The sequence below is a fragment of the Mesorhizobium sp. M0030 genome, from assembly GCF_040323695.1.
Classification (GTDB): domain Bacteria; phylum Pseudomonadota; class Alphaproteobacteria; order Rhizobiales; family Rhizobiaceae; genus Mesorhizobium.
The window spans coordinates 54261-276502 of record NZ_JAMYVE010000009.1 but is presented as its reverse complement, the minus strand read 5'-3'; the positions used below and the strand labels follow the sequence as shown (position 1 = coordinate 276502).

220 protein-coding genes, 3 tRNA genes, 1 pseudogene and 1 riboswitch (2 of these 225 cut by a window edge) are annotated in these 222242 nt (G+C 63.4%); of the genes and pseudogenes, 106 read left to right on the top strand and 118 right to left on the bottom strand.

All coding sequences use genetic code 11. The features are described 5' to 3' along the window. The 8 genes and pseudogenes from NKJ80_RS19775 to NKJ80_RS19740 all read right to left on the bottom strand — a co-directional run. Nucleotides 1–673 carry the 5' end (the start) of a L,D-transpeptidase family protein gene (locus tag NKJ80_RS19775; RefSeq protein WP_023701438.1) on the bottom strand. The gene continues 845 nt to the left of window position 1, outside the view, so the window shows 673 of its 1518 coding nt (coding positions 1–673); its start codon is at nucleotides 671–673; the stop codon falls past the left edge of the window. A 292-nt stretch (nucleotides 674–965) separates the two neighbouring features. Continuing rightward, a pseudogene (locus tag NKJ80_RS19770) lies at nucleotides 966–1321 on the bottom strand (MmcQ/YjbR family DNA-binding protein). Between the two features lie 62 nt (nucleotides 1322–1383). Beyond that, a complete protein-coding gene (gene clpB, locus NKJ80_RS19765; RefSeq protein WP_352498163.1) occupies nucleotides 1384–3990 on the bottom strand; it encodes an ATP-dependent chaperone ClpB in 2607 nt (868 codons plus the stop codon). 208 nt (nucleotides 3991–4198) lie between these two features. Beyond that, complete coding sequence (locus tag NKJ80_RS19760) at nucleotides 4199–5194, bottom strand: DUF4167 domain-containing protein (RefSeq protein ID WP_352498162.1); 996 nt, start codon at nucleotides 5192–5194, stop codon at nucleotides 4199–4201. A gap of 304 nt (nucleotides 5195–5498) precedes the next feature. Beyond that, the gene (prmC, locus tag NKJ80_RS19755) at nucleotides 5499–6377 is read right to left on the bottom strand and encodes a peptide chain release factor N(5)-glutamine methyltransferase (protein WP_352498161.1); all 879 of its coding nucleotides are present in this window, start codon (nucleotides 6375–6377) and stop codon (nucleotides 5499–5501) included. After that, nucleotides 6370–7449, bottom strand: coding sequence for a peptide chain release factor 1 (prfA, locus tag NKJ80_RS19750; protein WP_023672971.1), 1080 nt, complete (start codon nucleotides 7447–7449; stop codon nucleotides 6370–6372). The genes prmC and prfA overlap by 8 nt, the downstream gene beginning before the upstream one ends. Before the next feature lie 8 nt (nucleotides 7450–7457). Then, complete coding sequence (ptsP, locus tag NKJ80_RS19745; RefSeq protein ID WP_023693992.1) at nucleotides 7458–9728, bottom strand: phosphoenolpyruvate--protein phosphotransferase; 2271 nt, start codon at nucleotides 9726–9728, stop codon at nucleotides 7458–7460. 83 nt (nucleotides 9729–9811) lie between these two features. Continuing rightward, nucleotides 9812–11065 carry an aspartate kinase gene (locus NKJ80_RS19740; RefSeq protein ID WP_023685777.1) on the bottom strand — a complete coding sequence of 418 codons (1254 nt, stop codon included), beginning with the start codon at nucleotides 11063–11065 and terminating at the stop codon, nucleotides 9812–9814. 245 nt (nucleotides 11066–11310) lie between these two features. Here NKJ80_RS19740 and NKJ80_RS19735 point away from each other — a divergent pair, with 245 nt between their 5' ends. The 4 genes from NKJ80_RS19735 to NKJ80_RS19720 all read left to right on the top strand — a co-directional run bounded on the left by NKJ80_RS19735 (nucleotide 11311) and on the right by NKJ80_RS19720 (nucleotide 14640). Next, nucleotides 11311–13152, top strand: a complete 1842-nt coding sequence (locus NKJ80_RS19735) for a CHASE3 domain-containing protein (protein ID WP_023712843.1) — start codon at nucleotides 11311–11313, stop codon at nucleotides 13150–13152. After that, nucleotides 13149–13448: an antibiotic biosynthesis monooxygenase gene (locus NKJ80_RS19730; protein WP_023685779.1), complete on the top strand. Its 300-nt coding sequence runs from the start codon at nucleotides 13149–13151 to the stop codon at nucleotides 13446–13448. Before NKJ80_RS19735 ends, NKJ80_RS19730 begins: the two co-directional genes overlap by 4 nt. A gap of 84 nt (nucleotides 13449–13532) precedes the next feature. Continuing rightward, a complete protein-coding gene (ubiG, locus tag NKJ80_RS19725) occupies nucleotides 13533–14282 on the top strand; it encodes a bifunctional 2-polyprenyl-6-hydroxyphenol methylase/3-demethylubiquinol 3-O-methyltransferase UbiG (protein ID WP_023672976.1) in 750 nt (249 codons plus the stop codon). A 25-nt stretch (nucleotides 14283–14307) separates the two neighbouring features. After that, nucleotides 14308–14640: an MmcQ/YjbR family DNA-binding protein gene (locus tag NKJ80_RS19720; RefSeq protein ID WP_352498167.1), complete on the top strand. Its 333-nt coding sequence runs from the start codon at nucleotides 14308–14310 to the stop codon at nucleotides 14638–14640. 87 nt (nucleotides 14641–14727) lie between these two features. On the opposite strand, the gene NKJ80_RS19715 is transcribed toward NKJ80_RS19720, so the two are convergent. After that, on the bottom strand, nucleotides 14728–15618 hold the full coding sequence (locus NKJ80_RS19715; RefSeq protein ID WP_023698970.1) for a DMT family transporter: 891 nt from the start codon (nucleotides 15616–15618) through the stop codon (nucleotides 14728–14730). 101 nt (nucleotides 15619–15719) lie between these two features. On the opposite strand from NKJ80_RS19715, the gene NKJ80_RS19710 reads away from it, so the two are divergent. Continuing rightward, nucleotides 15720–16205, top strand: coding sequence for a MarR family winged helix-turn-helix transcriptional regulator (locus tag NKJ80_RS19710; RefSeq protein WP_023672979.1), 486 nt, complete (start codon nucleotides 15720–15722; stop codon nucleotides 16203–16205). A gap of 4 nt (nucleotides 16206–16209) precedes the next feature. On the opposite strand, the gene NKJ80_RS19705 is transcribed toward NKJ80_RS19710, so the two are convergent. From NKJ80_RS19705 to NKJ80_RS19690, 4 genes are all read right to left on the bottom strand, one after another. Further along, complete coding sequence (locus NKJ80_RS19705; RefSeq protein ID WP_023672980.1) at nucleotides 16210–16635, bottom strand: DUF1178 family protein; 426 nt, start codon at nucleotides 16633–16635, stop codon at nucleotides 16210–16212. Further along, entirely contained in the window at nucleotides 16632–17498 is an 867-nt protein-coding gene (locus tag NKJ80_RS19700; protein WP_023698969.1) for a carbon-nitrogen hydrolase family protein, read from the bottom strand. The genes NKJ80_RS19705 and NKJ80_RS19700 overlap by 4 nt, the downstream gene beginning before the upstream one ends. An 86-nt stretch (nucleotides 17499–17584) precedes the next feature. After that, entirely contained in the window at nucleotides 17585–17866 is a 282-nt protein-coding gene (grxC, locus tag NKJ80_RS19695; RefSeq protein WP_023672982.1) for a glutaredoxin 3, read from the bottom strand. A gap of 22 nt (nucleotides 17867–17888) precedes the next feature. Beyond that, nucleotides 17889–18674: a ComF family protein gene (locus NKJ80_RS19690; RefSeq protein ID WP_196814906.1), complete on the bottom strand. Its 786-nt coding sequence runs from the start codon at nucleotides 18672–18674 to the stop codon at nucleotides 17889–17891. A 72-nt stretch (nucleotides 18675–18746) separates the two neighbouring features. Here NKJ80_RS19690 and NKJ80_RS19685 point away from each other — a divergent pair, with 72 nt between their 5' ends. Further along, the gene (locus NKJ80_RS19685; RefSeq protein WP_352463216.1) at nucleotides 18747–19619 is read left to right on the top strand and encodes a methyltransferase domain-containing protein; all 873 of its coding nucleotides are present in this window, start codon (nucleotides 18747–18749) and stop codon (nucleotides 19617–19619) included. 12 nt (nucleotides 19620–19631) lie between these two features. Here NKJ80_RS19685 and NKJ80_RS19680 read toward each other — a convergent pair whose 3' ends face one another. The 5 genes from NKJ80_RS19680 to argJ all read right to left on the bottom strand — a co-directional run bounded on the left by NKJ80_RS19680 (nucleotide 19632) and on the right by argJ (nucleotide 22781). After that, complete coding sequence (locus NKJ80_RS19680) at nucleotides 19632–19814, bottom strand: Flp family type IVb pilin (protein ID WP_023672984.1); 183 nt, start codon at nucleotides 19812–19814, stop codon at nucleotides 19632–19634. A 127-nt stretch (nucleotides 19815–19941) separates the two neighbouring features. Next, entirely contained in the window at nucleotides 19942–20250 is a 309-nt protein-coding gene (locus NKJ80_RS19675) for a hypothetical protein (RefSeq protein ID WP_023686679.1), read from the bottom strand. Between the two features lie 97 nt (nucleotides 20251–20347). Then, entirely contained in the window at nucleotides 20348–20764 is a 417-nt protein-coding gene (mutT, locus tag NKJ80_RS19670) for an 8-oxo-dGTP diphosphatase MutT (protein WP_023685791.1), read from the bottom strand. Further along, a complete protein-coding gene (locus NKJ80_RS19665) occupies nucleotides 20761–21510 on the bottom strand; it encodes a GNAT family N-acetyltransferase (RefSeq protein WP_023713717.1) in 750 nt (249 codons plus the stop codon). Before NKJ80_RS19665 ends, mutT begins: the two co-directional genes overlap by 4 nt. A 29-nt stretch (nucleotides 21511–21539) precedes the next feature. After that, the gene (gene argJ, locus NKJ80_RS19660; protein ID WP_023672988.1) at nucleotides 21540–22781 is read right to left on the bottom strand and encodes a bifunctional glutamate N-acetyltransferase/amino-acid acetyltransferase ArgJ; all 1242 of its coding nucleotides are present in this window, start codon (nucleotides 22779–22781) and stop codon (nucleotides 21540–21542) included. A 115-nt stretch (nucleotides 22782–22896) separates the two neighbouring features. Here argJ and NKJ80_RS19655 point away from each other — a divergent pair, with 115 nt between their 5' ends. Both NKJ80_RS19655 and NKJ80_RS19650 read left to right on the top strand, forming a co-directional pair. Further along, on the top strand, nucleotides 22897–24180 hold the full coding sequence (locus NKJ80_RS19655; protein WP_352498160.1) for a caspase family protein: 1284 nt from the start codon (nucleotides 22897–22899) through the stop codon (nucleotides 24178–24180). A gap of 130 nt (nucleotides 24181–24310) precedes the next feature. After that, nucleotides 24311–24898, top strand: a complete 588-nt coding sequence (locus NKJ80_RS19650; RefSeq protein ID WP_352463222.1) for a TetR/AcrR family transcriptional regulator — start codon at nucleotides 24311–24313, stop codon at nucleotides 24896–24898. A 46-nt stretch (nucleotides 24899–24944) separates the two neighbouring features. Here NKJ80_RS19650 and NKJ80_RS19645 read toward each other — a convergent pair whose 3' ends face one another. Then, a complete protein-coding gene (locus NKJ80_RS19645; RefSeq protein WP_023804562.1) occupies nucleotides 24945–25865 on the bottom strand; it encodes a peptidylprolyl isomerase in 921 nt (306 codons plus the stop codon). A 244-nt stretch (nucleotides 25866–26109) separates the two neighbouring features. Between NKJ80_RS19645 and secA the strand changes: the two genes are divergently transcribed. Then, nucleotides 26110–28842, top strand: coding sequence for a preprotein translocase subunit SecA (secA, locus tag NKJ80_RS19640; RefSeq protein ID WP_352498159.1), 2733 nt, complete (start codon nucleotides 26110–26112; stop codon nucleotides 28840–28842). Nucleotides 28843–29064: 222 nt separating this feature from the next. On the opposite strand, the gene NKJ80_RS19635 is transcribed toward secA, so the two are convergent. After that, the gene (locus NKJ80_RS19635) at nucleotides 29065–31653 is read right to left on the bottom strand and encodes an ATP-binding protein (protein WP_352498158.1); all 2589 of its coding nucleotides are present in this window, start codon (nucleotides 31651–31653) and stop codon (nucleotides 29065–29067) included. Between the two features lie 244 nt (nucleotides 31654–31897). Between NKJ80_RS19635 and NKJ80_RS19630 the strand changes: the two genes are divergently transcribed. The 4 genes from NKJ80_RS19630 (at nucleotide 31898) to NKJ80_RS19615 (ending at nucleotide 36064) form a co-directional block, all read left to right on the top strand. Then, nucleotides 31898–32170 (top strand): DUF4242 domain-containing protein, encoded by a 273-nt coding sequence (locus tag NKJ80_RS19630; protein WP_023685308.1) that lies wholly within the window; start codon nucleotides 31898–31900, stop codon nucleotides 32168–32170. 441 nt (nucleotides 32171–32611) lie between these two features. After that, the gene (locus NKJ80_RS19625; RefSeq protein WP_352498157.1) at nucleotides 32612–33115 is read left to right on the top strand and encodes a hypothetical protein; all 504 of its coding nucleotides are present in this window, start codon (nucleotides 32612–32614) and stop codon (nucleotides 33113–33115) included. A 265-nt stretch (nucleotides 33116–33380) separates the two neighbouring features. After that, entirely contained in the window at nucleotides 33381–34784 is a 1404-nt protein-coding gene (locus NKJ80_RS19620; RefSeq protein WP_023735177.1) for a lipopolysaccharide biosynthesis protein, read from the top strand. Then, entirely contained in the window at nucleotides 34784–36064 is a 1281-nt protein-coding gene (locus NKJ80_RS19615) for a GNAT family N-acetyltransferase (protein ID WP_023698693.1), read from the top strand. The genes NKJ80_RS19620 and NKJ80_RS19615 overlap by 1 nt, the downstream gene beginning before the upstream one ends. A 20-nt stretch (nucleotides 36065–36084) precedes the next feature. Here NKJ80_RS19615 and NKJ80_RS19610 read toward each other — a convergent pair whose 3' ends face one another. Together NKJ80_RS19610 and NKJ80_RS19605 are read right to left on the bottom strand one after the other, a co-directional pair. After that, the gene (locus tag NKJ80_RS19610; RefSeq protein ID WP_050589749.1) at nucleotides 36085–36699 is read right to left on the bottom strand and encodes a hypothetical protein; all 615 of its coding nucleotides are present in this window, start codon (nucleotides 36697–36699) and stop codon (nucleotides 36085–36087) included. Between the two features lie 63 nt (nucleotides 36700–36762). Further along, complete coding sequence (locus NKJ80_RS19605; RefSeq protein WP_023735178.1) at nucleotides 36763–37677, bottom strand: hypothetical protein; 915 nt, start codon at nucleotides 37675–37677, stop codon at nucleotides 36763–36765. 606 nt (nucleotides 37678–38283) lie between these two features. On the opposite strand from NKJ80_RS19605, the gene NKJ80_RS19600 reads away from it, so the two are divergent. After that, nucleotides 38284–39435 (top strand): YncE family protein, encoded by a 1152-nt coding sequence (locus NKJ80_RS19600; RefSeq protein ID WP_023694009.1) that lies wholly within the window; start codon nucleotides 38284–38286, stop codon nucleotides 39433–39435. A gap of 139 nt (nucleotides 39436–39574) precedes the next feature. Continuing rightward, nucleotides 39575–40150, top strand: coding sequence for a cation efflux transmembrane domain-containing protein (locus NKJ80_RS19595; RefSeq protein ID WP_023673757.1), 576 nt, complete (start codon nucleotides 39575–39577; stop codon nucleotides 40148–40150). A 188-nt stretch (nucleotides 40151–40338) separates the two neighbouring features. Here NKJ80_RS19595 and NKJ80_RS19590 read toward each other — a convergent pair. Continuing rightward, a tRNA-Leu gene (locus NKJ80_RS19590) sits at nucleotides 40339–40423 on the bottom strand. A 206-nt stretch (nucleotides 40424–40629) separates the two neighbouring features. On the opposite strand from NKJ80_RS19590, the gene NKJ80_RS19585 reads away from it, so the two are divergent. Next, entirely contained in the window at nucleotides 40630–41214 is a 585-nt protein-coding gene (locus NKJ80_RS19585) for a YqaA family protein (RefSeq protein ID WP_023815696.1), read from the top strand. Between the two features lie 62 nt (nucleotides 41215–41276). Then, complete coding sequence (locus NKJ80_RS19580; protein ID WP_352498156.1) at nucleotides 41277–41795, top strand: disulfide bond formation protein B; 519 nt, start codon at nucleotides 41277–41279, stop codon at nucleotides 41793–41795. A 266-nt stretch (nucleotides 41796–42061) separates the two neighbouring features. Here the strand turns inward: NKJ80_RS19580 and NKJ80_RS19575 are convergent, their stop codons facing one another. After that, on the bottom strand, nucleotides 42062–42619 hold the full coding sequence (locus NKJ80_RS19575) for an HNH endonuclease (protein WP_008874122.1): 558 nt from the start codon (nucleotides 42617–42619) through the stop codon (nucleotides 42062–42064). A gap of 109 nt (nucleotides 42620–42728) precedes the next feature. Next, the gene (locus tag NKJ80_RS19570) at nucleotides 42729–43388 is read right to left on the bottom strand and encodes a DNA-3-methyladenine glycosylase family protein (protein ID WP_352498155.1); all 660 of its coding nucleotides are present in this window, start codon (nucleotides 43386–43388) and stop codon (nucleotides 42729–42731) included. Nucleotides 43389–43462: 74 nt separating this feature from the next. Here NKJ80_RS19570 and gluQRS point away from each other — a divergent pair, with 74 nt between their 5' ends. Continuing rightward, nucleotides 43463–44338 carry a tRNA glutamyl-Q(34) synthetase GluQRS gene (gene gluQRS, locus NKJ80_RS19565; RefSeq protein ID WP_023833373.1) on the top strand — a complete coding sequence of 292 codons (876 nt, stop codon included), beginning with the start codon at nucleotides 43463–43465 and terminating at the stop codon, nucleotides 44336–44338. Here gluQRS and NKJ80_RS19560 read toward each other — a convergent pair whose 3' ends face one another. After that, nucleotides 44339–44626 carry a hypothetical protein gene (locus tag NKJ80_RS19560; RefSeq protein WP_023701414.1) on the bottom strand — a complete coding sequence of 96 codons (288 nt, stop codon included), beginning with the start codon at nucleotides 44624–44626 and terminating at the stop codon, nucleotides 44339–44341. A gap of 218 nt (nucleotides 44627–44844) precedes the next feature. On the opposite strand from NKJ80_RS19560, the gene NKJ80_RS19555 reads away from it, so the two are divergent. Beyond that, entirely contained in the window at nucleotides 44845–45720 is an 876-nt protein-coding gene (locus NKJ80_RS19555) for a DMT family transporter (protein ID WP_031195766.1), read from the top strand. Here NKJ80_RS19555 and NKJ80_RS19550 read toward each other — a convergent pair. Continuing rightward, nucleotides 45717–46568: a YihY/virulence factor BrkB family protein gene (locus tag NKJ80_RS19550; protein ID WP_023671675.1), complete on the bottom strand. Its 852-nt coding sequence runs from the start codon at nucleotides 46566–46568 to the stop codon at nucleotides 45717–45719. The two genes, NKJ80_RS19555 and NKJ80_RS19550, sit on opposite strands and share 4 nt — an antisense overlap. A gap of 60 nt (nucleotides 46569–46628) precedes the next feature. Here NKJ80_RS19550 and NKJ80_RS19545 point away from each other — a divergent pair, with 60 nt between their 5' ends. The 7 genes from NKJ80_RS19545 (at nucleotide 46629) to NKJ80_RS19515 (ending at nucleotide 52056) form a co-directional block, all read left to right on the top strand. Further along, nucleotides 46629–47495, top strand: a complete 867-nt coding sequence (locus tag NKJ80_RS19545) for an SDR family oxidoreductase (protein ID WP_352498154.1) — start codon at nucleotides 46629–46631, stop codon at nucleotides 47493–47495. 24 nt (nucleotides 47496–47519) lie between these two features. Then, on the top strand, nucleotides 47520–47711 hold the full coding sequence (locus tag NKJ80_RS19540; RefSeq protein WP_023671673.1) for a twin transmembrane helix small protein: 192 nt from the start codon (nucleotides 47520–47522) through the stop codon (nucleotides 47709–47711). Between the two features lie 19 nt (nucleotides 47712–47730). Then, nucleotides 47731–48312, top strand: a complete 582-nt coding sequence (locus NKJ80_RS19535; protein WP_023671672.1) for a cob(I)yrinic acid a,c-diamide adenosyltransferase — start codon at nucleotides 47731–47733, stop codon at nucleotides 48310–48312. Nucleotides 48313–48341: 29 nt separating this feature from the next. Continuing rightward, nucleotides 48342–49142, top strand: coding sequence for a rhomboid family intramembrane serine protease (locus NKJ80_RS19530; protein ID WP_352498153.1), 801 nt, complete (start codon nucleotides 48342–48344; stop codon nucleotides 49140–49142). Nucleotides 49143–49358: 216 nt separating this feature from the next. Next, complete coding sequence (locus NKJ80_RS19525) at nucleotides 49359–50108, top strand: electron transfer flavoprotein subunit beta/FixA family protein (protein ID WP_352498152.1); 750 nt, start codon at nucleotides 49359–49361, stop codon at nucleotides 50106–50108. A 19-nt stretch (nucleotides 50109–50127) separates the two neighbouring features. Next, nucleotides 50128–51057, top strand: a complete 930-nt coding sequence (locus tag NKJ80_RS19520) for an electron transfer flavoprotein subunit alpha/FixB family protein (RefSeq protein ID WP_023742875.1) — start codon at nucleotides 50128–50130, stop codon at nucleotides 51055–51057. Nucleotides 51058–51177: 120 nt separating this feature from the next. Further along, nucleotides 51178–52056 (top strand): 3-hydroxybutyryl-CoA dehydrogenase, encoded by an 879-nt coding sequence (locus NKJ80_RS19515; protein ID WP_023671668.1) that lies wholly within the window; start codon nucleotides 51178–51180, stop codon nucleotides 52054–52056. 27 nt (nucleotides 52057–52083) lie between these two features. Here NKJ80_RS19515 and NKJ80_RS19510 read toward each other — a convergent pair whose 3' ends face one another. The 3 genes from NKJ80_RS19510 to NKJ80_RS19500 all read right to left on the bottom strand — a co-directional run bounded on the left by NKJ80_RS19510 (nucleotide 52084) and on the right by NKJ80_RS19500 (nucleotide 55412). Further along, entirely contained in the window at nucleotides 52084–54018 is a 1935-nt protein-coding gene (locus NKJ80_RS19510; protein ID WP_352498151.1) for a PAS domain S-box protein, read from the bottom strand. Between the two features lie 202 nt (nucleotides 54019–54220). Continuing rightward, nucleotides 54221–54859, bottom strand: coding sequence for an NrsF family protein (locus NKJ80_RS19505; RefSeq protein WP_023671666.1), 639 nt, complete (start codon nucleotides 54857–54859; stop codon nucleotides 54221–54223). 1 nt (nucleotide 54860) lies between these two features. After that, the gene (locus NKJ80_RS19500; RefSeq protein WP_023671665.1) at nucleotides 54861–55412 is read right to left on the bottom strand and encodes a sigma-70 family RNA polymerase sigma factor; all 552 of its coding nucleotides are present in this window, start codon (nucleotides 55410–55412) and stop codon (nucleotides 54861–54863) included. Nucleotides 55413–55616: 204 nt separating this feature from the next. On the opposite strand from NKJ80_RS19500, the gene NKJ80_RS19495 reads away from it, so the two are divergent. The 3 genes from NKJ80_RS19495 to NKJ80_RS19485 all read left to right on the top strand — a co-directional run bounded on the left by NKJ80_RS19495 (nucleotide 55617) and on the right by NKJ80_RS19485 (nucleotide 59429). Continuing rightward, nucleotides 55617–56624 carry an iron ABC transporter substrate-binding protein gene (locus NKJ80_RS19495; protein WP_352443944.1) on the top strand — a complete coding sequence of 336 codons (1008 nt, stop codon included), beginning with the start codon at nucleotides 55617–55619 and terminating at the stop codon, nucleotides 56622–56624. A 154-nt stretch (nucleotides 56625–56778) separates the two neighbouring features. Further along, on the top strand, nucleotides 56779–58350 hold the full coding sequence (locus tag NKJ80_RS19490; protein ID WP_352498150.1) for an ABC transporter permease: 1572 nt from the start codon (nucleotides 56779–56781) through the stop codon (nucleotides 58348–58350). Continuing rightward, entirely contained in the window at nucleotides 58347–59429 is a 1083-nt protein-coding gene (locus NKJ80_RS19485) for an ABC transporter ATP-binding protein (protein ID WP_352443946.1), read from the top strand. Before NKJ80_RS19490 ends, NKJ80_RS19485 begins: the two co-directional genes overlap by 4 nt. A 35-nt stretch (nucleotides 59430–59464) precedes the next feature. On the opposite strand, the gene NKJ80_RS19480 is transcribed toward NKJ80_RS19485, so the two are convergent. From NKJ80_RS19480 to ugpB, 4 genes are all read right to left on the bottom strand, one after another. Further along, on the bottom strand, nucleotides 59465–60526 hold the full coding sequence (locus NKJ80_RS19480) for a sn-glycerol-3-phosphate import ATP-binding protein UgpC (RefSeq protein WP_023742882.1): 1062 nt from the start codon (nucleotides 60524–60526) through the stop codon (nucleotides 59465–59467). A gap of 7 nt (nucleotides 60527–60533) precedes the next feature. Continuing rightward, complete coding sequence (gene ugpE, locus NKJ80_RS19475) at nucleotides 60534–61382, bottom strand: sn-glycerol-3-phosphate ABC transporter permease UgpE (RefSeq protein WP_023698704.1); 849 nt, start codon at nucleotides 61380–61382, stop codon at nucleotides 60534–60536. Between the two features lie 9 nt (nucleotides 61383–61391). Next, complete coding sequence (ugpA, locus tag NKJ80_RS19470) at nucleotides 61392–62276, bottom strand: sn-glycerol-3-phosphate ABC transporter permease UgpA (protein ID WP_352498166.1); 885 nt, start codon at nucleotides 62274–62276, stop codon at nucleotides 61392–61394. Nucleotides 62277–62347: 71 nt separating this feature from the next. After that, nucleotides 62348–63658: a sn-glycerol-3-phosphate ABC transporter substrate-binding protein UgpB gene (ugpB, locus tag NKJ80_RS19465; RefSeq protein WP_023685331.1), complete on the bottom strand. Its 1311-nt coding sequence runs from the start codon at nucleotides 63656–63658 to the stop codon at nucleotides 62348–62350. Nucleotides 63659–63843: 185 nt separating this feature from the next. Here ugpB and NKJ80_RS19460 point away from each other — a divergent pair, with 185 nt between their 5' ends. Then, entirely contained in the window at nucleotides 63844–63990 is a 147-nt protein-coding gene (locus NKJ80_RS19460; RefSeq protein WP_023685332.1) for a hypothetical protein, read from the top strand. A gap of 147 nt (nucleotides 63991–64137) precedes the next feature. Next, a complete protein-coding gene (locus tag NKJ80_RS19455) occupies nucleotides 64138–66585 on the top strand; it encodes a bifunctional diguanylate cyclase/phosphodiesterase (protein WP_023698706.1) in 2448 nt (815 codons plus the stop codon). A gap of 90 nt (nucleotides 66586–66675) precedes the next feature. Here NKJ80_RS19455 and tlpA read toward each other — a convergent pair whose 3' ends face one another. Then, nucleotides 66676–67368 carry a thiol:disulfide interchange protein TlpA gene (gene tlpA, locus NKJ80_RS19450; protein ID WP_023734604.1) on the bottom strand — a complete coding sequence of 231 codons (693 nt, stop codon included), beginning with the start codon at nucleotides 67366–67368 and terminating at the stop codon, nucleotides 66676–66678. 34 nt (nucleotides 67369–67402) lie between these two features. Here tlpA and argH point away from each other — a divergent pair, with 34 nt between their 5' ends. The 3 genes from argH to lysA all read left to right on the top strand — a co-directional run bounded on the left by argH (nucleotide 67403) and on the right by lysA (nucleotide 70427). Continuing rightward, the gene (gene argH, locus NKJ80_RS19445; protein WP_352498149.1) at nucleotides 67403–68803 is read left to right on the top strand and encodes an argininosuccinate lyase; all 1401 of its coding nucleotides are present in this window, start codon (nucleotides 67403–67405) and stop codon (nucleotides 68801–68803) included. A 68-nt stretch (nucleotides 68804–68871) separates the two neighbouring features. Next, the gene (locus NKJ80_RS19440) at nucleotides 68872–69078 is read left to right on the top strand and encodes a hypothetical protein (protein ID WP_023673325.1); all 207 of its coding nucleotides are present in this window, start codon (nucleotides 68872–68874) and stop codon (nucleotides 69076–69078) included. An 80-nt stretch (nucleotides 69079–69158) separates the two neighbouring features. Next, nucleotides 69159–70427: a diaminopimelate decarboxylase gene (gene lysA, locus NKJ80_RS19435; RefSeq protein WP_352498148.1), complete on the top strand. Its 1269-nt coding sequence runs from the start codon at nucleotides 69159–69161 to the stop codon at nucleotides 70425–70427. Between the two features lie 20 nt (nucleotides 70428–70447). Here the strand turns inward: lysA and NKJ80_RS19430 are convergent, their stop codons facing one another. Beyond that, nucleotides 70448–70750 (bottom strand): ArsR/SmtB family transcription factor, encoded by a 303-nt coding sequence (locus tag NKJ80_RS19430; RefSeq protein WP_023694025.1) that lies wholly within the window; start codon nucleotides 70748–70750, stop codon nucleotides 70448–70450. A 50-nt stretch (nucleotides 70751–70800) separates the two neighbouring features. On the opposite strand from NKJ80_RS19430, the gene NKJ80_RS19425 reads away from it, so the two are divergent. The 3 genes from NKJ80_RS19425 to NKJ80_RS19415 all read left to right on the top strand — a co-directional run bounded on the left by NKJ80_RS19425 (nucleotide 70801) and on the right by NKJ80_RS19415 (nucleotide 74880). Next, complete coding sequence (locus NKJ80_RS19425; RefSeq protein WP_023743994.1) at nucleotides 70801–71742, top strand: threonine/serine dehydratase; 942 nt, start codon at nucleotides 70801–70803, stop codon at nucleotides 71740–71742. A 136-nt stretch (nucleotides 71743–71878) separates the two neighbouring features. Next, nucleotides 71879–74467, top strand: coding sequence for a TIGR02302 family protein (locus NKJ80_RS19420; RefSeq protein WP_023686705.1), 2589 nt, complete (start codon nucleotides 71879–71881; stop codon nucleotides 74465–74467). A 41-nt stretch (nucleotides 74468–74508) separates the two neighbouring features. Continuing rightward, nucleotides 74509–74880 (top strand): glyoxalase superfamily protein, encoded by a 372-nt coding sequence (locus NKJ80_RS19415; protein WP_023685340.1) that lies wholly within the window; start codon nucleotides 74509–74511, stop codon nucleotides 74878–74880. On the opposite strand, the gene NKJ80_RS19410 is transcribed toward NKJ80_RS19415, so the two are convergent. Beyond that, nucleotides 74877–75740 carry a LysR family transcriptional regulator gene (locus tag NKJ80_RS19410; RefSeq protein WP_023698713.1) on the bottom strand — a complete coding sequence of 288 codons (864 nt, stop codon included), beginning with the start codon at nucleotides 75738–75740 and terminating at the stop codon, nucleotides 74877–74879. The two genes, NKJ80_RS19415 and NKJ80_RS19410, sit on opposite strands and share 4 nt — an antisense overlap. Nucleotides 75741–75966: 226 nt before the next feature. On the opposite strand from NKJ80_RS19410, the gene NKJ80_RS19405 reads away from it, so the two are divergent. Continuing rightward, nucleotides 75967–76917 carry a DMT family transporter gene (locus NKJ80_RS19405; RefSeq protein WP_023804532.1) on the top strand — a complete coding sequence of 317 codons (951 nt, stop codon included), beginning with the start codon at nucleotides 75967–75969 and terminating at the stop codon, nucleotides 76915–76917. A 6-nt stretch (nucleotides 76918–76923) separates the two neighbouring features. Here NKJ80_RS19405 and NKJ80_RS19400 read toward each other — a convergent pair whose 3' ends face one another. From NKJ80_RS19400 to NKJ80_RS19390, 3 genes are all read right to left on the bottom strand, one after another. Beyond that, nucleotides 76924–77295, bottom strand: coding sequence for a response regulator (locus NKJ80_RS19400; RefSeq protein WP_023698715.1), 372 nt, complete (start codon nucleotides 77293–77295; stop codon nucleotides 76924–76926). A 64-nt stretch (nucleotides 77296–77359) separates the two neighbouring features. Further along, nucleotides 77360–77902, bottom strand: coding sequence for a hypoxanthine phosphoribosyltransferase (gene hpt, locus NKJ80_RS19395; protein ID WP_023673315.1), 543 nt, complete (start codon nucleotides 77900–77902; stop codon nucleotides 77360–77362). A 23-nt stretch (nucleotides 77903–77925) separates the two neighbouring features. Further along, on the bottom strand, nucleotides 77926–78561 hold the full coding sequence (locus NKJ80_RS19390; protein WP_352498147.1) for a hypothetical protein: 636 nt from the start codon (nucleotides 78559–78561) through the stop codon (nucleotides 77926–77928). 180 nt (nucleotides 78562–78741) lie between these two features. On the opposite strand from NKJ80_RS19390, the gene ftsE reads away from it, so the two are divergent. The 3 genes from ftsE (at nucleotide 78742) to NKJ80_RS19375 (ending at nucleotide 81236) form a co-directional block, all read left to right on the top strand. Continuing rightward, the gene (gene ftsE / locus NKJ80_RS19385) at nucleotides 78742–79401 is read left to right on the top strand and encodes a cell division ATP-binding protein FtsE (protein ID WP_023685344.1); all 660 of its coding nucleotides are present in this window, start codon (nucleotides 78742–78744) and stop codon (nucleotides 79399–79401) included. Further along, nucleotides 79394–80383, top strand: a complete 990-nt coding sequence (locus NKJ80_RS19380; RefSeq protein WP_352498146.1) for a cell division protein FtsX — start codon at nucleotides 79394–79396, stop codon at nucleotides 80381–80383. The genes ftsE and NKJ80_RS19380 overlap by 8 nt, the downstream gene beginning before the upstream one ends. Nucleotides 80384–80516: 133 nt before the next feature. After that, nucleotides 80517–81236 (top strand): YdcF family protein, encoded by a 720-nt coding sequence (locus NKJ80_RS19375; RefSeq protein ID WP_023673311.1) that lies wholly within the window; start codon nucleotides 80517–80519, stop codon nucleotides 81234–81236. Nucleotides 81237–81328: 92 nt separating this feature from the next. Here NKJ80_RS19375 and NKJ80_RS19370 read toward each other — a convergent pair whose 3' ends face one another. After that, nucleotides 81329–81961: a pyridoxamine 5'-phosphate oxidase family protein gene (locus NKJ80_RS19370; protein WP_352498145.1), complete on the bottom strand. Its 633-nt coding sequence runs from the start codon at nucleotides 81959–81961 to the stop codon at nucleotides 81329–81331. Between the two features lie 114 nt (nucleotides 81962–82075). Between NKJ80_RS19370 and NKJ80_RS19365 the strand changes: the two genes are divergently transcribed. Together NKJ80_RS19365 and NKJ80_RS19360 are read left to right on the top strand one after the other, a co-directional pair. Then, nucleotides 82076–82981: a LysR family transcriptional regulator gene (locus NKJ80_RS19365; protein WP_023698716.1), complete on the top strand. Its 906-nt coding sequence runs from the start codon at nucleotides 82076–82078 to the stop codon at nucleotides 82979–82981. Nucleotides 82982–83096: 115 nt separating this feature from the next. Continuing rightward, nucleotides 83097–83906, top strand: a complete 810-nt coding sequence (locus NKJ80_RS19360; protein WP_023673308.1) for a lysophospholipid acyltransferase family protein — start codon at nucleotides 83097–83099, stop codon at nucleotides 83904–83906. 69 nt (nucleotides 83907–83975) lie between these two features. Here the strand turns inward: NKJ80_RS19360 and NKJ80_RS19355 are convergent, their stop codons facing one another. The 3 genes from NKJ80_RS19355 to NKJ80_RS19345 all read right to left on the bottom strand — a co-directional run bounded on the left by NKJ80_RS19355 (nucleotide 83976) and on the right by NKJ80_RS19345 (nucleotide 86332). Continuing rightward, entirely contained in the window at nucleotides 83976–84602 is a 627-nt protein-coding gene (locus tag NKJ80_RS19355) for a LysE family translocator (RefSeq protein WP_023698717.1), read from the bottom strand. 83 nt (nucleotides 84603–84685) lie between these two features. After that, on the bottom strand, nucleotides 84686–85633 hold the full coding sequence (locus NKJ80_RS19350) for an aldo/keto reductase (RefSeq protein ID WP_023698718.1): 948 nt from the start codon (nucleotides 85631–85633) through the stop codon (nucleotides 84686–84688). Nucleotides 85634–85798: 165 nt separating this feature from the next. Next, entirely contained in the window at nucleotides 85799–86332 is a 534-nt protein-coding gene (locus NKJ80_RS19345) for a gamma-glutamylcyclotransferase (protein ID WP_023698719.1), read from the bottom strand. A 124-nt stretch (nucleotides 86333–86456) separates the two neighbouring features. Between NKJ80_RS19345 and NKJ80_RS19340 the strand changes: the two genes are divergently transcribed. Then, nucleotides 86457–87455 carry a DUF2125 domain-containing protein gene (locus NKJ80_RS19340; protein WP_023731074.1) on the top strand — a complete coding sequence of 333 codons (999 nt, stop codon included), beginning with the start codon at nucleotides 86457–86459 and terminating at the stop codon, nucleotides 87453–87455. A 124-nt stretch (nucleotides 87456–87579) separates the two neighbouring features. Then, nucleotides 87580–88503, top strand: a complete 924-nt coding sequence (locus tag NKJ80_RS19335; protein WP_023731075.1) for a sugar kinase — start codon at nucleotides 87580–87582, stop codon at nucleotides 88501–88503. A 7-nt stretch (nucleotides 88504–88510) separates the two neighbouring features. Here NKJ80_RS19335 and NKJ80_RS19330 read toward each other — a convergent pair whose 3' ends face one another. Together NKJ80_RS19330 and hisC are read right to left on the bottom strand one after the other, a co-directional pair. Continuing rightward, nucleotides 88511–89446, bottom strand: coding sequence for a prephenate/arogenate dehydrogenase family protein (locus tag NKJ80_RS19330; RefSeq protein WP_352498144.1), 936 nt, complete (start codon nucleotides 89444–89446; stop codon nucleotides 88511–88513). A 4-nt stretch (nucleotides 89447–89450) separates the two neighbouring features. Then, a complete protein-coding gene (gene hisC, locus NKJ80_RS19325; RefSeq protein ID WP_352498143.1) occupies nucleotides 89451–90560 on the bottom strand; it encodes a histidinol-phosphate transaminase in 1110 nt (369 codons plus the stop codon). Between the two features lie 126 nt (nucleotides 90561–90686). Further along, nucleotides 90687–90764: riboswitch (SAM riboswitch) on the top strand. 60 nt (nucleotides 90765–90824) lie between these two features. Between hisC and metX the strand changes: the two genes are divergently transcribed. Next, a complete protein-coding gene (metX, locus tag NKJ80_RS19320; RefSeq protein WP_023685352.1) occupies nucleotides 90825–91994 on the top strand; it encodes a homoserine O-acetyltransferase MetX in 1170 nt (389 codons plus the stop codon). Continuing rightward, nucleotides 91991–92605, top strand: a complete 615-nt coding sequence (gene metW, locus NKJ80_RS19315; RefSeq protein WP_023673299.1) for a methionine biosynthesis protein MetW — start codon at nucleotides 91991–91993, stop codon at nucleotides 92603–92605. The genes metX and metW overlap by 4 nt, the downstream gene beginning before the upstream one ends. A 7-nt stretch (nucleotides 92606–92612) precedes the next feature. Here metW and NKJ80_RS19310 read toward each other — a convergent pair whose 3' ends face one another. Next, nucleotides 92613–92933, bottom strand: coding sequence for a DUF1330 domain-containing protein (locus tag NKJ80_RS19310; protein WP_023694041.1), 321 nt, complete (start codon nucleotides 92931–92933; stop codon nucleotides 92613–92615). A 248-nt stretch (nucleotides 92934–93181) separates the two neighbouring features. Here NKJ80_RS19310 and NKJ80_RS19305 point away from each other — a divergent pair, with 248 nt between their 5' ends. After that, nucleotides 93182–94117, top strand: a complete 936-nt coding sequence (locus NKJ80_RS19305; RefSeq protein ID WP_023673297.1) for a glycosyltransferase family 2 protein — start codon at nucleotides 93182–93184, stop codon at nucleotides 94115–94117. Between the two features lie 51 nt (nucleotides 94118–94168). Here NKJ80_RS19305 and NKJ80_RS19300 read toward each other — a convergent pair whose 3' ends face one another. The 3 genes from NKJ80_RS19300 to NKJ80_RS19290 form a co-directional block, all read right to left on the bottom strand. Then, on the bottom strand, nucleotides 94169–94957 hold the full coding sequence (locus NKJ80_RS19300) for a DUF1194 domain-containing protein (RefSeq protein WP_023714977.1): 789 nt from the start codon (nucleotides 94955–94957) through the stop codon (nucleotides 94169–94171). 64 nt (nucleotides 94958–95021) lie between these two features. Further along, nucleotides 95022–96842 (bottom strand): ABC transporter ATP-binding protein/permease, encoded by a 1821-nt coding sequence (locus NKJ80_RS19295; RefSeq protein WP_023734614.1) that lies wholly within the window; start codon nucleotides 96840–96842, stop codon nucleotides 95022–95024. 137 nt (nucleotides 96843–96979) lie between these two features. Continuing rightward, on the bottom strand, nucleotides 96980–97762 hold the full coding sequence (locus NKJ80_RS19290; RefSeq protein WP_023670688.1) for a class I SAM-dependent methyltransferase: 783 nt from the start codon (nucleotides 97760–97762) through the stop codon (nucleotides 96980–96982). 117 nt (nucleotides 97763–97879) lie between these two features. Between NKJ80_RS19290 and gloB the strand changes: the two genes are divergently transcribed. Both gloB and NKJ80_RS19280 read left to right on the top strand, forming a co-directional pair. Beyond that, entirely contained in the window at nucleotides 97880–98647 is a 768-nt protein-coding gene (gene gloB / locus NKJ80_RS19285) for a hydroxyacylglutathione hydrolase (protein WP_023734615.1), read from the top strand. A 20-nt stretch (nucleotides 98648–98667) separates the two neighbouring features. Beyond that, nucleotides 98668–99093, top strand: a complete 426-nt coding sequence (locus NKJ80_RS19280) for a cupin domain-containing protein (RefSeq protein WP_023706325.1) — start codon at nucleotides 98668–98670, stop codon at nucleotides 99091–99093. On the opposite strand, the gene NKJ80_RS19275 is transcribed toward NKJ80_RS19280, so the two are convergent. The 3 genes from NKJ80_RS19275 to NKJ80_RS19265 are packed head-to-tail and all read right to left on the bottom strand — an operon-like array spanning nucleotide 99090 to nucleotide 101494. Beyond that, the gene (locus tag NKJ80_RS19275; RefSeq protein WP_352498142.1) at nucleotides 99090–99764 is read right to left on the bottom strand and encodes a lysoplasmalogenase family protein; all 675 of its coding nucleotides are present in this window, start codon (nucleotides 99762–99764) and stop codon (nucleotides 99090–99092) included. The two genes, NKJ80_RS19280 and NKJ80_RS19275, sit on opposite strands and share 4 nt — an antisense overlap. Further along, entirely contained in the window at nucleotides 99761–100648 is an 888-nt protein-coding gene (gene yddG / locus NKJ80_RS19270) for an aromatic amino acid exporter YddG (RefSeq protein ID WP_023670684.1), read from the bottom strand. The genes NKJ80_RS19275 and yddG overlap by 4 nt, the downstream gene beginning before the upstream one ends. A 45-nt stretch (nucleotides 100649–100693) precedes the next feature. Next, entirely contained in the window at nucleotides 100694–101494 is an 801-nt protein-coding gene (locus tag NKJ80_RS19265) for a DUF3108 domain-containing protein (protein ID WP_352498141.1), read from the bottom strand. 259 nt (nucleotides 101495–101753) lie between these two features. Between NKJ80_RS19265 and rpmB the strand changes: the two genes are divergently transcribed. From rpmB to NKJ80_RS19250, 3 genes are all read left to right on the top strand, one after another. Continuing rightward, complete coding sequence (gene rpmB / locus NKJ80_RS19260) at nucleotides 101754–102050, top strand: 50S ribosomal protein L28 (RefSeq protein WP_023670682.1); 297 nt, start codon at nucleotides 101754–101756, stop codon at nucleotides 102048–102050. Between the two features lie 162 nt (nucleotides 102051–102212). Then, nucleotides 102213–102893, top strand: coding sequence for a queuosine precursor transporter (locus NKJ80_RS19255; protein ID WP_023748520.1), 681 nt, complete (start codon nucleotides 102213–102215; stop codon nucleotides 102891–102893). A gap of 3 nt (nucleotides 102894–102896) precedes the next feature. Next, on the top strand, nucleotides 102897–103568 hold the full coding sequence (locus NKJ80_RS19250) for a polyamine aminopropyltransferase (protein WP_023734618.1): 672 nt from the start codon (nucleotides 102897–102899) through the stop codon (nucleotides 103566–103568). 5 nt (nucleotides 103569–103573) lie between these two features. Here NKJ80_RS19250 and NKJ80_RS19245 read toward each other — a convergent pair whose 3' ends face one another. The 4 genes from NKJ80_RS19245 to NKJ80_RS19230 form a co-directional block, all read right to left on the bottom strand. Further along, nucleotides 103574–104599 (bottom strand): esterase-like activity of phytase family protein, encoded by a 1026-nt coding sequence (locus NKJ80_RS19245; protein WP_352498140.1) that lies wholly within the window; start codon nucleotides 104597–104599, stop codon nucleotides 103574–103576. Then, a complete protein-coding gene (cobT, locus tag NKJ80_RS19240; RefSeq protein WP_023706318.1) occupies nucleotides 104596–106494 on the bottom strand; it encodes a cobaltochelatase subunit CobT in 1899 nt (632 codons plus the stop codon). Before cobT ends, NKJ80_RS19245 begins: the two co-directional genes overlap by 4 nt. An 11-nt stretch (nucleotides 106495–106505) precedes the next feature. After that, on the bottom strand, nucleotides 106506–107492 hold the full coding sequence (gene cobS / locus NKJ80_RS19235) for a cobaltochelatase subunit CobS (RefSeq protein ID WP_023670677.1): 987 nt from the start codon (nucleotides 107490–107492) through the stop codon (nucleotides 106506–106508). Between the two features lie 123 nt (nucleotides 107493–107615). Next, nucleotides 107616–108245 carry a J domain-containing protein gene (locus tag NKJ80_RS19230; RefSeq protein ID WP_032887126.1) on the bottom strand — a complete coding sequence of 210 codons (630 nt, stop codon included), beginning with the start codon at nucleotides 108243–108245 and terminating at the stop codon, nucleotides 107616–107618. A 168-nt stretch (nucleotides 108246–108413) separates the two neighbouring features. On the opposite strand from NKJ80_RS19230, the gene NKJ80_RS19225 reads away from it, so the two are divergent. After that, a complete protein-coding gene (locus NKJ80_RS19225) occupies nucleotides 108414–108716 on the top strand; it encodes a BolA family protein (RefSeq protein WP_352498139.1) in 303 nt (100 codons plus the stop codon). Between the two features lie 11 nt (nucleotides 108717–108727). On the opposite strand, the gene NKJ80_RS19220 is transcribed toward NKJ80_RS19225, so the two are convergent. Together NKJ80_RS19220 and NKJ80_RS19215 are read right to left on the bottom strand one after the other, a co-directional pair. After that, complete coding sequence (locus tag NKJ80_RS19220; protein ID WP_352498138.1) at nucleotides 108728–110281, bottom strand: acetolactate synthase large subunit; 1554 nt, start codon at nucleotides 110279–110281, stop codon at nucleotides 108728–108730. 112 nt (nucleotides 110282–110393) lie between these two features. After that, the gene (locus NKJ80_RS19215; protein WP_352498137.1) at nucleotides 110394–110552 is read right to left on the bottom strand and encodes an alpha/beta hydrolase family protein; all 159 of its coding nucleotides are present in this window, start codon (nucleotides 110550–110552) and stop codon (nucleotides 110394–110396) included. Nucleotides 110553–110818: 266 nt separating this feature from the next. Between NKJ80_RS19215 and NKJ80_RS19210 the strand changes: the two genes are divergently transcribed. From NKJ80_RS19210 to NKJ80_RS19200, 3 genes are read left to right on the top strand one after another with little or no spacing between them, the layout of a single operon-like run. After that, nucleotides 110819–112768, top strand: coding sequence for a PrkA family serine protein kinase (locus tag NKJ80_RS19210; RefSeq protein ID WP_023685367.1), 1950 nt, complete (start codon nucleotides 110819–110821; stop codon nucleotides 112766–112768). Between the two features lie 17 nt (nucleotides 112769–112785). Continuing rightward, entirely contained in the window at nucleotides 112786–114093 is a 1308-nt protein-coding gene (locus tag NKJ80_RS19205; protein ID WP_352498136.1) for a YeaH/YhbH family protein, read from the top strand. A 9-nt stretch (nucleotides 114094–114102) separates the two neighbouring features. After that, nucleotides 114103–115653, top strand: coding sequence for a SpoVR family protein (locus NKJ80_RS19200; RefSeq protein ID WP_352498135.1), 1551 nt, complete (start codon nucleotides 114103–114105; stop codon nucleotides 115651–115653). A gap of 41 nt (nucleotides 115654–115694) precedes the next feature. On the opposite strand, the gene NKJ80_RS19195 is transcribed toward NKJ80_RS19200, so the two are convergent. Genes NKJ80_RS19195 through NKJ80_RS19185 form a run of 3 tightly spaced genes read right to left on the bottom strand, consistent with a single transcriptional unit; the run spans nucleotide 115695 to nucleotide 118329 of the window. Further along, nucleotides 115695–116591, bottom strand: a complete 897-nt coding sequence (locus tag NKJ80_RS19195) for an HlyC/CorC family transporter (RefSeq protein ID WP_023670669.1) — start codon at nucleotides 116589–116591, stop codon at nucleotides 115695–115697. Next, nucleotides 116588–117721, bottom strand: coding sequence for a 3-dehydroquinate synthase (gene aroB, locus NKJ80_RS19190; RefSeq protein ID WP_352498134.1), 1134 nt, complete (start codon nucleotides 117719–117721; stop codon nucleotides 116588–116590). The genes NKJ80_RS19195 and aroB overlap by 4 nt, the downstream gene beginning before the upstream one ends. Then, on the bottom strand, nucleotides 117718–118329 hold the full coding sequence (locus NKJ80_RS19185; RefSeq protein ID WP_023670667.1) for a shikimate kinase: 612 nt from the start codon (nucleotides 118327–118329) through the stop codon (nucleotides 117718–117720). Before NKJ80_RS19185 ends, aroB begins: the two co-directional genes overlap by 4 nt. Nucleotides 118330–118501: 172 nt before the next feature. Here NKJ80_RS19185 and NKJ80_RS19180 point away from each other — a divergent pair, with 172 nt between their 5' ends. The 5 genes from NKJ80_RS19180 to NKJ80_RS19160 all read left to right on the top strand — a co-directional run bounded on the left by NKJ80_RS19180 (nucleotide 118502) and on the right by NKJ80_RS19160 (nucleotide 122465). Continuing rightward, nucleotides 118502–118654 carry a hypothetical protein gene (locus NKJ80_RS19180; RefSeq protein ID WP_023804521.1) on the top strand — a complete coding sequence of 51 codons (153 nt, stop codon included), beginning with the start codon at nucleotides 118502–118504 and terminating at the stop codon, nucleotides 118652–118654. Nucleotides 118655–118675: 21 nt separating this feature from the next. Next, nucleotides 118676–119587 (top strand): site-specific tyrosine recombinase XerD, encoded by a 912-nt coding sequence (locus NKJ80_RS19175; protein WP_352498133.1) that lies wholly within the window; start codon nucleotides 118676–118678, stop codon nucleotides 119585–119587. Between the two features lie 88 nt (nucleotides 119588–119675). After that, nucleotides 119676–120626 carry an acetyl-CoA carboxylase carboxyltransferase subunit alpha gene (locus NKJ80_RS19170; RefSeq protein ID WP_023685389.1) on the top strand — a complete coding sequence of 317 codons (951 nt, stop codon included), beginning with the start codon at nucleotides 119676–119678 and terminating at the stop codon, nucleotides 120624–120626. Between the two features lie 234 nt (nucleotides 120627–120860). Next, nucleotides 120861–122156 carry a L,D-transpeptidase family protein gene (locus tag NKJ80_RS19165; protein WP_352498132.1) on the top strand — a complete coding sequence of 432 codons (1296 nt, stop codon included), beginning with the start codon at nucleotides 120861–120863 and terminating at the stop codon, nucleotides 122154–122156. Between the two features lie 60 nt (nucleotides 122157–122216). Further along, a complete protein-coding gene (locus NKJ80_RS19160) occupies nucleotides 122217–122465 on the top strand; it encodes a sulfurtransferase TusA family protein (RefSeq protein ID WP_027050749.1) in 249 nt (82 codons plus the stop codon). Between the two features lie 12 nt (nucleotides 122466–122477). On the opposite strand, the gene NKJ80_RS19155 is transcribed toward NKJ80_RS19160, so the two are convergent. Beyond that, nucleotides 122478–123581, bottom strand: a complete 1104-nt coding sequence (locus NKJ80_RS19155; protein WP_023833388.1) for a CobW family GTP-binding protein — start codon at nucleotides 123579–123581, stop codon at nucleotides 122478–122480. Between the two features lie 3 nt (nucleotides 123582–123584). After that, nucleotides 123585–124763: a D-alanyl-D-alanine carboxypeptidase family protein gene (locus tag NKJ80_RS19150; protein WP_023833389.1), complete on the bottom strand. Its 1179-nt coding sequence runs from the start codon at nucleotides 124761–124763 to the stop codon at nucleotides 123585–123587. A gap of 233 nt (nucleotides 124764–124996) precedes the next feature. Between NKJ80_RS19150 and NKJ80_RS19145 the strand changes: the two genes are divergently transcribed. Both NKJ80_RS19145 and NKJ80_RS19140 read left to right on the top strand, forming a co-directional pair. After that, the gene (locus NKJ80_RS19145; protein ID WP_023714991.1) at nucleotides 124997–126160 is read left to right on the top strand and encodes a M20 aminoacylase family protein; all 1164 of its coding nucleotides are present in this window, start codon (nucleotides 124997–124999) and stop codon (nucleotides 126158–126160) included. Between the two features lie 106 nt (nucleotides 126161–126266). Then, nucleotides 126267–126343, top strand: a tRNA-Arg gene (locus NKJ80_RS19140). A gap of 278 nt (nucleotides 126344–126621) precedes the next feature. Here NKJ80_RS19140 and NKJ80_RS19135 read toward each other — a convergent pair. From NKJ80_RS19135 to NKJ80_RS19100, 8 genes are all read right to left on the bottom strand, one after another. After that, entirely contained in the window at nucleotides 126622–127032 is a 411-nt protein-coding gene (locus NKJ80_RS19135) for a TadE/TadG family type IV pilus assembly protein (protein WP_023708223.1), read from the bottom strand. After that, a complete protein-coding gene (locus tag NKJ80_RS19130) occupies nucleotides 127022–127447 on the bottom strand; it encodes a TadE/TadG family type IV pilus assembly protein (RefSeq protein ID WP_245260130.1) in 426 nt (141 codons plus the stop codon). Before NKJ80_RS19130 ends, NKJ80_RS19135 begins: the two co-directional genes overlap by 11 nt. Nucleotides 127448–127466: 19 nt before the next feature. Continuing rightward, a complete protein-coding gene (locus NKJ80_RS19125) occupies nucleotides 127467–128672 on the bottom strand; it encodes a pilus assembly protein TadG-related protein (RefSeq protein WP_460221606.1) in 1206 nt (401 codons plus the stop codon). 379 nt (nucleotides 128673–129051) lie between these two features. After that, on the bottom strand, nucleotides 129052–130038 hold the full coding sequence (locus NKJ80_RS19120) for a methyltransferase (RefSeq protein ID WP_023835009.1): 987 nt from the start codon (nucleotides 130036–130038) through the stop codon (nucleotides 129052–129054). Nucleotides 130039–130275: 237 nt separating this feature from the next. Further along, a complete protein-coding gene (gene chrA, locus NKJ80_RS19115; RefSeq protein WP_023683940.1) occupies nucleotides 130276–131667 on the bottom strand; it encodes a chromate efflux transporter in 1392 nt (463 codons plus the stop codon). Further along, nucleotides 131664–132482 carry a chromate resistance protein ChrB domain-containing protein gene (locus NKJ80_RS19110; RefSeq protein WP_023748367.1) on the bottom strand — a complete coding sequence of 273 codons (819 nt, stop codon included), beginning with the start codon at nucleotides 132480–132482 and terminating at the stop codon, nucleotides 131664–131666. Before NKJ80_RS19110 ends, chrA begins: the two co-directional genes overlap by 4 nt. A 140-nt stretch (nucleotides 132483–132622) precedes the next feature. Beyond that, the gene (locus NKJ80_RS19105) at nucleotides 132623–133411 is read right to left on the bottom strand and encodes a 3-hydroxybutyrate dehydrogenase (protein ID WP_023670056.1); all 789 of its coding nucleotides are present in this window, start codon (nucleotides 133409–133411) and stop codon (nucleotides 132623–132625) included. Nucleotides 133412–133759: 348 nt separating this feature from the next. Further along, nucleotides 133760–134296: a TetR/AcrR family transcriptional regulator gene (locus NKJ80_RS19100; protein ID WP_023670057.1), complete on the bottom strand. Its 537-nt coding sequence runs from the start codon at nucleotides 134294–134296 to the stop codon at nucleotides 133760–133762. 149 nt (nucleotides 134297–134445) lie between these two features. Between NKJ80_RS19100 and NKJ80_RS19095 the strand changes: the two genes are divergently transcribed. After that, a complete protein-coding gene (locus NKJ80_RS19095) occupies nucleotides 134446–135750 on the top strand; it encodes an efflux RND transporter periplasmic adaptor subunit (protein WP_023708598.1) in 1305 nt (434 codons plus the stop codon). Continuing rightward, entirely contained in the window at nucleotides 135747–138830 is a 3084-nt protein-coding gene (locus tag NKJ80_RS19090) for an efflux RND transporter permease subunit (protein WP_023696405.1), read from the top strand. The genes NKJ80_RS19095 and NKJ80_RS19090 overlap by 4 nt, the downstream gene beginning before the upstream one ends. 164 nt (nucleotides 138831–138994) lie before the next feature. Here the strand turns inward: NKJ80_RS19090 and NKJ80_RS19085 are convergent, their stop codons facing one another. Beyond that, nucleotides 138995–139456: a L,D-transpeptidase gene (locus tag NKJ80_RS19085; protein WP_352498130.1), complete on the bottom strand. Its 462-nt coding sequence runs from the start codon at nucleotides 139454–139456 to the stop codon at nucleotides 138995–138997. Nucleotides 139457–139787: 331 nt separating this feature from the next. On the opposite strand from NKJ80_RS19085, the gene NKJ80_RS19080 reads away from it, so the two are divergent. Beyond that, complete coding sequence (locus tag NKJ80_RS19080; RefSeq protein WP_023670061.1) at nucleotides 139788–140120, top strand: hypothetical protein; 333 nt, start codon at nucleotides 139788–139790, stop codon at nucleotides 140118–140120. Nucleotides 140121–140153: 33 nt separating this feature from the next. Beyond that, a complete protein-coding gene (locus tag NKJ80_RS19075; RefSeq protein ID WP_352498129.1) occupies nucleotides 140154–140342 on the top strand; it encodes a hypothetical protein in 189 nt (62 codons plus the stop codon). Nucleotides 140343–140413: 71 nt separating this feature from the next. On the opposite strand, the gene NKJ80_RS19070 is transcribed toward NKJ80_RS19075, so the two are convergent. Then, entirely contained in the window at nucleotides 140414–141118 is a 705-nt protein-coding gene (locus NKJ80_RS19070) for a response regulator transcription factor (protein ID WP_023670063.1), read from the bottom strand. A 94-nt stretch (nucleotides 141119–141212) separates the two neighbouring features. Between NKJ80_RS19070 and NKJ80_RS19065 the strand changes: the two genes are divergently transcribed. Together NKJ80_RS19065 and NKJ80_RS19060 are read left to right on the top strand one after the other, a co-directional pair. After that, the gene (locus NKJ80_RS19065; protein ID WP_023670064.1) at nucleotides 141213–141941 is read left to right on the top strand and encodes a response regulator; all 729 of its coding nucleotides are present in this window, start codon (nucleotides 141213–141215) and stop codon (nucleotides 141939–141941) included. A gap of 222 nt (nucleotides 141942–142163) precedes the next feature. Further along, nucleotides 142164–144254 carry a hybrid sensor histidine kinase/response regulator gene (locus NKJ80_RS19060; RefSeq protein ID WP_023670065.1) on the top strand — a complete coding sequence of 697 codons (2091 nt, stop codon included), beginning with the start codon at nucleotides 142164–142166 and terminating at the stop codon, nucleotides 144252–144254. Nucleotides 144255–144489: 235 nt separating this feature from the next. Here NKJ80_RS19060 and NKJ80_RS19055 read toward each other — a convergent pair whose 3' ends face one another. After that, a complete protein-coding gene (locus NKJ80_RS19055) occupies nucleotides 144490–144870 on the bottom strand; it encodes a hypothetical protein (protein ID WP_023670066.1) in 381 nt (126 codons plus the stop codon). A gap of 503 nt (nucleotides 144871–145373) precedes the next feature. Between NKJ80_RS19055 and NKJ80_RS19050 the strand changes: the two genes are divergently transcribed. Continuing rightward, nucleotides 145374–146576: an aromatic ring-hydroxylating oxygenase subunit alpha gene (locus tag NKJ80_RS19050; RefSeq protein ID WP_023696407.1), complete on the top strand. Its 1203-nt coding sequence runs from the start codon at nucleotides 145374–145376 to the stop codon at nucleotides 146574–146576. A gap of 15 nt (nucleotides 146577–146591) precedes the next feature. Here the strand turns inward: NKJ80_RS19050 and NKJ80_RS19045 are convergent, their stop codons facing one another. After that, a complete protein-coding gene (locus NKJ80_RS19045; protein ID WP_352498128.1) occupies nucleotides 146592–148004 on the bottom strand; it encodes an aminotransferase in 1413 nt (470 codons plus the stop codon). A 291-nt stretch (nucleotides 148005–148295) separates the two neighbouring features. Here NKJ80_RS19045 and NKJ80_RS19040 point away from each other — a divergent pair, with 291 nt between their 5' ends. From NKJ80_RS19040 to NKJ80_RS19030, 3 genes are all read left to right on the top strand, one after another. Beyond that, nucleotides 148296–149213: an ABC transporter permease gene (locus NKJ80_RS19040; protein ID WP_023806551.1), complete on the top strand. Its 918-nt coding sequence runs from the start codon at nucleotides 148296–148298 to the stop codon at nucleotides 149211–149213. Next, a complete protein-coding gene (locus tag NKJ80_RS19035; protein WP_023690125.1) occupies nucleotides 149210–150034 on the top strand; it encodes an ABC transporter permease in 825 nt (274 codons plus the stop codon). Before NKJ80_RS19040 ends, NKJ80_RS19035 begins: the two co-directional genes overlap by 4 nt. A gap of 91 nt (nucleotides 150035–150125) precedes the next feature. After that, nucleotides 150126–151199 carry an ABC transporter ATP-binding protein gene (locus tag NKJ80_RS19030; RefSeq protein WP_352498127.1) on the top strand — a complete coding sequence of 358 codons (1074 nt, stop codon included), beginning with the start codon at nucleotides 150126–150128 and terminating at the stop codon, nucleotides 151197–151199. Nucleotides 151200–151239: 40 nt separating this feature from the next. Here the strand turns inward: NKJ80_RS19030 and NKJ80_RS19025 are convergent, their stop codons facing one another. The 5 genes from NKJ80_RS19025 to NKJ80_RS19005 all read right to left on the bottom strand — a co-directional run bounded on the left by NKJ80_RS19025 (nucleotide 151240) and on the right by NKJ80_RS19005 (nucleotide 156373). Next, nucleotides 151240–152535 carry a flavin monoamine oxidase family protein gene (locus NKJ80_RS19025; protein WP_023831997.1) on the bottom strand — a complete coding sequence of 432 codons (1296 nt, stop codon included), beginning with the start codon at nucleotides 152533–152535 and terminating at the stop codon, nucleotides 151240–151242. After that, nucleotides 152532–153608, bottom strand: coding sequence for an extracellular solute-binding protein (locus tag NKJ80_RS19020; RefSeq protein WP_023690122.1), 1077 nt, complete (start codon nucleotides 153606–153608; stop codon nucleotides 152532–152534). Before NKJ80_RS19020 ends, NKJ80_RS19025 begins: the two co-directional genes overlap by 4 nt. Before the next feature lie 116 nt (nucleotides 153609–153724). Then, nucleotides 153725–154807, bottom strand: a complete 1083-nt coding sequence (locus NKJ80_RS19015; RefSeq protein ID WP_023690121.1) for an ABC transporter substrate-binding protein — start codon at nucleotides 154805–154807, stop codon at nucleotides 153725–153727. Nucleotides 154808–154865: 58 nt separating this feature from the next. Beyond that, entirely contained in the window at nucleotides 154866–155546 is a 681-nt protein-coding gene (betI, locus tag NKJ80_RS19010; RefSeq protein WP_023690120.1) for a transcriptional regulator BetI, read from the bottom strand. Nucleotides 155547–155554: 8 nt separating this feature from the next. After that, a complete protein-coding gene (locus tag NKJ80_RS19005; RefSeq protein ID WP_352498126.1) occupies nucleotides 155555–156373 on the bottom strand; it encodes a class I SAM-dependent methyltransferase in 819 nt (272 codons plus the stop codon). Nucleotides 156374–156574: 201 nt separating this feature from the next. Between NKJ80_RS19005 and NKJ80_RS19000 the strand changes: the two genes are divergently transcribed. From NKJ80_RS19000 to NKJ80_RS18985, 4 genes are read left to right on the top strand one after another with little or no spacing between them, the layout of a single operon-like run. Then, on the top strand, nucleotides 156575–158194 hold the full coding sequence (locus NKJ80_RS19000; RefSeq protein ID WP_352498125.1) for a phytoene desaturase family protein: 1620 nt from the start codon (nucleotides 156575–156577) through the stop codon (nucleotides 158192–158194). After that, nucleotides 158181–159746 (top strand): phytoene desaturase family protein, encoded by a 1566-nt coding sequence (locus tag NKJ80_RS18995; RefSeq protein ID WP_023748362.1) that lies wholly within the window; start codon nucleotides 158181–158183, stop codon nucleotides 159744–159746. Before NKJ80_RS19000 ends, NKJ80_RS18995 begins: the two co-directional genes overlap by 14 nt. A gap of 51 nt (nucleotides 159747–159797) precedes the next feature. Then, the gene (locus tag NKJ80_RS18990; RefSeq protein WP_352498124.1) at nucleotides 159798–161024 is read left to right on the top strand and encodes an aminomethyl transferase family protein; all 1227 of its coding nucleotides are present in this window, start codon (nucleotides 159798–159800) and stop codon (nucleotides 161022–161024) included. Between the two features lie 2 nt (nucleotides 161025–161026). Further along, nucleotides 161027–161272: a hypothetical protein gene (locus NKJ80_RS18985; protein ID WP_023690115.1), complete on the top strand. Its 246-nt coding sequence runs from the start codon at nucleotides 161027–161029 to the stop codon at nucleotides 161270–161272. A gap of 3 nt (nucleotides 161273–161275) precedes the next feature. Here NKJ80_RS18985 and NKJ80_RS18980 read toward each other — a convergent pair whose 3' ends face one another. From NKJ80_RS18980 to NKJ80_RS18965, 4 genes are all read right to left on the bottom strand, one after another. Beyond that, nucleotides 161276–162334, bottom strand: coding sequence for a dipeptidase (locus NKJ80_RS18980; protein ID WP_352498123.1), 1059 nt, complete (start codon nucleotides 162332–162334; stop codon nucleotides 161276–161278). 249 nt (nucleotides 162335–162583) lie between these two features. After that, nucleotides 162584–162883, bottom strand: a complete 300-nt coding sequence (locus NKJ80_RS18975; RefSeq protein WP_023730787.1) for a GNAT family N-acetyltransferase — start codon at nucleotides 162881–162883, stop codon at nucleotides 162584–162586. Next, nucleotides 162876–163508: an alpha/beta hydrolase gene (locus tag NKJ80_RS18970; RefSeq protein ID WP_023730788.1), complete on the bottom strand. Its 633-nt coding sequence runs from the start codon at nucleotides 163506–163508 to the stop codon at nucleotides 162876–162878. Before NKJ80_RS18970 ends, NKJ80_RS18975 begins: the two co-directional genes overlap by 8 nt. A gap of 4 nt (nucleotides 163509–163512) precedes the next feature. Next, on the bottom strand, nucleotides 163513–164445 hold the full coding sequence (locus NKJ80_RS18965) for a VOC family protein (protein ID WP_023724468.1): 933 nt from the start codon (nucleotides 164443–164445) through the stop codon (nucleotides 163513–163515). Nucleotides 164446–164662: 217 nt separating this feature from the next. On the opposite strand from NKJ80_RS18965, the gene NKJ80_RS18960 reads away from it, so the two are divergent. Then, nucleotides 164663–166201, top strand: a complete 1539-nt coding sequence (locus NKJ80_RS18960; protein ID WP_031197104.1) for an alkaline phosphatase family protein — start codon at nucleotides 164663–164665, stop codon at nucleotides 166199–166201. Nucleotides 166202–166333: 132 nt separating this feature from the next. Here the strand turns inward: NKJ80_RS18960 and NKJ80_RS18955 are convergent, their stop codons facing one another. Further along, nucleotides 166334–167638, bottom strand: a complete 1305-nt coding sequence (locus NKJ80_RS18955) for a PRC-barrel domain-containing protein (protein WP_023715017.1) — start codon at nucleotides 167636–167638, stop codon at nucleotides 166334–166336. A 256-nt stretch (nucleotides 167639–167894) separates the two neighbouring features. Between NKJ80_RS18955 and NKJ80_RS18950 the strand changes: the two genes are divergently transcribed. Beyond that, entirely contained in the window at nucleotides 167895–168815 is a 921-nt protein-coding gene (locus NKJ80_RS18950) for a diacylglycerol/lipid kinase family protein (protein ID WP_023701350.1), read from the top strand. A 26-nt stretch (nucleotides 168816–168841) separates the two neighbouring features. Here the strand turns inward: NKJ80_RS18950 and NKJ80_RS18945 are convergent, their stop codons facing one another. After that, a complete protein-coding gene (locus NKJ80_RS18945; protein ID WP_023683960.1) occupies nucleotides 168842–169069 on the bottom strand; it encodes a hypothetical protein in 228 nt (75 codons plus the stop codon). Nucleotides 169070–169184: 115 nt separating this feature from the next. On the opposite strand from NKJ80_RS18945, the gene NKJ80_RS18940 reads away from it, so the two are divergent. Further along, on the top strand, nucleotides 169185–170759 hold the full coding sequence (locus NKJ80_RS18940) for a sensor histidine kinase (protein WP_502902209.1): 1575 nt from the start codon (nucleotides 169185–169187) through the stop codon (nucleotides 170757–170759). Nucleotides 170760–170817: 58 nt separating this feature from the next. Here the strand turns inward: NKJ80_RS18940 and NKJ80_RS18935 are convergent, their stop codons facing one another. From NKJ80_RS18935 to NKJ80_RS18925, 3 genes are all read right to left on the bottom strand, one after another. Then, nucleotides 170818–171279 (bottom strand): hypothetical protein, encoded by a 462-nt coding sequence (locus NKJ80_RS18935; RefSeq protein WP_023683962.1) that lies wholly within the window; start codon nucleotides 171277–171279, stop codon nucleotides 170818–170820. Nucleotides 171280–171290: 11 nt separating this feature from the next. Continuing rightward, nucleotides 171291–171617: an ElaB/YgaM/YqjD family protein gene (locus tag NKJ80_RS18930; RefSeq protein ID WP_023670092.1), complete on the bottom strand. Its 327-nt coding sequence runs from the start codon at nucleotides 171615–171617 to the stop codon at nucleotides 171291–171293. A gap of 124 nt (nucleotides 171618–171741) precedes the next feature. After that, entirely contained in the window at nucleotides 171742–172503 is a 762-nt protein-coding gene (locus NKJ80_RS18925) for a Crp/Fnr family transcriptional regulator (RefSeq protein WP_023670093.1), read from the bottom strand. 339 nt (nucleotides 172504–172842) lie between these two features. On the opposite strand from NKJ80_RS18925, the gene NKJ80_RS18920 reads away from it, so the two are divergent. After that, on the top strand, nucleotides 172843–173160 hold the full coding sequence (locus tag NKJ80_RS18920) for a response regulator (RefSeq protein WP_050485906.1): 318 nt from the start codon (nucleotides 172843–172845) through the stop codon (nucleotides 173158–173160). A gap of 56 nt (nucleotides 173161–173216) precedes the next feature. On the opposite strand, the gene NKJ80_RS18915 is transcribed toward NKJ80_RS18920, so the two are convergent. After that, entirely contained in the window at nucleotides 173217–173768 is a 552-nt protein-coding gene (locus NKJ80_RS18915) for a sigma-70 family RNA polymerase sigma factor (RefSeq protein WP_023670095.1), read from the bottom strand. A 3-nt stretch (nucleotides 173769–173771) separates the two neighbouring features. Further along, on the bottom strand, nucleotides 173772–173975 hold the full coding sequence (locus NKJ80_RS18910; RefSeq protein WP_023670096.1) for a NepR family anti-sigma factor: 204 nt from the start codon (nucleotides 173973–173975) through the stop codon (nucleotides 173772–173774). Nucleotides 173976–174187: 212 nt separating this feature from the next. On the opposite strand from NKJ80_RS18910, the gene NKJ80_RS18905 reads away from it, so the two are divergent. The 6 genes from NKJ80_RS18905 (at nucleotide 174188) to NKJ80_RS18880 (ending at nucleotide 177669) form a co-directional block, all read left to right on the top strand. Then, nucleotides 174188–174982, top strand: coding sequence for a response regulator (locus NKJ80_RS18905; protein ID WP_023670097.1), 795 nt, complete (start codon nucleotides 174188–174190; stop codon nucleotides 174980–174982). A 220-nt stretch (nucleotides 174983–175202) separates the two neighbouring features. Further along, entirely contained in the window at nucleotides 175203–175370 is a 168-nt protein-coding gene (locus tag NKJ80_RS18900; protein ID WP_023670098.1) for a DUF1328 domain-containing protein, read from the top strand. Nucleotides 175371–175533: 163 nt separating this feature from the next. Continuing rightward, the gene (locus NKJ80_RS18895) at nucleotides 175534–176568 is read left to right on the top strand and encodes a sensor histidine kinase (RefSeq protein WP_023670099.1); all 1035 of its coding nucleotides are present in this window, start codon (nucleotides 175534–175536) and stop codon (nucleotides 176566–176568) included. A gap of 129 nt (nucleotides 176569–176697) precedes the next feature. After that, a complete protein-coding gene (locus tag NKJ80_RS18890; protein WP_023683964.1) occupies nucleotides 176698–176874 on the top strand; it encodes a hypothetical protein in 177 nt (58 codons plus the stop codon). 142 nt (nucleotides 176875–177016) lie between these two features. Further along, nucleotides 177017–177343, top strand: a complete 327-nt coding sequence (locus NKJ80_RS18885; RefSeq protein WP_023670101.1) for a hypothetical protein — start codon at nucleotides 177017–177019, stop codon at nucleotides 177341–177343. Between the two features lie 83 nt (nucleotides 177344–177426). Beyond that, entirely contained in the window at nucleotides 177427–177669 is a 243-nt protein-coding gene (locus NKJ80_RS18880; protein ID WP_023670102.1) for a YMGG-like glycine zipper-containing protein, read from the top strand. A 39-nt stretch (nucleotides 177670–177708) separates the two neighbouring features. Here NKJ80_RS18880 and NKJ80_RS18875 read toward each other — a convergent pair whose 3' ends face one another. The 4 genes from NKJ80_RS18875 to xylF form a co-directional block, all read right to left on the bottom strand. Continuing rightward, the gene (locus tag NKJ80_RS18875) at nucleotides 177709–179355 is read right to left on the bottom strand and encodes a CHASE domain-containing protein (RefSeq protein ID WP_023670103.1); all 1647 of its coding nucleotides are present in this window, start codon (nucleotides 179353–179355) and stop codon (nucleotides 177709–177711) included. A 156-nt stretch (nucleotides 179356–179511) separates the two neighbouring features. Beyond that, nucleotides 179512–180309 carry an ATP-binding cassette domain-containing protein gene (locus tag NKJ80_RS18870; RefSeq protein ID WP_023683966.1) on the bottom strand — a complete coding sequence of 266 codons (798 nt, stop codon included), beginning with the start codon at nucleotides 180307–180309 and terminating at the stop codon, nucleotides 179512–179514. 12 nt (nucleotides 180310–180321) lie between these two features. Then, on the bottom strand, nucleotides 180322–181638 hold the full coding sequence (locus tag NKJ80_RS18865; protein WP_023683967.1) for a sugar ABC transporter permease: 1317 nt from the start codon (nucleotides 181636–181638) through the stop codon (nucleotides 180322–180324). Between the two features lie 144 nt (nucleotides 181639–181782). Then, nucleotides 181783–182823 (bottom strand): D-xylose ABC transporter substrate-binding protein, encoded by a 1041-nt coding sequence (gene xylF / locus NKJ80_RS18860; RefSeq protein ID WP_023683968.1) that lies wholly within the window; start codon nucleotides 182821–182823, stop codon nucleotides 181783–181785. A gap of 266 nt (nucleotides 182824–183089) precedes the next feature. Between xylF and NKJ80_RS18855 the strand changes: the two genes are divergently transcribed. Beyond that, nucleotides 183090–184325: an ROK family protein gene (locus NKJ80_RS18855; protein ID WP_023683969.1), complete on the top strand. Its 1236-nt coding sequence runs from the start codon at nucleotides 183090–183092 to the stop codon at nucleotides 184323–184325. A gap of 30 nt (nucleotides 184326–184355) precedes the next feature. Here NKJ80_RS18855 and phoB read toward each other — a convergent pair whose 3' ends face one another. From phoB to NKJ80_RS18820, 7 genes are all read right to left on the bottom strand, one after another. Further along, nucleotides 184356–185045 (bottom strand): phosphate regulon transcriptional regulator PhoB, encoded by a 690-nt coding sequence (gene phoB, locus NKJ80_RS18850; RefSeq protein WP_023822590.1) that lies wholly within the window; start codon nucleotides 185043–185045, stop codon nucleotides 184356–184358. A 16-nt stretch (nucleotides 185046–185061) separates the two neighbouring features. Beyond that, nucleotides 185062–185766 carry a phosphate signaling complex protein PhoU gene (gene phoU / locus NKJ80_RS18845; RefSeq protein ID WP_023670109.1) on the bottom strand — a complete coding sequence of 235 codons (705 nt, stop codon included), beginning with the start codon at nucleotides 185764–185766 and terminating at the stop codon, nucleotides 185062–185064. Nucleotides 185767–185807: 41 nt separating this feature from the next. Then, entirely contained in the window at nucleotides 185808–186632 is an 825-nt protein-coding gene (gene pstB, locus NKJ80_RS18840; RefSeq protein WP_023683970.1) for a phosphate ABC transporter ATP-binding protein PstB, read from the bottom strand. A gap of 17 nt (nucleotides 186633–186649) precedes the next feature. Further along, on the bottom strand, nucleotides 186650–187966 hold the full coding sequence (gene pstA / locus NKJ80_RS18835; RefSeq protein WP_352498121.1) for a phosphate ABC transporter permease PstA: 1317 nt from the start codon (nucleotides 187964–187966) through the stop codon (nucleotides 186650–186652). Further along, nucleotides 187963–189423: a phosphate ABC transporter permease subunit PstC gene (pstC, locus tag NKJ80_RS18830; protein WP_023706293.1), complete on the bottom strand. Its 1461-nt coding sequence runs from the start codon at nucleotides 189421–189423 to the stop codon at nucleotides 187963–187965. The genes pstA and pstC overlap by 4 nt, the downstream gene beginning before the upstream one ends. Before the next feature lie 96 nt (nucleotides 189424–189519). Beyond that, the gene (locus NKJ80_RS18825; RefSeq protein WP_023670113.1) at nucleotides 189520–190548 is read right to left on the bottom strand and encodes a substrate-binding domain-containing protein; all 1029 of its coding nucleotides are present in this window, start codon (nucleotides 190546–190548) and stop codon (nucleotides 189520–189522) included. Nucleotides 190549–191044: 496 nt separating this feature from the next. Further along, nucleotides 191045–195607, bottom strand: a complete 4563-nt coding sequence (locus NKJ80_RS18820) for a PAS domain-containing hybrid sensor histidine kinase/response regulator (protein WP_502902208.1) — start codon at nucleotides 195605–195607, stop codon at nucleotides 191045–191047. A 188-nt stretch (nucleotides 195608–195795) separates the two neighbouring features. Here NKJ80_RS18820 and NKJ80_RS18815 point away from each other — a divergent pair, with 188 nt between their 5' ends. Further along, nucleotides 195796–196152: a hypothetical protein gene (locus NKJ80_RS18815; protein WP_352498119.1), complete on the top strand. Its 357-nt coding sequence runs from the start codon at nucleotides 195796–195798 to the stop codon at nucleotides 196150–196152. Between the two features lie 118 nt (nucleotides 196153–196270). On the opposite strand, the gene NKJ80_RS18810 is transcribed toward NKJ80_RS18815, so the two are convergent. Next, on the bottom strand, nucleotides 196271–197176 hold the full coding sequence (locus NKJ80_RS18810) for a DUF2865 domain-containing protein (RefSeq protein ID WP_023737394.1): 906 nt from the start codon (nucleotides 197174–197176) through the stop codon (nucleotides 196271–196273). A 292-nt stretch (nucleotides 197177–197468) separates the two neighbouring features. Between NKJ80_RS18810 and NKJ80_RS18805 the strand changes: the two genes are divergently transcribed. After that, nucleotides 197469–197684: a hypothetical protein gene (locus tag NKJ80_RS18805; protein ID WP_023690098.1), complete on the top strand. Its 216-nt coding sequence runs from the start codon at nucleotides 197469–197471 to the stop codon at nucleotides 197682–197684. Nucleotides 197685–197819: 135 nt separating this feature from the next. Here NKJ80_RS18805 and tolA read toward each other — a convergent pair whose 3' ends face one another. The 6 genes from tolA to NKJ80_RS18775 all read right to left on the bottom strand — a co-directional run bounded on the left by tolA (nucleotide 197820) and on the right by NKJ80_RS18775 (nucleotide 201446). Beyond that, entirely contained in the window at nucleotides 197820–198185 is a 366-nt protein-coding gene (gene tolA, locus NKJ80_RS18800) for a cell envelope integrity protein TolA (protein WP_352498118.1), read from the bottom strand. 212 nt (nucleotides 198186–198397) lie between these two features. Then, the gene (locus NKJ80_RS18795) at nucleotides 198398–199279 is read right to left on the bottom strand and encodes a glutathione S-transferase family protein (protein ID WP_352498117.1); all 882 of its coding nucleotides are present in this window, start codon (nucleotides 199277–199279) and stop codon (nucleotides 198398–198400) included. 25 nt (nucleotides 199280–199304) lie between these two features. Beyond that, the gene (locus NKJ80_RS18790) at nucleotides 199305–199886 is read right to left on the bottom strand and encodes a VOC family protein (RefSeq protein WP_352498116.1); all 582 of its coding nucleotides are present in this window, start codon (nucleotides 199884–199886) and stop codon (nucleotides 199305–199307) included. Nucleotides 199887–200477: 591 nt separating this feature from the next. Continuing rightward, nucleotides 200478–200552, bottom strand: a tRNA-Glu gene (locus NKJ80_RS18785). Between the two features lie 92 nt (nucleotides 200553–200644). Continuing rightward, on the bottom strand, nucleotides 200645–201052 hold the full coding sequence (locus NKJ80_RS18780) for a VOC family protein (protein ID WP_023818426.1): 408 nt from the start codon (nucleotides 201050–201052) through the stop codon (nucleotides 200645–200647). Between the two features lie 13 nt (nucleotides 201053–201065). Continuing rightward, nucleotides 201066–201446: a hypothetical protein gene (locus NKJ80_RS18775; RefSeq protein ID WP_023748342.1), complete on the bottom strand. Its 381-nt coding sequence runs from the start codon at nucleotides 201444–201446 to the stop codon at nucleotides 201066–201068. Between the two features lie 26 nt (nucleotides 201447–201472). On the opposite strand from NKJ80_RS18775, the gene NKJ80_RS18770 reads away from it, so the two are divergent. Both NKJ80_RS18770 and rpoH read left to right on the top strand, forming a co-directional pair. Next, entirely contained in the window at nucleotides 201473–202531 is a 1059-nt protein-coding gene (locus tag NKJ80_RS18770) for an RluA family pseudouridine synthase (RefSeq protein ID WP_023748341.1), read from the top strand. Nucleotides 202532–202775: 244 nt separating this feature from the next. Continuing rightward, nucleotides 202776–203687 carry an RNA polymerase sigma factor RpoH gene (gene rpoH, locus NKJ80_RS18765; RefSeq protein WP_023670124.1) on the top strand — a complete coding sequence of 304 codons (912 nt, stop codon included), beginning with the start codon at nucleotides 202776–202778 and terminating at the stop codon, nucleotides 203685–203687. Between the two features lie 152 nt (nucleotides 203688–203839). On the opposite strand, the gene NKJ80_RS18760 is transcribed toward rpoH, so the two are convergent. The 4 genes from NKJ80_RS18760 to NKJ80_RS18745 form a co-directional block, all read right to left on the bottom strand. Next, nucleotides 203840–204712, bottom strand: a complete 873-nt coding sequence (locus tag NKJ80_RS18760; RefSeq protein ID WP_023706285.1) for an MBL fold metallo-hydrolase — start codon at nucleotides 204710–204712, stop codon at nucleotides 203840–203842. Between the two features lie 145 nt (nucleotides 204713–204857). Continuing rightward, entirely contained in the window at nucleotides 204858–205517 is a 660-nt protein-coding gene (locus tag NKJ80_RS18755) for a peroxiredoxin (RefSeq protein ID WP_023670126.1), read from the bottom strand. 190 nt (nucleotides 205518–205707) lie between these two features. Next, complete coding sequence (locus NKJ80_RS18750; RefSeq protein ID WP_023670127.1) at nucleotides 205708–206073, bottom strand: cell division protein ZapA; 366 nt, start codon at nucleotides 206071–206073, stop codon at nucleotides 205708–205710. Between the two features lie 12 nt (nucleotides 206074–206085). After that, nucleotides 206086–206358 carry a DUF4164 domain-containing protein gene (locus tag NKJ80_RS18745; protein ID WP_023670128.1) on the bottom strand — a complete coding sequence of 91 codons (273 nt, stop codon included), beginning with the start codon at nucleotides 206356–206358 and terminating at the stop codon, nucleotides 206086–206088. Between the two features lie 273 nt (nucleotides 206359–206631). Here NKJ80_RS18745 and tkt point away from each other — a divergent pair, with 273 nt between their 5' ends. The 8 genes from tkt (at nucleotide 206632) to NKJ80_RS18705 (ending at nucleotide 216416) form a co-directional block, all read left to right on the top strand. Continuing rightward, entirely contained in the window at nucleotides 206632–208623 is a 1992-nt protein-coding gene (tkt, locus tag NKJ80_RS18740) for a transketolase (RefSeq protein ID WP_023670129.1), read from the top strand. Between the two features lie 155 nt (nucleotides 208624–208778). Continuing rightward, a complete protein-coding gene (gene gap / locus NKJ80_RS18735) occupies nucleotides 208779–209789 on the top strand; it encodes a type I glyceraldehyde-3-phosphate dehydrogenase (RefSeq protein ID WP_023683984.1) in 1011 nt (336 codons plus the stop codon). Nucleotides 209790–209999: 210 nt separating this feature from the next. Next, nucleotides 210000–211886, top strand: a complete 1887-nt coding sequence (locus NKJ80_RS18730; protein WP_023670131.1) for a potassium/proton antiporter — start codon at nucleotides 210000–210002, stop codon at nucleotides 211884–211886. A gap of 145 nt (nucleotides 211887–212031) precedes the next feature. Continuing rightward, the gene (locus NKJ80_RS18725) at nucleotides 212032–213234 is read left to right on the top strand and encodes a phosphoglycerate kinase (protein WP_023742943.1); all 1203 of its coding nucleotides are present in this window, start codon (nucleotides 212032–212034) and stop codon (nucleotides 213232–213234) included. A gap of 120 nt (nucleotides 213235–213354) precedes the next feature. Next, the gene (locus tag NKJ80_RS18720) at nucleotides 213355–214380 is read left to right on the top strand and encodes a class I fructose-bisphosphate aldolase (protein ID WP_023742944.1); all 1026 of its coding nucleotides are present in this window, start codon (nucleotides 213355–213357) and stop codon (nucleotides 214378–214380) included. A gap of 173 nt (nucleotides 214381–214553) precedes the next feature. Next, the gene (locus NKJ80_RS18715; protein WP_023742945.1) at nucleotides 214554–215294 is read left to right on the top strand and encodes a DUF899 domain-containing protein; all 741 of its coding nucleotides are present in this window, start codon (nucleotides 214554–214556) and stop codon (nucleotides 215292–215294) included. 62 nt (nucleotides 215295–215356) lie between these two features. Next, nucleotides 215357–216070 carry an SGNH/GDSL hydrolase family protein gene (locus NKJ80_RS18710; RefSeq protein WP_352498115.1) on the top strand — a complete coding sequence of 238 codons (714 nt, stop codon included), beginning with the start codon at nucleotides 215357–215359 and terminating at the stop codon, nucleotides 216068–216070. A gap of 25 nt (nucleotides 216071–216095) precedes the next feature. After that, nucleotides 216096–216416 carry a hypothetical protein gene (locus NKJ80_RS18705; protein WP_352498114.1) on the top strand — a complete coding sequence of 107 codons (321 nt, stop codon included), beginning with the start codon at nucleotides 216096–216098 and terminating at the stop codon, nucleotides 216414–216416. Between the two features lie 9 nt (nucleotides 216417–216425). Here the strand turns inward: NKJ80_RS18705 and NKJ80_RS18700 are convergent, their stop codons facing one another. After that, nucleotides 216426–216587 carry a hypothetical protein gene (locus NKJ80_RS18700; RefSeq protein ID WP_023683991.1) on the bottom strand — a complete coding sequence of 54 codons (162 nt, stop codon included), beginning with the start codon at nucleotides 216585–216587 and terminating at the stop codon, nucleotides 216426–216428. Between the two features lie 204 nt (nucleotides 216588–216791). On the opposite strand from NKJ80_RS18700, the gene NKJ80_RS18695 reads away from it, so the two are divergent. The 3 genes from NKJ80_RS18695 to NKJ80_RS18685 all read left to right on the top strand — a co-directional run bounded on the left by NKJ80_RS18695 (nucleotide 216792) and on the right by NKJ80_RS18685 (nucleotide 218401). Beyond that, nucleotides 216792–216962 carry a hypothetical protein gene (locus NKJ80_RS18695; protein WP_023670139.1) on the top strand — a complete coding sequence of 57 codons (171 nt, stop codon included), beginning with the start codon at nucleotides 216792–216794 and terminating at the stop codon, nucleotides 216960–216962. 182 nt (nucleotides 216963–217144) lie between these two features. Continuing rightward, nucleotides 217145–217555 (top strand): hypothetical protein, encoded by a 411-nt coding sequence (locus tag NKJ80_RS18690; RefSeq protein WP_352498113.1) that lies wholly within the window; start codon nucleotides 217145–217147, stop codon nucleotides 217553–217555. Nucleotides 217556–217681: 126 nt separating this feature from the next. After that, entirely contained in the window at nucleotides 217682–218401 is a 720-nt protein-coding gene (locus tag NKJ80_RS18685) for a helix-turn-helix transcriptional regulator (protein ID WP_023683994.1), read from the top strand. Nucleotides 218402–218464: 63 nt separating this feature from the next. Here NKJ80_RS18685 and NKJ80_RS18680 read toward each other — a convergent pair whose 3' ends face one another. From NKJ80_RS18680 to NKJ80_RS18670, 3 genes are all read right to left on the bottom strand, one after another. Beyond that, on the bottom strand, nucleotides 218465–219157 hold the full coding sequence (locus tag NKJ80_RS18680) for a DUF1013 domain-containing protein (RefSeq protein WP_023690082.1): 693 nt from the start codon (nucleotides 219155–219157) through the stop codon (nucleotides 218465–218467). Between the two features lie 326 nt (nucleotides 219158–219483). Then, on the bottom strand, nucleotides 219484–219624 hold the full coding sequence (locus NKJ80_RS18675) for a DUF1127 domain-containing protein (protein ID WP_023670143.1): 141 nt from the start codon (nucleotides 219622–219624) through the stop codon (nucleotides 219484–219486). A 356-nt stretch (nucleotides 219625–219980) separates the two neighbouring features. Continuing rightward, nucleotides 219981–220991, bottom strand: a complete 1011-nt coding sequence (locus tag NKJ80_RS18670) for an NAD(P)H-quinone oxidoreductase (RefSeq protein ID WP_031244805.1) — start codon at nucleotides 220989–220991, stop codon at nucleotides 219981–219983. A 135-nt stretch (nucleotides 220992–221126) separates the two neighbouring features. On the opposite strand from NKJ80_RS18670, the gene NKJ80_RS18665 reads away from it, so the two are divergent. Together NKJ80_RS18665 and NKJ80_RS18660 are read left to right on the top strand one after the other, a co-directional pair. Continuing rightward, entirely contained in the window at nucleotides 221127–221321 is a 195-nt protein-coding gene (locus NKJ80_RS18665; RefSeq protein WP_023670145.1) for a DUF1192 domain-containing protein, read from the top strand. Nucleotides 221322–221417: 96 nt separating this feature from the next. Continuing rightward, nucleotides 221418–222242, top strand: partial view of an MFS transporter gene (locus tag NKJ80_RS18660; protein WP_352498112.1) — the 5' portion only. It continues 414 nt past the right edge of the window; the window shows 825 of its 1239 coding nt (coding positions 1–825); its start codon is at nucleotides 221418–221420; the stop codon falls past the right edge of the window.

The window sequence follows — 222242 nt, the reverse complement described above, 5'->3', positions numbered from 1 at the left end:
CGGCGCGGTCGAGCAGCACCTGCAAGGCGGCTACATCCTGGCGTGCGCCGAGTGAAAGCGAGGGATCGACCACGGTCTTGCCACCGGCTTTCGGCGGCAGCGCGGCCTGGTCGGCGGGCGCCGCCGGTTCGGCGGGATCGATAGAGGCTTCGTTCAGCGGCTGGCGCTTGACGGGCCGCGGTTCAGCGGATTTCGGCGCTTCCGGATAGGTGTCGCTGTCATTGGCATCATCCTGCGGAGCGGCCCCCAAGAATCTGTCGCTTTCAGGATCGTATTCATCAACCGGCGGGCCGGGGATTCGTCCCTGATCGTCCAGTTGCCTGCGGCGGAAACGCGCCATGTCTTCGGGATCGTCGAGATAGTAGCGGTCGTCGTCTTCGACCGGTGCGCGTCCAAGCTCACGTGCCCGCATTTCCCGGCGCAGCGCGCGGCGGTCGAGCCTGGTCTGCGGCGGCTGGATGGCGATGACCTTGCCGGTCTCGGCATCGACGATGACGCGGTTGCCCCTGGCGTCGTAATAGATGTCGAGATTGCCGTCCTGGGCAAGCACAATGCCGCCGCTATCGGCGGCGCGGACGGCCGGCAGTGCGTTGTCCACAGTCGGCGATGCCATGGCGCTGGACGTGAGCAGCCCGGCGGCGAGCACCGAAAAGGCAAGGATCGTGCGGAACATGGTGGTCAAACTCTCCGGTACTTACAGCGCCGCGCGTCCGTTTGGACGCGCAAAGGACGCTGTAACACTTCATGTCTGCGCATGATCCTTTCCGAAAATCGAATTTCGATTTTCGGGGTCATGCGTAATTGCCGCCGCCCGGCAGTGTTCCCACCAGAACGTTCTCGCCACCGTTTGGATGCGCAAGGAACGCCCTGATCGTCAAAAGCCTGCAGGCAAACCCCTTCGCCAGCAAACCACAACATAAGCTTTCCAACATGAACCGGGCATGAAGATGGCGGATTACTGGTTGCTACAGGCCCAATTCCTTGCGCGTCTGCTTCGTCAGCTTGAGGACGACGAGGCGGTGGCTTTCGCCGAGATAGTCCTTCAGCGCATCATCATCCATGCTCTGGCTTGTCTGACGCTGGATCCATTTCATGCCGCGCGAGGCGAGATAGGGCGCCGGCCGGCAGCCGGGCTGATCCTTCAGCACGTCATAAGCCATTTCAGAGCATTTGAAGGTGACGAAGACGCCACCCTCCCGGTCATGGCCGGCGATGGTGAAGACCTTGCCACCGACTTTCCAGACATCGGCCCCGCCCCACTGCACGACATGCGTCGTCTGCGGCAGCGAGGCGCAGAAGCTTTGTAGTCGTCCAGCGTCATCTGCACCCCCGTTGTTGTTTCATAAGAAAATGCCGCGCGTCCGGTCGGACGCGGGCGTTGGATCAGGCTGCCGCGTCGGTCGGCACCACAGTGGGCCCGGACCGGAAATTCAACCGGTCGGAGCCGGCGGTGACCTTGACGGTCGAGCCGTCGAGGATCTCGCCAAGCAGGATTTTTTCCGCCAGCGGATCTTGCAGGTCCTTCTGCATCACCCGCTTCAGCGGCCGCGCGCCATAGGCCGGGTCGTAGCCCTTCGCCGCCAGCCAGTCGATCGAATCCTGGTCGAGCGACAGTGTGATCTTGCGGTCGGCGAGCAGGCTTTCCAGCCGCTTGAGCTGGATCTCGACGATGCGGCCCATATCCTGCCGGCGCAGCCGGTGGAACAGGATCACCTCGTCGACGCGGTTGAGGAACTCCGGCCTGAACGAGGCTCTCACCACGCTCATAACCTCGTCGCGCACGGCATCGACGTCCTGCTCTTCGCCGAGATTGACCAGATATTCGGCGCCGAGGTTCGACGTCATGACGATCAGCGTGTTGCGGAAGTCGACCGTGCGGCCCTGCCCGTCGGTCAGCCGCCCGTCGTCGAGCACCTGCAACAGCACGTTGAAGACATCCGGATGCGCCTTCTCGATCTCGTCGAACAGCACGACCTGATAGGGCCGGCGCCGCACCGCTTCGGTCAGCGCGCCGCCTTCCTCATAGCCGACATAGCCGGGAGGCGCGCCAATCAGCCGGGCGACCGAGTGCTTCTCCATGTATTCCGACATGTCGATGCGCACCATAGCGCTCTCGTCGTCGAACAGGAAATTGGCCAGCGCCTTAGTCAGTTCGGTCTTGCCGACGCCGGTCGGTCCGAGGAACATGAACGAGCCGATCGGCCGGTTCGGATCCTGCAGCCCGGCCCGGGCACGACGCACGGCCTTGGACACCGCCTGCACCGCTTCGCCCTGGCCGACGACTCGCTTGCCGATCTCGTCTTCCATGCGCAGCAGCTTGTCGCGCTCGCCCTGCAGCATCTTGTCGACCGGAATGCCGGTCCAGCGCGACACGATATGGGCGACGTGGTCGGGCGTGACCACCTCTTCGACCATGCCGGCCTTGCCGTCCTGGGCTTCGGCTTCCTTCAGCTTCTTTTCCAGTTCCGGGATCTTGCCATAGGCAAGCTCGCCGGCGCGCTGGAATTCACCCTTGCGCTGGGCAATGGCGAGGTCGTTGCGGGCCGCGTCGAGCTGCTTCTTGAGGTCAGCGGCGAGGCCAAGCTTCTGCTTCTCCGACTGCCATTTGGCGGTGATCTCGGTCGATTCCTCCTCGAGGCCGACGAGTTCCTTTTCGAGACGCGCGAGCCGGTCCTTTGACGCCTCGTCCTTCTCGACCTTCAGTGCCTCGCGCTCGATCTTGAGCTGCATGATGCGGCGATCGATTTCGTCCAGCGCCTCGGGCTTTGAATCGACCTGCATCCTCAGCCGCGACGCGGCTTCGTCGACAAGGTCGATCGCCTTGTCCGGCAGGAAACGGTCGGCGATGTAGCGGTTGGACAAGGTCGCCGCCGCGACCAGCGCCGAATCCGAGATGCGCACCTTGTGGTGCTGCTCGTACTTCTCCTTCAGGCCACGCAGGATCGACACGGTATCTTCCACCGACGGCTCGTTGACGAAGACCGGCTGGAACCGGCGGGCAAGGGCCGCGTCCTTCTCGACATGCTTCCTGTATTCATCGAGCGTGGTCGCGCCGACGCAGTGCAGTTCGCCGCGCGCCAGCGCCGGCTTCAACAGGTTCGAAGCGTCCATGGCGCCATCGGCCTTGCCGGCGCCGACCAGCGTGTGCATCTCGTCGATGAACAGGATGATGCCGCCGGCCGCCGAGGTGACTTCGTTGAGCACGGCCTTCAGCCGCTCCTCGAACTCGCCGCGATATTTGGCGCCGGCAATCAGCGCGCCCATGTCGAGCGCCATCAACTGCTTGTCCTTCAGCGATTCGGGCACGTCGCCATTGACGATGCGCAGCGCCAGACCTTCGGCGATCGCCGTTTTGCCGACGCCCGGCTCGCCGATCAGCACCGGGTTGTTCTTGGTACGCCGCGACAGCACCTGGATGGTGCGGCGGATCTCGTCGTCACGGCCAATCACAGGGTCGAGCTTGCCGGCGCGGGCATCGGCGGTGAGGTCGCGCGCGTATTTCTTCAGCGCGTCATAGCCCTGCTCGGCGCTCGCCGAATCGGCGGTACGGCCCTTGCGGACGTCGTTGATCACCTGGTTCAGCGCCTGCGCTGTGACGCCGGCCTTGGACAGGATATCGGCCGTCTTGGCCGACTTCTCCATCGCCAGCGCCTGCAGCAGCCGCTCGACCGTGACAAAACTGTCGCCGGCTTTCTTGGCCAATTCCTCGGCGGTCGAAAACACCTTGGCCAGCGGCTGCGCCAGATAAAGCTGGCCGTTGCCGCCTTCCACCTTGGGCATGGCCTCAAGGGCGGTCTCGACGCCAAGCTTGACGTCGCGCACGTTGCCGCCGGCGCGCTCTATCAGCGAGGCGGCCAGCCCCTCGTCGTCATCGACGAGGACCTTCAGCATATGTTCGGGAGTGAATTGCTGGTGATTGCGCGAGAGCGCCATGGTCTGGGCGGACTGAATGAATCCGCGGACGCGCTCGGAGTATTTCTCGAGGTTCATATCTGTCTCCTTCCATCACCGGCCCGCTTTGCGGCACCGGATCAGATTGCGGTGACGGACCCGCTCATCCGAGCCGGGTCCAGTTCACGCCAGATATGGGGCGCAAGCCATTGCCGCTCAAGACGTCCGGCTGATGATATTGCATGGCCGAGCAAACGAAAACGGCGGAGATTTCTCTCCGCCGTTTCATCGACTTATGTCTTGTGGGTCAGTTGTTGGCGTCGACGGCGAACGGGTCGCCGGCAGAGCTTTCGGCCGGCGCCGCATCAACCACGTCAACAGCGGCAGCGGTCTCGCCGGCGCCATCCACCACCTGGCCACCACCAGACTGTTCGTCACCGACCTGATCGGCATTGTTGCGCGGGCGGCGCGGACGCCGCGGGCGACGGGCAGCGCCGCTCTCGGCGGCTGCCTCATTGAGTTCGGCCCGGGCGGCAAGAGCCGCCGGCGACAGGTTTTCGTACAGCGGCGCCGGCTCGGAGAAACCACTCTCGGCTTCGGGCTCAACCGCGGAAACGGTTTCCGCCTGTGCCGGGGTTTCGGTGAAGCGCTGCTGGTCGCCGCGCTGGCCGTTCTGCTCGCCACGCTGGGCAAAGTCGCCACGCTGGTCGTTCTGGCCATAGCCGCCATTGGGGCGGCGGTCACGGTTGCGGCCATTGTTGTCGCGGCCGTTGTTGTTGCGGCCATTATTGTCACGGCCATTATTGTCACGGCCACTGTTGTTCTCGCGGCCGTTTTCCTGGCCGTATGCGAGTTCGGCCGGCGTGCCCTCAATCGTCGGCTGCGGACCGTTGCCGTGGTTCGCCATCGGCGCTTGCGTCTCGCCGCCATTGCCGCTGCCGGCATTGTCAAAATCGTCGCGATCTTCATCGTCGTCGAATTCGTCGCGGTTCTGCGGGGCATTCTGGATCGGCATCTGCGCCTGTGCGGCGGCAATGATGCGGTTGTAGTGCTCGGCGTGCTGGAGGTAATTCTCCGCCATAACCCGGTCGCCGGAGCTTTGCGCGTCACGGGCCAGAGTGGCGTATTTTTCGGCGATCTGCTGAGCCGATCCACGGATTTTCACGTCCGGGCCGTTGCTCTCGTAGTTGCGCGTCAGGGGATTTGGGCCCTTGCGGTTGTTGTTGTTGTTATTGTTGTTGCCACCGCCGCCGCCATTGTTGTTGCGACCGCGCATGCGCCTGTTCTGCTGTTGTGGCCTCATAAGACTCTCTTCATTTTGAAATTTTCGAAAAACGTTTCGCGAACGGAGGCGCTCATGCAGCCAGCCGTTTCGTTTCTTCACCGGCGTTCGCCCGCATCAATTGCGTTGGCGCCACGTGTCATCCTGTTCCGGTTACATCACTTGCCGGACGATTCCCGCACGAAGCTTGGGCGTCGTTTGCGCAAGAAGGCAGCTATTTCCGAGGAAAACCGAATCGCTAAGAGCACTGCCTGCTTCGTCTCATCCGGTTAGGGCGAACCCTAGCCGCATTCCCCGGCATTGCCAAGCGCTTTTTTGCACTGCGTCAAGGCTTTCCCTGTTCAAACATAAGAACCCTGTCGTTTCCGCCAAGATCGACAAATGCCCCGGCCAGCCTGTAGCCGGCTGCCGCGAATATGTCTTTGACCTCATTGCGCTGCGTGTGGCCGATCTCGACCGCTATCTTGCCTTCTGCTTCCAGAAACTTTGCCGCCTTGGCGGCGATGATCCTGTAGGGGCCAAGACCGTCCACACCGCCATCAAGGGCTCTGTGCGGATCGAAATCGCGGACCTCGTCCTGCAGATTTCCAATGTCTCCAGACGATATATAGGGAGGGTTTGCGGCAATTACATGGTATCGGCCCGAAACTTTTTCGAACCAGTCGGACTGCAGCCCCACGAACCGGCCGGCGAATCCGAGTTGCTCGGCATTGCGTATCGCGCTTGCCAGCGCGTCTTGTGAAATATCGACCCCGGTGGCGGTCGCGGCCGGAACCGCGCTGAGCAGCGCCAGCGCAATCGCGCCGGTACCGGTGCCGAGATCGAGGATACGGCATTCCCCCAGCCTTTTGGCCGTCGCGCCGGCAAAAGGCAGGATCGCCTCGACCAGCGTTTCGGTGTCCGGCCGCGGCTCCAGCGTTTCCGGCGACAGCGACAGCCGCAGGCCGTAAAACTCGCGAAACCCGAGGATGCGGTGCACCGGTTCGCCGGCCATGCGGCGCTGCAGAGCAGCGCCGATTGCGGCAACCGCACCCGCATCGACCGTCCGTTGCGGGTCGGCGATCGCCTGCGTACGGTCCGTGCCGGAAAAATGTTCGACGATCAGCCTGGCATCCAGCGCCGGGTCGGAAAGGCCGGCCGCGGCAAGCCGCTCCCGCGCCGCCCGCAACAACGGCCCGAGCGCGCCGGGCAACATGTCAGCCATCGAGGCCGATATCGGCGAGCAGCTTCGACTGATGGTCGGCGATCAGCGCATTGATGACCTCGTCGAGCTCGCCCATCATCACCCGGTCGAGCTTGTAGAGCGTCAGGTTGATACGATGGTCGGTAAGGCGGCCCTGCGGGAAATTGTAGGTGCGGATGCGCTCCGAACGGTCGCCCGAACCAACCTGCGATTTGCGTGACTCCGAGCGCTCCTCGTCTGCCTTGCTGCGCTCGAGGTCGTAAAGCCGCGCACGCAGGATCTGCATGGCTTTCGCCCGGTTCTGATGCTGCGACTTCTCCGCCTGCACCACCATGATACCGGTCGGCAAATGGGTGATGCGCACCGCAGAATCGGTGGTGTTGACGTGCTGGCCGCCCGAACCCGAGGCGCGCATCGTGTCGATCCGGATGTCTTCGGCGCGAATGTCGATGTCGACCTCTTCGGCCTCCGGCAGTACGGCCACCGTCGCCGCCGAAGTGTGGATGCGCCCGCTGGCCTCGGTCGCCGGCACGCGCTGCACGCGGTGCACGCCGGATTCGAATTTCAGATGCGCAAAGACGCCCCTGCCGGAAATGGTGGCGATGATTTCCTTGAAGCCGCCGGCATCGCCGTCGCTGGCCGACACCGTCTCGAAGCGCCAGCCGCGTTCGGCGGCATAGCGCTCATACATGCGAAAAAGGTCGCCGGCAAACAATGCCGCCTCGTCGCCGCCGGTGCCGGCGCGGATTTCAAGGATGGCGTTCTTGTCGTCGGCCGCATCCTTGGGCAACAGCAGGATCTGGATGTCCTTCTGCAGCTCTTCGATACGCGCTTCGACGCCGGGCAGATCTGCCTCCGCCAGGGCCCGCATCTCGGCATCGGTGCCCTTGTCGGCAAGCATCGCCTCGAGGTCGGCTTGCTCGCGCTCGACTGAGCGCAGTTCCCTGACCTTGGCCACCATGTCCTGCAGCTCGGCATATTCCGAGGCCATCTTCACATAGGCATCGGCCGCCGGGCCGGCCGACATCTGCGCTTCGAGCATCTCGAAACGCTTGACGACCTGATCCATACGCTCGCGGGGAAGATTGACCATGGCTAATGCTATAGCGGGATGGAGCGGTCGTCGGCGAAGGCCTGCAGCAGCGCCCGCATCGGCAGACCTTGAGCTGGCGCCATCAGATTGTCGGCAAAGAAAGCCTCCAATTCCTCCAGTGGCAGTTCGGTCAACATCGCCTTGACCGGGCCGATCGAGGCTGGAGACATCGAGATCGAGCGGTAGCCAAGGCCGATCAGCGCCATGGCGGAAATGGGTTTTCCGGCAAGCTCGCCGCACAGCGTCACCGGCGTGTGGTTGCGAACCCCGGCGTCGGCGATCTGCTTCAGAACCCGCAGGAAAGGCGTCGAAAGCGTGTCGAAGCGGTCGGAGAGCTGCGTGTTCCCCCGATCGACCGCCATGACGAACTGGAACAGGTCGTTGGAGCCGACCGAGACGAAATCGACCGCCTTCATCAACTCGTCGAGCTGGAACAGCAGCGACGGCACTTCCAGCATGGCGCCCACCTTGAGGCTGGTCGGCAGATGGTGGGCAAAGCGGGAGAGATGCCGCACTTCGCGGTCGATGATCTCGCGCGCCTGGGCGATTTCGCCGAGTTCGGTAACCATCGGCAGCATCAGCTTCAGTTCGCGCCCGCCGCAGGCCTTCAGCAGAGCGCGGATCTGGGTCCTGAGCAGACCCGGCCGGTCGAGCGTCAGCCGGATCGCGCGCCAGCCGAGCGCAGGGTTTTCTTCCTGGATGGCGCCCTTGAAGTAGGGCAGCACCTTGTCGCCGCCGATGTCGATGGTGCGGAAGGTGACCGGCTTGCCGCGCGCCGCGTCCAGCACGTCGCGGTAGAGCCGCTCCTGCGCCTCGGCACGCGGGAAGGTCGAGGCGACCATGAACTGCAATTCGGTGCGGAACAGGCCGATGCCGGCGGCACCCGCCTCGGCCAGCTGCGGCAGGTCGACGGCCAGGCCCGCATTCATCAGCAGGTCGACCTGGACGCCGTCCTTGGTCACCGACGGCTTCTTGCGCAGTTCCCGGTAGACTTCCTGCCGGCGCGCCCGGAAGCGCACTTTTTCGGCATAGGCAGCTTCGAGGTCGGGCTGCGGCCGCAGATGGATGGTGCCTTCCTCGCCGTCGACGATGATGGCATCGCCGTTTTCCGCCATGGAAACGGCGCCCTTCATCTGGCCGGCGACCGGAATGCCCATGGCGCGCGCTACGATGACGACATGGCTGGTGGCAGCGCCGTCTTCCAGCACCACGCCGCGCAGCTTGTCCCTGGGATAATCAAGCAGTTCGGCCGCGCCCATCGAGCGCGCGACCAGGATGGCATCCTTCGGCAGTGACGCCGCGACGTCGTCAGGCCCGCGCCCCATCAGCTGGCGCAGCAGCCGGTTGGCGAGATCGTCGAAGTCGCTCATCCTCTCGCGCAAATAGGGATCGGTCATGTGCAGCATGCGGGCGCGCATGTCGCTCTGCACCTTTTCCACCGCCGCTTCCGCCGTCAGGCCGTTGCGGATCGCCTCTTCCAGCCGGCGCACCCAGCCGCGGTCGTTGGCAAACATGCGATACGCCTCGAGCACCTCGCGATGTTCTCCCTCGAAGGCGACATCGCGCCGCTCCAGCATGTCGTCGATGGAAAGCCTGAGCGAACCGAGCGACGTCTCCAGCCGGCGCACCTCTTCCTCACTGTCCTCGTTGAACAGATTGGTGACGACGATGCGTGGCTCATGCAGCACGACATGGCCGAGGCCGACACCCTCGTTGAAGGACAGGCCGGTAAAGCTGACGGGACGGCGCAGGTCGAGTTCGAGGCCGGGCCGGGTCAGGCGCGCGAGATCGCCGGTGGCGATCATCTCGGCGATCACCATGGCGGTCGTTTCCAGCGCCTCGACCTCGTCGTCGCGGTAGTGGCGCATGGTCTTGTTCTGCACCACCAGCACGCCGAGCGTGCGCCCTGCCCTTAGTACCGGCACGCCTAGGAAGGAATTGTAGATCTCTTCGCCGGTCTCCGGCAGGTAGGCGAAGGCCGGATGTTCCTGCGCATTGGAGAGGTTGAGCGGCCGCGCGCTGGCGGCAATGGTGCCGACGAGGCCCTGCCCCAGCCGCAGCTGCGCCAAATGGACGGCGTTCGGGTTCAGACCTTCGGTGGCATAGAGTTCGAGCACCGAATCGGCGCGCAGCACATAGAGCGAGCAGACCTCGGCGACCATGTTGGAGGCGATGTCGCGCACGATCCGGTCGAGCCGCTCCTGCGGCTCCAGCGGCTCCTGCATGAGCTCGCGGAGCCGTTTCAGCAGAACGCGCGGGCCACTGGCCGTATCACGCATCGCGGCTTCTTCTCCAATGGGCATTTTGCCCGCCGCAGTTTCCACTGCCACCGGCGCACACGCAACAACTCAAATCGCTCTCGCTACTGCTTATCCAGACCGTACACGGAATGCAAAGTGCGAACCGCGAGTTCCGTGTAGGGACCGTCGATCAGTATCGAAATCTTGATCTCGGAGGTGGTGATGGCGCGGATGTTGATCGCCTTGTCGGCCAGCGCCTTGAAAGCGGTGGCGGCCACACCGGCATGGCTGCGCATGCCGATGCCGATGACCGAAACCTTCGACATGCCGGCTTCCGACTGCACCACGTCATAGCCGATCGAAGCCTTCAGACGCTCCAGCACGGCCAGCGCCTTGTCCACGTCGCCGGACGGCACGGTGAAGGTCATGTCGGTGAACTTGCCGTCCTCTGAGATGTTCTGGACGATCATGTCGACGTTGATGTTGGCCTCGGCCAGCGGGCCGAAAATGCCGGCGGCAACGCCCGGGCGGTCGCCGACGCGGCGCAGAGAAATCTGCGCTTCGTCCTTGGCGTAGGCAATTCCGGTGACGACCTGCTGTTCCACGATCTCTTCCTCGTCGCAAATGAGCGTTCCCGGAGGATTGAGCAAATCCCCCATTCCGGGCGCATCGGGATCGTCGAAGGACGACCGCACGAACGTACGCACCCTGTGCACCATGGCAAGCTCGACCGAGCGCACCTGCAAGACCTTGGCGCCGAGCGAGGCCATTTCGAGCATTTCCTCGAACGAAATCTTGTTGAGCCGCCGCGCCTTCGGCTCGATGCGCGGATCGGTGGTGTAGACGCCGTCGACATCGGTGTAGATGTCGCAGCGGTCGGCCTTGACCGCCGCGGCAATGGCCACCGCGCTTGTGTCGGAGCCGCCGCGGCCGAGCGTGGCGATGCGGTTGTCCGGGCCGATGCCCTGGAAGCCGGCGACGACAGCCACCTGGCCCTCGCCGAAGCGCTTGATCAGGAACGCGCCGTCAATGTCGAGGATGCGCGCCGCGCCATGCGCGTTGTCGGTCTTGATCGGGATCTGCCAGCCCTGCCAGGAGCGGGCATGGACGCCCATATTCTGCAGTGTGATCGCCAGCAGGCCGGCAGTCACCTGCTCGCCCGAGGCGACCACGGCGTCATACTCGCGCGCGTCGTGCATGGGCGAGGCTTCGCGCGTCCAGCCAACCAGTTCGTTGGTCTTGCCCGCCATCGCCGAAACCACGACAGCGACCTCATGGCCGGCATCGACCTCGCGTTTGACGTGACGCGCCACATTGCGGATGCGGGCGATGTCGGCGACGGAGGTTCCGCCGAATTTCATCACGATGCGCGCCATGGAAGCGAAATGCCTTTGACTGAAGCCGGCCCAGGACCGAAAGGGGAAGTAAGCGCTCGACAGAAGCCGGCCGCTGAATGCGCGCCTCCTTAGCCAAATGATCACGGTTTCGCAAGGCTGGCGGCGGATGCCGGCTTCAGGATCGCGGCATATTGCGTTCGGCCCCGCCGCCGCTTACCAAATGCTGCCCGCGGGAAACTCCTTTTGGTCCGGCATATCGAATGATTGTTCGCCTTCGACGCGCCATGCGGTGGCAATCGCTGCCGCTGTTCATCGGCTTCGCCGTGCTGGCGTTGATCGTCGGCACACGCGCCGTGCTGGTCGAGACCCAGAGAGCCAATCGTGAGGCCGCGCGCGAGGCGGTCGAGTATCAGGAATTGCTTTCCGGTTTGCTTGCGATGGCTCAGGAGGCCGAGACCAGCCAGCGCGGCTATCTCCTGACCGGCGAGAAATCCTACCTCCAGCCTTATCGGCAGGCGGTCGACGCCATTCCGGGCCAGCTTGCCCGCATCGACGGCATGACCGCGCCGGACGACGAACTCGTGCAGCAGATCAACCACGTCAAGGACGCGCTTTCACAAAACCAGGCCGAATTGGCTGAGACGATTGCACTCTACGATCGCGGCGATGCGGCAAAAGCTCTGGAACTGGTCCGCAGCGGCCAGGGCAAGGCCGCCATGGACCAGATCCGGGCCAGCATGGACACGATCCGGCGCATTGGCGGCGCAGCCATCGCCGCGCGCGACGCTCATACCGACCGGGTCGAAAACTGGCTGCGAATCGGCTCGATAGCGGCGCTGCTGGCGATCTTCCTGCTTGGCGCCTACACGGTTCGCCTTTCGCGCCGCCGGTTCCGCGCAGTGGCCATCGCCCAGGAAGAGCTGATGCGCAAGAACATCGAGCTCGGCAACGAAATTCAGACGCGTGAAAAGGCCGAATCGCAGATCCGCCAGATGCAGAAGATGGAGGCTGTGGGCCAGCTGACCGGCGGTATCGCCCACGATTTCAACAACATGCTGGCGGTGATCATCAGCGCCATGAACCTCGCCCAGCGCAAGCTGGCGCGGGGCGAGCACGACATCATGAAATTCATCGAAGCGGCGACCGATGCGGCGACCCGGGCCGCAAACTTGACGTCACGGCTGCTTGCCTTCTCGCGCCAGCAGCCGCTCGCGCCTCAGGTTGTAGACGCCAATCGTCTGGTCGCCGGCATGTCGGACCTGCTTCGGCGGGCGCTCGGCGAAACCATCCGCATCGAAACCGTGCTGGCTGGCGGCCTGTGGAAGACCCATGCCGATCCGAGCCAGCTCGAAAATGCCATTCTCAATCTGGCGGTCAATGCGCGCGACGCCATGAGCGAGGACGGCAAGATGACCATCGAGACCGCCAACAGCCACCTCGACGAGAGCTACGCCGCCACCCATGCCGAGGTCAAAGACGGCCAGTATGTGATGATCGCGGTCAGCGACACCGGCGCCGGCATGCCGGCGGACGTCATGGAGCGGGCTTTCGAGCCATTTTTCACCACCAAGCCGGTCGACAAGGGCACCGGCCTCGGGCTGAGCCAAGTGTTCGGCTTCGTCAAACAGTCCGGCGGACACGTCAAGATCTACTCGGAACCCGGCCAAGGCACCACGATCAGGATCTACCTGCCGCGCTTCTTCGGCCCGGAAGAGGCCGCCATATCTTCGGAACGAGCCGGAAATCCTGCCGTGCCGGTCACCGAAACCATCCTTGTCGTGGAGGACGATCCACGCGTGCGGGCTTCCACCACCGATGCCATGCGCGAACTCGGCTACACCGTCATTCATGCCGCAAGCGGCCAGGAAGCGCTGGAAAAGCTGGGCGACAACCCTGGTGTGGCGCTCATGTTCACCGATATCGTCATGCCGGTGATGAATGGGCGCAAGCTCGCCGAGGAGGCGCTGGCGCGCATGCCGAAGCTGAAGGTGATCTTCACCACCGGCTTCACCAGGAACGCCGTCGTCCACAATGGCGTGCTCGACCATGACGTGCATTTCCTGGCCAAGCCCTTCACCATCGAGCAGCTGGCGGCGAAATTGCGCGACGTGCTGGACGCAAGATGACCGAGACCCTGGAAATCGTCACCTTTCGCCTCAAGCCTGGAGCGGAAGCGGCCTTTGCCGCCGCCAACAACCTGGTCGCCGACTGGCTGGCGCGGCAACCTGGTTTCGTAAACCGCTGCCTGGCGCGGCGGGACGATGGCGGATGGGTCGATGTGGTGCGCTGGCGAAGTCGCGAGCAGGCTCTCGCCGCCGCGGGCCGCATCATGGCCGAGATCGGCGATTGCGAAGCGATGCGGGCCATCGATCCCGCAAGTGTTGCGATGGAACATTCGGCAATTGTGATCTCGAGGCCATAGGTCGACTAGCCAGCAGTCGCAAAAACCGGCCTTGACTTTCTTGCCCCGGCACCCGACTTCCTAGCGTCCGAGGAGACCCGCCCCATGCCAGAGGCCCGACGATCGACAATCGATGCCGGAGAAGTGGAACGCTTTTCCGCGCTTGCCGCCGAATGGTGGAACCCGAACGGCAAATTCCGTCCGCTGCACAAATTCAACCCGGTCCGGCTTGCCTATATCCGGGACCAGGTGGCGGCGCGCTTCGGCCGCGATCCGCGGGCGGCGCGGCCGTTCGAAGGCCTGCGTTTCCTCGATATCGGCTGCGGCGGTGGGTTGTTGTGCGAGCCGATGGCAAGGCTTGGCGCCGAAGTGGTCGGCGCCGACGCCTCGGCAACCAACATCGAGGTGGCGAAGCTGCACGCGGCCGAAGGCGGCGTGACGGTGGATTATCGCGCTACGACCGCTGAGGATTTGGCCGATTCCGGCGAGAAATTCGACGTCGTCCTCAACATGGAAGTCGTCGAGCATGTTGCCGATGTCGACCTGTTCATCGGCAAGTGCGGCGAGATGGTCAAGCCCGGCGGCATCATGTTCGTGGCCACCATCAACCGCACGCTGAAGGCACTGGGCCTGGCCATCATCGGCGCCGAATATGTGCTGCGCTGGCTGCCGCGCGGCACCCACCAGTTCGGCAAGCTGGTGCGGCCCGAAGAGCTTGAAAAGGCGCTCGGCAGCGCCGCCATGACCATCATCGACCGCACCGGCGTGACCTACAATCCTCTCGCCGACCGCTGGGCACGCTCCAAGGACATGGACGTCAACTATATGGTGCTGGCGGAAAAACGATCGGTCTGAACGAAAGGGGGCGGCCGTGGACACTATGAGGGCCCGAGAGCTGGCGCTCGATCTTCCCGAAACGGTCGAGCAATCGCATTTCGGCAAGGCTGACTTCCGCGTCCGCAACCGTATCTTCGTCTCGCTGCCCGAAGCCGACCGTGCTGTCGTCAAGCTCGACCGCGACCAGCAAGAGATGATGGCCGCGGCTGAGCCATCGGTTTTCAGGCCCGTGACAGTCGGCTGGGGCCAAAAGGGATGGACGTCGATCATGCTCGAAGCCTGCGACGAACAGACATTCCGCAGCGCCGTTCGGACGGCCTGGCGAAACGTCGCCCCGCCGGCGCTACGGAAGCGCCTCGACGCGAGCCAAATTTAAGCTTGAGCAGTTCGAGCAAAGTGTGAAGCGGTTTTCCCGGGAAAAGCGCATAGCGCTTTGCCTAGGGAATTGCGTAAACCAAAGACCCTATGCCTTCTGGCTCTGCGCCTTGGTGGTGATGATCACGCCGATGGTGATGATCACCGCGCCGGCCCAGGTCAGCAACTGGTAGTGCTCGCCGAGGAAGATGGTTCCGGCAAACAGGCCGACGGCCGCCGCCACATAGCCGATCTGGCTGAGATAGACCGGACCGCCCACGGCCTGCAGCCGGAAGAAGAAGGCAAACATCGCCGAGGCCGAAGCGACCTGCGCCACGACAACCAGCGGCACGGCGCCAAGCGGGGCGAAGGCACTGAGGCCGAACAGCGCGAGAATGCCGATCAGCAGCAGCGTCGCCGAGGCCAGGTGGCTGCCGACGGCCAGTTCGATCGGACCAGTGCCTTTGGGCCAGTCGACGGTGCGGTAGATATTGCCGGCGGCAAGGCTGACCGGGATCAAAAGTCCGACCAGTACCCAGAAGAAATCGGCCGGCTGGCCGGCCTCGCCGCGCGTCACCGCCACCATGACGGCGCCGATGAAGCCGACGGCGATACCGATACTGCCGAGCATATTTGGCCGTCGAACGCCAAGCAGGATCGAAAACACCAGTGTGATGACCGGCGACAGCGTGAACATGATGCCGGTATAGCCGGCGCCGAGATGCGGGATTGCCGAAAACATCAGCAGATTGGGCACGGCGTAGGACACGGCGGCGGTGATGAAGAAATAGCGCAGTCTGTGCGAGGTGAGCCGCATGCGCTCGCCGTTCGCGAGCAACGCGCACAGCAGCACGCCCCCGGCGCCGAACGAGATGACGAAGGCCCAGACCATGGCCGGAACGCCGGCAGCCGTCGCCAGCTTGCCGAACGGCAGGGTCAGGCCGAGCAGGCCGCCGGTGACGACCAGCAGGCCAAGCGCCGATTCCCAGAGAAATTTCATCGGATGGTCCCGTCACTCACTTGCGGCACTGGGTCGAAACTGTATCTTGAGGTAGCATACCACAAAGATTCTTAACGTCAAGATACTTAGCGGTGAGACAGATGGATCGCGCAGCAAAGGCGGTGGAGCAATGGAAGCGGGAGCGGCCGGACCTGGAGGTGTCGCCAATGCTGGTGCTTGGGCGGCTGAACGAAGCCTCGTCGCTAATCGCCCGCGAGCGCCTCGCCCCGCTGTTTGCCCGTTTCGGACTGCAGGCCGGCGAATTCGATGTGCTGGCGACGCTGCGCCGCTCCGGCCAGCCTTACGCGCTGACACCGACCGCTCTCTACGAGGCGACGATGGTGACCTCCGGCGCCATGACCAACCGGCTCGACCGGCTTGAGAAGGCCGGACTGATCCTGCGCGGCCCGCACCCCAACGACCGGCGTGGCATTGTCGTGCAACTGACCGAAAAAGGTCTGGCCTTGATCGACGAAGCCCTGACCGCCCACGTCGCCAACGAGCATGAAATCCTCGCCGGGCTCACCGGCACGGAGCGGGGGGCACTGGCTCAGTTGCTTGGCAAATTGATCGATAGCGCCAGCTGATCGCTCAATTGCGCTCCTCGGGAAAACTCGGGATCGGCATGAAATCGATGCCATCCTCGGCCAAGCTCTTGGCTTCGTCCAACGTCGCCTCGCCATAGATGCCGCGCGCATCGCTCTCGCCGAAATGGATCTTGCGCGCTTCCTCGGCAAACTTGTCGCCGACATAGTCGGCATTCTCGCGCACCTTCTCGGCCATCGCCTTCAGTTGCGCCAAAGCCTGCTTCTGGGTTTCGCCCATGGCCAGCGCAATTGTTTCCTGCTTCCGCGCGGTGGAGACGGCTGGCGCCATCAGCGCCTTTTGCACCTTGTGCGAGCCGCAGCTCGGGCAATCGACGAAGCCGCGCTTCTTCTGCGTGTCGAAATCGTCATTGCTGCGAAACCAGCCCTCGAATTCGTGCTCGTGCTCGCAGATCAGGGCAAAGCGGATCACGAAGCCGCGCCCCTGAGCCGCGGCGCTTCCACTGCGCCGGCATTGACGGCAAAATCACGCGCGTTCTTGAGATTGGGGATTTTCTTACGCGCGGCCGACGACTGCGCCGTGTCGATCTCGGCGATGATCACCTCCGGATCGTCATGGTCGGCCTCGGCGAGAATTCGACCCCATGGGTCGACGATCAGCGAATGGCCATAGGTTTCGCGGCCATCCTCATGCAGGCCACCTTGTGCTGCAGCAACCACATAGGCGCCGTTCTCGATGGCACGGGCTCGCAGCAGCACATGCCAGTGCGCTTCGCCGGTCTGGCGAGTGAAGGCGGCAGGCACCGACAAGAGGTCGGCGCCGGCCATCGCCTCGGCGCGGAACAGCTGTGGAAAGCGTAGATCGTAGCAGACGGCAAAGCCCAGCCTGGCGCCGTCGATCTCGGTGACGACCGCTTCGGTGCCCGGCTCATAGGCGGCGGATTCGCGCCAGCTTTCGCCATTGTCGAGATCGACGTCGAACATGTGGATCTTGTCGTAGGTGGCGAGCGTCGCGCCGTCCGGCCCAAACAGCAGCGCCCGGTTGGCGAGCTTGCCGTCGGCGCGCAGGATGGCGGTAGAGCCAATATGCAAGAAGACGCCGAGTTCGCTGGCGAGCTTGCGCGCGGTCGCCACGACGATGTCCTTGTCTTCCGAGGTGAAGGAAGCAGCCCTGGCTTCCTTGTCGCGGATCAGCGCACCGGTCATTTCCGGGGTCTGGATGTAGGTTGCACCGAGGCCTGCCGCCTCGCGCACCAGCCGTTCGAGATCGATCGCGTTGCGCTCAGGGCTCTCGCCCGAACGCATCTGGATCGCCGCCGCCTTGAAAACACCCATCGTCACGTCCTCTTTGAGCAATTCCAGGAAAAGTGTGTAACGGTTTTCCGTCCGGAATTGCGTAAAAACAAAGACATAGAGCGGCGCTACGAACCGCTCTTTGTCGTCGAGCCGTTGGCAAGCAGCCTATCCAGCTGCCCCCGTGCCTCCAATTCGTGGAGGTCGTCGGAGCCGCCGACATGCGTGTCGCCGATGAAAATCTGCGGAAAGGTCGAGCGGCCATGCGCCCGCGAAATCATTTCCTGGCGCAATTCCGGCGAAAACGAAGCGTCATGCTCGGTGTAGGCGACGCCCTTGCGGTCGAGCAACCGCTTGGCCGCCGCGCAATAGCCGCACATCATACGGGTGTAAATCGTCACATCGAGCATCGGTCCGTGCCTTTCCTTGACCTTATATAGTCGCGGACTCGTCGGCCCGAAAGTCCCCCGGCAGGACACGCGCAAAGGTCAGCACATCGACCGCTCCGGCGCCGCCCTTCTTCAGCGCCTTGGCGACCGAGCGCACGGTAGCGCCGGTGGTGTAGACATCGTCGACCAGAAGCACGCGGCGCCCAGTGATCTCGATTTCGGCTTCCGCAGGCACACGGAAGGCGGCGCGCACATTGTCCTCTCGCTCCTGCCGCTCCAGCCCGACCTGCTGGCGCGTGAGCTTGACGCGCCGGACCGCCGAGGGCGAGAAAGGCAGCCCGCTAAGCTGCGAAACCGCCCTTGCCAACTCCGCCGACTGGTTGAACTGCCGTCGAAAGAAGCGCCGCCAGTGCAGCGGCACCGGCACGACGACATCGGCGTCTGCAACTAGCTCGGCCCCGGCGCGGAGCATCCAGCGCGCCATCCATGGCGCCAGATCGGTGCGGTCCTGGTATTTCAGCCCTTGCACCATCTGGCGGGCGACACCGGAATAGGCCACAGCCGCCCGCGCCCGCTCGAACGGCGGCGGATCGGCGATCGCCTCGGCCGACAGGAACCCCTCGCCCATATCGTGGGTGAATGGCGTGCCCATCACCGCGCACCATGGCCGCTCCAGCAGCCTCAGCTTCGGCCAGCAGGCACCGCACAAAACGCCGGGTTGCGAGACGTGCCTGCGACAGCCGGCACAGACCGGCGGGAACAGCATCCGCGCCGGCCAGTCCAACATGGCCAGTTTCAACATGATTTGAGCGAGGCTCTTGATCTCCATCACCGGATCGGCCACGTGGTTTTGTCGTCCGCGCCAGGATATCACTAGACAGACAAACAGGGATGTCTACCGTTGCAGCCGATCATCGATACTGAACTTTGGCTGGTGCGCAAGCGCAGGGCGCTGGCCCACCCCGTAGCCGGCGCGGATTTTCTGATGCGGCGGGCGGCGGAAGACCTTGCCGACCGGCTCGGCGCGGTCGAGCGGAAATTCGGCAAGGCCGCGGTGCTGTTTTGCCAGACGCCGGACGCAACGGACGTGGTCGCTGCAAGCGGCAAGGCAGCGGAGATCGTGCGCGTCGAGGCAGATCCAGCGTTTCTGGACGGCCGGCCAGGGCTGATAGCACCGCTGGAAACAATGCCGTTCCAGCCGGAAAGCCTCGACCTCGTCGTTTCGCTCCTGTCGCTCCAGGCGATGAACGACATTCCCGGCATGCTGGTGCAGATCCGCCGCGCGCTCAGGCCCGACGGGCTTTTCCTCGGCGCCTTTGCCGGCGCCGGCACGCTTTCCGAATTGCGCGAAAGCCTGCTCGCCGCCGAGACCGAACTCTATGGCGGCGCCAGCCCGCGTGTCATCCCCTTCACCGATGTTCGCGACGCCGGCGCACTGCTGCAGCGCGCCGGACTGGCGCTGCCGGTGGCCGACGTCGAAACGGTGACCGTCCGCTACGATACCCTCTTCGACCTCATTGCAGATCTCAGGGCGATGGGCGAAACCAGCGCGCTGACCGATCGCAGCCGGCGACCGGGAGCGCGAAAGCTTTTTACCCGTGCCGCCGAAATCTATGCCGAACGCTTTTCGGACGCTGATGGCCGCATCAGGGCAAGCTTTTCCATCGTCTGGATGTCGGGCTGGGCGCCCGATGCCTCGCAGCAAAAGCCCTTGAAACCGGGTTCGGCGAAGGTCTCGCTGAAGACGATACTGGAAAACCCCGGCGGGCGGTGACGGCGCTCCGGATCAGTGCTCGGCGAAGGCGTTTGCGAGCCTGCTGTTGTTGTCGCTGAACAGAAACTGGATCGCATTGCTGGCCTTGCCGACACCCCCGACGATGGCAAGCGACAGCACCGCAACGATCAGGCCATATTCAATGGCCGTGGCGCCTGTTTCGTCCTGCAAAAATCGGCGCAGCAATGGCTTCATGATCGTCGATCCCTCTCATCCCCGACCATATCGCCGACCTGTTAAGAAAGGTTAACGGCACAAGCTTAACAGGCTGTGAAATGGGCCTGCGTTGAGGAAGTTCTCAAGCTGGTGTCGACCTTGTTGGTCAGCAGTCGCCGCTGCGTTGGCCGTCGGCGCGGATGATGCAGACTGAGTTCGGTGAGGGCTGCAGCACGCTTCTGCGCAGCGTATAGGTGGCCCGCGAGCCGATCGAACCCGTGCTCATCGGGTCGAGACCGCCTGCAAGAGCATCGCGGCTGGACGATCGCGTCTGGTTGTCCAGCACGGGGACCGCGATCAGCGCCAGCGCCACTGCGGCCGAGCCGAACAACAGCGTGACGCGCAATAAGCCGACGCCGGCGGCGCGAAAGCTGCGATCTGGCCGGATCGAGTCCCATTCCCTGTCGAGGCTCATGCAATCGCTCCCCGCGAACCCGCTTTGCCGCAATTTTTCACGACGAGATAAATCTTCCATTAACGCTGGCTAGATCAGACCGCGAAATGGCTTTGTATCACAACAGGTCGATGAGGAACTGGATTAGCGGCGCGTCGGCCGGCGGCATGGGATAGTCGCGCATCTGCTTTGGCCGCACCCATTTCAACGCCTGCCCTTCCCTGGGCTGCGCGATGCCGCGGAAGCGGCGGCAGACGAACAGGGGCATCAGGAGATGGAAATCATCATAGGAATGGCTGGCGAAGGTGAGCGGCGCCAGGCAAGGAATGTCAGTCTCGATGCCGATTTCTTCCTGCAGTTCGCGGATCAGGCATTGTTCCGGCGTCTCGCCTGGCTCTACCTTGCCGCCGGGAAATTCCCACAGGCCGGCAAGCTGTTTGCCCTCGGGCCGCTGCGCCAGAAGCACCCGCCCATCGGTATCGACCAGCGCGCACGCGGCGACCAGCAGCAGGCGTTTGCCGGTGATCTCGCTCATGCGCCCGGCGGCCGGCGATAGTGGTAGCGATAGACTTCGTCGAAGCCCAGCGAGCGATAGAGCGCCAGCGCCGGCGCATTGCCGGCCTCGACCTGCAGCCAGGCTTCGCGAGCGCCACGCAGCCTCGCCCACTTCAGCGCCGACAGGATCAGGTTGCGGCCATGGCCCTGATTGCGCGCCGACTTGGCGGTGGCGATCTCGAACAGACCGGCAAGATCGCCGTCATGGACGCAGATCAGCACCGCCAGAGGGTCGGCCCCTTCCTCCAGCGCAAACAGCCCGACTTCGGGTTGGATAGCGCCGATGATTTCCGAAAGACCGGGCCGCAGCGATGCATCCGAGCCGCTGACCTTGAGCGACGCGCCGAGAAAGCGGCTGATATCCTTCAGCGGAATCTGGTCCATGGCCGGCGCCAGTTGCGCGTCCGCCAGCGGCAGCCGCATCACCAGGGATTCGTCGAATGTGCTCCAGCCCTCATTGTCGAGATGCTTGGCTAGGTCCGGCCCCGACAGCGGCGAGATGCGGAAGGTCAGCGGCCTGCCATAGGCGTCGAAGCGCCGGCTGGCGCGGCCGATGCGCTCGGCAATGTGCTGGGTGTCGCCGGGATCGAGCGGGTTGACCGAGTTCAGCCGCTTGGCCGGATGGCCGGCTGTCAGCCGCACCACCCAGGTGCCGTCATAATGCACGGCCGCCGCCGGCCAGGCGCGAAACCCCGCAGCCTCGTAGCGGCGCACGATGGCGAGCATGCTTGCCGGATGCCTGGAAGCCAACTCCATCAGCTCCGGTAATCGCCATTGATGGCGACATATTCCTTGGTGAGGTCGCAGGTCCACACCGTCGCCTTGCCGCGGCCGATACCGATATCGGCGCGGATGCGAATGTCGTCGCGCTTCATATAGGCCGAGGTCGCTTCCTCGGAGTAGCCCGGGTCGCGTTCGCCCTCATGCGCCAGACGGTTGTCGCCGAACCAGATCGACAGCCGGTCGCGATCGGCCGGCTCGCCGGCCTTGCCGACGGCCATGACGACGCGGCCCCAATTGGCGTCCTCGCCGGCAACCGCCGTCTTGACCAGCGGCGAATTGGCGATGGACAGCGCGATGCGCTTGGCCGAGCGCGCCGATTTGGCGCCGGTAACGGTGACTTCGACCTGCTTGCGGGCGCCCTCGCCGTCGCGCACCACTTGCAGCGCCAGCGATTTGAGCACCTTGCCCAGCGCCCGGCGGAACGCGCCGAGACGCGCATCCTTGGGATCGCTGATGGCGGGCGCGCCGCGCTTGGCAGCGGCTCCGGTGGCGAACAACAGCAGCGTGTCGCTGGTCGAGGTGTCGCTGTCGACGGTGACGGCGTTGAAGGTCTTGGCCGTGCCGCGCGACAACAAGTCCTGCAGCACGGGGGCGGCGATCGGCGCATCGGTGGCGATGAAGGACAGCATAGTCGCCATATCGGGCGCGATCATGCCGGCGCCCTTGGAGATGCCATTGATGATGACGTCGGTGTCGCCGAGCTTGACCGTCGCTGTCGCCACTTTCGGATAGGTGTCGGTGGTCATGATGGCCTTTGCGGCCTCGGTCCACAGATCCGGCTTGCCGTCCTTGACCAGTCCGGCGAGCAAATGGCTGAATTTGGTGGTGTCGAGCGGCTCGCCGATTACCCCGGTAGAAGCGAGGAACACTTCGCCTGGCGTGCAGCCTGCGGCCTTGGCCGCGGCCTCGCCGGTCAGTTGGGTGGAGGCGCGGCCCTTCTTGCCGGTGAAGGCGTTGGCGTTGCCGGAATTGACGACCAGCACCCGCGCCTTGCCGGCGCCAAGGTTCTCGCGGCAGAAGTCGACCGGCGCCGAGGGGCATTTCGACTTCGTGAACACGCCGGCAACCGCTGTGCCGGCATCGAAGACCATGGCCAAGAGGTCGGTACGGTTCTTGTACTTGATCCCGGCCTCTGCGGTGGCGATGCGCACGCCCTCAATGGCAGGCATTTTGGGATATTTCTTCGGCGCGAGCGGCGAAATCGTTGCGGACATTGGAGACCTCGGGCGAGGGAAAAACGCTGGGCGAAGGCCGGTTTGCCCGATAGCACGGCCCGGCGCAAGGGCGTTTTCTTGGCCGCCGCTGTCGGCAAGCCACCAGGGATTAAGCTTGCATTTCAAATCCGTTGGCGTCACCGGGGCCTCTGGCGTTATGATATCGGCCATGGGCAGGCTGGTGATCTTGGCGGTGGCGTTTATGGGGCTTTTGCTCCTGAGCGCCGATGCGCAGCCGGAACGGCGCGTGGCGCTGGTCATCGGCAATGGCACCTATGCCGAAGCCGGCACGCTCACCAATCCGGTCAACGATGCGCTCGATATTGCCGGCAAGCTGCGCTCGATCGGCTTCGAAGTCATCGAGGGCAACGATCTCGGCAAGCGCGAACTCGAGCGCAAGATCGGCGAATTTTCCGATGCGCTGGAAGGTGCGGGCGTCGGGCTTTTCTATTACGCCGGCCACGGCCTGCAGGTGGAAGGGCGCAACTACATCGTGCCGGTCGACGCCCGGCTCGACATGCCGGTCAAGCTGCAGCTCGAAGCCGTGCCGATCGACGAAGTCCTCGACATCATGGAGCAGCAGACCAAGGTCAGCCTGGTCTTTCTCGATGCCTGCCGCAACAATCCCTTTGCCCGCAGCCTGAGCCGCACCGCCACCACGCGCTCGGCAACGGCGCTTGCCGGTCTGGCGCAGTTCGATTCGACGCGCGGCTCCTTCATCGCCTTCTCGACGGCGCCAGGCGCTGTCGCCATGGACGGCACCGGACGCAATTCGCCGTTCGCCGCCGCCCTGCTGCGGCACATGGCCGAGCCCGGCCAGAGCATCAACGACATGATGATCGCGGTGCGCCGCGACGTGGTCTCCGAAACCCGCGAGGGACAGCGCCCATGGGAACAGGGTTCGCTGCTCGAACGGTTTGAGTTTGTGCCCGGCGGCGAAACGGTCGCACAGCCGAAGCCCGCCGTCCCCCCGGCGCCCGAAACAAAGGTTGCGGCACTCGAACGGTCTGTAGGCGACGACAAGACCGCAATCGAGAAATTCCTGCGCGACGACTATCTTGCGCCCGATGCCGCGGCGATCGGCGAGACCGTCAAGCGGCTCTATGCGCCTTCCGCCACCATCTTCGGCACGCGCTATGACAGCGACGCCGTCGTCAAGCTCAAGACGGACTGGTTCGCGCAATTTGCATCCTGGTCGTTCAGTCTCGAGCCCGGCAGCCTCGAGGTGACGCCGCAGGGCGAGAACCGCGCCGAAGCCGTGTTCGCGATGAGCTACGACTATATGTCGAAAGACAAATCGGCGGCGCGCATGACCGGCAAGGCACGAGTCACGCTTGGGCTGGTGAAGAGCGACGGCCAGTGGCGTATCGCCTCGGAAACCTCGCAAGCGATGAACTGAAATCCCCGCGAAGCGAATGTGAGACCTGCTTCTACAAGCGCTGGAAACGGGCCGTTTCGTTTGCCTGCCAGCTCACCTATATTGCCGGCGAGATTGTTGGCGAGGGCAGACATTGTTGGCGAGGACAGACATGGGCGAGGATCCGGCCCGCAGATCGATCGGGGCGCGGCGCAACCCAGACAGCGCCGAGGCCATTCTCGAGGCCGCGGAGGCGGTGCTGGTCGAGGCCGGCTATGCCGGCTTCTCCATAGAGGCCGTGGCGCGGCGGGCGCGCGCCGGCAAACCCACGATCTATCGCTGGTGGCCGAGCAAGGCGGCCCTGCTGCTGGAGGTTTACAAGCGGCAAAAGCGTGTCGACGTCCCCGATACCGGCAGTCTCGAAGACGACCTCGTCGGTTTCCTGAGGAACCTCTTCGCGCATTGGCGCGACACATCCTCGGGCAGCGTATTCCGCTCGCTGATCGCCGAGGCCCAGTCCGACGAAGCGGCGGCCGCGGCCCTGACTGGCTATGCCGATGGGCGCGTGTCCCACATCGCTCGGATCATCGAGCGCGCCAAGGCGCGCGGCGAGGTTGCGGCCGATATCGACGCAGCGCTGGTCGCCGACCTCATCGCTTCCTATGCCTGGAAACACCTTTTGACCAACCGGCTGGACGAAGATGAGGCGACAATCCGTGCCACTGTCCGCTATGTGATGTCCGGCATCTCCCGCAATTGAAAAGGGCGCCGAACGGCGCCCTTTGCATGTTTTTTCGGTGCCGGCCTTACTTGCCGGCTTCCATCGTGTCGACGGCCTTCTTCAGATTGGCGTCGGGGATTTCAACCTTTGCGGCACCGCGCAGCTGCTTGACCAGTGCGAAATACTTGTCGCGGATCACCGCCTGCTTGGCCTGGTCCTTGACGTCGTCGAAGGCCGGCGGCTGTTTGGTGCGCTTGTCCTCGAGCTTGATGACATGCCAGCCGAATTGCGTTTGCACCGGCTCCTTGGTGTATTTGCCGATTTCGAGCGCAACTGCCGCCTTGTCGAATTCCGGCACCATCTGCCCCGGGCCGAACCAGCCGAGATCGCCGCCATTGGTCTTGCCCGAGGGATCGCTGGTATGCTCGTTGGCGAGCTTCTGGAAGTCGGCGCCGCCATCGAGCTGCTTGATGATCGCCTCGGCCTCTTCCTTCGTCTTCACGAGGATGTGACGGGCATGAATCTCATTGACCGGCGGCGTGCTGGCGATTTCCTGGTCGTAGCGGGCGCGCACCTCGGCATCGGTAACCTTGTCGACGACGCCCTTCTCGACCATCTCGCCATGCAGCGCGCGCTGCTGCAGGAACGCCATGCGGCGCTGGAATTCGGGATCCTTGTCGAGCCCGGTAGCGACCGCCTGGGCGGCCATGACGCGGATTTCGATGGCCGCCGAAAGGGCCGCGGCGCGGCGCTGCTCGGGTGGCAACTGCGAGAACTGCTGCGACAGCTCGCCCTCGGCAAGCCCAAGGTCCGCCTCGGTCAGCTTCTGGCCATTGACTGTAGCGATAACGGTGTTCGGATCGACGGGGGCTGCCGCCGGCGCTGCTGCGGCATCGGCCGGGGCGGGAGCGGCTTCCTGGGCCATCAGCGGAGACAGCGACAGGGCCGACAGGCCGAAAGCCAGGCCAAGGCTGGCGAGCGACGCACGGCGAAACAGTAGGGACATCAAGATTAACTCCAAGGGGGGATTGGTAGGGCTTGCAGATCAGCCGGATTGTGGCGGAATTTGGCGCTGCCCATAGGGCTAACGCGGCGTTGACATCAGTTGAGCCCCCTCTTATCTGTCCAACGACTTTGCGTCCAGAACCGTTTTCCGGGCGCTTTTTGTGTTTGTCCGCGTTTCACGCGGAATTGATGGGGCCGGCCGGCGCTCATCTCAAGATTGAGAATTCTATCGAAAGGACCATCGGATGGTCAGTCTCGGCGGTCTCGCCCGTAAGGTTTTCGGTTCCTCCAACGATCGTCGCGTAAAATCGACCCGGCCGCGTGTCGAGGCGATCAACGCCATGGAAAACGAGATGCGGGCGCTGTCCGACGCCGAGCTTCAGGCCCGCACGAAAAAATTCCGCCAGGATATCGCCAACGGCGCCACGCTCGATGACCTGCTGGTGCCGGCCTTCGCCACCGTCCGCGAGGCATCCCGCCGCGTGCTCGGCATGCGCCCGTTCGACGTGCAGCTGATCGGCGGCATGGTGCTGCACAATGGCGGCATCGCCGAAATGCGTACCGGCGAGGGCAAGACCCTGGTCGCCACCCTGCCCGTTTATCTCAACGCGCTTGCCGGCAAGGGCGTCCATGTCGTCACCGTCAACGACTACCTTGCCACCCGCGACTCCGAATGGATGGGCCGCGTCTACAAATTCCTCGGCCTCTCGGTCGGCGTCATCGTCCATGGCCTGTCCGACGAGGAACGCCGCGTCGCCTACGCGTCCGATGTTACCTATGCCACCAACAACGAGCTCGGCTTCGACTATTTGCGCGACAACATGAAGTATGAGCGCGCGCAGATGGTGCAGCGCGGCCACAATTACGCGATCGTCGACGAAGTCGATTCCATCCTGGTCGACGAGGCGCGCACGCCGCTGATCATTTCCGGTCCGCTCGAGGACCGTTCAGAAATGTACAACACCATCGATGCCTTCATGCTGCAGCTCGGCCCGGCCGACTACGAGATCGACGAAAAGCAGAAGACCTCGATCTTCACCGAGGAAGGCACCGAGAAGCTGGAAAACCTGCTGCGCGCGGCCGGCCTGCTCAAGGGTGAGTCGCTCTATGACGTCGAGAACGTCGCCATCGTCCACCACGTCAACAACGCGCTGAAGGCGCACCGGCTGTTCCAGAAGGACAAGGACTACATCGTCCGCAACGACGAGATCGTCATCATCGACGAATTCACCGGCCGCATGATGCCGGGGCGCCGCTATTCGGAAGGCCTGCACCAGGCGCTCGAAGCCAAGGAGCATGTGGCGATCCAGCCGGAAAACCAGACGCTGGCATCCGTCACCTTCCAGAACTATTTCCGCCTCTACAAGAAGCTGTCCGGCATGACCGGCACGGCGCTGACCGAGGCCGAGGAGTTCGGCAACATTTACGGCCTCGAAGTCACCGAGATCCCGACCAATCTGCCGGTCATCCGCAAGGACGAGGACGACGAGGTCTACCGGACGGTCGAGGAGAAGTACAAGGCGATCGTCAAGGAGATCAAGGAAGCGCGCGCCAAGGGCCAGCCGACGCTGGTCGGCACCACCTCCATTGAAAAATCCGAGCAGCTGGCCGAGCGCCTGCGCAAGGAAGGGTTCAAGGATTTCGAAGTGCTGAACGCCCGCCATCACGAGCGCGAAGCGGCCATCGTCGCCCAGGCCGGCAAGCCCGGCGCCATCACCATCGCCACCAACATGGCGGGACGCGGCACCGACATCAAGCTCGGCGGCAACGCCGAGATGCGCATCGAGGACGAACTGGGCGACATGCCTGCTGGTCCCGAGCGCGAGGCGCGCGAAAAGGAAATCATTGCCGATGTCGAGCGCCTGAAGGAAAAGGCGCTAGCCGCCGGCGGCCTCTACGTGCTCGCCACCGAGCGCCATGAATCGCGCCGCATCGACAACCAGCTCCGCGGCCGCTCCGGCCGCCAGGGCGACCCCGGCCGTTCGAAATTCTTCCTGTCGCTGCAGGACGATCTGATGCGCATCTTCGGCTCCGAGCGCATGGACGGCATGCTGCAGAAGCTTGGCCTCAAGGAAGACGAGGCCATCATCCATCCGTGGATCAACAAGGCGCTGGAAAAGGCGCAGAAGAAGGTCGAAGCGCGCAACTTCGATATCCGCAAGAACCTGTTGAAATACGACGACGTCTCGAACGACCAGCGCAAGGTGGTGTTCGAGCAGCGCATCGAATTGATGGACGGCGAAGGCCTGTCCGAGACGATCGCCGAGATGCGCGAAGGCGTCATCGAGGAGATCGTCACCAAGAACATCCCCGAAAACGCCTATGCCGAGCAGTGGAACGTCGCCGGCCTCAAGGCCGAGGTCGCCGAATTCCTCAATCTCGACCTGCCGGTCGAGGACTGGGTCAAGGAAGAAGGCATTGCCGAGGACGACATCCGCGAGCGCCTGACCAAGGCCGCCGACGCCGCCGCCAAGGAGCGCGCCGAGCGCTTCGGCCCAGACGTGATGAGCTATGTCGAACGCTCGGTGGTGTTGCAGACGCTCGATCATCTGTGGCGCGAGCACATCGTCAACCTCGACCATCTGCGTTCGGTCGTCGGCTTCCGCGGCTACGCCCAGCGCGATCCGCTGCAGGAATACAAGAGCGAGGCGTTCGAGCTGTTCCAGGCGCTGCTCGGCAATCTGCGCCAGGCCGTCACCGCGCAATTGATGCGCGTCGAACTGGTCCGCCAGGCCGCCGAAGCGCCGCCGCCCGAAGCGCCGGAAATGTTCGGCAGCCACATTGACGGCACCACGGGCGAGGACGATTTCGAGGGTGGCGAGACCGCACTTCTGGTTCGCCAGGAGAGCAACGCCATCGTCGCTCCCGAAGACCGCGATCCGAACAACCAGGCGACCTGGGGCAAGATCGGCCGCAACGAAGCCTGCCCCTGCGGCTCCGGCAAGAAATACAAGCACTGCCACGGCGCGTTTGCCTGATTTCAGCGGCTAGGTCGGCGGGACAGCACCCCCCTCCGGCCTGCCGGCCATCTCCCCCTCAAGGGGGGAGATCAGCAGCTTCGGCGCCGTAACTTCTTTCAATTTCGACAATTGGCGAAAGCCACAGTGACAGCCAATCTTCCCCCTTGAGGGGAGATGTCCGGCAGGACAGAGGGGGGGTACGAAGGATCGCGACCTCTCGGTCCAACCATCGTCAAACCCTCACAACAACCCCGAATCGCGCGCCGCCGCCGTCGCCTCGCCGCGCGACACCGCATCCAGCTTGCCCAGCACCGCCGAGACATGGTGATCGACCGTCTTTGGCGAAATCGTCAATTGCTCGGCGATCCGCTTGTTTGACAGGCCGCGTTCGATCAGCTGCAGCACCTGCATCTGGCGCAAGGTGAGGCCGGCGAGGTTGGCGCGCGTCGAGCGGCGCGGGCCGCGGGCGATGCCGCCAACGCCGTTCTTGCGCATGATATCGCGCAGGCGCTGGGCCGCCGGCCTTGCCCCCAGGCCGTCGAAAATATCCAATGCCAGACGCTGCCCCTCGTCATCGCCGAGGATGAGCGCCAGTCCGCGCTCGTATGGCGCATTCAATTCGGACCAGAGTGCCGAAGCCGAACGCCAGTCGCCGGTCAGGAGCAGCCGGTATGGTGTCGCCATCTCGGCGGTGTCGCCGGCCGGCATATCGGGAGAGAGCAATGTTCGCCACAGAGCCAGCTCACCGACATGGGCACGCGAGCGCACCGGCGTTTCGGCGCGGGTGATCAGCGCCAGCGCCTCTTGCCTGTCGGCCAGGCCCAGCCATGCCTGCTCCGCCATCAGCGCCGCGTAAGAGCTCAGCATCTGCAGGTCGCCGCCGCTTCCGACCAGACGCGCCATTTCGGCGAACAGCGGCTCGGCCGAGGGATCGCCGCGCCTCAGGCGCAGTTTCGCCAGTGCCAGCAGCGCCGGAAACCGGCCCACGGTGGTTGTCCGCTCATTGTCGATGACATCGCTTGCCGTCGCGGCGGCCTCATCCCATTGGCCCTGACGCAGTTGCACATCGGCCAGCATGCCCCTGAGATAGTCGCGCCAGGTGCCGAGGTCGTTCTCGGTGCAATAGTGGATGCCGCTCTCGAGCACCGGACGTGCCGCGTCGTAGCTCATCTGGGTGATCTCGAAACAGGCGCGGTTGGTGAAGGCGCGCGCGGCATGTTCCTGGAAATTGCCTTGGAGCGCAATTTCAAGGCTTTCGTCGAGGCGCAGGCGTCCGGCATCCGGATTGAGCCACTGCTCGACGCAGCCGACATTGTTGAGGGCATGCGACGCGATGTCGGGACGGTTCATGCGCGCAGCCAGCGCCGCTGCCTTCTCGCCATAGAACAGCGTGTCTTCCACCCTCTCCGAAAGCATCGCCAGATGCGAAAGGTTCGAATAGGCCATGGCGAGTTCGGGACCGGCGGGAGCCGCTTCCAACATAGCCACAGCCTCGGCGCCGAAGGCGGCCGCCGCCTCGCGGTCATCGCCCATTTCGCTCAGCCGGGAGAGCCATCTCAGGCTGTCGCCCTCCTTCAGCCCGTTGCCGTCTGCCTGATGCAGTCGGCGCGCCTCGCCCTGCGCCGCAAGCGCGTCGTCGATCTTGCCGATGAGATGACACTCGAACGCATGGCTTTCGTAGAGTACCGCACGTTCCGTGGCCGGCAGGCTGTCGGCCTGCTGCAAGGCGATTTCGTAATAGCCGGCGGCATCGCGATGGGCGCCGACACGCGACGCTTCGCGCGCGGCGATTGGCGCGAGTTCGCGCACCGCCGCCAGATTGTGCGCCTCGACCGCATGATGCACCAGGCGGCCTGTGGAGACGTCGCCATTTTCGAGCAGTGCCGCCAGCGCACGCTGGTTGAACTGCCGCCTGTGCGACGTCGTCAGCATCATTTCGATGGCGCGTCGCGCGATGTCGTGGCGGAAGGCGTAGCCGTCGCCCAGATCGTCAAGCAGGCCGTTGGCGACACACTCGGCCAACTGGCCGGCGCTGGCGACGCCGCACAGGCCTTGCAAGGCCCAGGCGTCGGCGCGGCGCGGAAACACCGACACCGCGTCGAGCATGGCCCGGGCGCCAACCGACAGCCGCTCGGCCCGCGCCAGCACCGCGTCGCGCACGCTTGCCGGCAGCGCCATTTCGTTTTCGGCGCACAACAATTCGGTGACGAAGAAGGCATTGCCTGCGGTCGCCCGGTAGATGGCGTCGCCATCGCGGCCAGCCGCATCGGCGAGCGACAGCACGGCCGCCTCGCTGAGCAGCGGCACGTCCATGCGCGCCACGCTGCCGGCCGGGATTTCGCCAAGGGCGCGGCGCACGCGCATCTGTCCTTCGCTGCGGTCGGTGCGCGCCGTGAGCAACAGCAGGATGTGGGTGTTGGCGATACGCCGGCCGAGGAAGCGCACGAAATCGAGCGTCGCATCGTCGGCCCAGTGCAGGTCTTCGATCACCAGCAGGCTCGGTCCCTTGGCCGCAAAGGCGTCGAGCGCGTCGGAAAACAGCGGCAGTCTCTGCCCATGCCGGGCATCGATGGCGCGCGGCAGCGCCCATTGCGCTTCACGGGCCAGATCGTAGAGCGGCCCCAGCGGATCTGGGATTGACAGATCCTCGCAAGCGCTGCGCAACATTGCCGCGCTTTGCCCCACACGGGCCGCGAATGCCTCGACAAGCGCCGTCTTGCCGGCGCCGGCCTCCCCGGCCAGCACGGCGACGCGGCCATGGCCGCCTATTGCATCGCCAAGCAGGCTCTCCAACTGCTGCAGCTGCGTCTGCCGTTCCAGAAGCATCATTATCATCGTCTCACAGGATCGGAGTTTTCCCACCATGGCGGGCCGCTCACGATTAGCCCGTGAAGAAAGCGCCGCAATGTGACTTTGCACACATTGCCGTGCCTCTTTCCACAAAGAACGACGCCAATATAGGGAATCGTCCCGTCCAATATGGGGAATCGTTCCGATGCGCGGGCCGGGCCGGCGTGGTCAACGTCCAGCAGCGCTCCGATCGAGCGTGAATCAATGGAAAAGGAAGTCTTCCATGCCTCGCTATCTGATTGAACGCACATTTCCGGACGGCCTCAACATTCCGATGACCGACATCGGCGCCACTGCGGTCGGCGGGGTCGTCATGCGCAATGCCGAAAAGGGCGTCACCTGGATCCAGTCCTTCGTCACGCCCGACAAGAAGCACAGCTTCTGCATCTACGACGCGCCGACGCCCGAAGCGATCCGCAGCACGGCTCAGAAAAACTCGCTGCCGGTCGACAAGATCACGGAGGTGCGGGTTCTTGACCCTTATTTTTACCTCTGATCCTGCGTTCGGTCGCCACGACGATGAGCATCAAACTGTCCTTCGCGGCCGTGGCGAACTGCCTGATGGCCTGCCGCTCGGCGGAATCGGGCCTGTCCTGGGAAAGACCGTCCGGCCAACCTCCGTGCTCGGCCGTCTATGGCGGTTCGCGACGAGGCTGCCTGCGTATCTGTCTGAAAGGCGGCGCTTGCCCCCGGAAGGCGACTATCTGAGGCGCGACATCGGGCTATCGGAGCGGGACGTCCCGCAGGAATATTGGCAATATTACTTTTGGGATCGTTGATTTTGCACGGTTTTTAAGGGCTGCGGCCAAAGCCCGGCAACGGAAGCCGCATCGCATGAACCGGGACGGATAAACCAAATCCTAAACCAACGCCGCAGCGTTTCGGGCAGCCTGATCGGCCGCCGTCGCCTCGAGCGTCAACAAACGGACGGAAGACCATGACCATAACTCTTTGGACGACACGCTTCGCGGCTTTCGCCGCCATCTCGATCGCGGCGGGTGCGGCCGCCCAGGCGCACGACGCCAACCCGTTGGCCGAAAAGGTGCGCGCAGCCAACAGCCGCTTCGAGAATGTGGCAGCCGCCACCGCCGAAGGCTATGCCCCCATCCCTTGCGCCAGCGGCATCACCGGCGGGGCCATGGGCATCCACTATGTCAACGGCGCCTATCTCAAGGACGATGCCGTCGATCTCGCCAAGCCCGAAGCGGTCATGTACGAGCCGGCGGCCGACGGCAGCCTGAAGCTGATAGCGGTCGAATACATCACCTCGAAAGGCCCGGCCTCGCTCGAAGGCCAGCTGTTCAACTTCAACAGCGCCCCCAACCGCTACGGCCTCGGCCCGTTCTACGAACTGCACGTCTGGGCATGGAAACAGAACCCGACGGGCGCCTTTGCCGACATGAACCCGAACGTGTCGTGCGACGCCATGAAGGGGATGTAACGCCTCACATGTGACACCTCGGGCACCGGACATCCGGTGCCTGGCCATCCCCCCTTGGCGGGGGAGGGGCGAGCGAAACGCCGACCGGCTCCCCAGTCTTCCCCGGCGTTCGCTCGCCTTTTATTATGCCCCGGCATACGATGACGCACCTTGCACACGCGGCCGTCCTTGGCCCCTCGGCGCACCCGCACCTGCCCACCCTTTCTTAAGGTGTTTCGGATACATCGAAAGCTTGGAAACAGGCGGAAAACGGAGAGACATCGGGGTGCGCTTTTCCGCGGCGACGACGGCCGGGCGGTTCTTGCCGCAGCGCTTGGCGCTGCGCATGGGGCCTCTGCTTGGCCGCATCGATGCGGTGCTGTTCACCGCCGACGAGCGCGGCGAAGCCGGGCGCATGTCGCTGATCGCCTTTGCCATCCGCATCGTCAGCGCCGTTATCGCCTTCATCAGCCAGGTTCTGATGGCGCGCTGGATGGGCTCGTTCGAATACGGCATCTTCGTCCTCGTCTGGGTGACGATGGTCATCGTCGGCAACCTCGCCTGCCTCGGCTTCCACACCTCGGTCATCCGCTTCATCCCCGAATACCGCGAACGCAACATGCTGGCCGAGCTGCGCGGCATCGTGGTCGCCAGCCGCCTGTTCGTGCTGATTGCCTCGACCGCGATCGCCGGACTTGGCGCACTGGGCGTCTGGCTGTGCGCGAACTGGATCGAGAGCTACTATGTGATGCCCTTCATCCTCGGCCTGTTCTGCCTGCCGATGATCGCCATGGGCGATCTGCTGCAAGGCCAGTCACGCGCCAATTCCTGGGCGTTGTTTGCGTTGTCGCCAACCTATCTGGTGCGGCCGGTGCTGATCCTGGCGCTGATGGCGCTGATGCTGGCAATGGGCTATGCGCCCGACGCCAGGACAGCGATCTTCGCTTCGATCGCCGCCACCTACGCCACCACGCTCGGCCAGCTCATCGGCGTGACCACACGCATGGGCAGGAATATCCCGGCCGGGCCGATGAAGGTGCATTTCGCCGAGTGGTTCATCGTCTCGCTGCCGATCTTCCTGGTCGAGAGCTTCTTCTTCCTGCTCACCAACGCCGATGTGCTGATGGTCGGCGCCTATCTTCAGCCCAATGATGTCGCCGTCTATTTCGCCACCGTCAAGACGCTGGCGCTGGTGCATTTCGTCTATTTCTCCGTCAAGGCCGGCGTTGCCCAGCGCTATGCGCAGTTCACCCATGGCGAGCCGGAAAAGCTCGCCGCCTTCGCCCGCGAGACCGTGTCGTGGACGTTCTGGCCGTCGCTGCTGATGGCGCTGCTGGTGCTGGCGCTCGGCGAACCGATGCTGGTTCTGTTCGGCCCGGAATTCACCGCCGGCTATCCGCTGTTGTTCCTGCTGGTGTTCGGCGTCGTGGCGCGCGCCGCCGTCGGCCCGTGCGAAAGCCTTCTGACGATGAGCGGCAACCAGAACATCTGCGCCGCCGTCTATGCCATGACGCTGGCCTTCAACATCGGTCTCAACGTGGTGCTGATCCCGTTCTTCGGCCTGTGGGGCGCGGCGATCGCCACCAGCCTCGCCATGGTCTTCGAGGCCAGCGCCCTGTCCTTCACCGTCTGGCGCAAGCTCGGCATCGTCATGCTGATCTTCGTGCCCGCTGCCGAGGGAGCCGCCTGATGGCCGCCATCCCGCTGATCGAGGAAACCAGCGGCGGTCCGGCCGGCGCCATGGTGTCCGGCCTTGCCGGCCTGGCGCGCGACGCCGATCCGGCGCATCTCGAGATCCTCGCCAACAACCGGCCGCTGCGCAAGCTGGCGATCTATCCGGCTTCGGCCGGCTTCGAACTGGTCGAGGAACTCGACTATCTGTGCACCCGCACGATCGAGCCCAACGTCTTCTTCAACCCGCGCTTTCTGGCGCCGGCCATGCCCAGGCTGGAAGATCGCGAGGTCAAGCTGGCGGTGATCCGCGACGGCGACGAATACCGCAACCGGCTGCGCCTGCTGGTGCCGTTCTCGGTCGAACGGCCGGCCGTGCCGCTCGGCGTTCCGGTGATGCGCACCTGGTCGAGCCCGTTCGGCCCGATCGGCACGCCGCTGGTCGACCATGACGACCCCATCGGCGTCGTCGAGGATTTCTTCGGCATGCTGTCGCGGCCGCATCTCAAGTTGCCGAAGGTCTTCGTGCTGCCCGACATGCGCCTCGACGGCCCGTTGGCCAGCGTGCTGGCCACCGTTGCCGAGACGCGCGGCCTGACAATGGTCACCACCGGCAAGGCGGACCGGCCGGTGCTCGAAAGCACCCTCGACGGCGAGGCCTATTTGAAAGCATCGCTGCGCGCGCACCACTACCGCGAATTCCGCCGCCTGAAACGGCGCCTGGGGGATCTCGGCAGGCTGGAGCATGTCGTGGCGCGGGGACCGGACGAAATCCGCCACGCCATCGAAAGTTTCCTGACGCTGGAGGCGGCCGGCTGGAAGGGCCGCGAGCGCACCGCCATGGCCATCGACCGCTACCGCGCCGCCTTTGCCCGCGAAGCCGTGCACCGGCTGGCCGAGCACGACATGTGCCGCATCCATTCGCTGACGCTGGACGGCCGCACGATCGCCTGCCTGGTCGTCTTCGTCGAGGCCGGCGTCGCCTACACCTGGAAGACCGCCTATGACGAGACGCTGGCGACCTATTCGCCGGGCACGCTGCTGATGATCGAGGTGACCAGGCAGCATCTCGACGACCCCAACATCATGATGACCGATTCCTGCGCCGTGCCCGACCACCCGGTGATGAGCCGGCTGTGGAGCGAGCGCAAGCCGATGGGCTCGCTGGTGATCGGGCTGACGCCGGATGCCGACCGCCTCGCCCGCCAGGCCGCCTCGCAGCTGCACCTCTACCGCGAAACCCGCAACATGGCCCGCCTGCTGCGCAATCGCGTGAAGAGTTTGCTGGGACGGCGATAGAGCCGATGGCCTGCGCGTTGTTATAGTGGCGGAGCGCGACCGGGCTTCTTGATCTGAGACTTTGTAGTAATCGCGGCAGCTGGCGGTTCCGGTTTTTGGACCGGCGGGAGGGGGGCTGGAATTGGGGGGCTATCGGGCGCCTTGGGAGCGCTGGTGCCGACTTTGACCAACATGGCAGAAATCTTCCACTGCCGGTCGATAGGAGCGAAAACAAGTTCGAAGTTTAGCTGCATCGCGGCAGAGGGAAAAAACCCTGCCATATGCAGCATGCCGTTGGATTCGATTTGCGGCATCAACGTCAATTGCGGCTCGAGCACGGCTACACCGCTGAGATCAAGCCCTTCGTTGCGCTGCTTCGCGAAAATCTCACCCAGCCGAGCAGGGTTGTTGGCTTGAAAGTCCGGGGCGCCAAGCTCACGCAGCACGGAATAATTTCCGGTCCTGTTTGCATGGTCGAGTGCCAGCAATGTGGACCTGACCAAGATCAGGACGCCATTGTGGTCGATGTCCGCCGGTTTTGGGGCGTCGGACACCTTGGACGCCGAACGACCATCCTTCTTAGCCTGTGCGTGGGCGGGAAGCACTTGCAGGCAGCAGACGGCCATGACCAAGGCCAGCCACGTCAATCGGCGCATTTTTCACACCCTCCGGCCAAGGCCGCCGGCTCTTGCTCCATCCTCGGCGCTTGCAGGCAGGCGCTAAAACTCGCCGGCTAGACCGAGGCGGAAACCATGGCTGGTTCCACCGCCATAGGCATAACCCGCGGTGAACGCGAAAGGTTCATCGAAGTCGAGGCGATGAGCGAGCGAGCCACCGAACGCCGTTTCACCCTTGAAATAACCGACATTGCCGGCCCAGCTCGTGCGGCCCGGAACGGACGGCATTGGGGCAGTTGTCATTGCTATTGCCGCTGCGATGCCCTGACGGGCCTCGGTGCGATTCTCGGAAATCTCCGTCCCTAGTTCAGAGAAGCCGCTCTCCAGCGCGCCGACTCGTCCGTCGAGCGATGCGATATCGCTGGTGTTTGTCGTCACACGCGTATCGAGCGACGCGAGCATGGTGTCGTGTCCGGCAAGCCGGCCGTCTTGCTCCGTATCCTTCGCTTCCGTCTGCGTGATCCGCGTCTCGTGATTGGCGAGGGTGGTGTCCTGCTGGACGTTTTTGGTCTCGACGCCGGTGAGCCGAGTATCTTGCTGCGTGTTCTTGGCTTCGACATCGTCTAGTCGGCCATCCTGCTCAATGTTCTTTGCTGAAGCGTCGCCGACGACGCCGTCAACATAATCCTTGTTGGCCGCATCCGTTCCTGCCGTCGGGGTGCCGACGTTCGTTACGATGTTGCCACCCATATCAACCGCTCCACCGAAGGTCGCCGCACCCGTCGCCGCGTCGAAATTAATTTGGCTGCCGTTGGGGCCAATAGTGATACCCGGTGCGGGCACAAAATAATCGTCGGAGTCCGAACAATCGTCGTTTATTGTGGTGCCGATCACGCCGGCAAAGCTGCAGATCGTGTTCTCTGGATCTCCCGCGTCACCACCGAAGACGACCTGTGCCGAAGCTGGCGCTACCGAAGAAAGCATGAGAATGAGAAAAAACACTGACAGCGAGGCCACTACGCAGCCAAATCGGCTCTCGTGAGAAGCTTTGCAAGTTGAGTCCATCACGCCCTCCACCACCATTCCCTGCGTAAAGGTGATCGGCGGCCCAAGGTTGAGTCAATCGTCAATAGCGGTTTTCCTCCCGAATCCAGGCCCAGCTCGGCGACATGGCGTTCTCGATGTTGCTCCTGAGCAACAACTTATGCGGTCATTAGCAGGCAGTGTGTCAACCTGTGTGCAAGGTGGACGAGGAGATCCGAGGACGTTCGCAACGTGAGGTAATGATGGAAGCCATGCAATATTGCGAGCGAAATTGAGCGCTTCGGCGGCAGTCCGGACGTGGGCAATCTCAGTGCAGACGGCAGACAGCTTTGACTGTCCGGCCGCTTCGATGGCGGCGCTGTAGCGCGGTCAAGGCATCCGACGCGCCAAAGCAGGCTGATATTGACCGAAACGGATTTTGATCTTGGTTGCTATCGAGCCGCTTGTGCTCGCGATACAGGTCACCAATGACTGCGCCAACCGCGCGGGGAGCCTGAGAAAAGCCACTGGATCAACGGCAAGACACCAGCTATGGGTCGGCGCGGCAATTTCGGCCGGCCTTCACGACAAGCCATCCTGATGATCAGAACCTTTTTGCGTCACGCCGGTCCCCGTGCGGCCTTTTTGCTGCTTGCGCTGCTGCCTGTCCGCGCCTGGGCCGATAGCTGTCCCGAGGATTGCAGCGAGCCCGCGCCGTCCATCAACATCTACAGCCACACCGCCGCCAGCCATCTCAGCCCGGCCACGCTGGGTGCACTGCCGCGCGTCTATGTGCCGAACCGCTCCTCCAACAGCGTCACGGTGATCGACACCATGACACTCAAGGAAGTCGACAGGTTCCCGGTCGGCAGCAAACCGCAGCACGTCGTGCCGTCCTGGGACCTGAAGACGCTCTGGGTCGCCAACAATGGCACCGGCAAGAACGGCAGCCTGACGCCGATCGACCCGATGACCGGCAAGCCCGGCCCGCAGATCGCCGTGGACGATCCCTACAATTTGTATTTCATGCCGGGCGCGGCCATCGTCGTCGACGAAGCCCTGGAGCGGCTCGATTTCCGCGATCCTCACACCATGGCGCTAATGTCGAGCCTGCCGACGCCCACTTGCCCCGGCATCAACCACGCCGAATTCTCGGTCGACGGGGCCTACGCGATCTTCACCTGCGAATACGGCAATGGCGGATTGGCAAAGATCGACCTGAAGAACCAGAAGGTGCTTGGCCATCTCGACTTCTCGAAAATGGGCATGCCGCAGGACATCCGCCTCTCGCCCGACGGCAAGGTTTTTTACGTCGCCGACATGATGAATGACGGCGTGTTCCTCGTCGATGGCGACAGTTTCAAGGAGATCGGCTTCATCCCGACCGGCATCGGCGCCCATGGTTTCGTCGTCAGCCGCGACGGCAAGCGGCTCTATGTCTCGAACCGGGGCTCGCACAAGATGGAGCAGGGCCAGGCAAAGGGACCGGGCAGCGTGACCGTGATCGACTTCGCCACCCGCGCGGTCGTCACGCAATGGCCGATCCCCGGCGGCGGCAGCCCCGACATGGGCAATGTCAGCGCCGACGGCAAACAACTATGGCTGTCCGGCCGCTTCGACAGTGCCGCCTACATGATCGACACGACATCGGGCGCGGTGACCAAGTTTCGGGTTGGCTCAGAGCCGCACGGCCTGACGGTGTGGCCACAGCCGGGGCGGTATTCGCAAGGGCATACGGGGAATATGCGCTAAGTCCGTGTTCGAGGCGCGGCTCGCACGCAAAAGGTCGCAAGGGCAACCGCCCATCGGCCGGGACCCGGAACGAGCAGGGGCTTTCCTTGGAAACCGCGAAGCTGTAGCTCCACACACTGGTTTCGGATACTGCCAGAAGATGAACCTTCGCCGCATCGTCCTCATCGTCGCGCTTCTCAATCTTGCCTATTTCGGGATCGAGTTCGCTGTGGCGCTCGCCATTGGATCAGTGTCCCTGTTCGCCGACAGCATCGACTTTCTTGAAGATGCTTCCGTGAACCTCCTTATCCTGCTCGCACTTGGGTGGTCTGTGCGCTCCCGTGCGCGGGTGGGGATGGCATTGGCGCTCATCCTTCTCATGCCGGGTCTGGCAACGCTCTGGACGGCTTGGGAGAAGTTCAACGTGCCGGTGCCGCCGCAGCCCATCGCCTTGACCTTGGCGGGACTTGGCGCTCTCGCCGTCAACCTGTCCTGCGCCTACATGCTGGCCGCGCACCGGCATCGTGGCGGCAGCCTCACAAAGGCGGCCTTCCTGTCGGCCCGCAACGACGCCTTGGCCAACATCGCCATTATTGCCGCAGGGTTGGTCACGGCCTTGCTCTGGCATTCCGCGTGGCCCGATTTGGCGGTGGGATTGGGGATCGCGGTCATGAACGCCGACGCGGCCCGCGAAGTGTGGGAAGCTGCCCGTGAAGAACACCGTGCGGCGGCCTGAGAGCACGTAGAGCGGGGCTACCGGCCGCCGCTGATTGGCGCTATCGCTGTCATCCTCAGCAGCCGCGGTTGGCTCTGTGTTCGAGGCACTGTTCGAACCCGGAGGGTTCGCAAGGGCGACCGCCCGTCGGCCGGTCAGGCCGCCCCATCGGAGCCCATGAGCGAAGCGAACTGGCGTGAGATCAAAAATGGTGCCCCTAGCCGGAATCGAACCAGCACTCCTTGCGGAACTCGATTTTGAGTCGAGCGCGTCTACCAATTCCGCCATAGGGGCTCAGGCCAGGAGGCCTGGATGGGCGCGGACTATACGGTCGGAGGCCTGTTCGTCAACTGGCCAAATGCGCCGCCGTGCCGTGCTTGCGGCAAAAGCCCGCCTTTCTGTTTCATGACGCTCCTGCCATTGTGCGGCGCGGAAAATCTTTCTAGACAGACGCGCATCAAAGCGCGTTGCGTCTGGGCAACCTGCATCCAGGAGAGCCGATGCTTCGCGGACTTTACGACTGGACCTTGTCGCTGGCGGCCCGCAAATCCGCCGAATGGTGGCTGGCCTTCATCGCTTTCGTCGAAAGCTCGGTGTTTTTCATACCTGCCGACGTCTTGTACCTGCCCATGGCGTTGGCGCGGCCCGAACGCGCCTATCGCTACGCGCTGACCGCTACTGTCGCGTCGGTGCTGGGCGGCATTGCCGGCTGGCTGATCGGTTACTATGCCTACGACACGATAGCACGGCCGATGCTGGAGCACTTTGGCGGCCTTGACGCGTTCGAGAGGTGGCAGTCGGCCGGCACCGGGCTGATGCTGGTGCTGCTCGTCACATCGGGTGCCGCCCACCTGCCGCCGATCAAGGTGGTCACCATTCTGGCAGGCGCCCTCCACGTCAATCTTTTCGTCTTCATCGTCTCCGCCATCCTGGCGCGTGGCGCTCGTTTCCTGCTTCTTGCCTGGCTGCTGCGCCGCTATGGCGAGGAGATCAAGGAATTCATCGAGAAGCGTTTGGGATTGATCGTCGGCGCCGGCGCCGCCGCCCTGATTTTGCTCTATATCCTCGTCAAATACGCCTTCTGACCGCCCAAGGTGGGCGGTGGGTCAGGACTATGCCGGCGGACGGCGAATTCAACGGACGAAACATGACAGCCACGATGACAGCCGATACCGGACGCCAGCGGACGCGCACCGCTTTGTTTCTCGCCGTCGCCATGGCCGCCACGGTCGGCTCCGCGCTCGCCTTCCAGCACATAGGCGGCTACATCCCCTGCCATCTCTGCCTGGAGCAGCGCACGCCCTATTATATCGGCGCCCCGCTGATGCTGCTGGCGGTGATTGCCTCGACGCTCAGCGCGCCCGCATGGCTGACGCGCGGCCTGCTTGCCGTCGGCGGCCTGCTGATGCTCTACGGGCTCTATCTCGGCGTCTATCATTCGGGCGTCGAATGGGCCTGGTGGCAGGGCCCGGCCGATTGCACGGCCGGCGCCGGCCCGGTCGACACCGGCGGCAAGGGCGTGCTCGACGCACTCGACAAATTCGTGCCGCCATCCTGCGACAAGGCAGCCCTTCGTATCCTCGGCCTGTCGCTGGCCGGCTGGAACGCCATCGCCAGCTTCATCCTCGCCGCCGTCGCCTTTCGCGGCGCGCTGGCCCGCGATTAATCAAGTGCGAGGTCGCGCCATGCGGCCAGTCTCTAAATGTTGGCACCGCCCCTCATTGCCCTGCCGGGCATTTCTCCCCGTATAGTGACGGGGAGAAAGACGCAGTCATCAATGGTTTCGCCAATCCCGAACGCTGAAAGAAGGGCGCCAAATTTGCAGCCAATTCCCTTCTCCCCGTCACTATACGGGGAGAAGGTGGCGGCAGCCGGATGAGGGGCAGCACCTGACATCGGCGATTGCCCTGGCAAGGCCGATCGCGCCAATCCCTACGGCTCCAACTCCACATCCCAGTAGAGATAATCCATCCAGCTTTCATGCAGATGGTTGGGCGGGAACAGCCGGCCATTGTTGTGCAGGTCGTGCACGGTCGGCTGGTAGGGCTTCTGCAGCGGCCACATCTTGGCGTGCGCCGGCATCATGCCGCCCTTCCTCAGATTGCAGGGTGAACAGGCGGCCACGACATTCTCCCACGTCGTCGCCCCGCCGCGATGGCGCGGGATGACGTGGTCGAAGGTCAGATCCTCGGGCGTGCCGCAATACTGGCACTGGAAGCGGTCGCGCAGGAACACGTTGAAGCGGGTGAATGCCGGGTGCCTCGACGGCTTCACATAGGCCTTCAGGCTGACGACGCTGGGCAGCTTCATCGAAAAGGTCGGCGAAGACACCGCATGCTCGTATTCGGCGACGATGTTGACCCGGTCGAGGAACACCGCCTTGATGGCGTCCTGCCAGGACCAGAGCGACAAGGGGTAATAGCTGAGCGGACGGTAATCCGCATTCAGCACCAGCGCAGGAAGCCCATCCGGAGATACGGCAACCGTCACTTGTTGACCTCCTCGTTCTAGAACCGATCGGCGCGGATACTGTAAGCCCGACATGACAGGGATGTGAAGCGGATTGTCATCAGCCAAAAGCGGCAAAAATGCAGGATTTTCATGCCTTTTTACGGTTTGAGGCCGGAGGTGCTGCGTCCCGGCCCCTGGTTTCGCGATAATAGGACCAGAAAAGCCGCGATGCGACGCCTCGCCACGGGCTCCATGATTCGGCCAGAGCGATCAGCGTTTTCTCCGGCGGACGCGGCTCTATGCCGAGCGCGTGGCCAACCGCGCTCTGCAGCGCGACGTCGCGCGCGGGGAAAATATCGGGGTGGCCGGCGGCAAACAGGAGATAGACTTCCGCCGTCCACGGGCCGATGCCCGGCACCGCGATCATAGCCGCGATCGCCTCTTCGGCGTCGAGCGAACAGAGGTGATGCAGGTCGAGCCCCTCAACCACGGCCTGCGCAACCGCGATCAGACCGCGCTGCTTCGGCCGCGACAGCCCAGCCTCACGAAACATGTCCTCGCCGGCGGCAAGGATCGCCTGCGGCGTTAGCGGATCGACCAGTTTCACCAGCCGGCCGAAAATGGCATCGGCGCTCGCACGGGATACTTGTTGCGAAACGATAATGGAGGCCAGGCTTCGAAAGCCGGGCTCCGACAGCCGCAGCGGCACCTCGCCGGCCATGCCGCGCACCTTTTCCAGGCGCGGATCGATTGCGCAAAGCGCATCCAGCCCGCGCGCAATATCGTCCAGTGTCGCGATGCGTTGCATGTTTTCTTGTTCCTGAACCGACCTCACGGTAGCAATTGGCAAAACCGCTGCACAACCCGATTGCCGCTTGTGAGATGACGCTCCTGACATTCCGCTTCGCGCCGAGCCCGAATGGCGAACTGCATCTCGGCCATGCCTATTCGGCACTGCTCAACCAGCAACTGGCGCGTGCGGCCGGCGGCCGCCTGCTGCTGCGCATCGAGGACATCGACACGATCCGCTGCACGCCTGAATTCGAGGCCGGCATCTTTCGCGACCTCGAATGGTTAGGTCTCGAATGGGAACAGCCGGTGCGGCGCCAGGCCGAGCATTTCTCCGACTATCAGGCCGTGCTCGACCGGCTGGTCCGCGAAGAACTCGTCTACCCTGCCTTTATGAGCCGTGGCGAGATCAGGGCCTTCATCGCCGACAGCGAAAAGCGCGGCCGCGGCTGGCCGCGCGACCCGGACGGCGTGCCGCTTTATCCCGCCGCCGACAAGGCGCTGCCGGTCAGCGAACGCAACCGCCGCATCGCCGAAAATGCGCCCTTCGCCTGGCGCCTCGACATTGATGCAGCGCTGGCGCGCGTCGGCACGGATTTGTCCTGGCGCGAATTCACCAACGAGACGCTTTCGGCGACGCAGCGTGTCGAGGCGCGTCCGCAGGACTGGGGCGACGTCATTCTGGCGCGCCGCGACATCCCGACCAGCTATCACCTGGCCGTCGTCGTCGACGACGCTCTGCAAGGCGTCAGCCATGTCGTGCGTGGCCGCGACCTTTATTCCGCGACCGGCATCCAGCGCCTGCTGCAGGAACTGCTCGGCCTCGGCCAGCCGCAGTATTTCCACCACCGTCTCATACTCGGACCGGATGGGCGCAAACTGTCGAAGAGTTTTGCTGATACCGGCCTTGCCGCGCTGAGGCAGGCAGGCATGTCGCCGGACGATGTCAGGCGGCTGGTCGGGCTCTGACTAAAGCCGGGCTAGCCCCGCCTTGAGCAGCGCCAACGCGCCGATAAACGCGAAGGCGCCGCCCAGTCCCCAGGCAACCGCGAGCTTCAGATCTCTCAGGACGATGCCATGTTCGTTCGCGGCCATGACCGCGACGAAAAAGCCGAGCGTGAACAGCAATGTGTTGCCGGTCGACCCAAAACCGTCCTCCTGCATGATGGCGTCGAGCGCTGAACCGAAGAAGAAGCCGAACACGGCCACACTGGCCACCGTCATCAACAGCCAGCTTGTATCGAGATGCAACAGCATGCGCGCTCCCTGTCGAAGCCAAAACGCCATGTCGCCGGATCGATCGACAGAAGTCGATTGCCCTGACGCCGCCTTTTGAATTCGGCCACCTCCTACATCAGGATGAGCTTATGTACCAATTGTTTCACTTTGCTTGCCGGATTGAACCGCATTAGAGCAATTGCCGTATTTGTCTCTTCACCGAATCGGACCTCTCCACCGGAAACGGCTTCCCCGAAATGCACAGTCTCAAGCGGTTCATCCCCGCCTCGTTTGTCGTCCTGTGGGCGACAGGTTTCATCGGCGCGCGCTACGCCATGCCCTGGGCGGAGCCCTTCACCTTTCTGGCAGCCCGCTTTGTCATCGCCGCCTTGCTGCTTGCCGGGCTGATGCTCGTGCTTGGCTCGAAGCGAGCCACAAGGGCAGAAGCGCTTCACGCCACGGTCGCCGGCATCCTCATGCATGGCATCTATCTCGGCGCCGTGTTCTGGGCGATCCACAGGGGCATGCCCGCCGGGCTTTCGGCGCTGATCGTCGGCCTGCAACCGCTGATCACCGCCGTGCTTGCCGGCCGGTTCCTCGGCGAGGACATCCTGCCGCGCCACTGGGCCGGCCTTGCCGTCGGCCTTGTGGGAGTGATCATCGTGCTGTGGCCGAAGCTCGGCGCTCTCGGCGGCGGCGTTACGCCCGAAACCCTGACGGCGTCGCTGGTCTCGGTGCTGGGCATGAGCGCCGGGACCATCTGGCAGAAGCGCTATGCCTCGGGTGGCGACCTGGTGGCGGCGACGATGTGGCAATATATCGGCGGCGGCTCGCTGATGATCCTGGCTTCGCTGGCACTGGAGACCCACACGGTGATCATCAACGGCGAACTGATCTTCGCCATGGCCTGGCTGGTCCTGGTGCTGTCGATCGGCGCCATCTTCCTGCTGATGGTGATGATCCGCGACGGCGAGATGTCGAAGGTCGCGTCGCTGTTCTACCTGGTGCCGGCCGTCACCGCTGTCATCGCCTGGGCGCTGTTCGGCGAACAGCTCAGCCTCGTGCAGATCGTCGGCATGGCAATCGCGACGCTCGGCGTCGGGCTGGCCACGGCTCGGCCAGCCAAAACCTAGCTGCCGACACGTGCGCGCGCTTCGAGAAAGCGGCTGATCGCCGCATTGAGTTCGCCGCCGAGGATGAAGATCGCCGACAGCATATAGAGGAAAACCACGGCGATCATGATCGAGGCGAGGCCGGCATAGGTCGTCACATAGGACGAGAAATGGTCGAGGTAGGTCGCGAACATCGTCGAGCCGACAAGCCACGCAGCCAGAGTGAAGATGATGCCAGGCACCAGCGAGACAAAGCGGCGCTTGCCCGCCGGCAGCCAGTAGTGGACGGCAAACAAGCCACCAATGATGACGGTTGAGGCGATGACGTAGCGCCACAGCGTGATCGTGCCCGTATAGGGTTTGATCCACTCGAAATGAGCTTCCGCCAGCCGCGCCAGCAAAGGCGCAAAGACCAGGAGCACGCTGATCGCCAGGAAACCGGCCGTCGCGATCAGCACGAAGAAAATGCTCTGCACCCGGCGGTAGATGATGCCGCGCGTTTCGGCGACGCGGTAGGCGCGGTTGAGCGAGGTGCGCAGCGCCTCGATGCCGTTGGAGGCGAAATAGGCCGCCAGAAGCACGCCGTAGGTCAAAAGATCGGTGCGCCGCACGGTCAGCACGTTGAGCACCTCGCGCGCGATAGGCTTGGCGATCTGTTCGGGCCAGGTGTCGAAGACCAGGTGCACGGCAGTATCGGCGAACGCCTGCGCACCGAGGAAGCTCGCCAGCGTGGTGGCGAAGATCAGGAACGGGAACAGCGCCATGAGCGAAGTGATCGCCAGATGGCTGGCCATGGCCCAGCCGTCATCGGTGTTGAAATGGCCAAGCGCGTCATAGAGCACGCGGCGCAGCACGACGATATTCCGCATCAAGAGCCGCGTTCCCTTCGATTGTCTCGACGCCGCGAATATGGGAAGGGATTGTGGCAAATGGCAACCCTTGCTCAAACCACGATGCCGCCTGCCAAAGAGTTGCGCACCATCATCGTCACCGGCGCCTCGTCCGGGATAGGCGCCCACTGCGCCCGTGCACTGAAGGCGGATGGCTGGCGCGTGTTTGCAACGGCGCGCAAGCCGGATGACATAGCCGCACTTGAAGCCGATGGCATCGAGGCCTTTTATCTCGACTACCGTGAGCCGGATTCCATCGCAGCACTTGCGGCATCGGTGCTGGAGCGGACAGGCGGACGCCTCGACGCCCTGTTCAACAACGGCGCCCATGCACAGCCCGGCGCCGTGGAAGACCTGCCGGTTGCGGCATTGCGCGAGCAGTTCGAGGCCAATTTCTTCGGCTGGCACGACCTCACCCGACGCATCGTACCGGTAATGCGTCGCCAGGGACATGGCCGCCTCGTTCATTGTTCCTCGATCCTTGGGCTAGCGCCGGTGCCTTTTCGCGGCGCCTACTCAGCCTCCAAGCACGCGCTCGAAGGCCTGATGCTGTGCATGCAGCAGGAACTCAGGGGCAGCGGCATCCATGTCTCGCTGATCGAACCGGGGCCGGTGACCTCGAAAATCGCCAGCAACGGGCTGTTCTGGTTCCTGAAAAACATCGACCACGAGAATTCCGTCCACCACGTCGCCTATGCCACGCAGCTGGCGCGGCTTCGGGCCGGCGGCAGCTCATCACGGCTGAAAAAGGGGCCGGAGGTGGTCTATGCGGCCTTGCGCCATGCACTTCTGTCGCGGCGCCCGCGCCCGCACTATGTGGTAACAGTGCCGGCCAGGATTGGCGTGATGCTCAAGCGCATCCTGCCGGCATCGATGCTCTACCGCGTTCTGGCCGGACGCGCCTGATCGCAACAGAACTGGGAACAGATCATGGCAACCGTCATCAAAGTCCTCCTCGTCCTCGTCATGGTCGCCGTGGTGATCGTGCTTGTCCGCGGCCTCATCAACATGATGCGCGGCGGCTCCGGTGTGAGCTCGAACAAGCTGATGCAGGCACGCGTGCTGCTGCAGGCGCTGGCGTTGGCACTGATCCTGCTGGTGGTGTATTTCACCCGCAAGTGACGGCCGTTCGGGAGGCGACGTGGTCAAGCTCAACAAGATCTACACCCGCACCGGCGATGACGGCACCACTGGCCTCGGCACCGGTGAACGCAGGCTGAAATCCGACCTGCGCGTCGATGCCTACGGCACCGTCGATGAAGCCAATGCCTGCATCGGCATCGCCCGCCTGCACACAGCGGCAAGTTATCCCGCCATCGACGCCATGCTGTCCCGCATCCAGAACGATTTGTTCGACCTCGGCGCCGATCTCGCCGTGCCCGACGACGGCAAGCCGCTGGGCTACGAGCCGCTGCGCATCATCGCCTCGCAGACCGACCGCGTCGAAAAGGATATCGACCTTCTCAACAAGGATCTGCAGCCGCTCAAATCCTTCGTGCTCAATGGCGGCACGCCGGCGGCGGCAGCACTTCATCTTGCCCGCACCGTGGCGCGACGGGCCGAGCGGATCATGGTGGCGCTGGCGCAGGACCCGGCCGAACATGTCAATCGCGAGGGGCTGAAATACATAAACCGCGTCTCCGACTTTCTGTTCGTCGCCGCCCGTGCGGTCAATGACAACGGAAATGCCGACGTGTTATGGGTGCCCGGCAAGAACCGCTGAATTTTCGAAGGCGGGAAAGGGCTTGGGGCATGTTCATCCCGCTTTACGACTCCAACAGGTTGCGCCACATCCGGCTGCAATATGTGACGATCGGCCTGATCGCGGCCAACGTGTTGGTCTTTCTCATCACCACGATCGGCGGCGAAAATTTCAACAACGCCGCCGTGCTCGGCCTCGGCTTCATCCCTTCGGTTGTCCACGACACGGCAGAACTCTCGCCCCAATTCGTCGTCATTCCGGAGAGCCTGAGTTACCTCACCTATGCGTTCCTGCATGCCGATATCTTTCATCTCGGCGGCAACATGCTGTTCCTGTGGGTGTTCGGCGATAATGTCGAGGACGCACTCGGCCACATCCGCTACCTTATCTTCTACCTGCTTTGCGCCATCGCCGGCGCCTTCTTCCAAGGGCTCGTCGCCTGGAGTTCGGAGGTGCCGCTGATCGGCGCCTCCGGCGCCATTGCCGGCGTCGTCGCCGCCTATCTGGTCCTCTACCCCCGGGTGAAAGTGTGGGTGCTGGTCTTTGCCCGCATTCCGCTGCGTATCCCGGCCTACATCCCGCTGATCCTGTGGATCGGCTTCCAGGTGGTGATGTTTGCCGCCGGCGGCGAAAACCATATATCCTGGGCCTGCCATATTGGCGGCATCATTGCCGGTGGCGTGCTGGTGCTCATCATGCGCAGCCGCGGCGTGCCGCTGCTCGCCGGTGACGACGGCGAGCCGGAACCCGCCGATCAGCCAGCCGCTTCTACTGGGCCGGCGCCAGCCGGTCCCGCTCCCGTGCAACCTGAGACGCGTTGGGGCCGGGGTGGCGCTTCCGGTCACAACTGAACCGATTTGAGCGGTTTGGCCGCTGCCGTGGCATATTGACGTGTTGCGTCTCCACAACTACGGAGAGCGCCACCGCTAGGCGGCAGAAGACAAGAATTCCGTCCGGCCAGAATTCCGTTTGGCCGGAATTCAGTCAGGAATGTCGGCTTTCGACAACTCTGCGGAGGCGCACGCTGCTATAGCGCGCCCGGATATCTCAGGAGAGGTGACAGGCAAATGAAGATCCTTGTGCCCGTGAAGCGGGTTGTGGATGCGAACGTCAAGGTTCGCGTCAAGGCCGATGGTTCGGCGGTTGAACTCGCCAACGTCAAGATGGCGATGAACCCGTTCGACGAGATCGCGGTGGAAGAGGCGCTCCGGCTGAAGGAAGCCGGCAAGGCCGAAGAGATCATCGTCGTGTCGATCGGCCCGCAGCAGGCGCAGGAAACGCTCCGCACCGCGCTCGCCATGGGCGCCGACCGCGCCATCCTGGTCAAGACAGACGAACAGACCGAGCCGCTCGGCGTCGCCAAGGTGCTGAAGGGCGTCGTTGACGCCGAACAGCCCGGTCTCGTGATCCTCGGCAAGCAGGCGATCGATGATGACTCGAACCAGACCGGCCAGATGCTGGCCGCCCTGCTCGGCTGGGCACAGGGCACTTTCGCCTCCAAGGTCGTGATCGACGGCGACAAGGCCAAGGTGACGCGCGAAGTCGACGGCGGCCTGCAGACGGTGGAACTGAAGATGCCGGCGATCATCACCGCCGATCTTCGCCTCAACCAGCCGCGCTATGCCTCGCTGCCCAACATCATGAAGGCCAAGAAGAAGCCGCTCGACGAAAAGAGCCCGGCCGATTACCGCGCCGACGTCAAGCCGCGCCTGAAGGTGCTCAAGACCGAGGAGCCCAGCGGCCGCAAGGCGGGCGTGAAGGTCAAGAGCGTCGCCGAACTGGTCGACAAGCTGAAGAACGAAGCCGGCGTGCTCTGAGACTGGAAGGAACAGATAAATGACCATTCTCCTCATCGCAGAACACGACAACGCCAGCCTTTCTGACCAGACCGCCAAGGCGCTCTCGGCGGCGCTGCAGATCGGTTCGGACGTGCATGTTCTGGTTGCCGGCAAAGGCGCCAAAGGCGCTGCCGACGCCGCCGCCAAGCTCAAGGGCGTGAGCAAGGTGCTGCTGGCCGAGGCCGACGAACTGGCCGAGCGCCTCGCCGAACCGCTCGCCGCACTCGTTGTCTCACTGGCCGGCGCCTACGACACCATAATCGCGCCGGCGACCTCGTCGGGCAAGAACGTCGCGCCGCGCGTCGCGGCCCTGCTCGATGTCGCGCAGGTGTCGGAAATCATCGAAGTGATTTCGCCCGATACCTTCAAGCGTCCGATCTATGCCGGCAACGCCATCCAGACGGTGCAGTCGAGCGACGCCAAGAAGGTGATCACCGTGCGGACCGCTTCCTTCCAGGGCGCGCCCGAAGGCGGTTCGGCCGCGGTCGAGACGATCCAGGCAGCGTCCAATCCGGGCCTGTCCACCTTCGTCGAGAACAGGCTGTCGGAGACGGACCGTCCGGAGCTGACCTCGGCCAAGATCATCATTTCGGGCGGTCGCGCGCTCGGTTCCTCGGAAAAGTTCCAGGAGGTCATTCTGCCGGTCGCCGACAAGCTCGGTGCAGCCGTCGGCGCCTCGCGCGCTGCCGTCGACGCCGGCTACGCCCCGAACGACTGGCAGGTCGGCCAGACGGGCAAGGTCGTGGCGCCTGACCTCTATATTGCCGTCGGCATTTCCGGCGCCATCCAGCACCTTGCCGGCATGAAGGATTCGAAGGTCATCGTCGCCATCAACAAGGACGAAGAGGCGCCGATCTTCCAGGTTGCCGATTACGGCCTGGTCGGCGACCTGTTCGTCATCCTGCCGGAACTGCAAAAGGCGCTTTGACGCTTTCTGCCAAAGCGTATTAAATTGTGAAAGGGTGGGGTAGACGAAGCTGCCCCACCCTTTTAGTTTGCACTGCACAAAAAGCAGGCCGCAAAGGCCTTTTCGACGGGATCGCTGCAAATGGCCAAGATCGAGACGATCGGCATCATCGGCGCCGGCCAGATGGGCGGCGGCATCGCGCATGTATCAGCACTTTCGGGTTTCAAGGTGCTGATCTACGACGTCTCGCCCGACCGTATCGAGAAGGGCATTGCCACGGTCAGCGGCAACATGGCCCGCCAGGTCGGCTCCGGCAAGCTTGAGGAAAAGCTGCGTAACGAAGCGATGGCGCGCATTTCCGCAGCCCCCACCATGGCTGATCTCGCCGGTGCCGATCTGGTTATCGAGGCGGCGACCGAGGACGAGACGGTCAAGCGCAAGATTTACGCGCAGCTCTGTCCCCAGCTCAACCCGGAAGCCATTCTGGCGACCAACACCTCGTCGATTTCGATCACCCGGCTTGCCGCGCAGACCGACCGTCCCGAGCGTTTCATCGGCATACATTTCATGAACCCCGTGCCGCTGATGAAGCTGGTCGAACTGGTGCGCGGCATCGCTACCGAGGATCAGACCTTCGAGGCGGCCAAGGCCTATGTGAAACAGCTCGACAAGACCATCACCGTCTCTGAAGATTTTCCGGCCTTCATCGTCAACCGCATTCTGTTGCCGATGATCAACGAGGCGATCTACACGCTCTATGAGGGGGTCGGCTCGGTCGATGCCATCGACACCGCCATGCGGCTCGGCGCCAACCATCCGATGGGACCGCTGCAGCTCGCCGATTTCATCGGCCTCGACACCTGCCTGTCGATTATGCAGGTGCTGCATGACGGCCTGTCGGATTCGAAATATCGCCCCTGCCCGCTGCTGGTGAAATATGTCGAGGCCGGCTGGCTCGGCCGCAAGACCGGGCGCGGCTTCTACGACTATCGCGGCGAGCATCCGGTTCCGACGCGCTAACCACCAGAACGAAAGTTCCGTGCTCCCTCAGGACGCCGCTGCAAGCGGCGGCTCTGCTTGGCCTCTTGACCCGGTATCGTCAGGCGCCACGGAAACGCAGCCGCGGCCGGCGGCCTTGGCCGCATAGCAGGCAGCATCGGCCCGGGCGATGATCTCGTCGACTTCACCGCTGTTGCTGTGGATTGGCGCCAGCCCGATGCTGGCATCGATCGCATGCGGCCGGCCGTCCCAGCTGAACTGCAGGCCGCGGATGGCGTCGATGACCGAGCGTGCGGCAATCCTGGCGCCCGCGCTCGGCCCGGCTTTCAGGATGACCGCGAATTCGTCGCCGCCGAGGCGGGCCACGATATCCTCCGGCCCAAGCGCACCGCGAATGGCCTCGGCAACCCGCTTCAGCAAGGCGTCGCCGGCGGCGTGCCCGCCAGTGTCGTTGACCAGCTTGAAATGGTCTAGATCGATGAACATGAAATGATGTTCGCCCGCCGGCCTGGCTGTGCCGGCCTTGCGGCTCCGGTCGACCAGTTCCTCCGTGGTTCGGATAAAGCTCGAACGGTTGGCAAGGCCAGTCAGCGCATCATGCGCGGCGGCATAGGCGAGTTGGCGCTGCAAGGCGCGCGCATCTGTGAAGTCCTGGAAGACGATGACCAGGCCGCAGAACTCCTGGCGGTCGTTCATGATCGGCGACACCACCTGGCGGATGCTGCAGCGCGTGTCGTCGCGACGGATGAGGACGGCGCGACTGTTCTGGTCGGCAGGGCTGGCGCTGCCGAGCGCCGGCCGCGTCATGCCGATCCTTTGCCCGGTTTCTTCGTCCACCGCCCAGTAGACATGGCCAAGCGTCTTGCCGAGCGCCTCTGCGCCAACAACGCCGGTGAGCTTTTCGGCGACAGGGTTCATGAAGGTGATGCGGTTTGCGGCATCGGTGCAGATGACGGCGTCGCCGATCGACTGCAGCGTCACCCTCAGCCGCTCCTTCTCGTCGGCCAGCATTGCCGCCGATACGATGAGGCTTTCCTCGGTTTGCTTGCGCTGGGTGATGTCGGTCAGGCTGCCGATGGCCCTGACCAACCTTCCGTCCTTGTCGCGTTCGAGCGTCTTGCCGCGATCAAGGATCCAGACCCAGTGGCCATCCTTGTGGCGCATCCGGAACTCGGCTTCGAAGAACGGCGTCCTGCCCTCCAGATGGGCACGATCGGCTTCGGCCACGTTTTCGCGATCGTCGGGGTGGATCATCGCCAGCCAGCGGTCGGGGTCGCCGTCCAGCTCGCCAACGGCATAGCCCAGCATCTTCACCCAGGTGGCGGAGTAGGTGGTGCCACCCTTGCGCATGTCGAGGTCCCAGACGCCTTGTCCGGCGCTGGCCAGGGCAAAATTCCAGCGCGTTTCGGCCTCGGCTATGCGCGCCTCGGATTGCTTGCGCGCGTCGATATCCTCGATCTGCGAGACCAGGTAGAGCGGGCGGCCGCTCTTCTCGTCACGAATGACGGAGCCCGCAAGATGGGCCCATACCGGCGTGCCGTCCTTCCTGAGGTAGCGCTTTTCGAAGTGGAAAGCGTTGACGGTGCCCGCCCGCATGCCGTCCATCGTCTCACGGCCGATCTGCACATCGTCGGGATGGGTGATCTGAAAGAAGGTCAGCGCCTCGATCTCCTGCTTGCTGTAGCCGAGCATGGCGGCGAAGGCCGGGTTGGTTTCGTGGATGCGGCCGTCGAGGCCGACAATGGCGATGCCGATCGCCGAATCCTCCATGGCGCGGCGGAAACGCTGCTCGCTTTCGGCGATCTGCCGGCGGTCGTCCAGTATCCGGTAAATGAACAGGGCGGCGAGAATCAGCGCAACGGCGGCGACCGGCACCGATATCTGCAGGCAGAGTTTCAGCACTTCGGCGCTGACATCGAGCCGCGACAGCAGGAGCGCGACCACGGCAGCGCAAAGCCCTCCGGCCGCAAGCACCAAAGCCACGTGACTGTCAGCCCGCAGGCTTTTTCGCTCTCGTCGCATCACTGTGCATGCCACCCCATGCGCAACACATTTCTGCAAAAAACACTGGATGATCGATTTTAAGGAAAGGTTGCGCCGGAGCCACCGGCAACACGGTGAACCCGCAAACAATTCCCGGCATGATTAAGGATCGGTGATTATTGGGCGATCTTGGACGGCCCGGTCACCAGCGCACGAAGAACCGTCCCCCGAGCGCGCCCAGACCGGCGAGGACGGCGATAGCGAGCGTGTACCAGGTGGCGACGAAAAGCGGCGAATCGTCGAAGCAGTGCGCGGCGTAGAAGGTCGCCGCCAGGCCGCCGGCGAGCAGTCCCGCGACCGCCCCGGCCAACACCGGCCGCGTCGGCGCTCCATAGCGCAGCATCCACAGGAAGACGGCAAGCGGGCCGATTCCGATCAGCGGGATGAAGCCCATGCAGATCATCATGTTGGAGCCGACCATGCGCGTGCTCCACATCGGCTCCGGCACCATGAACAGTTCGAGAGCCACCGCCACGGCCACCAGCAGCGGCGCCGCTAGCATCCAGGCCGCGGCTCTTGCCGTCGAAGCGCCCGGCGTCGACAACGCCCGGACCAGGCCAAAGGCGGTGACGGCGAGCACGATGGTGAACACGAACTTCGCCAGGAACCGCATCGTGTGCATGGCGGTCATGATGTCGGGACGCGGGCCGATGGTGAGAAAGAAGACCAGAGCCGCGATCACCGCCGCGGCTGCCGCCGCCATCAACCAGGCCGAGCGCAGCGGCATCGCCTTGCTGCTTGTGTCGGCGTCGAGTGCCTTGATGAGATCCTCCGTCCTCATGTCACTGCCGCCCGAAGCGCCCCTGCCCAAATCGCTTGGCGATCGCGGCAAGCCCGCGATGCAGCGACACCCGCACCGCCGTCTCGCTGACGCCGAGCCTGGCCGCCGTCTCGCCGATGGAGCGGCCGTCGACCGAGATCGAAGAAACGACGGAACGCTGCGCAGCCGGCAGTCCGTCCAGCGCCCGGTTGATGTCGCGTTCGCTGACGGTCTCGGTTTCCGGCTCGGCAAAGGTCTCGGCGATCTCGTCGATCTCAATTTCGATGCGCCGTCCGCGCCGCCGGAAAGCATCGATCAGCTTGAAGCGGGCTATCGCATAGATCCATGGCAACACCGGCGCGTCCTGGCGCCAGGTATGCCGTTTCACATGAATGGCCAGCAAGGTTTCCTGCACGACATCCTCGGGATCGACCCCGCCCTGTACGATCTTGCGCCTCGCAAAGCCGCGAACCAGCGCGGCGATCCGGTGCAAAAAGTCGGCGTAGGCCCTTTCATCTCCCGCGATCGCGGCCCGCATCAGCCGGGAAAGCTCGGCCTCATCCTTGCCGCTCACAAGAGTTCACTCCCCGATCTTCGCGCCTCGGCACCGATTTGTTACGTGTCCGGCGAAATGATGTCCAAGCCAAAGTGCCGCAAAATCACGAAAGTTTGCGGGAGCGGCGACCGATTGAAGCAGCCGAGCAATGTTGACTACTGCTGTCAGGTATCGATAGGTGCAGCCAGCGAAACCAGAACCACCGCGATTGAGGATGACGCCATGAGATACACGCTCTCCACCCTAGCGGGGGCCACAGCGCTGGCCGTGAGCATGATCGCCGGGCCGGCGATGGCCGCGGATGCCGGCATCATCGTCTACAACGCCCAGCATGAGAGCCTGGCCAAGGAATGGGTCGAAGGTTTCACCAAGGAAACCGGCATCAAGGTCACGCTGCGCAATGGCGGCGACAGCGATTTCTCCAACCAGATCGTCGCCGAGGGCGCTTCTTCGCCGGCCGACGTGTTCCTGACCGAGAACTCGCCGGCCATGACTCTGGTCGAAGCGGCGGGCCTTTTCGCGCCGGTCGACGCCGACACGCTGGCGCAAGTCCCGGCCGAATTCCAGCCGAGCAGCGGCAAATGGGTGGGTGTCGCGGCGCGCAGCACCGTCTTTGCCTACAACAAGACCAAGCTCACGGCCGAAAAGCTGCCCAAATCGATGCTCGATCTCGCCGATCCCGCCTGGAAAGGCCGCTGGGCAGCCTCGCCTTCCGGCGCCGATTTTCAGGCCATCGTCAGCGCGCTGCTCGAGCTCAAGGGCGAAGCCGCAACCGCCGACTGGCTGAAGGCCATGAAGGAGAATTTCACCGCCTACAAGGGCAACGGCACGGTGATGAAGGCGGTCAATGCCGGCGAGATCGAAGGCGGAATCATCTACCACTATTACTATTTCGGCGATCAGGCAAAGACCGGCGAAAACAGCAAGAACGTCGAACTGCATTATTTCAAGAACCAGGATCCCGGCGCTTTCGTCTCGATCTCCGGCGGCGGCGTGCTCGCCTCGAGCAAACACCCGAAGGAAGCCCAGGCGTTCCTCAAATGGGTGACCGGCAAAGGCGGCCAGGACGTGCTGAAGACCGGCACGTCCTTCGAATACGCTATCGGCAAGGACGCGCAGTCCAATCCCAGGCTGGTGCCGCTGGCCGATCTGCAGGCACCGAAGGTCGATCCGGCGACACTGAACTCCAAGAAGGTGACGGACCTGATGACGGCAGCCGGCTTGCTTTAGTCCGCGTTCGTCCTAAAAGGGCAACGATTGCGCTCCTGCCGGACTTTCCGCAGGAGCGCTCTGTTTTCGAGATGGCATTGTCCATGACGACACATTGCGTTTCCGGCCGCGCCTGCGGCGCCCCCGCCCCGGCGGCAGTGGCGCGGTCGAGCTGATGCAAACTGCGGTCGATCTCGCACGTTCAGGCCAGACAGTCGGGCGGTCCCGCCGGAAGCCCATGTCCTGGATCGCGCTTGCCGCCATAATTGTCTCGCTGCTGTCGCTGCTGCCGCTGGCGTTCATCATCTGGATCGGTGTGCAGATCGGCTGGGACACTGCTTCGGCCCTGGTCTTCCGGCCGCGCGTCGGCGAACTCCTGGTCAACACCGTGCTTCTGGTGGCGCTCACCGTGCCGATCGCCACCGTGCTGTCGGTGACGCTGGCATGGCTGACCGAGCGCAGCGACCTGCCCGGCGCCCGCCTGTGGGCTTGGCTGTCGGTGGCGCCGCTCGCCATCCCCGCCTTCGTGCATTCCTACGCCTGGATCACCATGGTGCCGACCTTGCACGGCCTGTGGGCCGGCGTGCTGGTCTCGGTTCTCGCCTATTTCCCGTTCCTCTATCTGCCGCTGGCGGCGGCTCTGCGCCGGCTCGATCCTGCTTTGGAGGACGCAGCCGCAGCACTCGGCCTTGGACCATGGCGGGTGTTTTGGCGTGTCGTGCTGCCGCAGCTGAGACTGGCCATTTGCGGCGGCGCGCTGCTGGTCGGCCTGCATCTGCTGGCCGAATACGGCCTCTACGTCTTCATCCGCTTCGACACTTTCACCACGGCGATCGTCGACCAGTTCCAGTCGACCTTCAACGGTCCCGCCGCCAACATGCTGGCCGGCGTCCTGGTGACTTGCTGCTTCGTGCTGCTCGCGCTGGAGGTGCTGGTGCGCGGCGAGGAACGCTATGCCCGCGTAGGCTCGGGTGCCGCGCGCCGCCAGCAGCGCACCAGGCTCGGTCGCGCCACCCTGCCCTGCCTGGCTCTGCCTGCCATCGCCACGCTTCTCGCCATCGGCGTGCCCTTCGTCACCATCGGCCGCTGGCTGGTCGCTGGCGGCGCCGATGTCTGGCGTTTCGACGAGATCGGCCTGGCGCTTGGCCAGACGCTCTTCCTGGCGCTCGCCGGCGCCCTGTTGGCAACAATCGCCGCCATGCCGATGGCCTGGATCTCGATCCGCGCGCCCGGGCCGCTGCAGCGGCTGCTCGAGGGCTGCAACTACATCGTCGGTTCGCTGCCCGGCGTCGTGATCGCGTTGGCGCTGGTCACCATCACCGTGCGCATCGCCATGCCGCTCTACCAGACGCTGTTCACCATCCTGGTCGCCTATGCGCTGATGTTCCTGCCGCGCGCGCTGATCAGCCTCAGAGCCTCGATCGCGCAGGCGCCGGTCGAGCTCGAACGCGCCGCCGCCAGCCTTGGCCGGCCGCCGCTGAAAGCGCTGTGGTCGACGACGATCCGCCTGTCGGCGCCTGGCGCCGCCGCCGGCATGGCGCTGGTGGCGCTCGGCATCATGAACGAACTGACCGCCACCCAGATGCTGGCGCCCAACGGCACGCGCACGCTGGCCATGGCGTTCTGGTCCTATAGCGGCGAGATCGACTATGCCTCGGCAGCGCCTTACGCCTTCATCATGGTGGCGATGTCACTGCCGCTGACCTGGCTGCTCTATGTCCAGTCGAAACGGATGGCCGGACGATGAGCTTTCTCGAAATAAGCGGCCTCACCAAGCACTACGGCCCGGTCGCAGCCCTTGCCGGCATCGAGCTCAGCGCCGCAAGCGGCAGTCGCACCGCGATCGTCGGCCCGTCCGGCTGCGGCAAGACGACGTTGCTGCGGCTGATCGCCGGCTTCGAGGCGCCCGACCAGGGCCGCGTCGTGCTCGACGGCGAGGTGCTGGCCAATGGCGGCCATGCGGTGCCGGCGCACCGCCGCGGCATTGGCCTGGTGGCGCAGGACGGCGCCCTGTTCCCGCATCTCAGCATCGGCGACAATATCGGCTTTGGCATGGCCCGCGGCGAGGACCAGCGCGCCGAGCGCATCGCCGAGCTCGCCTATACCGTCGGGCTGGACAAGGCGATCCTCAAGCGCCGCCCGCACCAGCTCTCCGGCGGCCAGCAGCAGCGCGTGGCGCTGGCCCGCGCCATGGCGATGAAGCCCAGGCTGATGCTTCTCGACGAACCGTTCTCGGCGCTCGACACCGGTCTGCGCGCCTCGATGCGCAAGGCGGTCGCCGAACTACTCGAAGCCGCCGGCATCACCACCATCCTGGTCACCCACGACCAGGCCGAGGCGCTGTCCTTCGCCAGCCAGGTGGCGGTCATGCGCGACGGAAAGTTCTCTCAGATCGGCACACCGCGAGAACTCTATCTGCAGCCGAAAGACCGCATGGTTGCCGAGTTTCTTGGCGACGCCATCATCTTGCCGGCAAAGATTTCAGGCGGCTTCGCCACCTCCTCGCTTGGTCGCATGGCCGTCGACTCGAAGGAGCGGCGCGACATCGCCCGCATCATGCTGCGACCGGAGCAGGTGCAGGTAAAGCGCACGTCGCGCGAAGGCATGTCGGGTCCTGCGGGCACGATATTCGCCGAGGTGACGGACTCGGAATTCGCAGGCTCGATGTGCACCATTGCCGTGCGGCTGTTGAACAACCCCGATCCGCCGGACGCCGCGGCGATCGGCAGCACACCGCTGACCTTACGCAAGCCGGGAATCGACGCACCTGCCGTCGGCGAGATCGTGCGTCTGACAGTTTCCGGCAAGGCGCATGTCTTCGCCTGAACTGCCGACGCGTCGGATTGGCGCGAGCGGCTGCGTCAATCGACTCGTTTCCCAGCATTGTCGAACCAATGCAGCTTCTCGGCCCTGGCCACGACGCGCAGTTGATCGCCGGGTTTGGCCGTGGCGCGGCCGGCCACACGCACGACGATGCGGTTGCCGCCGGCGGCACAGTGAAGAAAGCTTTCGGCTCCCACAGGTTCGACCGCCTCGACCGCCGCAGGCAGAATAAGCGCGCCGGATGATGCCTCGGCACTGAAGGTGACGTCGGCATCCTCAGGGCGGAAGCCAAGCGTGGCGGCGTTCGTAGGCGCGAAGTCAACCGTCTTGCCGTCGGTCAGCGCCGGACCAGCCGGTCCTTGCGAAAGAGGCAGAAGGTTCATCGGCGGCGCTCCGATGAAGGAGGCGACGAAGGTCGATGCCGGCTTCTCGTAGATGTCGAGCGGCGCGCCCGTCTGCTCGACCAACCCGCCATTCATGACGACGAGAATATCGGCCAGCGTCATCGCCTCAAGCTGGTCGTGGGTGACGTAGACCGAGGTGACACCGAGCGAGCGCTGCAAATTCTTGATTTCGACCCGCATCTGGCCGCGCAGTTTGGCGTCGAGGTTGGAAAGCGGCTCGTCGAACAGGAAGACTTTCGGATTGCGCACGATTGCGCGACCCATGGCCACGCGCTGGCGCTGGCCGCCGGAAAGCTCGCGCGGGCGCCGGTCGAGCAGCGCCGTGAGCTCCAGCACCTTGGCGGTCGAGCGAACCCTGCTGTCGATCTCGTCCTTGGGAGTACCCCGGTTGCGCAACCCGTAGGCCATGTTGTCGTAGACCTTCATATGCGGGTAGAGCGCATAGTTCTGGAACACCATGGCGATGTCGCGCTCGGTCGGACCGATCGTGTTGACGATCTTGCCGTCGATGGCGACGGTGCCGGAAGAAATGGTCTCAAGCCCTGCAATCATCCGCAACAGCGTGGACTTGCCGCAGCCGGACGGCCCAACCAGCACGCAAAGCTCCTTGTCGGGAATGGCGATCGAGACCCCCCTCACCGCCTCGACGCCGCCGGGATAGACTTTCTTCACATCCTTCAGATCGACGGTCGCCATCGGCTTCTCACTTTTCGGAATCGACAAGTCCGCGCACGAACCAGCGTTGCATCAGCACCACGATCAGGATCGGCGGCAGGATGGCCAGCATCGCGGTGACCATGACCAGATGCCATTGCGTATCGGCATCGGCGAAGGAAACCATCTTTCTAAGGGCGATGACGATGGTGTTCATGTCGTTGCTGTTGGTGACGAGCAGCGGCCACAGATACTGCGTCCAGCCATAAATGAAGAGGATGACGAACAGCGCCGCGATGTTGGTGCGCGACAGCGGCAACAGGATGTCGAAAAAGAAGCGCCATGGTCCGGCGCCGTCGACACGCGCCGCTTCCACCAACTCACCTGGAATGGTCATGAAGAACTGGCGAAACAGAAGCGTGGCGGTGGCCGAGGCGATCAGCGGAATGATCAGGCCGGCATAGGTGTCGATCATGCCGAGATCGACCATCACCTTGTAGGTCGGCAGGATGCGCACCTCGACGGGAAGCATCAGCGTGATGAAGATCAGCCAGAAGAAGACCATCCGAAGCGGAAAACGGAAGAACACGATCGCATAGGCCGAAAGGATCGAGATGAAAATCTTCCCCACCGCGATGCCGAGCGCCATGATCGTGGTGTTGAGCAGCAATCGGCCGACACTGACGCCGCCGATGCGGCCGACACCGCCGAACAGCGCCTCGCTGTAATTGTTCCAGACCTGGTCGCCGGGCAAAAGAGGCAATGGCGGCTTGAGGATGGTCTGCAGCGTCTGCGTGGAGGCAACGAAGGTGTAGTAGATCGGGAAAGCGACGATCAGGATGCCCAGGATGAGCACGGCGTGGGCGATGAGGGCGCGAAGCGGGGACTGACCAATCATCGCTCGCGCTCAACCGTAGTGGACTTTGCGTTCCACATAGCGGAACTGGATGGCCGTGAGTGAGATGACGATGACCATCAGGATGACCGACTGCGCGGCCGAATCGCCGAGGATCAAATTGACGAAACCGTCATTGTAGACCTTGTAGACCAGCGTCTCGGTGGCCTTGCCCGGCCCGCCGCCGGTGACCGCATGGACGATACCGAAAGTCTCGAACAGCGCATAGACCGTGTTGACGACCAGCAGGAAGAAGGTCGTCGGCGCGAGCAGCGGGAAAACGATGGTCCAGAAGCGCTTCGTCTCCCCGGCGCCGTCCATGGCCGCCGCCTCTATCAACGTCTTCGGCACTGCCTGCAGCCCGGCGACGAAGAACAGGAAATTGTAGCTGATCTGCTTCCAGGCAGCCGCAGACACCAGCAGGATCATGGCTTGGTTGCCGTTAAGCAAGGGATCCCAGGCGATGCCGAGACCTCTCAAGGCGTAGGCCAGCGAACCGATCGAGGGGTTGAACAGAAACAGCCACAACATGCCGGCAATCGCCGGCGCCACCGCATACGGCCAGATCAGCAGCGTGCGATAGAGGCCTTTGCCGCGCACCACCTTCTCGGCCATGACGGCAAGCAACAGGGCCACACCCATGGCGACGATCGCGGTCGCCAGAGAGAACACCAGCGTAACTTTGATCGAGTTGAGGTAGGCCGGGTCGGCCAGCACCTTGCGAAAATTGGCGAGCCCGACGAACTTGCTCTTCAGCCCGAACGGGTCTTCCCTGAGCATCGACTGGTAGAGCGCCTGCCCGGTCGGCCAGTAGAAAAAGATCAGCGTAATGGCGAGTTGCGGCGCCACCAGCAGGTAAGGCAGGGTCTTGTTGGGAAAGACGACGCGTGGAGACAGGGTGATTCCCTCGCTATTCAGGAAATCGTCCACGCGGGTCCGCGTGGACGAGGTTCAACTGACAAATCGCTTCAGTTTCCGATCGCTTCCTGAATCGCCTTGTTGCCGCGTGCGACCGCGTTGTCGAGCGCCTGCTGCGCAGTCTGCTGGCCGGCCAGCATCTTCTCGAACTCCTCGTTCTCGATGTCGCGCACCTGCGGCAGGTTGACGAGGCGCACGCCCTTCGAGTTCTCGGTCGGCGCCTTGCCCAGCATCTGCAGGATCGGCGTCTCACGGCCCGGGTTCTTGTCATAGAAGCCGGACTTCTTGGTCGCCTCATAGGCAGCGAGCGTCACCGGCAGATAACCCGACTTCTGATGCAGGTACTCCTGCACTTCGGTCTTGGAGAGGTAGGAGAAGAACGCCGCGACGCCCTTGTATTCCTCGTCCGATTTGTTGCCGAACACCCACAGGCTGGCGCCGCCCGGCGTGGTGTTCTGGGGCGCGCCCTTGGCGTCACTATCATAGGGAAGCTGGCCGATGCCGTAGTTCATGCCCGACTTGACGATGTCACCGAGACCCCCCGACGATTCGGTGAAGATGCCGCATTCGCCGGCAAGAAAGATCTGCTTGGCTTCGGAGGTACGGCCGCCATATTTGAAGGTGCCATCCTTGGCCAGGTCGGCGAGCGCCTGGAAATGATTGACGAAGATCGGCGCATTGATCTTGAGCTCGACGTCGGTTCCGGCAAGTCCGTTCTGGTTGGTGCCATAGGAAACGTCGTTCCAGGCAGCGAAGGCCTCAAGGTGGATCCAGGTCAACCACGTCGAGGTATAGCCGCAGGAAGCGGCGCCGCTCGCCTTGATCTTCTTGGCGGCTTCCCACACCTCGTTCCAGGTCTTTGGCGGGTTGTTCACATCAAGCCCGGCCTTCTGGAAGATATCCTTGTTGTAGTAGAGGATGGGCGACGAGGAATTATAGGGGAAGGACAGCATGGTCCCGTCCGGCTTCGAATAGTAGCCGACGATGCCGGGCAAATACTGGCTCTTGTCGAAGGTCACGCCGGCGCTGGTCAGCACATCGGCCACCGGCTTGATCGCACCTTCGGCGGCCATCATGACGCCGGTACCCACGTCGAACACCTGGATGATGTCGGGCGCTTGCCCCGCACGAAAGGCAGCGATGCCGGCATTCAGCGTTTCGGGATAGGTGCCCTTGAAAACAGGGAGAATTTCATAGTCGCTCTGGCTGGCATTGAAATCCTTGGCGATCTTGTCGACCACCTCGGCATTGGCGCCGGTCATTGCATGCCACCAACTGATCTGGGTGGCGGCGAAGGCGGAGGTGGTGGAAAGCAGGGTCAAGGTGGCGGCAACACCGGCCGCAAAGCCGAACAACTTCATGTTTCATCTCCCGTTTGTCATTGGCGAAAGGGGCGCTCCCGCGAACGCAATATGTGTCGCTGATGACAATCGGACAACGGATTTGTTGCTGTTTCGTGAATTTCATACCCGGCTAACTTCGCGCCCCCTCGCCTTGCAACGAGGACAGAGAGAAATGCCAAGCCGGCTCAGCGATAGAATGGGGCATGGTGGGCCTGCAAGGATCGCCGACCGCCCAGCGATGCGTGAAGGGCCCGCGTGACAGCGCCACGCACCTGCACCGTGCGGCCGCCAAACCGGCGCTCGGCCAGATCGAGATCGGCCGAGCGGCATCGCGCCAGGCGCTGCTGTAACCGTGCGTCTGGAATGAGACAGGATCGCCGCAACGTACAACCCGAAAAACCCGCTGTAGTTGTAGTTCGCATAACCGATTCTTCGTCAAGCGTGGCATACTAATCAAGTGGACGGCTTGATTGCTGTGGGAGAGCAGGTGGGGCGAGATGCTGACGGTCTATAATTGTATCGTGCATGAGCACGATCTGAGACTGGTCGCACTGGCAGCGCTCATTTGCGGTATTTCTTCCTTCTCGGCGGTCAACCTGCTTCGCCATGTCGACCGCTCGAGCGAGCGCAACCGCTATACCTGGCTGATGATAGCAGCCACTTCCACCGGCTTCGGTATCTGGGCGACGCATTTCATCGCAATGCTTGCCTTTTCTCCCGGAATCCCCAACGCCTACAATACGGAAATGTCGGCGCTTTCGCTCGCCGGTTCCGTCGCCCTGACCGCCGCGGGCATGTGGATCGCCACCTTGCGCCGGGGCATCGACTACCCTCTGGTCGGCGGCGCGGTCCTCGGCGCCGGTATCGCCGCCATGCACTATATCGGCATGGCCGCCTTCGAGGTCGAAGGGCGCATCGTCTGGAACCCGCTGCTGGTCGGCGTCTCGGTGCTGACAGGCGTCACCCTCGCCGCGCTGGCGCTGCTGGTCGTGTTGCGACGGCCGTCCATGCAGGCCACAATCGCCGCCGCCATCCTGTTGACGCTGGCGATCTGCAGCCTGCACTTCATCGCCATGGGCGCGGTGTCGATCTTCCCGGACTCCTCCATCGAGATATCGCAGTTCACGGTCGAACCGGTGTCGCAGGCCTTCGCCGCCGCTGCAGTCAGCATGGCTATCCTGGTGCTTTCAGCCGCAGCATTGTGGATCGACCTTCGCTTCCGGCGTCACAAGCTCGAGGCCGAGCGCATGCACGGCCTCGCCAACGCCGCCGTCGAGGGGCTGATCGTCTGCGACGGCGCCCGCATCGTCAGCGCCAATGACAGCATCGCGGCACTCACCGGCATTGCGCCGGAAGTGCTGAACGCGATGCTGCTTGGCGACCTCTTCGGCGAACGCACCGCGGCCGGCATGTCCGACTGCAGCGGACAGGCACAGGAAGCCGAACTCAGAGCCCATGACGGCGCCACCATCCCCGTCGAACTTATCGCCAGAAGCATCGACTATTGCGGCAAGCGGCACAGCGTGGTCGCCGTGCGCGACATCCGCGAACGCAGGAAGGCCGAGCAGGAGATCCTGCGCCTCGCCCATTTCGACCCGCTGACCGGGCTCCCCAACCGCCGCAGTTTCTCCGGCCGGCTCGAGGCCGAAATTGCCGCAATGGACCGCGGCGGCAAGGGTGGGCATCTTGCGCTGCTGCTGCTCGACCTCGACCGCTTCAAGGAAGTGAACGACCTGTTCGGGCATGGCGCCGGCGATGCCATGCTGCAGAAGGTGGCGCTATGCGCCTCCGCCGTGCTCCGCCACGGACAGATGCTGGCGCGTCTCGGCGGCGACGAGTTCGCCATCATCGCTCCGAACCTTCCCGATCCGCAGGCGGCCGGCCGCATCGCCGAGGCGGTGCTGGCGGCCATGCGCGAGGAAAACCGGCTGTCGGTCGGCGGCGGGCTGGTGTCGGCCAGCATCGGCATTGCACTTTATCCGCTCGACGCCGATGAGCCGACACTCCTGGTCAGCCACGCCGACACCGCGCTCTACCGCGCCAAGGCCGAGGGCAAGGACACTTACCGTTACTTCGAGGCCTCGATGGGCGCCGAGGCGCGAGACCGGCGCGTGATGGAGCACGAACTGCGCCAGGCCATGGCGCGCGATGAGTTTCGCCTCGTCTACCAGCCACAAAAGGAGATCAGCAGCGGGCGGATGGTCGGGTTCGAAGCGCTGATCCGCTGGCGCCATCCGCAGCGCGGCGACGTGTCGCCGGCGACCTTCATCCCGGTGGCCGAAGACAGCGGCGTCATCATCCAGATCGGCGAATGGGTGCTGGCGACGGCCTGCGCCGAGGCAGCGCGCTGGAAGAACCCTCTCACCGTCGCGGTCAATGTCTCGGCGGTGCAGCTCCACAATCCGAATTTCAGCCGCAAGGTGCATGAAGTCCTGCTCGGCTCCGGCCTGACGCCCGGCAGGCTCGAACTCGAGATCACCGAAACGGCGCTGGTCAAGGACATGCCGCGCGCGCTGGCGACCTTGCGCCAGGTGAAGGCGCTTGGCGTGCGTGTGGCGATGGACGATTTCGGCACCGGCTACTCCTCGCTGTCCAATCTCCGCGCCTTCCCCTTCGACAAGATCAAGATCGACGGCTCATTCATCAAATCAGTCGACAGCAACGGCCAGGTGGCAGCCATCGTGCGCGCCGTTCTGGGGCTTGGCCGCGGTCTCGGCCTGCCGGTTCTGGCCGAGGGCGTCGAGACGCTGGGCGAGCTGAAATTCCTCGACGCCGAGGCCTGCGAGATCGGCCAGGGCTACTATCTAGGCCGGCCCAGCCCGATCGAGGCGTTCAGCGAACTGACCGGCGTCGCGGCACCGGCGGCACAAGACGACGCCGGCGTCAAACAACGCGGCGGCAGCATCTTGATGCTGCCGCCGGCGGCGGCCCTGCGCTCAGCCTAGAGCAATTAGTGTGAAACGGTTTCCGTCCGAAATTGCGTCGAAACAAAAAAGTTAGCGCGGGTAGCCGTTTCGACGAAACGGTGAACCGCTCTAAGGGGCGAGTGCGGCCTCGACCAGGCGCTTGGCATCCGGTCCCGACCATTCGGCCGGTCCGTTCATATGCGCGATCAGGCAGCCTTCGCCATCGATCAGCATGGTGACGGGGAGGCCTAGCGCCAAGCCACGCGTCTTGACGTCGTTGAACAGCGCCAGCGTCGAATCGCGGTAGTAGCCGAGCGACCCGATGCCGATATCGGCGAGGAACTTCTTGGGCTTCACATCGTCGCCGGCATCGACATTGACCGCGACCACTTCGAAGGCATCGCTGCCCTTTTCCTTCTGCAAGGCGTCGAGCGCCGGCATTTCGGCGCGGCAGGGCGCGCACCACGTTGCCCACAGATTGAGCAGCACGGTCTTGCCGGCATGATCGGCGAGCGTCATCGGCTTGCCGTCGGGACCGTTGAAGGCGAGACTTTCCAGCGATTGCGGCGGATCGGCGGGCAGCAATGCCGCAACCTGGCCGGTGGCTGCGGCGGCAACTTTTTTGGCGCGGTCGCTCTTGGCGGCGCAGGCGACGTCGTCCTTGCTGTTGCCCGCGCCGGCCGCAGGTGCGCTGCCGGTGGCTGCGTTGTTGCCAGACCCGCTCTCGCTGACATATACCGCGACCGCGCCGGCCAGCACGCCCGCCAGCAAAGCGGCGAGGATCAGGCGCGGGGCCGGGAAGTATCTGTTACCGTCTGCCATTTTCTAAGACTGCTCCGGAGCACGGGTTATAGCGATGAGCGACAAGAAGGCCAGCAACCAGATGTGGGGCGGACGTTTTGCCTCGGGTCCGGCCGCGATCATGGAAGCGATCAACGCGTCGATTTCGTTCGACCGCAAACTCTATGCCCAAGACATAAGAGGTTCGGTCGCCCACAGCGAGATGTTGGCTGAAACGGGCATTATTTCGGCGGCCGATCAAGAAAAAATCGCTCACGGGCTGAACACGATCCTGAAAGAGATCGAGGCCGGCACGTTCGAGTTCTCGACCCGGCTGGAAGACATCCACATGAACATCGAGGCCCGCCTCGCCGATCTGATCGGCCCGGCCGCCGGCCGCCTGCACACGGCGCGGTCACGCAACGACCAGGTGGCGGTGGATCTCCGGCTCTGGGTCAAGGACGAGTGCTTTCGCGTCGCCGAGGCGCTGAAGGGGCTGATCTCAGCCTTGCTCGACCGCGCCGAGGAGCATGCGGCGACCGTGATGCCCGGCTTCACCCACATGCAGGCGGCGCAGCCGGTGACCTTCGGCCATCATTGCATGGCCTATGTCGAGATGTTTTCGCGCGACCTGTCGCGGACCCACGATGCCATCGAGCGGATGGATGAAAGCCCGCTCGGCGCGGCAGCGCTTGCCGGCACCAGTTTTCCGATCGACCGCCACAAGACCGCGAAGGCGCTCGGCTTTCGCGAGCCGATGCGCAATTCGCTCGACAGCGTCTCCGACCGCGATTTCGCGCTGGAGTTCTTGAGCCTGGCCGCGATCTGCGCCACGCATCTGTCACGGCTCGCCGAAGAAATCATCATCTGGTCGACGCCGCAATTCGGCTTTGTCAGGCTGTCGGATTCCTTCTCCACCGGCTCCTCGATCATGCCGCAGAAGAAGAACCCGGACGCCGCCGAACTGGTGCGCGGCAAGACCGGCCGCGTCACCGGCCATCTGGTCGGCCTTTTGACGGTGATGAAGGGCATGCCGCTGACCTACGGCAAGGACATGCAGGAAGACAAGGAATCGGTCTTCGACGCCGCCGAGACGCTCGATCTGATGCTGGCGGCGATGACCGGCATGGTGCGCGACATGACGGTCAATGCCGCCGCCATGAAAAAAGCCGCCGGCTCGGGCCACGCGACCGCGACCGACCTCGCCGACTGGCTGGTGCGCACGCTGGGCCTGCCCTTCCGTGAGGCACACCATGTCACAGGCCGCGCGGTGGCGTTGGCCGAAGAGAAGAAGGTGAGCCTTGAAAAGCTGGCGCTGGAGGATCTGCAGTCGATCAATCCCGGCATCACCCAGGACATCTTCTCGGTTCTGGCCGTGCAGAATTCGGTCAAGAGCCGCACCAGCTTCGGCGGCACCGCGCCGTCGGAAGTCAGGAAGCAGATCCGCAGCTGGAAAAAGCGCATCGCCAAGGCATGATGCCGGGGTGCAATGCGCCTAAAACTCGGTTAAAAGCGCAGCACATAAAGTTTCGGACGGATGGATCGATGACCGCAAGCAGGATTTTGGTGACGCTGACGCTGCTGACGGCGATGGCTGCCGTGACCGCTTGCGGCCGTAAGGCTGGTCTCGATACGCCCTATGAAGCGGCCGTCCAGGCCCGCAAGGACGCCGAGCGCGCCAAACAGCCGGTGCCGCCGGAGCCGGAAAAACCGGTCGTGGACAAGAAGTTCATCCTCGACCCGCTGATCTAGAGCCGATGAGACCGGCTTGGTCTTTCTGACCAGGTCTCGTGCTAACCAGGTCTCGTGCTCCAACTTCCGGAAACACTCTCGTGAACCATTTCGATTACCGCGACGGCGTGCTCCATGCCGAGGACGTGGCGATACCAGACATCGCCGCAAGCGTCGGCACGCCGTTCTATTGTTATTCGACGGCAACCTTGACGAGGCACTACCGGGTGTTCGCCGGGGCCTTTGCCGGGCTCGACACGCTGGTCTGTTACGCCTTGAAGGCGAATTCCAACCAGGCGGTGCTGCGAACGCTGGCAAAGCTCGGCGCCGGCGCCGACACCGTCTCGGAAGGCGAAATGCGCCGCGCGCTCGCCGCCGGAATCCCGGCCAACAAGATCGTGTTTTCCGGTGTCGGCAAGACCGCGCGCGAGATGGATTTCGCGCTCGAGGCCGGCATTCTCTGCTTCAATGTCGAATCCGAGCCGGAGCTTGAATTGCTGTCGGCCCGCGCCACCGCGCTCGGCAAGGTGGCGCCGGTGTCGCTGCGCATCAACCCGGATGTCGACGCCAGGACGCACAGGAAGATCTCCACCGGCAAGGCCGAGAACAAGTTCGGCATTCCATGGCAAAGGGCGCGCCAGGTCTATGCCCGCGCGGCCGGTTTGCCGGGCACCAAGCCCATCGGCATCGATACCCATATCGGCAGCCAGATCACCGAGTTGCAGCCCTTTGACGATGCTTTCGCGCTTCTGGCGGAACTGGTCGGCGCGCTGCGCGCCGATGGCCACGCCGTCGAGCATGTCGATCTCGGTGGCGGCCTCGGCATCCCCTACCGCACCGACAACAGCCCGCCGCCTCTGCCCGATGCCTATGCCGATATCGTCAGGAAGCATCTGACAAAGCTTGGGGTGAAGGTGATGTTCGAGCCGGGCCGGCTGATCGTCGGCAATGCCGGCATCCTGGTCTCGGAAGTGATATTCGTGAAGGAAGGCGACGCCAAGAACTTCCTCGTCGTCGACGCCGCCATGAACGATCTGATCCGGCCGACGCTCTACGATGCCTTCCACGACATCAAGCCGGTGGTGCAGCCGCCGGCCGACACGCCGCGCATGGCGGTCGACGTCGTCGGCCCGGTCTGCGAGACCGGCGACTATCTCGGCCTCGACCGTGACCTGCCCCGGCTCAAGTCTGGCGACCTCATTGCCGTCACCACCGCCGGCGCCTATGGCGCGGTGCAATCCGGCACCTACAACACCCGCCTACTTGTGCCTGAGGTTCTGGTCGACGGCGACCGTTTCCATGTCGTACGCCGGCGCCAGACCTATGACGAGCTTATCGGCCTGGATTCGGTGCCCGACTGGCTTGCATAGGAGCCGCCACGGCGGCTGCGCTACAGCCGGTTTTGGATGAGCATCCTTGTGTCGGCGATCCTGTCCTCGTCGCGGCGGTAGAACGTCCATTGCTTGATGCGCTTGGGCCGCAGCAGGCCGGCCTGGGTAAGCACGCGCATATGTTCGGAGAGCGTCGCCTGCGTAATGCCGAGCTTCTCCGCGATCAGCAGCGCGCAAACGCCATCCTCGACCAGATCGCCGTCTGCCTGGGCCGGGAAATGCGCCTGCGGATCCTTCAGCCAGTCGAGGATCTGCAGCCTGCGTTCATTGGCGATCGCCTTGAAGACATCAACCTCTTGCATTTAGCCATTTTGCCAAGTTACTAATTGCTGTCAATCCCAAGGAGATGGTCATGACGAACGGCAACACCGTCACGCGCGAACGCATTGCCGCGATGGAACCGCGCATCCGCCGCTATATCAGGCACACGCCGGTGCTGCGCGTCGACATGGCCGATTTCGACCGGCCGCCGCTGGCGGTCGACCTCAAGCTCGAATGCCTGCAGCATTCCGGTTCGTTCAAGGCGCGCGGCGCCTTCACCAATCTGCTCGAACGGCCGGTGCCTGCGGCCGGCGTGGTTGCGGCTTCGGGCGGCAATCATGGCGCCGCGGTCGCCTATGCCGCCATGCGGCTTGGCCACAAGGCGACGATCTTCGTTCCCGAAGTCAGCCCACCGGCCAAGCTGCAGCGCATCCGCGGCTACGGCGCCGAACTGATGGTCGGCGGCGCCCGCTATGCCGAGGCGCTGGCCGCCAGCGAGGCTTTTGCTGAAAAGACCGGCGCGCTGCAGATCCATGCCTTCAACCAGGAGGAAACATTGGTCGGCCAGGGCACGCTCGGCCTCGAAATCGAAACCGATCTGCCAGACATCGACACGCTGCTGGTCGCTGTCGGCGGCGGCGGCCTGATCGGCGGCATCGCCGCCTGGTTTGCCGGCCGCATCAGGATCATCGCCATCGAGCCCGAAGGCGCGCCGACGCTGCATCGCGCCTTCGAGGCCGGCCACCCCGTCGATGCGCCGGCCGAAGGCGTCGCCGCCGATTCGCTGGCGCCCAAACGCGTCGGCGAGATGATGTTCCCGATCGCCGAGGCCTTCGTCGAACGCTCCATCCTGGTCACCGACGACGCCATCATCGCCGCGCAAAAGGCGCTGTGGGAGCGGGTGCGGATCATCGCCGAGCCGGGCGGCGCAGCGGCCTTCGCAGCGCTGCTGTCCGGCCGCTACACGCCGGCGCCGGGCGAGCGGATCGCCGTCCTTGTCTGCGGCTCGAATACCGATCCGGCAAAATTCTAAACCTTGCTTCGACTGAAGTGGGACGCAAACCCGTCAAAGCTTTTCAAGTTTTCCGGAACCGCCTCGCCTTTGCCGTGTTTGCTGGTAAACTTCTGCTTGTTGAGTCCGGGCCATCCCGCCCGGGCAGGAAGGGCCGATGACGGAACGCCCCATTTCCAGTGGCGATCGCAGCCTGGCCGGGCGGCTTGCCCTGAGCCGGCTGGCGACACGGGTCTCGATGACGGTCGAGCGCGGCTGGCCGCTGCTTCTGCCGCTGCTCATCATCGCCAGCCTGTTTCTCAGCCTCTCCTGGCTCGGCCTTTTCCCCCGGCTGCCTGACATTGCGCGCGTTATCCTGGTCACGGCGTTCGGTATTGCCACGCTGGCGGCGCTCTATCCGCTGCGTTTCTTCAAGCTTCCATCCGCCGCTGAAATCGACCGCCGTATCGAGGCCGCCAACCAGCTGCAGCACAGCCCGGTGCTGGTGCAGACCGACCGTCCCAGCGGCAAGGAAAGCATCTTTTCCCAGGCGTTGTGGCGCGAACACCAAAAGCGCATGGCCGACAAGCTCGGCAGCCTTGGCGCCGACCTGCCGCGTACGCGCGTGCCGGAGCGCGATCCGTGGGCATTGCGTGCCGTGGCGGCGCTGCTGTTGGTCACCGCTTTTGCCTTCTCCTTCGGACCGTCCGGCGGCAGGCTGTCCGATGGTTTCAGTGCCCATGCGGCGCGCGACATCGTACCGCCGCGCATCGATGCCTGGGTGACCCCGCCGGCCTATACCGGCAAGCCGCCCATCTTCTTGACCGCGCCAGTCATCGATGGCAACGCCAAGCAGGCGGTTGCCACCTTCACCGTGCCGCAAGGCAGCGACGTCTCGCTGCGCGTGACCGGCGGCTCCGGCGAGGAAACGCTAAGCTTTGCCGACAAGGGCGGCAATGCTCGCGCCATCGACCCGTCGGGACCACAGGTGGCGGCCGTCAAGGCAGCGGCGGTCAACCCCGCGACCCCCAAGCTGCGCCAGTTCACCGGCAAGCTGACCGCCGACGGCACGCTGACGCTGAAGTCGGGCGAAGCCGATCTCGGTCGCTGGGCCTTCGCGGTGATCCCCGACAAGCCGCCGACGATCCGCTTCGTCGGCGAGCCCAAGCGCGCCGTCAACGGCGCCTTCGAGCTCAACTACCAGATCGACGACGACTATGGCGCGGCCACCGCCAAGGCGGTTTTCGCGCTGGCCGATCCGGCGGCGCCCGATGCGCATCCGCTCTACGGTCCGCCTGACCTGCCGCTGGCGCTGCCGCGCCGCGGCGGCAAGGCGAACGCCGCCAAGACCACTAAGGACCTCACCGAGCATGTCTGGGCCGGCGCCAGCATCAAGCTGTCGCTTGTGGCCACCGACGATGCCGGACACACCGCGACCAGCGAAACCAAGACTATTGTGATGCCGGAGCGGCCCTTCGCCAACCCGCTGGCGCGGGCGGTGGTCGAGCAGCGCCGCCTGCTGGCGCTCGACGCCAATGCCAAGCCGCGCGTGCTCGACCTGATGGACGCCATCACGCTGCGGCCCGAGGACACGTTCGACAACATGTCGCATTACCTCGCCATCATGAGCGCCCGCAGCCGGCTGAAGATGTCGGACAGCGACGATCAGTTGCGCAACGAGGTTGCCTATCTCTGGGAAATCGCGCTCGGCATCGAGGAAGGCAATCTCTCGTCCGCCGAAAAGCGGCTCCGCCAGGCCCAGCAGGCGCTGCAGGACGCCATCAAGCGCGGCGCCAGCGACGAAGAGATCGAAAAGGCGATGAAGGAACTGCGCGAGGCGATGAACGAATTCCTGCAGGAATTCGCCGAGCGCGCCAAGCAGAACCCGAACGCGCCGCAGATGCAGCAGAATGGTCGCGAGCTGCGTCAGAGTGATATCGACCGCATGATGGACCAGATCGAGAACCTGGCGAAGTCGGGCGACCGCGACAAGGCGCAGGAGCTGCTGTCGCAGCTGGAAAACATGATGAACAACCTGCAGGCCGGCCGTCAGCAGCAGGGCGGCGAGCAGGACAGCGAGATGCGCCAGCAGATGGACAAGCTGGGCGAGATCATGCGCCGCCAGCAGGAGATGATGAACGACACCTACCGCATGGACCAGATGCAGCGCGGAGATAATCAGCAGCCCGGCGAAGGCAATGGCGACGACCCGGACCAGCCGGGCGTCGGCAAGGATCGCGATCCTCTCGCCCGGCCGAAGTCGATGACACCGCAGGAATTCGCCGATGCGATGAAGCAGCTGCAGGAAGGCCAGGGCCAGTTGCAGAGCGAACTCGACAAGCTGAAGAAGGGCCTGGAAGGCATGGGCATGCAACCCAATGAGGGGTTTGGCGACGCTGGCAAATCCATGGGCAATGCCGAAAAGTCGCTTGGCGAAGGCGAAGGCGACCAGGCAGTCGGCCACCAGGGTCGCGCGCTGGAAGCGCTGCGCAAGGGAGCCAAGGAGATGATGAAGCAGCTGCAGGCGATGCAGGGCGACCAGGGCGGCAGCCAGGAAGGCGGCCGCCAACAGGACGCCGGCCGCGATCCGCTGGGCCGACCACGCGCCAGCCGCGGACCCGATTTCGGCGATTCGGTGAAGGTGCCCGACGAGATCGACGTGCAGCGCGCCCGCCAGATTCTCGAGGCGATTCGCAAGCGGCTCGGCAACGCGCTCAGCCCCGACATCGAGCGCAGCTACCTCGAGCGGCTGCTGGAGCTGAAGTAGCCTCCAAGGCAACATCCGTCGAACTGAATGGTATCAGCGCCATGCCGAAACTCGGTGCCGTCACGCCCATCCTGCGCATCTTCGACATCGCCAAGGCACGCGAATTCTATGTCGACTTTCTCGGCTTCAAGGTCGAGTTCGAGCACCGCTTCGACGACAATGCGCCGCTCTATATGGGTGTAATCCGCGACGGCTGTGTCCTGCATCTGAGCGAACATCATGGCGACGGCGCGCCGGGTATAGCCATGCGCATCAAGGTCGAGGACATCGCGGCATTGCACCGCGAACTGATCGGCAAGAGATACCGCTACGCCCGGCCGGGCCTCGAAACCACGTCGTGGCAGACCCGTGAAGTGTCGGTCGGCGACCCCTTCGGCAATCGCCTGCATTTCTACGAGGATGCAACAGACTAAGCCGGCCGGTTGACGAACGCCTCGCGGATCGCCTCCTGCATGCCGTCGATAGCCTCGCCTGAGGCATTTGGGCTGCGGTGCATCACCACATTCGAGGAATCGATATGACCGAACCCGTCAGCGGCGGTGAGTTCACGACAGCCGTCCGGAATATTGCTGTGCGAGATCGGCGCGATCGCCAGGCCAGAGGTGACGGCGAGCTTCAGGCCGCCGGTGGTGTCGCTGGTATAGGCGACACGGTAGGCCAGCCCACGCTGCTCCAGCGATTTGATGGCGAAGTCCTTGCACCAGCCGGCCCGGTTGTAGAGCGCGATCGGCACCGGCCGCTCCTCATGCATGTGATGCAGGCTCGATGTCACCCACACGGTCGGATCGTGCATCAGCACCTCGCCGCCGGAAGGATCCTGCCATTCGAACACCACGGCGAGGTCGAGTTCACCGGCCGCCAACGCTGCCAGCTGGGCGCCCGAATGTGCATAGCGCACGGTGACCTCGACCTTGGTGTGACGCTTCGAGAAGGCGCCGAGCGCGCGCGACAGGATGGCGTGACCATATTCCTCGGGAATGCCGATGCGCACAGGCCCGCCAAGCGGTGCCGCCGCCATCGATGCCGCCGTCTCGTCGAGCAGAGAGACGATGCGGCGGGCATTGACGATCAGCTCGCCGCCACGGCGCGTCAGCGCCACGCCGCGCGAGCCGCGTTCGAACAGGCTGTCGCCGACCAGCTCCTCGAGCTTCTTCATCTGCATCGACACCGCCGACTGGGTGCGCCCGGCCTGCTCCGCCGCCCGGGTGAAATTGCCCGCTTCGGCAATGGCGACGAAGGTGCGCAGGAGATCGCTGTCGAGGGGTGGCCGCATCGAATCCGTCATAAGCAAATTTGATCGCTGGTATCATTCCAATTCGTTTGCAACATGTCAAACGCCGCAGCATAGTCCGCTCGCCCATTGGATATGCCGCCGCGAAATCGGCTGCGGACCAATCAAAGAGTCCTCACTCATACCCGCTGCCCGAAACGGTGGCGGGTTCTTTTTACCCCATGGCCGGGCGGCTGCGGGCAGTTAAGGCAAGGGCCGGCAGAACAACATGCGCAACCGGATCGTTCTCGGCATCATCAGCCTCTGCCTTGGCGTGCTGGTGTTCTCGCTCCAGGACCCGCTGGTCAAGGCGGTGTCGGCCGGCTATCCCGTGACCGAGGTGATGTGGATCCGCTCGATCGTCGCTTTGCCGATCCTGATCTTTCTCGTTCGCGCCGACGTCGGCCTGCGGGCCATCGCCTCGAAGCGGTTCGGCCTGCTGACGATACGCGCCTTCATCCAGTTCTCCTCCTATACGGTTTACTATCTGGCCATCGCTGCCTTGCCGCTCGCCGACGCGGTGGCGCTCTATTTCATGGCGCCGCTGTTCATCATGGCGATGGCCGGGCCCTATCTCGGCGAGCGCGTCTCCTGGCAGGCTCTCGCCACCGTGCTGACCGGCATGCTGGGCGTGGTCGTGATGCTGCGCCCGGGCGCCGGCCTGTTCGACTGGGCGGCGCTGCTTTCGTTGGGCTCGGCTTTGCTCTACGGCTTTTCACAGCTGATGGCGCGCAAGATCGGCGACACCGAATCCTCCACCGTCATGGCCTTCTACCAGAACGGCGCCTATCTGGTCGGCGCCGCTGCGGTTGCCGGCACATTCTGGCTTGCCGGCATAACCCATGCTGTCCACCCCAGCCTCGAATTCCTGGTGCGGCCGTGGGTCTGGCCGACGACCCCGGATTTCCTCAAGATGGCGGCCTGCGGCTTCGTCGCTTCGGCCGGCATGATTCTGCTGTCGCAGGCCTACAGGCTGGCGCCCGCCAACCGCGTCGCCACCTTCGAATACACCGGCATCATCTGGTCGCCGTTGTGGGGCTTCCTGTTCTTCGACGAGGTGCCGCGCTCGACCACTGCCATCGGTGCGGCGCTGATCATCGGCGCCGGTCTGCTGGCGCTCAACACCGAACGGCGCCGGAGCGCTGCGCCTGTCCTCGCCGCGTCTCAGGATGTCGCCTGAAGCGTGTCAGGCGAAGCAGGCGAGCGCCTGGTCGACCCGCGAGCGGATTTCAGCCAGCGTGAAAGGCTTTTGCACGACGTCGATAATGACGCCGTTCAATTCCTCGGCGCGCTCGCGCTGGTCGGCATAGCCGGTCATCAGCAGGATCTTCATGTCAGGGAAAAGCTTGGCTGCGGCGATCGCCATCTCGATGCCGTCCATTTCCGGCATGCGGATATCGGAGACGACGAGGTCGTAACCGCCGCCTGCAGCACTGACCATCGCCAGCCCCTGCGCGCCGTCGGCGGCGATATCGATCGAGTGCCCGGCGCGTTCGAGCGCGCGGGCGGCGAGGGTGCGGACGGACTCATCGTCCTCGACGATCAGAAGCTTTGCCATGGGCCGGAATTTGGCGGGCAAAAGTTGACTTTTTCTGAAAATTTGAAGCGTCGGGGGCCTTTTCTCAGGCATCGCCTTTAACGACACCGACAAACGGCAGTTCGCGAAAAGCGTGAGCGACGTCCATGCCGTAGCCGACGACGAAGTAATCGGGACAGTCGAAGCCGACATAGTCGGCGTTCAGCTCGGTCTGGCGGCGCATGCGCTTGTCCAACAGCACCGCGATGGCGCAGCTTTTGGCGCCGCGCGACAGCATCAGGTTGCGGGTGAAGGAGAGCGTCTTGCCCGACTCCAGGATATCGTCGATCAGCAGCACGTCGCGGCCGGCGACCTCATTGTCGATGTCGCGCAGCACCCTCACCTCGCCGCTGGTGGTGCCGGCGCCATAGCTGGAAATGAAGATGAACTCGACCTCGGGCGACAGCCCGACATCGTGCATGGCGCGGATCAAATCGGCGGCGAAGATGAACGAGCCCTTCAGCACCGAAATCACCAGCAGGTCGTGATAGTCGTGCTCGGCGATCTCCTTGGCGAGTTCGAGATTGCGCCGCGCGATCGCGGACGCCGAAAACAGGACCTCGATGTCCTTGCCGCGCACAACTGGCATCAACAACCTTTCCAGAGAACCGACTAGCCGGCGAAGGTGACCGCCACGGCCTTGACGCCGTTTCTAGGCACATCGAGGCGGGTGGAAAAGCCGAATCTTTCGCCGGGCGCCAGAGAACGGTTGGATGTCCCCAGAGTATAACGGGTGATGCGGCTGTCATTGCCGGTGACACGTATCTCCAGCGGCGGCAATTGTCCCGCCTTCAAACCGTCATTGACGGCCTCGCCATCCACGAACAGCACCGGGGCGGGTCCTGAGGCGTCGACACGCGACGTGACGCCGGCAATGCTGAGTACGGCGCCCTCCGGCTGTTCGACTGACCAGAACGGCGTCTGGCGCACCAGCGCATGGCCACCCGAGACCCAGAAGGCGGCAAGCGCCGCACCGATGCCGGCAATCCAGAAGATCGGCCCGCCACGCGATGCCGGCCGCCCGGCTGACGCATCTGATTTGCGCAGCATCTCCATGCCTTCCATCGACGGCGTCGCGATGTCGCGCGCCGGCGTCGGCATGGCTTCTATCAGTGGGATCAGCTGCGGCAGCACCTCATAATCCGCATCGACGATGTCGGTCGCCACAGGACGCGATTCCGGTGCGACACTTGTCCCGGTCATGATTTCGCCGGAAACCGGGCGCGCGGTTCGTTGCTCAGCCATCATGGCCCCGCTGTTGCCTTTTCGTTTCTTTTGCGTAAATGGAAATGGTTAACGCTTCCCCACCGGAACCCTTGTGACGCATTCAAAAACAGCGAAAATTAACCGACGGTTAACCATGGCGGCCGATGGTCGTTGGACAGAAAGGGTTGGCACGCCGCCGCCACACACCTCAGGTCGTCGCACGTGATCCGCTTCGAAAATGTCGGCCTTCGCTATGGCATGGGTCCGGAAATCCTCCGCGACATCTCCCTGCACATTCCGGAGAGCTCCTTCCAGTTCCTGAGCGGGCCCTCGGGCGCCGGCAAGACGACGCTGCTGCGCCTTCTGTTCATGTCGCTGAAGCCGACACGCGGGCTGATCACCATCTTCGGCAAGGACCGCTCGCGCATCTCGCGCGCTGAACTGCCGCATCTCAGGCGCCGCATCGGCGTGGTGTTCCAGGATTTCCGCCTGCTCGACCACATGACCACCTATGAGAATGTCGCTCTGCCGCTGCGCGTGCGCGGCCGCGAGGAAGCGAGCTACCGCACCGACGTCACCGAACTTTTGAAATGGGTCGGCCTGGGCGAGCGCATGCATGTGCTGCCGCCGGTCCTTTCGGGCGGCGAAAAGCAGCGCGCGGCAATCGCTCGGGCCTTGATCGAACAGCCCGAAATCCTGCTTGCCGACGAGCCGACCGGCAATGTCGACCCGCCGCTGGCGCGCCGGTTGCTCAGGCTGTTCATTGAGCTCAACCGGCTCGGCACCGCGGTGGTGATCGCCACTCACGATCTCGGCCTGATGGAGCAGGTCGACGCGCGCCGCATGATCCTGGCCGGCGGAAGGCTGGATATTTATGACTGAGCTATCGGCCGAACAGCTGCATGAAGACGCCGCCGAGCCCGCAACGACGACGCAGCGCGTCCAGCGCCGCATGGCGCCGATCGTGCCGGCGCAGAATATTGCCGGCCGCGCCTTGGTGCTGGTCATCGCCATCATGACCTTCCTGTCCTGCATGACTTTCGGCGCCGTCACGCTGGTGCGCGACACTGCCTCGGTCTGGGAAAACCAGATCTCGCGCGAGGCGACGATTCAGATCAAGCCGGTCGACGGCCTCGACATGGAGGCAGCCCTTGCCCAGGCCTCGCAGATCGTCGGCGAATTCCCCGGCGTAAAGGAAACCCGGATCATCGATCGCGACGCCACCGCGCGCCTTTTGGAGCCATGGCTGGGCTCGGGCCTGAATATCGACGAATTGCCGGTGCCGCGCCTGATCATCGTCACCATCGACGAGACCAGCCCGCCCGACTTCAGCGCCATCCGTGCGGCGCTCACGCCCAAGCTGCCGAGTGCTTCGCTCGACGATCACCGTACATGGGTCGACCGGCTGGTCGCCATGGCCCGCACCACGGTCACCATCGGCATCGCCGTGCTGGTCCTGATGCTGTCGGCGACGGTGCTGACCGTAGTGTTTGCGACGCGCGGCGCCATGGCGGGTAACGGCCATATCATCGAAGTGCTGCATTTCGTCGGCGCCGAGGCGCGCTTCATCGCGCGCGAATTCCGCTGGCATTTCCTGGTCACCGGGATGAAGGGCGCAGCCGCCGGCGGCGCAGCCGCGATCCTGGTTTTCATCGTCTTTTCCTGGTGGTCGTCGCGCAACATGGCAACGCCGCAGGCCGACCAGGCCACCGCTTTGTTCGGCAATTTCGCCATCGGATCGGCAGGCTATCTCGGCGTCGGCCTGATGGTGCTGGTGATCGGCGGACTGACGGCGGCGACCTCGCACGCCACCGTCGTCGCCTATCTCAGCGACATCGATGTCCGCCAGCCGGATGCGGGGTGACCCGTGAGGGCAGAAGCGAAAACAGTTCGGGGGCAAGGACAGGAATGGAAGGGACGATCACGGATCGAAAACCGACGTAACGCAATGTGCGCTTTTTTCCTTACCAAAAAGGCATTTCAGGATTAACCATAGGATGATGAACGCGCGGGAGTCGACCGGAACGGCTGGACAGATGCCAGTGGTGCGTTTGCGTGTGCGTACCGGGCTGGGCCGTTTGCGCACCGCCCTGCGTCTCGCCTCCCTCTGTCTACTGCTGCTGGTGGCCCTGTTTGCCGGTGGCTTCGGCTGGTTCGCCAGCAAGGTCAGCCACATGACGACCCCGACCAACCCGGCCAAGGCCGATGCGATCATCGTCTTGACCGGCGGTCAGGCCCGCCTCGACGCAGCACTCGATCTGCTTGCCTCCGGCAAGGGCGAGCGGCTGCTGATCTCAGGCGTGCATCCCTCTGCCAGCCGCCGCCAATTGCAGGCTGCTACCGGCGGCGACAAGGCGCTGTTTTCCTGCTGTGTCGACATCGACCGCGCCGCGCTCGACACGATCGGCAATGCCGAGGAAAGCGCTAAATGGGTGGAGAGCCACGCCTATGGCAGCGTCATCCTCGTCACCAACAATTACCACATGCCGCGCAGCCTGCTCGAGATGGGCCGCCTGCTGCATGGCGCCAGGCTTGAACCCTATCCGGTGGTCAACACCAATCTGGACAATGGCGACTGGCTGACCAAGCCGGAAGCGCTACGCGTGCTTCTGACCGAATACAGCAAATACCTGCTGGCGCTTGCGCGCGGCGTCGTCCCGGTCCGCCAGACTGCCGACAGCGTCGCACTGGCCGAGGTTTCGACCGCCAAGGACTAAAGCAATTCCAGGAAAAGTGTGTAGCGGTTTTCCCGGGAAAAGCACGTACGCTTTCCCTTGGGAATTGGACAGACGACTCTGACGGCGCTCGATTACCCCTTGGCCGTGCCGTCTTCCGCGCCACGCAGCCGCGCAATCTCCTGTTCGAGGCTTTCAATCCGCTTGTCGCGTTCGGCGAGTGCGGCCGCGACATCGGCGGCCTCGAATCGCTGCGGAATGTGTTGCGGGCAATTGGCATCCCAGGCCGAGACGGTGAACAAGATGACCTGCTGGGGGCGCGCCTTGTAGTCCTGCGGCATCAGCCTTGCCAGAAGCTCGGCATCGTCCTCGACGACGCGCGCCGTGCCCCAGATCTTGACGCGCTGGCGATGCGCATAGTCGATCAGGAACAGGAATGCCTGGTTGTTGTCGGCGAGATTCCCCTGCGTGATGAACTGCCTGTTCCCGGAGAAATCGGCAAAGCCGATGGTCTTCTCGTCCAGCACCTTGAGGAAGCCGGCTGGCCCGCCGCGATGCTGGATGTAGGGCTGACCCTCGCCATTTGCCGTCGACAGGAAGACGCTGGTCTGCGCCGCGATGAAGTCGGCGAGGTCGGGCGTCATATGGGCGCGCCATCCGCCGCGCTCCTCGGCGCTGGCATAGCCCTTGCGCGAACCTTTGCGGGTCTGGATCGCCTTGACCGTCGGCGTGAAGGCGACATCGCTGGTGAAAGTATGAGCATTCATGGAAGCCTCCGCGAGGCCGAAACACGGCCATTGTACGCGAAGAGGTAGATCCTTCCATGTTTTGGATGTAGATGGCATAGTTGCAAGCTATCCTTCCAATTTCCGGAAGAAAGTATGGATCGTCTCGAAGCCATGTCGCTGTTCGTCGCCGCGGTGGAAGCGGGCAGCCTTTCTGCTGCCGGCCGCCATTTCGGCATTCCACTGGCAACGGTCAGCCGCAAGGTTTCCGACCTCGAAAAGCACCTTCAGGCGCGCCTGCTGAACCGTTCGACCCGGCAGCTCACGCTGACCGATGCCGGCCAGGCCTATCTCGCCGCCTGCCGCCGCATCCTCGGCGAGGTCGGCGAAGCCGAACGCACCGCTGCCGGCGAATACAGCACGCCGACCGGCGACCTGTTCATCACCGCGCCGGTCGTCTTTGGTCGCTTGCACGTGCTGCCTGTCGTCACCGAATTCCTGGCGGCTTATCCTCAAGTCAACATTCGCCTGACGCTGGCTGACCGGATAACCCAACTGGCGGAGGAACATCTCGACCTTGCCATCCGCATCGGCGAGCTTGCGCCTTCGAGCCTCATTGCCATCCGCGTCGGCGCGATCCGTCGCGTCGTGTGCGCCAGCCCCGCCTATATCGCCGCGCATGGCATGCCGCGGACGCCGGACGATCTGGCCGCGCATGAATGCATCAGTTTCGAGGGGCCTTCCGCTCTCGCCAGCTGGAGCTTTGCCGGCGACAAGGGCGAACTGATCGTGCCGATCCGCTCACGGCTGCGCGTCAACACGGCGGAAGCTGCAATCGATGCCGCGATTGCAGGCGCCGGGATGACGCGGGTGCTCTCCTACCAGATCGCGGACGCAGTACGTTCCGGCGTGCTCGTCCCGGTCTTGCGGCCCTTAGAGCCGCAGCCATGGCCGGTGAGCCTCGTCCATGCCGGCCAAGGCCTGCTGGCGGTGAAACTCAGGGCGTTCCTCGATTTCGCCGCTCCGCGGCTGAAGCAGCGGCTATTGCAGGCGACGTGGTGAGTTGAGACTGGCTTGAGTCAGTGGCGAGCCGGCCTATGTCAGGCCATTGCGGCGTTTCCTTTTTGCCCGCGCTTGGTGTAACCAACGCACACCTCCTCAACGGGCCCTTCCCCGCATGCTCTATATCCGCTCGCTGGCGTTCAACTTCGTCTTCTATGTCAATCTGATCGTCCAGATGGTCCTCTGGACCCCTTACTACTTCCTCTCGCCACGCCATCGCGCCTGGTTCGTGCCGAAATTCTGGTCGCGCACCAGCCTGTGGCTCTACGACAAGATCGCCGGCACCAGGAGCGACATCACCGGCGTCGAGAACCTGCCGGAGGGCTCTTTCATCCTGGCGCCGAAACACCAGTCGTTTTGGGACGCGATCGCTTTCTTTCCGTTCCTCCACGACCCGCTTTATATCCTGAAGCGCGAGCTGACCTGGATCCCCTTCTTCGGCTGGTACATCCTGAAGATGCGGATGATCCCGGTTCACCGCGGCAGCCGCTCCAAGGCGTTGAAGCAGGTCGTTGCATCGACAAAGCAGGAGATGGGGCGCAATCCGCGCCAGCTGATTATCTACCCCGAAGGCACGCGCCGAGCGCCAGGCGACGAGCCGGCTTACAAATACGGCATTGTCGAGCTCTATACGCAGCTTGGCGTCCCGGTGGTACCGGTCGCCCATGTCGCCGGCCTCTACTGGCCGCGCCGCAAATTCCTGCGCTTTCCCGGTACCATCAAGGCCCGCTTCCTGCCGCCGATTCCGCCCGGGCTCGGCAAGGACGAATTCATGGACCGGCTGATCGGCGATACGGAAGCCGCCTGCGACCAGCTGCTAATCGAGGCATCGCAGGCTCCTAACCCGCCGCAAATGCCGCCGACGGCGGTCAAGCGGCTGGCCGAACTCGCCGCGGCCGCCAAAGCAATTCCAGGAAAAGTGTGAGCGGTTTTTTCCGTCCTGAATCGCGCCAAAACAAAAAAGACCAAAGCTTGATCTCTTCTGCGGGCCGGCTCAAGGCCACGCCGCCAGCGCCGTGGTCAGCACCAGCGTCGCCGCGAAGGCCAGATTGATGATCCGCGACGCCAGCGGCTGGCGCAGGGTGCGGGCGAAGGCCGCGCCGGCCAGCAGCCACAGCACATGGATGGCTACGATCATCAGGGTGAGAACCGCCAGCCTGGCCGGGATGCCGAGAGCATCGGCGCCGGCTGCGGTCGCGGAGCCAGCAAGGACCGCAGCAATCGCCACATAGGCTTTCGGGTTGGCAACGGCGAGCAGGAAGCCGCCGAGGAAGGTCGGCAGAACCGCGCTGCTGTCACGCGCGGCCAGCGGCGGCGCTGTCGCTATTCTGTAGGCGAGGTAGAGAATATAGGCGGCGGAAGCGACCGCCAGCACCGGCGCTACGCCCGGCATCGAGGTAAGGATAGCCTTGATGCCGGTGGCCACCACCAGCAGCACCGCGACGGTGCCTAAAATGATCCCCGATGTGTAGTGAAGCGAATTGCGCAGGCCGAAGGCGGCCCCTATCGCCGTGACGCTGATCGTCGCCGGGCCAGGACTGCCCATGACGACGGTTGCCGCCAGCACCAGCGCCAGCAATTGCTGCCAGGGCTGCGCCTGCGAAAGAATGTCTGCGGCCATGCTGCCTCTTCTCCACAATAATGGAGAGCAGTGTGGCGAGGCGGACAGCCGTCGTCTTGAACGATCGTGCCGAAGCTGCGCGGCTAGGCGCTGGCCTTGTCCAGCGCCACGAGATCCTCCGCGCTGAGCTTCAGCGATGCGGCGCGCGCCAGGCTGTCGACCTGGTCCAGCGTCGTGGCGCTGGCGATCGGCGCGGTGATGCCGGGCTGCGCCATCACCCAGGCGAGTGCCACTTCCGCCTGCTTGGCCGAATGGCGCGCCGCGACGGTGTCGAGTGCGGCCAGAATGCGCATGCCGCGCGCATTGAGATAAGCCTTCACGCCGCCGCCGCGTTCACTTTTGCCGAGATCGGCCTCGCTACGGTATTTGCCGCTCAAAAACCCCTTGGCGAGGCTGAAATAGGTGATGACGCCGATATCCTCGGCCACGCACAGATCATGCAGCGGCCCGTCGAAGGATGAGCGGTCGTAGAGATTGTATTCCGGCTGCAGCACGCTGTAGCGCGGCAGCCCGCGCAGGCTGGCAACATCGAGCGCGGCGCGCAGCTGGCCGGCGTCAAGATTCGAGGCGCCGATATGGCGGACCTTGCCGGCAGCGAGCAGCTTCTGGTAGGCGCCGAGCGTCTCCTCATAAGGGGTTGTCGGGTCCGGCCAATGCGAGAGATAAAGGTCGATCACATCGGTCTGCAGTCGCTTGAGCGACGCCTCGACTGCCCTTTCGATATGGGCAGCGGACAGATCCTTCTTGCCTTGTCCCATATCCGAGCCGACTTTGGTGATGACGATGATCTTGTCACGGTTGCCGCGGCTTTTCATCCATTTGCCGATGATGGTCTCGGACTCGCCGCCCGCGTGGCCGGGCACCCAGCGCGAATAGGCATCGGCGGTATCGATAGCGTTGAGGCCGGCGTCGCCGAACCGGTCGAGCAGGTCGAAGGAGGTCTTCTCGTCCGCGGTCCAGCCGAAGACATTGCCGCCCAGGACCAGCGGCGCGATGGAAAGGTCGGTTTGACCGAGACGGCGTTTTTGCAAGACGGGGCTCCGTGGGGCTGGCGGCGGGCGACCCGAATGCTTCGGGCCGCAGCTAAGCTAGGTCTCGCCGCGCCGAGGTCAAAGGCCTCAGCCAATTTTTCCAGCGGGCCAGCGCTTCACAAAGGCGCGAGAGCTTCGCCTGCAGGCTCGCCGTGGTCTACTGGCTCACGAGGCGATCCGCTTCGCCACCTCTTCCAGCCAGTGGTCGCTGATACCCAGCGCCGCGAGATGCTGCAGCGTGTTGAGCACATAGTCCTCGTTGTTTCCGGACTGGCCGACGGCGCCACGGATAACACCTGCCGCATGCGCGGGGTCGAGCCCGCCGGCATACTGCTCATGCTGGCGGTCGACGATATAGGCGACCGCTTTCACTCTCTCTCCCGCGGCCGCCCCATTCCCGTCGAGGCTGACATCGAGCACACGCTCGAGGTAGACGCTGGTCACCAATTCGCGCTCGCGCAGATAGGTCAGCACCTCATCGCGCAGCTCGCCGGGCACGCGAAAGGCCAGCCCGATGCAGGAGCCGCCACGGTCGAGGCCTAGCACCAGGCCCGGCCGCTGGCGCGTGCCGCGATGCACGAAGGAATAGACGCACAGCGACCGGCGGTAGCCGTAAAGCCGCGCGCGCCGTGTCTCGACATGGGCGAATCCCGGTCGCCAGATCAGCGAGCCGTAGCCAAAAACCCAAAAATCGCCCATATCGCCAAGCCTGATTGCACGAGAGTGACGCCGCCGCATCGGAATCGGTGCTCTTCTGTTCTTTTTGCTTGTTGCGTAAGCCACAGTCCACCCGCAACACGCCCGCGTTAATGAAAGCCGCAGCATGACGTCAAGTGACGAGCGTCCGTCGAAGTTTCGCCACCGGCTGATGTGGCTCGCTGCCTTGGTCGTTATGCTGTTCGGCGCCTACAGCGCGGTCTGGTTCTATGTCGCCGGTCGCGTCAGCAGCGAAGCCGACAAGGCGGTGGCCTCGCTCAAGGACAAAGGCATCGAGGCCGGCTGCGCCAACCTCACCGTCAGCGGCTACCCCCTGCGTTTTGCCATCTCCTGTGACAATCTGGCTTACGAGGACGACGCCAGGAACGTTGCCGCCTCGGCAGGCAGCTTCAACTTCGTTGCAGAACTCATCCGGCCTTTGTCGCCCGCCGCCGAGTTGCGCGGGCCACTGCGGACCTCGGTGCCCGGGATGGCGCCGCTATGGATCGATTGGGACAATCTGCAGGCCAATGCCAAGCTCTCCTGGCCCTTGCCACGCAGCATTTCGCTGCAGGCCGAGAGCTTGTCCGGCCAGACCGATCCGGCCGACGACACCGACCCGGTTTCACTGTTCAGCGCCGGAACGGCGGCGGGCGAGTTGCGGCCGGACGGTCAGGACCTTGGCTATACCGGAAGCTTCACCGATCTTGAGATCGACGCCGACGCGATCGGCGGGCGCGTGCTGCCGCCGCTCGACGGCAGCGGCGACGCGACGCTGAAGAACGGCGTCGCGCTGATGAAGACGCAGGCCAGGAGCCTGCGCGGCCAGGCGGTCGGCATCCACAAGCTCGATCTGTCGTCGGGAACCGCGCGCATCACCGTCTCCGGCCCGGTGTCGGTCGACGCCAACGGCCAGGTCAATGCCGACCTGACGATCAAGCTGCAGGATCCCAAAGCCGTGGCGGCAATCCTCGCCACCGCAATCCCCGAGCAGAAGAGCCAGATCGAGCAAGGCTTTGCCGGTCTGGCGCTGCTCGGCAACGAACCGTCGATGCCGCTCAAGGTGGTGAAGGGCAAGGTCTCGCTCGGCTTCATTCCGCTGGGCAAGATCAAGCCGCTCGATTAGAGCAATTCCAGGAAAAGTGTGAGAAGTTTTCCGTCCGGAATTGCGTTAAAACAAAGAGATAGAGCATGATCGCAAAGAGCGGCAACGGCTTTTGGGGAGAGATCATGCTCGAGCAAGCCGACGCATGAACCGACCGGTGAAACTGCTGAGCGTTGGCGCGCTGACGCTGGATACCATCCTGCGCGTCGAAACCCTGCCCACGCATCAGGGCAAGTTCATCGCCTCGGACGGCATCCAGATCGCCTCGGGCATGGCGACAAGTGCTGCCTGCGCCGCCCGCCGTCTCGGCGCCGAGGTGTTCCTGTGGGCAAGTGCAGGTGACGATGCCGTCGGCGACCAATTGCTGGCCGGCATCGAGGCCGAGGGCGTCGATTGCCGCTTTGTCCGCCGCGTCGAAGGCGCCCGCTCGGCGCTGGCCGCGATCCTGGTCGACGCTCATGGCGAGCGCATCATCGTGCCCTTCTACGACCCAAAGGCGCAGGCCGACCCCGAGGCGGTGCCTGTCGCCGATCTTTCCGGCTTCGATGCCGTGCTGGTCGATGTGCGCTGGCCGGGCGCCGCCGCTCTTGCCTTGACCGCCGCGCGCGACGCCGGTTGCCCGGCAATCCTCGACGCCGACACGGCGCCGCTGGAGGTGCTGGAGCGTCTGTTGCCGCTGGCTTCGCACATCGTCGCTTCGGAGACGGCTGCACGCATTATCTGCGACCACGCGCTGGATCCCGAAACCGCCTGCGCCGACCTCGCCAGCCGCACAGACGCCTTTGTCGCGGTGACCGGCGGCGCCGCGGGAAGCTGGTGGCATGACCGGTCCGCCGGATGCGTGCGCCACATCGCGGCGCCGAAGATCAAGGCGGTCGACACGCTGGCCGCCGGCGACGTTTTCCACGGCGCCTTTGCTGTCGCGTTGGCGGAAACCATGCCGATCGAGCAGGCGTTGCGCTTTGCCAGCGCGGCGGCCGCGCTCAAATGCCAGCGCTTCGGCGGCCGGCTGGGGGCGCCAAACAGGGACGAGGCAATGGCCATGGTCGCGGCGACCTGGCCCGTCTGAAACAGATTTAACTTTTCACCGGGTGCTCGACCGCCTGCCGGCCGAAATCCGGCACGTCGATATCCTGGCCGGCCTCGATGATCGAACGGCGAACGGCCCGGGTGCGGGTGAACAGGTCGAACAGCTTGTCGCCGTCGCCCCAGCGGATCGCCCGCTGCAGCGAGGCGAGGTCCTCCGAAAAGCGCGCCAGCATTTCCAGGATGGCATCCTTGTTGTGCAGGCACACGTCGCGCCACATGGTCGGGTCGGAGGCGGCCAGACGGGTGAAGTCGCGGAAACCGGAAGCCGAATATTTGATCACTTCCGACTTGGTCACCGATTCCAGATCGTCGGCCGTGCCGACGATGTTGTAGGCAATGATGTGCGGAAGATGCGAAACGATGGCCAGCGTCATGTCATGATGCTGCGGGTCCATCGTGTCGATGTTGGAGCCGCAGCGCCGCCAGAATTCCGACAGCTTTTCCAGCGCGGCCGGATCGGTTCCCGGCAGGGGCGTGAAGATGCACCAGCGGTTTTCGAACAGCTCGGCGAAACCCGCATCCGGGCCCGATTTCTCCGTACCTGCCAGCGGGTGCCCCGGAATAAAGTGCACGCCGTCCGGTACATAGGGCTGCATTTGCGCAATGACCGAGGCCTTGGTCGAACCGACATCGGTGAGGATGGCGCCCTTTTTCAGCGCCGGCGCGATCTCTTGCGCCACCTCGCCCGACGATCCCACTGGCACCGAGACGATGATCAGGTCGGCATTGCGGACCGCTTCCCTGGCGTCGGTGGTGTAGCTCTCGCCAAGACCGAGCTCCTTCGCCCGTGCCAGCGTGGTCGGGCTGCGCGTCGCGATGGCGACATGGCGGGCCAGGCCCTCGCGGCGGATGATGCGGGCCAGCGACGAGCCAATCAGGCCGATGCCGACCAGCGCGATCTTTTCAAACATCGGTAATGTCATTGTTTCAGCTTTTCAGGAATGTCGTGAGGGCGTCGATGACGCCGCGATTGGCTTCTTCGGTGCCGACGCTCATGCGAAGCGCATTGGGAAAGCCATAGCCGGTAACGCGCCGCAATATATAGCCGCGCTGGGTGAGGTAGTCGTCCGCCGCCTCAGCCGAATGCCTCTTGTCGTCGGGAAAGTGGATGAGGACGAAATTGCCGACGCTGGGCGTCACGCGCAGCCCAAGCTTCGTCAGCTCTTCATTCAGCCAGGTAAGCCAGGTCTCGTTGTGCAACGAACTGCGCTCGACATGGGCGCGGTCGCGGATGGCGGCAATGCCGGCCTCGATCGCTGTTGCGTTAACGTTGAAAGGGCCGCGGATACGGTTGATGGCATCGACTATGTGCAGTGGGCCATACATCCAGCCGATGCGCGCGCCGCCAAGGCCGAGCTTGGAGAAGGTGCGGGTCATGACCACATTCTGTGCGCTGCCCGCCAGCTCGATGCCGGCCTCATAGTCATTGCGCCTGACATATTCGGCATAGGCCGCGTCCAGCACCAGAAGCACGTTGCCCGGGAGCGCGGAATGCAGACGGCGGACCTCCTGGAACGGCAGATAGGTGCCGGTCGGATTGTTGGGATTGGCGAGGAAGATGATTTTGGTCCGCGGCGTCACCGCGGCCAGGATCGCGTCGACGTCGGCGCGCTCCTCGGTTTCCTTCACAGCAACCGGCTTGGCCCCCGCCGACTGAATGTAGATCTTGTAGACCATGAAGGCATGTTCGGTAAAAATCGCCTCATCGCCTGGCGCAAGATAGGTCTGCGCCAGCAGGCCCAAAATCTCGTCGGAACCGTTGGAGCAGATGATGTTCGCCGGGTTGAGGCCATGCACCTCGGCGATCGCTTCGCGCAGCCGGCGGGCGGTGCCGTCGGGATAGACATCGAGCTTGGCAGCCACTTCACGCGCGGCCTCGATCGCCTTCGGCGACGGGCCGAGCGGGTTCTCGTTCGACGACAATTTATGGACCTTGGCGACGCCGGCCGGGGCAGTGCTCTTGCCCGGCACATAGGCGTCGATGTCCATAATGCCCGCGCGGGGCGTCGGCCGTGCCTTGTCCGCTTTCTTGTCCATGTCGCAAATCCATCGAGAATGCCTCCGTCCGGAGGCCGCAGCGGAAATACAAGCCGTAGCCGCGAATGTCGAGAGGCGGGCAATAGCTGGCCGTTGACGCCGGGCCGCACGAGTTCTAGAAGAACGCAACAGTTCCGTGGTGATTTGGCCGGTCGGCTTGCAGCCACGTTAAACAACTCGCTAAAGGGCCGTTTGCGTGACGTAACCGGCTTTGCGATCGCATTGCCGGTTTTTTATTGCCTGACGGCGGGCAAGGAGAGTCACATGGCCGCGCTCCGCGCTACAAAAACCAACAACGAGGCCGACAACCCGTCGAGCCCTGTGTTGCGTTTTGGCCCTGACAAGCCGCTGAAGCTCGACGCCGGCACGCTTTTGTCGCCGTTCCAGATCGCCTACCAGACATATGGCGCCCTCAACGATGCCCGCACCAACGCCATCCTGGTCTGCCACGCGCTGACCGGCGACCAGCATGTCGCCAGCACCAATCCGGTGACCGGCAAGCCCGGCTGGTGGGAAGTGCTGATCGGTCCCGGCAAGATCATCGACACCAACCGCTTCTTCGTCATCTGCTCCAACGTCATCGGCGGCTGCCTCGGCTCCACCGGTCCGGCCTCGACCAATCCCGCCACCGGCAAGCCCTACGGCCTCGACCTGCCAATCATCACCATCCGCGACATGGTGCGGGCGCAACTGATGCTGGTCGACCATTTCGGCATCGAAAAGCTGTTTTGCGTGCTCGGCGGCTCGATGGGCGGCATGCAGGTGCTGGAATGGGCGTCATGCTATTCCGAGCGCGTCTTCTCGGCCCTGCCGATCGCCACAGGCGCACGCCATTCCTCGCAGAACATCGCCTTCCACGAGGTCGGCCGCCAGGCTGTCATGGCTGATCCGGACTGGCATGGCGGCAAATATTTCGAGCACGGCAAGCGCCCGGAAAAGGGGCTCGCCGTGGCGCGCATGGCCGCCCACATCACCTATCTGTCGGAAGCCGCCCTGCATCGGAAATTCGGCCGCAATCTGCAGGACCGCGAAGCGCTGACCTTCGGTTTCGACGCAGATTTCCAGATCGAAAGCTATCTGCGCCACCAGGGCATGACATTCGTCGACCGCTTCGACGCCAACTCCTACCTCTACATGACCCGTTCGATGGATTATTTCGACCTCGCCGCCGACCATGGCGGCCGGTTGGCAGATGCCTTTGCCGGGACCAAGACCCGCTTCTGCCTGGTGTCCTTCACCTCGGACTGGCTGTTCCCGACCGAGGAGAGCCGCTCGATCGTGCATGCGCTCAACGCCGCCGGCGCCTCCGTCTCCTTCGTCGAGATCGACACCGACCGCGGCCATGATGCCTTCCTGCTCGATGAACCCGAACTGTTTGCCGCCATCAAGGGCTTCATCGGCTCGGCGGCCCGCGCAAGGGGGCTCGCCTCATGAGCGTCAATGGCAGCCAGCGCGTCGACCTCGAAGTCGTGGCCAACCTGATACCGCCGCAGTCGCGGGTGCTCGATGTCGGCTCCGGCGACGGCCTGCTGCTCGAACTCCTGCAGGAGACCAAGCAGGTCGACGGCCGCGGGCTGGAGCTGTCACAGCGCGGCGTCAATGAATGCGTGGCGCGCGGTCTCTCGGTCATCCAGGGCGATGCCGATACCGACCTCGAATTCTATCCGGACAAGGGTTTTGACTTCGTCGTCCTGTCTCAGACGCTGCAGGCGACCCGCAACCCGAAGCTGGTGCTCGACGAGCTGCTGCGAATCGGCAACCGCGCCATCGTCTCCTTCCCCAATTTCGGCCACTGGCGGGTGCGGCTGTCGCTGTTCGTCAATGGCCGGATGCCGGTGACCGCGGACCTGCCCTATTCCTGGTACGACACGCCCAACATCCATTTCTGCACCATCCGCGACTTCGTCAATCTGGTCGAGGAACTCGGCGCTTCGGTCGAGAAAGCCACCGCGCTCGACGGCAACGGCCAGAAGATCGGCCTGTCGATGCCATGGTGGTTCTGGAATTTCTTCGGCCAGCAAGCGGTGTTCTTGCTGAAGCGGTAGTTTGCCCCTATTCCAGCACGTCCGTCGCCTTGTGCGGGTGCTGAACGCCATCGGCGATGATCACATCGGCGTGGGAGTTGTCGGTGCGCAAGGCCAGAATCTCGCGATAGGCTGATGAATCGTACCAGCCCCACGCATGCGCCCTGTCCGGAAACTCGATGACGATCAGATGCCCGGGCCATTCGTTTTCGACCACGTCCATGTCGCCGCCGTGGACAAGGAAGCGGCCGCCGAACGGCTCCAATGTGGCGTCGATCCTCTGCAGATACTCGACAATCTGCGGGCCCATTGTGACTTGACGCATATGGGCGACGGCGTAGGCGGCCATGGCTGAACTCCCTGTGAGATCGAAGCCCGACGACCGGCTTCGTTGGCGCAATCTGCAGACATGATGGCCATCGGTCGATTACGTCTGGGGTAATCGGCCGGCTTACCGGCGTCCTGGCTCAACAGTTTGTGATGACATTGCCGCTGGTTTTTTGTAGCGTCGAATCGAATGCCATCCCGGGGTAAGGCTTGGACGGCGACCATCAAAACCTCCGGCCTCCAGGCATTTCGGGGCACAATCGAAGCAACATGTCCAAGGCAACCGACCTCGCTCCGCTGATCTCGGTGATCACACCGACGCACAATCGCCGCAGCAAGGTGGTGCGCGCCGTGGAGAGCGTGCTGGCGCAGAATTTTCCCCGGTTCGAACACATTGTCGTCGATGACGGCTCGACCGACGGTACGGCAGCCGCACTTGCCGAAATCCGCGATCCACGGCTGATCTATGTTGGCTCGAAATGGCGCGGCGCCAATGCCGCCCGCAATGCCGGCATCGAGCGGGCGCAGGCGCCGGTGGTGACATTCCTCGATTCCGACGACGTCTATTTGCCGGATCGCCTGGCGCGGACGCTGGAGCAGTTCGACAACAATCCCTCGCTCGAAGTGCTGATCAGTTCCTTCGTGTCGCTGAAGGGCAATCGCCGCACCAACTGCGTCAACCGCGAGGCGCTGCTGAGCCGCGACTCGCTGGAGCGGGCCCTTGTCGCGCAGACCATCTTCATTGCCGGGTCGGCAATCACCGCCCGGCGCGAGTCGCTGCTGGCCATCGGCGGCTACGACAGTGACGTCACGCGCATGCAGGATCGCGAATTGTTGCTGCGCTTTGCCCGTCGCAGCGGCGCGCAGCTGTCCGAAGTGATCGACTGGAAAAAGTACAACTCGGAGAATTCGATCTCCGGTCGCCGGGACGGCTATGTCGAAGCCTATGCGAGCTTGATCGACAAGCACCCCTATATCGCCGACCGCTACCCCTACATTCCGCCTTACATGATCGCCCGGCAGCTCATCGCCGATGCACTCAAGGGCAGGGTTTCGCAGGCGTTCTCCGGCTATATGGCCAACCGGTCGTCGAAGGCGCTTGGCTATTCGCTGCCGCAGCTGTTGCGTGGCTATGTCGGCGGCCGGCGCTGGCGCCGCGATCTCTATGCCGAATTTCGCGACAAATACGGTGCACGGCCGGCCTGAAGTTTGCCGACAAGCCGCGCAGCGGCTTTCCCCTCCGAACTGCCTCAAACCTCATTTGTCGAGTTCCGGCAGATATGGGTCGGAATATAGCCGCCGGTCGCGTTCGCCCTGCAGGCAGTCCATGGGTGCGGCGGCATCGATCGGGACCACGGTCGCATCTGCGATGCCGCTCACCTCCAGGATCAACTTGCGGCGTATGGCGGTGGCGAATTCCGAGGCCGCATAGATCGGCAACACGAAGGAGCCGGGCCCACCGGTGACGCAGTCGTCATAATACTGGTCGAGATGGCTGAAGGTCGGCGACGGGCTGATCAGGATCGGCAGGCCGTTGATGACGATGCCCTTGGCCACCGCCGCATCGCGTGTCGTGGCGACGGGCAGCCCGGTGTTGTTGGGACCGTCGCCGGAAATGTCGATGACGCTGCGTGGCGCATCGAACCCCGTGCCCTCGAACAGCCCGGCGCCGAAGGCAAGCGCGCCCGAAATCGAGGTGCCGCGAAAGCTGCGGAACGGCCGCGCTTCTATTCTGTCGGCGAAGGCGTTGGCGCTCTCTGCGCTGTCGATCACCTGCCAGGCGATGACGCCATCCTCGCGCACGACGCCCGCCCATTCGAAATAGGCAAGCGCGATGCGCCCGGTGGTTCCCGAGCGCACGGCCTTGATGAAATCGGGATGCCTGAGCGCCTCGACATAGCCCGCGCGCTGCAGCGCGAACTCCCTCTCGTCCATCGACTGTGAGATGTCGACGGCCAGCACCAGTTCGACATCCACGGCAACGGCCGGGGCAGCCACGGGCGTGGTGCAGGCAAGGCAGGCAAGCAGGCTGAGCGCATCGAGCATGGCCGCACCACGGACGTTTGGACCCGTGAATCTTCGCCGCGATCGCGGCGAAATAAAGCCCCTTCTACTTCTTTCGCCGCACGGCCGCTTTCGGCGGCGGGTCGATGGCGCCGGTCCTGACTCGGGCGGGTTTCAGTGGCGCAGCACCCGTATCCTTCACGATGTTCAATGCGCGTGGAAAGAAATGACCATTGTGCAGTCCGCGCCCGATGTTGAGGATCGCGGTTTCCGGCAGGCGTTTCTCCAGCATGGACAGTACCCTTCGCAGCGAAGGACCATCGAACGCGTCCATCGCTTCGTCGATGATCACCCATTTCGGCTGCCGCAAGGCCAGTCTGGCGAAGGCCAGCGACCGCTGTTCGTCATCGTTGAGTTCACGCTCCCAGCGTGCGGAACGGTCGAGCGAGGATGACAGCCGCTCGAGGCCGACCTCGGCCAGCACCGCCCCAAAATCAGCATCGCCAGCCGGCGCCGAGCCATTCGGATGCAGCACTTCGCGTAACGTGCCGGCAGGAAAATACGGAACACGCGGCACGAAAATCGGCGTTTCTCCGGCCGGCAAGCCGATCCGCCCGCTGCCCCAGGGCCAAAGGCCGGCAATGGCGCGGAAGAACAATGTCTTGCCGGCGCCTGGGTCGCCGGTGATCATGACGCGCTCACCGGGATGGATCTCGACATGGCTGTCTGAAAGTTTGGTGCAGCCCTCCGGCGAGGCCACTTGGAGCTTCTCGAAGGTCAGGCTGCCATTGGCGTTATCGCCGAATTCGATGCGCTTTTCCTTGTCGTGCAACACATCGGTTTCATCGAGCGCAATGCGGAAGTCGGCAACGCGCATCAGCGTGGCGCGCCAGTCGGCGATGCCGCCGATATTGTTGATGAACCAGCGCAGCGACGAGTGCACCTGGTTGAAGGCGCCGACCGCCATCATCAACCCGCCAAAGCTGATATCGCCTGAAAAATAGACCGGCGATGCCACAAGGATCGGCGCCACCACGGTGATCCAGCCATAGGTATCGGTCACCCAGGAAAGGTTGATCTGCGCTTTGTAGATGTTTCGCATCGCGCCCAGCACCGTGCCAAGGTCGATTTCGAGCCGTCTCTTGGCATCGGCTTCGCCGTGATAGAGCGCGATGGCGTCGACATTCTCGTTGACGCGCACCATCCCGGAACGCAGCTCGGCCTCGCGGGTGTAGCGGTCGCTGTTGAGGCGGATCAGCGGCCGCCCGACCAGCCAGCTCAGCCAGGAGGCGATGCCGGCATAGAGGAACGCGGCCCAGACCATGTAGCCCGGTATCGCCAGCGACCAGCCGTTGATGTGGAAGACGAAGCCCGACGAGAGTTGCCAAAGCACGCCGACGAACGACACCAGCAGGATGAAGGATTGCAGCAGGCCGACGCCGAGGTCCGTCGACAGATCGGACAGATGCGCGGCATCCTGCTGCATGCGCTGGTCGGGATTGACGCCGATGGCGCCGGCATTGGCGAGCCGGAAGGCCCGCGCCGGCCGCATCCATTGGTCGATCAGGTCGAGCGTCAGCGCCTCGCGCAGCTTCAGCCGGATCATCTGGTTGAGCCAGGTCTGAGCAATGTTGAGCAGCAGCAGCGTGCCGGCAATCACGGCAAAGATCATCAGCTGGTGCAGGAAGGCCGCCATGTCGCGACGCGCCAGCGCATCGTAGAAAGGCTGGTTCCAGCGGTTGAGCAGAACCTGGCCGATCGACGTCGCGACGATGACCGCCATAATGCCGACCGACGTCCAGACCAGCCACTTGCGCACCGGTGAGCCTATCAGCGCCCGTTTGATCGTCGCCACCTGATCGCGCAGGCTGCTGGCATCGACGGTTACCGGCTGAGCGGCGGCGGACTTGTCCGGTTGATCAGCCATGCACGAGGTCCTTGCGTTCAGAAGCGTTGCTGAAACCAGATGGAGAGACTTGAAGGCATCCGCCGCTCAAACGGACCGCGAATGCATCTGCGACAGATAGGTGGGAAAAACCCACGCAACACCAGTTTTCATGATGATCACGAAGGTGTCACCTGACGCGTCGTCGATGTCACCCCTTCCGCCCGGCGGCCAAGCCGCGTCGCACCGTGCGGTGACAGTACCGGCACGAAGACACGGCGCGAAGCGCGCTGCGCGACCGGCACGCCCTGATAGAGCCGCTTCTGCGCCTCGACCACGATGACGCCGGAAAAGATCGGCCAGAACCGCCGGCCGGCGCGCTCCAGCACATTGTGGAACCGCATCATGAAGCGCCGCGGCGATGGCGGGAAGAACAGCGCGTCGGACCAGGAAGCCGGCGTGAAATTCGCCTCGCGCAGCAATTCTGTCAGCTGGCCGCGCGAGAACGGCCGGCCATTGCCGAACGGCGTGTGCTCGAACCGCGCCCAGACACCGCGCCGGTTGGGCACGACGATGACGACGCGCCCTGCCGGCGACAGCACCCGCCAGATCTCGTTCAGCGTCTCGCGCGGGTTTTCGACATGTTCGAGCGAATGCACGAGCAGCATGCGGTCGATGCAGGAATCGACCAGCGGCAATTCCTCGTCGAAGACCAGCGCCGTAGCCGTCGGCCCGTTCGCCGGCCAGACGACGGCGCCTTGCGTAGCAGGCATGAAGGCAAACACCCGCTCGGCATCGGTGCCGAACCGCTCCAGCCACGGCAAGGTATAGCCGAGCCCGACCAGCCGCTCATTCGGCACTGTTGCCCATATTGAGGACAGCGCCATGGTGATCGAGCGTTCAGCCAGGCGGCCGAGCGTGGTCGAATAGAAGGAGCGGAGATCGACGATATCGGAATGCATGCGCGGGACGGTAGCTGCGATGCCGCCGAAGTTCAACAAAGCCGCCAGGCTCTGCAAAGCTAGATGACATCAGCGGCCAAGCGCCCTATGTCTGCGCCAACAGATGGAGAGATGCCAATGCCGGTCGAAATCGAACAATTCATGTGCCGCAGCGACAATTTCGGTGTGCTGGTGCATGACCCGAAAAGCGGCGAGACCGCCATTATCGACGCACCCGAAGAAGCGCCGATCATTGCCGCTATCGAGCGTACCGGCTGGAAGCCGACGATGATCCTGACCACCCACCACCATGTCGACCATGTCGAGGCCAATCTGGCGCTGAAGGAGCGCTTCAAGCTGCGCATCGTCGGACCGGAGGCGGAAAAGGAAAAGATCCCCGGCATCGACGAGACCGTCGGGCAAGGCTCGGTCGTCCATCTCGGCGGTGAGCGGATCGATGTCATCGCCACGCCCGGCCACACTGCGGGCCATGTCTCCTATCATTTTCCGGCCTCGAAAGTGGCGTTCACCGCCGACACTTTGTTCGCGCTCGGCTGCGGCCGGCTGTTCGAATGCAAGCCGCCGGTGATGTATGAGTCGCTGAAGAAGCTCGTCGCACTCCCGGCCGACACGGTCATCTATTGCGGCCATGAGTATACGCTTTCGAACGCCCGCTTTGCGTTGACCGTCGACCCGACCAATTCGGCGCTGAAAGAACGCGCCGCCAAGATCGAGACCCTGCGCGCCGACAACAAGGCGACGCTGCCGACCACGATCGGCGAGGAATTGTCGACCAATCCGTTCCTGCGCTGGCACGACCCGGCGATCCGCAAGCATCTCGGTATGGAGGCGGCCTCCGACGCCGAAGTGTTCGCGGAAATCCGCAAGCGCAAGGACAATTTCTGAGCATCATTCCGGGATCAGCCATGACCAGCGCCGCTGAAATCATCGCCACGCTCGGCCTCAAGCCGCATCCGGAAGGCGGCTGGTATGCCGAGACCTTTCGCGACGGCGCCGGGCGCGGCCATTCGACGGCGATCTATTTCCTCCTTGAACAGGACCAGATTTCGGCCTGGCACCGGGTCAAGGACGCGGCCGAGGTCTGGCACTTCCATGCCGGAGCGCCGCTGGCGCTGTCGATGTGCGAGGAAGGTAGTCCAATGCTTAACCAGGTGATCGAGCAGGTGCTCGGCATTGAGCTTGCGGCGGGCGAGCGGCCGCAGATCGTCGTGCCGGCCGGCTGGTGGCAATCGGCGCGCAGCCTCGGCGAATGGACGTTGGTCGGCTGCACCGTGGCGCCGGGCTTCGACTTCGCCGCGTTTGAAATGGCCGAGCCGGGCTGGCAGCCTTAGGCCAGAAGAAAACCAAGAGTTATGCAGAGCTGGGCGGCATAGTAGAGCACCCAGACCGCATAACGGATGCCGGCGCGATAGGGTGCTATTGCCGGAACCAGGAATTTCTCCGCGGCAAGCAGCCCGTCCGATGCCATGAACATAACAGCGCCGCCGATGACCCACGGATTGGCGAGCGTCAACGCCGAGATGCCCATCGCCAGAATGGCCGCGATATAGATGGCGATCGGCACCCGCAGGCCGGGACTGACACGGCGCCAGAGCGCCGCCAGCATGACGACTGCGAAGGCCGCCATGGCAAGCGCGATGGCGCCGCGCCATGTCTCGGTGCTGAGCACATCCAGCCCGCCGCCGCCGAGCAGGAAGAGCGGCACATAGAGGACATGCGCCGCAAGGAAGCTGGCCAGCCCGCCGAGGAAGGCCTTTTCGCCGTCACGCGACAGGAAGGCATCGCCGACGGCGCTGAGCGCCAGCGCAGAGACGAGCAACAGCGGCCCACCTTGCATGAAGGCCAGCGCCGCAAGCATGGCCACGGCCAGCGTCTTTGCCACCGAGCGGGCCAGCGTCGGCCGCATATCCAGGGTGAAGGCGTAGATCACCGCCGCCACCAGCGAAAAAATCAATGTTGCATTTGCGTTGGCGTCGATGCCGCCGGCAAACGGCATCGTCATGCGCTTGCCCCGCCAGTTGCCGCCTTGCGCAGGAACAACGATTTCGCCGCCAGCGCCGCGCCGCCGGTGATCAGTACGCAGGCCGCCAGGATACGCAGCGACGGCTCGGCAACGCCCGCCGCGATCAGCACCAATGTCGACAGCAGTGGCGCCGCATAGCTTGCCGCGCCGAGCACCTGGATGTTGCCTCGTTTGACGCCGATATCCCAGGCGTAGAAGGCGGCACCCACCGGCATCAACCCCAAACCAACCACCGCCAGCCACTGGCCGGGGCCATCGGGCAGCACCGTCTTTTCCAGCAGAAGATGGCAGATGAGGGACAGGGCTGCCGTGGCGGCGCAGAACCAGGTGACGATTGAGGTCGGCACCGCCGGAAAGCGCCGCGACAGCAGCGAATAGGACGACCACAGCAGCGCACAGACGGCCGCCATCGCATAGCCGAAGGTGTAGCGAGCATCGAAGGCGAGGCCGCCACCCTTGGTGACGATCAGCACGGTCCCGGCGAGCCCGAGCAGCGCGCCGACGACATGGTTCCAGGCCAGCTTCTCGCCCGGCATCAGCGCTGATCCCAGCACGATCAGCAGCGGCCACAGATAGGCGATCAGGCTTGCCTCCACCGCCGGCGCGTTGCGCAGCGCGGTGAAATAGAAGAAATGGTAGCCGAACAGTCCGGCAATGCCGATCACCCAGACCTGGCGTGGGATCTTCAGGCTTTTATCGGTCGCCGGCATGAACAGCCGGGCAACCAGCCCGACCGCGGTGCCGATGGTGAAGGTGATGGCCGAGAGCAAGAATGGCGGCACGGCGCCCGACGCATCGGTGAGCAACGCCAGCAGCGCCCACATGGCGACCGCCGAGAAACCGATCAGTGTTGCGCGCCCCATGCCCGTCTCCGGCGACTCGCCCCATTTCTATTCGGGTGGGCGCGTCTATTCAGTAGCTTCGAACCGCCCCGCGCTGACAGTCAAGGTGCCGATCTGCGTCCCGACCGTGGCGTGGATCGGCGCATATATGCCGGTTTGGCCGAGCGGTGCAAACGTCACCATCATCTGGCTCTTCTTCTTCAGGTAATTCAGCGCCTTGCGGCCCTTGCGGTAGCCTGCCACCGGCTCTAAGCTCATCTTGCAGGTAACGGTGTCGCCCTTGTAGCCCTTGACCGAGATCGATCCTTTCGAGGCGTAGGTCAGCGTCAGGTCGGCGCGCATCTCGCCGTCATAGAATTTCACCTTGCGCCCACAGACCTGGTCGAGGCTGTCAGCATGGATGACGGTAGCCGCCATCGGATCGAGCACCGATGCCAGATCGTTGCTGCCCAGCGGTATCCAGTTTTTGGGATTGCGCTTTTTCGGCTCGGGAATGACCTGGGTGGCGGTCACCGCGCCATTGGCAAAGCGGATATCGACCATGGAAGCCTTCTTGCCGGACTTATAATCGGCGCGAAATACCTGCGGCTGCATCTGCTTGCCCAGGATCTTGCCCTTTGACGAGATCGTGCCGCTCGTGTCGTCGAACAAGGTGGCGAGACCCGCGCTGGAGACGGTGCCGTCTATGGAATAGCTATCGCCTTCGTAGTGGCTGGAAAATGTCGCCTTGGCCACGGAAAGGCCCAGGAACGACACCGTGTATTCGCCCTTGAAGGACTGTGCGGTGGCTGCGGGCGCGGCGGCAAGGGTTGATGTTGGCAAGGCGGCGACAAGTATGGCGACAACGGCATGTGACGGGCGAAGCATGGCGGGCTCGGTCCTTGATTTTTTTAACCGGAGGCGGGCGACTCCGGCTTGAAATGTCCCTGTCCGACCGCTTATAGGCTGAATTCCGGCCTTTATGTGAAACGCCCGTCACAGTCGTGGGCAAGCCGGAGCTTGACGCATTGGCGAAATGCAACTAAGGAACGCCAACTTTTCCATAAGGCCGCCTGACTGAAACCGCGCGCCACCCGGCGCGGGCGAACAAGGTTTGGCAGGCTAGACAGAACTGAAGGTTAGAACCATGTCCCGCACCTGCGAACTCACTGCCAAGGCAGTCCAGACCGGCAACAATGTGAGCCACGCCAACAACAAGACCAAGCGCCGCTTCCTGCCGAACCTCGTCAATGTGACGCTGATTTCGGAAGCGCTGAACCAGAATGTGCGCCTGCGCATTTCGGCCAACGCGCTGCGTTCGGTCGAGCATCGCGGCGGCCTCGACGCCTTCCTGGCCAAGGCCGACGCCAAGGAATTGTCGCAGCGCGCGCGCCTGTTGAAGAAGCAGATCGCCAAGAAGCTGGCCGACCAGCCCGCCGCTTAACGATATCAAGGCGGGGGACGACCGCCCTGAGCATCGGAGCAATCCGATGCTCAAAACTTCTAAGGCAGCAGCATCGGAGCAATCCGATGCTCAAAACTTGCAAGGCAGCGCGACCCGAACTTCGGCTAGCGCCTGGCTGGTTCCATTACCCAGGATAAAAAAATGACTTCCTTCTCGCGATATCTGCCCTTTGTGGCCGCCATGGCGCTTGTCGTCGTGGCATCGAACATCCTCGTGCAGTTCCCGATGCAGGGCCAGGCCGGCGGTCTGTCGCTGGGCGACATCCTGACCTGGGGCGCCTTCACCTATCCCTTCTCCTTCCTGGTCACCGACCTTGCCAACCGCCGCTACGGGCCGACCGTGGCGCGCCGCATCGTCCTTGTCGGCTTCATGACCGCTGTGGTCTGCTCGATCCTCGTCCCGCCCTTCCTGTTTCGCCACGGCCTGATCGAGTTCGAGACATCAGCCGACCGGCTGGTGCGCATCGCCACAGCTTCCGGCGCGGCCTTCCTTTGCGCGCAATTGCTCGACGTCACCGTGTTCAACCGGTTGCGCCGGCAGAGCTGGTGGCGCGCGCCGATCGTCGGCACGCTGGTCGGCTCGGTGTTCGACACCCTGGTGTTCTTCAGCATCGCCTTTTCGGCCGCCTTCGCTTTTGCCGGCCCGAACGACAGCTTTGCGCTGGAGACGGCGCCGCTGATGGGCGTGCTGCCGGTCGAGACCATGCGCTGGGTCTCCTGGGCCCTGGGCGACCTCTCGGTGAAGCTGATCATCGCTGTTGTGGCCCTGATCCCCTACCGGCTGCTCGCCGCCCACTGGAGCCAGCCGGCCGTGGCTGTCTAGGCCGTGATCCCTTGGGTCCAGCTCGGCTCGGCCAAAACGCCTGACGGCGGACAGGAACTGCGGTTAAAGCAGCGCGGCAGCGAATTCTCGATCATGCTCGGCACCAATGAGCTGATGAACAGCCGCCTCGGCGGCTCCGAGGAAGCGCTGGCCAAGCTCTCCTGTGAAAAGATCGGCGGCCGCGCCCAACCGAAAATCCTGATCGGCGGCCTGGGCATGGGTTTTACGCTGCGCGCTGCGCTTGCCCAATTGGGCGCCGACGCAGGGATCACCGTTGCCGAGCTTGTCCCCGCCGTCATCGCCTGGGCGCGCGGCCCCATGGAAGCGGTCTTCGCCGGCTGTCTCGACGATCCCCGTGTGACGGTTCGCAAAGCCGACGTCGGGCACATCATAAGATCCGACAAGGCAGCCTGGGACGCCATCCTGCTCGATGTCGACAATGGCCCCGAAGGCATCGTCTACAAGGGCAACGACGCCCTCTATGGCGCTGCCGGCCTCGGCGCGGCGCGTGCAGCGCTCAGGCCCGGGGGCGTGCTGGCTGTTTGGTCGCAAGGCCCCGATGCCGGCTTCACACTTAGGCTCAAGCAGGCGGGCTTTGTCGTGGACGAGGTGAAGACGCGCGCCAATGGCAAGCGCGGCGCGCGCCACGTCATCTGGATCGCCACCAAGCCTTAGGGCTCTCAATCCTGGTGCAGGATGAATTCCAGATAGAGGTTGCGCTGCAGGATCGAATGGTTGTCATCCGAGATCAGCGACACCATCAGCGCTCTGTCATCGCGGGTCCAGACGTCGAGTCCTTCCATATTGTCGATCTGGTAGCCCATGTCGGCTTCCATCAGCACCGGCCCGTCGGCAACCGCGCCCTTCTCGACGCTTTCGCCATAGATGCGCCTTAGCCGCATCCTGACACCGCCGGCCATCGAGAAACTGCGCTCCAAAAGCAGCAGGTCGCCATCCGGCAGGAAGGCGCCGTCAGTGATGTCGAAATCACCGTTGCGCTTGACCGTGAAGACGCCCTTGTGCGGCCCTTCGATGATGGCGGCATAGATGTTGCCAGCCTTGTCCAAGCTCTTTTCCGAGACCACGACGAGGCCGCCCTCGTGCTGGCCGTTGGGATTGGCGTGGGTGACGGTCTCGAAACCGCGGTTCTGTCGCAGTTCGCGGGCTGGAACCAGAAAGTTCAGTTGCTTGAACGGCGCCGTCATGTTGCTGGGGTCGATCTTGAACTGGGCGACGCGGTGATCGCGCTCGAAGCCGACGGTGGCGATGCCGTCCTTGACTGCAAGGCCCTCGGCATCGACTTCCCATTTCCTGTCGATCGGCCGGCCCTTCTCATCGACCATCTGCTGCATGCGGAAATTCTGGATGCCGGACGGCCGCTTGTCGGCATCATGGGTGATAGAGCCGAAGAACCAGAAGCCCGTATCGGCGACGCCGATGAAATCGCTGCCGGGTTTGACGAACCGAAATGCCGACAGCGCGCCGAAATCGCGCGTCGTCGAGTTCATCTCAAGACCGCCGACGAATTCCAGCGGCCCAAACTGCTTGTCGGCGCTGCCGATATGGAAGGTGGTGATCGGCCGCGCCGAGACTTCGACCGGCTCGACCGCGCTTGGGCCGGCGGCGATGGCCGGCGCAAACGCCATGCCGAACAAGGCAGTGACCGCGAAGAGCATCTGCCGAAACCCGCCGCGCAAAAAAATCATCCGGCGCGCCGGTAGCCGCCGCGGCGTGTATCGCGCACGTTTTCCTCGGCGAACAGCGAGGCCAGCTGCTCGGTCATGGCGCCGGCCAGTTCCTCGGCATCGACGATGGTGACGGCGCGCCTGTAATAGCGGGTGACGTCGTGGCCGATGCCGATGGCCAGAAGCTCGACCGGCGAGCGCGTCTCGATCAGCTCGATGACGGCGCGCAGATGCCGCTCGAGGTAATTGCCAGGATTGACCGACAGCGTCGAATCGTCGACCGGCGCGCCGTCCGAGATCATCATCAGGATCTTGCGCTGTTCGGGCCGGGCGATCAGCCGGTTGTGCGCCCATAACAACGCCTCGCCGTCGATGTTTTCCTTGAGCAGGCCCTCGCGCATCATCAGGCCGAGATTGCGCCGGGCGCGACGCCACGGATGATCGGCGGATTTGTAGATGATGTGGCGCAGATCGTTGAGCCGGCCGGGGTTCGGCGGCTTGCCGTCCTTCAGCCACTTCTCGCGAGCCTGTCCGCCCTTCCACGCCCGCGTGGTGAAGCCGAGGATCTCGACCGAGACGCCGCAGCGCTCCAGCGTGCGCGCCAGAATGTCGGCACAGGTGGCGGCAACCGTGATCGGCCGACCGCGCATCGAGCCCGAATTGTCGAGCACCAGCGTCACCACCGTGTCGCGGAATTTGGTGTCGCGCTCCTGCTTGAACGACAACGGCTGCATCGGGTCGATGACGACACGAACCAGGCGTGCCGGATCGAGATAACCCTCTTCGAGGTCGAAATCCCAGGAACGGTTCTGCTGCGCCATCAGGCGGCGCTGCAGCCGGTTGGCGAGCCGGCCGACGACGCCGGAGAGATTGGCCAACTGCTTGTCGAGGAAGGCGCGCAGCCGGTCGAGTTCTTCCTCCTCGCACAGCTCTTCCGCACCGACCGTCTCGTCGAAGGCGGTGGTGAAAACCTTGTAGTCGATCTCTTTCGGCAGGTTGGCGAAGGGGTTGTCGTTACGGCGCGCCTCGCCCGGCGTCTCGGCGTCCGCATCGTCATCGTCGGAAAGATCGTCGGCGGTGGCGTCGGACGCCTCCGTCTCGGACGACTGTTCGTCATCAGCCGAGGCCTCGGCATCCTCGGACTGCGACTGCTCGGAGCCGGAATCGTCTTCACCGCCCTCCTCGCTCTGCTCCTCGCCTTGCGGCTGGTTGTCGTCATTGTCCTCGGAGTCTTCGGTTTCCTGGTCGTCGCCGAGTTCCTCGGCCATCTCCATGGACGCAAGCATCTCGCGCACGACGCGGGCAAAGGCCTGCTGGTCGCCAAGCTTGGCCGACAGTCCGTCGAGATCGGCCTTGGCTTTTTCCTCGACCCAGGGCCGCCAGAGGTCGACCAGACGCTCGCCGCTCTTCGGGATCGGCCGCCCGGTCAGCTTCTCGCGCACCATCAGCGCCAGCGCTTCCTCGATCGGCGCGTCGGCCTTGTCCTTGACGTCGACAAGGTTGGCCTTGGCGTATTTGTCCTCCAGCATCGAGCCGATATTGTCGGCGACGCCTTGCATGGCGCGGCTGCCGATCGCCTCGACGCGGGCCTGTTCCACGGCGTCATAGATCGAGCGCGCCAGCTTGCCTTCCGGCGCCAGTTTGGTGTGGATGCGCTGATCGTGGCAGGCGCGCTTCAGCGCCATGGAATCGCCCAGGCCACGAGTAATCGCGATGTCTGTCTTGGACGCTTTCTTCGGCAGTTCGGGCAGACGGGCGCGGCTGCCGGCGAGCGCCGGGCGGTCCTTGGCGAAACCGACTTCGAGCTCCTTGTCGCCGGCGATGGCGCGCATGCAGACGGTGACGGCACGCTTGAAGCTGTCGGCTTCAGACCCCGTCTTCGACTTGTTGCGCGTGTTGTCGCCCGGACCCGCCATCGAGGCTCTGCTCAGCCCAGCACCACGTTGGCGGCGCTCTCGGGCAGGTCCTCGCCGAAGGCGCGCTGGTAGAACTCGGCCACCACCGAACGCTCCAGCTCGTCGCACTTGTTGAGGAAGGTCAGCCGGAACGCCATGCCGATATTGCCGAAGATCTCGGCATTTTCGGCCCAGGTGATGACGGTACGCGGGCTCATCACGGTCGACAGATCGCCATTGATGAAGGCCGAGCGCGTCATGTCGGCGACCCGCACCATCTTGTTGACGATGTCCTTGCCCTTGCCGTCGCGATAGTGCTTGGCCTTGGCCAGCACGATGTTCACCTCATTGTCGTGCGGCAGGTAGTTCAGCGTGGTGACGATCGACCAGCGATCCATCTGCGCCTGGTTGATCTGCTGCGTGCCGTGATAGAGGCCGGTAGTGTCGCCGAGGCCGACCGTGTTGGCGGTCGAAAACAGCCGGAACGCCGGATGCGGTCGGATGACCCGGCTCTGGTCGAGCAGCGTCAGGCGGCCCGACGATTCCAGCACGCGCTGGATGACGAACATCACGTCCGGACGGCCTGCATCGTACTCGTCGAAGCAGAGCGCGACATTGTGCTGGTAGGCCCAGGGCAGGATGCCGTCGCGGAATTCGGTGATCTGCAGGCCATCCTTGACGACGATGGCGTCCTTGCCGACGAGGTCGATACGGCTGACATGGCTGTCGAGGTTGACGCGCACGCAGGGCCAGTTAAGGCGGGCGGCGACCTGTTCGATATGGGTCGATTTGCCGGTGCCGTGATAGCCAGACACCATGACGCGGCGATTGTAGGCAAAGCCGGCAAGGATCGCCAGCGTCGTCGCCTTGTCGAACAGATAGTCCGGATCGATGTCCGGCACATGTTCCGAGGTCACCGAATAGGCCGGCACCACCATCTTGGACTCGAAGCCGAATTTGTCTTTCACCGACACCGTCGTGTCGGGCAAATTGGCGATGTCGCGATCGACCTTGTTCATCTCTATCCAAGTCTCCACGGGCGAAATGCCTGATTTCGCCGGCAATCGATTTTGTCCGGGGGCGGTCTTAGAGCCTTTTCCACCCTTATGAAAGTTGGAAAACGACACGAACCGTTAGGTTGCTCAGCACAAACCCGCCTGCTTGAGCACGCGATAGGCCTGCAGCACATCGCGGAACCGGTCTTCCGAACCTCTATCGCCGCCATTCGCATCCGGATGGTGGCGCTTCACAAGTTCCTTATAGCGCGCCTTGATGTCCTTGCCAGTCGCCTTTGTATCAAGGCCAAGCGTTTCCAGCGCCTTGGCCTCAAGTGGTTTGGCCTTGCGTTCGCGCGCCTCGCGCGGGTCCTTTGGCCCTTTGAACAGGTCGAAAGGATCGCGCATGCGGTTGTAATAGCCGGCGCGACCGGAACGCTGCTGGGCGAAATCGGGCGAGGAGCGCGTCGAGGCGCCGGCGACGCCCATCTTCCATGTCGGCCGGTGGCCGGTCATCGCTTCCTTCTGGAAGCGGGCTATCTCGGTGTCCGGCACGCCGGAGAAGTAGTTGAAACCCTTGTTGTATTCGCGCACATGATCGAAGCAGAACTGAAAATACTCGCCTTCCTTCATGCGTCCGACCGGCGCCCGGTGAGTACCGGCCTCCTTGCAGCCGTCCCACTGGCAGATCGGCGAGTGCGACTTCAGCTCCGCATCCTTGTCGGGACGGACCCGAATTTTCTCGAAATATTTGGGGTACGGTTTCATCTCACCCATTTATGGGCTGTTCGCACGTGCGAAACAAGAATTGACATTTTCGCGATCATCGCCCTAACCGCTGAATCGCGGCATAAAGCAGGGCGAATGGCGATTTTTGAGGCGGCCCGGCGGGATCGATCCCGATTTCCCGATCACGCCTTGCAGATATGGTGAAGGGAGATGGCGATGTCCATACAGGCGACGATGGAAGACAAGCTGAACAAGGCGTTTTCGCCGGAGCGGCTGGCGATCGTCAATGAAAGCCATCTCCATGCCGGTCATCACCACCACGGCTCCGGCCATCACGGTGCCTATGACGGCACTGGCGAGACGCATTTTCGCGTCCGCATCGTCTCATCCGTCTTTGCCGGCATGAGCCGCATCGACCGCCACCGCGCCGTCAACGAATTGCTCGCAGCGGAGCTGCAAGCCGGCGTCCATGCGCTGGCAATCGAACCGGCTGCACCCGGCGAAAAGACCCGTTGGTAAGTCTCTCCGCCTCAGATCACCGCTTCGATGAGAAACGGTCCCGGACGCGACAGGGCACTGTCGAGCAGCGCGTCGAACCGCTCGCACGTGTCGGCGCGGGCCGCCTCGACGCCCATGCCTTTGGCCAGCGCAACCCAGTCCAGCGCCGGATGGTCGAGATCGAGCATGCGCCTAGCGTTCTCGCCGATCTCATTGACCCCGACATTCTTCATTTCGCCATGCAGGATGGCGTAGGTCCGGTTGGAAAAGATGATGGTCACGACGTCAAGCTTTTCCCTGGCCTGGGTCCACAGTCCCTGCACCGTGTACATGCCACTGCCGTCGGCTTCGAGATTGATCACCTTGCGGTCCGGGCAGGCGATCGCCGCGCCGGTAGCCATGGGAATGCCGCCGCCGATCGATCCGCCCGTACCCATCATGTAGTCGTGCGGCGCCGCAAAGGCGGATAGCGTGAAGAACCGTCTCGCCGAGGTAACCGCTTCGTCGCAGACGATGGCATTGGCCGGAAGTTTGCGCGCCACCGACAGCGCGATGGCATCGTCCGTCAGTCTGCCGCTCAGCGTCGGTTCGTCTGGAAAGGCGGTTGCGGCGGCGAATTGCTGCGTCGGCTTGATGCCGAGCTCGTCGGCCAGCGCCTCCAGCGCCGCTTTCAGATCCTGGCCATGCGCCGCCAGCGAAAGCACCTTGCAATCGTCCCGAACCAGCCGCCCGGGCTTGCCGGGATAAGCGAAGAAGGCAACCGGCTCCTTGGCGCCGACCAGCACCAGCAAATCGATATCCCGGAGCGTGGCCGTCGCCGCATCGACCGGATAGGGAATGCGGGTCGGGGCGAACCGCCCGCGGCCGCGCTGCATGCGGGCGATCAGAACCTCACTGAACAGCCTGACATCGCTTCCCGATGAGATTCTCCCTGCGATTTCAAGTCCATCGGCGCGCGCCGCCTGCCCACGCACCACCATGACGACACGGCCCGGCGCGGCGCGGATTGCTTCGGCGATCGTGCGCACAACAGCCATGTCGACGGCGGGCGGCGGCTCCAGCTCCACCTTGCCAGGTGAAATCGCAGCAACTTCGCCCCAGGCGGCATCCGCAGGCAGGATCAGCGTCGTGACGCCAGGCGGCGTGAGTGAGGCGCGGAAAGCCGCCTCTGCGGCCGGCACAATATCGGCCGGCCCCTTGACGCGGCCAACCCAGTTCGACATCGGCGACGCCAGGCCTTCTATGTCGCTGGTCAGCGGGGCATCGAGCGGCAGATGGTAAGAAGCATGGTCGCCGACAATGTTGATCATCGGGCTGCGCGCACGCCTTGCGTTGTGCATGTTGGCCAAACCGTTGGCGAGACCCGGTCCGGTATGCAGCAACGTTGCTGCCGGGCGGTCGGTCATGCGCGCATAGCCGTCGGCGGCGCCGGTCACCACGCCCTCGAACAGGCCGAGCACGCAACGCATCTGAGGTTTGCGGTCCAGTGCGGCAACGAAATGCATTTCGGATGTGCCAGGATTGGCGAAGCAGACCGTGACGTCATTGGCCAGGAGCACGTCGCACAGCAGATCGGCGCCATTCATGATTTTCTTTCCCAATCGACAATTCAGGAACAATTGCACCTGTAGGCGCCGGGTCGGCAATGTCCCGCCGGGGCTTTTGGTCTGATCCAGGACGCCTCGCGGGGATCCGGGATCAACCGACGGTCGCATTCAGGAAGGCCAGCATCGCGGCGGTCAACGCGTCGACGTCCTCGCCGAAGTCGTGATTGATCGACATATGCGTGTAGGCGTTGCCGTCGAACAGCGTCACTTCAGTGCCGGTGGCGCGCAGGCGCTTGGCAAAGCCTTCCATTGGTCGTCGCAGCCTTCGGCGCGCGAATAGGCGATGAAGGTCGGCGGATGCTTGTGTCCATCGAGATAGCTGGCCGGCGACAACGCCGCCCATCAGCGCCGCAGCACCGGGCAACCCGCCATTCCAGCCACTCCGAATGTTTCCTCCCAAGCCTTCTACCCGGATTGCAGCCACTCTCCTTCATGTGAAGGGAACCAACAATGCTTTCCGACAGTTGAAGGTGATGAGGCGATTGGAATCCAGATCGGCTCCGAGGGCAGAACATCATGCGTGCAACCCAATCCGACGTCTTCGATCTTTTTTCGGAAATTTATGCCAATGCGGCGGACGAAGAGGTCAGCATCCAACAGTATCTTCTTGCCTGTCGGGAAGACAAATCGATGTACGCTTCGGCTCCCGAAAGGATGGTCGACGCAATCGGCGAACCAAAACTGGTTGACACCAGCAAAGACGAGCGGCTCGGCCGCATTTTCGCGAATCGGACCCTCAAGGTCTACCCTCATTTTTCCGACTTCTATGGAATGGAGGATACGATCGAGCGCATAGCCGGGTATTTCCGCTATGCCTCGCAGGGGCTCGAAGAACGCAAGCAGATCCTCTATCTCCTCGGCCCGGTCGGCGGCGGCAAATCCTCTCTGGCCGAGCGCCTGAAGAAACTGATGGAGCAGCGCCCGATCTACACGCTGAAGGTCGGCAACCAGATCAGCCCAGTTTTCGAGTCGCCGCTTGGGCTGTTCCATCCCGATCACATGGGTGATCTGCTAGAGGATAAATACGGCATAGCCCGGCGCCGGCTGAACGGATTGATTTCGCCATGGGCGGCCAAGCGCCTCGACGAATTGTCTGGCGACATTTCCAAATTCAGCGTTGTCAAGCTGATGCCTTCGCGGCTGCGCCAGATCGGCATTGCCAAGACCGAACCTGGCGATGAGAACAATCAGGATGTCTCGGCCCTGGTCGGCAAGGTCGACATCAGGCAATTGGAAAATTTTAGCCAGTCCGACCCCGATGCCTACTCCTATAGCGGTGGCCTGAACCGGACCACGCAAGGTCTGCTTGAATTCGTCGAGATGTTCAAGGCACCCATCAAGGTTCTGCATCCGCTGCTGACCGCGACACAGGAAGGCAGCTACAACGGCACTGAAAATTTCGGCGCCTTTCCCTACCAGGGGATCATCGTCGCCCATTCCAACGAGTCGGAATGGCAACAGTTCAAGAGCAACAAGAACAACGAGGCGTTTCTCGATCGCATCCTGGTGGTCAAGGTACCCTATTGCCTGCGGATCACCGAAGAGAGGCAGATCTATGAGAAATTGCTGCGTGAGAGCGAGTTGGCCGCCAGCCCCTGTGCCCCTGAAGTTTTGGACATCCTCAGCCGCTTTGCAGTTTCGACGCGCTTAGCCGAGCACGACAACTCGCCGCTCTACACCAAGATGCGCGCCTATGACGGCGAAAATCTGAAGGAAGTCGATCCCAGGGCAAAGTCGGTCCAAGAATATCGCGACGCCGCCGGCGTCGATGAAGGCATGACGGGCGTCAGCACGCGCTTTGCCTTTAAGATCCTTTCGCAGACATTCAACTTCGATAATGAGGAGGTGGCCGCCGATCCTGTGCATCTGATGTACATTCTGGAGGAGGCGATCAAGCGGGAGCAGTTCCCGAAGGAAACGGAAGCGGCCTATCTTGAATTCATCAAGTCGGAGCTTGCGGCGCGCTACGCCGAGTTCATCGGCCACGAAATCCAGAAGGCCTATCTGGAGTCCTATAGCGAATACGGCCAGAACCTCTTCGACCGCTACATCGCCTATGCGGATGCCTGGATTGAGGACCAGGACTACAAGGACCCCGACACCGGCCAGATCCTCAACCGGGAGATCCTGGACAACGAACTTTCGCAGGTCGAGAAACCGGCAGGCATCGCCAATCCCAAGGACTTCCGTAACGAGGTGGTGAAGTTCACTCTGCGCGCTCGCGCAAGAAACCACGGCCGCAACCCGTCATGGACCAGCTATGAAAAACTGCGCGAAGTCATCGAGAAGCGGATGTTCGGACAGGTCGAGGACCTCTTGCCGGTGATCAGCTTCGGCTCCAAGCAAGACAGCGTTACGGAAAAGCGCCATAACGAATTCGTACAGCGCATGATCGAGCGTGGCTACACAGAACGGCAGGTACGCCGGCTGGTGGACTGGTACATGCGGGTGAACAAGGCGGGTTGACAGAGCCGGATGGTTCCATGCCGATCTTCATCGACCGTCGCCTGAACCCCAAGGACAAGAGCCTTGGCAATCGACAGCGCTTCCTCAGGCGTGCTCGCGAGGAGTTGAAGCGGAGCATTCGCGATCAAATCCGCACTGGCAGGATCGCCGACGTGGATACCGAGCACGCCGTGCCCATGCCCGAAAGGAAAACGGCCGAGCCGAGCTTCAACGATGACAGGGCCAGCGGACGGCGCCGACACATCCTTCCGGGCAACAGGCATTTTTCCCCTGGAGACCTGCTCCCGAAGCCGCATGGGGGCGGCGCGGCGTCGTCGCCAGGAAACACGGCGTCGGAAGACGATTTTCGTTTCGTGCTGTCACGCGAGGAGGTGCTCGAACTCTTTTTTGAGGATCTCGAACTGCCCGACCTGGTTAAGCTCAATCTCAAGGAAATCCTTGCCTTCAAGCCGCGCCGGGCCGGCTTCGCGGCAACCGGTTCCCCGACCAACATCAATGCCGGCCGCACCATGCGCAACAGCCTAGGCCGGCGCATTGCGCTGAGGCGCCCCACGCAGCAGGAACTGGAGGCGATCCTCCGGGAAATCGTCACGCTTGAGTCGGCCCCGGCCGGCGCGGCGGTGCGCCAGCGCATCGCGGAATTACGCGACGAGCTTGACCGGCTGGAGCGACGGCGCAGGCGAATTGCCTTTGTCGATCCGGTCGATATCCGATTCAACCGCTTCGACGCCCGGCCGGTGCCGAATGCCAATGCCGTCATGTTCTGCCTTATGGACGTGTCCGGATCGATGGGCCAACGCGAAAAGGACTTGGCCAAACGCTTCTTCGTGCTGCTGCACCTGTTCTTGAAACGGCGCTACGAACGCACGGAGATCGTCTTCATCCGCCATACCCATGAGGCGCACGAAGTGGATGAGGACACGTTCTTCTACAACACGCAGAGCGGCGGTACGATCGTCTCCACCGCGCTCGACGAAATGCACCGCATTATCGGCCAGCGCTATCCTGCCAGCGAGTGGAACATTTACGCCGCGCAGGCCTCTGACGGGGACAATTTCACCACCGATTCCGAGCGATGCATAGAGCTCATGAACCGCAAGCTCATGCGCCTGTGCCAGTATTTCGCCTATGTCGAGATCATCGACGAACGCGAGAGCCACATATTCGGTGCTACCGAAAACGGGACGTCGCTTTGGCGCGCCTACAGTACGATCGAGCTGAAATGGCCCAACTTCCAGATGAGCCGCATCGCTGCTCCTGCGGATATTTACCCGGTCTTCCACCGGCTCTTCGCCAGGCAGCCGGTGGCCATCAAGAGCGCTTGAGAGAGAGAGATGGTCAGGCGAGCCAACGAAACGAATTTGTTGTTTTCCGGTTCCGACTGGAATTTCGAGAAATTATCGCGGGCTTTTGAAGAGATCGAGGCGATCGCGGTCGACGAGTTGCATCTCGATACTTACCCGGTCCAGATGGAGATAATCTCCTCCCAGCAGATGCTCGACGCCTACTCATCTATCGGCATGCCACTGATGTATCGGCATTGGTCGTTCGGCAAACATTTCCTTCACCAGGAGCTTCTTTACCGTAAGGGTGGTCGGGGGCTGGCCTATGAACTGGTCATCAACTCCAATCCCTGCATCGTCTACCTCATGGAGGAAAACACCATGGCGTTGCAGGCCCTTGTGACGGCCCACGCGGCGCTTGGCCACAATCATTTCTTCAAGAACAATCATCTGTTTCAGCAATGGACCGACGCCGGGGCAATCCTGGGTTATCTGGACTTCGCCAAGGGCTACATCGCCCGGTGCGAGGAGCGGCACGGCCTTGCAGCAGTGGAGGCCATTCTCGATTCCGCCCATGCGCTGATGGAACAAGGGGTGTTCCGCTACCACCGGCCGCCAAAGCTCTCGTCGGAGCGACAGCGCGAAGGGCTTCGCGAGCGCCTCGAATACGAAGAGCGCTCCTACAACGATCTGTGGCGCACGCTGCCGCCGTCGCAGAACAAAAACAAGTCCGGCAATGAGGATCAAGGGATGGCGGAGCGCAAGAGATCGCTCAACCTTCCCGAGGAAAACCTCCTTTATTTCCTCGAGAAGAACAGCCTGATCCTGGAACCCTGGCAGCGCGAGATCATCAGGATCGTCCGCGTCATTGCGCAATATTTCTACCCGCAGCGACAGACTCAAGTGATGAATGAAGGCTGCGCCACCTTCGTGCATTATACGCTCATGAACATGCTATTCGATCGTGGCCGGATCGGCGAAGGTGCCATGCTCGAAATCCTGCGCAACCATTCGAACGTGATCTTCCAGCCGGCCTTTGACGATCCCCGGTTTTCAGGCATCAATCCCTATGCCCTCGGCCTCGACATGATGCAGGACATACAGCGCATTTCGACCGAGCCGACGGCGGAGGACCGCGACTGGTTCCCGGACATTGCAGGACATGGCAACTGGCGCGAGGTCCTGCTTGAGGCCTGGGCCAACCACCGCGACGAATCCTTTATCCGCCAGTACCTCAGCCCGAGCTTGATCCGAAAATGGCGGTTCTTCGTGCTTGGCGATGGAGCCGACAAACCGCATTTCGAAGTCGCGTCGATCCACAACGAACGTGGCTATAACAAGATACGCGCCCAGCTTGCCCACAGTTACGACCTTGGAGCGAATCGGCCGGACATCCAGGTGATTGATGTCGACCTGCTCGGCGACCGGCAGTTGCGGCTGCAACACAGGGTAAAGGATGGTGTTGTGCTCGAAGGGGCCAGCCGTGACGCGACGCTCCGCCATGTCCGCAGCCTCTGGGGCTACGAGGTCAGCCTGGTCGCAGTTGACGCTCAAACCGGTGCGACCATCCACGAACGGTCTACGAGCCAGATCGCGGCATAAGCTCGGCAAAGAGCGTCATGTGGCGGGCCTGCTCGGTACCTTTAAGATTCGCCCGCCGGCCTGATCCTGATTCTGGCGATCCGGTTCTTGTCGCGCTTCATCACCACGAAGCGCTTGCCGTGGAAGGTGAAAGCCTGCTTTTCCTCGGGGATCGACTGCGTCTCGTGGATGACCAGGCCGGCAATGGTGGTCGCTTCCTCGTCAGGCAGGTTCCAGTCGAGCGCCCGGTTGAGATCGCGGATCGGCACGGTGCCGTCGACGACCACGGAACCGTCCGCCTCCTGCTTCACGCCCTGAATGTCTACATCGTGCTCGTCGGCGATCTCGCCAACGATCTCCTCGATAATGTCCTCCAGCGTCACCAGCCCTTCGACCTCGCCATATTCGTCGACGACGATAGCGAAATGCGCCTTGGCGCGCAGGAAGGCGTTGAGCTGTTCCTGCAGCGTCGTGGTGTCGGGCACGAACCAAGGCTTCGAAGCGATCTTCATCACGTCGATCCGGGAAAAGTCGTTGCCGACCTCGTTCAGCGCTCGCAGCAGGTCCTTGGCGTGCAGCACGCCGACAATGTTGTCGAGAGAGCCTTTCCACAACGGCATGCGGGTGTGCGGGCTTTGCAGGATCTCGCGCACCACGGCTTCCGGCCCATTGTCGGCATTGACCGAGCGCATATTGGTGCGGTGGACCATGATGTCGGAGACTTCGAGCTCGGCGAGATCGAACAGCCCGCCGACGCGGTCGCGGTCCTCACGCACCATCTGGCCGTCGCGGCGGAAATCGTCGACCGCGCCGCGCAACTCGTCCTGTGTCGAGCGCTGCGGCTCGATGCGCGACAGCTCATAGCCGAACATGGCAAGCAGGCGCGTGCGCACGGCCAGGACCAGCAGGATGAGGATGGCAAGGACGGCGACGACGGTCCAGCCGGGCTCGTTGATCATCGCTGCCGGCTTTCCTGGCCCGGGTGGTTCTCCCTGAGGAACGAAAGCACTTCCGACGCCGGTACATCCTTGGCAATAAAAGCCTGGCCAACGCCGCGCGTAAGGATGAATGTCAGCGCGCCGCGCGACACTTTCTTGTCCTGGGTGATGAAGCCAAGCAGCGCCTCGGCATCGGGCAACTCACCAGGGATGTCGGCCATCCGCCAGGGTAGACCGACGGCGCGAAGATGCGCCTCCACGCGCGCCGCGTCGTCCGGGCTGGCCAGATTGAGCCTTGCGGAAAAACGGTGCGCCAAGGCCATGCCGATGGCCACGCCTTCGCCATGGACGAGGCGGGCGCCGTCATACTGTGTGGCGCCTTCCAGCGCATGGCCGAATGTGTGGCCAAGATTGAGCAGTGCGCGGTCGCCGGTTTCGAACTCGTCGCGGGCGACGACATCGGCCTTGGCGCGGCACGCCTCGGCGATCGCCTCCGCCCGTTCCGCACCACCGGCGAACACCTTTTCCCAGTTCGCTTCCAGCCAGGCGAAAAACGCCGGTCGGTCGATCAATCCGTATTTGGCAAGCTCGGCATAGCCGGCGCGAAATTCGCGGATCGGCAGCGTGTCGAGCACTTCGGTGTCGGCCAGCACCAGCTTCGGCTGGTGGAAGACGCCGACCAGATTCTTGCCGCGCGGACTGTTGATGCCGGTTTTGCCACCGACCGAGGAATCGACCTGCGCCAGCAGCGAGGTTGGAATCTGGACGAAATTCATGCCGCGGCGCACGATGCCGGCGGCAAAGCCGGTGAGGTCGCCGATGACGCCACCGCCGAGCGCAATGACGACATCGCCGCGCTCCAGCTTGGCGGCGAGCACGCCGTCGACCACCTCTTCGAGATGGGCAAAGCTCTTGGTCTTTTCGCCGGCCGGCAAAGTGATGACGGCAGGCTGGATGCCGCGTGTTTCCAGACCGGCCTTCAGCGCGTCGAGATGTGCCGCCGCGACATTGTCGTCGGTGACCACCGCCGCCCTCGTGCCGGGCAGGCGGCGCGAAATCTCGGCGCCGGCGCGCGCCAAAAGGCCGGGGCCGATCAGGATGTCATAGGCGCGCTCGCCAAGGCCGACCTCGACAGTGACCGGTTCGCTCACAGCCGCACCTCGCCCGGCGCAGTCGGAGCCGGAATGCCGAAATGCCCGCACAGCGCGTCGACAACCTCCGTCGCAATGACCTCCTTGCGGTCGTCGCGTGTCGGCACGGTGATGTTGGACGTGGCATAGACCGGGTAGCGCTCGCCCATCAGTCGCTCGAGCACGGCGCGCGGATCGGCGCTTTTGAGCAACGGCCGGTTCTGCTTCTTGGACACGCGCTCCATCAACAGGTCGATCTCGGCCTTCAGCCACACCGACACGCCATGCCCGGCGATCGCTTCCCGCGTCTGCGCATTCATGAACGCGCCGCCGCCGGTCGACAGCACCTGCGGCCCACTCTCCAGCACGCGCAGGATGACGCGCTGCTCCAATGCCCGGAATTCGGTCTCGCCATAGCGTTCGAACAGTTCCGGCACCGTCATGCGCGACACGGTTTCGATCTCCTGGTCGCTGTCGACGAAGGGCAGCGACAGCATCGTCGCCACCTTGCGGCCGATCGCCGTCTTGCCGGCGCCCATCAGGCCGACAAAGACGATCGAGCGGCTGCCCAGCCTGTCGAGCAGCGCGGCATGGCTATCGCCGGGAGGATTTGCTGGTAACGCGTTCATGAGACCATGCTGTTTCTAAGCCGTCTTTGCCGGCGTATCGACATCAAAAGCCCGTTTGCGTCAAGCATAGCGCCTTTCGCACGCAGAGCCCTTCGTCCTTGAATTGACGGAATTAGCGTCCCATAAGGACACAGGGCTTGGAATCGCAGAGCAAGAAGACGGGCGAAGATTGATGCCGACACTGTTCCGCTTTGTCGTGACGATGATGATTCTTGCCGGCATTGCCTATGGTACGATGGTGGCGTTGGCGATGTTCGTCGAGCCGAAAAAAGCCGAAATGACCGTGCGCATTCCACCGGAAAAGCTGAACCCCAAGAAAAACTGACCCAAAACTGACCCCTGGAACATGAACAGCGCGGCTCGCATCGAAGCCTTTCTCGAGATGATGAGCGCCGAACGCGGTGCCGCTGCAAACACGCTGTCTTCCTACCGCCGTGATCTCGAAGACGCTTCGCAGCAGATTGCCGGCGGGCTTGCCGCTGCCGCCGCAGCCGACATCCGCGCCTATCTCGACGATATCGCGGCGCGCGGCTTTGCGTCGACGTCGCAGGCGCGCAAACTGTCGGCGATCCGCCAGTTCTTCAAGTTTCTCTACGCCGAGGGCTTGCGCGGCGACGACCCGACCGGCACGCTGGACAGTCCGAAAAAGGGCCGGCCGCTGCCCAAGACGATAAGCGAGGCCGATACCGGTCGGCTGCTCGACCGTGCGGCGCTTGAGACAGGCGATGGCGTCAATGGCGACCGGGTGGCGGCACTGCGCCTGCACGCTTTGGTCGAGGTGCTCTATGCCACCGGCCTGCGCGTCTCCGAACTTGTCGGCCTGCCGGTGACCGTCGCCCAGCGCGACGACCGCTTCTTCATGGTGCGCGGCAAGGGCGACAAGGAGCGCATGGTGCCGCTGTCGGCCAAGGCCCGCATGGCGATGCGGGCATGGCTCACGGCCCGGGCGTCGGTGCCGGCTTTCGCCGACAGCCCGTTTCTGTTCCCGGCCGCCGGCGACAGCGGCTTTCTCTCCCGGCAGGTCTTTGCCCGCGACCTCAAAGGCCTTGCCGCGCGGGCCGGCATATCGGCGGCGAAAATTTCGCCGCATGTGCTGCGCCATGCTTTCGCCAGCCATCTCCTGCAGAACGGCGCCGATCTCAGGGCGGTGCAGCAGCTGCTCGGCCACGCCGATATCTCGACCACGCAGATTTACACGCATGTGCTGGAAGAGCGGTTGGTGCGGCTGGTCAACGATCATCATCCGCTTGCCGACTAGGCCTCATATCGCTATGTGAGGGCAACGTGCCCGCGCGGAGCCTACATCTGCGCGATGTTTGCCTTCCGACGCATCGGTCCGCTCAAGAATGTACAATTACCTCGATTTCGAAAAGCCGGTGCAGGACCTTGAACTCAAGATCCTCGAGCTGAAGAAGCTTGCCGAGAATGGCGAGGCGGTCGATGTCGGCGACGAAATCAGCCGGCTCGAGAAGCGCGTGCGCGACGCGCTGCGCGACATCTACAAGGCGCTGACCCCGTGGCAGAAGGTGCAGGTCGCGCGCCACACCGACAGGCCGCATTGCCTCGACTACATCAAGGGTCTGTTCAGCGATTTCACGCCGCTCGCCGGCGACCGCAATTTCGGCGAGGACCAGGCGATCATCGGCGGCTTCGCCCGCTTCCGCGGCGAACCGGTGGCCGTCATCGGCCAGGAAAAGGGCTCCGACACGGCGAGCCGGCTCAAGCACAATTTCGGCTCGGTGCGCCCTGAAGGCTACCGCAAGGCCGTGCGGCTGATGGAACTTGCCGACCGTTTCCAGATCCCACTTCTGACGCTGGTCGACACCGCCGGCGCCTACCCCGGCGTTGGCGCCGAGGAACGCGGCCAGGCTGAAGCCATCGCCCGCTCAACCTCGGCCTGCCTCGGCCTCAAAGTGCCATCGATTTCGGTTGTCATCGGCGAAGGCGGTTCCGGCGGCGCCATTGCGATCGCCACCGCCAACCGCGTCTACATGCTGGAACACGCCATCTATTCGGTGATCTCGCCGGAAGGCGCTGCCTCGATCCTGTGGCGCGACACCACGCGCTCGAAAGATGCGGCGACCAACATGAAGATCACCGCCCAGGACCTTCTGGAAATGAAGATCATCGACGCCATCATTGCCGAGCCGCTCGGCGGCGCCCAGCGCGCGCCGGAAACGGTGATCGCCGCCACCGGCGACCTCATCGCCAAGACAATGAAGGATTTTGCCGGCGCCAACACCGATTTTCGCGAACAGCGCCGCGAAAAATATCTGGCGATGGGCCGCAGCCTCTGATTTTGGCCGGCAGCGCACCGCAATGTGGCGTCAAGGAGCAATTTCGCCACAAAAATGCCGCCGCATTCGGCTCAATAAAAAATCCGTGACACCGGGCGAATTGCCGTGGGGGGCGCCGTCCGACGCTTGCGGTAAGGAATTTTCAAGGTTAACGGGCTTAGGGTCCGTCAGTGTTCAGCATGCAGGCCCGGGCGCTATCCGGCCGTGACGCGAGAAAAAGACATAGCCGTATCCATGTTTACCAAGCTTGCCCGCACTGGACTTCTGATCGCCGCGCTTGGCGTTGCCGGCTGCAACGATTCCTCGATGAAGAATTTTGCGCCGGAAGCCAGCAAGCCGCTGCCGGACAAGATCCTGGCCGACATGAAGGCCAAGGGCATGATCCGCACCTCGTCGGTGATGGCCCGCATCTTCAAGGAAGAAGGCAAGCTCGAAATCTGGAAGGCCAAGACCACCGGCCGCTACGAGATGGTCGCCAGCTACGACATCTGCAAATGGTCGGGCAAGCTCGGCCCGAAATACACCGAGGGCGACCGCCAGGCGCCGGAAGGTTTCTATACGGTCCGCCCGTCGCAGATGAATCCGCGCTCGAACTATCACCTGTCCTTCAACATCGGCTATCCCAACGCCTATGACCGTGCCAATGGCCGCACCGGCGCCAATCTCATGGTGCACGGCGCCTGCTCGTCGTCGGGCTGTTATTCGATGACCGATCCGCAGATCGAGCAGATCTACGCTTTTGGTCGCGATGCCTTCCAGGGCGGCCAGACCGAGTTCCAGATCCAGGCCTTCCCATTCCGCATGACCGCCGCCAACATGGCGCGTTACCGCAACGACCCGAACTATGAGTTCTGGAAGATGCTGAAGGTCGGTTACGACAATTTCGAGATCACCAAGGTGCCGCCGAAAGTCGATGTCTGCGACAAGCGCTATGTCTTCAACCAGGTGGCGCCCGAGGGCACGACATTCGATCCGACCGGCGCCTGCCCGGCGACCACGCAGCCGGATTCGCTGAAGAGCGCACTCAACGCCTATCAAAGCAGCTATGACGCGGCCTTCACCGGCGCGGTCAAAGCCAGCGTGCCGGCGCCCAAGCCGACCATTGCCGGCATCAAGGAAGCCGCCATCGTTTCCGAATGGTCGAAGCGCCGCGCCCGGGGCGAGCGCGTGCCGATCGAACCGCCGTCGCTGAATTCCGACGGCACGCTGACCGAGACGGCGCGCATGGGCCGCATCGATTCGCCCGCCGGCCGCAAGATGGCGGCGCTGGACGCAGAGAAGGAAGCCAAGCGCAAGGCCGAGGAACAGCGGGTTGCTGCCATCGAGGCTGCGAAAGCCGCCAAGGCCCAGGCACTGGCTGAAAAGCAAGCCGCAAAGGCCCAAGCGCTGGCCGAAAAGGAAGCAGCCAAGCAGGCCCCCCAGCAGCCGGTCGCCACTGCGAGCGTCGAGGCGGTGCCTGCAGAACCGCCGGCGGACGAAAGCCGGATGTCGAAGATCAAGAACAAGCTGCTAGGCATGTTCGGCGGCTGAGGTTTTTCGCCTTGCCGATGCATGTCGCCCAAAAGTGCGCAGCGGTTTTGGGACAAAGACATGCATGAAGACAAACAAACAAATCACACCGCGATCTATGACCTCAAGGGCCTGAACTGCCCCCTGCCCGTTCTCAAGGCGAAAAAACGCCTGGCGGCAATGCAGCCGGGCAGCCGGCTTTGGCTGGAGACCACCGACCCGCTGGCGGTCATCGACATCCCCGCCTTTTGCGCCGACGCTGGCCACCAGCTTGTTGAAACATCAGCCGTCAGCGGCGGCCACCGCTTCCTGGTCGAACGCGGCGCATAGCGAGCCTGACAATCAGCCCCCGGCTATCGCCAGCGGATTGCTCTCCAGCGCCGCGCGATCCGGCGTGTCGATCGACGGCCGGTTGGTGAAGGCGGAAAACAGCCGGCGCACATAATCTTCCGGCATATCGAGCGTGATCAGCACCAGCCTGGTGCCGCGTTGGCCGTCCGGCCAGGCCAGCAGCCGCGCCGGCGGATGCAGGATCTTCTGCACCCCGTGGACGACAAGCGGCCGCGACGGGTCCTCCGCAAGCTCGATGACGCCCTTCATCCGCAAAAGCTTGTCGCCATGCGCAGAACGCAGCAGGTCGAGGAACATCTCGATCGCCGAAAACGGCACCGGGCCGTCATGGACCAGCGAGTAGGAGCGCACGCGGGAATCGTGGCGGTGGTGGTGCTCATGCTCGCCGTGGTCATGATCATGATGATGGTGGTGCTCATGGGCGGCTTCTTCGCCGAGCCAGCGCCGGACATCGGCGGATTTGGTCGCCGGATTGTAGAGGCCGCAATCGAACAGCGCCGTGACGCCGGTTCGGCCGTCGCCGGCGTCCAGCACCACGGCGCCTGGATTGAGCTGATGGAGTCGCGTTCGCAAAGCATCGACGTCGCCGGGATCGCTGGCCAGATCGACCTTGGTCAGCACGATGCGATCGGCGACCGCCACCTGCTTGACCGCCTCGACATGGCCGTCGAGCGTCGCATTGCCGTTGACCGCGTCGACCAGCGTGATGACGCCATCAAGTCGGAAGGCCTGCACAAGGGCGGGATGCGCCATGATCGACTGCAGCACCGGCGCCGGATCGGCGAGCCCGGTGGTTTCGACAATGACGCGGGCAAGGCGGGCGATACGGCCGGTCTGCAGCCGGTCGACGAGGTCAGCCAGCGTATCGACCAGTTCGCCGCGCACCGTGCAGCACAGACAGCCGTCGGACAACTGGATGATGCCGTCCGAGGCCTGCTCGACCAGAAGGTGGTCGATCGCCACCTCACCGAATTCGTTGATGATGACGGCCGTGTCGACCAGTGCCGGATCTTTGAGCAGCCGGTTGAGCAATGTCGTCTTGCCGGCGCCGAGGAAGCCGGTGACCACCGTGACGGGTATCGGAAAGCCAGCCATCGCCTAGTTCGCGGCTTTGACCAGCTGGTCGCCCTGCACCGCGGTTGCCTGGCCCACCACGGCCGGTTCGGCGCCCTTTGGCGCCGGAATGTCTGGCCGCCAGCTCGGCAGCGGCACATCGGCGAATTCCTGGCCGCCCTGGTCGAGCATCGCCTTCGGCGCCGGCCCGGTGGCGCCGCCGAGGCCCACGGCAACCAGCGTCGGCACGTGGTCGAGCTTTTCCTGATAGGGCGATTTCGGCACGTCGGCACCCTTCGCGGCCACCGGCGGAGCCGCCTCGGACTGCTCGTGCGGCGCCTTCTTCTTGCAGATCTCATCATGCATGTCGTTGGGTGACATTGTATCGCCATAGGAAGGCATGGCCGCGACCGTGAGCCAGTTCGGGTCGGGCGTGGCAAAGCCCTGGTCGAGCAGCCTGGCGGCGGTCTCGGCACGGCTGATCGCCGATTTTTCGCCGAGCACGACCGCGACCAGCGTGCGGCCATTGCGTGTCGCCGAGCCGATCATGTTGAAGCCCGAGGGACAGACGAACCCGGTTTTCATGCCGTCGGCGCCGGGATAGCGCCCGATCAAGAGATTGTAGTTGGAGATCGCCTTCTTGCCGACGGCAAGGCCTTCGATCGAGAACCAGGGGGCGTATTGCGGGAATTCCTTGCGGATCGCCATCACCAGCAGGGCAAGATCGCGCGCCGTCGTATACTGCTCCGGCGAAAACAGTCCGTTCGGATTGACGAAATGCGTTCCGGTCATGCCGAGCCGCGCCGCCTCCGCATTCATGCGAACGGCGAATCCGGACTGCGAGCCGCCTATGTTTTCGCCGATGGCCATGGCGATATCGTTGGCCGATTTGACCAGCATCATCTTCAACGCATTGTCGAGCCGCATCACCGAGCCCGGCTTGAAGCCCATCTTGCTGGGCGGTTCGCCCGCCGAATGCTTGGTCACCTTGATCGGTGAATCGAGCTGGACCTCGCCGGCGGCAATCGCCCGGAAGGTGACATAGGCGGTCATCAGCTTGCTCAGCGAAGCGGGATACCAGCGCTTGAAGGCGTCCTGGTGCTGCAGAACCTTGCCGCTGTTGAGGTCGAACAGGATCACCGGATTGGCCAAAGCTGGCCCAGCCAGCATGGGTAGCGCCAAGCCGCCCGTTAGCAGTAATTTGAGGATATGGCTGTGCCGCATCATGGAATCCGAAATCGCCTCTTGCCGTAGTCGCCCCTGGCTCCGTAAGATTTCGTTACGCGATGGCCAGCATGACCTGATCCGGCCCTCAATTTCCGGATCACATTGTCTGGGGTGCTATTTACCCTATGTGACGCCAAGATGGCAAAGTGCCAAGATGGCAACAAGCATGGCAATCACAATTGCAATCAAGCAGGCCAGATCGTCTGCTCCAACAGCGAGATGGAACCATTATGCCGATTCTCAACCGCGCCGCCGAGATGCAGGATGAAGTTGCCGGCTGGCGACGCCATCTGCACCAGACGCCAGAACTGAATTTCGATGTCTTCAAGACCGCCGCCTTCGTCACCGAGAAGCTGAAGGAATTCGGCTGCGACGACGTGGTGACGGGCCTCGGCAAGACCGGCGTGGTCGGCATCATCCATGGCCGCAAGGGGCAAGGCGCGACCATCGGCTTGCGCGCCGACATGGACGCGCTGCCGATCAACGAGATCACCGGCAAGCCCTATGCCTCGACCGTTCCCGGCAAAATGCACGCCTGTGGCCATGACGGCCATACGGCGATGCTTTTGGGCGCCGCCAAATATCTGACCGAAACGCGCAATTTCGCCGGTTCGGTCGCGGTTATCTTCCAGCCAGCCGAAGAGGGCGGCGGCGGCGGCAACGAGATGGTCAAGGACGGCATGATGGAGCGTTTTGACATTTCGCGCGTCTTTGGCATGCACAACATGCCGGGCCTGCCGGTGGGCCAGTTCGCCATCCGGCCGGGTCCCATCATGGCGGCGACCGCCGAGTTCACCATCACGGTCAAGGGCCGCGGCGGCCATGCGGCGATGCCGCACGGCACGATCGACCCGATCGTCATCACCAGCCAGCTGGTCGGCGCCCTGCAGACGGTCGCTTCGCGCAGCACCGATCCGGTCGAGGCCGTGGTGGTTTCGGTGACGAAGTTCCACGCCGGCGACGCGTACAACGTCATTCCCGAGACCGCCGAGATTGCCGGCACGGTGCGCACACTGAAGAAAGAGATCGCCAAGAAATCGGAAGAGCGCATCCGCACCATCTGCGAAGGAATAGCCACCGCCTTCGGCGCGACGATCACTGTCGACTATGACGCCAACTATCCCGTGACCTTCAATCATCCGGAAGAAACGGTCTTTGCCGGCGATGTCGCGGCAAATGTCGCCGGCGACACCCAGGTCCACCGCGCCATCCAGCCGGTGATGGGCGGCGAAGACTTCTCCTACATGCTGGAAGCCCGACCTGGCGCCTTCATCTTCATCGGCAATGGCGAGACCGCCGGCCTCCATCATCCGGCCTACGACTTCAACGACGAAGTCATACCGCACGGCATGAGCTACTGGGTGAAACTGGCCGAAACGGCGCTGGCAGCCTGACCTGCCCCGACGAAAGGCCGGCCGATTAGCCTTCGGCCGGCCTCTTCATTGCCTTCGGCGAGCCTCTTGGCGAAACGATCGGAAGCGGCTATGTGTCGGGCCGCGTGGTCCCGTAGCTCAGTAGGATAGAGCGGCAGATTCCTAATCTGTAGGTCACAGGTTCGATTCCTGTCGGGATCACCAGCAAGATCAAAGGCTTGGTGACTGAGATAGCCTGTCGGCATGTTGCAGCACTGATGGACTGGTTTTCGGTGATTTTCACGGACGCGACCAAGCAAGCAGCCTGACTTTAGTTCCATAGAAAAAGTCCATCCCTGAGGTCTCAGGAGCGAGCTTTAAGCATCTACACCCGCGAAGAGAATCGACCTCTTGCAAGTACAATTCCAGATCGAGCGATGGTTCCCAGTCGATCCGTTACGGTCTGAGTTCGGCGCCGCCAACTCAACGAAGCCGGCCGTATCCTAGCTGGCAACCAGGGGCACCGTGACGGTCGTGGCGTAATTTATCGGATACTGGTCGAAATACGGGAAAGCGATGACGAAGGCATAGCTGGCGGTCAGATGCGCCATCTTGAAACCGCCGCTGGCAGGGTCGGTCGCGATCGTCACAATGACGTTCTTCAGACCCAGGTTCACCAATTTCTGCGTGGCGATGGCCTGGATGTCGCTCTGCGAAAGCGTGTTGTTCAGCTGCAGCGCCCGGGAAGAGGTTTCCAGTGTATAGCGGACGGTCGACACGGCATTCATGGCCCAGCCGAAGGCGAAGATTCCGAACAAAAGCATCACCAGGAAAGGCGCGATCAAGGCGAATTCCAGCCCGGCTGCGCCGGAGCAGTCACGGCGCCACCTGGATCCGATCCTTTCAGCGGACACGGATCACCTGCTGATGACTGATCGCGCGCGGGTCCGGGAAGACACCGAAGTTAAACGGGGGCACCCAGGTGCCCGTCGCCGTTATCTGGACGAAGACGGTCGGCAGCTTCGTTCCGCCGCAAATGGTGGTCGCATCCACGACCGTGGCGCCGCACAAATAGGAGCGGACCAGTACGACCGCGGCGTCCTCGGGCTTGTCGTTCCAGCTCGAAAGCGCGACCGCCTGCGTTCCGGTGTCATTGGACGCGCCGGCCATTACGAGATTGGCCGCGGTTTTAACGCCCGCGCGCATCTGCAGGTAACTCGTTACGTAGGACCAGCCGTCGGCGATGCCGAGGCAGACGAGGCACAGGATGGGCAGCAACATGGAAAACTCGACGGCAGCTATCCCGGATTTGTCCAGGACAATGCGCAAGGTCCGCCCACCCATCCCGCTACTCGACGAGCTGAACGGATTGCGTCGCCGGAATGTTCTTCATCCCGAGGCTGGTGCAGTCCTGCTTGATGGTCGTACTGCCGGACCACTGGATGGTGTCGGCGACGACCTGAGTGCAGCCACCGTTCCCCGAGAAGTTGCCAAGGTAGTTGACCTGCTGCCTGGGAAAATAGATGGCGCCGGTCAAAAGCGAGTCCGCTGTGCCATTGAAGGTGCTCTGCGCCGCAGTCCCGGTCCTGTCGCCATAGAACAGCACGCCGGAATAGGCTCCGGAGGTAGGCGCGCTCAGCGTCACCTTGGCGTTGCCGTTCATGCTGACAGTGTTGCTGCCTGCCATGAAGATGGTTACCCCGCTGCCCGCGACGACCGCGTTGGCGTTGACCTTCATACCGCCCTGCACGACGTAGACGCCGGGCTGCAGGGTGACGTTGCCGCTGAGGCTCATGCCGCTACAGTAGGTGCCAGGCTGGAGTGTTTGCGACGTCTTGTTGCCGTTGACAGACTTGCACGGGTTCCCGGCCGTCGGCGCCGCCAAGCTGGAGAAAGGATCGGCTGCCGGCAAGGCTTGGGTGATGTTGGACTTGCAGACCGTGGTCGCCGGATTGTTCAGCACCATGCCGCCGACCGTGATCAGGCAGTCGGCCTTGAGCACCGCCGAGCCCTGCGTCTTTATGGCGTCCGAGGCAATCGAGTCCGACATGACCGAACAGCCGGTGAGGTTGACGGTGGTGTTGCCGGAAAAGAGCGCAGCCTGGGAGGCCGACTGACTAAGCGCCAGCACGCAAGCTTTGGAGGCGTCATTGATCAGCGCCACCGCCCTTGCCTGTTCGGCAACGGGCGCCTGGTTGAAAATCGCCGTGAAGTAGCGGTCGAGGTTCTGCTTGACGATGACCTCCACTGCCTTCTTCGCGGTGTTCGGGCCGGACAATGGCGGCGTGTTGACCTGGATCGTGCCCGGCGTGGCAAAATTGTTCGAGGTCGCGGACTGCGTGGCGGCGGCGATGATGGTCGGGTTATCGGAACCCGCGACTTTCTCGAGCGCGCCGGCATAGGCCGCGGCATCGGCAACGGCCTGCAGCTTAAGGCTGCTGTAATACCAAAAGGATGTCTCCACACCGAGGCCGGCGCCGCCAACCACGACCGGCAAGGTGAAGGCAACGATGACGGCAACGTTACCGTTCGTGGCGCGCCTTAGGCGGCTCAAAGCAAACCAAATCCGGGTGAACGCGTTGGATGCCATATGTATTAGAAACCACGAATAGATAAACGAATGTCTAAAAACTCCATTCCGATTCGACGTAGTCGAACGGGCTAGCTAGGCGCAAGTTGCAGCGACCGCGCAACATCCTGTCGGAGGTTCCGCCCCAATCGACGAATGCGAAATATGCCGCTATCCCGAACTTTGTTGTCGACCAAGTGACATTTAAATGCCCCCTCTGCGAAGAAGCTATCGAGAAGACAGGGGACACCGCGCTGCCGGTAAGGGGAAAGATCGGCTCACGCCGCCTCAGGAACTTTGTGCAATCCGTCCGGGGCTGGCTCTGAGGGCCACACACGCCCGAAACCAACCACTCCAGCCACGATCAGTCCGTGAGGCGCCCACGAAACAACGTGGTGCCGTCGGTCAGCTGCGACCTGGAGATATCCCGGAACCCAGCCCCGGCCATCCACCCGCGATACTGACCTTCCGTGTACGATTCGCCCGCGCGGTAAAGGTTCAGGAAGGTGAGATTGAGAAAGACACCCTCAGGCGGGCCGAGACGGTCGTCATCGACGACACCCCACCCCGCAATTGCGATCTCGCCTCCTTGGGTGAGGCAACGCGCCGCGTTCAGGATCGAACTGCGCGCCTGGTCCGGCGGCAGGACCTGGACGACGGCCTTCAGGATTGCCAAGTCATGCCGGCCGGTCGATGGCGCGACCGTTATGTCGCCTTCTTCGACAACCACATCGCCGGCACCGTATTCCGACAGGATCGCTGGTGCGACCGCTGCGACCGTCGGGAGTTCCATCAAAGTCGCCGCAATATGCGGCCATCGCTCGCGAAGTCCGACCAGAATGGTCCCGGCGCCGCCGCCGATGTCGATCACCGAACGGACCGCCGAGAGGTCCAGCTCACGGGCCAGATTCCGGCCGAAAATCACCCCTCCCGGTGCGAGCATGCGGCTGAAGGCCGCTGCGGATTCTGGCCCCGCTTCAGAAAAGTCATGCAGCGCGGCCGGCCGGTTCTGCCGCAGCGACTCTGCGGTCAAAAGGTCGGCTCCCCAGAGTTCGCGCAGCAGCACATGATCGCCGCCGCGATAGGTCGGCTTGGACGTGTCGAGAAACTCCGACGATTCGGCTCCGTTGCGAAACTGACCATCCTCGACCTCGAGGAGACCGATGCTGGCGAGCGCGTAGAGGAGCCGCGACAGACGAGCGGGCTCGACTTTGAGCGCTGCCCCAAGGCTGTCGGCAGTCGCAGCATCGCCGCCGAGCCGGGTGAAGATGCCAAGGTCCAGCCCGGCACGAAGCGCCAAGGCAGGGGGCACCCCTGCGATCAGCTTGTCGATCCGATCGGAATCCACCATGTCATATCCCGTTGTGCGATCCAGGATCGACTTTGAACAGCTCGGCCAACCTCGTCAAATCAGTTCGCCAGCGCGCCGCTCTCCGCGTTGAGCAGGTTCAGCTTGGCGGTATCGGGTTCGACGTAAAGCGTATCTCCGGGGCCAGCGCTGATCCTACCAGCGCCCGCGACCGTTGTGCGCCGGCCCGGCATACCTCAAAAATCCGGCTGTGATAATGGCTGGTCGCGCCTTCGGACGCTACGCAGGTAAGGCCAGCAGCGCCAGTCCGGCCAGCGCCGAGCCGGCCAATGTCGGCAGCATGCCGATCCTCAGTTTCAGCATGGCGACCATGGCGGCCGCCGCCAGCAGCGCGGCGCGCCAATCCAGCGACGACAGCACCGGTAGCTCCATCCCAAGACCAAAACGGTGCACCGCGCCGAAGACGACATGCAGTGCGAACCACAGCGCAAGGTTCATCACCACGCCGACCACAGCCGCCGTGATCGCACTCAGCGCCGCCGACAGCGCCTTGTTGCCGCGCAGCGCCTCGATGTAGGGGGCACCCAGAAAGATCCAGAAGAAGCACGGCACGAACGTCACCCAGAGCGTCAGCAATGCGCCGAGCGATCCGGCCACAAGCGGTCCCATCGCACCGGCGTGACGATAGGCGGCGACGAAGCCGACGAACTGCAGCACCAGGATCAATGGTCCCGGCGTCGTCTCGGCCAGACCAAGCCCATCGACCATTTCACCCGGCGCCAGCCAGCCGAACGAGGTCACCGCTGCCTGCGCGACATAGGAGAGCGCAGCGTAGGCGCCGCCGAATGTGACCACCGCCATCAGGCTGAAGAAGCCGCCAAGCTGTGCCCAAACACTGGCAGGGCCGGTCAGCGCCAGGATCAGTACGACCGGCCCGAGCCAGATCGGCAGCCAGATCGCGATGGTGCGCGGCGCGTGCCATTTCGTCGGCTTGGTGTGAGCGAGGTCGCCGCGTTCGAACATGACGTCGACGGCGCCCCTGACATCGGGCAAATTGTCCTTGCCGCGTGCGGCTCCGGAAAAACGCGCCGGTGCCAAGCGGTTGCCGATCCAGCCGGTCAGCCCTGCAACCAGGATGATCAGCGGAAACGGCAGCCTGATGACATAGATGGCAAGGAACGCGGCCACCGCGATCGCCATCATCACCCGGTTCTTGAGCGCCCGTTTGCCGATGCGGAGGACCGCCTCGACGACGACGGCCAGCACCGCCGCCTTGATGCCGAAAAACAGCGCCTCGATGACGGGCGCATCATTGTAAAGCACGTAGAAGATGCTGAGGCCCAGCATGACAAACGCACCGGGCAGCACGAACAGGATGCCGGCAACGAGGCCGCCGGCGGTCCGGTGCAGCAGCCAGCCGATATAGATGGCGAGCTGCTGTGCCTCGGGGCCTGGCAGAAGCATGCAGTAGTTGAGCGCATGCAGGAACCGCTGCTCGCCGATCCAGCGGCGATCCTCGACCAATTCCTTGTGCATCAGCGCGATCTGTCCGGCCGGCCCGCCGAAGGAGAGCAGGCCGATCCTTGCCCACAGTTTCGCGGCTTGGCGGAAGGTCGGGACGATCGGAGCCTCGGTAGCCTGTGCATCGTCGTCCGCGGCGAGGGCGCTCATGGCGCTTTGCCCGCGCTGGGCCAATTGTGGGTTTCGTCAGTGGCATCGCGGCACCATCTGAAGAACGCATCGTAGAGCAGCATGCCGGCATCAAGCTGTTCGAGATCGTCGCGGAACATGCGCGACAGCCCGAGCGATGCAGCGAGGAACCCGGCCGCCTGCGGTACGAGATCGAGGCGCGCCGTATCGGCTGCACGCACGATCAGCGCAAGGCGATCGAGCGCTTCGGACCGCAACCCGAACTCTTCGATCATCGTGTCGAAGGTGCAGCGCTCGCCGCGATGGCTCCAGAACACGTCGTCGATGTCGAAGGCAACCGCCCCAAACCGATCGGCGGCCGCCAGCACTTCAGACGGCTCGACAAACAGGAACACCGCCGAGGGATCGACGAAGCGGCGGATCAGCCAAGGACAGGCGATGCGGTCGACCTTGGGGCGGGCACGCGTCACCCAGACCGTGCGGCCCTTGTCGTCGCGGGGCGGTATCTTGTCGGCCTTGACCAGAAGTCCCTTGGCCGCCTGCCACGCCTCGAAGCCGCCTTCAAGGGATTCGGCAGCAATGCCCTCATGGCGCAGCCATGCGGCAACGCCTTGCGAAAGCTTCAGCCCCTTCTGGCAGATGACGACAGCATGAGCCCCCGTTAATTCGGCAGCCCAGCTCGAAACAGACTTGAAGTCGCGCCGGCACGAGGCCGGAAGCAGGCGCGGATCGGCGTCGTAGTCTTCGTCGATGCGGACATCGACAAGAACAGGCGCGTCGGACAGACCGACAAGGCGGGAAAGCTGCGCTACGGTGATTGCGGTTGTTGACGGCATGGCGTCCACCTCCAGAGTGAGAGTTTGGACGCGATCATTGGGCTGACGCCTCACGGGGTCGTCGCGAAGGAACCCCTTGCCACAATGCTGGATTGATCCTTCGTCTTTGTCAAGGAAAGAGCGGCGCCGGGGGACCGCGCCTACTGCGCCGTCCAGCCGCCATCCATCGGCAAAGTCGTGCCGGTAATCTGCCTGGCCGAGTCCGAGCACAGAAACAGCGTCAGCGCGGCGAGCTCCTCCACGGTGACGAATTGCTTCGTCGGCTGTGCCGCCAGGAGCACGTCGCGCTTGACCTGTTCCTCGGTCATGCCGCGCGCCTTCATCGTGTCGGGGATCTGCCTTTCGACCAGTGACGTCCAGACATAGCCGGGCGCGATGGCGTTGACGGTGATGCCGTCCTGCGCGACTTCCAGCGCTACCGTCTTGGTCAGACCCGCTATGCCGTGCTTGGCCGAGACGTAAGCCGACTTGAACGGCGAGGCGACCAGTGCATGCGCCGACGCGGTGTTGATGATGCGGCCCCATTTGCGCGCCTTCATGCCGGGCACCACGGCCTTGATCGCGTAAAAGGCGGCAAGCAGATTGATGCGGATGATGGCTTCCCACTTGTCGTCGGGAAACTCCTCGATTGGCGCGACATGCTGTATCCCGGCATTGTTGACCAGAATGTCGAGGCTGCCCAAGGCCTGCTCGGCTTCGCGCACCATGGCGGTCACCGCTGCGCCGTCCATCATGTTGGCGCCGGAGTAGCGGCACTGGACGCCGAAATCCTTCTCGATGCCGGCGCGCTCCTGTTCGATCGCCGCGGCTTCGCCAAGGCCGTTGATCGTGACGTTGGAGCCCTCGGCGGCAAGGGCGCGGGCAATGGCCAGGCCAATGCCGCTGGTCGATCCGGTGACGAGCGCATTCTTCGAAGAAAGGGAACCCATGGAGATCTCGCGACTGTTAGGAGGACTACAAAGGCACATAGTTTGTGCGCCGCAACATGACAATGCCATAACCATATGCCGGCGCCATCACAGCCCTAAAACGCGCTTTGCCGGCCTCGCCGAGCGCCGTCTCAAGGCTGACACGTCAAGGCTGGCACGGCAGTGTTATGGTGCGGCGCAACATAGTCGGCCGCGCATTCGCGCAGTCATTCCTGAAGCATCGATCCAACGAATCAGGGGGGCTGTAGCTTGAAATCGCCGATGTCGTGATGCGTGCCTATGCCATGCCGCTCACTAACCGTCCTTTCCGCCCGGCCCGTATCGCTTCTTCGACCGCGACGCCCTAAGCTATCCCGCAATCTCCAGTAGGGCCGATACCAGCAAGTGGCGTTCGTCGGCGGACAGCACGTCGGAATCGAAGAGGTTCATGCTGCGCAGCCCTTCGATGGCCAGAAAGCAGACCAGCAGCGTCTTGAGGTCCGGCGTCTCGCTCTTCAGCCGCTGCAGCAGCTGTGACTTGAAGGCTTTTATCGGCGTCAGGAAATCCGGATCCTCGGCGATCGCCGAGAATATCCACGAAGCCGTCGGCTTCGGCTCCTCACAATCATCCGCCGAGAGCCGGATATAGGTGGCGAGCAGGCTCTCGCCGCTGGCGCCGGCGACACGGCCCGATTCCAGCGCCAGCTCGAACGCGCGCAGGTAATTCTCCACCAGGCCCTGCATCAGTTTGGCCTTGGTCGGAAAGTTATATAACAGGCCGCCTTTCGACACGCCGGCGCGGCTGGCGACGGCGTCAAGCGACAGGCTGCCGGGACCGGTCTCGCGTGCGACATCGGCGGCGGCGGCGAGTATCTTGTCGCGCGAATTTGCCCTTTGGGTCTTCATCGATCCCTTCCCCCGCACCAGCCTAGGCGGAATTGACAAGACCGTCCAGACGGTACAGTAAGTTCGCCGTCATTTGTAATCGGGACCTGGCGTCGATAAGTGTCCCGCTATTCGGCTATTTTGCCGGACACCGGCCGAGGGGACAGTTCGTGAAGCGCTTCATCTCTATCACCGCAATTCTGCTTCTGCTCGCTCTGGTGTGCGTCGGCGTTGTCGGCTTCAACCTGTTCCGCGACAACGCTATCAAACAGTATTTCGCCACCATGAAGCCGCCGGCGACGACCGTATCGACGGTTGTCGTCAAGCCTTCCGACTGGACGCCGGGCGTCGAGGCGATCGGCACGGTACGCGCCGTGCGCGGTGTCGACCTTACCGTCGAGACCAGCGGCATCGTCAAGGACATCCTTTTCCATGCCAACCAGAAGGTGCCGGTCGATTCGGTCCTGCTGCAGCTCGACGATGCCGTCGAACGCGCGGATCTGGTCGCGGCCAAGGCGCAGTCCGTGTCCGACAAGACGGCGCTCGAACGCGCGCTGGAGCTGCAGCGGCGCGGCGTCGGAACGGATGCCACGCTCGACACCGCTCAAGCCGCTGCATCGGCCTCCGCCGCGCAGGTCAACAAGCTGCAGGCCGTGCTCGATCAGAAGCAGCTGACGGCGCCGTTCGCCGGCACCGTGGGCATCCCCAAGATCGACCTCGGCCAATATCTCTCGCCCGGCAACGCAGTGGTGACCTTGCAGGATCTGGACACCATGCGGGTCGATTTCTCGGTACCCGAACAGCAGCTGCCGCTGCTCAAGATAGGCCAGGCGGTGCGGCTCGGCCTCGGCGGCACCGGCGGCGGCGCCGACATGCCGTTTGCCGGCTCCATTCGCGGCATCGATCCCAAGATCGACGCTTCAAGCCGCCTGGTGTCCGTCCGCGGCGAGGTCGCCAACCCTGACGGCAAGCTGACGCCCGGCCAGTTCGTCCAGGTTCGCGTCGAGCTGCCGCAGGAGAAAAACATTCTGTCCTTGCCGCAGACGGCATTGACGTCGAGCCTCTATGGCGACTTCGTCTTCGTCGTCGTTCCGGCGAAGCCGGCGGAAGGCGCCCCAGCCGCGAAACCCGAGGAAAAGCCTGCCGCGGGGGCCGACGCAGCAAAGCCGGCGGCAGATGCAAAGCCGGCAGACGCGAAACCGGCTGCCGAAGACGCCGCGGCGAAGCCCGCGGACAAGCCGGCTGTCGACCCCGCGAAGCCCGCGGCAGAACCGGAAAAGCCGGCGCTCGTGCTGTCGCAGGTGTTCGTGAAGCCCGGCCGCCGCAACGACGGCATGGTCGAGATCATCGAGGGCATCAAGACCGGTGACGAGGTCGTCACCGCCGGTCAGAACCGTCTCTTCAACGGCATGTCCGTCGCTGTCGACAACACCATTGACCCCAGCAAGTCGGCTAACCAGCAGGCTCAGCAATGAACTTTTCCGACATCTTCATTCGCCGGCCGGTCCTCTCCACCGTCCTCGCCTGCATGATCCTGCTCCTGGGTTTCCAGGGCATCTTCAACCTGTCGATCCGGCAGTATCCCAAGGTTGACGAGACGGCGATCACCATCACCACCGCCTATCCCGGCGCCAGCGCCGACCTGATCCAGGGCTTTATCTCCGCCCCGATCGCGCGGGCCGTCGCCTCGACCGAGAACATCGACTACGTCACCTCGTCCAGCCGGCCGTCTTCGAGCACTGTGGTCGTCCAGATGAAGCTCGGCTCCAATCCGGATGTCGCGCTCACCGAGGTCCTGTCGAAGGTGCAGGGCGTACGCGGCACCTTGCCGGATGCATCCAAGGACCCGGTCATCGTCAAGGGCACCGGCCAAGAGTTCGCGATGATGTACATCTCGATGCAGAATCCGAACATGAGCAAGGAGCAGCTCACCGAATATATCGAGCGCGTCGTGCGGCCCCGCATGTCGACGGTCGAAGGTGTCGCCGACGTGCAGATCTTCGGCGCCGAGGAATATTCGATGCGGGTCTGGATCGACCCGGTCAAGCTTGCTGCGCGTGGCGTCACCGCCGCCGAAGTGCTGGCGGCGATCAACAACTCCAACTTCCTGTCGGCGCCCGGCAACACCGAGAACGAATATGTCGTCTCCTCGATCACGGTTCGCTCGACGCTGCAGACGCCTGAGGCCTTTGCCGAGCTTCCGCTGCGCTCGACGGACGGCCAGGTGGTGCGCTTGCGCGACGTGGCGCGAGTCGAGCTTGCCGCCGAGAGCACCGACACGAGGGTGAGCTTCAATGGCAAGCCCGGCACCTTCCTCGCCATCTTCCCGACGCCGGCCGCCAACCCGCTGACAACGGCGGAGGCGATCCACAAGATCGTGCCTTTGATTCAAGAGACGCTGCCGAAAGGCATGACCATCGAAATCGTCTACGATTCCACCGAACAGATCAGCGCCTCGATCGACGAAGTGTTCAAGACCATCGCCGAAGCCGTCGCCATCGTCGTCGTGGTCATCCTGTTGTTCCTCGGCTCATTCCGCTCGGTGATGATGCCGATCGTGACCATCCCGCTGTCGCTGGTCGGCGTCTGCTTTCTTTTGTTTGCGGTCGGCTATTCGATCAACCTTCTGTCGCTGCTGGCCATGGTGCTGGCCATCGGCCTTGTCGTCGACGACGCTATCGTGGTGGTGGAGAACATTCATCGCCACATGGAGGAGGACCACATGTCGCCGATGCAGGCGGCCTTCAACGGCATGCGCGAGATTTTCTCCGCCATCGTGGCCATGACCATCACGCTCGCCGCCGTGTTCGCGCCGCTGGCCTTCACCGGCGGCCTGACCGGCGCGCTGTTCCGCGAGTTCGCGGTGACGCTCGCCGGTTCGGTGGTGCTGTCCGGCCTCATAGCCGTCACCATCACGCCGATGATGGCGGCGCGTCTGCTCAAGGCGGGATCGCACAGTCGCTTCCAGCGCGTCGTCGACGGAACCTTCAGCCGTGTCGAGCATGTCTATGAGCGGGCGGTCACCGCCTCCTTGAGAAATCGACCGGTGACACTGCTGATGGTCGTGGCGCTGGTTGCGCTCACCGGCTTCATGTTCACCAAGACCTCGAGCGAACTGGCGCCGGAAGAGGACCAGGGCTTCCTGTTGTCGATCGTGACGGCACCGCGCTACGCGACCTCGGACTACACCGAGACCTACGTCAACCAGATCCTCGGCCTGGTGAAGGACATTCCCGAAACCAGGGCGCAATTCTCTGCCGTTGCCTTTGGCGGCGCCACCAACGGCGCCTTTGTCGGCTTCGCCTTCAAGGATTGGGCCGAGCGCCAGCGCAACTCAAAGGAGCTTCAAGCCGATATCCAGGGACGCCTCGGCAAGGTGGCCGGCGTCGAGGCCTTCGTCTTCGCGCCGCCGACGCTGCCGGGCTCCGGCGGCGGCCTGCCGATCTCCATGGTGGTGCGCTCGACCGGTGGTTCCGCCGAGGTCTACGAGGCGGCCGAGCAGATTAAGAACAAGGCGCAGGCCTCCGGCCGCTTCATCGTCGTGCAAAACTCGATGTCCTTTGACGCTCCGCAGGTGACGGTGACCATCGACCGCGACCGCGCGGCGGCTCTCAACCTGCCGATCGCCGACATCGGCCAGACGCTGACGCTGCTGGTCGGCGGCGCCGAAGTGGCTCAGTTCGACCGCGACTCCAACAGCTACGACATCATCCCGCAGGTGCCGAAGGAATTCCGCGACAATCCCGAGAAGCTCGGCGAATATTTCGTGCGTAGCGTGACCGGCGAAATGGTGCCGCTTTCAGCGGTAGTGAAGATTTCGACCAACGCCGCGCCGGCCGCGATCGAGCAGTTCAACCAGCTGAACTCGGCGACGATATCAGCGCTGCCGCTTCCCGGCGTCACCACGGGCGACGGGCTGCAGACCCTGGAGAACCTTGCCAAGGAGAGCCTGCCCGATACCTTCTTCATCGATTATTCCGGCCAGTCCCGGCAGGAGAAGGAGCAGGGCAACACGATCCTTATCGCGTTCGCAGCCGCCGTAATCGTCATCTATCTGGTGCTGGCGGCGCAGTTCGAAAGCTTCCGCGACCCGCTGATCATCATGATGGCGGTGCCACTGTCGATCTTTGGCGCCATCGTGCCGCTCAATCTGGGGCTTGGAACGCTCAATATCTACACGCAGGTCGGCCTGATCACACTGATAGGTCTGATCACCAAGCATGGCATTCTTCTGGTCGAGTTCGCCAACCAGCAGCGCGAGCTGCATGGCATGAGGCGGCGCGATGCGATCGTCGCCTCGGCCAAGGTGCGCTTGCGGCCGATCCTGATGACGACAGCGGCGATGGCGCTCGGCGTCGTGCCGCTGATCGTGTCCAGTGGTGCTGGTGCGGCGGCGCGCTATTCGATGGGCCTCGTGATCTTCACCGGCATCCTGGTCGGAACCATGTTCACCCTGTTCGTGGTGCCGATGTTCTACACCTTCATCGCCAGCAAGGACCTGCCGCACCACGCCGAAAAGCCAGACCCGAAGCTGATGCCGGTGCACGCGGACTGAGCTGCGAACGGCGTTAGCGAACAAACGAAAAGAGGCCGGAAATTTCCGGCCTCTTTTTTGACTGGATTGATTTACCGCGAAGCTCTGATGGAGCTTCAGGCGGGAACTTGCGGTGCGGCATGACCTGGCCGGCTGCGCTGCACCATCGCTCCAAACGCAGTCTGCTACTTGACGATGACGATGCTGGTGTTGGTCGGGCCGAAGGTTTCGACCAACTGGTAGAAGTCGGCGGCATTGTCGGGATGCAGCCGCACGCAGCCATGCGACGCCGGCCGTCCCAGCCGCTTGATGGCGTTGGTCGCATGCACGGCGTAGCCGCCGCTGAAGAAGACCGAATGCGGCATCGGCGCGTTGTCGTATTTCTTCGAATGCCACATCTCGTGCATGCGGGTCGGCTTGAACGAGCCGGTCGGCGTGACATGCCCACTGTCGCCGGTCGAGACCTTCCAGGCGAAAGTCGGCCGGCCATCGACCAGCACTTCCATGGTCTGCTGCGACAGCGAAACACGCGCCACGATCTGGTTTGCCGCGGCATGGGCGGTGCTGTTGGCGGTGCCAAGCAGAAGCGCGGCGCCGCCGGCTGCGGCGGTGACGTTGATGAGTTTGGCGGAAATGGCTTTGTACATGATGGCTCCTCTTTGCCGGTCCTGCCGGCGTCAATTCGGTGGCCGCCTTATCCCCGCGCCATGTTTCAGACTGACTTCGCTGAGGCTCGTTTGTGTTTCGAATCTGTTTCCTCTGGTTAACAAGCAAGGTGGACAAGGGAAGCGTGCTCCGCCTTCGCTGCGCACTCCCGATCACGCACCGCGCCCCCAAACGAAAGTGCTGATGTCCTTATATGAAAGAAGATTGGCTTCGCTCGAAACCGACTTGCAACAAAGCGCGGCCTGGGCGGCATGATCTGGTTACAGGCTCGCGGCACAGTCATCCCAACGAGAACAGCCGGCGCCAACGAAAATGAGCATCAAATCGACCACCCTGTCCTGGCTCTTCAGGATAAGCATCGCCGCATTTGTCGTCGGCGGCATCGGCACAGTAGCCGGCACCCCGATGACGAAACTGGCGGTGATGAATTCGGGTGAGATTTCGACGCTGCATGCCGCGCTGTTCATAGCCTTGGTCTGGATTGTCTCCAGTCTGCGCATCAACCGTCTCAGGGCCCTCTGGCGGGTCGGCCTCGGGTTGAAGTGGATGCGCGGCCCCTCCGGCAACTTGCTGCCGAGAGGACCGAAGGCCCGCGTCGCAACGGGGGGCTCCGTGGGCGACGCGGGCACTTCGGGTTTATCCTGAAGCACCCGCGGTTCTGATTTTTGGGGACAACCGATGAAGACGAAATCTGCAGCCTCCGTGCTTTCGGTACTGCTCTATGCACAAGGCCTGCTCGGCTTTGCCGGTCTCGCCACGGTTCTCCTGAAGGACCGCGCGCATGCCGCCAGCGAAATCGTAGTCGCCAGCGAAATCGTAGTCGCCAGCGAATTGCCGTCGGGACCATCGCTTCTGGTGGTGCGCTGACGCCTATGCATGGCGCCCGAGATTGCGCAGCTTTTTTGGGCGAGCCGAGGAACAATCCAGCCTCCCGACCCTCAGTCGGCGCGCTGCGTCGGCGGGTCGAACCGGTAGCCTGCGCCGCGTATAGTTGTGATGGTTTCGGTGTCGAGCTTGCGGCGCAGCCGCACGATGCGCGAATCGATCGAGCGGTCGAAGGCATCGGCATTTTCGGCGGGCGCCGCCGCAATGATGTCGTCGCGCGTCAGCACCTTGCGCGGGCTGGCCAGAAACAGCCTGAGCAGCGCCACCTGGCCCGGCGACAGCTGTTCTTCCGTACCCGAACGGTGCATGACGATGGCCGACCGCAAATCGACGGTGGCATTTTCCAGCACGATCAGTTCCTGGGCGGACCTGCCGCGCCGCGTCAGCAGGCCGCCGATGCGCGCGGCAAGCTCCCTGACATTGAGCGGACTTTCGACGACATCTGCGGCGCCAAGCTCGAGCGCCAGCACCTTGTCGACCAGATCGGCCGGCCGGCAGATCAGGATGAAATCCGGCCCCGCCTTCCCGTCCGCGCTCTGGCCGCCGCCATAACGCCTGAGCAGGTCCCGCCCTTCCGCCTGGCTGAGGCTGTCGCCGACGATGACGATATCGATGCCTCCGGCCGAAAGCAGGGATTCAGCTTCCCAGGGCTGCCGCGCCTCGCGCACGTCATGGCCGCGCCGGTCGAGATGATCGGCAAGATCGCCGGCCACCACATCGGCGACGGAAACCAGCGCGATGACGGATCGTGCAGCCATGTTTTTCTTCCCGTTCCCCCGCAACCGGATATGAGTGCTGGACATCATGTTTATACCCAATCTACTTTCCGCTGAAAGCGGGAGCGAGGCCATAGTGCGGGCACGGATTGTCATCGTCGAGGACGAGCCCGATCTCCGGGACGCGGTCGCCGAGTATCTCGGCGCCAACGGCTACGATGTGACCCAGGCCGGAAGCGCGGCCGAGGCGCGCGCCTTGCTGGAGACGGAATCGTTTCATTTGGCCATTCTCGACATCGCCATGCCGGGCGAGGACGGACTGTCGCTCGGCCGCTGGCTGCGCTCGAAAATACCGGTCGGCATCATCTATGCCACGGCTGCCGGCACCGCACTCGACCGCATTGTCGGGCTGGAGCTTGGCGCCGACGACTACATCGTCAAGCCCTACGAGTTGCGTGAGGTGCTGGCTCGTGTGCGCAGCGTGCTGCGCCGCGTTCCGCAGCCGAGCCCGCCCCAGGCGGCGAAGACACAAGCCGATGGCGGCCGCCGCCTGACCTTCGGCCCGTTCCAGGCCGACCTCGACGGCAGGCTTGTCACCGGCGCCAACGGCGCCGTCATCGACATGGCCAAGAGCGAGTTCGATGTGCTGGAGGTTTTCCTGACCCGCGCCAACCGGCTGTTGACGCGATCGGCGATCTCCGAGGCGATTGGTTTTGTTGAGGATCCTGAATCGTCGCGCGCCGTCGACATTCGCATCATGCGGCTGCGCAAGAAGATCGAAACCGATCCGGCCAATCCGAAATTTTTGCGCACAGTGCGCGGCGAAGGCTATATCTTCTCGCTGCCGACCGGTGACGGGCACTAGAGCAATTACAGGAAAAGTGTACGCGGTTTTCCGCCCGGAATTGCGTAAAAACAAAGAGATAGAGGCTTCTCCGTTTCCGTGAAACGGTGAAACGCTCTAGCAATTCCAGGAACAGTGCGTAGCGATTTCCGTTCGGGATTGCATTGAAACATGGAGCGTTTCACCTTTTTCGTGAAATGCTCCATAGCTGCCTAATTCGACGGCCCTTTACTGATGGCTGACATGACCGCTGAACCAGCACCACGTATGGACCCGCAAGGCGCTCGCCAGAGCGCCGCGATGGCGGCTGTGCGCGTCGTCCGCCGGTTGCGCGATGCCGGCGACTGGCAGCGCGAGATGGAAACCATCCTCGAAACGCTCTGCAGCGCCATGAATTGCCAGCGCGGCATCCTGTTCAGGCTGCGCGAATTGCCCGGCCAGGGCTTCGCCCAATCGGTCGCCGCCTACTGGATCGATCCTCGCTTCGGCGGCGAACTGGCTTCGCCGACGGTGATCATGCAGTCGATCGTCGATACCGATCCGCTGCTGGAGCGGATTGGAGAGGACGAGCGGCAAGGCAAGATCTTCGCCGGCCATACGCGCGATCTCGACGGGTTCCTCAGGGCCGATTTCGAAAAGCAGCACATCAAGTCGTTCCTGTCGGTATCGGTGTTCGCGCACGGTCATCTGTGGGGCACGTTCGCGGTCAATGACTGCCTAAACGAGCGCGAATGGACCGAAGAGGAAGAGGCGACGATGCACATCATCGCGCTCGCCATCGGCGACGCCATCGAGCACTCGCCGTCCGACGCCCATGCCAGCGAAGTCATCCGCCGCACCATGCTGCAGGCGTCGCTCGACGCCATCATCGTCATCGACGAGACCGGCTCGATCATCGAATTCAATCCGGCCGCCGAAAAGATGTTCGGCTATCAGCGCAGCGACATCCTCGGCAAGGACCTGCTCGATACCGTGGTGCCGGAATATTACCGCAAGGGCTATGTCTCGGGCGCCGAATACATGTCTGGCCGCGGCGCGCCGATGGTTGGCCAACGGCTTGAGACCGTGACACAGAATGCGGCCGGCGAGGTGTTTCCCATCGAATTGACGGCGACCGAGATGCGGGTGGCTGACCGTCAGCTCATCTTCGGTTCGATCCGCGATCTGCGCGATAAGCTGCGCGCCGAAGAAGAGATCAACCGCCAGCGCGAAAAACTGCACCAGAACGAGAAGATGGCGGCGATGGGTTCACTGCTGGCCGGTGTTTCGCACGAGCTCAACAACCCGCTCGCCGTGGTCGTTGCGCAGTCGACGCTGCTGCATGAATTCGCCACCGACCCGCAGACCAAGGTTCGCGCCGAGAAAGTGCGCGCCGCTGCCGAGCGCTGCGGCCGCATCGTCAAAAGCTTCCTGTCGATGGTGCGCCTGCATCCGGCGGCGCAGGCCGAGACCGATCTCAACCAGGTGATCCGCGCCGCACTCGAAGTAACCGCCTATGGCGCACGCTCGAGCGGCATCATCATCGACACCGATTTCGCGCCCGGCCCGCTGCTGGCGATGGCCGATGCCGACCACGTCACGCAGGTGGCCGCCAATTTCCTGATCAACAGCCAACACGCTCTGGCCGGTATCGGCGGCGACCGCCTGATCAAGGTGCGGACATTCCGCAGCGATCGCGGCAACCCCGGGTTTTCGGTCGAGGACAACGGACCGGGCATTCCCGAGGCGATCCGCAGCCGCATCTTCGAATCCTATTTCACCACCAAGCCGGTCGGCGTCGGCACCGGCATCGGCCTGTCGATCTCGAAATCGATCGTCGAGCGCCACAACGGCAATATCTGGTTCGAGGAGGTGCTGCCGCGTGGCGCGCGCTTCGTCGTCCAGCTGCCGGTAATCACCGGCGGCGCGGCAGCAGCCGGCGACAGCCCGGCTCGTTCCAGCGGCTTGCGCCATGCGCTGATCATCGACGACGAACCCGACGTCGCCGGCTCCCTCTCCGACATCCTGGAACTGATGGGTATCAAGTCGCGGGTCGTGCCGGCCTGGACGTCGGCGGCGGCGACCTTGACCGGCCACATGCCGCCAGACATCGTCTTTTCCGACTTGCGCATGCCCGGCACCAGCGGCATTGCCATCTACCGCGAATTGCTCGCCGACAACCTGGCGCTGGCCAAACGCTTCGTGCTGGTCACCGGCGACCTGATCGGCGCCAAGGCCGAGATCGAAGCCTTGCCGGCGCCGCAGCGCCCGCAAATCCTGGAAAAGCCGTTCTCGACGCTGGACGTCCGCGGCGTACTCTCGGCAATAGCCGACCAGGTCGCCGCCGCCGGCTAAGTTTTCGGAAGCACCCATGTAGGGTCTATCGAGATTCGGGTCAGGCCGAGTCGAGAATGGTGGTTCCCGAGAACCGGAGCGGAGCGTACTTGAAGTACGCGAGCACCGGAAGCGCAGGGAACCTCCATGCGCAGGCCGGCCTCACCCGAATATCGATAGGCCCTAAAAAAGAGGCTCCCGACCGAGGGAAGCGGCGGGAGCCAAGAACGAGCGCGGGAGGAAGCGCTCGGGAGGTTCAGAAAACGTTGGGTGTCGTGGTCAGCGGCGCTGCGTTGGCGATCATGCGGACGGAACGCGCCTTGTGCACGCCGGACTGGGCGGCGATGACGCGCAGGCACTCCGCGCTCTCGGCGCCCCAGGCCTGACCCTGGCAGGCAAAATCGATTTCCGGCTCCGGCAGCCGGGCGGTCTTGATGGTGGTCGGCGCGCCCTGGACAACATTGGCCGGCGGGTTGAGCGAAGCAAAAGCCGGACCGGAAGCCGGTGTCAGGAACATGACGGCCAGAGCGCAGGCGCCCAGCATGGAGAACATCGCAACCGGATGGTCGCTGGCGCGCTGACGCAGTGCCAGTTTGGCGCGTCGTTCGTTGCTAGTGATCTCGACTTTCGTATGCATTGCTGCTCCCCTTCGTTTTCTTATGAAACGAACCTAAGCGCGCCTGGTAACGGGCGAATGATGCGCTTGGCTTGCCCGCGTAACAGGTTTGAAACAAGAAATTCGGGCATATCCGGACAGATCCGGTCATGTGCCGACGGCAAGATGCGTTTGCGAAGCTGTTTCATCCGGGCAATCAAATGTTGACGACAGGCGGGCCGCGAACGCACCAAGCCCGCTTCCTGTCGGCCGCACTATGAACAAGCTCACACTGCGGATCGAATTTGCGGACGCCAGGTATTTTCGTCTCGGAGCGGGCCGTGTTTGCAAGCTCGGCACGGCCAAATCCGCATGCCGGACAGCTATTTCACGCCCCCGGTTAACGCCCGGATATTCCGGGATTTTCTGGCTTTCAGCTGGTCCTGTTGTGCCGACTTGAAAAGTTGTGATTTCTACAAGCCATTGCATTTCAATGTAAAATATGGTTTTATTGAATGAGTATTCAATAAAAGAAGAGCTTTTTTATGAACCCGCATCTCCGTGACGTGGCGATCCCCAATGATTGGGACCGGCGGGGTCTGCCGGGCTGGAGTTATCACTCCGACGCGCTTCTCGAACTTGAGAAGGAATACGTCTTCCGCAACCATTGGCAGATCGCCGGCCATGTCTGCGACGTGCCGAATGCCGGCGACTATCTGACTATGGACGTGGTCGGCGAGCGGGCGCTCATCGTGCGCGGCAAGGACGGCGTCGTGCGCGCCTTCAACAACATGTGCCGGCATCGCGGCAGCCGCGTCGTCGCCGACAGCCAGGGCACCTGCAAGAACGCGCTGGTCTGCCCGTTCCATGGCTGGGTCTACAATCTCGACGGCACGCTGCGCGGCGCCGCCCGGCCGCGCTCCTTCCCCGAGCTCGACAAGACCGAATTCGGCCTGATGCCGCTCGACCTTGAGATATGGATGGGCTTCATCTTTGTCCGCTTTCGCAAGGGCGGCCCGCAGCCTTCGGTGGCCGAACTGTTGAAGCCGATCGAGGCCGAGATGGCACACTACAACGTGGCCGAGATGGTGCCGTCCTGGGGCATCTGGACACAGAAAACGCCGGTCAACTGGAAGTCGGTGCGCGACGTCGACAATGAAGGCTACCACGTCGCCATGGCGCATCCGGCGCTGCAGGATCTCTACGGCTCGACCTATTTCGACGAGCCGTTCATCAACGGCGTGTCGCGCTCGTTTGCCACCTACAATCCGCATGCCGGCCGGCGCTGGAGCGTGCGCGAATACATCAAGCTCACGCCCGATGCCTCACACCTGCCGGAGCATCTGCGCAGGGCCTGGATCTATTACGGCATCTTCCCCAACAACGCGCTGTCGATCATGCCGGAATCGGTGCAGTTCTATCAGGAGTTCCCGCTGTCGACCGGCGAGACGCTGCTGCGCGGCGCCATCTACCGCTACCCCGACGAGACCCGGGAACAGGCGGCCGCCCGCTATCTCGCCTACCGCATCGACCGCGATACCATGAACGAGGACGTGCAGCTTTCCGTCTGGTCAAACGAGTCCATGATCTCGGAGGCCTTCGAGGGTTTTTATCTCTCCGACCTCGAATACGGTGTGCGCACCCACCACGACCATCTGCGCAAGCAGATCCCGGTGCTGGGCCTGGAGACGGCGCCGGAGGAGAAGGACATGTGGAACCTCAATGAGGCTATGCGCTCGCAGGTGTAGGGGCGGAACTGCCAGTCACCCCTGCCACACGCCCTCTTTGCGCAGATCGTCCATGGTCCGCGAAATGCCTTCGCGCAGGATCGCCACCATGTCGTCGATCTGCTCTCGCGTGATGATCAGCGGCGGCGACATCACGCACATGTTGATCAGCGGCCGGACCAGGAGGCCGAGTTCGTGGCAATGCGCGTCGATGCGCTTGCCGACATCCTTGTCGAGCTGCAGCGGATCCTTGCTTTCGCGGTCGGCTACGCACTCGACGCAGCCCATCAGGCCCATGCCGCGGACTTCGCCAACCAGCGGCAGTTCCTCCAGCGTCTTCAACTGCGCCTGGAAATAGGGCGCGACATCGCGCGTGTGGGCCAGCACGCTGTCTTCCAGGATATCGAGGTTCTTCAGCGCCACCGCGCAGCCGATGGGATGACTGGTATAGGTCAGGCCATGGCCGAACATCGCATCGGGATGGTTGGAACGGCGCATTTCCTGAAGCAGCCGCTCCGAGATGATGACGCCGCCAAGCGGGAAATAGCCTGATGTAACGCCCTTGGCGAAGGTGATCATGTCGGGGTCGATGCCGAAGCCATCGCCGGAGGCAAAGACATGGCCGAGCCGCCCGAAGCCGGTCACCACCTCATCGGAGATATAGAGGATATCGTTGTCCCTGCAGATTTCGCGAATGCGCTTGAGATAGCCATCCGGCGGCACGACGACGCCGCCGGATGCCTGCACCGGTTCGCCGACGAAAGCACCGATCTTCTCTGCGCCGACGCGGGCGACCGCATCGCGAAACTGATCGACCAGGAAATCGCAGAAGGCGGCGATGTCAATGCCTTTCGGCCGCCGGAACGGGTCTGGCGAGGACAGTTTGACGACCAGATCGTCGGCGCCGTCCATCCAGTCGCGGTCGCGCGGCCGGCCGTTGAGCGAGGCCGACAGATAGGTCGAGCCGTGATAGGCGCCGCCGCGGCTGAGGATCAGCTTCTTTTCCGGCCGCCCGCGCACATTGTTGTAGAACTGCATGAAGCGCAGTGCCGTCTCGACAGCCGACGATCCGCCGGTGGTGAAGAAGGTATGGCTGAGATCGCCCGGCGCATGATCGGCGAGGCGCTTGGCGAGCTCGGCCGACGGCGCATTCATCGTATACCAGGGCGTGTTGTAGGACAGCATCATCGCCTGGTCGTACATCACCCTGGCCAGCTCCTCGCGGCGGTGGCCGACATTGATGCACCACATGCCGGCCGGCCCGTCGATCAGTCGCTTGCCTGTTACATCGGTGAGGTAGATGCCATCGCCCTCGCCGATCAGCGCACGCGCTTCATTGCCGACCGAGCCGGCATAAGGCCAGGGCTGGATGAGATGGCGCTTGGCCAGCTCGACCGCATCGCCACCGTCAGCCATTTCCATCGCTCTTAGGTCTCTTGCAGCCGCCATCATTGCCTCGCATCGTCTGAGCGTAATTTCACCGGACAGAAAGCGAAGCGCCAAGGGCAGGAAAGCCGGCTTTCTTCACTTCATTTTGAATGTCCGTTCAATCAATATTACAGAAATAGCGCTTGATTTCAATGCACGGATGCGCTCATGATGAAAGAAAGCCGGCAAGCTTGAGCGCAACCAGCAAAGCGCGCTCCGCAAAAATTGGGAACAGGCAGCCGGCCCGGTCGATGGGAGCATCATGGCGGAACAGTTCGAGCCAGCAACCGAGATCACGCCCGGGTCGCTGCAATGACGGTAGCTGCCGAAGGGGTGCCCACGCGGCGCATGACGCGAGCAAGGCGAAACGCCCTTCTGCAGTCCGAGTCCGTCCAGGGCCTTGCCCTGATCAGCCCGACCTTGGTCTACGCTTTGATCCTGCTGCTGGTGCCGATCCTGGTGGTCTTCGCCCACTCCTTCTGGACGCAGAACTACCTCACCATCGACCATACATTCACGCTGGAGAATTATCGCATCGCGCTGACCGAGCCGATCTACCGCGATCTGCTCTGGCGCTCGCTCTACATTTCGCTGACGGTGAGCTTTTTCACCGTCATCCTCGCCTATCCGATCGCCTATTTCATCTCGTTCCATGGCGGTCGCCACAAGAGCCTGTGGCTGTTCCTGATCACCATCCCGTTCTGGACCAGCTATCTCCTGCGCGTGATGTCATGGAAAGTCATCCTCGGCTATAATGGCGTGCTGAATTCCGGCCTGATGGGCCTCGGCATCATCGACGAACCATCGACCGCGCTACTCTACAATTCCAGCGCCGTCATCATCACGCTCACACACGCCTGGGCGGCCTTTGCCATCCTGCCGATCTTCGTTTCGCTCGAGAAGGTCGACCGCACCTTGGTCGAGGCTGCCACCGATCTTGGCGACGGCCCGCTGCGCTCCTTCCTGCGCGTGACGCTGCCGCTGTCGGCGCCGGGCGTCATCTCGGCCGCTCTCATCGTCATGATCCCCACCGTCGGCGACTACGTCACCGCAAGGCTGGTCGGCGGCAAGGATGGCGTGATGATCGCCAATGCCATCGAGTCGCAGTTTCACAAGGCCTCCAACTGGCCACTCGGCGCGGCACTGTCCGTGACCACCATGCTGGTCGTGACGCTGATGGCGGGCGCCACCGTGCTCATCATCCGCGCGCTGCAGAGGCTGGCGCGATGACGGCGAGGCGGCGCCTTTTCCCCGGCGGCTGGCTGTCCGCCTACGCCCTCCTCTACGTCGTCTTTCTCTATCTGCCGGTGATCTTCCTGCCGATCTTCTCGATCAACACCGCGCCGACGCCAAAATTTCCTCTCACCGGCTATACGCTGAAATGGTACCAAGACCTGCCGAAGACGCCGGCGCTGCTTGACGCCGCCTGGAACAGCCTGATCGTCGGTATCTCGGCATCGGTGCTGTCGACGCTGCTCGGCATCCTCGCCGCCCGCTCGATCACCCGCTACCGCTATCCCGGCCGCCGCACAATCAATGGCCTGATCATGGCGCCGCTGGTGCTGCCGGAAATCATCCTCGCCATCTCCATGCTGCTGGTCATGCTGCAGTTAGGCCTAAGCCTGTCGCTGTTCACCGTCGTGCTCGGCCATGTCCTGATCTGCATTCCCTATTCGATGACGGTGCTGACCGCCGGTTTCGAGGGCTTCGACCGCAGCCTCGAAGAAGCCTCCGCCGATCTCGGCGAGAGTGCCTTCGGCACCTTCCGGCGGGTGACGCTGCCGATGGTGGCGCCGGCGATCATTTCCAGCCTCCTGGTCTGCTTCACCATCTCGCTCGACGAGTTCGTCATCGCTTTCTTCCTGACCGGCACCGAGACGACGCTGCCGATCTATATCTGGGGCCAGTTGCGCTTTGCCGCCAAGCTGCCGGGTGTGTTGGCGCTGGGCACGCTGCTGCTGGTTGCCTCTTTCGTTTTGATGACCGTTGCCGAGATCCTGCGCCGTCATGCGGCCAGACGCACCCAGAGCGAGGGAGGCCTCTATGCCTGAGCAGTCCCGGGCCGAACGGCCTCAGGATGAGCCATCCAAGCAAGATAAGTCCGAGCGGGCCCAATCTGATCGACCCCAAACCGACCGAGCAATGATCGAAATCCGCAGCGTTACCCGCAGCTATGGGGCGTTCAAGGCGCTCGACGACGCCTCGCTGACCATCAAGGAGGGCGAATTCTTTTCGCTGCTCGGCCCTTCCGGCTGCGGCAAGACCACGCTGCTGCGCATGATTGCCGGTTTCGACAACCCGACCAGCGGCTCGATCTCGGTCGGCGGCCAGTCGATGGAAGGCATCCCGGCCAACCGCCGGCCGACCAACATGGTATTCCAGAGTTATGCCATCTTCCCGCATCTCAATGTCGAGCAGAATGTCGCCTATGGGCTGAAACGGCTCAGGCTGGGAGGAACGGAAGAAAAGCGCCGCGTCGAGGAAGCGCTGGCGCAGGTGTCGCTCACCGGCCTCGGCAAACGCCTCGCCACCGAGCTTTCCGGCGGCCAGCGCCAGCGCGTGGCGCTCGCCCGCGCCTTGGTGATGCGGCCCAAGGTGCTGCTGCTCGACGAGCCGCTGTCGGCTCTCGACAAGAAATTGCGCGAGCAGATGCAGGTCGAACTGCGCCGCCTGCAGCAGGCGGTCGGCATCACCTTCGTGCTGGTCACCCATGACCAGTATGAGGCGCTCGCTATGTCCGACCGCATCGCCGTAATGTTCGGCGGCAAGATCGCCCAGGTCGCCTCGCCCAAGGAAATCTACCAGCGGCCGGTCAACCGCCAAGTCGCCGATTTCCTCGGCGGCATGAATTTCGTAAAAGCGCAGATCATAGAGGAGAATGCCGCCTCGCTGGTCGTCGACACGCTGGGCTTCGGCCGCGTCAGGACCGACAAGCCGAAGGCCTTCATGCGCAATGGCGGCGGCGCCACTCTGGGCATCAGGCCGGAGCGATTGCGCGTGCTGTGGCACGATGCGACGGCGAAATTCGAAGTGGCCGGCAAGGTGGTCGAACGCCACTATTTTGGCGAGATCACCCACCTGATCGTCGAGATACCCGGATTGGAAAAGCCACTGTCGGTCACCGAGACCAACGACTTCGGCGCCGACGATATCCCCGTCGGCACTTCGGTCCGCCTCGGCTACGATCCCGAGGCCCTGGTGGCGATGGCGGACTGAGCATGATCCCGAAAAGTGGGAACCGATTTTCGGAATAAGATCATGCTCCACTAAGAATTTTAAGTTCCGTCGCGATCTGTTTGGCTGCGATCCGCCCCATCACGATGGCGCCTTCGACATAGCCCGGGAATGACGGCGACAGTTCCGACGATGCTAAATGAACCGGGGCAGCGCCGGCACGGATCGTGCGCTCGGCATCCCGTGCCGTCACATCGACAATTAGGTCGCTGTAGGCGCCGCCGCTCCAGCGGTCATCGATCCAGTCGCGCTGGCTGAAATCGATAATGCCGGCCGCCTCCGGGCCAAGGGCATCAACGAGCCTTGCCGTGACCTCCGCACGCAGCGCCGCGTCCGCGAGCGGACGCCAACGCAACGCCAGTGGTCCGCCGACGAAGACGACCAGCGCGGCATGTTGCGCATCCTTGCTGGCGTCACAGGCGAACAGGCCCGGCAGGTCGCGCCACATCACCATGCCGCACAGGTCGCGCTCGCGCCAGAACGGCGTGGGATAGCGCACCAGGATCTTGATCACCGCACCGCTTTCCCAGACGCCGAGCGCCTTTGCGAGAGCCGGCGGCAGAGCGGGCGCGAAATCCAGCTTCGCGGCCGTCGCCGGCGGCAGCGCGACCAGCACTTTTCGCGCTTCGATGGCGCTGCTTGCCGAGACGGCACGAACCCCTTGCGGCCCGTGCTCGATGCGCGTAACCGGCTCGTTCAGCCAAACCCTGTCGCCGAGATCTCCCGCCATGTCCTCGGCCAGCGACTGCATGGTTTCGAGCAGCGAATATTGCAGCTCGGGCACCTCGTTGGTGATGCGGCGGTCATTGTCGATGAGGTACCACAGCGGCACCTTGTCCATCGCCAGGCACCACAGGCCTTCGATCATCGAGCGGAAAGCCGTCTTGGCGTCAGTGGGATCAGGCTGGCGTTCGAGCCAGGCGGCAGCGCTCATGCCGGCGATCGAGGGATCGTCCGGCTCGATCGCATTCATCCGCTCGCGGATTGCCATCGCGCCATGATAGGTCCGTTCGGCCTCTTCGACCGACAGCGACGGATGGGTGATGAAATCGCCATTCACATAGGTTTCGACGAAGGCCTTGCCACGGGACGCGGCCAGCGCCGTCACCTCCGGCATGTCTTCGCAGAAAAACTGGCCGCCGCTGTCGATGCGCTCGCCAAGCCCGTTGCGAATAGCCTCGACCCTGCCGCCGACGCGGTCGCGTGCTTCGAGCAGCACGACATCGATGCCGGCCTTTCTCAGCTCAAGCGCAGCCGACAGGCCCGTGAAACCGGCGCCGACGATGACGACATCGGTTCTTTCAGTCCTGTCGCTCAATAGCCGGCCTTGATCTTCTCGAATTCCGTGACCATGCGCTGCTTGAGCTCAGGCGGCACCGGCTGCTGGAACAGCGTCTTGTCCAAGAACTTGTCGAGATTGTCGAAGCCACGGTCGCTCAGCACCTGATGGTCGATCGCGGCCATCCCGGCGCTGTTGCCGTGGCCGTAGCCGAAGGTCTTGACCAAGTAATCGGACACGGCATGCGCGTTGACCGCACTGAGGAAATCATAGGCCTGATCGAGCTTGCCCGGCGCATCCTTCATCAGCACATAGCCGCACACCCAGGTGGATATGCCTTCCCTCGTGTCGCGGTTCATGGCGATCGGCATGCCTTGGCCCTTGAGCGTCACGAAGGTCTCATTCCAGCCCCAGACGAGGTCGACCTCATTGCCGGTAAAGGCCTGGTTGAGGTCGGTGTCGTCGGTCCAGTAAAAGCGGACGTTCTTGTGGACGTCACGCAGGAAGGCGGACGCCTCCTGGAACTGCGCGTCGGTCATCTTGGTCCAGTCCTTGAGGCCGATGACCAGGCTGGCCAGCGCATAGGCGTCATCGACATTGTCGCCGATGGTGACGCGGCCCTTGAATTTGGGATCGGCGAAAATCTTCAGCGACTGCGCTTCCTCCGCCGTGACCTTGTCGGTGCGGTAGAGCAGCGAAGTGTTGCCCCAGTCGAACGGCATGAACCAGGCCTTGCCGTCGGCGGTGACGGCGAGATCCTTCATCGCCATGATGCCGGGATTGAGATCCTGCCAGCCGGCGATCCGGGAGGTGTCGAGCGGCTGCAGAATGCCGGCCGCGCGCCACTTGGTCACGCTTTGCGAGCAGGGGTGGGCGATGTCGGCCTTGAAGCCGGCGCGCATCTTCTGGAACGCTTCCTCCTCGTCGCCGAAGAAAGCAAAGGTCGGCTCGGCGCCGTATTTGGCGGTGTAGTCGGGGTGCAGCAACGGATCTTCATAACCCGACCAGTCGAACACGACGAGGTCTCCGCCGCCTTCGGCATAAGCAAGCACGGCGCCTGCGCCGACCGTAAGGGCGGCAGCAAGAGCAAGGCGGCGAAGCATGGAATTCATGGCGCGAAACTCCTCATCGCGAAAAGCGGCCGGGCGACGTTACGGAATTTCAGCGGCCTTGGCGAGACCGTCTGCCCGGCGCACTGACAGGCAGACGGAGGAAGCCGGACAGAGCTTTAGTACCCCGCCTTGATCTTCTCGAATTCGGCGATCATCTTGAGCTTGAGCGACGACGGCACGGGCGATTGGAACAGGGTCTTGTCGACGAATCTCTGCACATCGTCATAGCCCTTTTCTTTCAGGATCGCCGGGTCGACGCCGGCCATGCCCTTGGCGTTGGCCTGGCCATAACCCCAGTCCTTGACCAGCACCTTGGCGGTCTCGGGATCGTTGATCGCGTTGAGGTAGTCATAGGCCTTGTCGACATTGCCGGGTGCGTCCTTGAACAGCACGTAGCCGCAGACCCAGGTCGAGATGCCTTCGTCCGTATCCTTCTTGGACTTGATCGGCACACCGGCAGCGACGGATTGTACCGTGGCATCGTTCCATGCCCAGGCGAGATCGACCTCGCCGCCGCTCAGCAACTGGACGACGTCCGTGGTATCGGTCCAGTAGGAGCGGACATTCTTGTGCACCTGGCGCAGGAAGTCGGACGCCTGCTTGAACTGGTCGTCCGTCATCTTGGTCCAGTCCTTGAGCCCCATGGCAAGGCTGGCCAGCGCATAGGCGTCGTCGACATTGTCGCCGATCGAGACCCGCCCCTTGAACTTGGGATCGGCGAAGGCCTTCAGCGACTGCACATCCTTCGCGTCGATCTTGTCGGAGTTGTAGGTGAGCTGGGTGTTGCCCCAGTCCCACGGCATGAACCAGGCCTTGCCGTCCGAAGTGGTGGCCAGATCCTTCATCGCCATGATGCCGGGATTGAGATCCTTCCAGCCGGTGATCTTCGAGGTGTCGAGCGGCTGCAGCAGCCCCGCCTCGCGCCACTTTGTCACGCTCTGCGAGCAGGGATGACCAAGATCGGCCTTGAAGCCGGAGCGCACTTTTTCGAAGGCTTCGTCCTCGTCGCCGAAGAAGGCGAAGGTCGGCGAGTCGCCGTTCTTCTCGACATATTTGGGGTGGAAGCTCGGGTCCTCATAGCCGGACCAGTCGAACACGATCAGGTCCTTGTCGGCGGGGACCGCAATCGCCGCGGCCGAACCAGCCAGCGTCGCCGTCAGCGCCAATGTCAGTGTCAGGCGTCGGGCTATTCTTTTCATGCTGTTCCATCCTCTTTGTTTCTGATTGTTCGCTCCGGCTTGGATCCGCCGGTTGTTGTCAACGTCCGCTGTCCGGCGGGTAGTGCTTCGGAAAGGCGGCCGACAGGAATTCGTTTGCCGCCTGTAGCGCGCTCTCACGGGTGACGTCCTCGGTCCCCATCATCAGCCGCAGCCACAAGCCCTCCAGCATGGCGCTGAGCGCCAGCGCCATGACCTGCGGCTCATAGCCATAACCACCGCCCTGCTTGAGCGTGGCACAGAGGTCGATGAAGATCTTCTGGTAGGCCGCGTCGCGCGCGCCGCACAGCGCCTGGTAGGTCGGCCGCGACTTGGCCTCGCCCCAGAACGCGCACCACGCCGCGAGCTTGCGCTTGTTGCAGATCGAACGGTCGAAATCGGCGGCGACCAGCGCCCGCAGCTGCCGGGCTGGATCCTCGCCGGCCTTGGTCAGCGCGACGCGCCAATGCGCCGCATATTCGTCGGCCATATAGGCCAGCGTGGCGACGAGCAGCTTCTCCTTGCTCTCGAAATGGAAGTTGACGATGCCGCGCGACAGGCCGGCGCCGTCAGCGACATCGGCCATCGTCGTTTCCGAATAACCGCGCTTGGCCAGCGAATCGATGGTCGCTTCGATCAGCTGCTGTTGCCTGACCTCCTTCGACGCCTTGCGGCCGCGTTTTTCCGGCTCGGTTTTTCCAGACGTGTCGGAGGATCGCTCTTCGCGCGCTGCAGCTTTCATCGGTGCCGTCATGCTCCACATTGCCGGCTATCCCACCACAGCCGGCTTCCACCCGCGAAGATGAGTGGGACGGTGCTCGCCACTGTCAAGCACCTTCTGCATGGCTTCCCAGGTCTTGATGTTCTTGTCGACATAGGCCGCTCCGACCGCGACTGCCGCCGTCTCGTAGAGCGGGCCTTCAGCCTTTCCAGCTCGCCGCGTGCGACCTCGCGGTACCAAGAATTGCGGTCCTTCACAGTGACATCGGCAAAGCCGGCGCTGCGCATCGCTTGCGCATAGCGTGCCGGCGAGGCCATGGCGAAGGACAGGCCTTCGGCCGCGACATAGGCCTTCATCTCAGATGACGGCTCGCCGTCATGGCCGATCAGCCAGTCGGAGGCGGCAAGGACGCCGCCCGGCTTCAGCACGCGGAAGATTTCCGCAAACAGCGCGTCCTTGTCGGACACGTGCACCAGCGCATCCTTGGAGAAGACGACATCGAACGAAGCGTCGGCAAAAGGCAGCGGCCCCGGCGGCGCCTGGACGAAGCTGGCGCGGTCTGAAAGCCCTCGTGCAGCGGCATGCTTTCTGGCCGCCTCGATCACCGGCCGCTCGATGTCGAAGCCGGTGGCATGAGCAGCACCGTGGCGCTCCACCAGATGCAGCGCGATGCCGCCGGAGCCGCAGCCGATGTCGAGGATCGTCTTGCCCCTGAGCGACAGCCCTTCGACCACCCGGTCGACCTCGTCTGGTCCGCCCGGCGACAGATAGCCCTCGCCCCACAGCGCCTCGAGGAAGCGGATCGCGGCGTCGTCATATTCCGGCTCGCCATCTGCCGTTTCGATCATCAGACCTTAAGTCCCGTCAGCCGAATTGCGCAGGTTCGAATGCCGGCAAAGCGTAGCGTATTAACAGGAAAACGCAATATCATTTGTTGAACATTCATTCAGAATGGCTGGACAGAATAGCCGCTGCCGTGCCAAATTCCGCGCATTCGGCGACAAATCACGCGAAAATGAAGGGTCGAGCACCATGAAGGCTGGGCGCGAATGAAAGCTTGGGATGCGATCGTCATCGGCGGCGGACACAACGGCCTGGTCAACGCCTGCTATTTGCAACGCGCCGGGCTCGACGTGCTGGTGGTGGAAAAGAACGACTGGGTCGGCGGCGCCGCCACCAGCCGCGAGCTGACGCCGGGCTTCCTCTACTCCAACTGCTCCTATGTCTGCTCGCTGTTTCGCCCCGAGATCATGCGCGACCTCGAACTGCCGCGTCTCGGCTTGCAGGTTATTTCCTATGAAGGCGGCGCCGTGTTCACCCGCGACGGCGACTACCTCGCCAACTACCGTGACCACGATGCGCACCGGCGCGAATTCGCCCGCTTCTCCAGGCGCGACGCGGAGGCCTATGACCGCTATTCGCGCGACGTGACGCGGCAGTGCCGTTTCATCCAGCCGCTGCTGATGCGCACCGCACCGGACCCGGCCAGTCTCAAGCCGCGCGACCTCGGAGAGCTTCTCTATCTCGGCAAGAAATTCGTCGGCCTGTCATCAGAAGAAATGGCGCTGACGCTGCGCTTCTGGACCATGTCGATCTCGGAATTCCTCGACGAATATTTTGAGACCGATGTCATCAAGGCGAACTTCGCTTTGTCCGGCATTATCGGTACCGCGCTCGGGCCGATGTCGCCCGGCACAGCCTACGTGCTGCTGCACCATTATATGGGTGAGGTCGACGGCTCGGTCGGCGCCTGGGGCTATGCGCGCGGCGGCATGGGCGCCGTCACGAAGGCGCTCGCCGCTTCCTTCAAGGCGTCCGGCGGCGCTATCCGCACCGGCGCCGAGGTCGACCATGTGCTGGTGAGCCGAGGCAAGGCCAAGGGCGTGGTGCTGGCCGGCGGCGAGGAGGTCTACGGCAAGCTCGTCGTCTCCAACGCCGACGTCAAACGCACATTCCTGAAACTGGTCGAGGAGAAGGAACTGCCCGACATTTTCCTGCGGCGGGTCAGGAACTTCAAGATCCGCGGCTCCTCCGGCAAGGTCAACATCGCGCTGGATTCTCTGCCGGAATTCCCGGCACTGCCGAAGGATTCACCCGTTTATCGCGGCGACATGCATTTCACCGATTCCATGGAGCGCATGGAGCGCGCCTATGACGACTGGAAGGTCGGTCGCTGGTCGGCCGACCCATTCCTCGACATGGTCATCCCAACGACGCTCGACCCGACCATGGCGCCGCCGGGCAAGCATTTCATGAGCTGCTTCGTGCAGTACGCACCGCCCAAGGTGAAGGGCCAGGACTGGACCGATGCCGACCGCGACGGTTTCGCCGAAAGCGTAGTTGCGCAGATCGCCGAATACTCGCCAGGCTTCCGCGACCGCATCGTCCATATGGAGGTGCGCACGCCACGCGAGATCGAGGCCGAGGTTGGGCTGACCGAAGGCAATATTTTCCAGGGCGAGCTGACCTTCGACCAGCTGCTGTTCAACCGGCCGGTGCCGGGCTACGCACAATACCGCTCGCCGGTCGGCGGGCTCTATATGTGCGGCTCCTCGACACATCCCGGCGGCGGCGTCATGGGCGCACCCGGCCGCAATGCGGCAGCCGAGATCCTGCGCGACCTCGCCAAATCGACCTCCCATATGAGCGCGGCCCATGACGTCATTTGATGCCATCATCATAGGCGGCGGCCATAACGGCCTTGTCGCTGCCGCCACTCTGGCCAAGGCCGGCCGCAAGGTGCTGGTGCTGGAAGCGGCCGGCGATGTCGGCGGCGCGGCGCGCACCGAAGAGTTTGCGCCGGGTTTTCGGGTCTCCTCGATCGCGCATGTGCTGAACCGCCTGCACCCCGACGTGGTGAAGACATTGGAGCTGGAGAAACACGGGCTGCAGGTCACCCGTACAGACTTCATGCCGTCGGTCGCCTTGGCGAAGGACGGCCCGCCGCTTGTCCTGCACGGCGCCTACGGCGAGGTGCTGACCGGTTCCACTCCGTCCGAGCAGTACGCCTGGAGGGAATTGCGCGCGCAACTCATGCGCTATGCCGGCATCCTGAAACCGTTCCTGTCGCGGCGCCCGCCCGATCTCGGTGGCATGTCGCTGCTTGAAACCGCAGCGCTCGGCCAGACGGCCGCGGCGCTGAAAAAGCTCGGCAAGGAAGACATGCGCGACTTCCTGCGCGTTCTCCTGATGAACGTCGCCGACCTGCTCGACGAGCAGCTTGCCGATATCAGGCTGAAGGGCCTGCTTGCCTTCGACGCCACGCTTGGTAGCCATCTCGGTCCGCGCTCGCCGACCTCCCTGCTCGGCCTCTACTATCGGCTGGCCGGCGAGACCGGCGGCAAAACCGGCGCGCAGATGCTGCCGAAAGGTGGGATGGGTGCAGTCGTCGCCGCGATCCGCGCGGCGGCGGAGAAAGCCGGCGTCACCATCCGCACGGCAGCGCCCGTGGCCAGGATAGTCGTCGAGAAAGGCCGCGCCGTCGGCGTGACCCTCGACAGCGCCGAGGTGCTGCACGCCAGAACGATCGTCTCCGCCATCAACCCGGCGACCACCATGCTCGGCCTGGTCGGGTCACGCGAGATCGGCACCGGCTTCGTGCGCAAGGTGAAAAACATCCGCATGAGGGGCGACGCGGCGAAGCTCCATCTGGCGCTCAATCGGCCACCGCAATTTTCCGGCGTCGACACCGATAATCGGAAGGGCCGTCTGGTTATCGCGCCCTCGCCCGACCATGTCGAGCGCGCCTTCAACCCGTCGAAATATGGCGAGTTCTCAGCCGAACCAGTGATGGAGATCACACTGCCGTCGCTCTCCGACCCGTCGCTCGCGCCAAGCGGCGCCTGTGTACTGTCGGCTGTCGTGCAATACGCGCCTTATGCGCTGAAAGAGGGTTGGGACGCCGGCAAGCCGAAATTCCTCAGAGCTGTTATGGCGCAGCTCGAAGCCTACGCCCCCGGTATCGGCAAGTCCGTGCTGCATGCCGAGCTTTTGACGCCAGCCGATATCGAAGCCAACTGCCGCATGCCGGGCGGCCACTGGCACCACGGCGAATTGCAGGCCGACCAGATGTTGATGTCGCGGCCGGTCTCCGGCTGGTCGGGCTACGACACGCCGATCGAGGGGCTGTTCCTGGCCGGCGCCGGTTCGCATCCAGGCGGCGGCGTTTCGGGTGCTCCCGGTTTGAATGCGGCGCGGCGCATCATCGCGATGAAGGGATGATCGGATGTTTCAGCCAGTCAACGCTGCACTCTACGGCGAAGGAATGCCGTCATGACGAGTCCGATCAACAACGCCGCCCGCACCACAGCGCAGGGCCATTTCCGCACCTTGCGTCTCGGCACGCCGTTCCAGCCGCGCATCGATGCGGTGGCCAAAACTCAGGACTGGTACAATTGGGCCGGCTATCGCGCGCCGCATTCGCTGTGGGACGAGGAACTCGAATATTTCTCCATCCGCAGCCAGGCGGCTTTGTTCGACATCTCGCCGATGACCAAATACCGGATCGAGGGTCCGGATGCCGAAGCCTTCCTCGATCGCGTCACGCTGCGCGATGTCACCAAGCTGAAACCGGGCCGCGTCCACTACACCGCATGGTGCGACGACGAAGGTTTTGTCCTCGATGACGGCACGCTGTTCCGGCTGTCGCCGACCCGCTTCCGCCTGTGTTCGCAGGAGCGGCACCTGCCCTGGCTGCTGGACAGCGCGACCGGCTTCGAGGTGACAGTCGAGGAAGAGACTGGAAGCGTCGCTGGTCTCGCTCTGCAAGGCCCAACCTCCTTCGCCGTGCTGCACGAGGCGGGTTTCGCCGGCGTTGAAAAACTCAAAGTGTTCGATCTCGCCGAATTCCCGCACGATGGCGGCACTATCACCATCTCGCGCACCGGCTTCACCGGCGATCTCGGCTACGAACTGTTCGTGCCGGCCGAAAAAGCGCTCAGCCTCTGGGACCGCCTGATGACGGCAGGCGAACTGCGCGGCATCCGCGCCATCGGCTACGCCGCCCTCAACCGCGCCCGGCTGGAAGCCGGCCTGATCGTCGCCAATGCCGACTTCACCACCGCAGACCATGCCATTCGCGCCGACCGTCTGCGCATGCCGGACGAGATCGGGCTCGGCTTTATGGTCGACCTGGGAAAAGGCCATTTCAACGGCCGCCGCGCCATCCTCGAAGCCCGTGCCAAACGCAGGCTGCGCCACATGCTGGTCGGGCTGGAGATCGAAGGCAACATCCCGGCCGAGCACGCCATCGTCTACCACAAGAAGCATCAGGAGGTCGGGCTGGTCAGCGCCGCCATCTGGTCGCCGATGGCCAAGCGCAATATCGCCATCGCCTCGCTGACGCGTCCCTATGGTGATACGATGGTGGAAGACCTCTGGGTCGAGATCTACGCCATGCGCGAGTTGCAGTACCAGAAGCTGATGAAGCGGGCCAAGGTGGTGGCCCGTCCTTTCATCAAGCTCGACCGCCGCACCGCCAATCCGCCGGCGGATTTCTGATCATGGCCGACGAACCGGATGATGAGACGGAAGCCGCCGAACAGTGGCAGCTGGTCAACACGCCGCTCGGCGAAAAATGGTCGGGTCGTACCCGCTATGCCGCCGCCATGTACTTCTACAAGCGCGGCGAAATGAGCGCCGAGACGCTCGAAGTCTACCGCATCTGCGCGCGGTTGGACTGGGAGAACCCGCTGCCGATGATCAGGGATCGCGGCGGCCAGGATTGGCTGAAGCGCATGGGCGCTTAAGCCTCAGCCTATGGTTCTTTCGAGAACGCTCAGCCAGTTGCGATAGGCGATCTTCTCGATCAACGCGCGTCCGAAACCGCGCGCGGCCAGCGCATCTATCAGCTTCGGCAGACCGGCAACGTCGCCGATGACCGCCGGGATCATGGCGCCGTCGAAATCGGAGCCGAGACCGACGCCGTCCTCGCCCAGCGCCTGCAGCAGCGAGTCGACATGGCGCACCATGATGTCGAGGCTGGTGTCCGAGTTCATCCGTCCGTCTTCGCGCAGGAAGCCGGTGGCGAAGTTGAGCCCGACCATGCCGCCGGTCTCGCGGATAGCGCCGAGCTGCCAGTCCGTCAGGTTGCGCGAATGGGTGCACAGCGCATGCACGTTCGAATGGGTGGCGACCAGCGGCGCATCGCTGAGTGCGGCGACATCGCGAAAGCCCTTTTCGTTGAGATGCGACAGGTCGACCATGATCTTGAGCTGATTGCAGGCCTTGATCAGCGCCTTGCCGGCATCGGTCAGCCCCGGTCCGGTATCGGGCGACGACGGAAAGCGGAACGGGACGCCGTGGCCGAAGGCGTTGGGGCGGCTCCAGACAATGCCGAGCGAGCGCAGGCCGGCTTCGTAGAGCACGTCGAGCAAGGTAAGTTCGGGATCGATCGCCTCGACGCCTTCAATATGAAACACCGCCGCGATCGAACCTTTCGCCATCGCCTCGCGAATGTCACCGGCACTGCGGCAGACGGTCAGCGCCCCCGCTCGCTCCAGCCGAAACAGGATCGAGGCCATGCCGATGGTGGAATTGAGCGCATCAGCGCGCGGCAGTTCCGGCGGCAACGGCTCATTGTCGCTCGGCGCCGGCGGCACCGCAGAGCGTTTGCTCTTCTCGACCGGCGGTGGAAAGATCGCGAACATGCCGCCGGCAAAGCCGCCCTTCTTGGCGCGCGGCAGATCTATATGACCGCCCTGCGTCCCCTCGATGAACAGCTTTTCGACGTCTGTGTCTTTCGACTGGTACAGTCGCAGCAGCGTGTCGTTGTGGCCGTCGAAGACGGGGACGAGATCGGATTCGGTCATCAGGAAGCCATTCGGTCAGTTGGCAGGAGCGGACGAACCGCAGCGAACTGTGTACTTAGGCAAGAAGGCCGAACTGCGCAAATGCCAGAGAGGCGTTCGCTCTTGTGGCTGAGCGACTCCGACCACCTGCCGGTCCCCGCTGCTTCGCAGCGTCCCGGCGTTCGCCGGCCTTTCATCATGCCACCGGCACGATGAATTCGCCTGCGGCGAACCGGCTGCTCACCCCACAAGGGGGGAAGGGAAAAAGGTCTATTGCTTCAGCACATCCGCCCATTCCGGATGGCGGCGGAACTGGGCGTTGGCGAAGGGGCAGAGCGGGATGATCTTCTTGCCCACTGCCCGCGCGTCCTCGACGGCGCGTGTGACAAGCCGAAGGCCGGCGCCCTGGCCGCGAAACACGTCCGGCACTTCGGTGTGATCGATGATGATCTGGTGCTCGCCGACCTTGGTGAAGGTCATTTCCGCCTCGGCGCCACCGGGCCTGCGCAGGACATAACGTCCCTTCGAGCCGCGGTCCTCGAGTTCGATCTCAGGCAATTCGTCAGGCATCGCTTGCTCCTTCAACCGGCGCATCGGCAAAAAGCCGCCTCGACGCTTCGATCTCGTTTGGCCGAATTTCGTGGCCGCCATCGTGCCACTCCACTGTGACATCGGCGCCATCGGCGCGCAAATAGGCCTCCAGCCGGGATGTCAGGTTGGGCGGGCAGATCGGGTCGCGCTTGCCGGCGGTGACCAGGATGCGGCGTCCGGCAAGGCTGCCCTGCACCTGCGGTTCGAACGGGATCAGCGGGTGCATCAGCACCGCCGCATCGAACAGCTCGGGCGCGGCGAACATTACGGACGCCAGGATGTTGGCGCCGTTGGAATAGCCGAGACCCAAGACCGAAGATGGCCTTGCCGCTGCCACCTGCGCCTTGATGAAACCGGCCATCTTGGCGGTCGCCCGCGCGAGGTCGTCCATGTCGTAGACGCCCTCGCCGGTGCGGCGGAAGAAACGCGCCGCACCATGCTCGGAAACATCGCCGCGCGGCGATACGATCGTCGCCTGTGGCGCGAGGTCGCGCCCGAGCGACAGCAGCTGGCTCTCGTCCGCGCCGGTGCCGTGAAAGACGAAGAGCAGCGGGCCGCCGGGCGAACCCGGCAGCGCCTTGTGGATGTAAGCTTCCTTGCTCATCGTCTCAGCCTTCCAGCTTCTGCAGATGCTCTTCAAGATAGGGCCGCAGATGCTGGTGCTGCGTCGGCAGTTTCAGGGCTTCGCCGAGATGGGCGGTATCCTCGTCGCGGTCGAAGCCCGGCTCATTGGTGGCGACTTCGAACAGCACGCCGCCCGGCGTTCGGAAGTAGATCGCCCAGAAATAGTCGCGGTCGATCACCGGCGTCACGCCATAACCCGTATCGATCAGCGCCTTGCGCACTTCGAGCTGCTGGGCGCGGTTCTCCACCGCGAAGGCGACATGGTGGACCGAGCCGGCGCCGAGATTGGCAAAGCCCGCGGTAGGAAGCGATTCGATATCGACGACATCAGCGCCGTTGCCGTTCTTGATGGCGAGCCGGCTGACACTGCCGGACTTGTCCACTTGCTCATAGCCCATGAACTTCAACAGCTCTTCCGTGGCGCCACCATCCTTCAATCTGAGCGAGACCGAGTGGAAGCCGCGTATCGCCTCATCAGCGGGAATGCCGCCTTTCAACCATGGCGCGCGGCTGTCCGCCTTGTCTTCGACCAGCGCGAAACCGTCGCCGTCGGGACCGGCGAAGGCCAGCCGCTTCTCGCCGAACGTCTCTTCGCGGGAGACACCCGCAACGCCTTCATCGGCGAAGCGCTTTTCCCAATAGCCGAGCGTGCCGGCCGGCACCGAATAGGCCGTGGTACCGACTTCCCCGACGCCATGGCGGCCCCTGGCAATGTCCGGGAACGGAAAATAGGTCATCACCGAGCCGGGCGTACCGTGCTCGTCACCATAATAGAGGTGATAGACATCTGGCGCGTCGAAGTTGACGGTCTTCTTGACCCGGCGCAGGCCGAGCTTGTGCGTGAAGAAATTATTGTTCTGGCGCGCATCGCCGGCCATCGACGTCACGTGATGCAGGCCCTTGATCTGGTCGAGCATTGTCTTGCTCCTTCCCTTCGGTTTGCGGCTCTTGCCGCTGTCCACGCCTATATGAGGGGCCGCCTGGCAATGGCAAAGGCGGCAAACTCAGAATGGACTGTATCCCAATAGTGAACAGCAGGAAATTTTCGTTCACCATTTAAGCAAGACTGACAGGCTTGCGCTGCCGCCAAATTCCGGTTCATTGAACGTCTTCCCGACGTGACAGGATAGAGCATTGGCCGCGAAAAGCAGACGCCCGAACATCCTATTGATCTCCTGCGACCAATGGCGGGGCGATTGCCTGTCGGCTGCCGGCCATGCCGTGGTGAAGACGCCGAATGCCGATGCGCTCGCCGCCGAAGGCGTCCTTTTCATGCGGCATTACGGCGGCGCGGCGCCCTGCTCGCCGGCCCGCGCGTGCCTCTACACCGGCCTCTACCAGATGAACAATCGCGTCTGCCGCAACGGCACGCCGCTCGACGCCCGCCACGGCAACATGGCGCTTTCGGCCCGCGCCCTCGGCTATGATCCGACTTTGTTCGGCTACACCGACGTCTCGCCCGATCCGCGCACGATGGCGCCGGGCGATCCCCGGCTGAAAAGCTATGAGGGCGTGCTGCCCGGCTTCAGCGTTCGCCAGTTCCTGCCTGAGCATCAGAAACCATGGCTGTCATGGCTGAAGGCACGTGGCGTCGACACCAGCGCGGGCTCTCCCGGCATTCACCGCCCCGTGGGCGGGGAAGCGGGCGACGCCGTGACCAGCGCGCCGCCTGTCTATTCCAGGGACGAGACGCCGACCGCTTTTCTTGCCGGCGAATTCATTCGCTGGCTGGACGAACAGGATTCGCCATGGTTCGCGCATGTCTCCTTCATCAGCCCGCATCCGCCCTTTGTCGTACCGCGGCCCTACAACACGCTGTATGATCCGGCGGACGGACCGCCCTTCCGCCATGTCGAGACTTGGCAGGCCGAGGCGCAAAGGCATCCCTATCTGGCTTACGACCTTGGTCGCCAGAAGCGGAGAAGCTTCCGCCCCGGCACCGACGGCCACGTGCGCGACTGGGGCGACGACAACATCCGGGCCATCCGCGCGATCTATTACGGCATGATCTCGGAGGTCGACGCGCAGCTTGGCCGCATCTGGCAAGCGATCAAGACGGCGAATGCATGGGATGACACCATCATCGTGCTGACTTCGGACCACGCCGAGATGATGGGCGACCATTTCATGCTGGGCAAAGGCGGCTTCTTCGACGGCAGCTATCACATCCCATTGATCGTGCGCGACCCGCGTCACGGCAATGCAGCCGGCTCGACCGTCAACCACTTCACCGAGGCCGTCGACATCTTCCCGACCTTGCTCGATCTGCTGGACGCCGACGCCCAGCTGCATCTCGACGGCCGCTCGCTAAAACCGTTCCTGCAAGATGAACCGCCTAAGGATTGGCGCGACGCGGCGCATTGGGAGTTCGACTTCCGCTCGATTGCCAGCGGTGAGGCCGAACGGCATTTCGGCATCGGCTCGCGCCAGTGCAACCTCGCCGTCATCCGTACGGAAAAATTCAAATACGTGCATTTCGGCGGCGGCCTGCCGCCGCTGCTCTTCGACATGCAGAAGGATCCGGGCGAACTGGCCAACGTTGCCGCCGACCCGGCCTATCTCAGCGTGCGGCTTGAATTTGCCGAGCGACTGCTTGCCTGGCGCGCCGAGCATCTTGACCAGTCGTTGGCGCTTGCAGAGCTGACGGACGAAGGGGTGGTGGATATGTGGTAGGCAGTAGGCAGTAGGCAGTAGGCAGTAGGCGGTAGGCAGTAGGCAGTAGGCAGTAGGCAGTAGAATGTTCTGGCGGCCTGATTGCCTCGTCACTCGGTTTCGCCTACTGCCCAATCCCTACTGCCTATTCCCTTACTGTACCATCATCCGCTGCTGGTCGCGCTTCTCGGCATAGCTGCCCTTGTCATACGCAGCCTGCGCCTGCAGCTGCTCCTTGGTGAAGTTGGTGTAGAGATATTTGTTGCCGTCCTTGTCGGTCATGAATTTGAGCTTGTCCATGCCGACCGCGACCTCCTTGGCGCCGATGCCTAGAAAGCCGCCGACATCGATGATGACGGCATCCGGCTTGCTGTCGGGCGTGAGCACGACGTCGCCGATCTCGCCGACCTTGGCGTCGTTGGCGCCATAGACGGTGGTGCCCTTCAGGTCGTCGCCTCTGATGTTGCCGACCGGCATTTCGGTCAGTGTCGACTTGTCGATCGCTGCCGTTTGCGTCGGATCGGTGGCTTTTGTACCGGCCGGAGCTTCCGCGGTCTTGTCCGCTGGCTGAGCATTGTCAGCCGGTGCAACGGCCGTCGGGGCAGCGGGAGCAGTCGGCTGCGTTGCGTCGGAGGTTGTCGTCACCGGCGCCGGATCATAGGGCTTGCGGTCGAAATCAGGCTGCGCCTGCAGTTCCTCCTTGGTCGTCTGCGCCACCAGCCAGCGATCGCCGTTCTTTTCGGCCCACCGTGCCTTGGCGAAATCATAGGTGACGTTCTTTTCACCCATGCCGAGGAAGCCGCCGACGCCGATCACCAGCGACTGCGCCTTGCCATCCTTGGTCAGCACGATGTCATTGACGTCGCCGATATTCTGGGCATCGTCGCCAGTGCCATTGTAGACATTCTCGCCGATGATGTTGGTTGCGAGATTGCCGTCAGCGCGTTTCACCGCCGGTTCTGACGGCGCGGCGTTGAGATCAACCGGCTTCTGCGGGTCGTTCTGCGCCGTGGAAGCAGGCGCCGGGGCCGGATCGTAAGGCTTACGGTCGAAGTCGGGCAGCGCCGTCAACGCTTCTTTCGTCGTCTCGGCGACGAGCCAGCGATCACCATTCCTCTCGACCCATTGCAACTTGCCGTAGTCGAAGGCGACGTTCTTGCTGCCTATGCCGAGGAAGCCGCCAACGCCGATAATGGCGGATTTCGCCTGGCCGTTTTCATCGAGGACGACGTCGCTGACGTCACCGATCTTCTGCGCATCGTCGCCAGTGCCATTGTAGACAGACTCGCCGATGATATTGGTCATCAGCGCGCCGTCGGCCTGTTGCGGCGCCGGCGCGATGGTAGCAGGGGCTTCAGCCGGCGCTGGGGTCGTCGCCGGGGTCGTCGTTGACTGCGCAAACGCACCGGTAGCGATCAGCGTTGCCAGTGCGGTCGTCGCGAACAGTGTGCGGATCATGATTAAGTCTCCTCTTGCGTGATCTCATGTGCGCCGCAATCGGCAAACCACTTGCCGGGAGACCGAAGGCGGCGCCTCCAATGGGATCACAACGTTGTGACAAGGCGCTTGTTCCGAAAAAACGGGAGCATCGAAATACCCTGGGCAAGTCCGCGGAATCGCCCGACATTCCCACCCGGCCGATGGAACCTTTCCCAAGCTTGCCCGTTTCAGCCTGCGGCTGGCATTCCGGCCGCTAAAGAATACGGAGTGGGGCATGCGATTTGCAGCGGTGCTGAACCGGGACGGCGGCACCTTGCGGACCACCGATCTTTCAGCGCTAACCGACCGGATGCGCCAGACGCTCGAGGCGGCTGGTCACTCCATCGAGATCGACATCGTCGCCGGCAAGGAGATTGTCGCGGCGCTCGACAAGGTCGCCGCGCGGCGCGACTTCGACGTCGTGCTGGCCGGTGGCGGCGACGGCACCATTTCGGCCGCCGCGGGGCGGCTGATGAATGGCAAGAAGGCGCTGGCCGTCCTGCCTGCAGGAACAATGAACCTGTTCGCCCGCGGCCTTGGAATTCCGCAGACCATCGATGGCGCGCTGAAGTCCTTTGCCGACGGCGAGATCATGGCGGTTGATATCGCGAGCGCGAATGGCCGGCCGTTCGTGCATCAGTTCTCGATCGGCCTGCACGCCAGGATGGTGAAGCTGCGCGACAATATGGAATTCGCCTCGCGCCTGGGAAAGATTCGCGCTTCGGCCAAGGCCGCCTGGACTACGATCAACAATCCTCCCGCCATGAAGGTGACATTGACGGTCGGCGAAGCCGAGATCGTGACCCGCATCAGCGGCATCGGCATTTCCAACAATCTGTTTGGCGAAGGCCATCTGCCTTATGCCGACAATCCTGCCGGCGGCGTGCTCGGCATCTATGTCACCGTGGCGCGGCAGCGTGGCGAGCTGGTCAGGGCGCTCTTCGACATGGCTCGAGGCAGGTGGCGCGACAGCGATCATGTCGAAACTCATCAGGCCGACAAGGCAATCGTGAAGATCCATACAGGGAGCAAGAAATTCGGCGCCGTCATCGACGGCGAACTGGTCAAGCTGGAGCGCGAAACGACAATCCAGATCCACCCTGGCGCACTGAACGTCCTGGTTCCGGCGCAAGCCGCCCAGGCGAAGGCCGCCTGATGCGATTACGAATGACGCGGAAAACCCTAGCCGCCCGACTGCCCCTCGCCGGCTGGCGCGCTCTGGTTGGCCGGCGCGCTCTGGCCGGTGGGCTGCCCCTGGCTTTCAGGGGTATCTGGATCGATCTTTTGGCCATAAATCTCGGCCGCTCCCCAAGCAATGAAAGCCAGGAGCAAAGCGGCGACCAATATGCGCAGGCCGTGCCAACCCCACCGCCCCTGACGGGCTTTGTTTTCAGGGGCGATCTTGGTCATTGGCGGCGTTCCTATCGCGCAACCGGGATGGTGGATAAAACCATCGCCGGCGAAACATGGTGGGGTAACGATTGCTTGCTACAAAAGTTCCGGCGCGCGACGACGGCCGCGCGAGATGCGCGCCGCCGCAGGTGGGGCCTGCAAGCGAGGGGGCTTGGTGGATAGCAAGGTGGCGAAGCAGGCTGGTTTGCCGGTTGAGGTCCGCCGCGCCGTGGCGGCGCCGGAGCGGCTTGCCGTACTGCATAGGCTTGACGCGATCGACACCGACTCCGATCCCGACTTCGATCGCATCACCGGCCTTGCCGCAGCCGTGATGCAGGCGCCGATCGCGCTCGTCACGCTGCTCGACACCGAACGACAGTGGTTCAAATCCTGTGTCGGCTTCAACGAGACCGAAACCGCGACCGACATATCGTTCTGCGCCCATACCATTGCCGCCGGCGACGAGCCCATGGTGGTGCCGGATGCCAGCATCGACCCTCGCTTCTCCCGCAACCCACTGGTCACCGGCGAACACCATGTCCGCTTTTATGTCGGCGCGCCGATGGTGGTCGCCGGCGCGCGCGTCGGTACGGTGTGCGTATTCGACCGGGAGCCGCATGAACTTCCGTCCGCTGCCGCGCTCGATCATTTGAAATCGCTGGCCAGCCTCGCCGCCAGCCTGTTTACCCTCAAGGACGCCACCCGCAGCGGCGCCATTGCCACGGCTGCTTTGGCGCAGGAGGAAAAGCGCCGAGCCATAGCGCTCGATGCCGCCTCGCTCGCCAGTTGGGCCTGGGATATCCGCACCGACATGATCGAATGCGACGTGCGTTTGTCGGAGCTGTTCAACCTGCCGCGTTCGAACTGGCTGCGGGCGCGCGACATTTTGGCCGCCATCGACCCGCGCGACGTCTACCAGACCGAGACGCGCTTTCGCGATGCCCTGACCGGCAGCGACGACTATTTCGGCGAATACCGGGTCAAAGGCTTCGATCCGCCGCGCTGGATAGTCACCCGCGGCCGCGTCATCGAGCGCGACGGCGAAGGCAAGCCGACGCTTATCTTTGGCGTCAACTACGACATCTCGGAACGCAAGCTCGGCGAGGACCGGCAAAGGCTGCTGCTGCGCGAGCTCAACCATCGGGTCAAGAACACGCTGGCGACGGTGCAGGCGCTGGCGACGCAGACCGTTCGCCACGCTCGCCGCCCAAGCGAATTCCTGGAAGCCTTCGGCGCCAGGCTGCAGGCGCTGGGCGCTGCCCATAACCTGCTGTCGGATCGCGAATGGCGCGGCATCGGTATTCGCGAACTGATGCAGATCGAGGTCAAGCCGTTCGATTCGGCAGAACGGCCGCGCATCGTGATCTCCGGTCCGGAGCTGCTGCTTTCGCCCGACCAGGCGGTGGGGCTCGGCCTGATCATGCACGAACTGGCCAGCAACGCGCTGCAATACGGATCGCTGTCGGTTGGCTCGGGGAAGGTCGATGTCGACTGGATGGCGGCGGGCAAGAAAGGCGCGCACCGCCTTGTGCTGACCTGGATCGAAAGCGGCGGGCCGAAAGTCGACCCGCCGGAACGCCAGGGCTTCGGCTCTATCCTGATCCGCCGCAGCCTCGCCAAGGTTTTGTCGAGCGAAGTGACCCACGAATTCCGCAGCGAAGGCGTGTTCGCCGAAATATCGATGCCGCTTGAAGATCTGCCGGCTTAAAGCAATTTCAGAAGTGCGAAGCGGTTTTCCCGGGAACAGCGTATCAGCGCGACGCGCTTTAGTCGGCTTCGCTGTCTGGATCGCCCGGATCCGGTTTGACGTTCTCGCGGTAGATGGCATAGGCCGCGAGCGCGATCATCGGGCCGAGAATGACGCCCTTCCCGCCTTTCCCCTTGAGCAAGGCCGGCAGCACGGCAAGCGCCGCGGTGATACCGAGCGCCTTCAGGTCGGCATTGCGCCTTCGCGCACGTCGGCGTGCACGCGTTCCAGCCGCAAGTTGATGAATGAGCACGATAAGCCCGGCCAGTACCAGGAAACCAGCGGCGAAGCCAAGACAGGCGGCCATCGAGCCATAACGGTCAGCCGCCCAGATGTAGGCCGCCCCCAGGAGAAACCCGAGGCCGCACAGGGCAGCCACGGCGGCGAGCCCGTAGACGATTGCCGCCGTGCGCGCGCGGCGCATGGCGGCAATGGCTTCACCCGAGGCCAAGGCCGAGATAAGCGGTGCCAGCATGCCCATCTCTGTCGAAACTAGCGCCGGGCAAGAAGCGCAAACAGGAAGCCGACGCCGGCCGCGATCGCCAGTGAAGTGACCGGCTTCTCGCGCACATTGGCCGTGATCTGGGCCTCAAGATCCTTGGCGTTGCCACGCAGGCTGTCGAAGACGGCTTCACCCTGGGCGCGCAACTGGTCGACGCCTTCGGCAGCAGCGCGCCGCGCCGTGCCGTAACCATGTTCGCCGGTCTTGGCCAATTGCTTGGTCAACTTTTCGATATCCGCCTTCAACTGCCGAATGTCGGCTTCCAGGTCGGCGTTCGTCTGACTTTCGTTGGCGGTTTTTCCTGCGGCAGTTGCCATTCTAAACTCCTTGCGTTTGCTTGGCTTCAAACGCCCGACACACGTCATGGTTCCGAAATCGGAGACCGTATCCATGAAAGGGTGTTTGCAAGTGCGAGTCCAGCCCCAGATGGAGGCCTGCCTGTCAGATCAGCGGCCGACGGCCTTCGCTTAGGCCCTCCCAGCGCGCGAGATCCTTCAGCCCCTCCCCGTCGATCACTTCGCAACCGCCGTCGCGCCAGGCGATCAGCTTGCGATCGATGAGCTTGCGGATCGTCTTGTTGGTGTGGACCAGCGACAGGCCGAGCGTATCGGCGACATGCTGCTGGGTAATCGGGATTTGCACCGGCGCCTTGCCGTTGAGCCCGACTGCCGCCGCGCGGCTGGCGATGAAGGCAATGAGATAGGCGGTGCGCTCGACCGCCGTACGCCGGCCGACGCTGAGCAGGTTCTCGTCCAGCATGCGCTCCTCGCGCGACGCCAGCCAGGTAATGTCGTAGGCAAGGCCCGGATGGTTGCGGTAGAGCTCGTGCAGGTTTTCACGCTCGAAGACGCACAACAGCATGGGCGACAGCGCCTCGACCGAGTGCTGCATTTCGCCCATCAGGCTGCCCTGCAGCCCGATAAGATCGCCGGGCATGGAGTAGTTCAGGATCTGGCGCCTGCCGTCCGACAATAGTTTGTAGCGGAAGGCCCAGCCCGAAAGCACGGTGTAGAGATGAGCACTTTGGCTGCCTTCGACCAGCACTGTGGCGCCCTTGTCGACGGCCAGTTCGCCCTTCTTGAACATGCTGACATAGGCAAGCTCCTGCTTCTCGAATTCCCGGAACACCGGCAATGGCCGAAGCGGGCAGATCTCGCATGGGTACTGACGGCTGGAAAACGAACGACCATTCTGGCCAGACATTTCGATCCCTCTTTCGAACGTCTCTTGCCAGAGACTGAGTGCTACGCTTTTGCAAGGCCGCGGTTCCGCTGCCGATGGCATGTCTTTTTTAAATGACAGGATGGCAAATAGCGATCATGACTCGCTACACTCCACTGAGGCGAATTCGAAGCCCGCTTGTGGAGTAGAGCCGGTGGGCGAACTTTTCGGATTAAGGCCTGACCGATCCCCCAAGGTCCGCGATGCGGTTGACTGGAGTCACTGTACCCGATGCTGCAAGAATTGAGGAGAGATTGCCAAGTGCCGCCATTGCTTGAGGGATTGCGAATTCTTGTCTTGGAGGATGAATTCCTGATCGCCATGGATGTCGAGCAGCTTTGCCGCGACCATGGCGCGAACGACGTAGTGATTGCCCGCGCTCTGGCCGAGATCGATGAGCAGAAGGTCGTTGGCGAGTTCGACGCCGCTATCGTGGACCTCATGCTGGGCGGAACGTCCACACTCGATTTTGCCGCGCGGTTGCGCCAATCGGGCCTGCCGTTTGTCTTTGCCTCCGGCTATTCGGACCCCGATGAGATCAAAGGGTCTTTTCCCGGCATCCGCCTGGTCACCAAGCCCTATTCGGGGACCGATCTCGTCGAGGCTCTGGCGGCGGCCTGCGGCCGCGCGCCAGTCTGAGATATCTTCGATGCGTATGTGTAGAGAGCCCAGGCCCGCAAACGGGCCCTCCGCCGTCAGGCAGCGTTTGAACCCGTCACCTGGGACGAGATCGCGTCCGGCCCGTATTCGTCTTCGCCGGAGATTTTGAGGATCTCCTGCAACCGCGTGCGGGCCCGGCTGACCCGGCTCTTGATCGTTCCGACCGCACAGCCGCAGATTTCGGCGGCCTCTTCATAGGAAAAGCCTGAAGCGCCGATGAGGATGATGGCTTCGCGCTGGTCCTCGGGGAGTTGCTCGAGCGCGCCGCGAAAATCCTTGAGGTCAAGCTGGCCGTGCTGAGCCGGATGAACGGCAAGCCTGGCCGTCATGATGCCGTCGCTGTCCTGCACCTCGCGGCCGCGCTTGCGCATCTGGGAATAGAACTCGTTGCGCAGGATGGTGAACAGCCATGCCTTGAGATTGGTGCCGGGCTGAAAGCTCTCATGCTTGTCCCAGGCCTTGACCAGCGTCTCCTGCACCAGATCGTCGGCCTTGTCGGCATTCTGCGTCAGCGACACGGCAAAGGCCCGCAGGCTCGGGATCGAGCCGAGCAGGTCGGTCTTGAACCCTTGTGAGACAGCTGCCATGCCTCAGTCCTTCTTCTGTGCGGGTTCGGCCTTTTCCAGTTGGCTGAGCAACTGGGCAAAGCGATCCGGCACATTGTCCGAGACCAGTTCGTCATAATACTGTTTGAGTTTGCGGCCGATTTCCGAATTCGCCCCGAGCGGGTCGCCGGAATTGGCCCGGCGCCTGTCAGCGGCGCCAGCCAGCGTTTCTTTATTCATGTCCTTCATTTCGCCCTTAAACCCAGCGCCCCGAGCCGCCCCATTACACAACGCAAAGCGGCCCCCTCGTCTGGTTGCCCATCGCACCACAAACGTCGCCCGTACGGTTTCGTTCCACAAGTCTCGGAACTTTTTCGCAAAACCCGCGTTTGGGTGTTGGGGCTTGCAATCAGCTTGACCTGCAATCTATGCAATCACGTCATCTGAGGGAGACGTCTACCATGAGCCTTTCCGCAACCATCGCTCCGCACCTGCCGTTCCTGCGCCGCTTTTCACGCGCCGTATCCGGATCGCAGGAGAGTGGCGATGCGCTGGTCGCCGCGATGCTCGAAGCCATCATCGCCGACGTCGACATCTTCCCGCAAGCGTCAAGCGACCGCATCGCGCTCTACAAGGTATTCGCCAAACTGTTCACCTCCATTGCCATCCGCGTTCCGCAGGAGCAGGCGCAATCGGCATGGGAGCAGCGCGCCGCCGCCAATCTGAACGCCATTGCGCCACGGCCACGCCAGGCTTTCCTGCTGGTCGCGGTCGAAGGCTTCGGTGAAGACGAGGCAGCTGAAATTCTCGATGTCGACGCCAAGGAATTCTCCGAACTGCTTGCCCAGGCGAGCAACGAGATCTCTCGCCAGGTGGCGACCGATGTGCTGATCATCGAGGACGAGCCGCTGATCGCCATGGACATCGAGGAAATGGTCGAGAGCCTCGGCCACCACGTGGTCGGAACCGCGCGCACCCATACCGAGGCGGTGGCGATGTTCGGCAAGACAAGGCCGAAGATGGTGCTGGCCGACATCCAGCTTGCCGATGGCAGCTCGGGTATCGATGCGGTCAACGAAATCCTGTCGTCGACTTCGGTGCCGGTAATCTTCATCACCGCCTTCCCCGAACGTCTGCTGACCGGCGAGCGGCCTGAACCGGCCTTCCTCGTCACCAAGCCGTTCAATCCCGACATGGTCAAGGCGCTGATCAGCCAAGCGCTGTTCTTCGACCGGCAGGCCAAGGCCGCCGCGTGAAGTAGGGCCTTCAATCTCCAACTTTTCGCCGCCTCGCAGAGTTGGCGGCACTGGCGATCGCCTAACCCGGCGATCGGCGGCTGCCCGTCGCGCCGTATGGCGCTCACGCGCGCGAATCAATTCGCGTCCGGGCCCCTTCCAAAGACCTTCTTTTTCGGCAAATGGTGGAACAAACAGCAATCACTCACGTTCTTGATCCAGTATCGGAAGGAGACAGATCATGCTCTACTGGGCGCTCGTATTTCTCGTCGTGGCGATCATCGCCGGCGCGCTTGGTTTCGGCGGCATCGCCGGTACCTCGGCCGGTATCGCGCAAATATTGTTCTTCATCTTTCTCGCCTTCCTCGTCATCTCGCTTCTGGCCGGCCTGTTCAGACGGGCATCGTAGGAGCGGGCGAAGAACACTGGAAGCCGCACCCCTCAAACGGTTTCCAGCCACCGCCGGGCGATGTCCTCCAACGGGACATCGTCCGGCGGACCTTTTCTGGGGACCTACTCAGGAACTGAGTCCAAGTGAATCGTTCGGTCCTGATCAGGTGGACAGGTGATTGATGCGTTCCATTGGCGGAGGCGAGAGCGGACAGGGCGACGAGGTGATCGCACTGCACCCGGCTGAAAGCGGAATGCAGCTTGGCCGGGCCTTGCTTCACGCTCTGCACAATGCCGGCATTTCCGTCCTCTATCAGGATCGTGAATTGAAGACTGTATGGGCCCGCAACATGCGTGCGCCGTGGGTTTCCGACACAGCCGACAGCAACGGCGCGTTGCCACCGGCGCAAGCTGAGCAAATCGCCGCCGCCAAAAGCAATGTGATCGCTTCCGGCAATCCGGAACGCCTTGAACTGAGTGTTCCCACCGGTGATGGCATGCGCTGGTTCCAGGTATGGGTCGATGCCGATCGGGGCCATCGCGGCGACGTGCAGGGCGTCGTCACCACGATGGTGGAAACCACCGAGCAGAAACGCCGCGAACAGACGCTGAAGACGCTGTTGCGCGAAGTCAGCCACCGCTCCAAGAACCTGTTGGCTATCATCCAGAGTATTGCCACCCAGACCGGCCGCTATTCCGAGACACCGGACGATTTCCTGAAGCGCTTTCGCGGCCGCCTGCAGTCACTGGCTTCCTCGCAGGACCTGGTGACGTCGTCGAACTGGCGGGGTGCAGCACTTCGCGAGCTTATCCGCGGCCAGGTCGTTCGCTACGGCGCCGATCCCGCGCAGAGCCTGCGCTTCAATGGCGTCAACCCCTACCTCAATCCCAACGCGGCCATTCATATCGGCCTGGCCATGCACGAACTCGCCGTCAATTCATTCAGCTACGGCGCCCTGGCGCGGCCGGACGGCTTTGTCGAGGTAACCGCCGATCTGTCGAACGTCGCAGAGGCCGCAGACAAGCCGGCTTTGTCGCTGACCTGGGTCGAGGCCATTGTCGCCAATGATAACAGGCGCACCGAGAAACGCTTCGGCAGCGTTGCCCTCGAACGTGTCGTGCCGGCATCGCTGAACGGCACGGCGACGCTGGAGATCACCAGTGACCGCCTCGAATATCGCCTCGTCGTTCCGCACGGCAATTTCGAAACCGAATGAGCGGCGGGATTCCTTAACCGGCTGTTCACCATAAAATCCGATGCTGTGGTTCCCAGAGATTGCTGGATCTTGACCGATTCAACCGATGTTTCGGCCGCAGCCTGCAACGCGAGTATGGGAGGAATGATCATGACGGTTGCCGATATGAACAGGCTGGAGCAGGCCGCCCGGGTGTCGATGAGCGGCTTTCAGGATCCTGACGCTTCAGCCTCGCCTTTGCAGCACGCCTGGCATCCCTTGCTTCGCGTCGCCGCTGTCGCGCTCGTCGCCGCTGTTGTGCTGATCGTGGCGTCGCAATTGGTCTGAGCCAGATGCTCAGGTTCACGCTGCTCCCAAGCAGCCTGGCTCAGAAACTGTCCAGCTCGTAGCCGACCAATTATTAACGCCCCTTTCGGCACAGGAACTTTGACGGCTGTGGACCGTTCTTATGGCGAGAGGACGTGTCGCCGTGGAACACATCGCCGCTTTGCTTTTGGTAATTGGCTGTTCGAACAACATGACCGAATGCCGTGAACTGCCGGTGCCGGTCAGTGTTTTCGAAACCGCCGAAGCATGCACGGCAGAACGTCCATTCGCTGCCGGCGACGTGCAGGGTCAGGCCGAGCACGTCGTTGCCAAATGTCTTACGGTCGACCCCGCGCTGGAAGATGATTACGACCAGATCGTCTGGAACGTGCGCCCGGACGGCACCCTCGACGCGTCTTTGCAGATTTCCAGTGTCGTGGTCGCGTCGAACGCCACGCGCCGCGAAAAAGACTCTCTTAGCCAACAATAAGATCGAGCGGGCAAAGGCTGCTGTTTCGTGCTAAATAGCGGCTGGAGCTTACTAAAGTGAGGACAAAAGTGAGGAGAGATTCTATGCGGAAATTGATTATTGCCATGGTTGCGGTGGTCGCCGTCAGCGGCTGCAGCACGACCGAGCAGGATGTCGGTGTCGGCGCCGGTGTCGGTGCTTTGGCCGGCGGACTGATCGGCGGCGGCAAGGGTGCGCTGATCGGCGCAGCCGTTGGCGCCGGTTCCGGCCTGCTGGTGCGCAACCTGCGCAACGGCTATTGCCAGTATCGCGACAATCGCGGCCGGCTCTACACCGCTCGCTGCTGATCCGCTTCAAAAGCGTCAGACAATCGCGACGGAGACCGGTCAGCCGGTCTCCGTTTGTTTGACTGCATCAGGCTGCGGGATCCTGATTTCCACCGTAAGCCCATCGATGCGAAAATCTCGGGCAATCGTGCCGCGCAATTCGCGCGTGACATTGAGGTCGATCAGCTTGGTGCCGAAGCCGGTCTTCGCCGGCGCTTCGAGTTCCTTCTGCCCGGCCTCGCGCCAGTTCAGAACCAGCATCCGCTCGGACCCGCGCCCCTCGAACGACCAGTCGACCTTGAGCGCACCCACGGAATTGCCGGCCTCGCCATATTTCAGCGCATTCGTCGCCAGTTCGTGAAAGGTCAGGCCAAGCGCCTGCGTCGTCCTCTCGTCGAGCAGCACCTGAGGCCCTGACAATATCCCTTCCGGAAGCTCCTTGCCGAACACCTGGCCGAGCTCGATGCGCAGCAGGTCGCCAAGATCGGCCTTCTGCCAGCGCGAACGCGTCAGCATATCCTGGGAAGCCGCCATTGCCTGCAGGCGGGCTGAGAAGGAAGTTGAGAACTCCTTCACGTCGGTTGCTTGCGCTGCCGTCTGGCGCGCAATCGCCAGCACCCGCGTGATCGAATTCTTGATCCGATGCTTCATCTCCTGCAGCATCAAATCCTTTTCGAGCAGGCTTTTTTCCGTCGTTTCATGCAGCAGCGACTTGGCGTCGTAGGCGCGCTCCTGGTAGCGCGCCACCAACGCGATGGCCCCGGCCAGAAGCAGGCCGAACAGCCCGAGCATGACCGGAATGGCGCGCGAGGACGGTTGCGAAAATGCACTTGTCGGCCGAAACAGCACCGTCCACGGCCGACCGGCGACGATGATCTTGCGCGTCACCAACAGCCTGTCGCCAAAGCTCGCAACCGGCGGCGTTTCCGACTGGAACAGAAGATTGTCGGCGTCGGCCGTGCCGTCATAGACCGCGGTGTTGACCGGCAGCAAAGGCGTGCGGCTGAGCGCGGTCTGGAACAGGTCGCGGGCGCGGAAGGCCGCGTAGAGAAGGCCTGATGTCGATGATCTGGACGCATTGATACCATCCGGCGCGGTTTCGACATTGAGCCTGACGAAGACCAGGAAACCGGTAAAGGTCTGCGCCGCGCCAGTGTCCTGGCCGAGCTGGACCAGACCGCTTGCGTGCTGTGCGTCATCGGCCATCGCTTTTTCGATCGCCTCGCGCCGCACCGGCTCGGTGAACATGTCGTAGCCGATGGTGGATTCGTTGGCAGGGTCGAGCGGCTCGAACAGCACGACGGGCGTGCGCCATGGCTGTGTCGTGTCCGGATAGACCGTGTGGGCGGCGCCGCGGTCGCGCAACATGTCGCGCTCGACCGCCGCTTCGTCACCGGTCTTGGCCAGCCTGAGATAGCCGATGCCGCGCAGGCCGGCGAAATTGTTATCGACATCGAGGGCGCTGAAGAAGGCCTTGAATTCGCTACCTGAAATCTCGCCATTGCGGGCGTCGAACAGCGCCTGCGTCGAGCGCAGCAGTGACAGATGCAGATCGATACGGCTTTCGATGCGGTTGAGCGCGTCGTCGGCCGTCGCCTCGAACTTGATGCGCGCCGCTTCCTGGGTCGCGAAATAGGCGAAGCCCGCCATCGTCAGGCTGATCAGTGCAACGGCAATGAAGGCAAGGATCGGGAAAAACTTCTTCAACGCAGGCCCATGGACGGTTCGGGACCTTTATGGGCAAGTCGCCGCGGCAAGACAATGGCGCGGCCAAGCCATAATGACAGCTGGCATATCATGCATATTTAGCCGGCTTATCGATCTCGAGCATCAGTGAACATGACAGCTGACGATAGCGTGGTCTCAGGCCGCGATCTTCAGCGCACCCGGACCGGGAATGGCGCCGGGCGGGCACTTTCCCAGGATGATCATGCCGAGCACTTCGTCCTGCGTCACATCGGTGGTGAGCGCGGTGCCGACGACCTGGCCGTTCTTCATTACGCAGACCCGGTCGGCAAGCTCGAACACGTCGTGAATGTCGTGGCTGATCAGGAAAATGCCGATGCCGTCGGCCTTGAGCTGCTTTACCAGTTCGCCGACCTGCGCCGTCTCCTGCGGCCCAAGCGCGGCCGTCGGTTCGTCCATGATCAGGATGCGGGCGTTGAACAGGATGGCGCGTGCGATCGCCACCGACTGGCGCTGGCCGCCCGATAGCTTGATCACGGGCTCCTTGAAGCGCTGGAAGCGCGGATTGAGCCGGCCCATCACCTTGCGCGCCTCGGCCTCCATGGCGACATCGTCGAGTGTCCCCCACGCGGTCATCAGTTCGCGGCCGAGGAAGAGGTTGGCGGCAGCGTCGACATTGTCGGCCAGCGCAAGCGTCTGGTAGATCGTTTCGATGCCGTATTTCTTGGCGTCGCGCGGATTGGAGATCGAGGCCTCCTGGCCGTTGACCAAGATCTGGCCGGCATCGCGCTTGTAGGCGCCCGACAGGATCTTGATCAGCGTCGACTTACCGGCGCCGTTGTGGCCAAGCAGCGCCACCACTTCGCCCGGGAAAAGATCGATGGACGCATCGTCGACGGCGCGAATGCCACCGAACGCGATCGAGATGTTGCGCATGTCGATCAGTGGCGTACCGGTGGGAGCAGTTTTTTCCATAATCGTTCCTCCCTAGACGCGCTTGCGGTAGACGGTGTCGAGCCAGACGGCGATGACCAGGACAGCGCCAACGACAATGCTCTGCAGCGGCGAGTCGATGCCGAGCAGCACCATGCCGGATTGCAGCGACTGCATCAGTAGCGCGCCGAGCATGGCGCCCATCACCGTTCCGGCGCCGCCCGCGAGCGACGTGCCGCCGATGACAGCGGCCGCGATCACCAAAAGCTCGTCCAGTGTGCCCAGCGCATTGGTTGACGCATTGAGACGGGCCGACGAGATCGCCGCGCTGATTGCAGCCAGCACACCCATGATCATGAACACCTTCATGGTCACCCAGCGCGTGTTGATGCCGGCGAGTTCCGCTGCCTCCGGATTGCCCCCGATGGCGAAGACATAGCGGCCGAAACGCGTGCGCTTGGTGATGAACGTCATGATGATGCCGACAATCACCGCCATTAGCACCGGTATGGCGATGCCATGCGCGATGAACAGCCCGCCTTCGGGAACGGTGATGCCGTTCTGCTGTGCGTACTGGCGCACGATGCCGATCGGCCATGGATAGGAATTGGCGATCCACACGGCGCCGAGGATGGCCGCGCAAGTGACCACGCCAAGCAAGGTCTCGGCCCAGACGGGGCGCAGTGGAAAGCTGAAGCGCTTGCGCTGTGAGCGACCGTTGAGCAGCGCGAAGGCGACCGCCGCGCAGGCGACGATGCCGACGATCCAGCTGGCAGCGGCGCCAATCGAGCCGCGTGGTCCGCCGCCCATCAGCTGGAAGGTGGCGTCGAGTGGCGCGACCGTGCGCCCGCTGGTGATGAGCCATGCCATGCCACGCCAGACCAGCAGGCCACCAAGCGTCACGATGAAGGCCGGAACCTGCATATAGGCGATGATGAAGCCCTGGAACGCGCCGATCAGCAGACCAAGCACCACGCCGGCGGCAAGCGCGACGACCCAGAGCCAGGGGTTTCCAAGCTGGAAGCCGATGACGCGAATCAGGAATTCGGCCTGTGCCACGCCCATGATCATGCCGATCACGCCTTCGACGGAGCCCACCGAAAGGTCGATGTTGCGCATGACGATGACCAGTACCATGCCGGTCGCCATGATCGCGACCGAGGACGTCTGCACCGACAGGTTCCAAAGATTGCGCGGCGTCAGGAAAAGCCCACCCGACAGGATATGTATGCCGACCCAGATGACCAGCAGCGCGCCGACCATGCCGAGCATGCGCGTGTCGAGCTCGGTCGCTTTCAGGAACCGGGCGACCGCGCCGAGTTCAGACGCTCGTGCCGTATCGGCCTGCGGATTTGAGGTCGTGTCGGTCATGATGTCCTCCAGCGGCTTGCCGTCTGGCGCGGATGCCGGACCACAGCCTAGAAGTTTGCCGCCGATGGCGGAAACACACAATTCTCGTAGAGAAAACGCCGCGGCTTGACCGCCGCGGCGCCTCATTTCTTCAAGTCGTCGAGATCAGTTGCAAGCCGCGACGCTGCCGGCGGCGACGCCTGTGCAGACTTCGTCCTTCTTGATCCAGCCGGCGTCGATGACGACGTTGAGGTTGTCCTTGGTGATCGCGACGGGGGTCAGGAACAGCGACTTGACGGTGTTGCCGCCAGGCGTGGTGAAGTCCTTGGCGCCGGCAATGTCGCCCGTCTTCTTGCCATCGGCAAGCTGCGAGGCGATCTCGGCGGCGTTCTTGCCGAGTTCGCGCGCGTCTTTCCACACCGACACCGTCTGCGTGCCGAGCGCGATGCGGTTCAGGGCGGCATGGTCGCCGTCCTGGCCCGAGACCGGAACCGTTCCGGCAAGGCCCTGCGCCGTCAGCGCGGCGACAACGCCGCCGGCGGTGCCGTCATTGGCCGCAACCACGGCATCGACCTTGTTGTCATTGGCGGTCAGGAACTGTTCCATGTTCTTCTGGGCGTTGGCCGGCAGCCAGCCATCGGTATAGGCCTCGCCGACATTCTTGATCTTGCCCGAGTCGATGGCTTCCTTGAGCACTTCCATCGAGCCCGAGAACAGGAAATCGGCATTCGGATCCGAGCCCGAGCCCTTGATGAAGACATAGTTGCCTTCGGGCTTCGCCTTGAACACTTCGCGGGCCTGCATGCGGCCGACTTCCTTGTTGTCGAAGGTCAGGTAGAAGACGTCCTTGTTCTCGATCAGGCGGTCATAGCCGACGACCGGAATGCCTTCGTCCAGCGCCTTCTGCACCGCCGGGCCGATGGCCGAGGCGTCCTGCGCCAAGATGATCAGCGAGTTGGCGCCCTGCGAGATCAGGCTTTCGACGTCGGTCAGCTGCTTGCCGGGATTGGACTGCGCGTCGGCCGAAATGTACTTGTCGCCGGCGGCTTCGATCGCCGTTTTCATCGCCGCCTCGTCGGTCTTCCAGCGCTCTTCCTGGAAGTTCGACCACGACACGCCGATGACCTTGTCCTTCGCCTGCGCGACCGACATCAGCGCCAGCGACATGGCGACACCCGCCAGCATGGCGGCTGCAAATCTGTTCATTATAACCCTCCCTGCGCCGCCCACGGCGCGACAAAACCGGCCCGAAGGCCTGCACAAAGAGGCTCCATTTTTTCGAGCCTCGAAAAAATACTGGTTCAATGATAAGGCACTGTCAACATCGATTATGATGGATTCTGATGGCGTTGCCGAATTTTTTCGAGCTCCGCAATAAACAATGACAGGGCTGCCGGCGTCTGCCAATATTTGGCTGGTGCCGTCGAACGCCTTCACTATCATGAGGCGCGAGGAGGCCGGGAGGAAAACAAATGTCGGTTGGGATCCGCCACGACGATCTGCGCCGTCGCAACCGTGCGATGGTGATTTCGGCCGTGCGCCGGGCCGGCCAGCCGTCGCGGACCGAGATTGCGGCGACCACCGGCCTCAGCCATTCGACGATATCGGCAATCTCGTCTGATCTAATTCAAGAAGGCATCCTGATTGAAGGCAAGCCTGGCGAGACCGGCTCGCTGAAACGCGGCCGGCCGCAGGTCGGCCTTGGCCTCAACCCGGAAGCGGCGGCGGTCATGACCGTGGTGCTGTCGCTGAACTTCCTCTCCGTCACCGTCATCGACTATGCCGGCCAGGTGGTCGCGGAAGAACAGCGCCGGCTCGACACGCTGACCATGCCGCGCGACGAGCTGATCGGCGAATGCGTAGCAATCGTCGGGCGGCGTCTCGCGGACCCGGACCTCGATGTCCAGAGCATCGCCCGCATTGCCATGGGCATCCAGGGCATCACCGATTCGCAGGCGCGGGCCATGCTGTGGTCGCCAATCACGCCACTGACCGACATTGCCTTCGCCGACATGTTGGAAGCGGAATTCGGCATTCCTGCCACCATGGAGAACGACTGCAATATGATGGCGGTGGCCCTGCAATGGCGCCAGCCCGAGCGCTACCGCGACAATTTCATCGCGATCCTCTTGTCGCACGGCATCGGCATGGGGCTGGTGCTGAAAGGCGAACTGTTCACCGGCACCCATTCCTCGGGCGGCGAGTTCGGCCACATGATCCACCGTCCGGGCGGCGCGCTCTGCCGCTGCGGGCGGCGCGGCTGCGTCGAGGCCTATGCCGGAAACTACGCCATCTGGCGCAGCGCCAAAATGATGAGCGAAGATGCCGAGCCGGTCGATATCGGCGACGCTGATATGCGCGCACTCGCCGCGCGCGCCCGCGAAACCGATGGCCCGGAGCGCGAAGCCTATCGCAAGGCCGGTGAGGCGCTCGGCTTCGGCCTCGGCAGCCTGTTTGCGCTGATCGACCCGGCGCCTGTCGCCATGGTTGGCGTCAGCGCCGCCGCCTTCGACCTGATCGAGCCGGCATTGCGCGAAGCGATCGCCCAGACCGCCGGCGGCCAGCACTCGAAATCGATCTCCTTCGACACCGAGCCCAACGAGCTGCCGCTGATCCGCGAAGGCTGTGCCATGCGCGCGCTCGGCTTCGTCGATCAGGAGATTTTCGCGCCGGGCATTCAGGCCAAATCCGGCAAGCATGTCGCCTGAATGGCCGGCAACGGCGCGACGCGCAGCATCCTAGTCTTCCCTGATCGCGTAGCCGGCGCCGCGAATGGTACGGATGACATCCGGCATGCGGCCGTTGTTGACCGCTTTGCGTAAGCGCCCGACATGGACGTCGACGGTTCGCTCGTCGATGTAGATCGTCTCGCCCCAGACATTGTCGAGCAGCTGGCTGCGCGAGAACACGCGGCCGGGATGGCGCATCATGAATTCGAGCAGCCGGAACTCGGTCGGTCCGAGCCTGATCTCGCTCTTCTTGCGGTAGACACGGTGCGACTCGCGGTCGAGCACGATGTCGCCGACCTTGAGCACGCTGGACAGCACTTCCGGCTTGGCCCGGCGCAGCAGCGCCTTCACGCGCGCCATGAACTCCGGCGTCGAGAATGGCTTGACCAGATAGTCGTCGGCACCGGTGGACAGGCCGCGCACGCGATCGCTTTCCTCACCGCGCGCGGTCAGCATGATGATCGGCAGCCGCTCGGTTTCGGGCCGCACTCTAAGCCGCCGGCAGAGCTCGATGCCGGAAACAGCGGGCACCATCCAGTCGAGCACCAGGAGATCGGGCACGTTTTCCTGCAGGCGGATCTCGGCCTCGTCGCCGCGTGTCACCACCTCGACCTGATAGCCTTCGGATTCGAGGTTGTAGCGGAGGAGCACGCCTAGTGGCTCCTCGTCCTCCACGACCATGATGCGTGGCGCGATCATAGGCAGTTCACCCTCATCAGGCCGGCGTGGCCATCGCCGTCTCGTCCTGCTTCGGACGATTGGCGGGCAATTGCTGGCCGGTCAGCACATAATACGCATTTTCGGCGATGTTGGTGACATGATCGCCGATGCGCTCAAGATTCTTGGCGCAGAACAAGAGATGCGTGCAGGCGGTGATGTTGCGAGGGTCTTCCATCATGTAGGTCAAGAGCTCACGAAACACGGACGTGTATTTGACGTCGATGCGCTCGTCGTCATTCCTGAGTTTTGCAAGCGCTGCCGCATCGGTGGCGGCATATTCCTCGACGACGCCTTGCACCTGGATCAGCACCAGTTGCGCCATGGCGTCGATGGAGTGCGAGAGGTCGCGCGGCGTGACGCTCAAGCCCACGGTGCCGACGCGTTTGGCGATGTTCTTGGCGAGGTCGCCGATGCGCTCGAGGTCGCCCGCCATGCGGATCGAGCCGACCACGGCGCGCAGATCGTTGGCCATCGGCTGGCGCTTGGCGATCAGCGTGATGGCGCGGTCGTCCAGTTCGCGCTGGCGCGCATCCATGATGGCGTCGTCGGAAACGACACGCTGTGCCAGCGCATTGTCCGAATTGAGCAGCGCCCTGGTCGAGCCGCTGACCATCGAGCCTGCCAGATCGCCCATGTCGCGGATCAGCTTGCTGATCTGCCCGAGCTCTTCATCGAAGGAGGCGACGGTATGTTCACCCATGATCTTGGTCCTCGTGCCTGAAAATTCACCCGCCGGACGGCTCAGCCGAAGCGGCCGGTAATGTAGTCCTGGGTGCGCTTGTCGTCGGGGTTGGTGAACATCTTGTCGGTGGCGCCCTCCTCGACGAGATAGCCGAGATGGAACATCGCCGTGCGCTGCGACACGCGCGCCGCCTGCTGCATCGAGTGGGTGACGATGACGATCGTGTAGTTCTGGCGCAGTTCGTCGATCAGCTCCTCGACACGGGCGGTGGCGATCGGATCGAGCGCCGAGCAGGGCTCGTCCATCAGGATCACCTCCGGCGACACGGCGATGGCGCGCGCGATGCACAGGCGCTGCTGCTGGCCGCCGGACAGGCCGGTGCCGGGCTCCTGCAGGCGGTCCTTGACCTCGTTCCAGATCGCCGCCTTCTTCAGGCTCTGCTCGACGATCTGGTCCATGTCGGACTTGCGCTTGGCCAGCCCATGGATGCGCGGGCCGTAGGCGACGTTCTCGTAGATCGACTTCGGGAACGGGTTGGGTTTCTGGAACACCATGCCGACGCGGGCGCGCAGTTCGACGACATCGATGTTCTTGTCGTAGATGTCGTCTTCATCGAGCGTGATCTTGCCGGTCACCCGCGCCAAATCGATGGTGTCGTTCATGCGGTTGAGGCAGCGCAGGAAGGTCGACTTGCCGCAGCCGGACGGGCCGATCAGCGCCGTCACCTGGTTCTGACGCACGTCGAGATTGACGTCGAACAACGCCTGCTTCTCGCCGTAGAAGACGCCGACCTTGTCGCCGCGCATCTTGATGACTTCGTTCGACTTGGCGTTCATTTTGTCGCCCACTGCATTCTCAAGGGACTGTTCGGTCATGATGTTCATACCAAATTGCCTTTTTTCTACCAGCGCCGCTCGAAGCGGCGCCGGAGCACGATCGCGGTGATGTTCATGGCCATGAGGAAGACGAGCAGGATGATGATGGCGCCGGACATGCGCTCGACAAAAGCGCGCTCAGCCTCGTTTGCCCACATATAGATCTGAACCGGCAGCGCGGTCGCCGGATCGAAAGGCGTCGTCGGATAATCGGCGACGAAAGCGACCATGCCGATCAAGAGCAGCGGTGCTGTCTCGCCGAGCGCACGCGCCAGGCCGATGATGGTGCCGGTAAGGATGCCTGGGGCGGCAAGCGGCAGGATGTGATGGAACACCATCTGCATCTTGGAGGCGCCGAGACCTAGGGCCGCCGAGCGGATCGACGGCGGCACCGCGGCGAGGGCGGCGCGCGTGGCGATGATTATGGTCGGCAATGTCATCAAGGTCAGCACCAGGCCGCCGACGAAGGAAGCCGAGCGCGGCATGCCGAGGAAGTTGATGAACACGGCAAGGCCAAGCAGACCGAAGACGATCGACGGCACCGCCGCGAGATTGTTGATGTTGACTTCGATCAGGTCCGTAAAGCGGTTCTTCTTGGCGAACTCCTCCAGATAGATGGAGGCGGCGACGCCGATCGGCAGCGCCAGCAACAGCACGATCACCATCATGTAGAACGAGCCGATGATCGCCACGCCCATGCCCGACGTTTCGGGCCGGCTGGAGGCGCCATAGGTGAACAGGCCGGTGTTGAAATGCTCGGCCATCACGCCGTCGGCTTTAAGCTTGTTCATCCAGTCGATCTGCTGGTTGGACACCTTGCGGCGCGCTTCATCGACGCCGAGGTCGATCTGGCCCTTGAAGGCCGAGTCGAGGTTCGCGGCAGCCAGGATGTCGACGTCACGCGTCCTGCCGATCACCGACGGATCGGCGGAGACGATGTCGCGCAGCTGGACGCGGGCGCCTTCCGACAGCAAGCCCTTGAGCTTCAGCATCATCGGCTTGTTGGCCGGATCGATGCCGAGCTTGGCCACCAGTGCGTTTTCGGCGAGCTTGGGATAGTTCGCCTTGATCAGCACGGTAGGGTCGGTCGCGCGCTTGCCGGAGGGATCGATCACCTTCTCGTCGAAGGTGACCGGCAGCGTCACCGTCGTCTGCCAGAAGGCGGTGTAGCCTTTCGAGACGATGGTGATCAGCATGATGGCCAGGAACGCCAGGCCCACCGAGATCGCAATCACGCCATAGATGCGGAACCGGCGTTCGGCGGCATAGCGCGCCTTCAGCCCGATGTCGCGGCGCGGTCGCGCGACGGCGCCCGCCATCGTGTCCAGGGGGATGTCGGTCATTCGTACTGCTCCCGGTACTTGCGCACGATGTAGAGGGCGACGATGTTCATCACCAGCGTCAGCGCGAACAGCGTCAGGCCGAGCGCGAAGGCGACCAGCGTCTGCGGCGAGTTGAACTCGAGGTCGCCGGTCAGCTGGTTGACGATCTTGACGGTGATGGTCGTCATCGCCTCGAACGGATTGGCCGTCAGATTGGCGGCGACGCCCGCCGCCAGCACGACGATCATCGTCTCGCCGATGGCGCGCGACGCCGTCAACAGGATGGCGCCGACGATGCCGGGCAGTGCCGCCGGCAGGATCACCCGCTTGATCGTCTCGGAGCGGGTGGCGCCGAGGCCGAGCGAGCCGTCACGCATTGCGCGCGGCACCGCGGTGATGATGTCGTCGGACAAAGAGGACACGACCGGGATCAGCATGACGCCCATCACCAGACCGGCGGTGAAGATGCTCTGGCCCTGGATGAAGGGCGAGCCGCCGGTGAGTGCCGCCGACAGGTCGCGCAAGAACGGTCCGAGCGTGACAACGGCGAAGATGCCGTAGACGATGGTCGGAATGCCGGCCAGCAGTTCCAACGCCGGCTTGACCACCGAGCGCACACCGCGCGAGGCATATTCGGACATGTAGACCGCCGACATCAGCCCGACCGGCACTGCGACCAGAAGCGCGACGGCGGCGATGTAGAGCGTGCCGGCGAGTAGCGGGATCAGGCCGAACTGACCCTGGCTGCCGCCGGAACCGGCGGCGGCGAAACGCGGATCCCACACCGTGCCGAAGAAGAAGCTCATCGGCGATACGCTCTCGAAGAAGGTGATCGTCTGGAACAGCATCGACAGCACGATGCCGACCGTGGTCAGGATGGCGATGGTCGAGGCCGCAAGCAGCCCCCACAGCATCAGCTTCTCGACATTGTTGCGCGCCCTGGCGCGCGGCGCGATCTGCCTCAGCGCATAGAAGGCGCCGGCGACCGACAGCGCGAAGGTCAGCACGGCGCCGAACAGGCCGAGCCGGTCCTGGACCTGGTTCGCCTCGACCGCGATCGGGATCATATAGTCCTGTGTGTCGCTGGCCAGTGCCACGCCCTTGGCGGCGAGCAGCGGCTGCAATTCGGCGAAAGTAGCGGGAAGTGCGGTATCGCCATCGAGCCGGCGCAGGCCCTTGGCCAGGCTCTTCACCAGGCTGGCGTCGAGCGCTTCGCTGGCCACCTTTGTGTCGGCGGTGCGCTCGGGCAAAGCGGCATGGATGTGCCGGTCGAGATAGAAGGAAGAGCCGATATCCCAGACGGCGAGCAGCAGGACGGCAGGCAGGACCGCGAGCAGAAAGGCCCACCAGCCATGATAATGCGCGCGCGAATGCGGCTTGACCTTGCCGGTATCCTGCGCCGCTGCGCGCTGGCGGCCGATCACAAAAGCGACCACGCCTATGGCGATGACTATGGCGAGTACGAGCAAGGACGACATCACCCACCCCAGGGAAAATTCAGATCGCCGCCACCGTTGCGGCAAGCGGCGAAATCATGGCGCGGATTTGGTCCGCGCCCTGATCCGGTCGGTTGATTACATCGTCTTTCCGGCGGCGAAGGCGTCGCGCTGGCCCTGACGTTCGGCGTCGGGAGCGGAAACCAGGCCGTACTGGGCGAGCGGGCTTTCCGGGCCGATCATCTGGTCATCAAGGAAGAACTCGACATATTCCTTGAGGCCGGGAACGACGCCCAGATGCGCCTTCTTGACGTAGAAGAACAACGGCCGCGACACGGGGTACGTGCCATCGGCGATGGTCTGCGTCGAAGGCACGATGCCTTCCACGGTAGCGACCTTCAGCTTGTCGGCATTGTTCTCGTAGAAGGCGAGGCCGAACACGCCAACGCCGGTCTTGTTGGAGTCGATGCGGGCCAGCGTCTCGGTGTAGTCGCCATCGATGTCGACAGCCTTGCCGTCCTTGCGGATGGCGATGCAGGTCTTGCCGATTTCCTTGTCGTCGGCGATGCCGGCAGCCTTCAAAGCGGCCTTGTCGCAGCCGGCGTCGAGCAGCTTGGTCTCGAACACTTCACGGGTGCCGTGCTTCTCACCCGGGATATAGGCGGCGATATCCCAGTCGGGCAGCTTCGGATTGACCTGGTTCCACTTGGTGTTCGGGTTGTCGACCAGCTTGCCGTCGACCACCAGCTTGGCGGCGAGCGCCTTGTAGATGTCGGCGGGAACCAGCGCCCAGTCCGGACCCTTGATGTCGGTGGCAAAGACGATGCCGTCATAGCCGATGCGGACTTCCTGGACGTCCTTGACGCCGGCGTCGGCGCAGGACTTCAGCTCGTCCTTCTTGATCGGGCGCGAGGAGTTGGCGATATCGATCGTGTCTTCGCCGACGCCCTTGCAGAACTCCTTGATGCCGGCGCCGCTGCCGCCGGACTCGACCACCGGGGTCTTGAAGTTGGTGAAGGTTTCGCCGAACTGCTCGGCGACGATCTTGGCGTAAGGCAGCACGGTCGACGAACCGGCGACCTGGATCTGGTCACGCGCAGCGGCGACACCGGACGATGCGGCGAACGCTACCGCCACGGCCGATGCCGTAACGAGGAATTTCTTCATGTGGCCTGCTCCTGTTCGGAAGATGGTCTCTTGGCGCCCTCTTCAAACCGGCGCCCGCTGAGGCCAATAGCCTTCGATTATTACAGTCGCATGACAGTTTCGTGTCAGCCCGGTAACGTCGCACAGACGTCTTGTGGGCCGCACCCTTTAAGCCGGTTTGTGGGAATGGAAGTTGCCGCTGGAATCAGACGCTTGCGCAATTCGTGCTGGCATCAAGTCCCGGCACACCGCAGGCCGCGATGCCGAGAAAGAAAAACCGGACGGGAGCGCGTTGCCCGTGACCAGAGCGAATCTTGGCCGAGCCATCGCCAAAAACAGGTCCGTTGGGGTAGATTCGACGCTGTTTCTTGTCGGCGGTCGCTTGCTCCCGCCCGTAACTGAATGAGCGGTTTCGTTGCGACCATTGTCCTGACTGGGCGCCAGCTTTGATATGGTGCGATCGCACCATATCCTTGGCTGTTGCGGCGCGGCCGAATCCCGGCGGCGCCGCAGGTTGCTATCCAGCGTCTCGTTGGGCTTCGCCTGATATGCCGACCCAGCGCTCGACCTTTTCGAGCAGCGCCCTGGGGCTGATCGGCTTGGGCAGATAGTCGTCCATGCCGGCTTCCAGGCAGCGCTCACGGTCGCCCTTCAAGGCATGCGCGGTGACGCCGACGATCGGGATATGCATACCCGTATGTTCTTCCAGCCGGCGAATTGCGGCGGTGGCCTCGAGCCCGTTCATCTCCGGCATCGAGACGTCCATCAGGATCATGCGCGGATTAAGCCGGCCGAAGGCGTCGAGCGCCTTGCGGCCGTTGCCGACGATTTCGAAACTGTAGCCGGTTTCGCCGATTATCTGGGTGAACACCATCTGGTTCACCTCATTGTCCTCGGCAACGAGAATGTCGAGCCGGCGTTCATCCCCGGCGGCCCGGGCGCGGGCACGAACCGGCGGCGGTTGCAGCAAGGCGCGTTCCGATGCAGCGAGCGGCGGCTTTGCCGGCGACGGTTCGTTCCTGCCGCCGCCGGAACCGCTGCTTGCCGCCGGCAGCACACGGCCGTCCGTGATATTGTGATGGTGCCGCTGGATGGTGGCGACCAGCGTTTCCAGAAGCACCGAGGAACGCGCCGGCTTGATCAGCTGGGCGTCGATGCCGAGATCGCGATAGCTGGTGTTGGCGAGCGACTGGTCGACCGAGGTCAGCATGATGATCGGCGTGTCGGCCAGCCCTGCGGTGTTGCGCACGACGCGCGCCATTTCGGCGCCGCTCATCCCCGGCATCTGATAATCGAGCACGACGCAGTCGACCGGCACGCCGTAGGCAGCCGCGGCGACCAGCACCTTGAGCCCTTCGGGTCCGCTTTCGGCGGCGCAGGAATCGAAGGTCCATGACGCCATCTGCTCGCTCAGGATCGATCGGTTGACGGCATTGTCGTCGACGATCAGCACCCGTGAGCCGGTCACGTCGACCGGCATGATCCGCCGTCCGGTCTGTTCCTCGGCCCTGGGCAATGTCACGGTGAACCAGAAGGTCGAGCCCTTGCCTTCGGCGCTCTCGACACCGATCTCGCCGCCCATCAACTCGACCAGCCGCGAGGTGATGGCGAGCCCGAGCCCTGTGCCTTCGTGGCGTCTGGTCGACGAGGTGTCGGCCTGACTGAATTTTTCGAAGACGAGCTTTAATTTCTGCTGCGGAATGCCGATGCCGGTGTCGGTGACCGAAACGGTAAGCTTTGTCCCCGTCGGCCCCCTTTGTCCGGTCACGTCGACCAGCACGTGGCCTTCGTCGGTAAACTTCACCGCGTTGCCGACCAGATTGGTGACGATCTGCCTGACGCGACCGACATCGCCGACGAACAGGCTTTCCAGGCCCGGCTCGACGCGCACGATGAGCTCGAGGTCCTTCTCCTTGGCGCGCGTCGATATCAGCGTCGCCACATCCTCGATCGCTTCGGGCAGGTTGAAGGGCGCAGGGTCGAGCACCAGCTGTCCGGCATCGATCTTGGAGAAGTCCAGTATGTCGTTGATGATGGTCAAGAGCGCGTTACCCGACTTGACGATGATATCGGTGAACGTCTTCTGCTTGGGATCGAGGTCGGATTTGGCCAGCAACTCGGCCATGCCGAGTACGCCGTTCATCGGCGTGCGGATCTCGTGGCTCATATTGGCCAGGAATTCCGACTTGGCGCGGTCGGCCAGCACGGCGCGCTGGCGCGCCTCGCGCAGTTCGGCCTCGCGCAGCTTCAGTTCGGTGATGTCGGTGGTCGACCCAATCAGATAGAGCGAACCGTCGGACGCGATCATCGCGCCCTTGCGGGCGAACTGGTGGCGCACGCTGCCGTCGGCAAGCGTCACCGTTTCCTCGATCTCCTGTGTATCGCCTGTGCGCAGCACGGCGAGATCGCTGTTGACGAAGGCTTCGCCGTCTTCGCCGAAAATCTCGATGTCCGTCTTGCCGATCGCGTCTTCCCTGCGGAGGCCGGTGAGGTCACACCAGCCCTTGTTGACGTAGAACTGCCTGAGGTCGGAGCGCTTGGCGTAGATCGACACCGGCACGTTGTCGATGAGATTGCGGAACACCTCGTTCTCGCGCATGCTCTCTTCCAGCGCCTGCTCGCGCGCCTTGACGTCGGTGATGTCGGTGCTGGAGCCGACAAGGTGCACCGACCCATCGAGCGCCACCAGCCGGCTCTTGCGCGTCATCAATTGCCGCACCGTGCCGTCGCGATGGGTAACGGGCTCCTCGATCTCGCGGCCGCGGCCGGTGACGACGACCTCGGTGTCGTCATGGGTGTAGGTTTCGGCGTCGTCGATGCCGAAAAGCTGGAGATCGGTCCGGCCGATGACTTCCTCCTTGGGGATGCCGGTCAGCGCGCACCAGGCCTTGTTGACGAATTCCATGCTCAGATCCTGCGCCTTGATGAAGGCGGCGACCGGCAGTTCGTCCATGACGTGGCGGAACAGGTCGATCTGGCGCATGCTTTCCTGCAGCGCCTTTTCGCGGCTCTTGATCTCCGAGATGTCGACGCGCACGCCGATGAAGGTGCCGTCCTCGGTGCGCATATCGTAGACCTGATACCAGCGGCCGTCCGCATTGAGGCGCTCATAGGACGAGTTGGGCAGGCGATAGCGGGCGAGGATGGCATTGAGCCAGACATCGGGGTCGCCTTCATAGAGCCTATCGATTTCTCGATCGCCGCTCGATCGGAAATAGCCGACCGAATGTCCGAGTTCCAGGGCCTCGCGGAAGCTGCGGCCGGGCTGCCATGCCGGTTTCAGCTCCGGCAGCGTGTCCTGCAGCTTGCGGTTTGCAAAGACGAACTTGTCGTCGCGGTCATAGATGATGACGGCCGCCGGCAGCGACTCCAGCACCGTGGCGAGGTTCTTGCGGGCGTCCTCGGCTTCGGTCTCGCGGCGCTTCATGTCGGAGATGTCGAACAGGAAACCGGCGACATAGTTGCGGCCGCTGGGCATGCCGACGCGGTTCTTGCGCACGATGCGCGAGCGGCTGGCGCCCTCGGCGTCGAAAGTCTCCTCGACCTCGTAGGGCGTGCCGGTCGCCAGCACGGCGCGTTCGCTGTCTTCGAATTGGGCGGCGTCCTTTTGCTTGAGGAAGTCGCCGCCGGGCCTGCCCAGCATCGCTTGCGGGCTCTGTCCGAACAGTGCCGAAAACGCCTCATTGACGAAGACGAAACGCAGATTGTCGTCCTTGACGAAGATCGGATCCTTGACGCCGTTGATCACCGCCTCGGCCAGCCGCGATTTCTCCAGCGCTAGGGCGAGTTCAGCCTCGCGATCTTTCATGTTGGTGACGTCGACATAGGAGATCAGCCTTTTGCCGCCGGCGAGCGGCGCCAGCGATGCAATCAGCGTACGGCCGTCATTGCGTGGCAATTGCCTGGAGCCCACCAGGCCGGCCGAGATTTCTGCTTCGCGCTCGGCGATGTGGCCCTGCCATTCGGCATCGTCAGCACCGTACGGGTCCATATCGCGGCTGGCCTGCATCAGTTCGCGGAAGCCGCAGCCGATGCCGGCGCGTCGGGGATCGATTTCCCAGAAATCATAGAAGGCGCGGTTGATCACCTCCGCGCGCATGTCCGCATCAAGGACGAGCACGCCGATCGGCATCTGGTCGACCATCGTGCGAAGATTGGCGAAGGTCTCCGTAATTTTGGCGTTGGCACTCTCGATCTCTGCGTCGCGACGCTTGAGCTCGGAGACGTCGTAGTAGGTCAACAGCCGCTTGCCGCCGGACAATGCCGTCACCGAGAACATCATCGTCCTGCCGTTGGCATGGAGAAATTCGCGTGGCGCAACCGAGCCGGCGCTGATCTCCTCGATGCGGGTGGCTAGGTAGTGCCGCCACTGCTGTTCATCGAGATCGCCGTAGATGCCGTTGCGGCGGTTGAGTTCCATCAACAGACTGAACGGCGCGCCGACAGTGACGGCGCCGTCGGGAATCCTGGAGAGCTCGCGATAGGCCTTGTTGACGATGAGCGTGTCGAACTTCGCGTCAAGCACCACGACGCCCATATGCATGGCATCCATTGTCCGCTCGAGATCGGCGAGGTGCTGCGTAGCCTCGCCGGCCGGCGGATCGCTCTCGTCCTGCCGCAGTTCGTCCAGCGCACCGGCCAGTGCCGTGACGTTGCGGCCGATGCCGCGATAGCCGATGAATTCGCCTTCGCCGTCGAACCGCGGGGAACCGGTGATCGAAACCCAGCGGCAGCCGGGACGGCCGCCCTTCAACTCATAAACAAAGTCGCGAAACGGCCGATGCGCCTGCAGATCCTCCAGATGCGCGGCGGCGTGTCGATTGCCGTGCACCATCTGCTTGAGGAAATCGAAGCGGAAACGGCCAAGAATGCTGGCGGGATCGATGCCGGTGGCGGCCTGGTAGTTCTCCGAAAGCCAGGAAAAGCGCAGCTCGGCGTCGGTCTCCCAGACCCAGTCGGCGCCGGCCCCGACCAGTTCGCGCAGCGCTTCGGGCGACCCCCCGACGGACGTATCCTCGCCGTTCACCACCCCTTTTCGGGAACCGCGTCCGCCGCGTGTTCCAACAGTCCCGTCAGCCATCCCGTTCCCACCCCGAAAGCCAAGGCCGAACCCCCTCAGCGGTTCGCCCGCGGAATGTGCCCGAGAAGCATTAATGATCCGCTAACCATAACCAATCCAGACTGCGGCCAGAGCCACATTGCCCTGCGGTATTCCGCCGGTTGTCGGCGGAACCCCGGCCGGGCTATAAGTCGGCGGGGGTGTTGCTGATGACCGGTTGGATCGTGCCTTGTTTCCTGTGCATGGCGCTGCTTGCGGGCAGCGGCTGCGCACGCAGCTATGACGGCACGGTGGTGATCCCGAAGCCGCTCGATATCAGGCGGGTCTGGGATCGCGATCCGTCGCAGACTGAGGCCAGCCGGATGCAGGCGGCAGCCGGTGTGTTTCCGACGCCGCCGCCGCAGGAGCCCTACCGGCCCGCGGCACGCATGCACACAACACAAATAGCTGCGCCAAGGCGGCACGTCAGGTCCAGCCCTCCCAGCATGGCTTCCGAACCGGCCAATCCGCTCACCTGCAAGAATGTCAGCGAACCCGGCAAACGCTACAGGATGGTTTGCGAATAGCTGGTACTAGAGCAATTCCAGGAAAAGTGTGAAACGGTTTTCCGTCCGGAATAGCGTAAAACAAAGACATAGAGCGGTTCGCCGTTTCGGTGAAACGGTGAAACGCTCTAGGCGCAGGTTACTCCGCCGGGAAGAAAGCCGGCCCGACCACCCTGACCGGCCGCGAGCCGGCCAATGGCTCGACCGATTGTCGCTGGGCGGCGCCCCTGGCCTCTGCAGCGTCTGCGCCAGGCTGGAGAAGTTGCGCCACGGTGCCAAGATCCGGCTTCGCTGACGGCAAAGGAATGATCGCGTTGGCCATATTGGCTGGCGTCACCGTGCGCGCTCTCAGCTCGGCAACGCGCCGGTGATAGCGCTTGAGGTCGCAGGCCCTGAAGTTCGCATCATTGCGATATTTGAAGGCCGTCGGCAGGTCCTTGTATGATGTGCGCGTATCGAGCGCGACCATCTCTTCGGTTTCAAGGCTTGGATCACTGAGCGTGTACAGGTCGACGCCGGCATCGTCGCAGATGTAGCGGCACTGATCGACCATCTCCTTGACATCGCCGCCTTGCACGAACTGCGATTTCGGCGCCGGGAAGAAATAGCCGTCGGAGAGACGAACGCAAAACAGCATCGAATTGCTGCCGATCATGGCGCCAGCCGGACGCTGTCTTTGTTGCCCGGCGGCGGGCGTGCAGCCGAGCGCGACGAGCCTGGCCTGCAGTCCGGACGCATCCCGGCGCGAAATCGCGGCGCCGGCGATCTGGCGTTGCACCTGTGTGCGGCTTTTGGCGAGGTCGGCGCAAGCATTGAAGAAGCCCCCCACCGCACTTTGCGCCGTGCACCGGCGTTGCCTCTCCAGCCCCTGGATCGCCGCAAGCTGGCGACGTAGCTGCGCAAGCTCGGAGCTGATCCCGCCGCTGCGGCCGGACGGTGCCAGCTGGCTCCTGAGCGCGGCGCATGGATCGGCAAGGGAAGCCGAAATGCCGAGGACGCTTGCCGACACCAGTGCAAAGGTCACGACAAGCCACAAACGCATCATCGGCGACACCTGGTCCTTGTACCCCTGTGGAGCCGATCGCCGCTCCAGCCGATTGAGCCTCAATGCGTGAGGTAAGTCTAATTCAAGAGACGCCAGCAACCGCCAGGTATTTTATGCCGAGTGTATTATGCCGGTTCCTGTAAATTCGCTATTACACTTTTGTTTCAAGATTGCGACGAGGCCAGGCTCGGGCGAGCCCGGGCCGCCGCAATCATCGATCCCGCGTTATCGGGCCCTTGCGGATGAAACCTTTCTCCGGTGTCTCGCGTTGTGTCGGGCAAAGGAGACGAAGATGTCTATTCACTTCACTGTCTCTGGCCTGACCAGGAACCTGTTCCACTCGCTGGGGCTGGACCATGAGCGGGCGCCGAGAGCGCTCGATCCCGAACAGAGCCTGTTGCTGGAATGCTATCTGGCCGGACAGATTCCGGAATCCGCCTGGGCCGACTACGTCTTCGAGACGCCGGAACTGCAGCGGCATGTCGATATCAGACGCCCGCACAACTGATCAGAGCAACTTCAGGAAAAGTGTGAGTCGTTTTTCCGGGAAAAGCGCGTAGCGCTTTCCCCTGGGAATTGCGTCAAGACAACGAGAGAGGGGGTCGCCGTTTCTGTGAAAACGGTGAAACGCTCGCCCGCTCGCCTACTGCTTGGGCGAAGCGAATTGCACGGTGAAGACATTGCCCGCGACGCCTTGCGCCAGCGTCGGCGAGAAGCTCAACGGGAGGCACTTTTGCAGGGCAGTGGTTGCGGCGTCGACGAATGATTTCCTGGTATCGCGGCCATCGACCTTGATCGCCGTCGGCCGCGGCGGACCGATCAGCGTGCCGTCGCGCTTGAAGCTGAAGCTCAAGGTGACGCTGGCATTTCCAACACCCGCCGGCGGCGTCCAGCACGCCTGGATGGCATCGCCGACCTCCGCCATCGTGTCGAGCGGCGCGGCATTGCACGGGTAGCCTCCGACCAACACAACACCGGCAATCGCAAACACTCTCGCTACGCCCTTCATAAAGCTCCTCGTGTGTCGTCCGCCGACCATGATGGTAGGGTCGAAGCAGACGATGGCAATATGCCTGATGTCTTACAGCATGAGACGCGCCTGATGGCGCATCGGCGAAAAGCAAAAGGCCGGCATTGCGCCGACCTTTCCCTTCACCCTTGCGCCAGTACATCCGTGGTCGCGCGGTGCCTTCAATAGACAGCGTTCTGGTTAATGAATCCTTAGCGTTGCGCGTTGGCCTGCGACTTCACATACGCAATGTAGCCGCGCACGTCGCCGGCCGGCTCGGCATAGGCCTGGCCGAGTTTCTTCTCCATCGCAGCGACATACTCCATGGCCCATTTGGGCAGCGCATAGTCGATGACGGCCAGGAACTCCAGCGTCGATGCCAGGCGTATGTCGGCGATCGACGGGTGCTTGCCGCCGATGAACGGCTTGCCGTCCCTGAAGAAGGAGTGAAACACCTCCAGCGGCTCGGCAATCGCCGCCATGGCGGCCTTCTGCGCCTCGGACTTCTTCTCCGGATGAGCGTCGCTATGGCCGACCTCGCCGGCATAGTGCGGGAAACCCAGCGCCGGATAGGTGGCGCGCGCCACATACGGGTAGAGCGTGCCGATCAGGTAGAACATGGCGCTGTCGACCATCGCCCGCTTGGCCGGCGCCTTGGGATAGAATTTCTCCAGCCCGTGCTTGTTGGCGAGATACTGCATGATGGCACAGCTCTCCCAGAGCACGCCGCGCGGCAGCCCCTTGTCCTCGATCATCGGCGTCAGATGCGCCGGATTGCGCGCCATATATTCGGGCGAGCGCGTGTGGCCCCAGGCGTCGGTCTCGGCGGCGTCGAACCCGGCCGCACGGGCAAACACCCGGACGGTCATGTTGTTGACGCTCGGCTTCAGCATCGAGAGCTTCAGCGCCGGTTTTTTCGCCGCCTTGACCTTCGGCGCGGATTTCTTGGCAGCCGGCTTTGTCGCGGCTTTCGCGGCCGGCTTTGCGGCTGCCTTCGGCGCGGCCTTTACGGCCTTTGCGGCCGGCTTCGCAGCCGCTTTCGCCGCAGGCTTGGCCGCTGATTTCCCGGCGCTCTTGATCACTGTCTTTGCCATTATGGTCCTCCCCTTTTGCTGGCCGTCAGTATGGATTCTTCGGCGTCCGGTCGTCCGACAAGGTCGCGCGCGACCACTCGACCAGCGTCTGGATCGCGTCGGCAAGGTGCGCTTCGGCGATGTTGTAGTCGCCGCGCGCAACGCGCAGCTTGTGCGCCTGCATCAGCACGTCGGCATGGGTGAAACCTGCCGGCGGATCGAAGCGATAGGAGGCGAGTTCGATCAAGAGGCCGAGCGGATCCTCGAAATAGATCGAATCCATGAAGCCGCGATCCTTGACGCCGCTGTGCTTGATGGCGCGTTCGTCGAGCCGGGCGACCGCCTGCAGGAAAGTGACGCGCGACACCGAGAACGCAATATGATGGACGCAGCCCGGTTCGGTGGGCGTGCGCCGCTTGACCGGCGTGCGGCTCTCGTCGGTGAAGACGGTGATCAACCTGCCGTCGCCGGGATCGAAATAGAGATGACTTTCGCTTGGCTTGTCGAGGTTGGGCTGCTCGAAGATGAACGGCATGCCGAGCACGCCCTCCCAGAAATCGATCGAAGTCTGGCGGCCGGCGCCGACGAGGGTGATGTGATGGACGCCCTGCGACTGCAGTTTCTGCATCGGTCTCCTCCTCGCCGACCCTCGCCTATGTTCCCCGGCGTCTTGCGCGCCGCAACGCCCTTTGGCGAGGCTTCGTACATGATGCTAGTGCAATTGGCAGCGCCGCGCCAGAAGCTCGCGGAGACTGCCGGCGCTGGATGGTGAAAGGGGTTTGAGTTGCATGACCTGAGGCTACGCGACCGCTCTGAGCTCGGCTTCCGCCAGCGTGCCCAGGCCCGCGCATTCGGCGCATGCCATGGTCTGCCCGGGACAGCCGGCCCGATGCGTGCCTTGCGGGCAGCAATGCCCTTTCGACTCGCGCCATTTCAAGCAATCGAAAACCTGCCCGCTGCCGTGACAGCACGGGCATATCATTTTTGCCGAACTCATACCTGCTATGCCCAACCAAATCCGCGTTGCCGCAGATGCTATCCCCGCACCGCAAGTAACAGAGATCGCTACGCTTTCAAGCGTCGCGGTCTGACTTAAATTGGGTGTATCTGTGACGCGGATTTGCCGGGTTTTCGCTTATGCCGCCGGCCCTCGCGGTCACACGCGATCCGCGCGGCTGCTGCCCGAAATTGTCGATGATGCGGAAGGAAAGCGGTTGCTTGGTACGCCCAAGGGGAATCGAACCCCTGTTCCCGCCGTGAGAGGGCGGTGTCCTGACCGCTAGACGATGGGCGCGTTCAAGAACCGGCGATATAGGCTGACGGTTTGGAAAAAGCAACTGGGCTTCGAACGGCCGGACCGCTTCTGTGCAATCTCGGTTTGCGGACTTAGCGTTTCGGCTCGATCAGGTCCCACAGATTGCCGTAGAGATCGGCGAAAACCGCCACGGTGCCGTACGGCTCATGGCGTGGCGTTTCATGGAAATCGACGCCGTTTTCCAGCATCGTCGCATGGTCCCTGGCAAAATCGTCGGTTTCGAGAAACAAAACCACGCGGCCGCCGGTCTGGTCGCCGACGCGGCTTTTCTGCACATCGTCCAACGCTTCCGCCAAAAGCAGCCGGGGGCCTTGCCCGGCCGACGGCGTCACCGTCACCCAGTGCTTGCCGTCACCGAGATCGATGTTGTCGCAGAGCGCAAAGCCAAGCTTGCCGACATACCAGGCAATCGCCTCGTCATAATCGGCGACGACGAGCGTAACGGTTGCTATGCGGCGATGGTCGGCAAACCCGGTCATTGTTTCGGCCCGCTCATTTGTTGCGGATGGCGAAGCGGCCGATGATACGGCGCTCGGCGATGTCGTAGACGAAGATGGTGCGGCTGCCGTCGCTGAGCTCGGCGTCGATTGAAATTCGATTGCCCGACAGAGCCTGGCTGATCACCTTGGCTCCGACCGGGAGCACTATGTCGGCCGCGAGCGGCTCGCCGGGCGGAATTGGAATGTCGTTGGCGAGCGGCGGGTTCGCGGGCGGCGCTTTGCGCGATTTGTAGACAATGGCCGCGATCACCACCATAAGGGCCAGCAAAAGCAGGCCGAGATTGATGGCCATGAAACGGATGAGCCTGCCGCGCACCTTTTCGATCTCGGGATCGAGCGGCTTTTCTTCTTCATCGGCAACGGGCCGGGCCATGGCAGAACTTTCCGGAACTTTTTTCGATGAGCGCTCATAGCGAAGAGACCCCTGAATTGATAGAGGCTGGACAATTCATAGAGGCGGCGCCGACCGTGCTCGAAGCCGGCGCGGAAGCGGCCGGCCAGCGCCTCGACCAGTGGCTGGCGAGCGCCCTCGGGCCTGACATGTCGCGCAGCCGGGTGCAGATGCTGATCCGGCAAGGTGCCGTTTCGATCGACGGCAAGCCGGTCGACGAGACCAAGCGCAAGATGAGTGCCGGCGAGCGCGTATCGGTCGTCATGCCCGAGCCGGAACCGGCCGAACCGCAAGGCGAGCCCATCGTGCTCGACGTGCTTTATGAGGACGACGAGCTGATCGTCATCAACAAGCCGGCCGGCCTCGTCGTCCATCCCGGCGCCGGCAACTGGACCGGCACGCTGGTCAACGCCCTGATCCACCACTGCGGCAACAGTCTTTCCGGCATTGGCGGCGTCAGGCGGCCGGGCATCGTCCATAGGCTGGACAAGGAAACGAGCGGCGTCATGGTGGTGGCCAAGACCGACCGCGCCCACAAGGCGCTGTCGGAGGCCTTTGCCGACCACGGCCGCACCGGCGACCTCGAACGTGCCTATCTGGCGCTGGTCTGGGGAATCCCGTCGCGGCCGGCCGGAACGGTCGATGCGCCGCTTGGCCGTGCCGCCGACCGCGTGCGCCGCGCCGTCGTGCCGGAAGGCCGTGACGATGCCCGCCACGCCGTGACCCATTTCACCGTCAAGGAGCGTTTCGGCGAGGGCCAGCAGGCGTTCGCCACCGCCAGCCTGGTCGAATGCCGGCTGGAAACCGGCCGCACCCACCAGATCCGCGTCCACATGGCCCATATCGGCCATCCCGTCATCGGCGACCCCGATTACGGCCAGGCCTTCCGCACCAAGGCCAACCGGCTGCCCGAGCGGCTGAAGGGTCAGGTCAAGGCATTTTCCAGGCAAGCTTTGCATGCCTGGCTCCTTGCATTTCGGCACCCGGCTACCCATTTATCGATGAGGTTCGAGGCGCCGATACCGGGGGACATGGAGGAACTCGTCGGCGGCTTTCGCAAACTCTGAACCCGAGCAATTCCAGGAAAAGTGTGAAACGGTTTTCCGTCCGGAATTGCGTCTAAACAAGCCAGCTAAAACCTGAGCGGGATTGTTCACTTCAGCGTGACACACTGTTTCGTGTTGAACAAATGCCTGTCTTTTCTGGTTTTGTTCCTATATAAATCAGCTGCCGCGGGCGAGCCTTTTGGTGCTCGCGTCACATGCCCGCCGCGTTTCGGGGGCATCACTCCAATAGAGAGGGGGCGCTATCATGGCCCAGTCACTACCCAGTATTGTTTCCGGCGAAGGCGGCCTCAGCCGCTACCTGGAAGAAATCCGCCGCTTTCCCATGCTTCAGCCGCAGGAAGAGTACATGCTCGCCAAGCGCTACGCCGAGCATGAAGACACCAGCGCTGCGCACAAGCTCGTCACCAGCCATCTTCGGCTCGTCGCTAAGATCGCCATGGGCTATCGCGGCTACGGCCTGCCGATCGGCGAAGTGATCTCGGAAGGCAATGTCGGCCTGATGCAGGCCGTCAAGAAATTCGAACCCGAGCGTGGCTTCCGCCTCGCGACCTACGCCATGTGGTGGATCAAGGCCTCGATCCAGGAGTACATCCTGCGCTCGTGGAGCCTGGTTAAGATGGGCACGACCGCCAATCAGAAGCGCCTGTTCTTCAACCTGCGCAAGGTGAAGGGCAAGATCCAGGCGCTGGACGATGGCGACCTCAAGCCCGACCAGATCACCGAGATCGCCACCCGGCTGAACGTGTCGGAAGCTGAAGTCGTGTCGATGAACCGCCGCCTGTCCGGCGACGCGTCGCTGAACGCGCCGATCCGCGCCAGCGAAGGTGAATCCGGCGAATGGCAGGACTGGCTGGTCGATGACCACGAAAGCCAGGAAGACATGCTGATCGAGCAGGACGAGCTGGAAAACCGCCGCGGCATGCTGTCGGGCGCTCTGGCCGTGCTCAATGATCGTGAGCGGCGCATCTTCGAGGCCCGCCGCCTCGCCGAGGAGCCGCTGACGCTGGAAGAATTGTCGTCCGAGTTCGACATCAGCCGCGAGCGCGTGCGCCAGATCGAGGTGCGCGCCTTCGAAAAGGTGCAGGACGCGGTCAAGGCCGCCGCCAAGCGCCAGATGCAGGCCCTGCGCACGATCGAGGCGCAGCCCGCGGCGTAAAGCTGGGTTCGGCTAAGGAACAGAAGGCGGCGTCGGGAAACCGGCGCCGCCTTTTTTTATGTCTTACGCTTACGCTGGCGATTGGCGAAAGCATTCTTGACATCCAATCTCCCCCCTTGCGGGGGAGATCGGCAGCTTCGCCAACTGCCCTCTCAAAGCCCATCAAGCGGAAACTTCAGATACCGCCTCCCATTGGCCTCCGGTTCCGGCAGCCGTCCACCATTCATGTTGACCTGCAGCGCATGCAGGATCAGCCGCGGCATCGGCAGTGTCTTGTCGCGCGCTTCGCGCAAGTCGACGAACTCGGCTTCGCTGCGCGCCGCAACGAGGTGGATATTCTTTGCCCTCTGCTCGGCGACCGTGCTCTCCCAGCACGGCTCGCGGCCGCCGGCCTGATAGTCGTGGCCGACAAACACCCGCGCTTCGTCCGGCAGCGCCAGAATGCCCTGGATCGAATGCCACAGCCGCGCGGCACTGCCGCCGGGAAAGTCCGTCCTTGCCGAGCCGCTGTCGGGCATGAACAGCGTGTCGTGGACGAAGGCTGCGTCGCCAATGACATAGGTGATCGAGGCCAGCGTGTGGCCGGGCGAGAACAGCACCTTGACCGGAAGGTTGCCGATCATGAACGTTTCGCCTTCCCCAAACAGCCGGTCCCACTGCGAGCCGTCGGCGGGGAAATCCGGCCAGTTGTAGATCGCCTTCCACAGCGCCTGGACTTCGACGATCCTGTCGCCGATCGCCGTCGGCGCGCCGGTCCTTTCCTTGAGATAGTGCGCCGCCGAGAAATGATCGGCATGCGGATGGGTGTCCAGGATCCACTCGAGCTCCAGCCCGTTTGCCCGGACGAAATCCAGCAAGGCGTCGGCATTCTTCGTCGCCGTCGCGCCGGATTTTTCGTCAAAATCGAGGATCGGGTCGATGACGGCGCAGCGTCTCGTCACCGGGTCGGTGACGACATACTGGATGGCGCCGGTCGGCTTGTCGTAGAAGCCGGCGACCTCAGGTTTGGCCGAAGCGATGTCCAATGTCCGGCCCCCCTGCCCCTTGCCCGACAGGAACCGTTTTCTCCGTCGGGTTGAACAAGAGCATGGTCATCTGGCAAAGCGCGCCGGTCAAGCACGCCTTGCCACAAATAGGACTGAAGCCACAAATAGCTCCGACGGAGAAAACCTAGGCTGACGGCTGCTTGGTCTTCCTGAGATAGGGCAGGATCGTCTCGAAAGCGCCAAAACGCTTGACCGCATCTTCGTTCGAAACCGCGGCGGTGATGATCACATCCTCGCCCTGCTTCCAGTTGGCCGGCGTCGCCACCTGGTGCTTGGCCGTCAGCTGCATGGAATCGACCGCGCGCAGGATCTCGTCGAAGTTGCGGCCCGTCGTCATTGGGTAAGTCAGCACCAGCTTGATCTTCTTGTCCGGCCCGATGACATAGACCGAGCGCACCGTGGCGTTGTCGGCCGGCGTGCGGCCTTCCGACGTCTCGCCGGCGCCCGCCGGCAGCATGTCATAAAGCTTGGCCACCTTGAGGTCCTTGTCGCCAATCAGCGGGTAGTTCACCGTCTGGCCGGTCGCCGTCTTGATGTCGGCCTGCCACTTGTCGTGGCTCGCAACGGGATCGACGGAAATGCCGATGACCTTGACGTTGCGCTTCTTGAACTCGCCTTCGAGCCCCGCCATCGTGCCCAGCTCGGTGGTGCAGACCGGGGTGAAATTCTTCGGATGGCTGAACAGGATCGCCCAGCCGTCGCCGATCCAGTCATGAAACTTGATCGGCCCTTGCGTGGTCTCGGCGGTGAAGTCAGGCGCGATGTCGTTGATACGAAGGCTCATGGCATTATTTCCCCAGCAACAGATTTCGTCAGGAGCGGCCGTGGACGGCGTCAACGCTCCGGCATTCCCGCATCTTAGCGCAAAAATCGCGGCTGCAGGACAATAGGAAACTATTATTGGCGACGGAACGAGCACTTTCGTTCTACGGACCGACGTTGGGCCGACAATCTTTCGTTTGTGCGGGAAAGGCTCAGGCCTTGTTGACCGCCAGCGACGTGGCCAGGTCTTCCATGCGCTGGGCGAGCGCGCCGAGCGCGCTGGTCAGCACGGTGTCGTTCTTGTCGGCCTTGGTCAGCGCTTCGTCGCGCGTCTTGCGCAGCGTCTGCACTTCGGTCTCCATGCCCTTGACCCGCTTCTGCAGCTCCGAAAGCTCGTCCATCACCATGATGCCGGCCATCACCGTCAGCCGCTGGTCGCCGATCTCGCCGAACGAATCCTTCAGATGCGAGACATAACGGTCGAACCGCTCGGCGAGGTCGATCAGGTGCTCTTCCTGACCCTCGTCGCAAGCCATGCGATACTGCTTGCCGTCGATGGAAACCGTGACCTGTGCCATGGCCTGCAGCTCCTACCTGTCCAGCACCGCGCGGATGGTTTCCATGGCGGTCACCAAGCGGCGCGACACTTCCTTGTTGGCATCTTCCAGCCGTTCGGCGCGGGCTTCGGAATTGTCGAGTTCCTGCGCCAGCCGTGAACGGTCGGCGTTCATGCGCTGCACCTCAGCCTCGGCTTCGGAATAGTCGCGCTCGTGCTCGAGCTTGGCCGCGACGGCGTTTTCCAGCCCCTCGATGGCCTTGCCCAGCCTGTGGATGACTTCCTTGAGTGTGGTTTCGCCGGTCATGGCCTTCGTCCTGTGCCCTGCCCATCACCGAATCGCTTCGCGTTCAGAACGCGTTAACAAGGAAACATTAGGCACCGGGTGAAGGCAACGTCAACAAAGCTCTCGCGACTGTCCCCCGCTAACGCTAATGTAGGTCGCCCCATAAGGTCTCAAAGCCATCACAAGACCGGCAAATGTGCAGCCGATTTGTTGACTAAAAGCCCGTGGCTGCTATGTGTCGCGCACTCTTTCCTGGGCTCTGCCAAGCCCACAAATCCCCACCCCGGAGGTACCATGACGTCGCGTGAACAACATGACCGGATGGCCAATGCGATCCGTTTTCTCTCCATGGACGCCGTCGAGAAGTCCCAGTCCGGCCATCCCGGCCTGCCCATGGGCTGCGCCGACATCGCCACAGTGCTGTTCACCCGCTTCCTGAAATATGATCCGAAGAACCCCCATTGGCCGGACCGCGACCGCTTCATCCTGTCGGCCGGCCATGGTTCGATGCTGCTCTACTCGCTGCTGCATCTGACCGGTTACGAGGACATGACCCTCGACCAGATCAAGCATTTCCGCCAGCTGGGTTCCAAGACCGCCGGCCATCCCGAATACGGCCATGCCACCGGCATCGAGACGACGACCGGCCCGCTCGGCCAGGGTCTCGCCAATTCGGTCGGCTTCGCGCTCGGCGAGCGCATCATGAACGCCGCCTTCGGCAACGACCTCGTCGACCACTACACCTATGTGCTGGCCGGCGACGGCTGCCTGATGGAAGGTGTTTCCCAGGAAGCCATCGCGCTGGCCGGCCACCTCAAGCTCAACAAGCTGATCGTCTTCTGGGACAACAACAACATCTCGATCGACGGTCCGGTTTCGCTTGCAGACAACACCGACCAGGTCGCCCGCTTCCAGGCCTCCGGCTGGAACGCCAGCCACATTGACGGCACCGACCCCGAGGCGATCGCCTACGCCATCGAAGCCGCCCGCCATTCCGACAAGCCGACGATGATCGCCTGCAAGACGACCATCGGCTTCGGCGCCCCGACCAAGGCCGGCACCAACAAGGCGCACGGTTCGCCGCTCGGCGCCGACGAGATCGCAGGCGCGCGGAAATTCTTCAACTGGGACTCGCCGCCCTTCGAAATTCCGGCCGACATTCTCGACGCCTGGCGCACCGCCGGCAAGGCAGGCGTCAAGCCGCGCACCGACTGGGAAGGCCGCCTGGCCAAGGCCAAGCCTGAGTTGAAGGCCGAGTTCGAGCGCCGCCTCGCCGGCAAGCTGCCGTCGAATTTCGATGCCGTCATTGCCGACTACAAGAAGAAGCTGTCGGCCGACAAGCCGAAGGTCGCCACCCGCAAATCGTCGGAAATGGCGCTGGAAGTCATCAATGGCGCGGTGCCGGAAACCATCGGCGGCTCTGCCGACCTCACCGGCTCCAACAACACCAAGACCAGCCAGACCAAGAACATCACGCCGGACGATTACGGCCAGCGCTATGTCCACTACGGCATCCGCGAGCATGGCATGGCGGCCGCCCTCAACGGCCTGACGCTGCATGGCGGCCTCATCGCCTATGGTGGCACCTTCATGTGCTTCTCCGACTATGCCCGTCCGTCGATGCGGCTGGCGTCGCTGATGGGCATCCGCTCGATCTTCGTCATGACCCATGATTCGATCGGTTTGGGCGAAGACGGCCCGACCCACCAGCCGGTCGAGCACCTGGCGGCGCTCCGCGCCATCCCCAACCACAATGTCTTCCGCCCGGCCGACGCGGTGGAAACCGCCGAATGCTGGCAGATCGCCATTGAATCGGAAAAGACCCCGTCCACCCTGGCGCTGACCCGTCAGAACCTGCCGACGGTGCGCACCGAGCACTCGGCCAGGAACCTCAGCAGCCAGGGCGCCTATGAACTGGCCGCGGCGAGCGGCGAAGCGGCGGTGACGATCTTCGCCACCGGCTCCGAGGTCGAGATCGCGCTCGGCGCCCGTGATTTGCTTGAAAAGCATGGGCACCCGACCCGCGTCGTCTCGGTGCCTTGCTTCGAACTGTTCGACCAGCAGAGCGACGCCTACCGCAAGGAGACGATCGGCAACGCGCCGATCAAGATGGCGATCGAGGCCGGCATCCGCCAGGGCTGGGATCACCTGATCGGCTCCGACGGCATCTTCATCGGCATGACCGGCTTCGGCGCTTCCGGCACCATCGAGCAGCTCTACCCGCATTTCGGCATCACCGCCGAAGCCGCGGCCAAGGCGGCGGAAGCCCGCCTGCACGGCAAGTAAGATCAGGGTCAGTCCCGCGCACCTCCAAGGCGGATTCGCGGGGCTGGACCAACCTAATCGATTTAAATTCGGCCTTCTGCGGCTGGATTCTTGTGCCATCCGCCGCTATGAAGCTGCGGACCCATCTGCCGCCTCCAGCTCCCAGGGAGAGTAAAATGACCGTCAGAGTTGCCATCAACGGATTTGGCCGCATCGGCCGCAACATCCTGCGCGCCATCCATGAATCCGGCCGCAAGGACATCGACGTCGTCGCCGTCAACGACCTCGGCCCGGTCGAGACCAACGCGCATCTGCTGCGCTATGACAGCGTGCACGGCCGCTTCCCGCACGAAGTGTCGGTCTCGGGCGACCAGATCACCGTCGGCAAGGAGACCTTCAAGGTCACCGCGATCAAGGACCCGGCGCAGCTGCCGTGGAAGGAGCTCGGCATCGACATCGCGCTCGAATGCACCGGCATCTTCACCGCCCGCGACAAGGCTGCCGCGCACTTGACCGCTGGCGCCAAGCGCGTCGTCGTCTCCGCGCCTGCCGAAGGTGCTGACCTCACCGTCGTCTACGGCATCAACCACGACAAGCTGACCAAGGACCACATCGTCATCTCGAATGCGTCCTGCACCACCAACTGCCTGGCGCCGCTGGCCGCCGTGCTGCACGAGACCGTCGGCATCGAAAAGGGCATGATGACGACGATCCACTCCTACACCGGCGACCAGCCGACGCTGGACACCATGCACAAGGATCTCTACCGCGGCCGCGCGGCTGCCCTGTCGCAGATCCCGACCTCGACCGGTGCGGCCAAGGCGATCGGCCTGGTGCTGCCCGACCTCAAGGGCAAGCTCGACGGCATCTCGATCCGCGTGCCGACCCCCAACGTCTCGGTCGTCGACTTCAAGTTCATCGCCAAGCGCGCCACCACCGTGCAGGAGATAAACGAAGCGGTGATCGCTGCCTCCAACGGCAAGCTGAAGGGCATTCTCGGCGTCACCCATCATCCGAATGTGTCGATCGACTTCAACCACGATCCGCGCTCGTCGATCCTGGCGCTCGACCAGACCAAGGTCATGGACGGCAACTTCGTTTCGGTGCTGTCCTGGTACGACAATGAGTGGGGCTTCTCCAACCGCATGGCCGACACCTCGGTCGCCTTCGGCAAGACCATCGCCTGATCTGAAGGCATCGTCTCGCAGCTTCGAACGCCCGGCTTTGCCCGGGCGTTTTTCGTCAGTCAGCGCGCCGGGCAAGGCGCGCCGGGCCGCCAAACGCCGGAAAATCAGCGGCATAAGGCAAAAAGCCATCCTTGCGCCTTGCACCGGCCATGCCTTCGCCCCACTCTCCCGTGAATCGGTAGAAAGAGGAATTCGAGGGGCAAATCACGGATGGAGCATGCGATCTATCTCGTCACGCTGGTCGGCACAGCGCTAGTCGTCGCCGCAGCGTTCTCGAGCCTGATCGCCTTTCGCTTCGGCGCCCCTTTGCTGCTGCTCTTCCTCTGCATCGGCCTCGCCAGCGGCGTCGATGGTCTCGGCATCGAATTCGACAATGCGCGCGTGGCATATTTTGCCGGCTCACTGGCGCTGGCGGTCATCCTGTTCGATTCCGGTTTCGGCACGCCGCTCAACGCGCTGCGCCAAGCGGCCGGACCGGCGCTGTCGCTGGCGACCTTCGGCGTAATCCTGACCACTGGCCTGTTCGGCGCCGCCGCCTATTATCTGCTCGACCTCAGCTGGCTGGAATCCTTCCTTCTGGGAGCTGCCGTCGCCTCGACCGACGCGGCTGCGGTGTTCTTCCTGCTGCGCGCCGGCGAAATCAATCTGCGCGAGCGCGTGCGCGCCACGCTCGAAGTCGAATCCGGCACCAACGACCCCATCGCCATCTTCCTGACCATCACGCTGGTCGAGATCATCGCCGCCCACGCCAATCCCGAGACCCATGTGCTGGTCACCGACCTGATCCTCGGCTTCCTGCTCAATATGGGGCTCGGCGCCGTCGTCGGCGTGCTTGGCGGGCTCGGCATCGTGCGCCTCGTCGACCGGCTCAACCTCGACCATGGCTTGCTGCCGATCTTCGTGCTAACCCTGTCGCTGATGGTGTTCGCCGCGGCCGGCGCCATTGGCGGCTCGGGCTTCCTGGCGGTCTATCTCGCCGGGCTGATTGCCGGCAACTCCGACATCCGCGCCGTCACCATCCTGAAGCGCTTCCAGGACGGCATGTCGTGGCTGGCACAGATCATCATGTTCCTGATCCTCGGCCTGTTCGCGACACCCTCGCAGTTTCCGGCGATCATGGTGCCGGCGGTGCTGCTCGGCCTGTTCCTGATGTTTGTAGCGCGCCCGGTCGCCGTCTGGCTCTGCCTTATCCCGTTCCGCCTGCCGCGTCCCGAGATCGCCTTCGTCTCCTGGGTCGGCCTGCGCGGCGCCGTGTCCATCCTGCTTGCCATCACCCCGCTGCTCGGCGGACTGGAGAACGGCCGCACCATCTTCAACGTCGCCTTCATCATCGTGCTGGTATCGCTGGTGGTGCAGGGCTGGTCGGTCGGTCCGCTGGCGCGCCGGCTCGGCCTGATCGTGCCGGCGAGGCTCGGGCCGCTCGACAAGGTCGAACTCGAACTGCCGGGCTCCGCCCACCACGAACTGCTCGCCTACCGCGTGGCGCCCGGCAGCCCGGTGGCGCGCGGCGAGCGTATCCCGCGCTGGGCACGGCCCTCGTTGGTGCTGCGCGACGGCCGCTCGATGCGTTTCCAGGACATGGGCCGGCTCGCGGCCGGCGACCAGGTTTACATCTTCGTGCCCGACCGCTATCCGCGCCTGCTTGACAAGCTGTTTGCCAGCCGCGCCGTAGTCGACCCCGAGGATGCCGACTTCTTCGGCGCCTTCGCCGTCGATCCCGCCCGCTCGGCCGCAGAGCTCGAGGCCGCATACACACCGGGATTGAGCGAAGCCGAGCAGAAGCTCACCGTCGGCGCGCTGGTGACGGCAAGGCTTGGCGGCCATGCCGAATATGCCGACCGGGTGCTGATCGGCCCGATCGAATTGATCGTCCGCGACGTCGACGACAAGGGCAAGATCACCGGTCTCGGCCTCTCCTTCGAGCCGACCGCGCCGGTGGCGCGGGTTCCGGTGTTCCTGAGCGCCGGCGAGATCGGCGATCGTGTCTCCGCCTTCATCCGCAACTGGCGCAAGCCGACCGAGACGCAGACTGCAGAGGCGACAGCCAATGAGAAGGCCCTTGAGCCGACGGCGGAAAAGATAACGACAGAAGGCTGACAAGCGATCGGTTCACGCTGACGTCCCGCATCATCACGACAGCCTTCGCCTTGATCTCAAAATTTAGCTCGCACCCCGGCTCAAGCCTTGCATCGTCATCGATGCGAGGTATGGTCCCGGCGATTTTCCACGGAAAGGAACCCGCATGGCCGCCTTCAAGACACTCGACGATATCGGCAATATCAGCGGCAAGCGCGTGCTGGTGCGCGTCGACCTCAACGTGCCCGTCGCCGACGGCAAGGTCACCGACGCCACCCGCATCGAACGCATCGCGCCGACCATCGCCGAGCTGTCCGGCAAGGGCGCCAAGGTCATCCTGCTCGCGCATTTCGGCCGCCCGAAGGATGGTCCCTCGCCCGAATTCTCGCTGGAGCCGATCGCCAAGGCTGCCGCGGAGGTGCTTGGCCGCCCCGTCGGCTTTGCCGGCGACTGCGTCGGCGACACGGCGGGCAGTGCGGTCGCCGCCATGAACAAGGGCGATGTGCTGCTGCTGGAAAACACCCGCTTCCACAAGACCGAGGAGAAGAACGACCCGGCCTTTACAGAGCGGCTCGCCGCCAATGGCGATATCTTCGTCAACGACGCCTTTTCCGCCGCCCACCGGGCGCACTCCTCGACCGAAGGCCTGGCGCGGCTGTTGCCGTCCTATGCCGGCCGCACCATGCAGGCCGAGCTCGAGGCGCTGGAGAAGGGGCTCGGCAATCCGGTCCGCCCTGTCGTCGCCATTGTCGGCGGCGCCAAGGTGTCGACCAAGATCGACCTGTTGATGAACCTGGTGAAGAAGGTCGACGCGCTGGTGATCGGCGGCGGCATGGCCAACACTTTTCTCGCCGCGCGTGGCACCGCTGTCGGCAAGTCGCTGTGCGAGCATGACCTTGCCGCGACCGCCAAGCAGATCATGATCGAGGCCGCCGAAGCCGGCTGCGCCATCATCCTGCCTGTCGACGGTGTCGTCGCCAAGGAATTCAAGGCGGGTGCGGCCAGCGAGACCGTTGCCATTTCGGATGTCCCGGCTGACGGCATGATCCTCGATGTCGGCGAAAAGACCGTGAAGACGATCGGTGAATGGATCGACCGCGCCGCGACCCTGGTCTGGAACGGCCCGCTCGGCGCCTTCGAGATCGAGCCTTTCGACCACGCCACGGTGGCGGCGGCCAGGCACGCGGCGGCCCGCACCAGGGCCGGCAAGCTGGTCTCGGTCGCCGGTGGCGGCGACACGGTGGCCGCCCTCAACCATGCCGGCATCGCCGACGACTTCACCTATGTCTCGACCGCCGGCGGCGCTTTCCTCGAATGGATGGAAGGCAAGCCGCTGCCCGGCGTCGACGTGCTGAAGAAACAAGCCTGACCGGATCGGGGGCGCAAAAACGGACGCCAGGAACTTTCAATCGATTCGAGCTTTCCGATCCCATTCCTTTGGCGGTAGACTTCCGTTACGCGCGGAACGTACCCCCTTAGGAGAAGAAAAATGAGCGAACGTCTCGAAGACATTGCCGCCGCGATGGTGGCCGGCGGCAAGGGCCTGCTGGCCGCCGATGAAAGCTCCGGCACCATCAAGAAGCGCTTCGACGTCATCGGCGTCGAATCGACCGCCGATAGCCGCCGCGACTACCGCGAGATGATGTTCCGCGCCAAGGACGCGATGACGAAGTACATCTCCGGCGTCATTCTCTACGACGAGACCATCCGTCAGAAGGCTGCCGACGGCACGCCTCTGGTCGACATCATCAAGGCGGCGGGCGCCATTCCCGGCATCAAGGTCGATGCCGGCGCCAAGCCACTCGCCGGCTTTCCCGGCGATACCGTTACCGAAGGCCTCGACGGCTTGCGCGAACGGCTCGCCGATTATTACAAACTCGGCGCCCGCTTTGCCAAATGGCGCGCGGTGATCGACATCGACACCGGCAAGGGCGTGCCCTCGGCCAATTCGATTGCCTCCAATGCCCATGCGCTGGCCCGCTATGCCGCACTGTGCCAGGAGGCCGGCATCGTGCCGATCGTCGAACCGGAAGTGCTGATGGACGGCGCGCACGACATTGACACCTGCTACGACATCTCGAAGGCAACGCTGATCAAGCTCTATGACGAGCTGCATGCAGCGCGCGTTGTGCTGGAAGGCACCATCCTGAAGCCGAACATGGTGCTGGCCGGCAGGAAGTCGGGCAAGGTGAGCAGCCCCGAAGAGGTCGCGGAAAAGACCATAAAACTGTTCCGCGAAACCGTACCGGCAGCGGTGCCGGGCATCGCCTTCCTTTCGGGCGGGCAGTCGGACGAGGAGGCGACCGCCAACCTCAACGCCATCAACGCCATCGGCCAGCATCCGTGGAAGCTGACCTTCTCCTATGGCCGCGCCTTGCAGGCCGCCCCGCAAAAGGCCTGGAGCGGCAAGGCATCGAACGCCGCCGCCGGCCAGGCCGCCTTCACCCATCGTGCCCACATGAACCATCTGGCGGCGCTGGGACAATGGACGGCGAGCCTCGAACAGGCCGCCTGAGCGCAGTCCTCCCGTTGTCATACAACCCGGGCCGATGCGCCCGGGTTTTGTTTATGCAAAGCCCGGCTTGGACGGAGTTCGTCCATCCTTATCTACCTTTCGGCAAAAGCTGACGGCGATGTCGGTTTCTGCCCACCCGAAACGTCCTTGGGTGAACAGACAGGGAGAACTTCATGACTCGCAACAAGGTGGTTTCGCGTGAAGACTGGTTTGAGGCGCACAAGGCGCATCTGGCGCGCGAGAAGGAATTGACACGGTTGCGCGAGCGCATCGCCGCCGAGCGACGTGAACTGCCCTGGATGAAAATCCGCAAGGACTATGTCTTAGAGACCGAGCAGGGTCCGAAGAACCTGGCCGGACTGTTCGGCGCCAACAGCCAACTGATCGTCTACCACTTCATGATGACGCCAGGATCGAACCACCGCTGCGAAGGCTGCTCCTTCCTTGCCGACCATATAGACGGCGCCGATCAGCATCTGAGGCACCACGACGTGTCGCTGGTGGTGGTTGCGCGCGCGCCGCTGGCGGAACTGCTGCCTTACAAGCAGCGTATGGGCTGGAAATTCGACTGGGTGTCGTCCTACGCCTCGGATTTCAACTTCGACATGCAGGTCTCCTTCACCGACAAGCAGATCGCGGCCGGCGACACCACCTACAATTTCGAGACGCGTCCGCGCACGTCAAAGGACCTTCCCGGCACCAGTGTTTTCTACAAGGACGAGAACGGCGACATATTCCTTACCTTTATGTCGCGCGCCCGCGGCGGCGAGGCCCAGATCGGCACTTACGACTATCTCGACATGACACCGAAGGGCCGCGGCGAAAATGGCCCTTATCATAGCCTGATGGACTGGGTGCGGCTGCATGACGAATATCAGGACAAGCAGGCGGACAAGCCGAACTGCTGCGACTAGAAGCGCGTTCACCTGCGCCCAAACATGCGCTAAGGCTGCCGTTAACCTCTAACGGTATTGCCATGCGCTTCCCGGCCCTTCTTACCTGGCTCGCCTACCCCGTCTATGTCTGGCAGTGCCTCGGCGTGCGCCGCCGCACCACCCGCATGCTGCCGGCACAAGGGCCGGTCATGCACGAAATATCGGGCAAGGCGCCGGCCATCTCGCTGCTGGTGCTGGGCGATTCCTCGGCCGCTTCCGTCGGCATCGGCAATTCCGAGAACGGGCTTGCCGCGCAGCTTGCAATGCTGGTCGCAAAACGAACCGGCCTTGCCGTGCGCTGGCGCGCCGCCGGATTCAACTCGGCAACGTCGGGCCAGATCCGCGACCATGTGCTGCCCAATCTGTCGGCCGATCGGTGGACGCACATCGTGCTCGCCATCGGCACCAACGACACCAAGAATTTCCACTCGGTGCCGCGCTTCAAGAAAGAGTTCGGCGGCCTGCTTTACGCGCTGCGCGCCAAATGGCCGGAGGCCCGCGTCGTCTGGTCGCCGGTGCTGGAATTCACCCGTGCGCCGGCCATGCCGCCGCTGCTCGGCAAGATACTCGAAATCCGCGCTACCGCAATGAACCGCATGGGCGAGCGCCTCTGTTTCGAGCGCGGCGCCGTGCCGGCGCCACGGCTGCCGATCACCAACCCTGAGGCCGGCTTTGCCTCCGATGGCTTTCATGCCTCGGAAGCCGGTTACCGCGCCTGGGCCGAACATCTGGTCGGATGGGTGCTCGCCGATTGACCTGAGGGGGCACAAGCTCGGACTGGTGGGCTTCAGAGAACTGACGCGAGTATTTCCAAATACTGTTGATTGCAGCCTGCTTCCAATGGATCTGAGCCAGAATATCATCCAGCAGCAATGGATGAGCTACGGCCTGGATTCCGAAACCGGCAACGACACCTGCACGCTGACCGGCAACCGCGCCGAATCGAGCAAGCATGTCATTCCGGCCGGCCCGGCCAACGCCGCGCCTTTTATTGCGGCGAACCTGCCGGAATTCATGACGACGCGCGGTGGCGATTACTTCTTCGTGCCCAGCCTCAACGCCATCCGATTGATTGCCATGGGAACGGTGGACCCGACCTGACCCTCAAGGCTATGCCCAGTGCCCCAGCGCACCCGCCAGCGCGATGGCCGCCATGGCGATCAGGGCCAGCTTCCAGAAATCGCCGCGCCGCTTCAGGCCCGGCCAGCCGAGCGGCTTGATCAGCTGAATGGCCATCATGCCGATGATGACGAGCGCGAGGAGTTTCGACATGCCCGCCTTTGAGCAGCATCGCGACAGGCTGTCAAAGCGGTTCTTGCATGGTCTCGGTCGACTTGGCCATTCCTGACAAAAGGCTCGTTTCCGAACCGACCGCCAAGCACCTCGCAGCTTTCTTCAACGACCTGACATGCTCCTGACAGACTGCTGTCAGGAGGGGTATGCGATAGTGTCTCCATCAGAGAAGAGGAGATGGTCATGAACAGCTTTGGTATTTTGAACAGCGTACAGCACTATGTCGGCAAGATCCGCACGATGCGCAATGAAGTCCGTACCCAGCGCTTCCTGAACTCCTTGCCGGCGGACATCCGCAAGGACATCGGCTGGCCGGATATGTATGAGGGTCACAGCCGCATTCGCGAGATCTGAGGCGTTTTACATGACAATGCTTGGATGCGGACCCCGCAACGCCCGGATCATTGACATGGACCCCCGGGCGGCGACGCCTTGGGCTGGCGCAAAGACTTTTGGCGCCTGCTACGGACAATGCTGAAGGCTCCTGACAGAATGCTGTCAGGAGCACCATGCCATAAACGTGTCAGGAGACATGAATGGTGAAAAGCTGGAACGACAGGCTGAACACGCCGGGCGTCAACGGCGTGAAGCCGACGCCACGCAAAATGGGCGACGTCGTCGAGGGCCAGCCGATGCTGGTGCCGACGGCCCGTCAGGTCGATGATTTCATCCGCACGATCCCCAACGGCCTCGAGATGGATGTACGCGCCTTGCGCACCGCGCTCGCCATCGAGCATGGGGCGCAAGTGACATGTCCGGTCACCATCGGTTATCATCTGCGAACCGTCGCCGAAGCCGCCAATGAGGATCTCGAACGCGGCATGACGCTGAACGATATCACGCCGTACTGGCGTGTGCTCGACGTGAACACGCCGACAACGAAGAAGTTGTCCTTCGGCGCGGAATTCGTCGCCGTGCAGCGCAAGCGCGAAGGACTTAAACCATAATGCGTGTCGCCCAAAAGTGCGCAGCGGTTTTTGGGAGAACGACAAGCATAAAACAGGACATGGATGTCACCCGGAACCGGTTTCGGGACCATGACATTCATAGACAAGCAGCCGAGGGACCATACGATGCGACGTGCCGACAGGCTCTTTCAGATCGTGCAGCACCTGCGTGGCGGCCGGCTGGTCACCGCCCAGAAGCTCGGCACATGGCTCGAGGTTTCCGAGCGGACCATCTACCGCGACATCGCCGATTTGCAGTCGACCGGAGTGCCGATCGACGGCGAGGCCGGCGTCGGCTACATGATGAGGGAGGGTTTCGACCTTCCGCCGCTGATGTTCACGCGTGACGAAATCGTCGCGCTGGTCGCCGGCGCCCGCATGGTGCGGGCCTTTGGCGGCGCGGCCATGGCGCGTGCGGCCGACGAGGCGCTGGTCAAGATCGGCGCCGTCCTGCCCGACGCCGAGAAGGACCGCATCGCCCGCACCGAGATCCACACGCCGATGTGGGTGGTGAGCGACGCCGCGCGTGAGGCGATCGACGTGATCGAGCGCGCTGTCGAGAAGCGACAGGTGCTGACCATCGACTACCGCGACGAGGCCGGCCGCGGCACCGGGCGCGACATCCGTCCGCTCGGTCTGTGGTTCTGGGGCAAGGTTTGGACGCTGGTTGCCTGGTGCGAGATGCGCGACGATTTCCGCGCCTTCCGCATCGACCGCATCGCCTCGGTGGTCATCGCCGGCCGCATCTTCAAGCCTGAGCGCGGCAAGCAGCTTGCCGACTTCTACCGCGCCGTCGAACGCTCGGAGGACTATGGCATGACGCCGGACCGGGCGGCGCGCAGCTGAGACTTCGATAATCAATGAAAAAGCTCGCTCGAAGCGGGCTTTTTTGATGAACTGTCGCAAACCTTACTCGTCGTCCACATCTTCCTTCTTGGACTTGAGCGCCGAGAGCTTGGCGAACACGGCGTTTGCGTCGAGCTCGGCATCCTCGTCCTTCGGCTTCTCCGGCGCCGGCACCAGGCGCTCGGTCACGGCAGCCGGCAGCAGCGTGTCGCCGACAGGCTGCGCCTGCTCGCGGCCGCGCGAGGCGCGGTTGACTTCCATGTCGAGGTCGATCTGCGAAGCGAGACCCAGCGTCACCGGGTCCATCGGCTGCAGATTGGCCGAATTCCAGTGCTTGCGCTCGCGGATCTGTTCGATCGTCGACTTGGTCGTGCCGACCAGGCGCGAAATCTGCGCGTCCTTCAATTCCGGATGGTTGCGGACCAGCCACAGGATGGCGTTGGGCCGGTCCTGGCGCTTCGACAGCGGTGTGTAGCGGGGACCCTTGCGCTTGGATTCCGGCACCCGCACCTTGGGGTCGGACAGTTTCAGGCGCTGGTTCGGATCCTTCTCGGCGCGCGCGATCTCGTCGCGGGTCAGCTGTCCGGTCATGATCGGATCCATGCCCTTGATGCCCTGCGCCGATTCGCCGTCGGCGATCGCCTTGACCTCGAGCGGATGCAACCCGCAGAACTGCGCGATCTGCTCGAAGGAAAGCGCGGTGTTGTCGACCAGCCAGACGGCGGTCGCCTTGGGCATCAGCAGCGTATTGGCCATTTCAAAAATCCTTCTCGTTCGCCCGCGTTCCCGCGCGGGCGGTGGTTTAGAGCCACCAAAATGGGAAATTCGCGGCCTGTATAACCGCTCCGCTGCCGTTTCGCAATGTTTTTGGCGCAGGGCGCAGCCGTCGGACACCGGACAGCGGGGGAGGCCAAGAGGACCTCGGCTCCGGCGGTCATTGATGCCGAGTTGTACAGGGGGTCCAAAACGACAAAACCCGCCGGACAGGGTCCAGCGGGCTCGGAACCGGCGACGGGATACCGTCTGCGGCGGCTCTTGCTTCTGCCGCGTGGTCAGGCCTCATCGGCCGACCAGGCTTCGAATTAGATGGCCTTGCGGGCAATCCTCTCGATGTCGCCGCGGCTGATACCGAGGTCGCTGAGCTGACGGGCGTTGAGCTTGTTCAGCTCGCGCACGGTTTCGTTGTACATACGCCAGTTACGGAAAGCGCGGATCGGGTTCATGGTTGTCCTCCAGTTGTTGGATCAAATCGTTTCGATGACGCTTAGATAGGCAGTGCTGCCCACGAATTGAACAGACGTCTTTGCATAGCCGCAATGCAAATGCTGCATTGCAGCATTAAGCTTGTGTTCATCTTGCCGACAGGCTGAGCGCGGAGCATGGCGCGAGGTTCAGGTCAGGCCGAGCAGAGAATGGCGGCTCCCGAGAACCGGAGCGGAGCGTACTTCAGTACGAAGCACCGGCCTACGCCGGCCGTAGCCTTAACTGCCGCAACTCCTCATGAGGGCTTCGGCCGGCGAAGGCCGGAAGCGCAGGGAGCCGCCATTCGCAGGCCGGCCTCACCTGAATCTCGCCCCATCTAGCCGACGTCGAGAACGATCTTGCCTATATGCTCGCCCTCTTCCATGCGCTCATGCGCCCGCCAGGCGTCGGTCAGCGGGAAGATCATGTCCATCACCGGCGCTACCTTCCGGGTGCCGAGCAGCGGCCACACCTGTGCTTCCAGTGCGGCGGCGAGCGCCGCCTTGAACTCGACCGTGCGAGGCCGCAGCGTCGAGCCGGTGTGGGTCAGCCGCTTGACCATGATTTTCGAGAAATCGGCGCTCGCCACCGCGCCGGCCTGGACGGCGATCTGGACGATCCTGCCCTCGACCGCGGCGGCCTCGTAGTTGCGCGCGATATAGTCGCCGCCGACCATGTCGAGAATGACGTCGGCCCCGTTGCCGCCGGTCGCATCCTTGACCGCCGCGACGAAATCCTCCTCGCGGTAGTTGATCGCCCGGTCGGCGCCGAGTTTCAGGCAGGCGTCGCATTTTTCCTTGCTGCCGGCGGTGGTGACGACATAGGCGCCGAAGGCCGACGCCAGCTGGATCGCCGTGGTGCCGATGCCCGATGAGCCGCCATGGACCAGCAGCGTCTCACCCTTTTTCAGGCCGCCGCGCTCGAACACATTGTGCCAGACGGTGAAATAGTTTTCCGGAACCGCGGCCGCCTCCGTGTGGGTGAAGCCGGCGGGCAGCGGCAGCACGCTGCCGGCATGAACCTTTACATATTCGGCATAACCGCCCCCCGGCGTCAGCGCGCAGACCCGGTCGCCGATGCGCCAGCGCGATATGTCGTCGCCAAGGGCGGCCACTTCGCCCGATGCCTCGAGACCGGGCAGGTCGGAAGCGCCGGGCGGCGCCGGATAGGCGCCCTTGCGCTGCTGCACGTCGGGGCGGTTGACGCCGGCCGCACGCACCCGGATCAGGATTTCGCCGGGACCAGGCACCGGCACGTCGCGCGTTTCCGGTTTCAGCACCCGCGGCCCGCCCGGTTGCGAGATTGCAATGGCCGTCATCGTGGCTGGAATTTTATGTCCGCTCGCCATGAAATTTCCCGTCTCGGTCCGCCGGCTGCCAGCTTCTTGCCGGCTGTTTGCATCTACGCCCCTGCCCTATGTATGCTGATTGCCGGATCAGGCAAATGGCCAAATCAGCCCAATACTGAATAGGGAGGAGCGACGATGGCGATCTTCGACGACGAACCCAAGAAGAAAGCCCGCCCGCATGAGATCGGACAGGATCTGTCGCTGCTTTCGGTCGGTGACCTGACCGAACGGATCAGCATCCTGCGCGAGGAGATTGCCCGGCTCGAAGCCGAGCTCCAGACCAAGGGCAGCACCAAATCGGCGGCCGAAGCCCTGTTTCGCCGCGGCTAGTTTTCGCGTTAGTTTCGGCGTTGAGCATCCGCCGCCGAAAAGCCCGAATGCGCCTGTCTTCAGACCCCGCCACCGAATCTCCAGACGGATCAAACAATGTTTGCAAGCTACAGGCCGATCCTCTCGCTGCTTCGCGGCACCGCTTTCCTGCTTGCGGCTTCGGGATTGCACGGCCTGTTGTTGCCGTTGCGCGGCCAGATCGAAGGGTTTTCGACCGCATCGCTCGGTCTGATGGGCACGGCCTGGGCCGGTGGCTTCGTCACCGGCTGCTTCTTCGCACCGCGCCTGGTGCGCCGCGCCGGCCACGTCCGGGCGTTCGGCGCCTTTGCCGCTTCCGGCGCCATCGTGGCGCTGCTTACCGGCCTGATCATCGACGAATATGTCTGGATCCTGCTGCGCGCCTTCACCGGCTTCACCATGGCCGGAGCCTTCATGGTCATCGAAAGCTGGCTGAACGAGAAGGCCACCAACGAGAACCGCGGCACCGTCTTCGGCCTCTACATGATGGTCACCTATGCCTCGATCATGGGCGGCCAGATGATCGTTGCCGGCGGCGACGTCAGATCGGCATCGCTGTTCATGATCACCGGCATATTGTTCTGCCTGTCGCTGATCCCGACCGCGGTGTCGTCGGCTTCGTCTCCCAAGCCTTTGCAGGACGTCAAGCTCGACGTCAAAGGTCTCTACGCCAACTCGCCGGTGTCGGCGATCGCCTGCCTGTTGGTCGGCATCGCCAATGGCGCCTGGGGCACGCTTGGCGCCGTCTACGGCGCCCGTATCGGCATCTCCACCGCCCAGATCGCACTGATGATGAGCCTTGTCGTTATTGCCGGCGCGGCCATGCAGCTTCCGGCCGGACGCCTCTCCGACAAGACCGACCGCCGTTTCGTGCTGGCGGGCGCGGCTTTCGGCGCCGCACTG

Excerpts from the sequence above, each read along its gene's own strand:
- NKJ80_RS19390 (WP_352498147.1), bottom strand. The coding sequence starts at position 78,561 with ATGATGGCTGAGCAACGAACCGCGCGCCCGGTTTCCGGCGAAATCATG.
- NKJ80_RS18710 (WP_352498115.1), top strand. The coding sequence starts at position 215,357 with ATGCGCTTCCCGGCCCTTCTTACCTGGCTCGCCTACCCCGTCTATGTC.
- NKJ80_RS18695 (WP_023670139.1), top strand. The coding sequence starts at position 216,792 with ATGAACAGCTTTGGTATTTTGAACAGCGTACAGCACTATGTCGGCAAG.
- NKJ80_RS18865 (WP_023683967.1), bottom strand. The coding sequence starts at position 181,638 with ATGACCGACACGACCTCAAATCCGCAGGCCGATACGGCACGAGCGTCT.
- NKJ80_RS19255 (WP_023748520.1), top strand. The coding sequence starts at position 102,213 with ATGACTTCCTTCTCGCGATATCTGCCCTTTGTGGCCGCCATGGCGCTT.
- NKJ80_RS19675 (WP_023686679.1), bottom strand. The coding sequence starts at position 20,250 with ATGAGCCTCGACAGGGAATGGGACTCGATCCGGCCAGATCGCAGCTTT.
- NKJ80_RS19555 (WP_031195766.1), top strand. The coding sequence starts at position 44,845 with ATGCACAGTCTCAAGCGGTTCATCCCCGCCTCGTTTGTCGTCCTGTGG.
- NKJ80_RS18795 (WP_352498117.1), bottom strand. The coding sequence starts at position 199,279 with ATGGCAAAGACAGTGATCAAGAGCGCCGGGAAATCAGCGGCCAAGCCT.
- NKJ80_RS18685 (WP_023683994.1), top strand. The coding sequence starts at position 217,682 with ATGCGACGTGCCGACAGGCTCTTTCAGATCGTGCAGCACCTGCGTGGC.
- NKJ80_RS19720 (WP_352498167.1), top strand. The coding sequence starts at position 14,308 with ATGAGGGCCCGAGAGCTGGCGCTCGATCTTCCCGAAACGGTCGAGCAA.
- NKJ80_RS19735 (WP_023712843.1), top strand. The coding sequence starts at position 11,311 with ATGCGGTGGCAATCGCTGCCGCTGTTCATCGGCTTCGCCGTGCTGGCG.
- NKJ80_RS19100 (WP_023670057.1), bottom strand. The coding sequence starts at position 134,296 with ATGAAGACCCAAAGGGCAAATTCGCGCGACAAGATACTCGCCGCCGCC.
- NKJ80_RS19690 (WP_196814906.1), bottom strand. The coding sequence starts at position 18,674 with ATGGAGATCAAGAGCCTCGCTCAAATCATGTTGAAACTGGCCATGTTG.
- NKJ80_RS19405 (WP_023804532.1), top strand. The coding sequence starts at position 75,967 with ATGCGCAACCGGATCGTTCTCGGCATCATCAGCCTCTGCCTTGGCGTG.
- NKJ80_RS18730 (WP_023670131.1), top strand. The coding sequence starts at position 210,000 with ATGGAGCATGCGATCTATCTCGTCACGCTGGTCGGCACAGCGCTAGTC.
- NKJ80_RS19070 (WP_023670063.1), bottom strand. The coding sequence starts at position 141,118 with ATGGCTGCACGATCCGTCATCGCGCTGGTTTCCGTCGCCGATGTGGTG.
- NKJ80_RS19580 (WP_352498156.1), top strand. The coding sequence starts at position 41,277 with ATGACAGCCACGATGACAGCCGATACCGGACGCCAGCGGACGCGCACC.
- NKJ80_RS18805 (WP_023690098.1), top strand. The coding sequence starts at position 197,469 with ATGTCTATTCACTTCACTGTCTCTGGCCTGACCAGGAACCTGTTCCAC.
- NKJ80_RS18985 (WP_023690115.1), top strand. The coding sequence starts at position 161,027 with ATGGCCGACGAACCGGATGATGAGACGGAAGCCGCCGAACAGTGGCAG.
- NKJ80_RS18870 (WP_023683966.1), bottom strand. The coding sequence starts at position 180,309 with ATGGAAAAAACTGCTCCCACCGGTACGCCACTGATCGACATGCGCAAC.
- ugpE (WP_023698704.1), bottom strand. The coding sequence starts at position 61,382 with ATGATTGGTCAGTCCCCGCTTCGCGCCCTCATCGCCCACGCCGTGCTC.
- NKJ80_RS18955 (WP_023715017.1), bottom strand. The coding sequence starts at position 167,638 with ATGATCCGCACACTGTTCGCGACGACCGCACTGGCAACGCTGATCGCT.
- NKJ80_RS19310 (WP_023694041.1), bottom strand. The coding sequence starts at position 92,933 with ATGGCCGCCTACGCCGTCGCCCATATGCGTCAAGTCACAATGGGCCCG.
- NKJ80_RS19075 (WP_352498129.1), top strand. The coding sequence starts at position 140,154 with ATGAAGACGAAATCTGCAGCCTCCGTGCTTTCGGTACTGCTCTATGCA.
- NKJ80_RS19015 (WP_023690121.1), bottom strand. The coding sequence starts at position 154,807 with ATGAAAAGAATAGCCCGACGCCTGACACTGACATTGGCGCTGACGGCG.
- argJ (WP_023672988.1), bottom strand. The coding sequence starts at position 22,781 with ATGTCCGCAACGATTTCGCCGCTCGCGCCGAAGAAATATCCCAAAATG.
- NKJ80_RS19600 (WP_023694009.1), top strand. The coding sequence starts at position 38,284 with ATGATCAGAACCTTTTTGCGTCACGCCGGTCCCCGTGCGGCCTTTTTG.
- NKJ80_RS19665 (WP_023713717.1), bottom strand. The coding sequence starts at position 21,510 with ATGCTCGCCATCGTGCGCCGCTACGAGGCTGCGGGGTTTCGCGCCTGG.
- NKJ80_RS18990 (WP_352498124.1), top strand. The coding sequence starts at position 159,798 with ATGACGAGTCCGATCAACAACGCCGCCCGCACCACAGCGCAGGGCCAT.
- NKJ80_RS18745 (WP_023670128.1), bottom strand. The coding sequence starts at position 206,358 with ATGACCGGCGAAACCACACTCAAGGAAGTCATCCACAGGCTGGGCAAG.
- NKJ80_RS19430 (WP_023694025.1), bottom strand. The coding sequence starts at position 70,750 with ATGCAAGAGGTTGATGTCTTCAAGGCGATCGCCAATGAACGCAGGCTG.
- NKJ80_RS19210 (WP_023685367.1), top strand. The coding sequence starts at position 110,819 with ATGCGTGCAACCCAATCCGACGTCTTCGATCTTTTTTCGGAAATTTAT.
- NKJ80_RS19175 (WP_352498133.1), top strand. The coding sequence starts at position 118,676 with ATGAACAGCGCGGCTCGCATCGAAGCCTTTCTCGAGATGATGAGCGCC.
- NKJ80_RS18675 (WP_023670143.1), bottom strand. The coding sequence starts at position 219,624 with ATGAACCCGATCCGCGCTTTCCGTAACTGGCGTATGTACAACGAAACC.
- NKJ80_RS19055 (WP_023670066.1), bottom strand. The coding sequence starts at position 144,870 with ATGCATACGAAAGTCGAGATCACTAGCAACGAACGACGCGCCAAACTG.
- prfA (WP_023672971.1), bottom strand. The coding sequence starts at position 7,449 with ATGGTCAATCTTCCCCGCGAGCGTATGGATCAGGTCGTCAAGCGTTTC.
- NKJ80_RS19650 (WP_352463222.1), top strand. The coding sequence starts at position 24,311 with ATGGGCGAGGATCCGGCCCGCAGATCGATCGGGGCGCGGCGCAACCCA.
- NKJ80_RS19460 (WP_023685332.1), top strand. The coding sequence starts at position 63,844 with ATGGTGGGCCTGCAAGGATCGCCGACCGCCCAGCGATGCGTGAAGGGC.
- yddG (WP_023670684.1), bottom strand. The coding sequence starts at position 100,648 with ATGGGGCGCGCAACACTGATCGGTTTCTCGGCGGTCGCCATGTGGGCG.
- NKJ80_RS18750 (WP_023670127.1), bottom strand. The coding sequence starts at position 206,073 with ATGGCACAGGTCACGGTTTCCATCGACGGCAAGCAGTATCGCATGGCT.
- NKJ80_RS18775 (WP_023748342.1), bottom strand. The coding sequence starts at position 201,446 with ATGGCCCGGCCCGTTGCCGATGAAGAAGAAAAGCCGCTCGATCCCGAG.
- NKJ80_RS19280 (WP_023706325.1), top strand. The coding sequence starts at position 98,668 with ATGACCAGCGCCGCTGAAATCATCGCCACGCTCGGCCTCAAGCCGCAT.
- NKJ80_RS19165 (WP_352498132.1), top strand. The coding sequence starts at position 120,861 with ATGTTTACCAAGCTTGCCCGCACTGGACTTCTGATCGCCGCGCTTGGC.
- NKJ80_RS19550 (WP_023671675.1), bottom strand. The coding sequence starts at position 46,568 with ATGCGGAATATCGTCGTGCTGCGCCGCGTGCTCTATGACGCGCTTGGC.
- NKJ80_RS19035 (WP_023690125.1), top strand. The coding sequence starts at position 149,210 with ATGACGGCGAGGCGGCGCCTTTTCCCCGGCGGCTGGCTGTCCGCCTAC.
- NKJ80_RS18670 (WP_031244805.1), bottom strand. The coding sequence starts at position 220,991 with ATGGCGAGCGGACATAAAATTCCAGCCACGATGACGGCCATTGCAATC.
- NKJ80_RS18965 (WP_023724468.1), bottom strand. The coding sequence starts at position 164,445 with ATGCTCGACCAGATCAAGGGCCTGCATCACGTGACGTCGATGGCCGGC.
- NKJ80_RS19530 (WP_352498153.1), top strand. The coding sequence starts at position 48,342 with ATGTTCATCCCGCTTTACGACTCCAACAGGTTGCGCCACATCCGGCTG.
- NKJ80_RS19170 (WP_023685389.1), top strand. The coding sequence starts at position 119,676 with ATGTACAATTACCTCGATTTCGAAAAGCCGGTGCAGGACCTTGAACTC.
- gap (WP_023683984.1), top strand. The coding sequence starts at position 208,779 with ATGACCGTCAGAGTTGCCATCAACGGATTTGGCCGCATCGGCCGCAAC.
- NKJ80_RS19005 (WP_352498126.1), bottom strand. The coding sequence starts at position 156,373 with ATGATCGAAACGGCAGATGGCGAGCCGGAATATGACGACGCCGCGATC.
- NKJ80_RS19150 (WP_023833389.1), bottom strand. The coding sequence starts at position 124,763 with ATGCGGCACAGCCATATCCTCAAATTACTGCTAACGGGCGGCTTGGCG.
- NKJ80_RS19365 (WP_023698716.1), top strand. The coding sequence starts at position 82,076 with ATGGATCGTCTCGAAGCCATGTCGCTGTTCGTCGCCGCGGTGGAAGCG.
- NKJ80_RS19645 (WP_023804562.1), bottom strand. The coding sequence starts at position 25,865 with ATGTCCCTACTGTTTCGCCGTGCGTCGCTCGCCAGCCTTGGCCTGGCT.
- tolA (WP_352498118.1), bottom strand. The coding sequence starts at position 198,185 with ATGAAGGGCGTAGCGAGAGTGTTTGCGATTGCCGGTGTTGTGTTGGTC.
- NKJ80_RS19370 (WP_352498145.1), bottom strand. The coding sequence starts at position 81,961 with ATGAATGCTCATACTTTCACCAGCGATGTCGCCTTCACGCCGACGGTC.
- NKJ80_RS19560 (WP_023701414.1), bottom strand. The coding sequence starts at position 44,626 with ATGCTGTTGCATCTCGATACAAGCTGGCTGTTGATGACGGTGGCCAGT.
- NKJ80_RS18915 (WP_023670095.1), bottom strand. The coding sequence starts at position 173,768 with ATGGCAGCTGTCTCACAAGGGTTCAAGACCGACCTGCTCGGCTCGATC.
- NKJ80_RS19160 (WP_027050749.1), top strand. The coding sequence starts at position 122,217 with ATGCATGAAGACAAACAAACAAATCACACCGCGATCTATGACCTCAAG.
- NKJ80_RS18665 (WP_023670145.1), top strand. The coding sequence starts at position 221,127 with ATGGCGATCTTCGACGACGAACCCAAGAAGAAAGCCCGCCCGCATGAG.
- NKJ80_RS19080 (WP_023670061.1), top strand. The coding sequence starts at position 139,788 with ATGAGCATCAAATCGACCACCCTGTCCTGGCTCTTCAGGATAAGCATC.
- NKJ80_RS19120 (WP_023835009.1), bottom strand. The coding sequence starts at position 130,038 with ATGGTGGATTCCGATCGGATCGACAAGCTGATCGCAGGGGTGCCCCCT.
- NKJ80_RS19505 (WP_023671666.1), bottom strand. The coding sequence starts at position 54,859 with ATGAGGACGGAGGATCTCATCAAGGCACTCGACGCCGACACAAGCAGC.
- NKJ80_RS19415 (WP_023685340.1), top strand. The coding sequence starts at position 74,509 with ATGCCGAAACTCGGTGCCGTCACGCCCATCCTGCGCATCTTCGACATC.
- NKJ80_RS19625 (WP_352498157.1), top strand. The coding sequence starts at position 32,612 with ATGACCATAACTCTTTGGACGACACGCTTCGCGGCTTTCGCCGCCATC.
- NKJ80_RS18940 (WP_502902209.1), top strand. The coding sequence starts at position 169,185 with ATGCGCGCCGCCGCAGGTGGGGCCTGCAAGCGAGGGGGCTTGGTGGAT.
- NKJ80_RS19275 (WP_352498142.1), bottom strand. The coding sequence starts at position 99,764 with ATGACGATGCCGTTTGCCGGCGGCATCGACGCCAACGCAAATGCAACA.
- NKJ80_RS19710 (WP_023672979.1), top strand. The coding sequence starts at position 15,720 with ATGGATCGCGCAGCAAAGGCGGTGGAGCAATGGAAGCGGGAGCGGCCG.
- grxC (WP_023672982.1), bottom strand. The coding sequence starts at position 17,866 with ATGCTCGATGTGACGATTTACACCCGTATGATGTGCGGCTATTGCGCG.
- NKJ80_RS19545 (WP_352498154.1), top strand. The coding sequence starts at position 46,629 with ATGGCAACCCTTGCTCAAACCACGATGCCGCCTGCCAAAGAGTTGCGC.
- NKJ80_RS18820 (WP_502902208.1), bottom strand. The coding sequence starts at position 195,607 with ATGGCTGACGGGACTGTTGGAACACGCGGCGGACGCGGTTCCCGAAAA.
- NKJ80_RS18945 (WP_023683960.1), bottom strand. The coding sequence starts at position 169,069 with ATGACCAAGATCGCCCCTGAAAACAAAGCCCGTCAGGGGCGGTGGGGT.
- NKJ80_RS19265 (WP_352498141.1), bottom strand. The coding sequence starts at position 101,494 with ATGCTTCGCCCGTCACATGCCGTTGTCGCCATACTTGTCGCCGCCTTG.
- NKJ80_RS18790 (WP_352498116.1), bottom strand. The coding sequence starts at position 199,886 with ATGCAGAAACTGCAGTCGCAGGGCGTCCATCACATCACCCTCGTCGGC.
- NKJ80_RS18925 (WP_023670093.1), bottom strand. The coding sequence starts at position 172,503 with ATGTCTGGCCAGAATGGTCGTTCGTTTTCCAGCCGTCAGTACCCATGC.
- NKJ80_RS18910 (WP_023670096.1), bottom strand. The coding sequence starts at position 173,975 with ATGAAGGACATGAATAAAGAAACGCTGGCTGGCGCCGCTGACAGGCGC.
- NKJ80_RS18980 (WP_352498123.1), bottom strand. The coding sequence starts at position 162,334 with ATGACCGAATCCGATCTCGTCCCCGTCTTCGACGGCCACAACGACACG.
- mutT (WP_023685791.1), bottom strand. The coding sequence starts at position 20,764 with ATGAGCGAGATCACCGGCAAACGCCTGCTGCTGGTCGCCGCGTGCGCG.
- NKJ80_RS19305 (WP_023673297.1), top strand. The coding sequence starts at position 93,182 with ATGTCCAAGGCAACCGACCTCGCTCCGCTGATCTCGGTGATCACACCG.
- NKJ80_RS18780 (WP_023818426.1), bottom strand. The coding sequence starts at position 201,052 with ATGACCGGGTTTGCCGACCATCGCCGCATAGCAACCGTTACGCTCGTC.
- NKJ80_RS19145 (WP_023714991.1), top strand. The coding sequence starts at position 124,997 with ATGCCGATTCTCAACCGCGCCGCCGAGATGCAGGATGAAGTTGCCGGC.
- NKJ80_RS19045 (WP_352498128.1), bottom strand. The coding sequence starts at position 148,004 with ATGGCGGCTGCAAGAGACCTAAGAGCGATGGAAATGGCTGACGGTGGC.
- NKJ80_RS19245 (WP_352498140.1), bottom strand. The coding sequence starts at position 104,599 with ATGATTTTTTTGCGCGGCGGGTTTCGGCAGATGCTCTTCGCGGTCACT.
- NKJ80_RS19155 (WP_023833388.1), bottom strand. The coding sequence starts at position 123,581 with ATGGCTGGCTTTCCGATACCCGTCACGGTGGTCACCGGCTTCCTCGGC.
- xylF (WP_023683968.1), bottom strand. The coding sequence starts at position 182,823 with ATGAACAGATTTGCAGCCGCCATGCTGGCGGGTGTCGCCATGTCGCTG.
- NKJ80_RS19700 (WP_023698969.1), bottom strand. The coding sequence starts at position 17,498 with ATGGGTGTTTTCAAGGCGGCGGCGATCCAGATGCGTTCGGGCGAGAGC.
- NKJ80_RS19085 (WP_352498130.1), bottom strand. The coding sequence starts at position 139,456 with ATGTACAAAGCCATTTCCGCCAAACTCATCAACGTCACCGCCGCAGCC.
- NKJ80_RS18900 (WP_023670098.1), top strand. The coding sequence starts at position 175,203 with ATGCTCTACTGGGCGCTCGTATTTCTCGTCGTGGCGATCATCGCCGGC.
- NKJ80_RS18680 (WP_023690082.1), bottom strand. The coding sequence starts at position 219,157 with ATGGCCAATACGCTGCTGATGCCCAAGGCGACCGCCGTCTGGCTGGTC.
- NKJ80_RS19330 (WP_352498144.1), bottom strand. The coding sequence starts at position 89,446 with ATGACATTACCGATGTTTGAAAAGATCGCGCTGGTCGGCATCGGCCTG.
- NKJ80_RS19340 (WP_023731074.1), top strand. The coding sequence starts at position 86,457 with ATGACGTCAAGTGACGAGCGTCCGTCGAAGTTTCGCCACCGGCTGATG.
- NKJ80_RS19290 (WP_023670688.1), bottom strand. The coding sequence starts at position 97,762 with ATGCATTCCGATATCGTCGATCTCCGCTCCTTCTATTCGACCACGCTC.
- NKJ80_RS19410 (WP_023698713.1), bottom strand. The coding sequence starts at position 75,740 with ATGCGGCCACCCCTCGACAGCGATCTCCTGCGCACCTTCGTCGCCATT.
- NKJ80_RS19490 (WP_352498150.1), top strand. The coding sequence starts at position 56,779 with ATGCAAACTGCGGTCGATCTCGCACGTTCAGGCCAGACAGTCGGGCGG.
- NKJ80_RS19680 (WP_023672984.1), bottom strand. The coding sequence starts at position 19,814 with ATGAAGCCATTGCTGCGCCGATTTTTGCAGGACGAAACAGGCGCCACG.
- NKJ80_RS19515 (WP_023671668.1), top strand. The coding sequence starts at position 51,178 with ATGGCCAAGATCGAGACGATCGGCATCATCGGCGCCGGCCAGATGGGC.
- betI (WP_023690120.1), bottom strand. The coding sequence starts at position 155,546 with ATGAAAGCTGCAGCGCGCGAAGAGCGATCCTCCGACACGTCTGGAAAA.
- NKJ80_RS19300 (WP_023714977.1), bottom strand. The coding sequence starts at position 94,957 with ATGCTCGATGCGCTCAGCCTGCTTGCCTGCCTTGCCTGCACCACGCCC.
- tkt (WP_023670129.1), top strand. The coding sequence starts at position 206,632 with ATGACGTCGCGTGAACAACATGACCGGATGGCCAATGCGATCCGTTTT.
- NKJ80_RS19295 (WP_023734614.1), bottom strand. The coding sequence starts at position 96,842 with ATGGCTGATCAACCGGACAAGTCCGCCGCCGCTCAGCCGGTAACCGTC.
- tlpA (WP_023734604.1), bottom strand. The coding sequence starts at position 67,368 with ATGGCAGACGGTAACAGATACTTCCCGGCCCCGCGCCTGATCCTCGCC.
- phoU (WP_023670109.1), bottom strand. The coding sequence starts at position 185,766 with ATGGGTGAACATACCGTCGCCTCCTTCGATGAAGAGCTCGGGCAGATC.
- NKJ80_RS19180 (WP_023804521.1), top strand. The coding sequence starts at position 118,502 with ATGCCGACACTGTTCCGCTTTGTCGTGACGATGATGATTCTTGCCGGC.
- NKJ80_RS19195 (WP_023670669.1), bottom strand. The coding sequence starts at position 116,591 with ATGATCAACGAGCCCGGCTGGACCGTCGTCGCCGTCCTTGCCATCCTC.
- pstA (WP_352498121.1), bottom strand. The coding sequence starts at position 187,966 with ATGACCGACATCCCCCTGGACACGATGGCGGGCGCCGTCGCGCGACCG.
- NKJ80_RS19050 (WP_023696407.1), top strand. The coding sequence starts at position 145,374 with ATGAACCCGCATCTCCGTGACGTGGCGATCCCCAATGATTGGGACCGG.
- cobT (WP_023706318.1), bottom strand. The coding sequence starts at position 106,494 with ATGGCGGGTCCGGGCGACAACACGCGCAACAAGTCGAAGACGGGGTCT.
- NKJ80_RS19040 (WP_023806551.1), top strand. The coding sequence starts at position 148,296 with ATGACGGTAGCTGCCGAAGGGGTGCCCACGCGGCGCATGACGCGAGCA.
- NKJ80_RS19375 (WP_023673311.1), top strand. The coding sequence starts at position 80,517 with ATGATGAACGCGCGGGAGTCGACCGGAACGGCTGGACAGATGCCAGTG.
- prmC (WP_352498161.1), bottom strand. The coding sequence starts at position 6,377 with ATGGCTGACATGTTGCCCGGCGCGCTCGGGCCGTTGTTGCGGGCGGCG.
- NKJ80_RS18930 (WP_023670092.1), bottom strand. The coding sequence starts at position 171,617 with ATGGCAACTGCCGCAGGAAAAACCGCCAACGAAAGTCAGACGAACGCC.
- NKJ80_RS19420 (WP_023686705.1), top strand. The coding sequence starts at position 71,879 with ATGACGGAACGCCCCATTTCCAGTGGCGATCGCAGCCTGGCCGGGCGG.
- ugpB (WP_023685331.1), bottom strand. The coding sequence starts at position 63,658 with ATGAAGTTGTTCGGCTTTGCGGCCGGTGTTGCCGCCACCTTGACCCTG.
- ubiG (WP_023672976.1), top strand. The coding sequence starts at position 13,533 with ATGCCAGAGGCCCGACGATCGACAATCGATGCCGGAGAAGTGGAACGC.
- gloB (WP_023734615.1), top strand. The coding sequence starts at position 97,880 with ATGCCGGTCGAAATCGAACAATTCATGTGCCGCAGCGACAATTTCGGT.
- NKJ80_RS18950 (WP_023701350.1), top strand. The coding sequence starts at position 167,895 with ATGCGATTTGCAGCGGTGCTGAACCGGGACGGCGGCACCTTGCGGACC.
- NKJ80_RS19520 (WP_023742875.1), top strand. The coding sequence starts at position 50,128 with ATGACCATTCTCCTCATCGCAGAACACGACAACGCCAGCCTTTCTGAC.
- metX (WP_023685352.1), top strand. The coding sequence starts at position 90,825 with ATGGCCGCGCTCCGCGCTACAAAAACCAACAACGAGGCCGACAACCCG.
- NKJ80_RS18690 (WP_352498113.1), top strand. The coding sequence starts at position 217,145 with ATGGTGAAAAGCTGGAACGACAGGCTGAACACGCCGGGCGTCAACGGC.
- NKJ80_RS19030 (WP_352498127.1), top strand. The coding sequence starts at position 150,126 with ATGATCGAAATCCGCAGCGTTACCCGCAGCTATGGGGCGTTCAAGGCG.
- NKJ80_RS18905 (WP_023670097.1), top strand. The coding sequence starts at position 174,188 with ATGAGCCTTTCCGCAACCATCGCTCCGCACCTGCCGTTCCTGCGCCGC.
- NKJ80_RS19730 (WP_023685779.1), top strand. The coding sequence starts at position 13,149 with ATGACCGAGACCCTGGAAATCGTCACCTTTCGCCTCAAGCCTGGAGCG.
- NKJ80_RS18970 (WP_023730788.1), bottom strand. The coding sequence starts at position 163,508 with ATGAGCAAGGAAGCTTACATCCACAAGGCGCTGCCGGGTTCGCCCGGC.
- NKJ80_RS19060 (WP_023670065.1), top strand. The coding sequence starts at position 142,164 with ATGACCGCTGAACCAGCACCACGTATGGACCCGCAAGGCGCTCGCCAG.
- NKJ80_RS19380 (WP_352498146.1), top strand. The coding sequence starts at position 79,394 with ATGACTGAGCTATCGGCCGAACAGCTGCATGAAGACGCCGCCGAGCCC.
- NKJ80_RS19480 (WP_023742882.1), bottom strand. The coding sequence starts at position 60,526 with ATGGCGACCGTCGATCTGAAGGATGTGAAGAAAGTCTATCCCGGCGGC.
- cobS (WP_023670677.1), bottom strand. The coding sequence starts at position 107,492 with ATGAACAAGGTCGATCGCGACATCGCCAATTTGCCCGACACGACGGTG.
- NKJ80_RS19215 (WP_352498137.1), bottom strand. The coding sequence starts at position 110,552 with ATGGAAGGCTTTGCCAAGCGCCTGCGCGCCACCGGCACTGAAGTGACG.
- NKJ80_RS19000 (WP_352498125.1), top strand. The coding sequence starts at position 156,575 with ATGAAAGCTTGGGATGCGATCGTCATCGGCGGCGGACACAACGGCCTG.
- hisC (WP_352498143.1), bottom strand. The coding sequence starts at position 90,560 with ATGGACAAGAAAGCGGACAAGGCACGGCCGACGCCCCGCGCGGGCATT.
- metW (WP_023673299.1), top strand. The coding sequence starts at position 91,991 with ATGAGCGTCAATGGCAGCCAGCGCGTCGACCTCGAAGTCGTGGCCAAC.
- NKJ80_RS18825 (WP_023670113.1), bottom strand. The coding sequence starts at position 190,548 with ATGAAGAAATTCCTCGTTACGGCATCGGCCGTGGCGGTAGCGTTCGCC.
- phoB (WP_023822590.1), bottom strand. The coding sequence starts at position 185,045 with ATGATCGCGCCACGCATCATGGTCGTGGAGGACGAGGAGCCACTAGGC.
- NKJ80_RS19200 (WP_352498135.1), top strand. The coding sequence starts at position 114,103 with ATGGTCAGGCGAGCCAACGAAACGAATTTGTTGTTTTCCGGTTCCGAC.
- pstC (WP_023706293.1), bottom strand. The coding sequence starts at position 189,423 with ATGTCGTCCTTGCTCGTACTCGCCATAGTCATCGCCATAGGCGTGGTC.
- NKJ80_RS19400 (WP_023698715.1), bottom strand. The coding sequence starts at position 77,295 with ATGGCAAAGCTTCTGATCGTCGAGGACGATGAGTCCGTCCGCACCCTC.
- NKJ80_RS19610 (WP_050589749.1), bottom strand. The coding sequence starts at position 36,699 with ATGCGCCGATTGACGTGGCTGGCCTTGGTCATGGCCGTCTGCTGCCTG.
- secA (WP_352498159.1), top strand. The coding sequence starts at position 26,110 with ATGGTCAGTCTCGGCGGTCTCGCCCGTAAGGTTTTCGGTTCCTCCAAC.
- NKJ80_RS18715 (WP_023742945.1), top strand. The coding sequence starts at position 214,554 with ATGACTCGCAACAAGGTGGTTTCGCGTGAAGACTGGTTTGAGGCGCAC.
- NKJ80_RS18975 (WP_023730787.1), bottom strand. The coding sequence starts at position 162,883 with ATGCCTGACGAATTGCCTGAGATCGAACTCGAGGACCGCGGCTCGAAG.
- NKJ80_RS18880 (WP_023670102.1), top strand. The coding sequence starts at position 177,427 with ATGCGGAAATTGATTATTGCCATGGTTGCGGTGGTCGCCGTCAGCGGC.
- NKJ80_RS19540 (WP_023671673.1), top strand. The coding sequence starts at position 47,520 with ATGGCAACCGTCATCAAAGTCCTCCTCGTCCTCGTCATGGTCGCCGTG.
- ptsP (WP_023693992.1), bottom strand. The coding sequence starts at position 9,728 with ATGCGTGATACGGCCAGTGGCCCGCGCGTTCTGCTGAAACGGCTCCGC.
- chrA (WP_023683940.1), bottom strand. The coding sequence starts at position 131,667 with ATGAGCGCCCTCGCCGCGGACGACGATGCACAGGCTACCGAGGCTCCG.
- NKJ80_RS18770 (WP_023748341.1), top strand. The coding sequence starts at position 201,473 with ATGAGCGCTCATAGCGAAGAGACCCCTGAATTGATAGAGGCTGGACAA.
- NKJ80_RS19485 (WP_352443946.1), top strand. The coding sequence starts at position 58,347 with ATGAGCTTTCTCGAAATAAGCGGCCTCACCAAGCACTACGGCCCGGTC.
- NKJ80_RS18895 (WP_023670099.1), top strand. The coding sequence starts at position 175,534 with ATGCGTTCCATTGGCGGAGGCGAGAGCGGACAGGGCGACGAGGTGATC.
- NKJ80_RS19455 (WP_023698706.1), top strand. The coding sequence starts at position 64,138 with ATGCTGACGGTCTATAATTGTATCGTGCATGAGCACGATCTGAGACTG.
- NKJ80_RS19230 (WP_032887126.1), bottom strand. The coding sequence starts at position 108,245 with ATGGGTGAGATGAAACCGTACCCCAAATATTTCGAGAAAATTCGGGTC.
- NKJ80_RS19335 (WP_023731075.1), top strand. The coding sequence starts at position 87,580 with ATGAACCGACCGGTGAAACTGCTGAGCGTTGGCGCGCTGACGCTGGAT.
- argH (WP_352498149.1), top strand. The coding sequence starts at position 67,403 with ATGAGCGACAAGAAGGCCAGCAACCAGATGTGGGGCGGACGTTTTGCC.
- NKJ80_RS18810 (WP_023737394.1), bottom strand. The coding sequence starts at position 197,176 with ATGATGCGTTTGTGGCTTGTCGTGACCTTTGCACTGGTGTCGGCAAGC.
- NKJ80_RS18815 (WP_352498119.1), top strand. The coding sequence starts at position 195,796 with ATGACCGGTTGGATCGTGCCTTGTTTCCTGTGCATGGCGCTGCTTGCG.
- clpB (WP_352498163.1), bottom strand. The coding sequence starts at position 3,990 with ATGAACCTCGAGAAATACTCCGAGCGCGTCCGCGGATTCATTCAGTCC.
- hpt (WP_023673315.1), bottom strand. The coding sequence starts at position 77,902 with ATGCCAGTTGTGCGCGGCAAGGACATCGAGGTCCTGTTTTCGGCGTCC.
- NKJ80_RS18855 (WP_023683969.1), top strand. The coding sequence starts at position 183,090 with ATGTCGGTTGGGATCCGCCACGACGATCTGCGCCGTCGCAACCGTGCG.
- NKJ80_RS19585 (WP_023815696.1), top strand. The coding sequence starts at position 40,630 with ATGCTTCGCGGACTTTACGACTGGACCTTGTCGCTGGCGGCCCGCAAA.
- NKJ80_RS19355 (WP_023698717.1), bottom strand. The coding sequence starts at position 84,602 with ATGGCCGCAGACATTCTTTCGCAGGCGCAGCCCTGGCAGCAATTGCTG.
- rpoH (WP_023670124.1), top strand. The coding sequence starts at position 202,776 with ATGGCCCAGTCACTACCCAGTATTGTTTCCGGCGAAGGCGGCCTCAGC.
- NKJ80_RS19185 (WP_023670667.1), bottom strand. The coding sequence starts at position 118,329 with ATGAACGCGTTACCAGCAAATCCTCCCGGCGATAGCCATGCCGCGCTG.
- NKJ80_RS19345 (WP_023698719.1), bottom strand. The coding sequence starts at position 86,332 with ATGGGCGATTTTTGGGTTTTTGGCTACGGCTCGCTGATCTGGCGACCG.
- pstB (WP_023683970.1), bottom strand. The coding sequence starts at position 186,632 with ATGAACATCATGACCGAACAGTCCCTTGAGAATGCAGTGGGCGACAAA.
- NKJ80_RS19360 (WP_023673308.1), top strand. The coding sequence starts at position 83,097 with ATGCTCTATATCCGCTCGCTGGCGTTCAACTTCGTCTTCTATGTCAAT.
- NKJ80_RS19495 (WP_352443944.1), top strand. The coding sequence starts at position 55,617 with ATGAGATACACGCTCTCCACCCTAGCGGGGGCCACAGCGCTGGCCGTG.
- NKJ80_RS19715 (WP_023698970.1), bottom strand. The coding sequence starts at position 15,618 with ATGAAATTTCTCTGGGAATCGGCGCTTGGCCTGCTGGTCGTCACCGGC.
- NKJ80_RS18995 (WP_023748362.1), top strand. The coding sequence starts at position 158,181 with ATGACGTCATTTGATGCCATCATCATAGGCGGCGGCCATAACGGCCTT.
- NKJ80_RS18890 (WP_023683964.1), top strand. The coding sequence starts at position 176,698 with ATGACGGTTGCCGATATGAACAGGCTGGAGCAGGCCGCCCGGGTGTCG.
- NKJ80_RS19635 (WP_352498158.1), bottom strand. The coding sequence starts at position 31,653 with ATGATGCTTCTGGAACGGCAGACGCAGCTGCAGCAGTTGGAGAGCCTG.
- NKJ80_RS18700 (WP_023683991.1), bottom strand. The coding sequence starts at position 216,587 with ATGTCGAAACTCCTCGCGCTCGTCATCATCGGCATGATGGCCATTCAG.
- NKJ80_RS18755 (WP_023670126.1), bottom strand. The coding sequence starts at position 205,517 with ATGAGCCTTCGTATCAACGACATCGCGCCTGACTTCACCGCCGAGACC.
- NKJ80_RS19425 (WP_023743994.1), top strand. The coding sequence starts at position 70,801 with ATGACGAACGGCAACACCGTCACGCGCGAACGCATTGCCGCGATGGAA.
- NKJ80_RS19090 (WP_023696405.1), top strand. The coding sequence starts at position 135,747 with ATGAACTTTTCCGACATCTTCATTCGCCGGCCGGTCCTCTCCACCGTC.
- NKJ80_RS19105 (WP_023670056.1), bottom strand. The coding sequence starts at position 133,411 with ATGGGTTCCCTTTCTTCGAAGAATGCGCTCGTCACCGGATCGACCAGC.
- NKJ80_RS19525 (WP_352498152.1), top strand. The coding sequence starts at position 49,359 with ATGAAGATCCTTGTGCCCGTGAAGCGGGTTGTGGATGCGAACGTCAAG.
- NKJ80_RS18720 (WP_023742944.1), top strand. The coding sequence starts at position 213,355 with ATGAGCGAACGTCTCGAAGACATTGCCGCCGCGATGGTGGCCGGCGGC.
- NKJ80_RS19220 (WP_352498138.1), bottom strand. The coding sequence starts at position 110,281 with ATGAATGGCGCCGATCTGCTGTGCGACGTGCTCCTGGCCAATGACGTC.
- NKJ80_RS19595 (WP_023673757.1), top strand. The coding sequence starts at position 39,575 with ATGAACCTTCGCCGCATCGTCCTCATCGTCGCGCTTCTCAATCTTGCC.
- NKJ80_RS18920 (WP_050485906.1), top strand. The coding sequence starts at position 172,843 with ATGGATGTCGAGCAGCTTTGCCGCGACCATGGCGCGAACGACGTAGTG.
- gluQRS (WP_023833373.1), top strand. The coding sequence starts at position 43,463 with ATGACGCTCCTGACATTCCGCTTCGCGCCGAGCCCGAATGGCGAACTG.
- NKJ80_RS19760 (WP_352498162.1), bottom strand. The coding sequence starts at position 5,194 with ATGAGGCCACAACAGCAGAACAGGCGCATGCGCGGTCGCAACAACAAT.
- NKJ80_RS19020 (WP_023690122.1), bottom strand. The coding sequence starts at position 153,608 with ATGAATTCCATGCTTCGCCGCCTTGCTCTTGCTGCCGCCCTTACGGTC.
- NKJ80_RS19110 (WP_023748367.1), bottom strand. The coding sequence starts at position 132,482 with ATGCCGTCAACAACCGCAATCACCGTAGCGCAGCTTTCCCGCCTTGTC.
- NKJ80_RS19440 (WP_023673325.1), top strand. The coding sequence starts at position 68,872 with ATGACCGCAAGCAGGATTTTGGTGACGCTGACGCTGCTGACGGCGATG.
- NKJ80_RS19570 (WP_352498155.1), bottom strand. The coding sequence starts at position 43,388 with ATGCAACGCATCGCGACACTGGACGATATTGCGCGCGGGCTGGATGCG.
- NKJ80_RS19615 (WP_023698693.1), top strand. The coding sequence starts at position 34,784 with ATGGCCGCCATCCCGCTGATCGAGGAAACCAGCGGCGGTCCGGCCGGC.
- NKJ80_RS19205 (WP_352498136.1), top strand. The coding sequence starts at position 112,786 with ATGCCGATCTTCATCGACCGTCGCCTGAACCCCAAGGACAAGAGCCTT.
- NKJ80_RS19630 (WP_023685308.1), top strand. The coding sequence starts at position 31,898 with ATGCCTCGCTATCTGATTGAACGCACATTTCCGGACGGCCTCAACATT.
- NKJ80_RS19225 (WP_352498139.1), top strand. The coding sequence starts at position 108,414 with ATGTCCATACAGGCGACGATGGAAGACAAGCTGAACAAGGCGTTTTCG.
- NKJ80_RS19740 (WP_023685777.1), bottom strand. The coding sequence starts at position 11,065 with ATGGCGCGCATCGTGATGAAATTCGGCGGAACCTCCGTCGCCGACATC.
- NKJ80_RS18935 (WP_023683962.1), bottom strand. The coding sequence starts at position 171,279 with ATGGGCATGCTGGCACCGCTTATCTCGGCCTTGGCCTCGGGTGAAGCC.
- rpmB (WP_023670682.1), top strand. The coding sequence starts at position 101,754 with ATGTCCCGCACCTGCGAACTCACTGCCAAGGCAGTCCAGACCGGCAAC.
- NKJ80_RS18725 (WP_023742943.1), top strand. The coding sequence starts at position 212,032 with ATGGCCGCCTTCAAGACACTCGACGATATCGGCAATATCAGCGGCAAG.